This window comes from Bradyrhizobium genosp. A (assembly GCF_049949275.1).
Classification (GTDB): domain Bacteria; phylum Pseudomonadota; class Alphaproteobacteria; order Rhizobiales; family Xanthobacteraceae; genus Bradyrhizobium.
This window is the reverse complement of the sequence record NZ_CP188196.1, coordinates 1450082-1672775: the sequence shown is the minus strand read 5'-3', so window position 1 is coordinate 1672775 and position 222694 is coordinate 1450082. Positions and strand designations below refer to the sequence as shown.

Below are 222694 nucleotides of genomic sequence, written 5' to 3'. Positions count from 1 at the left end.
GATGCCTTCCATCGCACTGCGACGTTCCGACGCGGCGCGCTCCTTGGCCTCGGCCTCGGTCCTCTCGAGGTCACGGATACGGACCGCGTTGTCCTTGAAGATCTGGACGGTCGAGGCCATCGCGCCGACCTCGTCGCCGCGGCCGACACCGGGGATGTCACCCTCGAGCTTGCCGTCAGCCAGATCCTTCATGCGGGAGCCCAGCAGCGTCAGCGGACCGCTGATGCTGCGGCCGAGCAACCAGGCAACGCTGCCGGCGACGATGACGATGCCGAGCATGGCAAGGCCGAGCAGCCAGTAGACCGGTGCCATCTTGGCGTCGATGTCGTCGAGATAGGCGCCGGTGCCGAGATACATGTCGAAGCCGGGAACGGCGACGGCGTAACCGATCTTGCGGATCGGCGTTTCCTGGCCGGGCTTCACATATTCATAGTACAGCAGGATCGAGCCGTTGGCCTTGACGCCGTCCATCAGCTCCTTGGACAGCTTGCGACCGTTGGTCTCGACGTCCATGCGATTGGTGCCGACCTGCTTGGGGTCGGGTGCGAGCTGGGTGATGCCGTCATAGGACGTGCCGAACAGATAGCCCGAGCCGTTGTCATAGGTCATCGCGTTGCCGTAGCGGCGAAGCTCGGCCATGGCCGCATCCTTCGTCAGCTCGCCGGCATCGACGCGCTTCTTCAGCGCGGCTGCATAGTTACGACCGAGGTCGACGATCGACTTGGTCTGGTCGATGCGCGCGTCGACCATGGCGCGTTTCATCAAATAACCGGCCAGGACTCCGGAGATGCACAGGCCGAACACGGTGACACCGACAAGGATGCCAAGCTTGGGGGCGATCTTCAGATTGCTCAACTTCACGGGGTGGACTCCGGGGACAAAGGGATGCGGGCGCGCGAGTCAATTGATCGAAATTGAATCAACTTTTAGTGTCGGACCCCTTAGCAAGTTCCTTACGTGCCTCCGTAGTAGCCCGGACAATGCCGGAAAAACCGGCAAATAATCACGACAGCACCAACCGGGAATTGTACGCGACCGCGCCGATTTCGCGTAAAAGACGCAAAGGCCCGCCCAAAGGTGCGGGTCGCAACAAGAACCGACAAACCAAATCGGGAGCAGGAAATGCCGAAATACAGGGTGGTGACGCCGAAGGGCGCGAGCTTCACGGTCGCGGGCAGCGATTACTCCTACGAGCGCGAAGCGCTCGATCCGATCGATGCCGAGATCGTCGAGGCGCCGGCCAACGAGGCGGAGTTCATCGCCGCCGCCAAGAACGCCGACGCGATCTACGCCAAAGGCATCCCGATCACCAAGTCGATCATCGACGCACTCGAGAGCTGCAAGGTCATCACGCTCGGCTCGGTCGGCGTCGACAGTGTCGACGTGAAGGCCGCGACAGCGCGCGGCATTCCCGTTACCAACATCCCCGACACCTTCATCGAGGAGGTCGCCGACCACGCCATGATGCTGCTGCTCGCCGGCTTTCGCCGCCTGGTCGAGCAGGACAGGATGGTGCGCACCGGCCGCTGGGCCGAAGGCCGGCCGGCGCTGCTGAAAGTCCCGCGGCTGATGGGCCAGACACTCGGCTTCGTCTCGTTCGGGCGCGTCGCGCGTGCCGTTGCGAAGCGCGCAGCTCCGTTCGGCTTGCGCATGATGGCCTACGATCCCTTCATCCAGGAAACGCTGATGTGGGACCACGGCGTCATCCCGGCGACGCTGAACGAGGTGCTGTCGCAATCCGACTTCGTCTCGATGCATGCGCCTGCGCGGCCCGAAGTGCATCACATGCTGACCGAGAAGCATTTCCGGCAGATGAAGAAAGGCTCGATCTTCATCAATACGGGGCGCGGCGCCACCGTGGACGAGGAGAGCCTGATCAAGGCGCTGCAGGAGGGCTGGATCGCGCATGCCGCCCTCGACGTGCTGGAGAAAGAACCGCCGTCGCACAACAACCCCATCCTCAGCATGGAGAACGTGACCCTGACCGCCCATGTCGCCTCGGCCTCGGCACGGTTCGACGAGGCACGCAAGCGCCGGGTGGGCTACGAATTGTCACTGGTGCTTCAGGGCATGTGGCCGGTAAGCTGCGTCAACCCGTCGGTGCTGCAAGACACCGCGCTCCGCCGCTGGCAACCCGTCAGCATGGACCGCGGCCCGAACAGCTAAGGCGGCCGGCGCAAAGCGCGCCGAAAGACCGGCAAAAGAACGAAACGGCCCTTCACCGGCGATCAACGCCGGGAAGGGAGACATCATAGGGAGGAACTGATGAGGAACGACATCACACGTCGTGATGCCTTGGCGCTGGGCCTGTCCGCTGCAACGGTCGCTGCCACTGGTGTTGCAGCGCACGCTCAATCCACGATCAAGGCTGCCGACGTCCCCGCACCGAAACTGCCGATCGAGAAAGGCGCATCGCTCCGCATGCTGCGGCCGGTGCGCTTCGTCCAGGCCGACGAGGACGTGTTCCGCGCCAATGCGGCCAAGTTCACCAAGGAGACTGGCGTCGAGGTCAAGGTCGATTTCGTCGGCTGGGAGGACATCAACCAGCAGACCGCGGTCACCGCCAATTCCGGCGCCGGCCCCGACATCATCATCGGCTTCTCCGATGCGCCGCACATCTATATCGACAAGCTGATCGAGCTGACCGACGTCGCCGACTATGCCGGCAAACGTTACGGCGGCTGGCTGCCGCTGGCGCAGCGCTACGGCAAGAAGAACAAGAGCGACACCTGGATCGGACTGCCGTTCGGCGCCTCCGGCGGTCCCCTGATCTACCGCAAGTCGATCCTGCAATCGGTCGGCTTCGACAAGGTGCCGGAAGACCATGCCGGCATCCTCGGCCTCTGCCAGAAGCTGCAAAAGGCCGGCAAGCCGGCGGGCTTCGCGCTCGGCAACGCCAAGGGCGACGGCAACGGGTTCGCGAACTGGGCGCTGTGGTCGCACAACGCGGCCCTGCTCGATGAAGAGGGCAATCTCACCATCAACAGCAAGGAGACGATCGCCGCGCTGAACTGGGTCAAGCAGATCTACCCGACCTTCATCGCCGGCACGACGTCATGGAATGACGTCAGCAACAACCGCGCCTACGCCGCGCAGGAGATTTCGCTGACCGCCAACGGCGTCTCGCTGTACTTCTCGCTGAAGAACGACCCGGCGACCAAGGCGATCGCCGAAGACAGCGAGCATCAATTGCTGCCGAAGGGCGTGGCGAAGATCTCTCCTATGGCGGGCCTGACGCTGAACGCCATGGTGTTCAAGCACAGCCAGTACCCCAACGCCGCAAAGGCCTTCCTGCAATTTATGCTGGAGAAGGACCAGTACGAGCCGTGGCTCAATGCCAACTCCGGCTATTGGGCGCAGCCGCTCGCGGCCTATGCCGACGCCGCCGTGTGGTCGCAAGACCCCAAGGTCAAGATCTTCAAAGACACCATGAACAGCATCTATTACGACGGCTACAAGGGTCCGATCTCGACGGCGACTGGCGCCGTCAGCGCCGACTACGTGCTGATCCAGATGTTCGCGTCGGTCGCGACCGGCGCGGCCACGCCGGAGGCCGCCGCCGCAGAAGCCGAGCAGCGCTGCAAGCGGTATTTTAGGCGGCAGAAGTAACGGCCGACGGCAAAGCGACTGTCATTGCGAGGAGCACTTGCGACGAAGCAATCCAGACTTTCACTGCAGAGACAGACTGGATTGCTTCGCTTCGCTCGCAATGACGGCATGGTGACCTTCAACGACAGGACAACGCCCTATGTCCGTGACCACACTCTCCTCCCCCGCCCTGCTGCAGCGGCAACCGAACTGGCTGGTGCGCCTGTTCGACTACAAGCCGTTCCTGGTCGTGATGTGCCTCGCGCCTGCGATTGGGTTGCTCGGGGTATTCCTGACCTATCCGCTTGGACTCGGCATCTGGCTCGCCTTCACCGACACCACGATCGGCCGGAAGGGCGAGTTCATAGGCCTGGAAAACTTCCAGTACCTGCTCACAGATCCCCTGTGGTGGAACGCGGTGTTCTACAGCGTGGTCTACACGGCCATCGCGACCTTCGGGAAGTTCGCGCTCGGCTTCTGGCTGGCGCTGCTGCTTAACAACCATTTTCCGTTCAAGAGCCTGCTGCGCGCGATCATCCTGCTGCCCTGGATCGTGCCGACCGTGCTGTCGGCGCTGGCGTTCTGGTGGATCTACGATCCGCAATTCTCGATCATCTCCTACCTGCTGGTCGACGTGCTGCACTGGCGCACAAGCAATGTCGACTTCCTCGGCTCGCCCTGGCCGGCGCGATTCTCGCTGATCGCGGCCAACATCTGGCGCGGCATTCCCTTCGTCGCGATCTCGCTGCTGGCGGGGCTTCAGACCATCTCGCCCTCGCTCTACGAAGCCGCCATGCTCGACGGCGCCAGCGCCTGGCAGCGCTTCCGCTACATCACCTTCCCGATGATGATGCCGATCCTCGCCATCGTCATGACCTTCTCGATCATCTTCACCTTCACCGACTTCCAGCTGGTCTACGCCATCACCCGCGGCGGGCCGGGCAACTCGACGCATTTGCTGGCGACGCTGGCGTTCCAGCGCGGCATTGCCGGCGGCGAGCTCGGCGAAGGGGCCGCGATCGCGGTGTCGATGATCCCGTTCCTGGTGTTCGCGACGCTGTTTTCCTATTTCGGCCTGGCACGCCGCAAATGGCAGCAGGGAGAGGCCAATGACTGAGACCGTCGCGCAAGTCTCCACAGTGGCCAACGCCAAAGCGGCGCCCGACACCATGGCCTGGGATTCCGGGCTGCGGCGGCTGATGATGATCTATCTGCCGCTCGGCTGCTTCGTGCTGATCCTGCTGTTTCCGTTCTACTGGATGGCGATCACGTCGTTCAAGCCGAACGCCGAGCTGATGAACTACCGGGAGCACAACCCGTTCTGGATCACCTCGCCAACGCTGGCGCATATCAAGCACCTGCTGTTCGACACCGCCTATCCGCGCTGGCTGTGGACGACGATGCTGGTGGCGATCGGCGCAACCACGCTGTCGCTGATCGCGAGCACGCTCGCCGCCTACGCGATCGAACGGCTGCGCTTCCGCGGCAGTCCTTATGTCGGCCTCGGCATTTATCTCGCCTACCTCGTGCCGCCGTCGATCCTGTTCATCCCGCTCGCCACCGTCGTCGTGCAGTTCGGCCTGTTCGATTCGCCGCTGGCGCTGATCCTGGTCTATCCGACCTTCCTGGTGCCGTTCTGCACCTGGCTCCTGATCGGCTATTTCAAGTCGATCCCTTACGAGCTCGAGGAATGCGCACTCGTCGACGGTGCGACGCGGCTGCAGATCCTGCGGCGGATCACATTGCCGCTCGCGGTGCCCGGCCTGATCTCGGCCGGCATCTTCTCCTTCACGCTGTCCTGGAACGAGTTCATCTACGCGCTCGCCTTCATCCAGAGCGGCGCTAACAAGACCGTGCCGGTCGCGATCCTGACCGAGCTCGTCACCGGCGACGTCTACCAATGGGGCGCGCTGATGGCGGGCTCGCTGCTCGGCTCGCTGCCGGTTGCGATCTTCTACTCGCTGTTCGTGGACTATTACGTCTCCTCGCTGACCGGCGCGGTAAAGGAGTAACCGGCGCCTGCGGCGTTTGGCCCGGTTTCACAATATTGCAATGTGCGATCCGCATAAGGCGTCGTCCACTAACAGGAGACGCACATGCGCGCGACTTTTCTCAGCACCGTCGCAACGATCATTCTCACCGCGAGCACCGCGCTTGCAGCGAGTGAGGGTGAATTCCCGGCCAAACTCGCCGGCCACGTGGTGATGCCAGCCGCGACCTTCATCGACGCGCCGGCCGATGCGCCCGCCGATCTCCAGACCTCGGGAAAATACACCACCGGCAAGCGCGTCGACGCGCTCGGCACCGTGATGGGAAAATCCTTTGAGCGCCCGACCGGCATCTCGCTGCCGTTCAGGGGCCAGCCGCTGCAGGGCCATTCCGGCATCAAGACCATGCCCGACGGCAGCTTCTGGGTCATCACCGACAACGGCATGGGCTCGCGCGCCAACTCGCCGGACTCGATGCTGTACCTGAATCGCTACAAGATGGATTGGGCCAGCGGCAACATCGAGCGCGAGGAGACCATCTTCCTGCACGATCCCGACAAGAAGGTGCCTTTTCGCATCGTGCACGAGGACACCGAGAAGCGTTATCTCACTGGCGCCGACTTCGACACTGAAGGTTTCCAGATCATCGGCGACACTTTCTGGATCGGCGACGAGTTCGGGCCCTACATCCTGAAGGCCGACAAATCAGGCAAGATCCTCGCTGTGTTCGAGACCATCGCCGACGGCAAGCCGGTGCGCTCGCCCGACCATTGGGCGGTGCAGTCGCCGGGCGCGCCCGGCGCGACCTACACCAACGTCAACCTGCGCCGCTCCAAGGGCTTTGAGGGCTTTGCCTCCTCCAAGGACGGCAAATTCCTCTACGGCCTGCTCGAAGGCCCGCTGTGGGATGCCGACAAGAAGGATTGGGAGCGGGTCGACGGCAAGGAAGCTTCCCGCATCCTCGAATTCGACGTCACTGCTGAGAAATTCACCGGCCGCTACTGGCAATATGTGTTCGAGCAGAACGGCAACGCCATCGGCGACTTCAACATGATCGACCCGAGCGCGGGCCTGGTCATCGAGCGCGACAATGGCGAAGGCACGTCCGACAAGGCTTGCCCTCAGGGCACCCGCGGCGAGAACTGCTTCCCTGACGTCGCCAAGTTCAAACGCGTCTACAAGATCGAGCTGACCGACGCCAATGTCGGCAAGCCCGTGCGCAAGATCGGCTATATCGACCTGATGAAGATCCAGGACCCCGACAAGAAGGCGCGCAAGCCGCTCAATGACGGCGTCTACACCTTCCCGTTCTTCACCATCGAGAACGTCGATCGCGTCGACGACACCCACATCATTGTCGGCAACGACAACAATTTGCCGTTCTCGTCGAGCCGCGACCCCAACAAGGCCGACGACAACGAGTTCGTCCTGCTTGACGTCGCGGATTTCCTGAAGGCGAAGTGAGTCAGCGCTCTTTCTCTCCCTCTCCCCGTTCTTACGGGGAGAGGGTTGGGGTGAGGGGCTGCTTCAGCAAAATTCGATGACAGATGGACTCGCGGAGAGTCCCCCTCACCCGGCGCTTCGCGCCGACCTCTCCCCGCGAGCGGGGCGAGGTGAAGCGGAGCCCTAACCCGACGGCACGATCACCACGCTCTTGTCCTTGGGCCAGCGGAGGCGCCAGGCGAAGTTGATGTCCTTGACCTCGCCGGGCCTGGCGTCGAACGACCATTCCAGCACGCCACGCTTGTCACGGATATCTTTTGCCGTGGGCGGCGTGGTCGCCGGCAGCATCTCGACGACGATCTCGTCATTCTCGCTGACCGGCAGCTGGTCCTCGATCGCGACGTGTATCGGGAAGTCGTGACTGTTGCGGACGGTGGTCTTGAACGCGCGCTCGTCGGTCTTCGACGTCACGATCAGACCGGCCGAGCCTTCGTTGCGCTTGAGCACTGCGCGCTCGACCTTGACCTTGTCGTCGGCGCCGAAGCCGAGCCGCACGATGTCGTCCTTGGCCGAGGCCGAAAGCTTGCCGCGGCCGACAAAGACGCCGTCGCGGTAGATCGCGACCTTGCCCGGCAGGAGCGCCGTGTCGTCGGTCTGCTTGAAGCTGGCTTCGAGGAAGGCCGTGGGGTCCAGCACCGGCGCGGTGCGCACCGCGAGATCGGCGGGCACGCTCATCGAAGCAATGCGCAGGCTCTTGGCGCCCTCGGCTGCGCCGAGGCTGGCGCGGCCGGGAATTTTGAAGGTGGCCTGGAAGTCGCCGACCTCCGCGACGGCTTGCTGCTCGTCGGCACGCTGGGCCGGCAGATCAAATTCCTCCCTGCTTCGTGCCGCCTCCATCTTTCGCAGCATTGGCGCGGCCGCTGGCACGGCAGTATCCGCGACCGAGCCCAGCGCGCGCGGCTTCGGCACCTGCGGATATTGCGCCACCAGCGAGCCCAACTCCGGCGCGCTGCCACCGCGGGCGATACGGACGGTGGAAACGCCAAGCGTGACGTTCGTCCAGTCCTCGCCGGTCGATTGCGTGACCTCGGCGCGGCGAACCAGCTCGAGCTGCGGCTTGCGGTCCTTGGCACCGGTGTCGAGCCGGGCATCGTAGAGCGGCAACCAGCGCGCATTGCGCACGGCGTAGGTGACCCGCAGCGTCGCCTTGGTCGCGGCTGCCGAGGCGACGTCGATCCGCACCTCCAGCTTGCTCGGCGGCTTGGCAGATCGGTCGGCTTCGAGTTGCGCGATCTGGCGATCGATCTCGCGCTGTTTTCGTGTGGCATCACGGATCGCCGTTTCAGCGGCCGCGACTTCCTCGGCCACGGCGGTGAAGGCCGCGCGCCACTCGGTGATCGGGCGCGCCTCGCCCTTCTCGCCGAGGCCGGCGGGAGAAGCTTCGGCGAAGCGCTGCGCGAATTTGCGCCGGGCCGCCGCCGCATCGATCGCGCCTTGCAGGTCGGCACGCTCGTCCTTGAGCGCCTCGATGCGCTTGTCGAGCTCGGGCAGATTGACCGGCGCCGCCGCGCGCGGCGGCCGTGCATCGATGGTACCGATGGTGAGCTTGGCGCTCGCCTCGCCCTCGACGCGGAGCGAGGACGGATCGAGCGAGAGCGGAAAATCCTTAGCGACCAGTGTGCTGTCGCCGGAGGCGAGGTCGATCGCGATCACGCGGGTGACGGTGGCGCCATCGGGATAGACGGTGACGGTGTCGATGGCCGACGTGGCGTCCACATCGGCGGCCCATGAGGGCACGGCGAGTGCTGCGGTCACCAGGACCAGGCTCGTCGTCACCAGACATCTTGCGATCGTACGCATCAAATTTCTCCCTGCCGATATCGCCGCGCCGCCAGCCGGACGCGCGAAAACATGCCACGCCATCGTGGTGAGACGCGGCAGGGAAGGAACCGGTTCGATTGGGGTTTCCGTTGGGCGCGGCTGCGGCGGCACCATGGCCGCGGAACGCGTCACCACGCCGCGGCACAACCGACGCTTAAGAGGCAAACCTCAGACTTCGAGCCTCAGACCTGACTGGGCGAACCCTGACCGAAGATGCGGCGGAGCAAATCCGTCACGTTGCGGGCGCCGGCCTTCTTCAAAATGCTGGCGCGATAGCCCTCGACCGTGCGCGCACTCAGATGCATCCGCCGGGCGACCTCCTTGTTGGTCAGGCCGGCCGCGAGATGCGCGAGCACATCGCCTTCGCGCGCCGTCAGGGGTTCGCAGCCGGGCAGCCAGCGCTGCCGGCTCGAATCGGACCGGACGGATTCGTCGATCGCGGCATCGATCCGGCCGACGACGTCGTGGGTGCGAAACGGCTTCTCGATGAAATCGGCCGCGCCGCTCTTGATGGCATCGACCGCCATGGCGATGCTGCCGTTCGCAGCGGTCACCAGCACCGGCGCCATGCAATTCTCCTCGCGCAGGCGCTTGAGCACGTCGAGGGCGGAGCGATCCGGCGGCATCTCCAGCAGCACGCAGGCCGGCATCCGGGTCTTGGCTTCCGATAGCAGCGATGCGCCGTCGGCGAAGCAGATCACGTCATAGGCGCTCTGTTGAAGCGCGTTGGACAATTGTTCGCGGGAGACAGCGTCGGTTTCAATGACAAATACCTCACCCTTGGAAAGCATGTTCCCCGGCATAATCCCGATCCAGCAATGTCTTGGTCAAATGATATGCGACGGCCGCGAGGCCCACAGCCCTGCTGTGCCGTCATGAGCACGGCATTCGCGCCAGTGCTTCGTTCTTCCTTATGTATGTTCCGCCGTGTTCCCGGATTTGACGGATCGGGACAGAAACTTTACATTTCGGGACATCTGCGGGAATGGCTGACAGGAACGGGTCGCATGACCGACCTCATTCGCAGCGCAGGCTTGAGCTACTACCCGGAGGTCGCCCGATCGGTCGGGCTCGACCCCAGACAGATGATGCGTAAGGTCAGACTGCCGCTGACCATCCTCGACAAGCCCGATACGCCCATTGCCGTCACAGCCTTACGCCGCCTGCTCGAATTGTCGGCAGCGGAGTCCGGTGCCGAAGATTTCGGCTTGCGGCTCGCCGAGAGCGGCGGATTGACCAATTTCGGCGCGGTCGGCCTGATCGTGCGCGAACAGGCAACCGTCGGCGAGGCGATCGAAGCTTTCTCCCGCTTCATCCATGTTCATCACGAGGGCATGAAGCTCGACGTCGTCAGGGACAAGCAGACCGTGACCGTCACGCTGCATCTGCGCGGGCGGCAGCCGACGGCCCCGCGCCAGTCGATCGACATGGCGCTGGGCAGCATTCATCGCATCATCCAGTCGCTGTTCGGAAGTGACTGGCGGCCGCAGGAGGTGCATCTGCACTACCCGCCGCCGCACGACCGCAAGCGTTACCGCGACTTCTTCGGCTGCCGCGTCATCTTCAACGCGGAAGAGGATTCGATCCTGCTGTCGGCCCACGACATGGAACGGCGGATTCCGAGCGCGCATCCCTTGATCGCGAATTATTTGCGCAAGCGGATCGAGGCGATCGAAAACCGGCCGGCCAGCTGGGAGGAGAAGGTCGACGAGGTCGTGCGCATCCTGCTCGCGAGCGGCGACTGCACGGTCGAACGCGTGGCCGAGCATCTCGGCTGTACCCGCCGCACCATCCACCGGCACCTGGCTGACGCCGGCACCAGCTTCTCGGCCATCCTCGACGCGCAGCGCGCCGATCTCGTGATCCAGCTGATCGAGGACCCCGGCCGGCCGCTGGCGAATATCGCCGCACAGCTTGGCTTCTCCGCGCAGAGCGCCATGGCCCGCTGGTTCCGCGGTCGCTTCGGCTGCACCATCACCGACTGGCGGCGGGGCGTGCGGCCGCTGGCGCAGCCGGCCGCCGTAGCGCCGGCCACCGCGGCTTAAGCTCAGACCCGAATCAGGCGTGCTCGAAGGGGCCGACTTCGCGGACGACCTTGCAAATCTGCAAGCGGCCGCTGGCCCTAGACCGCCCGACTGTGCAACTGCTTCCCTGGATCGAGATGCGCATCGAACGCCGCCGCAACGCTGCGGACGAGGAAGCGCGAGTCGTTTGCGACGGCGAGGCGGCCGCCGTCCAGCCTGACGACGCCGTCCGAAATCAGCGGCTTCAGGCGCGACGCAGACCTGAGAATCCCCTCCGGATCTGCACCATGACGCGCGCAGATGTCGCCGAGATCGGCGCCGAATTCGCACATGATGCGCTCGATGATGTCGGCGCGCAGCCGATCGTCGTCGGTGAGCTCATAGCCCTTCGCAGTGGCGAGACAGCCATCCGCGATGCTCTGCTGATAGGCACCGATCTGTACTTCGTTCTGGACATAGCCCTGCGGCAGATGCCCGATTGCGCTGGCGCCGAAGCCGAGCAGGACCTCGCCCTGGTCGGTGGTATAGCCCTGGAAATTGCGCCGCAGCGTCCCCTGCTCGAACGCCACGGCCATCGCATCGTCAGGCCGCGCAAAATGATCGAGCCCGATCTGCACATAGCCCGCCTCCTTCAGCGCGTTGGCGATGGCGCAGGCCTGGTCATGACGCGCAAGGCCGTCGGGCAAATGATACTCATTGATCATGCGCTGGTGCTTCTTGAAGTCAGGCACATGCGCGTAGCCGAACACCGAGAAGCGGGCCGGCGCGAGCGCGAGCGAACGCCGCACCGTATCCAGGCAGGACGCGATGGTCTGGTGCGGCAGGCCGTAGATCAGGTCGAAATTGATCCCCTTGATGCCAGCGCGCTGCAGCATGTCGACGACGGAGGCGGTCTGCTCAAAACTCTGCACGCGGTTGATCGCGCGCTGCACGACGGGATCGAAGCTCTGCACGCCGAGGCTGGCGCGGTTGACGCCAGAGAGACGCATGGCCTCCACCATCTCGGCGGCTAGCGTCCGCGGATCGATCTCGACCGCGATCTCCGCCGAGGGCAGCACGAAGAAGGCATGACGCATCGCCGCCATCAACTCGGCAAAGGCTTCCGGCGCCATGATCGTCGGCGTGCCGCCGCCGAAATGGATGTGCTCGACCTTGATGCGTCGGCCGATGGTGTTGGCGACCTCTGCGATCTCGCTTCGCAACGTCCCCTGATAGGCCGCAATCAGCCCGTCGCGGCGGACGATCTGGGTATGGCAGCCGCAATACCAGCACATCTCGCGACAGAACGGCACGTGCAGATACAGCGATGCACTGGCATTGGCGGGGAGCTCGGACAGCCAGCGCGCGTAGGTGTCGGCGCCGACCGCCGGCGAAAAGTGCGGCGCGGTCGGATAGCTCGTGTAGCGCGGCAACCTCTCTTCGCCATAGCTCGCTGCGAGGTCAGTCCTCATATCTTACCCGTTGGTAAATTGATGCCGCTTGCGGTCACTGGCAAGCCCCGGATGGCATTAGATTACCCGCTTTCGCGCGGGCCACCTTTGCGCTTGCTCAAAGTCTGAGCGCCGGATTGGCGCCATGGTGACGATTGATCATCGCGCCCCTGGGAGACAGGCCATGGCGTCGTTTTCGCTCGATATCGTTCTCTGGCTTGCCGGTATTCGCGGCCCCATCCCGCGCTTCGACGATTTCCGTCCCGTCCCCGTCGCGCCTGCCGCCGGCGCAAATCATCTCGTGCGCGTGTTGGCCATCGTGGCCGCCGTCTTCGCCGTGCTGGCGCTCGCGATCTGGGGCACGGTCTGGATTGCGATCCAGCTTCTCTAATTAAGGCATCCAATCATTTAAATTAAGCACAGCCAAAGACGCGAACGATTTGCCGTTCACGCCGGAAGGTCCCCATATCGCTTCGTTCATGCGGGCTACTCGCCGTCATTGCGAGCGGAGCGAAGCAATCCAAAATCTTTCCGCGCAAACAGTCTGGATTGCTTTGTCGCTTCGCTCCTCGCCATGACGAGGTTGAGGCGCATGTTACGCTATCAACCGTCAACGCTGGCGCCGCGAGATCAAATCGCGCGCGCGAACATGCGAAAGCCAGGCGCGCCGATGATCGCCTCGAAGGCCGGATCGCGCTTCTCTTCAGCGAACACAAAGCCGGCCTTGGCGTAGGCGCGCTCGGCAGGTTCGTTGCCGATCAGGAACGATATCGTCACCCGCCTAAATCCGGCCGCCCGTCCCTGATCCAGAGCGCGCGCGATCAGCGCTTGCACGAGACCGCGGCCACGATAGGCGGGATCGGTCGCAACATACTCGATCATCCAGTCACCTTCGCCGCCCTGCCGCGTGCGGGGCGGCGATGCGCGCGATGAAATCCAGGCACTGTGCTTCAGGCCAGCCGAGCGCAACGTCGAACCAGCCGCGCGGCCGATAGCCGCGCATTGATGACAGAATAATTCTTGCGATGAAATCCGCGTCTTCGGGACGCGCAGACCGTATCGTCATGCACGCCCCCTCTGCGAAGACCTTACGTGTTCTTCAGCGCGACGCGAAATTCGGCTTCGGTCTTGGCCTTGACCTCGTCGAGCGTGACGCCGTCGGCGAGCTCGATCAGCGCCATGCCGCCGTCACCGTGCTTGTCGATGGTGAACACGGCGAGATCGGTGACGACCATGTCGACCACGCGCTCGCCGGTCAGCGGCAGATTGCACTTCTTCAAGAGCTTGGCGCCGTCCTTGGCGGAATGCTCCATCACCACGACGACGCGCTTGACGCCGGCGACGAGGTCCATCGCGCCGCCCATGCCCTTGACCATCTTGCCGGGGATCATCCAGTTGGCGAGATCGCCGTTCTGGGCCACCTGCATGGCACCGAGGATCGACAGATCCATGTGGCCGCCGCGGATCATGCCGAAGGAATCCGCGCTCGAGAAATACGAGGTCGACGGCAGCTCGCTCACGGTCTGCTTGCCGGCGTTGATCAGATCGGCGTCCTCTTCGCCCTCATAGGGGAACGGGCCCATGCCGAGCATGCCGTTCTCGCTCTGGAGGCTGACGTCGACGCCGTCGGGGATGTAGTTCGAGACCAGCGTCGGGATGCCGATGCCGAGGTTGACGTAGTAGCCGTCGCGCAATTCCTTCGCGGCGCGCGCGGCCATCTGTTCACGGGTCCAGGCCATCTTATTCTCCTGATCTCAAGCTGCCGTGCGCGGGCGGGTGTTGCGGAATTCGATGCGCTTCTGGGCGGTACCGACCTCGACGATGCGCTTCACGAAGATGCCCGGCGTATGGACATGGTCGGGATTGAGTTCACCGGCGGGAACCAGATGCTCGACCTCGGCCACCGTGATCTTGGCGGCGGTCGCCATCATCGGGTTAAAGTTGCGCGCGGTCTTGCGGTAGATCAGGTTGCCGGCGGTGTCGCCCTTCCAGGCGTGCACGATGGCGAGGTCGGCGAATAGGCCGCGCTCCATCAGATACTTCTCGCCGTCGAACTCTTTCACTTCCTTGCCTTCGGCGATCAGCGTGCCGACGCCGGTCTTGGTGTAGAAGGCCGGGATGCCGGCGCCGCCGGCGCGGATGCGCTCGGCCAGCGTGCCCTGCGGGTTGAATTCGAGTTCCAGCTCGCCGGCAAGGAATTGCTGGGCGAACAGCTTGTTCTCGCCGACATAGGACGAGATCATCTTCTTGATCTGGCGGGTTTCCAGCAGGCGGCTGAGCCCGATGCCATCGACGCCGGCATTGTTGGAGACAACGGTCAGACCCTTGACGCCGGAGTCGCGGATCGCATCCGACAGCACCTCGGCGATGCCGCAGAGGCCGAAGCCACCCGACATGATCATCATGTTGTCCTTGAGAACGCCCTCAAGAGCCGACTTGGCGTCGGGATAGACCTTGTTCATGCAAAAAACCCTCGACTGAAGCTGCGGCCTGCAGGCGTCGCGCCTTGTTGGCGGCGATTATTAGGCGAAATCGTCCGAAGCCGTCAATGATACGGGGTTCTCCGTTCGGGGAGCCGGTGGTAGAAGCTGCCCACGCCGTGGGCAGACCCGTCCGCGGCCTTGAAAGCGACAAGAAAACCCATCAAGTTGCGGGGGTTGGGCGTGGGGGCGCGCAGGTTTCCCGCTCCGCCCTTCTGGCTCCAGCGACCAACCCGATCAGGACATGCCATTGACCATGGCCCAAGGAATGAAGCGCCTCGGGACGCCGATCGCGGCGCTGCTCGGCGTCGTGCTGATCGCCCTGCTGGCGACCTCCTGGCTCATCAACCGCGACGCGTTGCGCAAGGCAGTGGAAGCGCAGATCCGCGACGTCACCGGGCTCGAGCTCAGCGTGGCAGGCAACATCGACATTTCCGTGCTGCCGGCAAGCTACATCTCCTTCCATGACGTTGGCCTGAAGGGTGGCGGCACCGCCGACCCCGCGCTCCATGTCGACGTGCTCACCGCCAATCTCAGGCTCTTGCCCTTGCTGCTGCAACGGTTCGAGATCGCCGACCTGACGCTGCTACGGCCGCACATCCATGTCAGCCTGAAGCCGGACGGCGAGAGCAACTGGACACCTTTCATCCAGACCATTGCGCGGACGATGAAGCCCGGCGCCGACAGCCAGGTCTCGTTCTCCGAGATCAGGATCCAGGACGGCGTGCTCAATTACGAGGACGCGGCCACGCAAGCCACCGAGAAGCTCGAGGACATCGACCTGTCGCTGGCCTGGCCCTCGATCTCGCGCTCCTTTGCCGCGACCGGACAGTTCGATTGGCGCGGCGAGCGCGTCGACGGCTCGATCAGTTTTGCCGATTTCGTCGCCGCGCTCTCGGGCGACCGCTCGGGCCTGAAGGCGCGGATCGCCAGCGCGCCGCTCAAGCTCGCCTTCGACGGTAGCGTCGCCAACCGCACCAGCCCGATGATGGAGGGTACGCTCACTATCGATAGCCCCTCCTTGCGCAACGCGCTGCGCTGGACCGGCCAGCCGCAGCCCGGCAGTGGCGGCTTCGGCCGCTTCGCGCTGAAGGCGCGCGCGAATGTCGTCGGCGCCTCGATCGCGCTCACCAATGTCAATGTCGAGCTCGACGGCAACACCGCCGAAGGCGTCATGACCTACGCCAATAACGGCCGGCAGACGCTGCAGGCGACGCTCGCCGCCGACGCGCTCGACTTCACACCTTATATCTCCACCTTCCGCCTGCTCGCGAGCGGCGCGCGCGACTGGAACAGGCAGCTGTTCGATCTCAACGGGCTTTCGAGCACCGACCTCGACATGCGCCTCTCGGCCGCCAAGCTGACGGTCGGTCCCTCGAAGCTCGGCCGCACCGCGATCGGCGCCAACTTGCGCAACGGCACGCTGGCGCTCTCGGTCGGCGAGGCGCAGGTCTATGGCGGCATCGCCAAGGGCTCGTTCGGCATCTCGCGCGCGGACACGGTTGCCGACATCAAGGCGCAATTCCAGTTCATCGACGTCGACCTCCAGGCCTGCGCCTCCGAACTGTTCGGCCTCAACAAGCTGTCCGGCCGGGGCAATATCAACGTGTCCCTCCTCGCTTCCGGCTCGAGCCCGTTCGGCCTGGTGCAGTCGCTCGACGGCACCGCCACTGTGACCGGGCATGACGGCGCGATCGCAGGCTTCAATGCCGAGCAGTTGCTGAAGCGGCTGGAGCGCCGGCCATTGTCCGGCGGCGGCAATTTCCGCAACGGCTCGACGCCCTACGATAATCTCACTATTGCCGTGAAATTTGCCGACGGGATCGCCACCGCCGAGGACATCCGCATCGAGGGACCTTCGACGAAGATCACGCTGACCGGCACCGCGTCGGTGCCGACCCGCGAATACGACATGAAGGGTGTGGCAAGCCTCAACACGACATCAGGCTTTCAACTGCCCTTCATGGTGCAGGGTCCGTGGGACGATCCGCTGATCTTCCCCGATCCCGAGGCCCTGATCCGCCAGTCGCCTGCGGCGTCTCCTTTCCTCGACCTGCTCAAGCAGCGCATCACCGGCGGAAAGCGGCAGGCGCCGGAGGGATCGCCCACCGCGGAGAACGCGAAGGAGGGCGCGAAGTCCAACTAGGTCCGACCGGATCGCGCAGGCGGAATGCCTGCGCCATGGCACAAGAGCCGTCCGCATTTTGCCACGATGATATCATACCCGAGGTTGAAGCGGGATGAGACATCGCCCTATGGGAAGCTTTGGAAGATGCCGGGTGGCCACCGTGAGTGCGGCTCTGATCTTGGCAACGCTCACGAGCACTCTGCGCGCGCAGGACAATTCGCCAACGACGTCTGCCGATCGCCCGTCCGCTCCACTCCTGCCTGCCGGGAAGATCATTTTCGACGCCGAGGTATCTCGCGCGAACCAGGGCGCGAACGGTTTCGGCCCGCCCCCTTCGTTTCCACTCCCCTCGTGCGGGTTTTCGCAAGGCCTCTGCGGCGCGGTGAACCGCGACGGCACGCTTGCCGTGTCGCCGAAATTCGATTGGGTCGATAGCTTCCATGAAGGGCGCGCGCTGGTACGATCGAACGGCCGCTACGGCTATGTCGACACAAGCGGCCGCGTGATCGCGAAGCCGCAATATGCGATTGCGGATCGATTCTCTCACGGCTTTGCGCAGATCGACATTGGCGGCCGGTCCGGCCTGATCGACCTTGACGGCAAGACGGTGCTCGAGCCGAAGTTCGGCTACATCATTCCCTTCACCGAAAATGTCTTCCTTGTCACCGAAGGCAGGACCACCTCCGAAGGCATCGCAGGCACGGAGCGGTTCAGGGAAGGTATTTTTGAGATCGTCGGCGACGCCTCCACCAGAACAGTCGGCGCCGTGGGCAGATGGGGCCTCGTTGATCGCTCCGGTGCCTGGCTTGTTCCGCCGTCGCTCGATGCGACCCTTCCTTATGACACCGAGGGCACGGCGCTCAGGCTGGCAAGAACCGATTCGGGGTGGGGCGTGATACGCCCCGACGGGAGCTGGGAGATCGGACCGAAATTCCAGCAGCTTGGTGTGTTCGTCGACGGGACGGCGACGGCCAAGATAGATGACCATTGGGGCTTCATCGACAGCTCGGGCCGCTTCAAGATCGAACCGAAATACGATGGTTTGCAAAACTTTGCGGCCGGCGCATCGATGACAGTAGCCCGGATTGGCAAGCTTTACGGCTTGATCGATCGTTCCGGCGCGTGGGTCGTCCAGCCCCAATACGAGGCGATATGGGGCGGCGCTATCCCGAAGTCGCGTTGGATCGTCACGAGCGAAAAGAAGCGAGGGGTGCTCGACGAAAACGCCCAGCTCGTCATCGCTCCGACCTTCGACTACATCCCGAGGTTCTGCAGCGATGGACGTATCATCGGCAGCATCGACGACAAGCCCCACATTTTCAGCGCGAACGGCAAGCCGATCGAGCCTCCGCAGGGCAAACTCCAGGCGCCGGTGTCCTGTGACATGCCGAACGTCCTCAGGACTGGCGACGAGTCCATCTATGTGGCGAGCGATTTCACACCGATTACGGCGCAGAGGTTCGATCGTACGGGCGGCTTCTTCGCCTCCCTCGCGGTTGCGAACGTGGGTGGAAAGATCGGGTTGCTGAAGTCCGATGGCAGCTGGGCCGTCCAACCGAGCTTCGATGCGATCTCGCCGGGCTCTCCCGACGGTCCGGTTCTGGCGCGCATTGGGGCAAGAAACGGAATCATCGATCCTTCGAACGGCGCCTGGATCACCGGGCAGCACTTTGAACGCATCTGCCATATCGCCTCCGGCATGGCCATGGCCTTTGAGGGCGGCAGGCGCGGCGTCCTCGATGCGCACGGCTCATGGCTGATCCAGCCGAGGGACGGACGGATCGGCATTCGCATGGGGGACGGCCTGGTCCCGGCTCAATCGGGCGAGCATTGGGGTTTCGTCGATGCCGAAGGACAAACGGCGATCGAGGCCAGGTTCGATGCACCGACGTTTTTCGATCGCGGGATCAACTGGGCCAGCACCGGTGGATCCTGGTGTCCGATTGATCGCAGGGGACAGCCGATCGAAGGCCTTCAATGCCAGCCTTCGGACCCGCTGAAGCGAGAGTTCGGCGTCTTTTCATGTCAGCTCGGACGCTAAGGGACAGAGTGCGAATTGATTGCCACGAATTGATGCGGCGATCGCATCGATGCGCGCGTTAAGCATCTCCGAGAGCCCGATCCCCCTCGACCTAGGTCTGACAACATGCCGCTAGATCGGATAGCGGCCATGCGCTAGTGTTTTTGCTGACCGGTTAAAACACCGGCGGCTTGAGGGAGAAAAACGTGAAATCCAAGATTATTGGCGCTGTATCACTGGCGGTCGCTGCGGCCGGGCTGTTCGCAGCCGCTGCACCCGCATTTGCGCAGCAAAAGACGATTACGGTGTGGTTTGCCAAGGGCTTCTACAGGTCCGAAGACGACGCACTGATCGAGACCATCAAGAAGTTCGAAGCAAAAACCGGCATCAAGGTCGAATTGTCGCAGTACGCGATCCAGGACATGATTCCGAAGACTGTCGCAGCGCTCGACGCCGGCACCGTGCCCGATGTCGCCTACTCCGATTCCTACGACGTTCAGGCGCAGGGCAAGTGGGCCTTCGAGGGCAAGCTCGAGGATCTGACCGACGTCATGGAGCCGATCAAGGACCGGTTCGTGCAGAACACGCTGGACGCCTCGATCCTCTATAACGACGTCACCAAGAAGAAGGCCTATTACGGCTTCCCGCTGAAGCAGCAGAGCATGCACGTCCAGATCTGGAACGACATGCTGGAGAAAGCGGGCTTCAAGCAGAGCGACATCCCGAATGATTGGGAAGGCTACTGGAGCTTCTGGTGCGACAAGGTGCAGCCGGCGATCCGCAAGGCCACCGGCCAGCGCATCTATGCCGTCGGCCAGCCGATGGGCGTGGAATCCACCGACGCCTTCCAGTCGTTCTACACCTTCATGGACGCCTACCACGTCAAGCTGGTCGACGACGACGGCAAGCTCTTGGTCGACGATCCCAAGGTGCGTGACGGCCTGATCCACGCGCTGAAGGACTACACCGACACCTACATCAAGGGCTGCACCCCGCCGTCCTCGACGACCTGGAAAGACCCGGACAACAACGTCGCGTTCCACAACAAGACCATCGTGATGACCCACAATTTCACGATCTCGATCGCGGCGAAGTGGTACGAGGACTCGCAGAACCAGGCCCTCACCCAGGAGCAGCGCGACGCCGGCAAGAAGGCCTATGAGCAGGACATCATCACCGCGTCCTTTCCGAAGGCCCCGGATGGTTCGACCATCCGCTACCGCTCCGACGTGAAGACCGGGCTGATGTTCGCCGCGGCCAGGAACAAGGCGGAGGGCAAGCAGTTCATCAGCTTCCTGCTGCAGGAAGATAACGTCCGACCCTATATCGAAGGTGCACTTGGCCGCTGGTTCCCGGTGACCAAGGAAAGCCAGGCGAGCCCGTTCTGGCAGTCCGACCGGCACCGCAAGGCGGTCTACACCCAGTTCACCGGCGGCACCGCGCCGTTCGACTTCACCAAGAACTGGAAGTTCACGATCCTGAACAATGAGAACGTCTGGGCCAAGGCGATGAACCGGGTGGTCAGCGAGAAGGTCCCTGTCGACAAGGCCGTCGACGAACTGATCGCCCGCATCAAGCAGGTTGCAGGCTAAGTGTTGCCCTCCCTCTCCCCGTTCTTACGGGGAGAGGGTTGGGGTGAGGGGCTCTATCCGCGAGCTGTGCTTGTGGTGAGTCCTGTACCCCCTCACCCGGATCGCCCAAGGAGTCGATCCGACCTCTCCCCGCAAGCGGGGAGAGGTTAAGATTCGAGAGAAGAGTCCTAAAAGAATGGCGATCACGCTCTCTGGCGATCAGTCGATCCCCGCCCCGCCCCTGTCGCCGCGGCTGACCCCGGCGCAGGTCTGGGGCATCGCGCTGCTCGCGCCCTATCTGCTCGTTTTCCTCGCCTTCGTGGTCTATCCCGTCTGCTACGGGCTTTGGCTGGCGCGGGCGCCATCGAACTATGTCGCGCTCTATAACGACCCGATCTTCGCGCGCGCCGCGGTCAATACGCTGATCTTCCTGGTCATCGGCATCAACATCAAGATGCTGATCGCACTGTTCCTGTCCGGCTTCTTCGCCCAACAGCGCACCTGGATCAAATGGCTCTCTGTGATCTTCATCCTGCCCTGGGCGGTCCCGTCGATCCCGACCATCCTGTCGGTCCGCTTCATGTTCAATCCCGAATGGGGCATGGTCAACCACCTGATCTTCTCCTTCACCGGCGATGATGGCCCGAACTGGCTGAACGACCCGACGGTTGCGCTGACCATGGCGATCGGTGTGCACATCTGGAAGTCGCTGCCGTTCTGGACGCTGATCCTGATCACCGGGCGCCTCGCGATCGCGCAGGACCTGTTCGAGGCCGCCGAGGTCGATGGCGCCAGCTGGTGGCAGAAATTCCGCTTCATCACCTGGCCGTCGATGCAGACGCTCTATATCACCTGCACGCTGCTCTCGATGATCTGGACGCTTGGCGATTTCAACAGCGTCTATCTGCTCACCGGCGGCGGCCCGGCCGACCTCACGCACGTGCTGTCGACGCTCGGTATCCGCTATCTCCGGCTCGACCAGCTCTCGCTCGCGATGGCCTCCATCGTCTGCGCGATGCCGTTCGTCCTGCCGCTCGTGTATTTCATGATGAAACGGTTGTCGCGATGAAGCTTCCCGGCGTAAGCGAATTTTCTTGGCGCGACGTCGCGACCGAAGCGCGGTTACTGCTGATCGGCATTCCCGTCTTCCTGTGGACGATGATCCCGATCTACCACATGTTCCTGTTCGCGATCTCTCCGAAGGAGGACGCGTTCTCGGGCAAGCTGTGGCCGGACCATCCGACGCTGCACAACTTCGAAATCGTGTTCAAGCAGCAGCACTATTTCCTGCGCGACTTCTATATTCAATTCTGGAATTCGCTGGTGATCGCCGCATCCGTCGGCGTGCTGACGCTGTTCATCGCCACCGCCGCGGCGTTCTCGATCTCGCGGCTGAAGGTGCCCGGCGGGCGCATGGTGCTGAACCTCGCGCTGTTCACCTATTTCATCCCGGCGGCATTCCTTGCCGTGCCGATGTACCGCACCATGGGCAATTACGGCCTGCTCAACAATCACTGGGCGCTGATCCTGGCGATGGTGACGATCGCCTCGCCTTACGCGATCTGGGTGCTGAAGCAGGCCTCGGACAAGCTGCCGGTCGAACTGGATGAAGCCGCGGTGATGGACGGCGCCACCACGCTGCAGATCTTCCGCCTGGTCTACCTGCCGCTGATGATGCCTTCGCTGGTCGCGATCGGCACCTATGCGGTGCTGCTCGCCTGGAACGAATATCTCTACGCGTTCCTGCTGCTCTCGAACGATCGCGAGATCACGCTTCCCGTCGCGCTCGGCAACTTCCTCGCCGCCGACGACTCGCCCTGGGAGCTGCTGATGACGACCGGCTTCATCTACGCACTGCCGCCGGCCGCGGTCTATTACGCCTTCCGCCGCTACATGGTGGGCGGGCTGACGGCGGGTGCGGTGAAGTCCTAAGGGACATGATTCGGAAAAGTGTGAAGCGGTTTTCCGACAAGATCATGCTCAAACTCTAGGCGTCCGCTGCGCGCTTCCTGCGGTAGGCGATCAGGAGCGCGATCATCGAGCCGAAAAAGTAGCCGGCGGTCGCGCCCGAGATGGCGCGGCCGACGATGAAGGCCACCGCGCGATCGCCTGCGTCGATGGCCGAGATCACGCTCACCGTGTACTGCAGAGTGAACACGACGAGATTGCGGATCAGCCCGAGCGCGCTGCCTGGACGGATGATCTCACCCGTCTTGTGATCGACCTCAAACGGACGCGGCGTCAGCACGCCAAGAGGCAACAGCACCAGCGCGGCCGCGATCCAGGCGACCAGCGGCCAGGCGTTATCCTGATGCCCGAATCCGATCCGCGAGATTCCCCAGACGATGAAGACGACCGGGACGATCAGTGCACGCCAGATCGGAATCGTGCGCGGCTGCATCGCCTTGATGCCCTGCCAGACCAGATAGGCGAGCAGGATCCAGACCCAGGGCGGCGTATGGACGAGTATCCGGTAGGCGAACATCATGACCCATCCCCGTCTAGAGAGGCGCCGCGCTCTCGCCCTGCGAGCTCGACAGCTTTGAGGCGAGCGAAGCGATGACGATGACGACCGCGATCAGGGCGATCACCAGCGTACAGATCGCGTTGATCTCCGGCTTCACGCCGAGCCGCACCTCGGAATAGATTCTGATCGGCAAGGTCGCCGAACCGGGACCGGTTGTAAAACTCGCAATCACGAGATCGTCGAGCGAGAGCGTGAAGGCGAGCATCCATCCGGCGACGATCGCGGGCGCGATCAGCGGTAGCGTCACCGACAGGAAGGCGCGGACGGGGGCGCAGCCGAGGTCCATCGCCGCCTCCTCCAGCGAGCGGTCCAGCGAGCCGAGGCGCGACTGCACGACGACGGCGACGAAGCACATCGTCAGCGTGGTATGGGCGATCGTCACCGTCCAGAAACCGCGCTCGGCGTTCAGCGCGACGAACAGCAGCAGCAGCGACAATCCCGTGATCACCTCCGGCATCACCAGCGGCGCATAGAGCATGCCGGAGAACAACGTACGGCCGCGAAAGCGCTCGCCGCGCGCCAGCGCCACCGCGGCCAGCGTGCCGATCAACGTGGCGATGGTCGCGGACGAGACCGCGACCCGCAGGCTCATCCAGGATGCCTCGATCATGGCGCGGTCGCCAAAGAACTCGTGGTACCAGCGCAGCGACCAGCCGCCCCACACCGTCACCAGTCGCGAGGCGTTGAAGGAATAGATGACGAGAATGAGGATCGGCAGATAGAGGAAGGCGAGGCCCAGCGCGAGCGAAGCGATGTTGAAGCGGGACAGGCGAGAGACTTTGCGCATCTCACCTCTCCTCCAACTGCTGCCGCTGCAGACGCTCGTAGAGCAGAAGCGGCAGCAGCAGCACCACGAGCAGCACGATCGCTGCGCTCGATGCCACCGGCCAATCCTTGTTGGTGAAGAATTCGAGCCATAGCGTTTGGCCGATCATCAGCGAATTGGAGCCGGCGAGAAGATCCGGGATCACGAACTCGCCGACAACAGGGATGAAGCACAAGAGCACGCCGGCGCCGACGCCCGGCAGCGACAGCGGGAAAGTCACCAGCCAGAACACCTGCCAGCGCGGCGCGCCGAGATCACTGGCCGCTTCCTCCAGTGCCGGCTCCATCTTGGCGAGCGTGGCGTAGAGCGGCAGGATCATGAACGGCAAATAGGAATAGACGATGCCGACATACATCGCGGTGTCGGTGGACAGCCACACCACCGGCTGGCTGACCAGATGCAGCGCCAGCAGGATCTGATTGAGCAGGCCGTCATGCTGGAGGATGTTGATCCAGGCATAGATGCGGATCAGGAACGAGGTCCAGAACGGCACGATCACCAGCACCATCGCCACCGCCTGCCAGCGCTTCGGCAGCCGCGCCATGCCGTACGCGATGGGATAGCCGATCAGCAACAGCAACGCGGTCGCCGTCACCGCAACGGTGAGGCTGCGCAGATAGGCGAACACATAAAGGTCGTCGGAGGCGATCAGCCTGAAATTGTCGAATCCCAACGCGGCAAAGGCCGCCCGGATCGCCGTCCACCCCGCCGTCAGGTCGAACACCGGCTCGTAAGGCGGCTGCGCAATTGCCGTTTGCGACAGGCTGATCTTCAGCACGAAGCCGAACGGCACCAGGAAGAACAGCACCATCCAGACATAGGGCGCGATCGCGGCAAAGCGCGCCGGGCGCGCGAAAATCCGGCGTGCGCTCATGACGGCAGCACCACGCAGTCGTCGGGCGTGAACCACGCGACGATTTGCTGGTTCAGGCTGTAGGCATCGACATCGAGGCGCGCGCTGTTGGCGACGGACGCCTGTACCATTCCACCGGTATCGAGCTTGACCTTGTAGGTGGTGGTGCCGCCGAGATAGCAGATGTCGGCGATCACGCCGTCCAGCCGGTTAATCGTGGTTTCATGACCGGCCTCGCTCACGGGACCACGACGCGACAGCTTGATCTTTTCGGGGCGGATCGCGACGGAAAATCTGCTCTCGCCGACAGGCTGGCGCGGCTCGGCCACCACCAGCGTGCCCGCATCGCGCGTGCCAATGACCAGGCGATGACCGTCGCGCAATTTGGACTCGGCGTCGAACAGATTGATGTCGCCGACGAACTCCGCGATCCAGCGCGAGCGCGGTGCCTCGTAGAGTTCGCGGGGGCCAGCGACCTGGGCGAGCTTGCCGGCGTTCATCACGCCGATCCGGCTCGCCATCGTCATCGCCTCCTCCTGATCGTGGGTGACGATGATGAAGGTCATGCCGAGCCAGCGCTGCAGCTCCATCAGCTCGCCCTGCGTGTTTTCGCGCAATTTCTTGTCGAGGGCTGCGAGCGGCTCGTCGAGCAGCAACAATTGCGGCCGGCGCGCCAGCGCGCGGGCCAGCGCGACACGCTGGCGCTGGCCGCCGGAGAGCTGATCGGGCTTGCGCTTCTCCAGCCCGTCCAGCTTCACCAGCGCAACCATCTCCGCGACGCGCGTTGCGATGTCGGCGCGTGCCATGCCGGCGCGCTTGAGGCCGAAGGCGATGTTGTCGCGCACCGTGAGATGCGGAAACAGCGCGTAGTTCTGGAACATCATGTTGATCGGGCGCTCGTGCGGCAACGCCTGCGCGATATCCTTGCCACCGAGTAGGATGCGCCCCTCGTCCGGGGCCTCGAAGCCCGCGAGCATGCGCAGCAGCGTGGTCTTGCCGCAGCCGCTGGGGCCAAGTAGCGCAAAAAACTCTCCGGCCTTGATGTCGAGCGATACGCCGTCGACCGCACGAAACGTCCCGAACGTCTTGGCGACGCCCTCGATGCGCAGCAGCGGCTCGCCCGTGGCCGGATGCGCATCTCCGGCCGCATTGGCCGCGGCGCTCGTTCTGGGCAACTCGTCAGTCATAGTCCCTGCCAACCCCAATGCCGCTGCACGCTAGCGGCGGATCGGGCTTTGCTCAACCGGTTCGAGGCGGATCGTTCACACCCGCGATGAACGCAGCCAGCGCGTCGCGGTCCGCCGCCGGCATGGTCAGGCCGAGCTTGGAGCGGCGCCACAGGATGTCCTCCGGAAAGCGCGCCCATTCCCAGGCCATGAGATAGCGCACTTCGGCGCCGGTCAGGTCGGGACCGAAGCTTGGGCCGAGTTCATCGCGTGCCTTCGCCTCGCCCAGCACGGCGGGCAATCGCGAGCCGTAGGCCGCAACCAGGCGCCGGGCCTGCGGCTCGGAGAGAAAGCGCCAGCGGTGGCGGGCTAGGTCGACTTCGGTCTCGAAACGATCCCAGGCAAAATCTCCGCCGGGCAGCGCTGCGCCGGCGGTCCAGCGCGGCGACATCGGATAGAACGGCGTCAGCCGCGTCACCGCCCGCTCCGCGCGCAGCCGCGAGGTGGTGACGTCGCCGCCGAACATGGTGAGCAGCGGCGCCTTGCGCCGGCGTGCGTGGAACAGCGTCGTCCCGTCGCGTCGCCGCGCGGACGCGGGCATCATATTGACGCCGGAGACCGTGCGCACCACGTCGGTCGGGGCAACGCGCTCGCGGAAATAGCGGCTCGCGGCCTCGCAGAGATAGCTGACATCGGCGCCCGGCATCGCGACAATTGCGGGATCGCCGGTGAAATCGTGCGTGACCGTGCCGACCAGCGTGAAATCACGCTCGAACGGGCTCGCAAAAATCAGCCGCCCGTCGCTGTTCTGGAAGACATAGACGTTGTCGGACTCGAACAGTTTGGGCACCACGATCTGGCTCATCTGCGTGGCCGCCAAGGCCGGCTGCTTCTGCCTCAGCACGGTCTCGGCGACCATCGACGTCCAGCCGCCGGTGGCATTGGCCAGCGCACGTGCCGTAATCACCCGGCGATGGCCGCGGTCGATCAGCGCGAGCCGCCAGATGTCGGTCCTGTCGGCGCGCACGCAACGCGCCCCGGTCCGGATCGCGGCGCCACGCTCAGTGGCATCCAGCGCCGTGAGCACCACCAGGCGCGAATCGTCGACGACGCAATCGGCATATTCAAACGCGATGCCGAACGGCCGCTTCAGCGCGTTGCCGACCGGATGATGCGTGATGTCGAGGGTGGTCGATCCGGGCAGGCCGCCGCGGTTCGCGAGGGCGTCATAAACATACAGCCCTGCGCGCAACAGCCATGGCGGACGCTCGTCGGAATGGGCGGGGATCACAAAACTCATCGGCCGCACCAGATGCGGCGCGATCCGGAGCCAGGTCGCCCGCTCGGCCAATGCCCGGCGCACCCGCCAGAAGCCACGCCGCTCCAGCACGGATAAATCGCCATGGATCAATCGCGGTGTCGCCGACGAGGCAGCACCAGCCAGATCGCCCTGCTCGATCAAGATCACCCGCAGCCCGCGGCCGGCGGCATCGCGCGCGAGGCTGACACCGTTCAGGCCGCCACCAATGATCGCGAGATCGTAATCCGCCATGAAGCCGTCGAGAGGAACGATAGGATTTTGCCCAACACCACTAGCCGGTCTTGAGCGCAAGCTCCATGGCCTCGACGCGGCCGACGAGGCCGGCATATTGCCCGATCGGCAGCGGCTTGCCGAGCAGATAGCCCTGCACGCCGTCACAGCCTTCCCTGGCGAGGAAGGTGAGCTGGTCGATCGTCTCGACGCCCTCGGCGATGATCGACATTTCGAGGCCGTGACCGAGATCGATCACGGCGCGGACGATCGCAGCCGATTGCGGGTTGCGGCCGAGATTCATGATGAAGGCGCGGTCGATCTTGATCTTGTCGAACGGGAACGCCTGGAGATAGCTCAGCGAGGAATAGCCGCTGCCGAAATCGTCCATCGAGATACGGACGCCCAGCGCCTTCAGGCGGCGCAGCAGCGCCAGGCCGCGATCGAAGTCCTCGATCAGCACGCCCTCGGTGATTTCGAGCTCGAGCCGGCCGGGCGCCAGACCCGTCTCGATCAGGATCGAATGGACCAGACCGACGACGTCGCCGTGCATGAACTGCGCCGGCGACAGATTGACCGCGACCTGCAGCGGCTTCGGCCACGACGCCGCCTCGCGGCAGACCTGGCGCAGGATCCATTCGCCCATCTCGACGATCAGGCCGCTTTCTTCCGCGATCGGGATGAATTCGGCCGGCGAGACCTGGCCGCGTACCGGATGCTGCCAGCGCGCCAGAGCCTCGAAGCCGATGATCTCGCTCTCGGCGACACTGTTGCGCGCGATGCCCTGGGGCTGGAAGGCCAGCGACAGCTCGCCGTTCTTGATCGCCTTCGACAGATCCTGGTGCAGCACGCGGCGGTCGCGGATCTGCTGGTCCATCTCGGGCTGGTAGAGGCTGATCGTACCGCGCGATTTCTGCTTGGCGCGGAACAGGGCCGCGCCGGCATTGGCGAGCAGCGAGGCCCCGTCGGGGCCATTGTGCGGGAAGACCGACATGCCGGTGGAGATACCGGCGCGGACCGCGCGGCCGTCGATGTGGAATTCCGGCGCAAGCGCCTCGCCGAGTTGCTGCGCAAGGGCGAGGCCCGCGTCGGGCTGCTTGCCGTCGATAATCAGGCCGAATTCGTCGCCGGACAGCCGCGCCACCAGCCCGCCGCGTGCGGTGTCCTGCAGCCGCTGGGCCACCTCGATCAGCAGCTTGTCCCCGAGCGCATGGCCAAACACGTCGTTGACTTCCTTGAGGCCGTCGAGATCGACGCACAGGACCGCGAATTCCTCGTCGGTCCCCTCGCAAGCCTCGATCATCTGGTTCAACGCCTGAAGGAAGGCGGCGCGGTTCGGCAGGTCGGTGAGGCCGTCATGATAGGCCATGTGCGCCATCCGCGACTCGGTCTGCCGGCGGTTGGTGACGTCCTCATGGGTCTTGATCAGGTATTGCGGCTCGCCGGCATCGTTGAGCACCGTGGCGCGCCGGGTCAGGAACAGGCGCAGGCCGTCCTTGGTGGAGATCGGATGCTCCTCGGTGATCATCCCGCGCTTCTTGATCGCGGCCTCGTCGCGCGCGATGATCAGCTTGGCTTCCTTGGCATTGAAGATATCGGAGGCGGTCAGGCCGGTGGCTTCCTCGCGCCTGCGGTTGAGAATCGTTTCGGCACTGCGGTTGGCGAGCAGATAGCGGCCATCCTTGACCTGCTCCACGATCAGCGCCACCGGGATGTTGTCGACCACCAGCTCGAGAAACTTCTTGGTGCTCTCCAGCTCCATCGACAGCGATTGCCGATCGGTGATGTCCTCGAACACCACCAGCAGGAATTCCGGCTTGTTGCTTTCGTTGCGGACCACGATCCGGATCGAGGCCACCATGCGCCGGGTCTGGTCGCGTTGGACCTCGACCTCGAATTCGTTGCGATACTGTCCTTCCGGGGCCAGCAGCGCGGCCCGGTCGGTCGCCTCGATGCTCGCCGCCGATTTCGGGCCGAACAGCTCGCGCGCATTCTTGCCGACGACCTGGTCGCGCGAAAAGCCCCAGAACCGCTCATAGGCGCGGTTGGCAAAGATGTAGCGGCCGTCCTCGATGTTCTTAGCGGCCACGCAGGCCGGAACGTTGTCCAGCACCGTTTCCAGGAATTGCTTGGTCGAGGCGAGCTGCCGCGACAGCTTGCGCTGCTCGCTGACGTCGAGATGGGTCGCCACCGAGCCACCGTTCGGCAGGATGAAATATTTAACCAGGATGGCGCGGCCGTCCGGCAGCTCGCTGATCAGGCCGTTCGGGCTTGCCGCCTTCTCGTAGAAGTCGTCGTCGGAGACGGCGAGGACCCCGCGCTTGCGCCGCAACTCGAGGATGTCGTAGCCGGTCATGCCGCTCCACAAGTCCGAGCGCGTCAGGCCGTAGATCTCGAGATAGCGGTCGTTGCAGAAGATGACGCGCCGCTGCGCATCCGTCATCACCACGCCCTGGTTGAGATTGTTCATGGCGGAGGAGACGAAGGCGTTGCGCCGCAACTGCGAACGCTTGCTCCGGCGCAGCGCGGAATGGATCCACAGCGCGATCGCCGCCAGGAACGCGCAGACGACAACGCCCCCGATCAGGGCTTCCCACACCAGATTGGGGTCGAGATTGCCAAGATAGTTCGGCGGGGTGAAGCTGTCCGCGTAGGCACGCGACGGCGCGGCCGCGCTGGCCAGGCACACGACGGCCTGCACAGCAATCGGAAGCATGCTGCCTTCCTGCCAGTTCTTCTCAGCCATCAGCCACCCGCAATTTCAACTGCGGATTGTCTGGCTTCACGGGTTTGGATCGGGTAAACGCCTGTACGCCCAACAGAAAAATGTGACGCGAAATACGGCAATTGCCCTGACATGATAAATGCTTCCTTAACGGACAACGGCCGCGCGGCGCGTTTCCCAGGCAAACCGGCCCTCTCGGCACCTTCAGCGGGACTTCTGCACAACCATGGATAGGGTCGACTGCGTCGTCATCGGAGCGGGCGTGGTCGGGCTCGCGGTGGCCCGGAAGCTGGCCCAGGCCGGGCGCGAAGTGATTGTGCTCGAAGAGGCCGAGGCCATCGGCACCATCACCTCCTCACGCAACAGCGAGGTGATCCATGCCGGGATCTATTACCGCGCCGGAAGCTGGATGGCGCGCATGTGCGTCAGCGGCAAGCACGCGCTGTACCGCTATTGCGGCGAGCGCGGCATCCCGCACAAGAATTGCGGCAAGCTGATCGTCGCGACCAATGCGAAGGAAACCGAGAAGCTGCAATCGATCAAGGCGCATGCCGAGGCCAACGGCGTGCTCGACATGCTGTTGCTCTCGGGTGAAGCCGCGCGGGCGCTGGAGCCGGCGCTGGCCTGTGACGCCGCACTGCTGTCGCCGTCGACCGGCATCATCGACAGCCATGCCTACATGCTCTCGCTGCGCGGCGAGGCCGAGGAAGCGGGCGCAGCCTTTGCGTTTCACACGCCGCTGATCCGCGCCAAGGCGGACGCTGGAATGATCGAGATCGAGGCCGGCGGCGAAGCGCCGATGACGCTGCAATGCGGCCTGCTCGTCAACGCCGCCGGGCTTTCGGCGACGACCGTGGCGCGGCACATCGACGGCATGCCGATTGACCGGATTCCGCCGGCCTATCTCGCCAAGGGAAACTATTTCAGCTGCAACGCGCGCGCACCGTTCTCGCGCCTGATCTATCCCGTGCCCGAGCCCGGCGGGCTCGGCGTGCATCTGACGCTGGACATGGCAGGACAGGCGCGCTTCGGCCCCGACGTCGAATGGATCGAGACGATCGACTATGAGGTCGATCCGTCGCGCGCCGAGCGCTTCTATCCTGCGATCCGCAAATACTGGCCGACGCTTCCCGATGGCGCGTTGATGCCAAGCTACTCGGGCATCCGCCCGAAGATCGTGCCGCCGGCCGTAGCAACGCAGGATTTCCTGATGCAGGGTCCGCGCGACCATGGCGTCGCGGGTTTGATCAATCTGTTCGGCATCGAATCGCCGGGACTGACATCGTCGCTCGCGATCGCAGACCACGTCGCCGAGTTGGCCGAAATCTAAACGCCCGCGCAACAACGATTGCACGGCGCGCACCTTACAGCAGGGATGAGCGCAAAGGCTCTCATCCCTGCCTGAAAGGATCCGATCAAACTCTGCACTGTTACGGGGTTACTAGTGGAGCGTGTCGCCGGTGTGCTTCAGACGCTCGATCTGGTCCTTGACCATCAACTTGCGGCGCTTCAACTCAACAATTTGCAGGTCGTCTGTTGAAAGGTGCACGAGAGCTTCGTGCAATTCGTGTTCGAGAGTTTTGTGCTTCCGTTCCAATTCAACCAGATGTGCCTGAATTGTCATTCGAAACCTCCTCGGTAGGGGTGAACCTTGGATTCGATCCGGACGAGGAAGTGTACATCACCGATTCGTTCTGTCGATGGGTATCCGTCGTCGCACCGTCATTTTTGAAAATTCATATGTAACGAACCGTGAGTAAGGAACCACGCGGTGAAAAATCCATGATATCAATGTGCTTGCGCGACACGGCTGCGAATCGTTGAAATATCTTGCGAGAGAGCGGTGCGCGAAGATCGCAGATCGCTTGCGATCACGCCGCGCAAGGACGATAATTTCCACAGGGCATCCACAGCCTTAATTTCAGCCTATCGGTTTTCGGCCACCGCAAACATGACCAATGAAGACGAGCGTGAGCTCGAAGCCGAGCTTACCCGGTTGCAGCAGGAACACCGAGATCTCGATGCGGCGATCGATGCACTGCATCAATCGCCCGCCCCCGACCTGTTGCGGTTACAGCGGTTGAAGAAGCGCAAGCTGTTGTTGCGCGACCGTATCGCCTTCATCGAAGACCAGATCACGCCCGACATCATCGCCTGATCTGCGAGCAGTCGCGGATTGCCACGTATGAATCCGCTTGACTTAGAAAGAACAAAAGAGGAACATAACCCCGCCCCGAGCCCCCAGCAAACGCCCAAGGACAACCCGCAAGGACACCGCAGATGTCAGTCCCCGCCCTTCTCGACAACAGCTATTACGAACAAGCCTGCAATCAGGCGATCGCGATGTGCGACGGCAATCTGCGCAGCACCATCAAGGCGCTGATCATGGCCAACGAATATCTGGAGGCCGAACTGGAAGAGCTGCAGGCGGCGATTTCGGCCGGCTGCATTCCCGAGACCTCGCGCAGCTGGACGCGGGGCAAGAGCAGCACCGCCTAGTTTTGATCACCGGAGCAACGCCATGTCGGACGTAACCTACTACGTTGCAATGCCCTTCCTGATCGATGCCGACGGATCGCCTGTCGCCGGCGCCGCCGAGGAATGCCAGAGCTCGACGGCCGCGTTGCGGCGCGCCGAAGCTCTCGCGCACGGTGCGGGCCACATCGGCGCGGTCGCATTCAGCCGCAGCGGCGATCCCATGACCGGCGAATTCGGTGACGCCACGCTGCTGCGCAAATTCGGCAACGTGCCGGAAGATCTCGCAACGCTGTAAAGTCAGCTGCTCACAAGCCTGATCCGCGGCTCGTGCCGCCGGTGCGCCTTGCGCACATACATGGCGGCATCGGCCTCCTCCAGCGCGCGGGCCGCATCGGACTGCGCGCCGAGCAACGCGACACCAGCGGAGGCGCCCGCGGTCACGTGCTGGCCGCGAAAGGTGAACGACAAATCGTCGATCGCCTGCTCGAAAATGGCCGCCTTCGCCTTGGCATCGGTCTCGCTGAGATTCCACAGCAACAAAGCAAACTCATCGCCGCCGAGACGGCCGACCACGTCGGAGGCGCGGATCTGTCGTGTCAGCGTCGCGGCGATCGCCTTCAGCACCTCGTCGCCAGCGCCATGACCGAAGGAATCATTGATCGGCTTCAACCGGTCGACGTCGAGCACGATCAGCGCGCCGCTGGCGCGGTAGCGTTTCATGTAGGCGATGGCGCGCTGGAGCTCACGCTCGAAGCCGCGCCGGTTGGGTATGTCCAGCAGGAAATCGGTGTCGGCTGCCGCCTCGAGCTCGGCGACGCGCCGCAGCGTCTGCGTAAGCTTGGTCCGCAGGCCTCGGATCGTCGCCTTGCTGGTTTCCTTGCCAGTTTCCTTGGCAGCGCGGGCTGCGGGCACGCGGCGCAGCGCCGCAGCCTTGGATCCCGCAGCCTTGGACCCCGCAGTCTTGGACCGCTTGGGTGCAGTTTTCGTTCGGCTCCTGCTGGTTTTTCGGCCCTTTTTGGCCTTCGCAGCGGTCGCCCTTTTTGGTTTCTTCATGGGCATCCTGCTCAATGAAGGCTTGCGGGGATTCACCAAGACAGGATAGTGCATTCCCTTCTCCTTGCCACCGCCTTGCGAGCCGCCGGCCGGAACCGTTAATCTGGCCTATCTTTCTGTTTTCCGAGCACAATTGACGTCATGACCGCGCCGATCGCCATCATCATGGGAAGCCAGTCGGACTGGGAGACGATGCGGCACGCCGCCGACACGCTCACAGCGCTTGGTGTCACCTCCGACACCCGCATCGTTTCGGCACACCGCACCCCCGACCGACTCTTTAGCTTCGCCAAGGGCGCCAAGGCGGCCGGTTTCAAGGTCATCATCGCCGGCGCCGGCGGTGCCGCGCATCTGCCCGGCATGGCCGCGGCGCTGACGGAGCTGCCGGTGTTCGGCGTGCCGGTCGAGTCCAGGACGCTGAAGGGCATCGATTCGCTCTATTCGATCGTTCAGATGCCCGCCGGCATTCCGGTCGGCACGCTCGCGATCGGCAAGGCTGGCGCGATCAACGCGGCGCTGCTCGCGGCGTCCGTGCTGGCGCTGTCCGATCCAGCCCTGTCCGACCGCCTGGCCGCCTGGCGCAAGGCCCAGACCGAGGCGGTTGCCGAGCGCCCGGAGGACAAGGCGTGACTGACGCAAAGCAGGTGAAGCTGAAGCCCGGCGACACCATCGGAATCCTCGGCGGCGGACAACTCGGACGGATGCTGGCCATGGCGGCGGCGCGGCTCGGCCTGCGCTGCCAGGTGTTCTCGCCCGATCCGGATTCGCCGGCTTTCGACGTCGTGCTGAACGCAACCTGCGCTGAATATGCCGATGTCGAGGCGCTCGAGCTGTTCGCCCATGATGTCGACGTCATCACCTATGAATTCGAGAACGTGCCGGCCGCGGCCGCCATGGTGCTGGACGCACGCCGCCCCGTGCTGCCCAACCGCAAGATCCTCGAGACCACCCAGGATCGGCTGGCCGAGAAGGATTTCGTGACGCGGCTCGGCATCGGCACCGCCGCCTACGCCGACGTCACCTCGGTCGCATCGTTGCGCGAGGCGATCGCCAAGATCGGCCTCCCCGCCGTGCTGAAGACCCGCCGCTTCGGCTATGACGGCAAGGGCCAAGCGATCATCCGCGAGGGCGACGACATCGCAAAGGTCTGGACCGGCCTCACCACCAAGTCGGCGATCCTGGAGGCCTTCGTGCCGTTCGAGCGCGAGATCTCCGTGATCGCCGCGCGCTCAGTGGCAGGCCAGGTCGAATGCTTCGACGTCACCGAGAACGAGCATCGCGACCACATTCTGAAGATTTCCCGCGCGCCTGCGCCGATTCCGGATGGGCTCGCCGAAGAGGCGCGCAGCATCGCCGGCAAGATCGCGACAGCGCTCGACTATGTCGGCGTGCTGGCGGTGGAGATGTTCGTGCTCGCCAATGGCGGCGGATCGAAGGTGCTGGTCAACGAGATCGCTCCGCGCGTGCACAATTCCGGACACTGGACGCTCGACGGCGCGTCGGTCTCCCAGTTCGAGCAGCACATCCGCGCCATTGCCGGCTGGCCGCTCGGCAAGCCCCTGCGTCACGGTGAGGTCGTCACCATGACCAATCTGATCGGCGACGAGATCAACGATTACGAGAGCTGGCTGAGCGTGCCGGGCGCGACCGTCCACATCTACGGCAAGGGCACGCCGCGTCCCGGCCGCAAGATGGGCCACGTCACCGAGGTCAGGCCTTCGAAAGCCAAGTGAGGGGACCGCAGCAAAAGCTGCGATCCCGCTTTTTGGTCTAGAGTTTTTGTTTTGACGCGATTTCTTTGCGCGAACCGGTATCCACTTCGCTCGAAAGCGCTCTAGGCCGTCTTCACGCCCGCGACGACGCCTGAGGGCTCCTCGCTGAGCCAGCGATAGATCACGCCGCCCAGCGCGCCGCCGATCAGTGGAGCGACCCAGAACAGCCAGAGCTGCAACAGCGCCCAGCCGCCAACGAATAGCGCGGGGCCGGTGCTGCGCGCCGGGTTCACCGACGTGTTGGTGATGGGGATGCTGACGAGATGGATCATCACCAGCGCGAGTCCGATCGCGAGCGGCGCAAAGCCTGCGGGCGCGCGGCCGTGGGTCGAGCCCATGATGACGAACAGGAACATCATGGTCATCACAACCTCGGTGACGAAGCAAACGACCATACTGTACTGGCCGGGCGAATGCGCGGCGTAGCCGTTGGAGGCAAAGCCCTTGGTGACGTCGAATCCGGGCGCGCCGCTGGCAATCACATAGAGCAGCTCGGCGGCGACGATTGCTCCGCAAACTTGCGCGATCACGTAAGGCAGGATCTGGCCTGCCGGAAAGCGCCCCCCGGCGGCAAGGCCGACCGTGACGGCCGGGTTGAGATGGCAGCCCGAGATATGGCCGATCGCATAGGCCATGGTGACCACGCTCAAGCCGAAGGCCAGGGACACGCCGACCAGACCGATGCCGACCTGCGGAAAGCCGGCCGCGATCACCGCGCTGCCGCAGCCTGCAAATGTGAGCCAGAACGTGCCGATGGCCTCGGCAGCGTATTTCTTCATGTCCATGTGGCGTCTCCCCTGATTTCAAAGATTCCGGAACAATGTCCGCTGCGGCCCCGTCTTGGCGCCAAATCTCCCAAATCCGGGCCGCGAGAGAGCATTTTCGCCGCATTTAATGGCTGAACTTGGCCCGAAACCCCGCTTGGCAGGTGGACATGGCGGGTTTTGTCTGATACATCCGCGCCCTCAAGGTTAAGGGCTTGCGCTATTTGCCATCCCCTTTGACTTATCAGAATTCAAATCCGATCCACTGAAGAGGATGCCGCGTGCAGGTTCTCGTTCGCGATAACAATGTCGACCAAGCCCTCAAGGCGCTGAAGAAGAAGATGCAGCGCGAGGGCATTTTCCGCGAGATGAAGCTCCGCGGTCACTACGAGAAGCCCTCCGAGAAGAAGGCCCGCGAAAAGGCCGAAGCCGTGCGCCGCGCGCGCAAGCTGGCCCGTAAGAAGCTGCAGCGCGAAGGCCTGCTGCCGATGAAGCCGAAGCCGGTGTTCGGCGCTGGCCCCGGTGGCGAGCGTGGCGGCCGTAGCGGCCCCGGTGCAGGTCCGCGCGGACCGCGCTGATCTTGCCGAAGTTGCAGGACTGAGTTTTCAATGACGCGGGCCCCGGGCCCGCGTTATTATTTTGTGAGCAGTGCCTTTCTGGGACGGGGCACTACAGATGCGGCACCAGCGCGAGCGAACCGTAGATGGCCTCCCCTTTCCCCGAGCCCGGCTTGGCGCGCTTGCGCCGGATCTGGCGCCAGCCGCTTGCGCTGACCTTGGTGGGGATCGCACTGTGCGGCTGCTCCTTCGATCTCGGCTCGCTGATGCCGGAGAAGGACAAGCCGCAGGAAGCGCCCAAGGCGGCCGCCGCCCCGGATAGCGCGGTCAGCGCCGGCAACGTCACCGAGGCCCAGGCCCACACGGCAAAAGCCCAGGCCCTGGCGAAGTCTGGCGAGACGCAGGCCGCGCTCGACGAGTTCAATCGCGCCGTCGCGCTCGATCCCTACAATGCGCAGGCGCTCTACGGCCGCGCCCTGCTCTACCAAGGCAATAACGAGCACGACTTCGCGATCGCCGATTTCGGTGCCGCCAGCGGGCTAAATCCGCAGAAGGCCGAGCCGCTGCTCGGCCGCGCCGTCAGCTATCTCGCCATCGGCAAGGTCAAGGAGGCGGCGGCCGATCTCGATGAGGCCGCAGAGGCCGATCCGCACAACGCCCAGGTCTGGACGACACGGGGACAGGCCTATGAGCGGCTGGGCGACAAGACCAAGGCCGCGGCGTCCTACAACAAGGCAGTCAGCCTGCGCCCACGCGATGACGCCGCCCGCAGCGGCTTGGCCCGCGTCGGCGGCTGACGGTCTCCTGGAGCTAGTCGGGGGTGGCGCTCTTCGGCAAAACCGCGTGGAACATCGACTTCATGCCCGACAGCATTTCGTCGGCGACATTGGTCTTGGGCCGCGGCGCGGGGCCGCCTGCATCAGCGCGCAGGTCGAGCGGCGGCGCGATCACCGGCACCGGAATATCGGCAGGCGGCGTCAGCCGATTCGGGTTGTCGTTGCCGACCGAGGCCGTGTAGGGGGGATTTGCCTGCGACGAGCTACCGTTTCCATAAGCGTCGGGCGACGGCGTCGACACATTGATCGGCGGCGGCAGCGGGCGCACCGTCGACGGCACCGCAGTCACGTTTCGGGGAGCCTCGGGGATGCGGGATGCTTCCTGCACCGCAGGCTCCGGCGTCCTCTCGGCAGCCTTGGCCTCGGCAGGCCTGATTTCGGAAGGCTTGATTTCAAAAGGCTTGATTTCAAAAGGCTTGGTTTCGGCAGATTTGGCCTCGGCGGCCTTCTCAGCGGCCTTGCCTTCAGGCGATTTGCGCAGGCGTTCGATGGCGGCTCGCGCCAGATCGTTGGCGTCGGGGGGCGCGGCCGGGGAAGCCGCAGCCGGCGCTGAATTGGCCTCAACCACCGGCGCGGCAGCGGGCGCTGCCGGGGTCGACGCTACCGAGGAGGATTTGGCGACCGCCTTCTCACGCGCCGGAGTACGGCCGTGCGAAGCCTCGCCGGGAGCCACGTCCGCAGCCTTGGTCTCGGCAGGCTTCTCGGCCGCCGGCTTGTCCGACACGCTCTTATCGGAAATGCTCTTCTCAGAGACGCCCTTGGCCTTGACACCGGGGGTCGGCAGGTTGGCCACATCGGCGGGCTTGCCGTTCTTGCCGGCACCGGCAGGCGCCACCACCGCGGCTGGCGTATCCGCCGCCGGCCTGGCGTTGATGTAGTGATTAACGATGTAGGCCCCGATGATCGTCGCGAGCACCGAGGGGAAAATATCCATCGAAATTTTAGCGAGGTATTTCAGCATTTCTCGGCCACTCCCCGCGCGATCTGATGCGGGAACTTTGGGGCATTGTAAGGGATCAACTGCGACGGATCGATGGCAAAGGTTACGCGTGCCTTACGGCTTCAGCTCAATCTCAAGGAACACGATCTCGGTTGAGGTTTCGTTAAGTACGTCGTGTTGGACGCCGGCTTTGCGGAAATAGGATTTTCCGGCCGCAAGCTGCGCCTTGGAATGCTCTCCGTTGGGCGCCACGATGGTCATTTCGCCGGCAACAACGGGAACAATCACATAGTCCATTCCGTGAGTGTGATGCCCGGTCGCGCTGCCCGGGGCAAGCCGCCATTCGGTCACCCGGACTTGGTCGTTGTCGACCTGAACCTCGGACTTGGCGGCAAGCATCGGAACTCTCCTGGGGAATCGGTTCAGGGTACGAAGACCATGAACACGTAGACGGCAAATACCACCATATGGACCAACCCGAACAGGACATTGGTCCTGCCGGTGCCGAAGGTCAGCATGCTCAGCAGGAATGTCAGGAACAGCAGCGCGGTGTTCTGGGGATTGAGGCCCAGCACCAGCGGCCGATCGATCACATAGGTGGCGAGCCCGACCGCCGGAATGGTCAGGCCGATGGTTGCCAGCGAGGACCCGAGCGCCAGATTGATGCTCTTCTGGAGGTCGTTCTTGCGAGCCGCGGCGATCGCGGAAACGCCCTCCGGCATCAGGATCAGGAGCGCGACCAGGAGGCCCGCGAACGCCGGCGGGGCGCCGATCCTGTCGGCGACCGCGTCCACCACCAGCGAGAATTTCTTGGCGAGGAGAACGACGGCCAGCAGCGAGACCAGCAGCAGCGCGATGCTGAGCCCCAGCATCTTGCCCGGCAAATGGGTCTCTCCGCCCTCGCCATCGGCCCTCTCATGGACGAAGTAATCCTTGTGCAGGACGGTCTGGGTGTAGAGGAACACGCCATAGAGCACGATCGTCACGAGATCGACGAAGCCGAGCTGGAGCGTCGAGTAGATCGGGCCCGGCGTCGTCATCGTATAGTTGGGCATGATCAGCGTGAGGGTTGCCATTGCAATCAGCACGCTGAGATAGACGTTGGCGCCAGAGATCTGAAAACCCTGCTCGCGGTAGCGCAGGCCGCCGATGAAGACGCAGAGGCCGACGAGGCCGTTGCAGACGATCATCACCACCGCGAAGACGGTGTCGCGCGCGAGCTCCGGCGCGGGCTTGTCGCCGAGCATGATCGTGGTGATCAGCGCGACCTCGATGGTGGTGACCGCGAGCGTCAGCAGCAGCGTGCCGTAGGGCTCGCCGATCCGCTCCGCGATCACCTCGGAATGATGCACGGCCGCGAACACGGTGCCGAACAGGATCACCAGCAGGACGACCGCGAACAGGCCGCCGCCGGGCGACAGGGTGAAGCCGTAGCCGGTCACGGTGACGATCAGGAACAGCAGCACCGCCAGGGCGGGGAAGATCCAGGACGACCGCGGCATCGGTTCGTGTGCACTCATGCAGGGATTCCTTCGGTAGGGTCACCGATTATGCGCGAGAACATCGCGCCCGTCAGCCCTCAAGCGCCGTTGATGAATTGTCGCGCGATCTCGATGGCACCGAAGCCGGCGAGATCGTCGTGGCCACCGCCTGGAATGCGAACGAACCGCTTCGGCTCGTGAGCCAGTGCGAACAGCCGCTCGCCGAATGCGAAGGGAATCACGGGGTCGTTTGTACCATGCATGATCAGCAGCGGCGCTGTGACGCGGCCGATACGCTCGTCCGACCGAAACTGATCCCGCACCAGGAAGCGAGCCGGAATGAAGCGATACCGCGGGGCAACGACGTCGGCCACTGACGTGTAAGGTGCTTCAAGGATCAATTTTCCGACGGGGTGCTCGGACGCAAGCCCCACCGCGACGCCCGTCCCGATCGAAAATCCCCACACGACGATGCGCTGGGTCTCATAGCGTGCGGCTGCGAATGCATAAGCAGCCGCGGCATCTCGCAGCATGCCCTGTTCGCTTGGCGCGCCGGTCGAGCCGGCATAGCCGCGATAGGATAGAGCGATGAGCCCCGTGCCGTCCGCCGTCATCGCCTCGAAGCGGTTGACGCGGCCGGCCAGGAAATCACCGTTACCGTGGAAATAGACGATCACGGAGTGGCCGGGCTTGGCCGGCACATGCCAAACGATGATCTTTTCGCCGTCCGACGTCGTCAGAAAATGTTCTTCGGCCGTCGTAAACCCCGCCGCGGCAGGTGCCGTCCGTTCCGTGGTCGGAATCGGAAAAACCATCTCGCGCTGCCGGAGAAAGAGCAGCACGAGGCCGGCGAGATAGCCGACCGCAAGGATAATAGCGATCCACCTGACGACGGTCATATCGGCCGGAAGCTCACGTCAGCCACACACCGTCACATCGGCCGGCGCGCCGATTGACGCGCGCCGGTCCCGCCTGACGCTACATCGCCTTGACGATGTTCTCGGTGACCTTCTTGGCGTCGCCGAGCAGCATCATGGTGTTGTCGCGGTAGAACAGCGGATTGTCGATACCGGCATAGCCCGACGCCAGTGACCGCTTGATGAACATCACCGTGCCGGCCTTCCAGACCTGGAGCACGGGCATGCCGTAGATCGGCGAGGTCTTGTCCTCTTCGGCCGCCGGGTTGGTGACGTCGTTGGCGCCGATCACGAAGGCGATGTCGGCCTGCGCGAATTCGGAGTTGATGTCCTCGAGCTCGAACACCTCGTCATAGGGCACGTTGGCCTCTGCCAGCAGCACGTTCATGTGGCCGGGCATGCGGCCCGCGACCGGATGAATGGCGTACTTCACCTCTACGCCTTCCTTCTTCAGGATATCGCCCATTTCACGCAGCGCGTGCTGGGCCTGTGCCACTGCCATGCCGTAGCCGGGCACGATGATGACCTTGGAGGCGTTCTTCATGATGAAGGCCGCATCGTCCGCCGAGCCGAGCTTGGCCGGCTTCTGCTCGCCGCCCGCTCCGCCGCCGGCCGCCGCGGTCTCGCCGCCAAAACCGCCGAGGATGACCGAGATGAAGGACCGGTTCATCGCGTGGCACATGATGTAGGACAGGATCGCGCCGGAAGAACCGACCAGTGCGCCGGTAATGATCAGCGCGGAGTTGCCCAGCGTGAAGCCGATGCCGGCCGCGGCCCAACCCGAGTAGGAGTTCAGCATCGAGATCACGACCGGCATGTCGGCGCCGCCGATCGGGATGATCATGAGCACGCCGAGCGCCAGTGCCAGGATGACGATCATCCAGAAGTCGAACGCGCTGCCCGACATCACCAGCCCGACGATGAAGACGACGAGCGCGATCGCGAGCGCGATGTTGATGATGTGGCGGAACGGCAGGATGATCGGGGCGCCACTCATGCGCGCGGACAGCTTCAGGAACGCGATCACCGAGCCGGTGAAGGTCAGCGCGCCGATGGCGACGCCGAGCGACATTTCGACCAGGCTCTGCGCGTGGATGTTGCCGGGAGTGCCGATGTCGAAGGCCTCGGGCGCGTAGAACGCGCCGGCGGCGACCAGCACCGCGGCCATGCCGACCAGCGAGTGGAAGGCGGCGACGAGTTCCGGCATCGACGTCATCGGCACGCGACGCGCGATCACCGCACCGATGCCGCCGCCGATCGCGATCGCGAGGATGACCAGCAGCCAGGCCACGCCGTCAGCCGGCGGATGGCTCGCCAGCGTGGTGGCGACCGCGATCGCCATGCCGATCATGCCGAACAGATTGCCCTGGCGCGACGACGCCGGGCTCGAAAGTCCGCGCAGCGACAGGATGAACAGCACCCCCGCCACGAGATACAAGAATGCAGAGAGATTAGCGCTCATCTCAGGTCCCCATTGATCCCATCAGCCCGAGGTGGCCGCTTACTTCGCCTTCTTCTTGTACATCGCCAGCATGCGCTGGGTGACAAGGAAGCCGCCAAAGATGTTCACGCAAGCGAAGATGAGCGCGACGAAGCCGAAGCCGCGCGCCCAGCCCGAACCGCTCGAGACATTTGCGACGCCGACCGCAAGCAGCGCGCCGACCACGATCACCGAGGAGATCGCGTTGGTCACGCTCATCAGCGGCGTGTGCAGCGCAGGCGTCACCGACCACACCACGAAATAGCCGACAAAGACGGCGAGGACGAAGATCGACAGCCGGAAGATAAAGGGGTCGACGAGTTGTGCAGCATGCTCCATGGCGGCTCTCCTTAGGCCCAATCAAGCCGACTTGGGCTGGAAGTTCGGGTGGATCACGGCGCCGTCCTTGGTCAGCGCGGTGGCCTTGACGAGCTCGTCGTCCCAGTTGACGGCGAGCGTCTTGTTGGCCTTGTCGACCATCGTTTCGATGAAGTTGAACAGGTTACGCGCGTAAAGGTTCGACGCCGAGGCCGCGACACGGCCGGCGACATTGGTGTAGCCGACGATCTTGATGCCATCGACCTCAGCGACTTCGCCGGCCCTGGCGCCCTCGACATTGCCGCCGCGCTCGACGGCGAGATCGACCAGCACCGAACCGGGCTTCATCGACTTGACCATCTCGGCCGAAATCAGCTTTGGCGCCGGCCGGCCCGGGATCAGCGCGGTCGTGATCACGATGTCCTGCTTCTTGATGTGCTCGGCGGTGAGCGCGGCCTGCTTGGCCTGGTACTCCCTGGACATCTCCTTGGCGTAGCCACCGGCGGTCTGCGCGTTCTTGAACTCCTCGTCCTCGACGGCGAGGAATTTCGCACCGAGCGATTCGACCTGCTCCTTGGTCGCGGGCCGCACATCGGTCGCAGTGACGATGGCGCCGAGACGGCGCGCAGTCGCGATCGCCTGGAGGCCGGCAACGCCGACGCCCATCACGAACACTTTTGCGGCGGGCACGGTGCCGGCGGCGGTCATCATCATCGGGAAGGCACGGCCGAAGGCCTCGGCGCCTTCGATCACGGCGCGGTAGCCGGCGAGGTTGGCCTGCGACGACAGCACGTCCATCACCTGCGCGCGGGTGATGCGCGGCATCAATTCCATCGCGAAGGCGGAGACGCCGGCATCGGCGATCGTCTTCAGCGCGGCCTCGTTGCCATAGGGGTCCATGATGGCGATGACGAGCGCACCGCGCTTGTATTGCGAAAGCTCGGACGCCTCGGGGCGCTTCACCTTGATGATGATGTCGGCGTCAGCAAGCGCATCGGCGCTGACCGTGGCGCCTACAGCGGTGAACTCGGAATCCGGCAGGCCCGATTTGAGGCCGGCGCCCGGCTCGACGGCGATCTCGGCGCCCAGCGCCTTGAACTTCTTCACCGTATCAGGCGAAGCGGCAACACGCGGCTCCGACGGATCGATTTCCTTGGCAACGGCGATCTTCATAGGCCCTCCGGCGACGCGGGAAAAAGCGCGCGCAAACTTAGCGTTACTCCCGCAACGTTGGATACCGGTTTTGGAACCGGCTTGTATGCAATTTTTATAAGCATCCGCCAGCGCTGGCGGATGCAGCCGGCGATAGTCAGGTCAGGAAGATCGCCATCAGGATCACGATGAGCGCGACCGAGGCCGTGCCGTACTTCACCAGCTTGATGAAGCCCTCATAGGTCTGCTCGTGGGCGACGTAGTCGTTGCCGTCGGCAGTGGTGTACGCCACTTCGCTATGGTCAGCCATGGAATGTCCCCAGTCGGAAGTCGAATTCTTCGGCTGGGATACCTTAAACCTTCGGGCAGGGCAACGGCACCGAAGCGCGGTTTTCCGGCAAATCGGCTCATTTGGAATCCAGATTATCGCGGATCCAGCGGACGAGGCTCCGCTCGCTGACTTCACCGGCAGCGAGGGAGAGGATGATGGTCGTTGCTTCTGCTGGATCAGGACTGAAAGCCACAGCATTCCGGTGCAGGAAGACCATCATCGCCAGGAAGGCGATGCGCTTGTTTCCATCAACGAATGCGTGGTTTTTCGCGAGCCCGAATGCGTAAGCAGCAGCTAGTTCGTCGAGCTGCGCCTGCTCATAGCGCCATTTGTTGATGGGCCGCTCCAATGCTGAACGCAACATGCCTTCGTCGCGTAATCCCGGCGCACCGCCGAAACGGCGGAGTTGTCGGCCATGAATTGCGACAGCCTGCTCGTAGGTGATCCAGAGCGGCTCTTCGGGCTCGCTCATTTGAACAAGGTCTTACTTCGCTAGCGCAGCGAGAGTGTCGCGATATTTGTCCATGATCTCGTCGGCGATTTCCATCGTCCGCTCGAAATCGGGATCGTACGGCAGAAGCTGGAAACCACCGCCAGGCAATTCCACGATGTGGAGTTGCTGTCCGCGCTTGAGATCGAGCCGCTGCATCAACTCGCGAGGCAGCAACAGACCATCCGAATTACCGATCTTCTTGATCTCGATCTTCATGGCCTTCCTGCCATCTCGATGTGTTATACACATGTATAACATAGGCAGAGCGGAGGTTCAACAGATGTTTTACGTGACCTCCGCGCGCGCCGAGCCCGTCCCCCTTCAGCCCATCGCCTCCAGCTCGTCGATCATCCCGGCGATGACCGAGAGCCCGCCGTCCCAGAATTTCGGATCCTTGGCATCGAGCCCGAACGGCCGCAGCAGCTCGGAATAATGCTTGGTGCCGCCGGCTGCGAGCATGTCGAGATAGCGCTCGGCAAAGCCTTCGGCCGCGTTCTCGTAGACGGCATAGAGCGAGTTCACGAGGCAATCGCCGAACGCATAGGCGTAGACATAGAACGGCGAGTGGATGAAGTGCGGGATGTACATCCAGTAGTTCTCGTAGCCCGCCTTGATCTCGATCGCCGGCCCCAGGCTCTCGCCCTGCACCGACAGCCAGAGTTCGCCGAGCCGCGTCGCGGTGAGCTCGCCGTTCTTGCGCTCGGTGTGGACGGCGCGCTCGAACGAATAGAACGCAATTTGCCGCACCACGGTATTGATCATGTCCTCGACCTTGCCGGCGAGCAGCGCCTGGCGCTGCTTTGCGCTCTTGGTCTGCGCCAACAACCGCCTGAACGTGAGCATCTCGCCGAATACGCTCGCGGTCTCGGCCAGCGTCAGCGGCGTCGGCGCCATCAGCGCGCCGTTCTTCGCCGCCAGCACCTGGTGCACGCCATGGCCGAGCTCATGTGCGAGCGTCATCACGTCGCGCGGCTTACCCTGGTAGTTCATCAGAACGTAAGGGTGCGCCGACGGCGTGGTCGGATGCGAGAAGGCGCCGGGCGCCTTGCCCGGGCGCACCGGCGCGTCGATCCAGCGGTCGGCGAAGAAGCGCTCGGCGATCTCGGCCATTTTTGGCGAGAAGCCGCGATAGGCCGACAGCACCATGTTTCGCGCATCGGGCCAGCCGATGGTATCGGTCGCGGCGAACGGCAGCGGTGCGTTGCGGTCCCAATAGGCCAGCCGCTTCTTGCCGAACCACTTCGCCTTCAGCGCGTAGTAGCGATGCGACAGTTTTGGATAGGCCGCGCGGACCGAGGCGACCAGCGCATCCACCACCTCGCGCTCGACGCGATTGTTCAAATGGCGGGAGTCCGCGACATCCTTGAAACCGCGCCAGCGGTCGGAGATGTCCTTGTCCTTGGCGAGCGTGTTGGTGATCAGCGCGAAGGTGCGCTCATTGGCCTTGAAGGTTTTCGCCAGAGCTTCCGCCGCAGCCTTGCGCTTGGCGCCGTCGCGGTCCTGCAGGAAGTTCAGCGTCGGCTCGATCGCGAGCTCTTTGGCGCCGACCTTGAAGCGCAGGCCGGAGATGGTCTGGTCGAACAATCGGTTGAACGCGGAATAGCCGGTTTGCGCCTTCTCCAGGAAGAGCTGCTCGAGCTTGTCGTCGAGCTGATACGGCTTCTCCTTGCGCAGGTCTTCGATCCACGGACGGTAGTGCGCGAGCTCGGCGGCTTGCATTGCGCGGTTCAAAATATCGTCATCGACGCGGTTGAGCTCGAGCGCGAAGAACAGAAGATGCGTCGACGCGGCCGTCAGCCGCTCGGAGACGTCGCCGTAAAACTTTGAAATCGCAGGGTCCACGCTGTCGCCGGCGTGGACGAGGCCGGCATAGGAGCCGAGACGGCCGGCGAGATCGTCAATCGCCTCATAGCGTCGCACGGCTTGCGCGAGCCATTTTCCGCCATCTTCGTTTGCTGTGCCTGTTGCGAGCTTGCCCTTGTAGTCGGTCTCGAACGCGACGCAATCGGCATCCATTGTTTCGAGATCGCGCGCCACTTCCGGCGCATCGATCCCGGAATAGAGATCGGCAAGGTTCCACTCCGGAAGCTTGCCTGTCTTGCTCGCAGAATTAGCGGAGGGTTTTGCCTTGGCAGCAGATTTCTTGACAGCGGATTTCTTGGCAGCGGATTCTTTGGCAGCGGATTTTTTGGTGGCTGGCTTACGAAGTGCAGTCTTGGAGCGCGAAGTCATTGTGTGGGAAACCTGTGTTCAACAAACGCTGCGGCGGGCGGGGGCATCAAGGTTTAAGAGTGCGTTAATCGGCTTCGGCCAGAGTGACCCGATTCGAGACAGATAGTAGTAGCGTGCGGGGAGCACCATGGCTGCCAGTATTTTGATCGCCGACGACGACGCCGTAGCCCGCCGTCTGGTCGAGAACATGGTGCAGAAATGCGGCTATGAGACGGTCGTCGTCGAGTCCGGCGACGCCGCGATCGCAGCCCTCACCGCCCCCGATGCACCTGTTATCGACGCCGTGATCCTCGATCTCGTCATGCCCGGCCTCGATGGCATGGGCGTGCTGGCGAAAATCCGCGAAGCGGGCCTCAGCGTCCCCGTCATCGTGCAGACCGCCCATGGCGGCATCGACAACGTCATCTCGGCGATGCGCGCCGGCGCTGCCGATTTCGTGGTGAAGCCGGTGGGCCTGGAGCGGCTCCAGGTTTCTCTGCGCAACGCGCTCAACGCCTCCGCACTCAAAGGCGAATTGCAGCGCATCCGTCACAGCCGCGAGGGCCGGCTGACTTTCTCCGACATCATCACGCGCGCCGAAGCGATGGCGGGCGTGATGCGCACGGCCCAGAAGGCGGCGAACTCCTCGATCCCGGTGCTGATCGAAGGCGAGTCCGGCGTCGGCAAGGAGATGTTCGCACGCGCCATCCACGGCAGCGGCGAGCGCAAGGCAAAGCCCTTCGTTGCAGTCAATTGCGGCGCGATCCCCGAAAATCTCGTCGAGTCCATCCTGTTCGGCCACGAGAAGGGTGCCTTCACCGGCGCGACCGAGCGGCATACCGGCAAGTTCATCGAGGCCCATGGCGGCACGCTGTTTCTGGACGAAGTCAGCGAGCTACCGCTGACCGCGCAGGTCAAATTGCTCCGCGCACTGCAGGAAGGCGCAGTCGAGGCCGTCGGCGGCCGCAAGCCCGTGAAGGTCGACGTCCGCATCATCTCCGCGACCAATCGCAAGCTGCTGGACCGGGTGAAGCAGGGACACTTCCGGGAAGATTTGTTCTACCGCCTGCACGTGCTGCCGCTGACGATCCCTTCACTCAGGGCCCGGCGCGAGGACATCCCGTATCTGTTGCGGCATTTCCTGGCGCGCTTTGCCGCCGAAGAGAACCGCCCGATCTCCAGCGTCAGCGGCGAGGCCATGGCGCATCTCGCCCAGCTCGACTGGCCCGGCAACATCCGCCAGCTCGAAAACGCTGTTTACCGCGCGGTCGTGATGAGCGAGGGCGACCAGCTCGGTCTCGACGATTTCCCGCTGGTGGCCTCACATCCGCACTCCGCAACGGAGATTCCGACCGCGCCGCTGATGATCGAGCCGATCGCGGCACCCTCCGTCGTATCAGGTAATGAAATACCAATCGCGCCGCTGCCGCTGGCTGGGTCTCTCTCGATGTTGACCCCCACCGGCGATGTCCGACCATTGGAGGACATGGAGAACGAGATCATCCGCTTCGCGATCTCGCACTACCGGGGACAGATGTCCGAGGTGGCGCGTCGTCTCAAAATCGGCAGGTCCACGCTCTACCGCAAACTCGACGAAGCCGGGGTTCCCGGACATGGCGGAAAAAGCGGCGAAGAGACGCACTGAACCGCATGCGAACGGAGGTTCGCGCGGCCCGGCATTGCGCCCGCAACCCGTTGAATTACGGCAAAATTCGACAGCAAGCCAAACCGTGACTTGGAAGTGACAGACACCGGGAAAAGCGCGTGGTGAAACCGCACAATCCGTTGCAAACAGGCTCTCTTGAAGTCAGTTTGTCGTGAATTGTCCCGGCTAGCGCTGGCTGCAAAATCGGGGCCTGTATATCGTCTGCGTATGAATCGTTGCGTGCAGGCGTGCAACTTTTGAGAGGCCGGCGCGGTCTAGCCGAAACTCAATCAATTAGGCGATAACGAAAGCTGTTCCACGAGGGACAGTTCACCCAAGGGGTGCGACACAATGCGTGACTGTTTGAACCACCGTGCAGGCTTCGATCGTGTCTTGATGACGGTCGCGGCGACCTTCTTCACGGTATCGGCCGGCTCGGCGCTGGCACAGGATCAGCCGCGCAGCAGCGCCGCTGAGCTCGCGATCGAAGCCGCGATCCCGCGCCCCGAGCCTGCAAACGTCCCGCCCCCGACCGCATCCGACATCAAGCTCGACACCACCGCCACCGTCCAGGACGCGCCGAAGGAAGCCGCCAAGGCCGAAGCCGCTCCGGCTCCCGACAAGGTCGAGACCAAGCCGTCCGATGTCGCCACCACGCCGGCAGCCGACGCTCCGAAGGCCGAGACGGCCAAGACTGAGACGGCCAAGACCGAACCCGCGACGGCCGAGCCCGCCAAATCTGAACCTGCCAAATCCGAACCTGCCAAGGCTGATACCGCAGCAGCACCGGCGGCCACCCCCGAGGCACCTGCGGCGGCAGCAGCGACCCCGGCCGCCGAGCCCGTGAAGGCCGCGAGCAACGTCCCCGCCGCCGACCAGCCGGTCGCCGACAAGATCAAGGATATCATCAGCGCCAAGACCTCGCGCCATTTCGACCGCAAGAACGAGCGCGCCGCCGTCGAGAAGTTCTACGGCGCCCGTGACTTCGCGCCGGTCTGGACGCAAGCTGGCAGCCTGACGGCCGCAGCCAAGGGCGTGATCGCGCGACTGAAGGATGCAGCGTCCGACGGTCTTAATCCCGCCGACTATCCGGTGCCGGATTTCGCCGCCGCCACGACGCCCGATGCGCTCGCCGATGCCGAGCTGAAGCTGACCGCCAGCATGTTCGACTATGCGCGCCAGGCGCAGAGCGGTCGCATGCACTGGTCCCAGGTCAGCGCCGACATCCTCTATCCCGAGCATCCGACCGATCCAAACGAGGTGCTGACCAAGGTCACGACGGCAGCAGACGCCTCCGCCGCACTCGACAGTTACAACCCGCCGCAGAAGCTCTACAAGGAGCTGAAGGCGAAGCTCGCGCAGCTGCGCGGCCAGGGCGACGGCCCGGCGATCGAGATCACCGACGGCCCGGCACTGAAGTACACGCCCGCCAAGGGCAAGAAGCAGGCTGAAGTGGTCGTGGAAGATCCGCGCGTGCCGCAACTCCGCGCCAAGCTCGGTATCACCGAGAACGCGAGCGACGCGCACTACGACGCCGCGGTCGCCGAAGCCGTGCGAAGGTTCCAGGACGGCGTCGAGATCAAAGCGACCGGCGTGCTCGACGCGCAGACTGTGAAGGCGCTGAACAGCCCGAAGCGCGACAAGCAGATCGATACCGTGCTGGTGAACATGGAGCGCTGGCGCTGGCTGCCGCGCGACCTCGGCGTGCCCTCGCTGGGCGACGCCTACGTCATCCTCAACATTCCCGACTACACGCTGAAGGTGATGCAGCGCGGCCAGCAGGTCTGGACCACCCGCGTCGTCACCGGCAAGCCGGGCCAGCACGCGACGCCGCTGCTGACCGAGACGATGAAGTACATCACGGTCAACCCGACCTGGAACGTGCCGCCGTCGATCGTCTATGGCGAATATCTGCCGGCGTTGCAGCAGGACCCGACCGTGCTTCAGCGCATGGGCCTGAAGCTCGAGCAGAACCGCGACGGCTCGGTGCACATCTCGCAACCGCCCGGCGAAGCCAACGCGCTCGGCCGCATCCGCTTCAATTTCCCGAACAAGTTCCTGGTCTATCAGCACGACACGCCGGACAAGAACCTGTTCGCCAAGGAGGATCGCGCCTTCAGCCACGGCTGCATGCGGGTGCAGAATCCGGATCAGTACGCCTCCGTGCTGCTCAACATCACCCTGCCGGGCGAGAAGTACACGCCGGAGCGCGTACGCAGCATGTACGGCTCGGGTGAGGTCGACCTGAAATTCCCGACACCGATCCCGGTCAACATCACCTACCAGACCGCGTTCGTGGACGACGGCGGCAAGCTGCAATTCCGCAAGGACGTCTATGGCCGCGACGCGACCATGATCAACATCCTGAAGAACGGCCGCGGCAAGGATCTCGAGACCGTCGTGGCCCGCTCGCAGCCGAGTTATTCGCGCCCGGCGACGACGCTGCCGTCCGGCGTGGCGATCGCCAACAATGGCGGCGGCTTCGGCTCGTCGGGCCCGAACTTCTTCGAGCGGCTGTTCGGGGCCCCGACCCCGCCGCCGGCCCCGATCGGCCGCCGGCCCCAGCAACAGCGGGTATTCACCCGCTGAGCCCCCGCCCAGCGCCAAAAATTCTTCAATGAAATCAGCGATCCCGTCCTATGGATGGGGTCGTTTAACGTTAACCATTCGCCACCCGGGTTCGGGCAGTGGGCGTCTTTTCGCCACACTCAGCCGCTTAGGTTTGTATTCTGACTTGGTTTGGGGGCGGGAAGGTAAGTTCGAATTAACCTTCTCGCTTTAACAAAGCGTTCACCCTCTTTCGCGCGCTAACGGGGTTGGCGGGAGAGTCCATTTTGAACGCTGGTCGACTGGGTGGGCTCTAACGTGCTGACTGGTCTCGCACGCCAATTCGCTGTGCTGTCGTTGTCCCATGTGGGAGTGGAGGCCGGATCCCGGATCGGCCTCGCTTCCGTATTGCTGCTGGCGGCTGCCGGTTCGGTTCATAACGCCGCCGCGCTGAACGAAACCAAGACGCTTTCCTTCCATCACACCCATTCCGGCGAAGATCTTACCGTCACCTTCAAGCGCGACGGCCGCTACGACGAAGCCGCGCTGAAGACGCTGAACCACTTCCTGCGCGACTGGCGCACCCAGGACGAGACGGTCATGGACCGTCACCTCTTCGATATTCTCTGGGAAGTCTATCGCGACGTCGACGGCAAGCAGCCGATCCAGATCATCTCCTCCTATCGCTCCCCCGCCACCAACGCCATGCTCCGCCGCCGCTCCTCGGGCGTGGCGCGCTTCAGCCAGCACATGCTGGGCCATGCGATGGACTTCTACATTCCGGGCGTGCCGCTGGAGCAGATCCGTTTCGCCGGCCTGCGCTTGCAGCGCGGCGGCGTTGGCTTCTACCCGACCTCCGGCTCGCCCTTCGTGCATCTCGACACCGGCAGCATCCGGCACTGGCCGCGCATGACGCATGACCAGCTCGTCCGCGTCTTCCCTGACGGCCGCACGGTCCACCTCCCGACCGACGGCACACCGCTGAAGGGTTACGAGCTCGCCAAGGCCGACATCGAGAAGCGTGGCAATGGCGACGACGCCGCGACCGCCGGCAAGCCGAGCTTCTTCGCCGCCCTGTTCAAGGGCAAGTCGGCTCCCGCCAGCAGCGACGAGGACGACGAGGGCGCACCCGCCGTGGCCGAGAAGCCGGCAGCGCCGACCGTTGTCGCAGCCGCCGCCAAATCGGCCGATCTGGTCCCGACGCCCCGCGCCAAGCCGTCGGTCGCCGCTGCGATCCAGCTCGCTTCGGCCGATGCGCAGCTGGTTGCGCCGCCCAAGCCGAAGCCCGCGCCCGTGGCTGACAAGCCGGCTGCCGGCAAATCTTCTGACGGAAAGCCCGAGACCCCGGCCGACATCATCAATGCCCGCGGCTTCTGGGATGCACCCGCCACGCCGCAGCAGGCGACGCCCGCCCAGGTCGCAGCCCTGAGGGCGCGCCAGGCGCTTGCCGCCGCCTCCGACCCGCAGCCGACCGCGAGCGTCTCCAACGCCGCCTATCAGGCACTGGCCTATGCGCCGGCTTCCGCTTCGTCGGTCGACCGCGCCAGCGTCGTCGCCGCCTCTGCGCCGATCCCGCGCGGCGTGCGCCCGGTGTCCGCAGCCCGCAACGCCGCGCCGGCCACCGAGATCAATACCGTCGTCGGCAAGAGCACCGACGGCATGATCGCCACCGCGACCCGGCTCTCCGCACCCAAAGGCGAGAGCATCTGGCTCAAGATCGCGATGCTGTCGCCGAGCGCCAGCCGCGCGATGTCAGTCACGCTGATGGGCGAGCTCGATATGGCCGCGATGCGCGCCTATTTCGTCAAGCCGCAGACCGTGGTCGCGATGGGCTTTGTCGACGATCCCATGCAGGGCTTGTCCTGCGACAGCTTTTCGGGCAGCGCCACCGCCAAGCTCGAGACGACGTCGTTCGTGATGCGCACCGCCGCGCTGCGCTGAGCGCGGTTAGCGCTTCTTCCGCCGGTCCAGATGATACGTCAGCGCCAGCGACAGGCAGACTGGTAGCTCCTGCTTCGGTAGCTTGCCCGCCACCGGTAGCAGCAACGCTCTGGTCTGCCGGTATTCAAACTGATCGGGAAAACGCTCGCGAAAGGTGTCGACCAGCGTCGTCTTGCAGTTGAACAGGATGGCGGCATGTTCGGAATCCTTGAGGCGGCCGAGCCGGATTGTCGAGCCGCTGCCGGTCTCGTCAGTCAGGTAGGCAGGCTCGCCCCATTTCAGCGTTTCGGTGAGCCGGCCGACATTGTCATGCGCCGCAGCCGTCGCGAAAATCAGGTCGCGCACCTGAAGCAGCCGCTTGCCGATCGGCGCCGGGAAGGAGTCGAAAACGCGGCTCACTTCGCGTGGCAACGGCGGCTCAGTCACGGTTTCACTCTCGATCGCTCATCGGTCTCCGGCGTCTGCCAGATCAGGCCGGCAGGCCAGCTCCGCGAAGGCCCGTCTCGTAGTGCCGACGGTCAACGTCGCGCTTATAATGCTGGGTGGAGAGATGATTGGCCACTGAAAATGCCGGCTCGCGCTTGAGAACCTCGGCCGCGTGAGCGCCGGCCGCAACCGCGTTGCCCATCTGGGCGAAGATCGCGGCAAGGAACGCGTGGTGGGTTTGATCGGGCCGCGTGATCCGTGAGAAAGCCTCGGCGGCTTCGGCGTATTTCTCTGCACAATAATAGGCGCGTCCGAGATGGCTCCAGAAGCGTTCCGGGTGATACGGGTTGAGCCGCATCGCCTTCCTGATCCAGTCGATGCCCTCCTCCGGCCGACCCAGCCAGGTCAGCAGTTCGCCCTGCTGCACCACCACGAGATCATAGTTCGGGTTGAGCGCGAGCGCCCGCTCTTGATGGTAGGCGGCCTTGTCATGGTCGTCGCGGTTCAGATTGAGCGCGGCGAGGATGCGGTGGACGTCGCTGTCATTATCGTCGAGGGCCAGCGCGGTCTCCAGCTCTTCAGCAACCTGTTGGAAGGTGGCGTCGCGATCCGCGCACCAGTTATAGACCCAGGTTTGGCCCAGGACGCACGCCTTCCAGGCGTGAGCGTGAGCATAATTCCCGTCGAGTTCGAGCGCCCGGTCGAGCAGAAGTTGCGCCCGCGCATTGTCTTCGCGATTGGAGCGATGGTGTAAGGTCTTTGCGGCCAGCACGCATTCGTAAGCCGCCATGTTGTCCGTTGGCTTGCGGTTCGCCCGATCGTGCGTGGCCGCCTCGACGCGGCCGGGCAACGTGGCGGCGATCGCCCGGGTCATCTCGTCCTGGATCGCGAAGATGTCCTTGAGCTCGCCGTCGTAGCGTTCGGCCCAAATGTGCCGGTCGGTTTCCGCATCGATCAGCTGCACGGTGACGCGGACGCGATCTCCGGCCTTTCGCACACTGCCCTCAATGACATAGTCGACGCCGAATTCGCGGCCGACGTCCTGCACCTTTACCGCCTTGCCCTTGTACACAAAGGTCGAGTTGCGGGAGATCACCAACAGGTCGCGGAAGCGTGAAAGCTCGGTGATGATGTCTTCGGTCAAGCCATCCGCAAAGAACTCCTGCTCAGGGTCGCCGCTCATATTGGCGAAGGGCAGCACGGCGATGGACGGCTTCTTCGACGTGCCGGTCGCCTTTGCGGTGCCCTTCGTGCCGTCTGTTGCGCTCGCCGGCCCCTCCTCCAGTCGAATCCGGTAGACGCGGATCGGACGAACGATGTTCTTGACGTTCTGCTCGCCGATATCCTCGAATGCAACGCCATCGAGGCGCTGGCCGAGCTGGTCGCGTACCGCGCTCGAGATGCAAATCCCTCCAGGCTCGGCCAGTGCCTCCAACCGCGACGCGACGTTGACGCCGTCGCCGAAAATATCGTTCTGGTCGACAATCACGTCGCCTAGATTGATGCCGACGCGGAATTGCATCCATCGCGGCGGCGGGACGTCGGCATTGCGCCGCCCCATCCGGCTCTGAATTTCAGTAGCGCACAGCACGGCGTCGACGACGCTATGGAATTCGACGAGCATGCCGTCGCCCGTCGTCTTGATGATGCGGCCGTGATTTTTGGCAATGGCCGGATCGATGAGCTCGATCCGATGGGTCTTGAGGCGCGCGAGCGTGCCAGCCTCATCGGCCTCCATGAGCCGACTAAAGCCGACCATGTCAGCCGCGAGGACCGCTGCGAGCCTGCGCTCTGGCCCTGGCACATCCATTGCTCGGTCCCTTCACCGAGCACTCTAGCAGATGAGCGGTTTTTGCCCAAGCTGGGTGCGCTGCAAATTGCGGCGGGACGAGGTACTCCTACCGGTGACGTCGCGGCCTCAGCGCCTCAGATCATTCCCAGCGCCTGCATGTAGGTCTCGAGAATCGTCTCGGCCTCGGCGCGCTCGTTGGGGTCCTGCTTGCGCAGGCGCACGATGGTGCGCAGCGCCTTGACGTCGTAGCCGTTGCCCTTGCTCTCGGCGTAGACGTCGCGGATGTCGTCGGAGATCGCCTTCTTCTCTTCCTCCAGCCGCTCGATGCGCTCGATGATGGATTTGAGCTGGTCCTTGGCAAATTTCGTCGCGGGCTCGTCGTCGCGGACGGCGGCGGAGGTGGCCATCTTGGTACTCCCAATGGAACTGGCAAAACGAGGTGACGCCGGCATCCTCACCGCGCGTGCTGCGAGAACCCTTAGGGTTGGCGCCGACTGCGTTCAAGCAAGCATCGCGCTCGTCCACAGCGCGCCCACACTTTCCTGCAACGGAGTGAAGAAAGCAGTTGTGTGGTGCGACTCGAGCCGCGCGCCTCCCGTCAGTGATTGTGGGGATGGACCTTCTTCATCGCCTCGAGCTGCTCGGGCGTCGCCGTGCCCTGGTACTTCGATTTCCAGGTCTCGTAGGGCATGCCGTAGACGGCCTCCCGGCTCTCGTCCTTGCTTAAGCTCACGCCTTGCGCGTCAGCGGCGTCCTTGAGCCAGTTGGACAGGCAGTTGCGGCAGAAGCCGGCCAGGTTCATCAGATCCACGTTCTGGACGTCCGTCCGCGTCTTCAGATGATCGACCAGACGCCGGAAAGCGGTCGCCTCGAGCTCCGTTCTGGTTTTGTCGTCGATTGCCATGGCTGGATCCCTCGGCTGTCACTCGGCTGACCCCTTGATGGAGGTCACCCTTACGGGATCAGGTGGGGTCCTGTCACAGATTTTGCCATATCGCGGCGCAAACGGCCTCGAAGCAGCCCAAGGGGCAGTTCCCCGGCCCTACGCCAAATCGTCAATCATCTGGTATACGTTCCGCGACAATGATCGCCGAATCTCCCCGCTCCCCCCTTCGCCTGCTCGCCCGGTTGGTCCCGGTGCTGGTGGTTGGCCTGTTGTGCCTCTGGGCCAGCCCGGCCTCGGCCGATTTCCGGCTCTGCAACAACACCTCGAGCCGGGTCGGCATTGCGCTCGGCTACAAGGACGCCGACGGCTGGACCACCGAAGGCTGGTGGAACATCTCGTCCCGCTCCTGTGAGACGCTGCTGCGGGGAACGCTGGTCGCCCGTTACTATTACATCTACGCGATCGACTACGACCGCGGCGGCGAATGGTCGGGGCAGGCCTTCATGTGCTCGCGCGACAAGGAATTCACCATCCGCGGCACCGAGGACTGCCTGGCGCGCGGCTATGACCGGACCGGCTATTTCGAGGTCGATACCGGCGAGCAGCGGGCCTGGACGGTGCAGCTCACCGATGCCAACGAGCAGCCTGCCCAGCAACGTGTCCCCGGGATGCCCGGCCCTGTCGGCCCCGGTGGCGGCGTTCCGGGTTTGCCCAATAGCCCGCCCGGTGGTACGCCCCCCGCCGCGCCTGGTCTTCCGCCAGCCCCCTCGCCACCGTCTGGAAATAAGCCATGAGGCGTCTTCGCCGTATCAAGATTCTCGCGACCCTCGGACCTGCCTCCTCGGATCTCGCGATGATCCGCCGCCTGTTCGAGGCCGGCGCCGACGTGTTCCGCATCAATATGAGCCACACCCCGCATGACAAGATGCGGGAGCTGGTGGCGACGATCCGCAATGTCGAGAGCAGCTACGGCCGCCCGATCGGCATCCTGGTCGATCTCCAGGGCCCGAAGCTCCGGCTTGGCGCGTTCGCCGAAGGCGCGGTCCAGCTCCAGAACGGCCAGACCTTCACGCTGGATTCCGACAAGACGCCGGGCGATGCCAACCGCGTCAACCTTCCCCACCCTGAGATTCTTGCAGCGCTCAGGCCCGGCCATGCGCTGCTGCTTGACGACGGCAAGGTGCGGCTGATCGCCGAAGAGACCACGAAAGACCACGCGGTGACGCGCGTCGTGGTCGGCGGCAAGATGTCCGACCGCAAGGGTGTCAGCCTTCCGGATACGGACCTGCCGGTCTCGGCGATGACGCCGAAGGACCGCGCCGACCTCGAAGCCGCCCTGGTCACCGGCATCGACTGGATTGCGCTGTCCTTCGTGCAGCGCGCCGACGACGTGCTCGAGGCCAAGAAGATGATCCGCGGCCGCGCCGCGGTGATGGCCAAGATCGAGAAGCCGCAGGCGATCGACCGCCTTGCCGACATCATCGAGGCCTCCGACGCGCTGATGGTGGCGCGCGGCGATCTCGGCGTCGAATTACCGCTCGAGCGCGTGCCGGGCCTGCAAAAGCAAATGACGCGCATGGCGCGCCGCGCCGGCAAGCCCGTGGTGATCGCGACGCAAATGCTGGAATCGATGATCCAGTCGCCGGTGCCGACCCGCGCCGAAGTTTCCGACGTCGCCACCGCCGTCTATGAGGGCGCCGACGCCATCATGCTGTCGGCGGAATCGGCGGCCGGCAAATTCCCGGTCGAGGCAGTCGCGACCATGAACCGCATCGGTGAGGAGGTCGAGCGCGACCCGATCTACCGGTCAGTGATCACGGCCCAGCGCCCCCCGCCGGAATCCACCGCGGGCGACGCCATTGCCGACGCCGCGCGGCAGATCGCCGAGACGCTAGACCTGCCCGCCCTGATCTGCTGGACCAGCTCGGGCTCGACCGCCGTGCGCGTGGCGCGCGAGCGGCCGAAGCCGCCGGTCGTGGCGATCACGCCGAACATCCAGGCCGGCCGCCGGCTCGCCGTCGTGTGGGGCGTGCATTGCGTGGTGGCGGAGGATGCGCGCGACCAGGACGACATGGTGAGCCGCGCCGGCCAGATCGCGTTCCGCGACGGTTTCGTCCGCGCCGGCCAGCGCGTGATCATCGTCGCCGGCGTCCCGCTCGGCATTCCCGGCACCACCAACATGGTGCGTATCGCCTCCGTCGGCCCCGAGGGCGACGCGAATATCTGAGGCGGCCGGCGCCCGGTCAACAAAAACGCGAAAACAACCCCATGCACAGTAGCCGGCCAGTCCGGCTGCTTTGCCCGGGTTTTGCGAAAAGACGTGCTCAGGCAACGACCTGAACGCGATCAGCTCAGGGGCCCCCATTGCACCGGCGTTTTCAGGCCCCGACCAGCGCCTTGGTCGTCGGCAGTAGCGTCTGCTGCACCACGAGACCGCGGGCGCGGGCGTCCATGACGCCGACGGCGCGCAGCGCAAGCAGCGTCACGGTCTGCACTGCATCGCGCATCTTGACGGGGTCTTCCAGATTGTCGGGCGCGAGCGGCCCGACCAGCGCCTCATGCAGCGCGCCCAACAGCGCGGTCGCGGCCAACGCGGTGTCCTGCGCCGGCAGATGACCGGCACGCACCGCGGCATCGATCCGCGCGGCGATCTCGCCCGCAATCTCGCGGCGACTGGCAAGCCGTGAGGCGCTGACATCGACATCGACAGGCTCGGCCAAAATGCCCCAGGCCAGCCGGCGCTGCGACAGCGTATGGACGGCCACCGTGGTCACGGCCGCCGCCAGCGCGGAGGACGGGCCGGGCGCGGCATCGGCCGCGCGCCGGATCGCCGCGAGCTCATCGCGCGAAACCTCTGAGATCAATTCGGAGATCAGCTCGGCCTTGGAGGGGAAGTAGCGATAGACGGTGCCAGCCGCCACATTGGCCCTGATAGCAACCGGCGCGATCTGCACCGCCGCCATGCCGCCTTCGGCTGCGGCTTCCCTTGCCGCCGCCAGGATGGCGCTGCGCCGAGCCGCAAGGCGCTTCACCACTTGATGCGTTCGCCGATAAACCATGGCGCGCTTCCTGTCCCACACGCCTGCCGCACGCCCGCGGCCGAACGCTTCGTCACTGCAGTAGATGCAAATCGCCCCGCAAGGACTGAACAACTATTCAGGGGGGATGACAAGAAGCAAATGCGTGATGGATCGCTCGCGCCACGCCGAGGTCGACAATGGAATGCTGCCCGCAAGGGACGCGCCAACCCTAGGCGTCAGGCAACCGGTTCCTGCATTGATTCATGCAACCTTAACTGGCTGGTCATAGTCCTACAGGGATCAACCGGAATTCGGCAATGCGCCCCCCAAGCGTACTTTCCCCGTCGCATCCCGTTTTCGAAAAAGGGCTGCGACCATCAGACGTGGCGGCTTGATGCTGCAGCGCACGACAACCACTGCTGAGTTGCCCGACGCCATTTCTACGCCCGTTGCCGGAAGCCTGCGGCGACCATGGAGGATGGACCTGCGCGGAAAAGCGCTTGCGCCCATCGCCATTGTCATCTGCTCGATGCTGGCGGGCGCGCTCTACACCTTCGCGATGGGCGAGGACGTCAACTGGGATTGGCAGAACTACCACGAATACAATGTCTGGGCCGTGCTCAACGGCCGCTATGGCGTCGATGCGGTCCCACCGGGCTTTCAAACCTACTTCAATCCGATCGTCTATTTTCCCGTCTATTACCTCCGGCACTATCTGCCGTCGCCGTATGGGCTGATGATCATCGGCGCAATTCACGGCCTCAACCTCGCGCTCATGTGCCTGTTTGCACGCCTGGTCCTGCGCCAGGCCGCGACCTTCGCTGCGATCGCGGCGGCGGTCGCAATCGCGGCCTCGGGTCCGATGACGCTTTCGGAAGTGGGCACGAGCTTTTCCGACGTGCTGCTCGCCTTGCCCGTGATCGGCGGTTTCCTTCTGATCCTGGTTGCGGATCGCCAGCCCGCAGTCCGCTATCTGGTGGCCGGGCTCCTGATCGGCGCCGCGGTCGGGCTGAAGCTGACCAATGTCGTCTACGCGATCGGCGCAGCCGCCGCAGTGCTCGCCGCCGCGCGTCCGCTTCGGGCGACTGCCCTGCTTGGACTCGGCGGGATTGTCGGCGCGGCGCTCGCCGGTGGCGAATGGTGCCTGATCGCCTGGCGCGACACCGGCAATCCGATCTTCCCGCTGTTCAATGCCGTCTTTCAGTCAGGCGAGGTGGCGGCCGTCAATCTGATGGACGCACAGTTCATGCCTCACAGCGTCCTCGACGCACTGGCCTATCCGTTCTACTGGCTGGTGGGCGATCACAGAGGCGCGGAGCATCCGTTCCGCGACGCGCGCTTCGCGGTCGCGGCGGTCCTGCTCGTGCTCGGCCTGTTTGTGCGCATGAGGCGCGACCGCGCGATCCTCACACGGCGTGACGTGCAGCTGGTGGTGCTGTTTGCAGTCTCGTACCTCGCGTGGCTCGGCCTGTTCTCGATCCAGCGCTACGCGGTCGTTCTGGAATTGTTGTGCAGCCCGATCATCGTTCTGCTGCTCGCGCGCCTCGCCGCGAGCGCGGGGCCGACATTGCCGACGGCGTCCCCCGTTCCGATGAACGCGCTGATGTTGACGGTTGCAGCCGCGATCGCATTGTGGTCGCAGCCGGCGGACTGGTGGCATCGCCCCTGGTCCGACACCTACCGACCGAAGATCGCCGACGAGCTCGATCAGCCCGCGACCTACTTCATCCTCGGCAAGCCGCTCGCCTATATCGCGCCGCAGCTCCCCTCCCAGTCGCGCTTCTACCTGCTCGCCGATATCGGTGTGCCCATCGTCCCCGGCGGCATCTTCGACCAGCGCATCCGCGCCGGGTTGAAGGCTCCGCTACCCGGCGGTCTCCGCGAATTGCACATGCGCGGCGAACTGGACCGCAGCGCGCTGCTGGATCGCTACGCGCTTGCCATCGATCCCACCCGGCCCTGTGTCGCCATCGAGGGCGCCCGCCCCGGCACGATCCTCGAAAGCTGCCCGCTCATCGAACGGACGTCGCGTTAGAACGTGTAGTCACAAAGGCAATGTCGGCTGCCGATGGCCAAGCGGAAAACATCTGCTCGGGTGAGCTTTACCGGTTTTTGACCCTTTTCGGACTTCGCACGATGTCTCAGCGCGTTGAGCCGTATTGTTGAACCGGCAGCCCTTCGGATAAATAGGGTAATGTCGGCAGATTGCGCATACGGCTGCTGTCGTTTGGTGGAAAGGGAAATGCTACATGAAGGGGAAGCTATCGGGCAAGGTCGCTATTATTACGGGCGCTGGGCGCGGCATTGGGCGTGCCATTGCGCAAGCACTCGGTCGCCAAGGCGCGTCAGTCATCGTGAACTACGCCCGCAACCACACGGCTGCGAAGGAGACGGTAGCCGCCATCGAGGCTGAGGGAGGTCGCGCGCTGGCCGTGCAAGCGTTGCTGGATGGTGAGGCACCAGTGCGGGCGCTGTTCGACGCAACCCTCGCCGCATTCGGTCAAGTAGATATCCTGGTGAACAACGCAGCCGTTGCGCGTTTCGCGCCTATTAGCTCTGTGACAGAAGCTGAGTTCGACTCGACCTTTGCCGTGAATGTTAAGGCCGCGTTCTTTGCCATTCAGCAGGCCGCGTTGCGAATGGCCGACGGCGGACGGATTGTGAGTATTTCCGCGGCGATGACCGCAGTGGGTTACGAAAACACGGTGCTCTATGCCGGCACAAAAGGTGCGTTGGAGCAATTCGGCCAAGCGGCCGCAAAGGAATTGGGCAAGCGGGGCATCGTGGTCAATACCGTTTGTCCCGGGGCGACAGAAACCGAGCTTTACTTAGGCATCAGCACCGAAGCCGGGCGCGCGGCGGCTGCCCAGCGCTCCCCATTCGGTCGGATCGCTAAGCCAGATGACATCGCCGATGTGGTCGCCTTTCTTTGCGCACCTGAGGCGCGCTGGCTCTCTGGTGAGACGCTGCGAGCAAATGGCGCAGCATTATTCTAATAATGTTTCAGATTTCGGGAACGGCGAGGACACCTAACCCGTGTAGTCAGTTCCCGCAGCATTCTGCTTTTGGCCCCTAGCGGCGGTTGAGGGATGTGCGCTATTCCGCCGCTGTTAAGGGTGAAGCAGACATCGACGCGCTGACGGTGAGCGTTTATGAGTGCACGCCCTAGCGTCGCGCGCCGGAGCCTCATCGGAGTCCGATCGAACGTCTCAATTCGGTTGCGTGATTGCGAGCTGTATCGATGCAGCCTCGGCGGCCCGCCAGGCTGCGCAGCGGCCGAGGATCAGCCCGAAGACGATGAGGATCGCCGGGAAGCCCACCGGCTGCCCGAGAAACAGGAAGGTCGCAAGCAGCGCGAAGACGAGCGCCAGGGCCATCACCTCATGGCGCGCGAAACCCTCATCGAGCCCGGCGCGGATGAGAAAGGCCACCGCGATGCCCAGCACAACCAGATCATACATGAAGAGATAGGGCGTCGTGAGCAGCGTTGCCGCCGCGAGCATCGCCGCCTTCAGAGCGTGGGGCAGCCTGCTCCGCCACATCACGACCAGCAGAACGGCAATTGCTGCCGTCAACACCCACTGGAAGATCCATCCGAGCTGCTCGGTGCCGCCGACATAGCGCACCAGCGCGAAGATGCTCTGCATCTTGAACCAGGGCGCCCGTCCTTCGGTCAGGAAGGCCTGCGAGAACATCGGAATCCAGTGGAAGAAGGCCTGCCAGCTTTCGGTCCCGAATGCGAGCCAGGATGCCCCTGCCATCGTCACAGTGACGATGGCGGCGGTGAAAAGTACCGTCCATTCGGCGGCGGCGATCAGCACCAGCGGAAACAGCAATCCGTATTGGGGTTTGTAGCTGAGAAGGCCCAAGCAGATTCCAGCCAGCACCGGTCGCGCCGGCATCAGATAAAGCATACCGCCGATCAGAGAGGCCGTGAGGAAACCGTTCTGCCCGACCAGGATGTTGATGAAGGTGGCAGGAAATCCAATCGCAAGCACCAGGCCCGCGTTGCGCCCGATGATCGCGCGCATCACGGCGAGATAGGGCACCATGCTGAACGCGGCCCAGCCGATGAAAGCCACCGCATAGGGAAACTGCGCGAGGAGAGAGGCGACGAACAGGAAGGGCGGCGGATAATGCCAGGCGAAATGGCCGACAAAATCCTGCTTGAGCAGCGCAAGCTCGACCTGCTTCTGGATGTCCCAATCCCAGGCCTGCGCGGGATGGCCCTCGAGCGCCAGTTTTCCGGCCGCCCAGACATTGACGAAGTCCGTCGGGATGCCGCGTCCGTCCGCGCCAAAGATCCACACATGCGTGAGATAGGCCGCCGGAAAATACGCCAGCGTGACGATCGCCAGCACGAAGGAGATGTTGAGGAGCGTCGCAGGGAGTGCGCCGTGACGGCCAACAGCAGGCGGGGCGGACGAAGCTTCGGCCATACGGCTTCCTTTGACGCAATACGGTGACGCAGATGCGTTCAAGCCATACATCCGAGGGACTTGAAGGAGGCTTAAGCCCGATTGTCGAATGCCCCGCGCCGATGCTCCGACCCAACGCAAAAGAGCCCCGTCGATGACGGGGCTCTTCGCTATTCCGTTGATCGTCGAGCTTACTTGAGGCTGGACGAGATCGAGCCGAACTTGGCGTTCAGCGTGGTGCCGAGGTTGTTGACGACAGTGATGATCGCCAGCGCGATGCCGGCAGCGATCAGGCCGTATTCGATGGCGGTGGCGCCGGATTCGTCCTTCACGAAACGCGAAACGAGGTTCTTCATAGACTGCTCCAAAGGATACACGAGGCTTCAACTGATCTGGTCTATCCGGCTTCCCAGCGCCGCCCGACCACGGAGCCCAACGTAAGGGCAAAGACTTGCGCCGCAGTTAATTCGACTGCGTAAATCCGGAACCGTTTGCATGTATTCGCCGATGGTAAACCGAAATCTAAAACGATCAGTTAAATTGCCGGGACACGAGGCAAGATAGATCCGCCGATTTACTCGAAGTTATGACCGCCATGGTCAAATGCCGCCCGCTCGGCCAACTGGACCAAGAACAAGACGAGGCGGCATGTCGCTATCCTTCACCAACAGCATTACGCTGCAGAGCCGCGCACGAGCGCTGGTGCCGCTGTGTGTCGGCGCTGGCGCCTATCTCTTCTTCCTCCATATCGGCGACACGCTGCTTCAGGACTCCGACTCATTCTGGCAGATCAAGATCGGTCAGTGGATCCTCGATCACCACGCCTTGCCCTATAGCGACTTCTATTCCTTCACGCGCCCCGGCGAGCCCTGGATCTCGACGTCGTGGCTGTCGCAAGTCCTGTTCGCGGTCTCCTACACACAATGGGACTGGGCCGGGCCGGTGATCCTCACCGCGCTCGCGATCGCGGCGTCGGCCGCGATCTTCGTCTACCTCCTCGACGCGCATCTCGAAATTCCGCGCTCGGTGCTGTTCGCGATGCTGGCCGTGCTGTTGTCGCTGCACCACATCCTGACGCGGCCGCACATCCTGGCGCTGCCGGTGATGATCGCCTGGGTCGGCATCCTCATGAATGCGGCCGACCGCAAGGTCACGCCGTCCTGGGTCTGGCTGCCGCTGATGTCGCTGTGGGCCAACCTTCACGGCGGCTTCGTGCTCGGCCTCGCGCTGATCGGCCCGATGGCGCTTGAGGCGATCTGGACGCTCGAGTCCGGCAAGCAGATCCGGCTGCTCGCGCGCTGGTTCCTGTTCGGCGTCGCCGCGATGGCGGCTGCCTGCGTCACGCCCTATGGCTGGCGCACGCTGCTGGGCGCGACCAACATCCTCAATCTCGGCGAATTGCTGTCGGTCATCTCGGAATGGATGCCGGCGAATTTCGCCTCGTTCTCCGCGTTCGAAGCCGCAATCCTCGGTCTGATCGCGATCGGCCTGTTTCGCGGCCTGGCGCTGTCGCCGCCGCGCATCCTCCTGATCCTGCTCTTCACCTGGATGGGCCTCACCCATGTCAGGAGCATCGAGGCCTTTGCCTTCCTGGTGCCGCTGGTGCTGGCCAAGCCGCTCGGCGAGACATCCCCGCTGCCGCAAACTGACGCGCAAGATACTGAGCAAGCCACCGAGAGCTGGGCAGCGCGCTACGTCACCATCACCGGCGCGCTGATGATCGCGGTCGCGGCCTGGACCTCGACCTCGATCTACATGTCGCATCACCGCTTCACCTTCACGATGGACCAGACGCCGGTCGCCGCCGTCGACCTGCTCCGAGAGCGCAAGGTGCAGCGCATCTTCAACGGCTACCAGTTCGGCGGCTATCTGATCTCGCGTGACGTGCCGGTGTTCGTCGACGGCCGCGCCGAGCTCTATGGCGAGAAGTTCGTGATGGACTTCTTCAAGGCCACCGAGGGCAAGAAGCCCGAGCTGCTGCCGCGCCTGCTGGACGAATACAAGATCGACTCGACGCTGCTGGGAGCCGATACGCCGGGACCGCAAATCCTGGATCACCTCAAGGGCTGGAAGCGGCTTTATGCCGACGACATCGCCGTAATCCATGTGCGGGACGGCGAGCCGGGCACGGGCGACGCGCCCATGCCCGCGCAATGAAACTGAGACGCCGGACAATGCCGCCGCTCGCCCCCCCGACCGTGCAACGATCGACCGCGGAGCCAAAGCCTGCGATCGTGCTCGCGATGGCCTGGGCGATCATCGTGGTGGCGCTCGGACTTCCCGCGATCAAGACCGGCCTGTTCGACACGCTATCGACTGATGACGCCATGCGTCTGGTCGAAGTGCGCGATCTTCTGGCCGGCCAGGGCTGGTTCGACCTGACCCAATACCGGCTCGACCCGCCCGGAATTGCCATGCACTGGTCCCGCATCGTCGATGCGCCCCTGGCCATGCTGATCCTCCTGTTCCGCCCGCTGCTCGGCCAGCACTATGCCGAAGCGCTCACGCTGGTGCTGTGGCCATCGCTGTTGATGGGCGCAGCGCTATGGCTCGCAGCGACGATCGCAAGTGAGGCAAGCGCCCCGGCAGACAGAACGTGGACACGGCTTGCGACGATCCTGGTCACGGCGCTGTCGATCCCTGCCCTGATCCACTTCCGCGCCGGCGCGATCGACCATCACAATCTACAGATCGTGCTGCTGCTCGGCTTCGTGCTCTGCGTCGCCGACCTGGAATACCGTGCGGCCAAGGCGGCCGTGGCGGGATTCCTCGCTGCGCTTTCGCTGTCGGTCGGATTGGAAATGCTGCCCGCCATCGCCATGGCGAGCGCGGCTGTCGTGGGACTGCTGGTGTGGAAAGGCACTGGAGTTCTGCGCCCGGCCTGCGCCTTCGGCGCGGGCCTTGCCGGGTCGTCGCTGCTGCTGGCGCTGCTGCTGCTCCCGATGAACAGTCTCCTCACGCCGGTCTGCGATGCCTTTGGAGGGCCCATCCTGCTGTTGGGCGCGGGCGGCGGCATCGCGCTGCTCGGGGTTGCCGGCGTTAGCCGGCTGCGCGAGAGCTGGTGGACACGGGTGGCGGCGAGCACGCTCGCCGGTGCGCTCCTACTGTGCGCATTCTTCAAGTCATACCCGAGCTGCGTTGCGTCACCCTACGCGCAGGTCGATCCCCTGCTCGTCAGCTTCTGGCTTGGCCGCGTCGTCGAGACCATGCCGGTGACGGAACTGGCACAGATGCAGCCACAAAAACTGCTCGGTTATTATGCTTTTCCGTTGCTGACGCTCGGCCTGTGTGTTGCTGCCATGATCGGCTGCACGCCGCAAACGCGCTTTCGCTGGATCGTCTCGACCGTCGCGCTCGCAGCGCTGTTCGGCGAGAGCCTGTGGGAATTGCGCGGCGCTGCTGCCGCCAACATCGTTGCCGCCTCGCTATGCGCCGCCGGAATTGTCAGGCTTCGCACGAATGTCATGGCTGGTTGGCGGCTGGTACGTGTAGCACTGCTGGTGTCGCCTGCCACACTTGGCGGCATCGGCCTTGCGGTCTGGCCGGCGCTCGCCGCCGGCACGGGCGGACAAAAGATCGCGATGCCCGATCCCGTCGCTTCCTGCCAGACCATCTCCAGCGCCGCGCCGCTCGCCGGCCTGCCGCGCGGGCGGGTGATGGCGCCGATCGATTCGGGTCCTGCGATCCTGGCCGCGACGGGACATTCCGTCTTCGCTGGTCCCTACCACCGCAACAATGACGGCAACCTCGTCTTGGTGCGTACAATGACGGAAACACCGGACGCCGCGCGCGACATGCTCCGCGCTCGGCAGGCCGACTACATCCTGACGTGCAACGGCTCCTTCGATCAGGAGGATCTCGTTCGCATCGCCCCGGAGGGCCTCGCCGCGCGTCTCGGCCGCGGCGAAGCTCCAGACTATCTGGAGCCAGTGCAGGCCGTGTCGAAACCCGGTTGGATGGTCTGGCGCCTGCGCAAGTAAGAGATCGCAAACCACAGCTTCAATCGCCGGTACGGGCCTGTCGTGCTCACCACGGCGCAAGGCTGCTCTCACGCCGGACCCTTTTGCATATTTTTCCCGATTTTGGAACGCGAACGGGTTCTGCTGGTTAGGGAGCGTACGCAGAAGGAGAAAGTCGTGAAGGTTGCCATCGTCTTGCTGTCGACGGTCGCTCTGGCTGCACCCGCGGCTCTTGCCCAGAGCAGCACGTCGACCAAAACACCCGGTGTGGCGGATGACGGTGCGGTCATCCAAGTCCGGGGCGGGCGTGGCCATGGATGGCATGGCAATCGTGGGCATCACTACGGATGGTATCTGGGCCGCGGCAACTGGAAGCACCGGCACTGAGCGCGTGCCGTCAAGCGAGCCTTTGCTCGGCGACGCCGTTGAGAGACGACTTGCGCAGATTGATCCGCCTCCGGCATCATGGAGGCGGAGGCTCGCTTTTCCGTGTCATTGAAAAATCCGGACGCTATCGCTGCCATCGTGTCAGCGCTTCGCCACGTCTATGGAGACGAAGTCGCGCGAATGATGCTGGTCGAAGGCATGAGCCTGGCCAGCTTGATCGATGCGATGTTTTCCGCGCCACTGACGCACCGTGAGGCCGTCCGGGCGATTACCGACGGACTGGACGACTTTGTCATTACGCCGGACCTGGGCCGCGTGTGGCACCTCAAATATATCTACGGAGACCAGCCTGGCTCCCTGCATGTCGTGGACATGGAGATAACTACTCCGGACGGCACGCTGGCGAGCAAGGACGCCTGGCTTCGTTTATCCTCCTGAATGCGGAGCCCGCACCAGCCATCAATGCCCCGTCTGCAACTCACCAAAGCGACCTACGAAAGCGGTGCTGCGGCCGGAGTTATTTCGCGAGCTTCGCGCGGTCCTTGACGGGGATCACGAGCTTCAGGCCGGACCAGACGCCGTCGACGGCGCAGATCTTGATATCGACGAGGCCGTTGGCGAGCGCAGTCTCGCGCACCAATGCTTCGGTGACGTCAGTCGCGACGCCGGACGCTTTCCTCGGCCAGGACGCCCAGATCATCCCATCCGGCGCGATCGCCTTGCGGTAGCTGCGCAGCTTCGCTGCGAGGCCTTTGGCCTCGGCCGCGAAGAGATGCACCATGTCGAGCGGCGGCTTGGCGGTCTTCGCGATCGTCACATCGTCGGGCAATTCACCGACGATATCGCGATAGGGCGCCGCAAGACCGTCCACGAAAATACAAAAGCCCGGCTTGATGCCGAGCTTTTGCACAATCGGTCTGCCGGAAGTGCCGGCCATGAGACGCGGGCGTTACGCCTGCGGCTGCGGCTCCAGGCCGGGATCCGGATCGGGCCGCGGGCGCGGCTTGCCGGCCGGAGGCACGGCGGAGGCGCGCGGCGTGGTCGGCTCGAGCACGGACTCGCGGTTGGGCTTCTTGCCCTTGAGCAGGTCGATGATCTCGTCGCCGGACAGCGTCTCGAACTCGAGCAGGCCTTTTGCCAAGGCTTCGAGGTCGGCGTGCTTCTCGGTGAGGATGCGGGTCGCTTCCTTGTAGCCTTCCTCGACCAGACGCCGGATCTCGGAGTCGATCTTCTGGACGGTCGCTTCAGAGGCGTTCTGCGTCCGCGACACCGACATGCCGAGGAAGACCTCGTCCTGGTTCTCGCCGTAAGAGACGGTGCCGAGCTCTTCGGACAGGCCCCAGCGCGTCACCATCATGCGGGCAAGGCGGGTGGCCTGCTCGATGTCGGAGGCCGCACCGGACGTCACCTTCTCGCGTCCGAAGATCAGCTCTTCGGCGACGCGGCCGCCCATCATGATGGCGAGGCGCGAGGTCATCTGCTCCAGCGACATCGACAGCTTGTCGCGCTCGGGGAGCTGCATGACCATGCCGAGTGCACGGCCGCGCGGGATGATGGTCGCCTTGTGGATCGGATCGGTCGCGGGCACGTTGAGGCCGACGATGGCGTGGCCGCCCTCATGATAGGCCGTCAAGAGCTTCTCTTCCTCGGTCATGACGAGCGACTTGCGCTCGGCGCCCATCATCACCTTGTCCTTGGCTTCCTCGAACTCGGCCTGGGTCACCATGCGCTTGTTGCGGCGCGCAGCGGTCAAGGCGGCTTCGTTGACGAGGTTCATCAGGTCGGCGCCGGAGAAGCCCGGGGTGCCGCGCGCGATGGTCTTGAGGTTGATATCCGGCGCCAAGGGCACCTTGCGGACGTGGACCTTGAGGATCTGCTCGCGGCCGACGACGTCGGGATTCGGCACCACGACCTGGCGGTCGAAGCGGCCCGGACGCAGCAGCGCGGGATCGAGCACGTCGGGACGGTTGGTCGCGGCGATCAGGATCACGCCCTCGTTCGCCTCGAAGCCGTCCATCTCGACCAGCAGCTGGTTCAGCGTCTGCTCGCGCTCGTCATTGCCGCCGCCGAGACCGGCGCCACGGTGACGACCGACCGCGTCGATTTCGTCGATGAAGATGATGCAGGGCGCGTTCTTCTTGGCCTGCTCGAACATGTCGCGGACGCGGCTGGCGCCGACGCCGACGAACATTTCGACGAAGTCCGAACCGGAGATGGTGAAGAACGGCACGTTGGCTTCGCCCGCGACCGCACGCGCGATCAGGGTCTTACCGGTGCCGGGAGGGCCGACCAGCAGCACGCCACGCGGAATTCGGCCGCCTAGGCGCTGGAATTTGCCGGGGTCGCGCAGGAATTCGACGATCTCCTGCAGATCCTGCTTGGCTTCGTCCACGCCGGCAACGTCCTCGAAGGTGACGCGGCCATGGGCCTCCGTCAGCATCTTCGCGCGCGACTTGCCAAAACCCATCGCCTTGCCGGCGCCGCCCTGCATCTGCCGCGACAGGAAGATCCAGACGCCGATCAGCGCAATGAACGGCAGCCAGGAAACCAGCAGCGAGACGAACCACGGCACGTTGTCGCCGGGCGGCTTCGCGGTGATCTGCACCTTGCTGTCGTACAGGCGCTTCACCAGCGTCGGGTCGCTCGGCGCATAGGTCTGGAAGCTGGAGCCGTTGGTGAAGGTGCCGTGGATATCAGGCCCCTGGATCACGACGTCGCGGACACGGCCCTGGTCAACTTCGCTCAGCAGCTGCGAGAAGGCGATGTCCTGCGAGGAGGCCCGCTGACCCGGATTCTGGAAGAGCGTGAACAACGCCAAGAGCAGCAAAACAATGATGACCCAGAGGGCGAAATTGCGCAGATTGGCGTTCATCGATCTTCCTTCGTGGTCGCGCGGATCGCGGCCTCATCCTTGGGCACACTAGAGAAAATCCCCAAGGAATCCTCTCGGTTAGACGCATACAATTTAGGTGCCGCCCCGGTCGCTGCCAAGGGAACGAGATGGGACTATTTATCCCATCTTAGAGCGATTCCCGCTCAAATAATGGCATCGAAGCCGGGGTTTTTCCTGCCTGGTTAAGGTGTCCTGACGGCGGGCGGTCGAAACGGCCGGTGTCATGATCCGCCCTCATCCGCCCTTCAAGCCCCCTTCACGTCTGCTTCACGTCCCTTGGGGACCGCCGGGCCGGTGCGGGCGCGATGTGGATACGCCCCCCGGCAAGGCTGATCAAGGCTCCCGCCAGGGTCTGCTTCAGGATGGCACGGCCATTTGCGGGGGCGCGGGAGCGAGCCGCCATGCCCTTATTGCGAATGTCCTGATCGAGCATGGCCCGATCGAGCGCGGCCAGCAGGGCCTCGACCTTGCCGAGTTCCGCCGGCCCCTCGTGCCCGAGCGCGTCGATCGCCCGCAGCAAGAGCCGCAGCCGGACTTCTTCCGGCAGGGCGACAAAGGCCGCGGCCTCGAAACTCCGAACGCCCGGCTGCGGCGCATCGCCGCGATCGCGCAAACGGAGGAAGCGCTCGGCGCCGTCGGTCAGCACCTCGACCGCCGCATTGGCCCGGGCGAGCCGCGCCGAAAGCCGGACCAAGGTGCGGGCATCGCCGCCCTCGGCTGCGAGCTGCGGCAGCAGCGCCCGCAACCGTGGCCGCGTGAAGGCCGCGTCGCGGTTGGTGGGATCATCGGCGAAACTAACCTTGGCCCGCTTCAGGGTCGCGATGAGCTGCGATTTCGGCACGTCGAGCAGCGGGCGCGCCAGCACGAGGCCGTCGCGCGTGGTGAGGCGCGCCATCGCCGACAGCCCGGCAATGCCGCTGCCGCGGAGCAGCCGCATCAACAGGGTCTCGGCCTGGTCGTCGCGGGTGTGGGCGGTCAGCACATGGCTCGCGCCGGCTGAGCGCGCCGCCTGCGCGAGCAGGTGGTAGCGGGCTTCGCGTGCCGCGGCCGGCAATCCTGTCGCCGGCTTTGGACCGCGCCAGCGCAGGGTCCGGTGCGTCAGTCCGAGCTCCACGGCGAGCCGTTTGACCTCACGCGCCTCGCGCGCCGCCTCCGGTCGCAGGCCGTGATCGACGGTGACGGCGGTGAGCTCCGGGCCGCGCGCGAGGCTGCGCCGCCAGCGCGCCGCGAGCCACATCAGCGCGACCGAGTCGGGCCCGCCGGAGACCGCGAGCACCAGCGCCGGCGCGCTCTTGAGCTCGGCGAAGAGCTGCTTCGCCGCGCGTGCGGAGATCGGAGAATTGTCGTCGTCTGACATGACGCGGCCCAGCTATCGCCAGTGAATGGCGGGCGCAATTCTAGCGCAGCGCCGTCCGCGTTGTCAGCGAGCGCAGGTCAGCACTTCACCCGCTTCTGCTCGCGGTCGACGGCGGCTTTGACGCCGGCCGAGGCGCGCGGATATTTGCGGCCGACCTCGCCGAAGGCAGCGCAGGCGGCTTCCTTCTCCTTCAGCGCGGCGAGCGACTGGCCGAGCCGCAGCAGCGCATCCGGCGCCTTGGCGGATTTGTCGTACTTGGTGGTGACGGCGAGGAAGGCCTCTGCCGAGTCGCGATATTGCTGGCGCTGGAAATAGCTTTCGCCGAGCCAGTATTGCGCGTCGCCAAGCAGCGGGTCGCTCGGATATTTCGCCGCAAAATTCTTCATGGTCTGCTCGGCGAGCGCATAGTCCTTGCGCTGCATATAGCCGATGCCGAGATCGAACTCGTCGCGCGGCGTCGCCGAGGGCGGCAGGGTCGCGAGAGCCGGACCGCCAGCCGGCGCGGGATAGCCCTGCTGGGCGGGCGGATAGCCCGGCTGGGCTGGCGCGGTCGCCTGCGGATAGCGGCCGCCATTGTTGGAGAGATCGAGCGGCGCTCCCGCCGGCATCGGCTGCTGGCCGCCACCGAGCGCGCGCGGTGAGCCCGGCGCATTCGGACTCTGGCTCGGGTCGAACGCATCACCGCGGCGGCGCGTGCCGGGGGCGCCAGGACCCGGCTGCTCCTGAACGATCGGCGCGGGAGCCGCGATCTGCGGCTGCTCGTAATTCGGCTGCGCGGGCTGTTGCTGCGGCTGCTGGCGATAGCCAGGGGCGACCTGCGCGGGCGGCACGGCCGCGACGTTAGGCTGGGCCGGCACCTGTCCGGGCGCACCTTGCGCACCGCCCTCGAGCTGCCGGATGCGATCTTCGAGCTGGCGGTTACGATATTGCAGCTCTTCGTTCTGGCCGGTGAGCTGGCGCAGCTGGTTCTCCAGCCGCTCGATCCGCATCTCGGGGTCGCCGTCGTCCGACTGGGCGAAGGCGGGCGCGCACAAAGAGAGCAGCGCGGCGAACGCCACGGTGCCGTTAATTGCCTTGAATTTGGATGACATCTTGCCCTGACGACGAAAACAAAATTGGCGACGGAACATGCGACGCGCCACACTTTGAAAGGCAGTACGCCAAAAATGTGACTGGCACCACGGGGTTTCTGTCACAGTTCGCTGAAACGAAACCGGCGCCCGAGAGGGCGCCGGCATCATCGGTTTCTGAAGATGAACAGCGGCTGACTGAACGTCAGGAGCTTGCGTTCAGCACGGTCACAGCGCGACGGTTCTGCGACCAGCAGGAGATGTCGTTACAGACGGCGACCGGGCGCTCCTTGCCGTAGGAGATCGTGCGCATGCGGTTCGCATCGATGCCGCGCGAGGCGAGGAACGAGCGCACCGACTGGGCGCGGCGGGCGCCGAGCGCGATGTTGTATTCGCGGGTGCCGCGCTCGTCGGCGTGACCTTCGATGGTGAAGGAGTAGCGCGGATAGGTCTGCAGCCACTGCGCCTGCTTTTCGAGGGTCACGATCGCCTGCGGGGTCAGATCGGTCTGGTCGCTCTCGAAAAACACGCGGTCGCCGACGTTCACGACGAAGTCCTGCTGGCTGCCCGGCGTCGCCGCGCTCGCGTTCGCGTCCATACCCAAATTCTTGTTGGCGCAGGCGCCCATCGACAGGGCAATGGCAAGCACCGCGGCCAGCTTCAATCCCTGGAGGATACGCATAGGATATTTCATTCCGGAGCCTCCACGCTCACGTTCGTCCACTGCTGTCCGGTCTACAGGGGGTTGGTTAAGCGAACGTTCCGTCAACCTTGACGGAACCTTGCCTCAGCCGGTCAAATGCCCCCAACCAGCGAAAAGCACCCGCCATGGTTAATGGGTTGTAAATGTGGCGCGAGGGTGAAGGCAACCCGCCTTGGCCGACAAAAACGCCGGGTCTGCTGGAATTTTGGGCCGTTGCGGGACCTTGGCGGCAACCGGCGCTAGCCGATCAGGCCACGGTGGCGGCTGGAACGAGCACCGGCCGGGACACAGCCTGGGTCTGGCCGGCACGATCGAACAGCATCCTTCGCTCAAAGGCGCTCGAGCGCATGATCGGAAAGCGGGTCAAGACCCGCTCCCGAAGCTTGGCGAAATCGGAGGCCATCAGGACCACCTTCCTCGAATGCCAGCCCGGGAACGGACGCGGCTCCGTGAGGGTCTCATGCAGGAAGATCCGGCGATAAAACGCCTGATGATCCGTACGCACCATCGCAAGTCCGAGATCGGCGTTGAAATGATCGCAGGCCAGATAGGCCAGCCGCAGCGTCAGATAAGGAAGCTCGTGAAACCGCTGGCTCTTGTCCGGATCTGCAGCAAAGCGCGCGGGATCGACGAAAACCTCGCCTCGAGCCAGGCGAGAATTGAGAACATCGCCGAACAATTCAGTGGTGTAGGACATCCGCCATTCTGACGTCAGGACGTGAAGGCGCAGAGAACTGCAGAGTTCTCCGTCGAGATAGATTCCGAATATCCAGGCGTTGGGTGCATCGTCGTAAGTGTCGATGATCCGCTGGGACGCGTTCGGCGAGATCAGTCCGCCGTGCAGGTAGGCCCGGTAGCGCATCGCGTAGACCGCATCACGGTCCTCGGGGGTTTCGACGAGGCGATAGTCGAGCCGGTCGAACAACCCTGCCCCTCGAATTTCGAGCGGCGCGCGCGGCTCGGCTCCTGACTTCATCTGATACTCCCGCCACGCAGGCAACTTCCGCGAGTGTGGACGAGATTAATGACTCCTTAACCGGATTGCAAAGGATTCGAACCGTTAGGGTTAAGGATCACGGCCCGTAAATCCCCGGGGAAACACAGGGAAACATTGAGGAAATAGCGACCCCCGGGAGCGCGAAGCTAACCGAACGACCGCGAGGAGATCGCGACGATCTGAGCGTCCGCGATGCGGCGACCATGCGAGGCGTCGAGCAGTTGACGGATCCGGACGGCCGGAACGGGCCGGCTGAACAGGTAGCCCTGCCCTTCGGAGACGGTGCCGTCGGCGCTCACCAGCTCGAGCTGCTCGTTGGTCTCGATGCCCTCGACCACGACCGCCATGCCGAGGTCGGCCGACAGCCGCGCCACGCCGCGCAACAGCGTCAGCGGGCGGTCGGTGTCGATGCCCTCGAGGAAGGAGCGGTCGATCTTGACCTTCTGCATCGGGAAGTTGTGCAGATAGCTGAGGCTCGAATAGCCGGTGCCGAAATCGTCCAGCGAGATGCGCACGCCGAGCGCATGCAGCTGCGATAGGATATCGTGCGTGAGCTGGGTGTTGCGCAGCAGCGAGGATTCGGTGATCTCGATCTCGAGACGGTGCGCCGGCAGGCCCGACACTTCGAGCGCGTAGCGGATCTCGCTCAGCACGTCGCGCTGGTGGAATTGCTGCGGCGAGAAGTTGACGGCGACGCTAACGCTCTCCGGCCACTTCATGCATTCCATGCAGGCGCGGCGCAGGATCCAGCGGCCGAGATCGACGATCAGGCCCATGTCCTCGGCCACCGGGATGATGTCGACCGGCGAGACCGTGCCGCGCACCGGATGATTCCAGCGCAGCAGCGCTTCGCAGGTGGTGATCTTGCCGGACTTCAGATTGACCAGCGGCTGGTAGAACAGCTCGAACTCCTCGTTGGCAAGCGCCTTGCGCAGGTCGAGCTCGAGGATGCGGCGGGCCTCGACGGTGGCCGCCATCTCGTCGCGGAAGAAACAGAACGTGCCGCGGCCGTCGGCCTTGGCGCGGTAGAGCGCCATGTCGGCATTCTTGAGCAGCGTGTCGGCGCTGACGCCTTCCGGCGAGGTCAGCGCGATGCCGACGCTGGCGCCGATCTCGACCAGGTGATTGTCGATCCGGTAGCGCTCGCTCAGGCGCTCGACGATGCGGCGGGCAAGGCTCGCGGCATCCTCGGCCGCATTGATATTCTGCTGGAATACGACGAACTCATCGCCACCGAAGCGGGCGACGAAATCCTCGGGCCGCAACATCTCGCGCAGGCGGTTGGCCACCGCACAGAGGAGCTGGTCGCCGCAGGGATGGCCGAGCGTGTCGTTGACCTGCTTGAACTGGTCGAGGTCCACGAACAGCAGCGCGGAGAGCCGGTCGGAATGACGCGAGGCCGCTAGCAGGGATTCGATCTCGTTGCGGAAATGGACGCGGTTGGGGAGCGCCGTCAATTCGTCGTAACGGGCAAGATGGGTGATCTTGGCCTCGGCATTGCGCCGCTCGGTCACGTCCTCGAGCAGCAGCACTGCGCCGCCGTCGGCCATCGGCTGGACCGTCCAGGACAATGACCGGTTTCTCTGCGCGTCGGGATCGACGGTCACGATCTCGTTCGCATGCGAATTCTCGATCTCGGTGACGATCATCTCGCCGCTCCCGGCCGAGATCGAGCCGGAGCTGACGCACGCGGCCAGGATTTCACGCGCACTGACGCCGTTCCGGGCGAGATCGTTGGGGAGGTCCAGCATCTCGCTGAACCGGTGATTCATCACCGCGAGCTGCCTGTCGACGCGGAACATGCATAGACCGTGCGGCATGTTGTTCAAGGCAGTATCGAACTGGCCGGCGAGCGCGGCTTCGCGCTCACGAGCCACGACCGCGCGCATGAATATTCTGTGCAGATTGGCCGAGAGCTGCATGATCGCCAGCAGGAATGCGGCGCTCACGAGGGCCATGGCGATGTAGTAGGGCGTGCCGTGCGATGCCAGCGCGATGACGGCGGGACCGAACATGAGGCCGGCCTGCAGATGGTATATCGATGGCCGCCCGTAGGCCCGTCCGGCGCCTCCCCCGACGATCCCTGTGGTGATGGAGAGGGCGATCATGTGGACGACGGCGTCGTCAGTGCTCACCAAAGCGAGCGCGCACCATGTTCCAATTGCAGCGGCCTGGATCAGCGCGCCGATCAGATAGCGCCTTTGCCAGACCACAGCTTCTTCGGCGGTCAGACTGGCTTTGCGCGGCAGGAAGCGCCGCAGATCGAACAACCGGAGAGCTCCGGCCAGGATGATCAGCGCCACCGTTGCCCAGGTCAGAGTTTGTCCGGTCCTCAGCGCCGTGATGGCGGCCCCGATGGCCACGAAGACGATACCCGCAAGCAGCGGACCGGGCGCTTCGAACAGGGAATCATTCAGCGCTGCCGACACCGGGGGTGCGGTCTGTCCTCGATCGGATTTACCGGTCTGGCTAGCGAACTGCATTTGGGTTTTGTACGCGCGTCCTGTTTGACGCGTACTTTTACCCAGACCAGATGAAGCCTTTCTGAGGGAACATCGTTAAAGTCGAGTTGTTTTTCGGCAATAGCGAAACTGTTTCTGCTGAAACATCAAGCAACTAGGCAAGCTTTGCCGGGCACAAGGTGAAGGAAAGCTTGCCGCGCATGCAAAAACCCGAAAAATCGGCGCTTTTTTTTCGAAAAACATCGCGCGTTGCCGGACGCGCGCGCAGTCTACTGGCCTGCGGTCGCGGACAGCAGCGGCGACCACGCCGGATCGGAGGCGAAGCCCGGCGTCGGCACCTTCAGCTCGTTGCGGCCGGAAATGTCGACGGAGAACAGCGACGGTCCACTATTGCCGCCGGGATCGCGGAAGAACATCAGCACGCGGCCGTTCGGCGAGAAGGTCGGGCCCTCATTGTGATAGCCCGAGGTGAGGAGCCGCTCGCCGGAGCCGTCCGGCTTCATGACGCCGATCGAGAACTGCCCGCCGCCCTGCCTGGTGAAGGCGATGTAATCGCCGCGCGGCGACCACACCGGTGTCGAATAGGTGGCGTTGTTATCGTCCTTGGAGAAGGAGATGCGCTGCGCCTGTCCGCCGCCCGCCGCCATCACATAGATCTGCGACCTGCCGCCGCGATCTGACTCGAAGCAGATGCGGGTGCCGTCCGGCGAGTAAGACGGAGACGTGTCGATCGCCGGCGTGTCGGTGAGGCGCGTGGTCGAGCGCGAGCGCAAATCCATCACGAACAGGTTGGAATTGCCGCCCTGCTGCAGGCTCATGATCACGCGCTGGCCGTCCGGCGAGAAGCGCGGCGCAAAGGTCATACCGGGGAAATTGCCGACGATCTCGCGCTGACCGGTCTCGATGTTGAACAGATAGACCTTCGGATCGCCCTGCCCGAACTCCATATAGGTGATCTCTTGCGAGTTCGGCGAGAAGCGCGGCGTCAGCACGAGATCGGCGCCGCGGGTCAGATAGCGCACATTGGCGCCGTCCTGGTCCATCATCGCGAGCCGCTTGACGCGGCGCTCCTTCGGCCCGGACTCGTCGACGAACACGACTCGGCTGTCGAAATAGCCCTTTTCGCCGGTCATCTGCTCATAGATCTGGTCGGAGATGATGTGGGCGATCCGGCGCCAATATTCCGGCGAGGTGAAATATTGCTGGCCGGCGAGCTGCTGGCCGGTGACCACATCCCACAGGCGGAATTCGGCCTTGAGGCGGCCGTCCGGCTGCCGCGTCATGCGGCCGGTGACGAGCGCCTGCGCATTGAGGGTCTTCCAGTTCTGGAATTGCGGCGCGACGTCGATGTTGCTGATGCGCTCGATGAAGGCGGCCTGGTCGATCGGAGCGAACAGGCCCGAGCGCTTCAGATTGTTGGTGATGACCTGGGTGACGCCGTTGCTGACATCGCCGTCGGCAGGCGAGCCCGGCACGAAGTTGGTGATCGCGATCGGGATCGGACGGAATTCGGTGGGATCGATGCGGAGGCGCCCCTGCTGCGGCTGCTGGGCGAAGGCTTGACCGCCCCCGAGCAACGCGAGTGTCGATCCGGTCAGGGTCATGAAGCGGCGGCGGTTCATCGATCGAACGTCATTCATCGCAAAATTCTTTTGTTCGGATGTCACAACATGTCTTTTAGGCCGAAAGTCATCGGAATGAGCTTCCAGCTGTCGTATTGCTGCTTCGGCAGGAACGAATAGACCTGGCACTGCACGATGGCGCGCTTTGCGCTCTCCGCGACCGCCTGGGCGATCGGCCGCGACGGTCCTCGCACCGCGACGATGACGGGCTCGGACGCGAGCGATCCGTCGATCCTCATGGGAATGTCGATGTCGGCTTCGTACTGGTTGGCGTCCTGTCCGTTATAGGTGGGCGTGAAGCAGCGCTTGACCGCGCCCTGGAATGCACCTTGCCAGGTCGCGACATTGGTGGCGGCCGTCCCGGACGTCGAGCCCAACGCGGCGGACGCATTCAGCGCCGAGCCGGCGAGCTCGTACCGGGTCGCAGCACGCTTGTCGAGGTCGCGCTGAATCTGCGCGGGGTCGAAGCTGCGCTCCCTGGGCTTCGGCTGCTGCTGCGGCTGCACGGCCGCGACCTTTTGCTCCACCGGCTTGGGTGGCGGCTTCTTGGTCTCCAGCTTCTTCTGCAGCTCCGCGATCGGATCTTCCTTGGCCGGATCAGGCTTCTTCTCCTGCGGCTTCGGCTCTTGCTTTGGCTCTTCCTTGGGCTTGGTCTCCGCGACCGGCTTCGGCGGATCGGGCTTCTTCTCGACCGGCTTTTCGACAGGCTTCGGCGGCGGCTCCGGCGTCGAATTGGTCTTGATCAGCTCTTTCTTCTCGGTGACCTTGCCGACGGAATCTTCCTCCGGCTTGGCCTCGGCGATCTTCTCGACCTTGGGCTTCGGCTCTTCCTTCTTGCCGGTCTTCTGTCCGTTGGTGATCTGCGCGAGCTGGTCGGTTGAGATGATGTCGATCGGCAGCGACTCTTCCGGCGCGATGAAGGCCTTGCTGCTAAAGGTCAGCAACCCCCATCCAATCACGAGGACGTGGAGGGCAATCGACGCAACGAGTGTCTTGTCGACGTTCACCTTCACCGGCCTAGGACCCCTGATCCGCCTCGGTGACGAGCGCCAGCTTCTTGAAGCCCGCACCCGACAACAGGCCCATCACCCTCGCCACCGTGCCGTAATCCGCTTTCTTGTCGGCGCGCAGGTAGATGCGTTCCTCGAGCCCGCCACGCGCGTCCGTGATCGCCTTCAGCTTCGGGATCAGATCGGTCAGCGCCACCTCGGCGTCGTTGATGAACACCTTGCCCTTGATGTCGACCGACATCTGCAGCGGCTTCTGGTCGTTCTGGTCGAGGCTCTTGGCCTGGGTCTGCGGCAGGTCGAGCGGCACGCCCACGGTCAAAAGCGGCGCCGACACCATGAAAATGATGAGCAGCACCAGCATCACGTCGACCATCGGCGTGACGTTGATCTCGGCCATAACCGGCTTGCGCCGGCTGCGGCGCCCGCCGCCTCCGGACGAACTGGCTACATTCATGCCCATGATCTGGTGCCCAAATTGCCCTTCACACTATACATGCCGTCCGTCAGCCCCGCTCGTCGATCTGACGGGACAGAATGGCCGAAAATTCATCAGCGAAGCCCTCGAGCCGCTGGGCCTGCCGGTTCACCTCGGAAGTGAACTTATTGTAGAAAATAGTGGCAGGAATGGCGGCGATAAGGCCGACCGCGGTGGCAAACAGTGCTTCCGCGATGCCGGGCGCCACCACCGCCAGAGAGGTATTTTTCGACGCCGCGATCGACTGGAAGCTCGACATGATGCCCCAGACCGTGCCGAACAGGCCGACGAAGGGGCCGGCGGAGCCGACGGTCGCGAGCACGAGGAGCCGGCGTTCCAGCCGCTCGACCTCGCGCGAGATCGAGACGTTCATGACCTTGTCGATGCGCATCTGGAGGCCTGCGACCGAGCGGGCGTGGCTTTCGAAAGAACGCTTCCATTCGCGCATCGCCGCCACGAAACAGGCTGCCATGGAATGGGTCGGCTTGGCCGAGAGCGTGCGATAGAGCTCCTCGATCGACTCGCCGGACCAGAACGCCTGCTCGAAACGGTCCATCGAGCGGCGGGTGCGGGCGTAGAGGAAGATCTTGTCGATCGCGATGGCCCAGACCCAGACCGAGCAGGACAGCAGGCCCAGCATGACGCATTTCACGATCCAGTGAGCCTGCCAGAACAACGCGATCAGCGACACGTCGGCGGAGGCGGCAACCGGAAGGGCGGACTGAGCCACGTCGGCCGGATTCATCAGAAATATCCTCTCAAGGCGATCGTTACCTATGTCCCGGCCCGCAAATGGCGGCCGGTTCCCCAACAGCCGCGCTAGCACCGGCGCGGCCGGCAAGCCCGCTCAAAGCCTTGTCTTTCTGGGGTGCAGGGGCTTGTCCAAAGCCGCCGCCTGCATTCCCTGCCAAGATGTCAAAACTAAGGGCCTCGACGACAGCTCCGGGCGCGATTGACCATAATTACCAGAGCCCGGCGATGGTTAATGCCAGGTTACCGCGGGCAAATTTGCCTGCGGGAAAGCGAGGCCGCGCAGGGGGATGGGCGGCGGCGGGGTATGAGGCAGGATGTCGCGTGTTACCGGGTGGGAGGCTACCGGCTCGGAGCGAGATCAGCTCCCTTCGTCGCAAGGGGGACGTAGCCCATCTCAGCGACATTCGGGATTTCCGCTGACGGCCCCAGCATTATTCGTCGGCGAGGTCCACTTCGCCCAAGTCGCGCGCGGCATCAATGACCCGATTAACCTGCACCCCATCGGAGATGACCCGATAAAGCACCAGCCAACGGGCGACGACCAACACTCGCGCTTCAGGGGCGATTTCTGGCCGAGCCGGCCCGGATTGCGGAAACATAGACAGCTGGCCGAGTCGCGCCTCAATGCGGTCGATCCAGTAGTCGGCTGTCTCTGCCCCCTTGTCGGCGGCGATGTGGAACCAGATTTCCAGGAGGTCGCGTTCCGCGATCTTGGAAAGCCGAACCTCTCCCAACTTACTTGCCCGCTGTCTTCAGAAGCTCACGCCCCTTGGCTTTGATATTGGCGAAGTCGGCGGGGCCTGCGTCACCGCCGGCCTCGCCGTCGGCCCAAGCCCGACGCAGGAAAGCAAGGCGAGCTTCATCGGTCTGTTCCATGATCCGCAAAGCCTCGCGCACGACCTCGCTCGCCGAGGTGTAGCGGCCGCTCTCAACCTTTGCCTTGATGAACTCATGCAGTTCGTCGGTCAGCGAGACGTTCATGTTCATGGTCGGCGCCTTTCCTGAGACAATATGGAAGCGACAACAAAATTTGGCAATATTTGCCGTGAGCTGCCCACAATGCGGCAGGCGCCTCAGGCCGCAGAAGCAGGCTCGGGCGCCGCCCTCACCACTTCTCCTTCGAGGTCCGCACGTCGAGTTCGAACGACCAGGCCCGCTCGGGCTGACGGTAGAGGAATTCGAAGCCATCGACGATGCCCTCGATGCTGATCAGGCTGTCCTCGCGGCCTGCGGCGTCGGGAAAGCGCGAGAATATCTTGTCGCCGGCGATCGCGCCGTCGACCACGACATGGCCGACATGGATGCCGTCGGGTGCGTATTCCTTGGCCATGGCCTGTGCCAGCGTGCGCACGCCGGCCTTGGCCGAGTTGAACGCGCCGTAGCCGGAGCGTCCGCGCAGCGAGGCGCTGGCGCCGGTGAAGAGCAGCGTGCCGGTCTTCTTCGGCACCATGCGGCGCACTGCCTCGCGGCCAAACAGGAAGCCGCCGAAGCAGACCACGCGCCAGGCGTTCTCGAAATAATCGGCGTCCATCTCGATGATCTTTCCGGGCGTGTTGTTGCCGGCGTTGTAGATCGCGAGGTCGAGGTCTGCGCCCGCGGCATCGAACAAGGTGACGATGTCGCTCTCCCTGGTCGCGTCCGCGACGACAGGCCTGGCCACACCGCCAGCCTTTGCGATGTCATCCACGACCGCCTGCAACGCCGACGGCGTCCGGCCCGCGACGATTACCTTGAGCCCCTCGGCTGCAAAACGCTTGCAGAGCTGGGCCCCTAGCCCGCGCTCCGGTCCGACGCCGATCACGATTGCCGTCTTCATTGCACGCTCCGACAATTGAAAGCTGATGATGGGGTGAATCACGCCGCCGAGGCGGCGGGCTCGGGGCAGTTGGTCAGCCGCGCGGGATTGCCGACCGCGGTGCAGCCGCCGGGCACATCTGACGTCACGACCGTGCCGGCGCCAATTTTTGCGAAATCGCCAATGCTGATGTCGCCGAGAATGCTCGCGCCGGCGCCGATGTAGACGCCGCGGCCGATGCGGGGCGAACGCGTCGGCAGTTCGCCGCTGCGGCCGATGCTGACGTTCTGCAGGATGGTGACGTCGTCGCCGATTACGACATTGGCGCCGATCACGATGCCGGTGGCGTGATCGAGATAGACAGCCGATCCGATCCGGGCCGCGGGATGGATGCTGACCTGCAGGACGTTCGATGCCTCGTTCTGAAACAGCAGCGCCGCATCGATGTGGCCGCGGAGCCAGAACCAGTTCGAGACGCGCCAGGCCTGCAGCGCGACATACCCCTTGAAATGCAGCAACGGCGCCAACGGGCTGGCGATGGCTGGATCGCTGCGTGTGATGGCCTGCAAATCGCGGCCGGCCGCTTCGATCAATTCGGGCGAGCCGCGAAGGGCGTCGAGGGCAAAGCCGGTGAAACGCGCACGCTCGGTGGCACCACCACCAAGTCTGCGCCCGATCAGATCGGCCAGGGCGGCGCCAAAATCGTCATGGACGAGGACGGCATCGGCAAGCGATTTGCCGAAGACAGGATCGGCGGCCGTCGCGCGCCGCGCCTCGTCGCGTATCGTCTGCCAGAGGCTGTCGTTGGTCGCGGTCGCAGCTGCCATCGTCGCCGCCTCCGGTATTTTAACACTGCCACATCGAATATAGGCCATGGGCGGGCCGCGCGCCACGCCGCGTCGGCGGGATCCCGAGCGCCATGCCGCAGCTCCCCGTGAGGCTACGAGCTTGCAAGCCGGGCATCCGCGACCATATAGTCCATCGAATTTTTCAAGCCCCGCGGTGGTCCGCCATCCGCGGGTTTTTCGTACCCGGCGGCCGTCGGCGCTGCCGAAACGAATCCCGCTCACCCGAGGTCACCCCAAGACATGTCGCCCAACCCGCCCGCCGACGACCACCACGACGACGTCATGTACCCCTCCGCAATTCCGTTCGTGCTGGTCCACCTCTTCTGCTTTGCGGCCATCTGGTCAGGCGTCACCTGGCAGGCCGTCGCGATCTGCGGGTCACTGTACATCGTGCGCATGTTCGCAATCGGCGCAGGCTACCACCGCTATTTCTCGCATAAGGCTTTTGCCACCGGCCGGGTGTTTCAGTTCATCCTGGCCTGCCTTGCGCAAAGCACCGCGCAGAAGAGCGTGTTGTGGTGGGCGGCCAAGCATCGGCACCATCATCTGCATTCCGATACCGAATTGGACGTGCATTCACCGCGTCAACGCGGCTTCCTGTACAGCCATGTCGGCTGGATCTTTTACCGGCAGCACGACACGACCGACCTCGTGAAAGTCGGCGATCTCGCGGTCTATCCGGAGCTGATGTGGCTGCATCGGCTCGAACTCCTGCCGGCCGTCGTGCTTGCAGTGCTCTGCTTTCTGGTTGCGGGCTGGTCGGGTCTGGTCGTCGGCTTCCTGTGGAGCACGGTGCTGGTCTATCACGCGACTTTCTGCATCAATTCCCTTGCCCACGTGCATGGACGCAAGCGCTACGTGACGGGCGACGATTCCCGCAACAACTGGCTGCTGGCGTTGTTCACCCTGGGGGAGGGTTGGCACAACAATCACCACGCCTGCCAGAGCAGCGTGCGACAAGGCTTTTACTGGTGGGAGATCGACCCGACCTATTACGTCCTGAAGCTCCTGTCCTGGTTCGGAATCGTTTGGAACATGAAGGCACCGCCCGAACAGGTGCTGCGCAACGAGCAGCAGCTCGGCGCACGCGTCATCAATCGGGCAGCGCGCGAGCTCGCCGGACGATTCGATGCGCAGAAGCTCGCGGATGCGATCTCGTCGGCGCGGCGCCGAGCTGACCTGGCCCAATTGCAACTGCCGACGCTGCACGAGATCCTCCATCGCGCCCATGAAGGCGTCGACGCGCTGACGCATCTGCATCTGCCGACGATCCCGACCCGCGAGGAGTTTCTCATTGAAGCCAGGGCGATGTTCGCGCGAACGCGATCACTCAACGAGATCGTCGACCACGCCTACGAACACTTCCTGACGTCGGTACGCGCGCAGCTCGTGACAGTGCGCTGAACCTTCCGGCCGTGCGATTCAGCACGGCGCCACCCAGGACTTGCCAACCTGGGATGGTGAGGTCCATGGGCATCGTCCAGGAATGAGCGGCGCGGTGCCAGGTGACGGGGCCCGGGCTCTGATCGCGCCCCAAAAACCAAACCGCCCGCCTGCGAGATCGCAGGCGGGCGGCTCGGGGCCATCAGGACTTTGGGGGCATGCACCTGAAGGCTTTGAGAGGTATCAGCCCTGCTGCTGGTCGGTCGGCGGCGGGGTCGGACGCGTCTTGTGCTGGGCCATGAACTGGTCGAACTCTTCCTTGTCCTTGGCGTGACGCAGACGGTCGAGGAAGTTCTTGAATTCGACCTGCTCCTCCTCGAGACGCTGCAGTGTCTCGGTGCGGTATTCGTCGAAGGCGCGGTTGCCGGAGGACGGCGGGCCGAAGCCAAAGCCGAAACCACGGCGCTCCATGCGGCCGCGCATGCGGTCCATCTTGTACTGCATCCGCTCCATCTTGCTCTGCCAGCGATCCTGGTTGCTCCAGCACGACATTCTTCTGCTCCCGAGTGTGAAAAAGAGAAGGGCAAGTCCGATCGGCCACCAGATGATGAAGCCGAGAATGGTCACGGCAATCCAACCAGGATGCCAGGGCGTATCGAGCATGTGGGGCCGCTCGTACTGTTGCTGTTGGTCCGAGGGGCCGCGCCAGCGATTGACATCAGCGGTGTAGGCCATTTCCCTTCTCCATCACGGCATCAGCGCCGTTGTGAATGTAAATAACATTTACATAGCTAGACCATCCCGCGATTTTGTCAAGCTGGCGGCCTGACAGGGTCGCGGAATTATTTGCGCAACTTTATTTCGGCTTGCCCCAGGGACCAGCTGGAGGCCCGCCGGGCGGCACGCCAGAACCGGAGGGAGCCTCCGGGGGCACCGGTGGCGGCTCGGCGCTCTTCGCCTGCGGCCTGCGATCGGTCGGGAAGCCGAGACCGCGCAGATAAATCAGCACCTCGGCCTCTAACAGCTCATCCGGCGACATCGGCAGTTTGCGTCGCGCCGCATCCCCACGCGAGAACAACGAAGCGACGCCATGCGCCATCGACCAGATGTGCAGCGCCATCATCATTGCCGGCGGACGCGGCGCGCCGGGCGGGGCCAGCGCCGCGAGGCGCTCCGCGGCGGCGCGAATGACGTTGAAAGCGCGCTCGCTTGCGGCCTGCAGCGCTGCATTGGCATCGACCGGCAGGCCGGATTCGAACATCGCGTTGTAGAAAGCGGGCTCCTCGCGGGCGAAGGCAAGATAGGCCCGGCCGACACGCTCGAACGCAGTGACGGTGTCGGGGCGCCCGTCGTCCCAGGCCGCCGTGAGCCGCGATTCGAACTGCTCGAAACCGCGTTGGGCGATCGAGGACAACAGCTCGTCACGGTCGCGAAAATGCCGGTAAGGCGCCGCCGCGCTGACCCCGGCCATGCGCGCGGCATCGGCGAAGGTAAAGCCGGCCGCGCCCTTCTCGGCGATCAGCCCGAGGGCGGCCTGCAACAGGGCTTCCTTCAGATTGCCGTGGTGATAGCCGCGCTCCGTGCGGCTCTGCTCCTTGCGCCAGCTCATGTGAACGACTTTTACATGAGCCGGCGGTGAAGGTCACTAGCAGTGATGGGTTTTGGTGAACCCGTATCTCCACGTACCTGAGGTCCGACGAGGCCCTAGCCGCCCGGGATCGGCAGCACCGGCATGATCTCGACGCGCTCGCCGGGGAAGATCGCAAAATGCGGGTGGTTCTCGAACATCTTGGCGGCCGCCTCGTGTGAAGCGGCACGGACCACGGTGAAGGCGCCCATCTCGTTGGCGATGTCGGCGACGCCCTTGCCGTCGACCCGCTTGGTCTTGCCGAGCGGACCGCCCATGGCCTGAATCGCACCCTGGTGCTTCTCGACCCAGCCCTTCCAGGCCGCCATGCCCTCGATCTCCTTCGCCTTGCGCTCCGCGTCGGGCATCGCATTCCACGCAGCCCATTTCGGACTGTTCTTGCTGCCGAGGAAGACGGCGAGATAGGTATCGGTGCTCATCGGTTTTCTCCCTTGTTGATGGATTGACGAAGTCGCGAGTTTTCGCGGCCCTTTCGGCTAGTTCTTCAGGTTTTCGAAACCGGCGGCGGCCGCCTGCACCTCCGGCGGAAAGTCGGACATTTCCTGCACCTGGCGGATCTCGATGATCTCATTGGCTGAGGCCGGGCACTTCTTCGCCCAGGCGATCGCCTCGTCGCGCGAGCCGACCTCGATCATCCAGTAGCCGCCCAGCACTTCCTTTGCCTCCGTGAAGGGACCGTCGGTCACGGCAGGCACGCCGGAAGCGAACGAGACGCGGGCGCCCATCGACGGCGGATGCAGGCCGTCCAGCGTGATCAGCACGCCGGCATCCTTCAACGCCTCGTTATAGCGCATCATCGCAGCGACGCGTTCGGGATCGAGTTGCACGTCCGCCGGCGCGGTCTCGTAGCCGAGCGGGATCATCAGCATCATGAATCGCATGCGGTTCCTCACTGATCTCGCCATTCTACATGGCGCCGCGCGACATGCGCCACGAAATGACGAGGAGTTGAGCGGGTCAGATGGCCCGCCTCCCATATAAGACGAATGACGTTTTACAAGGCCGACAGAGCCGTGGAAATTATTTCGGAGGCCATTGCAGCCCAGCGCGTAGGACCCAAACCGCTGCGTCTCTTTCTCGTCCGGACCAAAGCGCAGTAAAAGGAGCGCACGCTCACGCACGCCCGTTTTTCGATACAGGACCGGATCAGCCCATGCCCGCCTCCCCGCAAAAAGTCGCCCTCGTCACCGGAGCCGCGCGCGGCATCGGGCTAGCAACCGCGAAGAAATTCCTGGCCGAGGGCTGGCGGGTGGCGCTGCTCGATATCGAGGGCGAGTTGCTCGGCCGCGCGGTGGCCGAGATCGGCCAAAGCGAGGCGACGCTGGCGCTAGCCTGCGACGTCTCGGACAGCGCCGCGGTCGGCGTCGCGATGAAAGCGGTCGAGCAGCGTTTCGGTCGGCTCGATGCGCTGGTCAACAATGCCGGCATTGCGGTGTTCGCGCCGCTGATGGAGACATCGGAGGCCGACTGGCGTCGCGTGCTCGAAGTCAACCTCACGGGTCCGTTCCTCTGCACCAAGGCCGCGGTGCCGTTGATGCGCGACGGCAACGGCGGCACTATCGTCAACATCACCTCGATCTCGGCGGTGCGCGCCTCGACGCTGCGCTCGGCCTACGGCACCAGCAAAGCCGGGCTTGCCCACCTCACCAAGCAGCTCGCGGTCGAGCTCGCCTCGCTCAACATCCGCGTCAATGCGGTAGCACCGGGGCCGGTCGACACCACGATGGCGAAGCAGGTGCATACCAAGGAGATCCGCGCCGACTATCACGACGCCATCCCGCTCAACCGCTATGGCCTGGAGGAGGAGCTCGCAGAAGCGATCTTCTTCCTGTGCTCGGAGCGCGCAAGCTACATCACCGGCCAAATTTTGGCCGTCGATGGCGGCTTCGATGCGGCCGGCATCGGCCTGCCGACGCTGCGCGGGCAAAGGCGGAACGGGTAGGCACGGGATTTGTAGGGTGGGCAGAGGCGCGACGCGCCGTGCCCACCATCGGAACCGAGTTGGTGGAGACTTCATGCGACGCATTGCTTTCGTCAAAGCCTGGATCGTCGCAGCCGCGCTGCTCGCTTCCGTCCCGGCCAAGGCCGAGATCCGCATCATCCAGAGCCCCGGTGGACAGGTCGGGCCGTTCCTCGATCTGTTCGAGAAGGTGCGCGAGAGCGGCGACCGCGTGGTGATCGACGGTCCCTGCCTGTCTGCCTGCACGCTGGTGCTCAGCATCGTGCCGGGCGAGCGCATCTGCGTCACCAAACGTGCCGTGCTCGGTTTCCATGCCGCGCGTTCGGTCGACCGGCGCGGACGCTTCTATGCCGAGCCAGAAGCATCCGAAGCCGTGCTTGCGGCCTATCCGGGCCCCGTTCGCGACTGGATCAGCCGGCGCGGCGGCCTCACCTCGCGGTTGCTGTTGCTGAAGGGGCGCGACCTCGCCGCGATCTATCCGCGCTGTCGATGACAATTCGATTGCAGGCGGCGGTATGACCGCGATGATTCCTCCGCTGTCCGACGATTAGGCAGTTCCCGGCGAATTCGGCCCCGGCAGGAGCGAAATCCGCTCAAGTGCATCGCAACGCGTGCCAATTTACGCGGTTTCCAGCTTTTCCCCGGCGCCTATGCCAGACCGAGGCCTACGCGGCTCGCGATGGCTGACCGTCATATCCCGGCAGCGGCGGCGGAATATGATGGTTCCACTTTTTCGAGATCGCTCATTTTCAAATGGTACGCATGTGGAGTCCATCGATTTTCGCTACCGCCTGTCGGATCAGGGACGGATCGTCCTCGGCCCGCTGAGCTCAGAAGAAACCCTCGAATTCGAGGAGCTGTCGCGGCGCGACCGCGAGGGCCTGATCGACCTGACGTCGGAACTGCGGCTGCTCGAGCTGTACGTGAAGTACATCGGTTCGGACGCCAAGACCTCACTCGCTCCGTCGGAGCCGGCGTCGCACGTGAGTGAGACGCCGCGACGACGAAGGCCATTGCCGCGACGGCCCTCACGTCAGCGCGACTTTATTGTTCCCATGATCGTCGTGGTGGGCATGAGCTTCATGCTGATCGCATTGTTCATAAGTTGATGCATGGCGTCATGCGCCGACAACCATACGCAGTGTGAACCGTGTCACACCATGGCCAAGTTGATTTGGCATACAGTGGACGAATCGACAGCGATGCCCGCAGGGGGATTCATGACCAGCATCGGCACCGACGGACATGCCGGTTCGCAAGCTCAGTCATCGCTTATGCAGAGAGCAAGCGATCAGGCCTTCCCCTTGACGTTCCTGATCACGAGCGCGGTCGCGACGGTCGGCTGGCTCTACGTGCTCGCACAGGGAGCCGTGGCCGTCACAAACTGGCTTTTCCTCTAGTGCAAGACAATCTGGATCACCGGCGCAAGCTTCATGCTGGCGCAGATGAGCATTCCCCATAGAGCAAAATTGATTTGCAGCGCCGCCGCCATCGGTCGCTCCCTTCCAAGTCGTCCGCCCTAATTTGTAGATATTGTGAATATAATTATCGATTCTGGCGCGAAGTTCACAGCCTAATCTTGCGCCAGTTGTTGTGCGATGCAATTCGCTTCATGTCACAAACCCGCTCGCGCTGTTCTTGCAGGCTGTTCTTGCAAGCTGTTCTTGTAAAGTGAATCGAGCGCACGAATCTCTTTTCGGCCATGCCGGCGACGTCGTTTTCCCTCAAGTCCCGGGTAAGCGTCGCGATGCAAAGTTTCCCACGCGGATTTGCGTCACGTACCGCACGGCAGGTTCGGCATGGCTCGACACATTCTCGTCTTGCTCAGTTTTTGCGCAGCGCTCGCGGGATGCACAAGCGCGCCGGCGGCGGAGCGTCGTCCGATCGCGTGGGACGGACTCGGTCAGGATCCCAATCGTCCTGCTGTCACAAAACGTCGCCTTGCCAATCATGCAGCACCGGCGAGCGATCCCAATCTGGAACGACAAAGGGTGCTCGGTACGCTGCGTCCCTATTCCGACGCATGGTGGGCTGTCCAAGACGAGATCGAGGCCGAGAACGACAAGCAACTCGGCTCGAAGCTCGTGATCTGCCGCAGCTGCGTGACGCAGCCGCCGGGCGAGGACGTGACCGGATCGATCCGCTGACGAGGCGGGCTCCCTCTCTCGAGACCATCGAGAGAGGAAGCCGCAGCTCAGGGAATTCTCCCCAGCGTTGAGCTCACATTCCTTCGGCGGGGCAGTTCACCATCCAGGGAATGCCGAACTTGTCGACGCACATGCCAAAGCCCTTGGCCCAGAACGTCTTGCTGAAGGGCATGGTGACGGTGCCGCCGTCGGCGAGCGCGTTGAACTTGCGCTCGCCCTCCGCGGGGTCCGCGACCGTGACCGAGATCGAAAAGCCCTGCGGTTTGTGAAAATGCTCTGGTGGCGTGTCGGAGGCCATCAGCACAGCGCCGCCGGGCAGCGTCATCCGCGCATGCATGATTGTCTTCTCGCGGCCGGGCGCGCCCGGCATGTCCACCGGCGCATCCGAGACACGCATCATGGCGTCGATCTTGCCGCCCAATATCTCGGCGTAGAAGTTGAATGCCGCTTCGCACGTGTCCTGATAGAACAGATAGGGATTGAGCATCATTTCTCTCCTTTTCGCTTCCTTGGTAGTTCCTTTGGCAGTTCCTTGACAGTTGCTTGACAGTTTCTTGGGCGGTGTCTGGCGTTACTTCTCGGTGAGCTTCTTCAGGCTGGCGAGGCCGGCCTCGAAATCCTTGCCGATCATGTTGTCCATGTTGATGAAGACCTGCATCACTTTCGACATGAAGGGAGCCGGACCGTACATCGCCCATGTGACCAGTGTGGCATCGCCTTGCGGCACAAAGGTGAACTCGGCGGTGTTGTGGCCCTCGAAAGGCCGTTCGAAATCGAGCTTGATGCGGAGTTTCGACGGCGTGCTCGCCTCGAGGATCTCCATATGGCCGGCACCGACATTGTTGTTGCCGTCCCAGGCATAGGTCGCCCCCTTCCCAGCGGCAGTTCCTCCGAAGGTGCGCTTCATGGCGGGATCGCGCCCCTCATAGGGCGACCAGCTGGTCCAGAAGTGGAAATCGGAGACGAGCGGATAGATCGCCTCGGCCGGCGCCTTCAGCGCGAGCGAGCGCTCGACACGGAACGTGTCGGGTTTTGTGAGGGCGAATACGAGGATGCCCGCGATCCCGACCGCGAGCACAATGGCGGCAATGGCAATGGCTTTCAGCATGAATGGCTCCCTGGATACGGGATTAAGACGAAGGGGAAAGGCGGGGGCCGACATGTGACGGAGCAATTTTTTGGGCCGTCACTTCACCTTCGCGCCCTGCCTCGCGCCGCCTTCTTTCGGCTGGCTGTCCCGGATCAGCCGATCAATGTGCATCCGGATGTGGGCGGCTTCGGCCGAGGTGTTGGCGAGCGCGATGGCGCGGTCGAAGGCTACTCGGGCTTCGTCGTTGCGGCCGAGTTGCATCAGGAAAGCGCCGCGCACGCCATAGAAATGGAAGTAGTTGGCAAGCTTCGGCGCCAGCGGCTCGATCAGGTCGAGCGCGGCCTGTGGCCCGCGGACCTTGGAGACCGCGACCGCGCGGTTGAGCGTCACCACAGGCGATGGCTGCACCAGCTCGAGCGCGCCATAGAGCAGGTCGATCTCGGTCCAGTCGGTCTCCTCCGGAGTCGACGCCCGCGCATGCAGCGCGGCGATCGCGGCCTGGATCTGGTAGGGCCCGCTGCGGCGGTGGCGCATCGCCTTATCGATCAGCGCCAGCCCCTCCGCGATCATGGTGTGGTTCCACAGCGAGCGATCCTGGTCGTCCAGGAGAATGAGCGAGCCGTCTTTGGCGAAGCGCGCGGCGCTGCGCGCGTGCTGCAACAGGATCAGAGCCGTCAGGCCCATGATCTCTGGCTCGCTCTGGAACAAGCGCAGCAACAACCGCGCCAGCCGGATCGCCTCCTCGCACAGCGGCTTGCGGATCTCAGCAGTGTCCCCGCTTGCCGAATAGCCCTCATTAAAGATCAGATAGATCATCGCGGCGACACCGGCGAGACGTTCGGAACGCTCGATCGGGCCTGGCGTTTCGAACGGCGTCCCGGCCTCCGCGACCTTCGCCTTGGCGCGCGTGATGCGCTGTTCCATCGCCGCGTCGGAGACGAGGAAGGCACGCGCGATCTGTTTCACCGTCAAGCCTGACACGATGCGCAGCGCGAGCGCGATCTGCTGCGTTGCCGGCAGCTGCGGATGGCAGCAGATGAACATCAGCCGCAAAATGTCGTCGCGATAGTGCGAGCCGTCGAGCCGCTCGGCCAGCGCGCCTTCGGCATCATCGAGATCGGAGATCGCGTGGTCGTCCTCGGGCAGCGGCTGCTGCTTGCGGGTACGGCGCACCTCGTCGATTGCGACGTTGCGGCCAACCATGATCAGCCAGGCCGCGGGATCGCGCGGAGGCCCGTTCTGCGGCCAGGTCTTGAGCGCGCGGAGGCAGGCGTTCTGAAAAGCCTCCTCGGCGGTATCGAGATCGCGGAAATAGCGCAGCAGCGCACCGACCGCCTGCGGACGCGCCGAGGTCAGCGCGGTCTCGATCCAGGCAGTGTCAGCCTCGCTCACGCCGAAATTCCTCCGGGCCTGAACACGCCCACGGGACGCACCTCATAGGCGCCGCCGGGATTGGCCGAGCCGAGATCGCGCGCAACGTCGAGCGCCTCGTCGAGATTCTTGCAATCGACGATGTAGAAGCCGAGCAGTTGCTCCTTGGTCTCAGCATAGGGGCCGTCGAGCACCAGCGGCGGGTCTTCCTTGCGCAAGGTCGCGGCCGCCGTGGTCGGCAGCAGCCGGGCCACCGGGCCGAGCCGGCCCTGCTGTGTGAGCTTATCCTGCACCACGGCGAGCTTCCTCATCACGGCCTCGTCCTGGTCCTTGCTCCAGGAGCCGACGAAGTCCTCGTCATGATAGCAAAGGATCGCATAAAGCATGGGCAGCACCTTCCCTGAACGCTTGTTTGAAAGACGATCCACTATGCCCCGCCCCGACAGGGCTGCGGAAAAAATTTGCGAGAAAAATCCGGCAGATCATGCCAAGGAGGGCGTCAAAAGCGGAACGCGACGAGGCTCTTAGAATGACTGTGGGCATACTGGCCGTCCTGATCAACAGCACGCAACAGAACTGGCTGCCGGAGCGCTGGAAGGCCCGGTTCGATGCGGTCTGCGGCGGCCGCCCCGTGGTGCTGCTGCCCAATGCCGGGCTCGATCCGGCGGAGGTGCACTATGCCGCGGTGTGGAAGCCGGTACCGGGCGACCTCGGCTCTTTCCCCAATCTGCGGGCCATCTTCAATCTCGGCGCCGGTGTCGACGCGCTGATGGCGGACAAGAGCCTGCCCAACGTGCCGCTGGTCCGCGTCGCCGTGCCTGACCTGACAAATCGCATGACCGAATATGTCGTGCTGCACGTGCTGATGCACCACCGCCAGGAGCTCTACCTGCGCGACTCGCAGCGCGCGAAACGCTGGGAGCCGCAATATCAGTGGCCGGCGAGTGCGGTCACCGTCGGCGTCATGGGATTGGGCACGCTCGGTGCCGACGCGGCCGACGTGCTGCGGCGGCTCGGCTTCCGCGTCGCCGGCTGGAGCCGCAGCCCGCGGACGATCGAGGGCGTCGAGTGCTTCCACGGCACGGCCGGAATGGATGCATTCCTGCGCAAGACCGACATTCTGGTGTCACTGCTGCCGCTGACGCCTGACACAAACGGCATTCTCAACCGCGACGTCTTCGCAAAACTCAATCGCACGAGCCCGCTCGGCGCGCCGGTGCTGATCAATGCCGGCCGCGGGGCCTTGCAGAACGAAGCCGACATCCTGGCCTGCCTCGACGACGGCACGCTGGGCGCCGCCTCGCTCGACGTCTTCGTGCAGGAGCCGCAGCCGAAGGACAGCCGGTTCTGGACCCATCCCAAGGTGGTGCTGACCCCGCACAACGCCGCCGACACCGATGCGGACGCGATCTCGGCCTATGTCGCCGAACAGATCGCGAAGTTCGAATCGGGTGGCGCGCTGGAGAATGTGGTGGAACGCGGGCGGGGGTATTGAGACTCCTCAGCCTCCCTACCTGCGCTGTCGCCCCCAAAACCGCCACTTCCCCCTCCTCGTTCACCCTCTCTTAGCGAGAAGTTGATAGGCATTGTTAATCGATGCTCAACGAACGGGTCGGACATGCGCTCTCCCCTCGGCCTCAGGATGCGGATCACGGTTGCGCTGGCGCTGACGGCGGCGGCCACCGCGCTGATTGCCGTGCTCGGGGCCATGTGGATCATCGCGGGCATCATCGACCGTGCCGACCAGCGCGAGCTGCGCAGCCATTATGATGCGCTGCTGTCGCGGATCGCGGAAGAATCCCATCGCGCGGCCGCCATGAGCGCGGTCGTGGCCGCGATGCCGGCGACACAGGAGGCGATGGCCAAGCAGGATCGCGAGGCGCTGGTGCGCCTGTTCGGGCCCGTGTTTGCCGCCACCAAATCGGAGTACGGCGTCGAACAGTTCCAGTTCCATACCCCGCCTGCGACCTCCTTCCTGCGCGTGCACCAGCCGGCGAAGTTCGGCGACGACCTCTCGAGCTTCCGCAAGACCGTTCTCGATGCCAATCAGGAGCACAAGGTCATCGTCGGCCTCGAGGGCGGGGTGGCCGGGCTCGGCATCCGCGGCGTGGTGCCGATTGCACAAGGGGCTAAACATCTCGGCTCGGTGGAATTCGGCCTGACCTTCGGGCAGTCCTTCCTTGACGATTTCAAACTCAACCGCCATGTCGACATCGCCTTCCATCTCGCCGACGGCGTGGGCTTCAAGCTGTTCGGCGGCACGCTGAAGGGCAAGAGCTTCTTCGATGCGGCTGATTACGGCCGCGCCGCCGGCGGCGGCTTCACCGTGAAGCAGGCCAAGCTCGACGCGACGCCGGTCGCCGCGCTGCTCGGGCCGATCAAGGACTTTTCCGGAAAACCGCTCGGCGCCGTCGAGCTTGTGATGGACAACGCCGATTACGAGGCCTCGGCCGACCGCGCCTGGATACTCGCAATCGCCATTGCCGCGCTCGGGCTCATGCTGGCTGCGATCGTCGGCTATCTCATCGCCCGCGGCATCTCGCGGCCGATTCTCTCCATCACGAACGTGATGCGCGAGCTCGCCGACGGCCGGCTCGACGTCGCGGTCCCCAAAAGCAAGGCGAACGACGAAGTCGGCGCGATGGTGAAGGCGGTCGCTGTGTTCCGTGACAACGCTGTGAATTTCAGCAAGCTCCAGGCCGATCAGCTCGAGGCCAAGGCGCAGTCCGAGGCCGAGAAGCGGCGCGCCTTTGCGGCGCTTGCCGACAATTTCGAGGCCAGCATCCGCGACGTCGTCACCACGGTGTCCTCGGCCGCGGTCGAGATGGAGCACACCGCGCGCTCGATGTCCGATATCGTCGAGCAGTCGCGCAATCAGACCCGTGCGGTCTCGTCGGCCTCGGCGCTGGCCTCGGAGAACGTGCAGACAGTGGCGGCCGCGGCGGAAGAATTGTCCTCGTCGATGACCGAGATCAGCCGCCGCCTTGCGCATGCGACCGAAGTCGTGGGCAAGGCCGCGAGCGACGGACGGCAGTCGAACGAGCGGGTGCAGAGCCTGGCGGACGCCGCGCAAAAGATCGGCGACGTCGTCTCCTTCATCAACGGCATTGCGGGCCAGACCAATCTGCTGGCGCTGAATGCGACGATCGAAGCGGCGCGCGCGGGCGAAGCCGGCCGCGGCTTTGCGGTGGTCGCTTCCGAGGTCAAGGCGCTCGCGACCCAGACCGCGAAGGCGACGGAAGAGATCGGCGCGCAGGTGACGGCCGTCCAGGGCGAGACCACCGGCGCCGTCGAGGGCATCCAGTCGATCTGCGCGACGATTCAGCAGGTCGATGAAATCTCCGCCGCGATCGCGGCCGCCGTCGGCCAGCAGGGCACGGCGACGCAGGAGATCGCGCAGAACGTTCAGCAGGCTGCCGCACGCACCGGCGAGGTCTCGCAGAACATCGCAGGCGTCACCGACGGCATCGCGGCGACGGGCACGGCCGCAGAAGAGGTGCTGGTCTCGGCGATCGAGCTGTCAAAGCAGTCGCAGCGCCTGCGCGACGAGGTGGATCGTTTCCTCGCGCAGATTCGGGCGGCGTAGTCGGGCAGAACTAGGGCGGAGCCGGAATGACTGGTGGTGCAGTCAAGACCTCGCGGAGGCGAAGTGCAAGATCAGCCTTGCGATAGGGCTTGGTGAGAACGACTGATCCGTCGCGATGCCGACCGTGCTTGACGAGAGTTTCCAGCGCGTAGCCCGAGGTCAGAAGCACCGGCAGCCCCGGCTGCATCTGCTGCGCAAGTTCGGCAAGCTTCCAGCCATTGATCCCGCCCGGCATCACAATATCGGTGAACAGGAGGTCAATGTGAATATTGGTTCTGAGCTTTTCGAGAGCATCTTTGCCATCGACAGCGGCCACAACCGAATACCCCAAGCTTTGCAACCTCAGCACAGCATAGGACCGAACGAACGGATCGTCCTCGACGATGAGCACCGTTTCGGTTCCTTTCGGAAGCACGGTCTCATCCGTTTGGATCGGCTCGGATGACATCGGCGACCTCGTAGCCGCCTGCGGCAAATACATCCGAACGGTGGTGCCCAGTCCGGGTTCGCTATAAATGGAAACGTGGCCACTGGACTGTTTCACGAAGCCGTACACCATGCTGAGACCCAATCCGCTGCCCTTCCCAACCTCCTTGGTGGTGAAGAATGGCTCGAACACCCGCTCGATCACGTTCTTCGGCATTCCCTCGCCGTCATCGGTGACGGCGACCATGATGTACTCGCCTGGCATCACTTCCGGATGAAGGCTCTGATAATGGTTATCCAGCGATGCGTTAGCCGTCGTGACGGTGAGACGCCCACCAGCCACCATGGCATCCTGCGCATTGACGGCGAGATTCAAGATTGCGGATTCGAGCTGGGCGGGATCTGCGTAGGCAAGCGCGAGATCGGGATCGAAACTGGTGTTGATTTCAATATCTTCACGCAACGTCCGCCGCAGCATCTTGTGCACGCCATCGAGCAACTTGTTGCAATCGATCTCGATAGGGCGAAGGATTTGCCGGCGGCTGAATGCGAGCAGCCGCTGCGTCAATTCTGCGCCACGATCGCCGGCTCGGCCGATGTCGTCGGCGAGCTGTTGTAAATCCTGCCGTGGTTTCAGTTGTTCGCTGAGAAATTCAGCATTGCCGACGATGACCGTCAGGAGATTGTTGAAGTCGTGGGCGATCCCGCCCGAGAGCTGCCCAACCATTTCCATCTTCTGCGCCTGCACCAATTGTTCTTCAGTGCGCTTACGCTCGGTCAGATCATGGATGATGCCGACGAAGATCGATTTGCCATCCTGCTTGGCTTCGCCGACCGACAGGTCCATCGGAAACGTCGATCCGTCCTTGCGTCGGCCAACCACCTCGCGGCCGATTCCAATGATCTTCTTCTGACCGGTACGGTGAAAATTGTCGAGATAGCGATCGTGCTCCTCGCGATAGGGCGCCGGCATCAGCATCTTGACGTTCTGACCGGACACCTCTTCGGCAGAGTAACCGAAGAGCTTCTCGCACGCCGGGTTGAACATTTGAATGCGTCCATCAGCTTCGATCCAGATCACGCCGTCCACGGCGGTTTGGACCACCGTGTTGACACGCATTCCGGCGTCGCGAATAGCCTGTTCGGCACGGCGCCGTTCGCTGATGTCGCGGGTGATCTTCGCATAACCGAGCAATTGTCCCTGCTCGTTCCTGATCGGATCGACGACAACGCTCGCCCAGAACTTGCTGCCGTCCTTGCGGACGCGCCAGGCCTCGGCTTCGAACCTCCCCTCCCGTCTCACCGCTTCCAGATTGCGCTCAGGTTCGCCGTTCCGGCGTTCGTCCTCGGTGTAAAACTCGCGAACATGCCGACCGAGGATTTCCGCAGCAGTAAACTGCTTGATCCGCTCGGCGCCGCTGTTCCAGCTCGTTACCCGCCCTTCGAGATCGAGCATGTAGATCGCATAGTCCGTGACGCCCTCAACCAATAAGCGGAAGCTTCGCTCGCTGTCGTGGACGGTCTGCTCGGCCCGCTTGCGCTCGGTCAGATCGTGAATGATGCCAACGAAGATGGACTCGCCGTCCTGCTTTGCCTCGCCCACGGAGAGATTCATCGGAAATGTCGATCCGTCCTTGCGCTGGCCTACCACCTCGCGGCCAATCCCGATGATTTTTCGCTCGCCGCTATCCAGGAAATTCCGGATATAGCCATCGTGTTCGATTCGGTACGAAGACGGCATCAGCAGCTTGACGTTTTCATGCATGACTTCGTCAATGCTGTATTGGAACAGCCTTTCGCAGGCGGGATTGAACATGATGATGCGTCCCCTCGCATCGATCAGAATGACCCCATCCACTGCGGTATCCACGACCGCTCTTAGCCGCGCAGCGCTTTCGCGCAGCGCCTGCTCGGCCCTTTCACGTTCTGTGAGGTCGTGGATGATACCGACGAAGATCGATCCGTCGTCCTGCTTTGCCTCGCCAACCGACAGATCCATCGAAAACGTCGATCCGTCCTTACGCTGGCCAAGCACCTCACGGCCGATGTCGATGATCTTGCGTTCGCCGGTCCGGGCGAAATTATCGAGGTAGCGGTCATGTTCCTGACGATAACGTCCGGGCATCAGCATCTTGACGTTCTGCCCGACGACCTCGTCAGCCCGGTATTTGAACAGCTTCTCGCAGGCCGGGTTAAACATCAGCACCTTGCCGCCCGCGTCAATCAGGATCACGCCGTCGACGGCCGTCTCGACGACGGCACGCAGCCATCGCGCGTTCGTGCCCTCGGGGATCGGGGCGTCGGTGTGCGAGTCCTTAGCCAACGGCCTCCGTCCTCCGACCACCCAGCTCCAGCAGACAAGCGGTAATGACTGCGAACAATTCTGCCGGCGTGAAGGGCTTGCGCAGACAGCGCGTGACCCCAAGCTCAAGCGCCATGCGCAGAAAGTCTGGAGCCGGTGTTCGTTGTTCGGCGAATACATAGCCGGAAATGGCAATCAGCGGCACTGTTGGAGCGCGCTGGCGGAACAACCTGATCGATTCAAAGCCGCGCATCTGCGGCATGAAAATATCGACAATCATCAAATCGATCGCCGAATCGTCGAGAGCACCGAGGCCAGATTCGGCGCCGTAAGCGACGACAACCTCAAAATCCCGCTTCTCCAGCCAGGCGCGTATGCCTGTACAAATGAGCGGATCATCATCGACAACGAGAATGCGTGGCATGGCGGCAGCCCCGGGCACGGCCTCAACCCGTGCCATCATCATTATTTCGACGAGATCATCGCCCCGGCGAAACTGATTCGGCACATGAATGTACACTCAAATGACGGCCCACAGAAAAAGAAAACTTCTAGTAGATCCACCATCAGCCCGGCAACGTGCTTAGCTGGTAGAAATTCCTGGATTTCCTGAGCAACGCGCTCGCCTCGACGCAGGATTATCGCTCCCCGCACATCACATCGATCGCGCCCTTCACGATCGCTTCGAGATCCCTGCGCGAGACGCGGGCACGTGAGCGGATTGCGATCGAGTGCACTGTGGCCGAGGCGAGTTGCGCCAGCACGGCTGGATCGGCGCTGTCCGGCAACTCGCCCTTCTCCTTGGCGCGGCGGAAGCAATTCGTAAAAGCCTTGTCGAGCTCCGACAGACCGTCGAGCACCATCGCGCGGATGTCGGGGTCGCTCACCGCTTCGGACGCCGCCGTCACCACTGTGAAACAGCCGCGCGGGCCGGTCTCGCCGGAAAGATAAATGTTCAGCGCGGAGGCGAAGATGCGCTCCAGCCGCTGGCGCACCGGCGTCTCCTGGCGAAAGATCTCGGCCATCGATGCACGCGCATCCTCGCGGTAGCGCTGATAGCTCTTGATGTAGAGCTCGCGCTTGTCGCCGAACGCACCATAGAGGCTCGGCCGGTTCATGCCGGTGGCCTCACTGAGATCGTCGAGCGATGTCGCAGCAAAACCCTGCCTGCGGAACAGATCGAGCGCCTTGCCGAGCGCGACGTCGGGCTCATAGGCGCGCGGCCGTCCGCGGCGCTTAGGTTCGCCGCGGCGCTCGGGCTCATTGGCAGCAGATGGCGGTTTTGATTTTTGTACCATATCGCAAATTAATCCTTGACCGTCGTCATAATATGCAAGATGGTACAAAAATCAATCTGGCCAGGTTGAGCGACACTCACAAAGAGAATTGCCCAAGGAGGCCCACGATGGATCTTTATTTCTCACCGCTCGCTTGCTCCATGGCGACGCGCGTCGCACTCTATGAGGCCGGCGCCGAGGCGAATTATCTCGAAGTCGATCCGCCGACCAAGAAAGTGCTCAGCGACGGCTCCGATTTCCACACCGTCAACCCGATCGGCCTGGTGCCGACGCTGCGCACCGACGAGGGCGTGGTGCTGACCGAGAACGCCGCGATCCTGCAATATGTCGCCGACCGTTTTCCGCAATCGGGTCTCGGCGCGAGCGCCGGCATCGATCGCACGCGGCTGCATCAATGGCTCTGCTTCATCGGCACCGAGCTGCACAAGGGCCTGTTCGTGCCCGTGCTCGACCGCAAGGCGTCGCAGGAGGTGAAAGCCTACGTGCTGGAGAAGAACTTGTCGCGGCTCGACTATCTCGACAACTACCTGGAGGGGCGCGAGTTCCTGCTCGACCATTTCAGCGTGGCCGATGCCTATCTCGTCACGGTCATCAACTGGACCATGGCGACGCCGCCGATCGAGCTTTCGAAATGGCCGAACGTGAAGGCCTACTACGAACGCCAGCGCCAGCGGCCGTCGATCGTGAAAGCGATCGCGGAGGAGTTCGAGCTCTACAAGGCCGAGCAGGCGCGGAAGAAGGCGGCGGCGTAAGGCTGAAGGATCGAAAAACGTCGTCCCGGCTGCAAGGCCGGGACGGCGTGAACCTATCCTCCATACAGCACCCGCGGCAGGATCGTGACGATGCCTGGCCACAGCGTCAGCAACAGCACGAAGCCAACCATGATCATCAGGTAGGGCATCGTGACGCGCGCGATGTAACCGAGGCCGTCTTCAGTCAGGCCCTGGATCACGAACAGGTTGAAGCCGACCGGCGGGGTGATCTGCGCCATCTCGACGGCGAGCACCAGGAAGATGCCGAACCAGATCTCGTCGAAGCCCGCGCCCTTCACGATCGGCAGCACGATCGGCAGCGTCATCACGATCATCGAAAAGCCGTCGAGGAAACAGCCGAGGATGAGATAGAAGATAATCAGCACGACGATCAGCATGAAGGGCGACAGGCCGAGGCCCTTAACGAAGGCGGCGACCGCCTGCGGGATGCCGAGGAAAGCCGCTGCATTGCCGAGGATCGATGCGCCGAGCACGATCAGCGCGATCATCGAGCAGGTCACGACCGAACCGATCAACACGTCGCGCATCACCTGCTGCGACATCGAGCCTTGCGCCCAGGCGACCAGCGCCGCGCCGAGCACCCCGACGGCGGCAGCCTCGGACGGGGTGGCGAGCCCGCCATACATCGAGCCGAGCACGCAGGCGATCAGGAACAGCGCCGGCGCGAGGTCCTTCAAGGCTGCGAAGCGTTCGCCCCACGGCACCTCGGAGAGCTTGGCTTCCGTCTCCGGCACCATCGAGCTGTCGAGCGTGGTGTGCAGCATCACCCAGCCCATGAAGGTGGCGGCCAGCAGCAGGCCGGGCAGAACGCCGGCCGTGAACAGCTTCAGGATCGAAACGTCGCCGAGCACGCCGTAGATGATCATGATGTTGGACGGCGGGATCAGGAAGCCGAGCGTGCCGGCGCCGGCGAGCGAGCCGATCGCGATGTCGCGGGAATAGCCGCGGCGCAGCAGCTCGTTGAGCGACATGCGGCCGATCACCTGCGTGGTCGCTGCCGACGAGCCCGAGATCGCCGCGAAGATGGTGCAGCCGATCACGTTCACATGCAGCAGGCGGCCGGGCAGAAGGCCGGCCCAGGGCGCAAGCCCCTGAAACAGCGAACGCGACAGACGCGTGCGGAACAACAGCTCGCCCATCAGGATGAACAGCGGCAGCGCCAGCAGCTCCTGCGTGGTCAGGATGTTCCAGGCATACTGGGGCAGGAGCTTGTCGAGCGGGATCGAGCGGAACGTCGCGAGCAGCAGAGTCGCGGTCAGCGCGAGGGTGAGGCCAATCCAGACGCCACACGCCAAAAGCGCGAACAGGATCACAAAAAGTGCGACGACTTCGATGGTCATGGGATCCGGTGTCCGGTGGCAGGCGCGAGCGCGATCATTCGACGGGTGAAGCCTTCATGCGGTGATCCTCCAGCGGCAGGCCGAGCGCGGCATGGATCGCACGCGCCAGGAACTGGAGCGTGAGCAGCAGCATGCCGAAGGCGACGACGGCTTGTGGAAACCACAGCGGCGTGTCGCTCGAGGTCGAGACCTGGCCGCGCACATAGGCGCCGAAGGCGAACTTCGCCATCGACGAGGTCAGGAACGCCATGAAGGCGAAACCGGCGGCAGCCGAGAGGATCTCGATCGCACGCTGAAATGGCGCCGGCACGTTTTTCAGCAGCAGCACGACCCGGATATGGCCGCCGACGCGCAGCGTCATGGCGGCGCCGAAGGTAAAGGACGCCGCCATCAGGTAGGAGGAATATTCCCACGCGATCGAGATGGTCGGGGGAAAGAACGGCAGGAAGTTGGAGAGGAAGCGCGTTGCGACCTCGCACAACATCAGCAGGGTCAGCATGAGGAGACAGCCGCCGCCGATCCAGCCGTCGAGCCGGCCGAGACGGTCGATGCCGTCGAGCAGGATACGCAGCGGCGCCGGCGCCGCTGCATTGAGACTTTGCGGAGCCGCCGGCGAAACGCTGACCATGGCGTGGACCTCAGCGCTTCATTTCGGCGAGATAGGCCCGCACCGGCTTGTCGGCCGCCGGCACGCGCTTGAGGAAGGCGTCGAGCTGCGGCGCGGTCTTGGCGCGGATGTCCGCCATCATCGCGTCAGAAACCGGCACCACCTCCATGCCGCCCTCCTTGAGGCGGTTGAGGCTGTCGACATCGGCCTTGAGCGAGTTGTCCCAGAAACCCGGCTCCATCTTCGCCGCGATACCGGCGACGAGCTGCTGCTGGTCGCTCGACAGCGCCTTCCAGGAGTCGAGATTGACGGTGAGCATCTGCGACGACCAGACGTGGTTGGTCGGATAGATGTATTTCAGGAATTCCCAGAATTTTCCGTCGACGCCCGACACCGCCGAGGTGGAGACACCGGCGACTGCGCCGGACGCGAGCGCCGGGATCGTCTCGCCCCAGGGGATCATCACCGGTGCCATGCCGACCACGGCCAGCATGTCGACGGCGTTCTTGTCCGGCACGCGGATCTTGATGTTTTTCAGGCCGTCGACGTCGGCGACCTTGACCTTCAGATGCAGATACTGCGTCGGCCACGGCACGATGTAGAGGATCTTCTGGTTGTTGCGCGCGGCGACCTTCTCGTATTCGGGCCGCACATATTTGTGCAACACCTTCAACTCGTCCATGGAGCTGCAGAGGAAGGGGATGCTCTCGACGCCCATGAAGGGCTCATCGCCGACCTGTTGGATGTTGAGGACGTCGGCGAGCGGCACCAGGCCGTCGCGCACGGCGCGCAGATGCTCCGGGCCCTTGAAGCCGAGCTGCCCCCCGGCCTTCACGGTAATCGCGACAGCACCCTCGGTCTGCTTCTTGACTTCCTCGGCGAAAGCAAAGGCATTCTGGGTGTGGAAATTGCCGTCGGGCCAAACCGTCGACATATCCCAGCTCACCGTCGCGGCGCGCGCGCGGGTCGAGATGTGACCGGCGGCGAGCAGCGTCGCTGCGCCGGCGGTGAAGTTTCGTCGCGTGATCATTCCTTCTCTCCGTTTGCTAATGCGCAAGCTTCCCGGCTCGTCACTGCGCGAACCCGTAAACCTCAGCTGCATTCTCCGAAGATACAAGTCCGCTCTCGACGTCTTCCTTGACGGCGGCGCGGTCGCGCTCACTCGGCGCGCCGATCCCGGCGCCGCCGGGCGTCAACACCACCAGACGGTCATCCGGCGGCACCTGCTGAAAGCCCTTGCCGCGCAGCTTCTTTCCGGACTTGAGGCCGACATAGCCGGCCTCGCCGTTCTGGCCGCCATCGCGGCCGCGCGGCGGATGATCGATCCGATCGAACGCGGCAAGAATGTCGAACGGCGCATCGACGCCGCTGCCAACCTCGATGATCTGGCCAAGGCCGCCGCGGGTGCGCCCTGCCCCGCCGGAATCCGGGCGCAGCTCCTTGCGCCAGAAGATCAGTGGTGTCTGCGTCTCCGCGATCTCGACCGGCGTGCCGCGCACGCCGCTGGGATAGGCGGTCGCCGACAGCCCGTCCTTGCCGAAGCGCGCACCGGTGCCGCCGTTGCTGGTGACCGCCATCGAGAACCCGTAATTGCCGCCGGCGCCCGAGCGGGTCTGGCCGCGGACATTGAGATTCCACAGGCACGAGGTGCCCTCCGCGGGCACGCGCTCGGGAATGATCTGGCGCAGGCAGCCGAACACGACGTCGGGCAGCATCTGGCCGATGATGTGGCGCGACGCGACCGGCGCGGGCTTCGGCGCGTTCAGGATCGCGCCCGCCGGCGCCGACACCGTCAGCGGCGAGAGCGAGCCGGCATTGTTCGGGATCTGCGAGGCGACGACGCAGCCGAGGCCGAACACGGTGTAGGCCGTGGTGTAGGACAGCGGCACGTTGATGCCGAACTTCGAGGCAGCTGAAGTACCGTCGAAGTCGACGTGAATGCCTTCGTCCGAAATCGTCAGCGTCGCGGCCAGCGTGACCGGCGCATCATAGCCATCGACGACCATGCTGTTGCGCCACGTTCCCTTCGGCAATTTTGCGATCTCGGCGAGCACGGCCTCGCGCGAGCGGTCGCAGATGTAGTCGCCGAGCTCATCGAGCGTGTCGATGCCGAACTCGGTCATCATCTCGACCAGGCGCTCGCAGCCGACGTCGTTGCAGCCGGCGAGCGAATAGGTATCGCCCTCGGTGTCTACCGGCAGCCGCGTGTTGGTTCGGATCATAGCCATCAGCGTCTCGTTGACGACGCCCTGGTCGATCAGCTTCAGCATGGGGATGTAGAGCCCCTCCATGAACACGTCCGTGGCATCGGGCCCGAAGCCGATGCCGCCGATGTCCATGAGATGGCTGGTGCAGGAGAACAGCGCGACGATCTTGCCGTCCTTGAAGCAGGGTGTGGTGACGACGAAATCGTTGAGATGGCCGGTGCCCATCCAGGGATCGTTGGTGATGTAGGCGTCGCCTTCCTTCATCGTCTCCAGCGGGAAGTGGGTGATGAAGTGCTTGACCGACTCCGCCATCGAGTTGACGTGACCGGGCGTGCCGGTCACCGCCTGCGCCAGCATTCGTCCCCTGAGGTCGAACACGCCGGCCGAGAGGTCGCCGCATTCGCGCACGATCGGGCTGAACGCGGTGCGGAGCAGCACTTGTGCCTGCTCCTCGACCACGGCGATCAGCCGGTGCCACATGATCTGGAGGTCGATCAGGCTCGCGCCGTTTGCCTTGCTCATGATCAGGCCGCCTTCCGTTCCATGACGATGCTGCCGGCACCGTCGATATGGGCATTAAAACTGGTGGAGACGAAGGTAGAAGTCTCGTCCTCCGCGATCACGGCAGGACCCGCAATCGTCGCGCCCGGTGCCATGTCCTCGCGGCGGTAGAGCGGGATCTCGATCACCTCGCCCGCGCGACCGTCGAAAAACTTTCGGCTTCCTGACGCTTTGCCCGCGGGCTTGCGTGTGACGGCCGCAACGGTGGGCGGATTGCGCGCCTCGGTGGTCGCAAGCACCGACCAACTCAGCACCTCGATCGCGGCGCCCGGGATCGAACGCTCGAACATTGCCGAATAGTCCGCCTCGAATTTTTGGCGCAAGCCGGCGAGATCGGCTGATGTCAGCGGCCGGTTCGGCAGCTCGACGGTGATCTCGTGGCCCTGGCCGACATAGCGCATGAACGCCGCGCGGCGCTCGCGCACCGGTGCGCCGGCAGCGCCGGGCTCGACCAGCGCACGCGCTTCGGTCACCATGTCCTGAAGCAGGTCGGAGACTGCACCCGTGTCGAAATCGTCGAGCCGGACGTGGCGGCTGCGCACCAGCTCATAGGCGATGGGAGCCGCGAGGAATCCGACCGCCGAGCCAACGCCGGCGTTCGACGGCACGATCACGCGGGACACGCCGATCTTCTCGGCAACACGCGCCGCATGCAGGGGTGCGGCACCGCCGAAGGCGATCAGCGTGTGCTGGCCAACGATCTCGCCGCGCTCGACGGCGTGCACGCGGGCCGCACTCGCCATGTTCTCGCAGACGACTTCGTGCACCGCATAGGCTGCGGTCTCCGCAGACAAGCCCAGCGGCTCACCGACGCTGCGCAGCAGCGCCTGCTTCGAAAGCTCAGGATCGAGCTTGATCGTGCCGCCCGCAAAAGCATCGGGATCGATCATGCCGAGAGCAACGTCCGCATCGGTCACGGCCGGGCGCTGGCCGCCGCGACCGTAGCAGGCCGGCCCGGGCTCCGACGACGCACTCTCGGGACCGACGGTGACACGCTTCATCGCATCAACATGGGCGATCGAGCCGCCGCCGGCGCCGATCTCGACCATCTCGATCACGGGGATGCGCACCGGCAGGCCGGAGCCTTTCAGGAAGCGCGCGGCGCGATCGACCTCGAACACGCGCGAAGTCTCGGGCTGGAATTTCTCGATCAGGCAAATCTTTGCGGTGGTACCACCCATATCGAAGGAGAGCACCTTGCTCTCGCCAAGACGCGCCGCGATCTGCGCCGAAAAGATCGCGCCGCCGGCAGGACCGGATTCGACGAGCCGCACCGGGAAGCGCCGCGCCGTCTCGATCGAGGTGACGCCGCCGCCGGAAGTAACGAGATAGATCGCGCCACGGAACTGCTCGACCTGCAAGGCGTCGGCCATGCGGGCGAGATAGCCGTCGATCAGCGGCTGCACATAGGCATTCGCAACCGCGGTGGACGTGCGCTCGTATTCGCGAATCTCCGGACACACGGCCGATGACACCGTCACCGAAATGCCGGGCATCTCTTCACTGATGATCGCGGCTGCTCGGCGTTCGTGCTCGGGATTGGCGTAAGAGTGCAGGAAGGCGATCGCGACGCTCTCGACCTTCAGATCGCGCAACTTCGGCGCGAGCGCGCGCACGGCTGCTTCATCGAGCGGGAGGCGAACCGCGCCGTGGGCGTCAATGCGCTCAGGCACGGTGAAGCGCAGGCTGCGCGGCGCCAGCGGCTTCGGCTTGTCGATGCCGAGATCGTACTGGTCGTAGCGGCTTTCGGTGCCGATATCGAGCACATCGCGAAAGCCGTCGGTCGCAATCAACGCGGTCTTGGCGCCGCGCCGCTCGATGATGGCGTTGGTCGCCAGCGTCGTGCCGTGAATGAAGACATCGATGTCGCTGATATGCGCGCGCGCATCGGTGAGAATGAGGCGCATCCCATCCAGCACCGCCTGTTCGGGCCGTTGCGGCGTCGTCAGCACCTTGCGGGTTTTCCGTACCTCGCCCACGTCCAGCACGATGTCGGTGAACGTGCCACCGATATCGACGGCAAGCCGCACCTCGGCTCCCTCAAGCATTCCAAATTCTCCGTGCTGATCGTCAAGACTCTGAGCGAAAGCGCAGCAATTTCCGTGCCATGAAGCGCGCGGGCAACGCTACGCACGGCTATTCTGCGCGGCACCTATGCAATAGGCAAGGCGTGTTTCGCCTCGCGCGAGATCAGAGCAGGAATGCAAGCGCCGCTTCGCAGCGCTCCTCGACCTTGAGCGCCAAGAGATCGTCGGCGCGGGTGCGTCCGAGATTGACCGCCGCAATCGGGATCTGCCGATCCGCCGCTGCCTTCACGAAGCGGAAGCCGGAATAGACCATCAGCGATGAGCCGACGATCAGCATCGCGTCAGCTTGCGACAGATGGTCCTGCGCGGTGGCGACCACGTCGCGCGGGACGTTCTCGCCGAAGAACACGACGTCGGGCTTGAGGATGCCGCCGCAGGCTTCGCAAGCAGGCACGTTGAACGACGAGAAATCCGCATGCTCCAGATCGGCGTCGCCATCGGGCGCGTCCGCAGCGTCGAGCATCAGCCATTCTGCATTGGCGCGGCCAAGCGCATCCTGAAATTCGTTGCGCGGCGTCTTGCGGCCACAACCCATGCAGCGGACCAGATCGAGCCGGCCGTGCAGGTCGATGACCTGCCGGTGGCCGGCGGATTGATGCAGCCGGTCGACATTCTGGGTCAGCAGCATCTCGCACCGCCCGCTCGCCTCGAGCCGGGCCAGCGCATGGTGCGCATCGTTCGGGCGGGCCTGACCGAACCGGCGCCAGCCGATCAGGCTGCGCGCCCAATAGCGCCGGCGCGTATGCTCTTCGGACATGAAGGCCTGGAAGTTGACCGGCTGGGTCCGCTTCCAGTTGCCGTGGCCGTCGCGATAGTCGGGAATACCTGAATTGGTGCTGCAGCCGGCGCCGGTCAGCACGAACAGTTTTTCGTGCCGGCCGACGAAATCTTGAAGCGGAGGGTTTGTCATGGCGCATGATGTAGTCTGCGGCACGGCACTTTGCCAGATCACCCGCACTCCACCCCGCTCACCTTGATGACGGCGTCGATCAGGCCGATTTCGCTCGCCGTGAGCTTGTAGAGTTTGGCGAGCGCTACGGGGCTTACGTTGTGATCGATTTGCCGTTTCGTCGAGCAGCATTGCGCGACATCGCAACGGCTGTTGATTATTTCGAAGGGACACTCGGCTTTGGTGGCGAAGCCTGCTTTTGCGAGACCACGGCCTTGCCGGGCGCGGCTTCAGGCGCGGCAGGTGCGGACTGACCGATGGACACCGACACGCCAAACACGCGCCATTGTCCTTCGACCGGCGCGAACAACAGTTCGAAATTCACCTGCGACGGCACCGACGGGAAAAATCCTGCCATGTGCAACAAGCCGTTCGGCTCGATCTGCGGCAACAACGACAATTGCGGATCGATGACGGCAACGCCGGAGAGATCGAGCTTGTCGCCGCGCTGTTTAGCGAAGATCTCTGCAAGCTTCGCCGCCGTGTTCACCTGAAAGCCGGGTGCGCCGAGGTCGCGCAGCACGGTGTAGTTGCCGGTCTTGTTGGCTTGATCGAGCGCAAGCAGCGTCGAGCGGATCAGCATCAGCACGCCGTTGCGGTCGATGTTGGCGGGCTTGGCTGCCTGTTGCTGCTGCGGTGACGCCTGATGCGGCTGCGGAGGCGTCTGCTGTGCGGATGTCGTCACCGCGCCGAGAATCAGCAGCACAAGGATCGGAAGACCGAGTCCAGCACTCAACCAGCGCAGCGTCATGGCGAATGCGTTCTTCCTACCACTGGATCGAGACCGCACCACGCCCGCCTGCAACATTGCGCTCCAGCCCAATGCCGCCGCCGGCATTGGCGATGATCGCATAGCTCTTGCCGTCATAGAGCAGTGCGGTTGCGCCGAGCGCGAACGCGTTGGCGCCCTCGAAATTGCCGTAGCCGGCCGACAGTGCGAATTTGCGACCGGCTTGCAGCGTAGGCATCGAGCCGGCCGCGAGAGCGACGGCGGTACCGCTGCGCGCCTCGAGCCGGTTATCCATCACCTGCGACTGCAACGAGCTCACCTGCGACTGCAAGGTGGTGAATTGTGACTGCAGCGATGTAAGGCTCGCCGGATTGAAGCTCGAAGTCGCGAGGTTGCCGGCGGCATCGGTGGTGACGAAGGAGACCGGACCGCTTTGCGCGGCAAGGCTCGTCGCAGACGCGACGCCAGCCATGCGATAGGTGTTGCTGGCCGTACCGATCGCGACCTGGTTGGCGGCGGTCGCCGTTGCGCCAACGCCGACCGCGGTGGAGTTGGAGAACCCGGCTGAGGCGCCAGTCCCGAGCGCAGTCGCGTTGGTCGCGGATGCGGCCGCGCCATTGCCGAAAGCGGAGGCGCCGGCTGCCGCGCTTGCAGTTGCGCCATCACCGACAGCGGTGTTGCCGAGTGCCGCTGCGGAACCTGCGCCGATCGCGATCGATCCTGTGGAGACCGCGCCGGTGCCGATTGCGATTGCATTCGCTCCCGCGCCGGCGGCCGCACCATCGCCGATGGCGATCCCGCTGTCCCCTGTGGCGTGGGAATTGGTCCCCGCCGCGAATGAATTCAGGCCGCTTGCGGCCACGGCATTGCCCACCGCAGTTGAATTGGCGTTGCTGGCGTTCGCGGCGCTCCCGATGGCGATCCCGCGGTCCCCCGTGGCGTGGGAATTGGTCCCCGCCGCGAATGAATTCAGGCCGCTTGCGGTCACGGCATTGCCCACCGCAGTTGAATTGGCGTTGCTGGCGTTCGCGGCGCTCCCGATGGCGATCCCGCGGTCCCCCGTGGCGTGGGAATTGGTCCCCGCCGCGAATGAATTCAGGCCGCTTGCGGTCACGGCATTGCCCACCGCAGTTGAGTTGGTGTTGCTGGCGTTCGCGGCGTTCCCGATGGCGGTTGATGAAGCGCCCCCTGAGGAACTGCTGACACCGACCGCAATCGACGCAAATCCGCCCGACGTTGCACCCGTTCTTCCGAGATAGCCATCGCCGCCCCCGATCGCGACACTATAGCCTCCCAACGAACTGGGACCGCTGCCGGTGATCCCCGCGCCAATTGCCGTACTCCAGTTGCCAGCGCCGGCCGCCGCGCTATTGGAGTTCGTACCGATGCTGGTGACCCCTTGGTTAAGCGTCGATAGACCGGCATTTGTGCCCATTGACACGCCGAAGGACCCGGCCACCGCATCATGGCCCACCGCCGTCGCGCTGTTGTCAAGCGCGATTGCATGGTCGCCAAAGGCAGTGGAGTTATTGTCGGCCCGGGTCAAATTGCCGACCGCGATCCCGTTGGTGCCGGGAGTCCCTTGGCTGGTGCAGGTGCCCTGAAAAAAGTTTCCACCGGAATAGCACTGGGCCGAGGCCGCCGAGCTTGCAAGCGAAACTACTACGGCAACGGCGAAAGCCAGGATCGGCGTGACGGAGCGGACGACAAGGCGCTCTGCGATCCGTCCGATTGCCGATCGTGCGATGGTTGCCCACCCCTGACAATTCATTGGCATCTTCTCGCTTTCCGCTGGTGCAGGACAACGCGACTGTGGGCCGAGGCGACACGCCGGACATCAACCGTTCGGTTGAAGTTGGAGGAGAGCCTGCCGGTGGCATCATGCTTTTTTGCAAACTGTTGCCGGATTGCATCGGAACCCGTCGCGACGGGGCGAGTGAGGAAGTCGGGATGTGGCTGGTGAGGAAGTCGCGCTTTTCGGGATGGCGGCGAATTCCGGGAAACCTCAAGCGCATATGCCGATCATTCAATTAGCGCTGAGAACATCTGTCACAAGGCCCAAAGAAGCGGCAAGAAGCCATGAACCGAGCATCTGATTCTCACGATCTCGCCTCTTTGAACTTCGGAAATATTTTTGCAATATTCGCGCGGATCGTTGCAGCCGCGTGTTACGCTGCCGCAGTCAGGCGCAAATGCCGAGAATACCGGGAATGCATGCTCGATACGATTTGAGTCGGCCGTGACGTCCGAAGCCTCGACGCTCTCGGAGTTGATCGGCGATATCTACGACGCGGCACTTGATCCGACCTTGTGGATGCGGGCGCTGGAGCGCTCCTGCAATTTCGTCGGCGGCTCTTCGGCCGTACTGTATTGGCACGATGTCGCCAGCGAAAGTTCGGCCGCACTGCATTTGTTCAACGACGACCCACATTACACGCAGCTGTATTTCGAGAAATACATGCCGATGAACCCGGTATTCCCGGCGGCAACCTTCATCGAATCCGGATTGATCTATACGCCGACCGACATCGTTCCCGAAGCGGAGCTTTTCGACACACGCTTCCACAGGGAATGGGTCGAACCGCAGGGGATTGCCGACGTGATCTGCGTCAACCTGGAAAAGGGTGCGATGAGTTCCTCGGTGCTCAACATCCGCAGGGATAACACGCACGGGATCGTCGATGACGGGGCGAGACAGCGGGCGGCGCTGATCGTGCCGCATTTTCAGCGCGCGGTCGCGATCGGCCGGTTGTTCGATCAGCGCAAGACTGCACAGGCGGTCCTCACCGAAACGCTCGACAATGTCGAAGCCGCCATCTTCCTGTTGGGGCTGAACGGCCGGATCGTCTTCCTGAATGGGCTGGCGCGCACCATGCTCGACGAGGGCGCGCTGCTGTACGAGCGGCGCGGAGCGTTGACGGCCGTCGCGCCCGACGCGCAGCGCTTGCTCCGCGACCTCGTGGCGGCAGCCGAGAGCGGCGACCTGATGGCTGGCGGCCAAGGCGCGGCGATACCGCTTTCGGATTCACCCGCACGCCGCTGGTTCGCGCATGTCTTGCCTCTGACGGCAGGCGACCGCCAACGGGCCAGCGCGGTGCATTCGGCGGTTGCGGCGGTGTTCGTTCGCCGGACGTCGCCGGCCAGCCCGCCGCCGCTGGAGGCGCTGGGAAAGCTGTACAGCCTCACGGCGAGTGAAATCCGCGTGCTCGACGCCATCATGAAGGTTAGCGGTGTGCAGGCTCTGGCCGATCTACTGGGATTGTCGCAGGCGACGGTGAAAACCCACCTTCACAACGTCTTCCGCAAGACCGGAACCGCACGCCAGAGCGAACTGGTGAAGCTGATTGCCGGCATCGAACATCCGACTACCCGTTGATCTTCGGCGGAGATTGTCAGCGCACGCCTAGCTCGCCCAGTTCTCGCGAAACTCGGGGAACAGCGTGAGACCGCCGCAGGCGTAGATGGTCTGCCCGGTGATGTAGCTGGCATCATCCGAGGCAAGGAAGGCGAAGACGGCGGCGATCTCTTCGGGCGTGCCGACGCGCCCGAGCGGAATGTGGCTGGTGACGTCGCCGCGCTTGTCGGCGTCGCCGGTCCAGGCCGCGTTGATCGGCGTGTCGATCGCGCCGGGCCCGACCGCATTGACGCGAATGCCGCGGCCGGCGAATTCCAGCGCCAGCGTGCGGGTCAGATTGGCCATGCCGCCCTTGCTGATCGAATAAGCGAGATAGCCCGGCTTCGGAACGATCTGGTGGACGCTGGAGCAGTTGATGATGCTGCCGCCTCCGCCGCGCGCGACGAAATGCGCCAGCGCCTTCTGCGCGCAGAGCACGGCGCCGTTGAGATTGACGTCGATGATGCGGCGATAGGTTTCGATGTCGAGCGCCTCGCTCGGCGATTCCCGCTGGAAGCCGGCATTGTTGACGAGGCAATCGAGGCGCTTCCAGCGCGCCAGGATCGTCTCGAACATCGCACCGACCTCCTGCTCATTGCTGACGTCGGCCTTGACGATGACATGATCGAGCTTGCCGTGACCACGGTCGCCCGATGCTGCGCGCGCCAGCGCCAGCGTCTCCTCGGCCTTCCCGGGGTGATCGAGATAGTTGATGGCCACGGTCGCGCCTTCCTGGGCGAGCCTGACAGCAACGGCGCGGCCGATGCCCTGGGACGCACCGGTCACCAGCGCATATCGGCCGGCGAGGCGTGAGGGAAAAGCGGTTGAGAGATCAGTCTGGGGCATGAGTTGTCTCCGGGATGCCTCATCATGGACGAAACCGCTGTTTTGTTCCATCCATCAGTGCATCCCTGGGATTCATTCCGCGCGGCGCGCGATCGGTGAGGTCAGGATCTGATAGAGAATGATCGCGCCGAAGGTGGCGGTGCCAATTCCGCCGATCGTGAACGCGCCGAATTTCAGCGTGAGGTCGCCGGCGCCTGCCGTCAGCGCCACGGCGACGGTGATCAGGTTCGCAGGGTTGGCGAAATCGACCTTGTTCTCGACCCAGATCCGGCCCGCCATCGCCGCGATCAATCCGAACAGCACGATCGAAAGGCCGCCGATAACAGGACCGGGGATCGACAGGATGAGCGCGCCGAATTTCGGCGAGAAGCCGAGCAGGACCGATACGGTCGCGGCGAAGGCAAACAGCAAGGTCGAATAGACCTTTGTCGCGGCCATGACGCCGATGTTCTCGGCATAGGTGGTCACACCGGTGCCGCCGCCGCAAGCGGCCACGATGGTCGCGAGACTGTCGGCGAACAACGCGCGGCCGAGATAGCGATCGAGGCTCCGGCCCGTCATGGCGCCGACGGCCTTGATGTGACCGAGGTTCTCGGCGACGAGGATGACCGCAACCGGCGCGATCAGGACAATCGCATCGGCGTGGAAGGTCGGCGTCGTGAAGTTCGGCAGGCCGAACCACGGCGCGGCCGAGAGCTGCGTGAAGTCGATTGGCTTGCCGAAGCCCAGGCCATTTGCGAACAACAGATACAAAAGATATCCGCCGACCGCGCCGAGGATGATCGGCAGGCGACGCCACAGGCCCGGAGCGGCCACAGCAACCACGCCGATGATCAGAACGGTCGCGAGCCCGATCCAGGTCTCGAACGCGTTCGCACTTACTGCCTTGACGGCCACGGGCGCGAGGTTGAGGCCGATCGCGGCGACCCCGGCGCCGGTGACGGCCGGCGGCATCAGGCGCTCGACCCAGCCGATTCCCGACCACATCACGACCAGCGCGATCACACCGTACAGCACACCAGCCGCGACGATGCCGCCGAGCGCAACCGACAGGTTCGGGTTCGGCCCATGCCCAGCATAGCCGGTGGCGGCGAGGACGACGGCGATGAAGGCGAAGCTCGAGCCGAGATAGCTCGGCACGCGCCCGGCGACGATGACGAAGAAGATCAGCGTGCCGATGCCGGAGAACAGGACCGCAATATTGGGATCGAACCCCATCAGCAGCGGCGCGATGATCGTCGAACCCGACATCGCGACGCAATGCTGGAGACCGGAGACGATGGTCTGGCCCCATGACAGCCGCTCCTCCGGCATGATCACGCCGGATGTCTTCAGCTTCCAACGCGGAAAATAGCTATGCGCCTGCTCGTCCGAGCTCGTTGCGTTCGACATGTTCCCCCATTGCGGTGCAGCGATTGAACTTCGTGCGATCCGACAAAAATGTGATTGTTGCTTATGCGGCGAACATCACATGATGTAAATCATGCATGCAAGATCAATGCGTTCCGGGGCCCATACCATGACACAGATTGCGATCCAGCCAGCCGTCCACCGCCGGCACCACCCCTGGTACAAGATCCTCTACGTCCAGGTGCTGATCGCGATCGTGATCGGGGTGCTGATCGGCTATTTCTATCCGGACCTCGGCAAGGCGCTGAAGCCGCTCGGCGACGCATTCATCGCGCTGATCAAGATGATGATCGCGCCGGTGATCTTCTGCACCGTGGTGCACGGCATCTCCTCGATGGGCGACCTCAAGCGCGTCGGCCGAGTCGGATTGAAGTCGTTGATCTATTTCGAGACGGTTTCGACCGTCGCGCTCGCCATCGGCCTCCTGGTCGGCGAGATTCTCCAGCCCGGGCACGGCTTCAACATCGATCCCGCCACCATCGATCCGAAATCGGTGGCCACCTATGTCACCAAGGCCCACGAAGACGGCATCGTCGCCCATCTGATGGCGATCATCCCGGACAGCTATGTGGGCGCGATCGCGCGTGGCGACCTGCTCCAGGTGCTGCTGGTCTCGATCCTCTCCGGCTTCGCCATCGCTTTCCTCGGCAAGGCCGGCGAGCCGATCGCGGAGGCGATCGACAAGGCCGCAAAGATGTTCTTCGGCATCATCCGCATCATCGTGCGCGTGGCGCCGATCGGCGCCTTCGGCGCGATGGCCTTCACCGTCGGCGCCTACGGCCTCGGCTCGCTGCTCAACCTCGCCGCCCTGATCGGCACGTTCTATCTCACCAGCATCCTGTTCGTGCTGATCGTGCTGGGCTCGATCGCCAGGCTTGCCGGCTTCTCGATCCTGCGCTTCATCGCCTACATCAAGGACGAGCTTTTGATCGTGCTCGGCACCTCCTCGTCGGAGACGGTGCTGCCGCAGATGATCCAGAAGATGGAGCATCTCGGCGCCTCGCGCTCGGTGGTCGGCCTCGTCATCCCGACCGGCTACAGCTTCAACCTCGACGGCACCAACATCTATATGACGCTGGCAACGCTGTTCCTCGCGCAGGCGACCAACACCCATCTGACCATCTGGCAGGAGCTCGGCATTCTGGGCATCGCCATGATCACGTCGAAGGGCGCATCCGGCGTCACCGGCGCCGGCTTCATCACGCTCGCCGCGACGCTCTCGATCGTGCCCGATATCCCGATCCAGTCGATCGCGATTTTGGTCGGCATCGACAAGTTCATGAGCGAGTGCCGCGCGCTGACCAACCTGATCGGCAACGGCGTCGCCTGCGTCGTCATCAGCATCTCCGAAGGCGAGCTCGACCGCGACGCGCTGCACGAGACCATGGCGCATCCGCTGGAGATGGGCGAAGCGCTGGAACCCGGCGGCAGCGGGTAAAGCCGCGCCGCGAAGGCAGGCTCAGCCTGGTTCCGTTGCGGTAGTTTCCCGGAGTGGTCAATTGGTGCAGCACGCGTCACAACAACGGCGTTGGGATCACCGATTGATATTCATTCATTCCACCCGACGCGCTGGGGGCAGAGCGTCGGGTTTTTGAAAGATTGCGAGCACGATCCGCGAGGCGGGATCAGATGATCCCGCCATTGGCGCGCGGCATCCTGGCAGCCAGATCGACCCGACGCGTGACCCCGATGGCCTGCAGGAACGCCTCGTCATGGCTGACGACGAGCAGCGCGCCGTCATAGGCGCGCAAGCCGGCTTCGACGGCTTCGATGGACTCGAGGTCGAGATGATTGGTCGGCTCGTCCAGGATCAGCAGCGACGGTGGCGTCGATCCGCCAAGTACGCAGGCGAGCCCCGCACGAAACACCTGCCCGCCGCTCAGGCTGCCAACGATCTGCAGGGCGCGCATCGGCGCGGCGCAGCAGCCCGACGGCTCCGTTGACGATCACACGCCCCGACTGCGGAACGTGCTCGCCCGTGATCGCGGCGAGCAGAGTTGTCTTGCCGACGCCATTGCGGCCGACGAGGCCGGCGCGTTCCGCGCCGAAGGTCAGATCGATGTTTGGAGAGGAGCGAGCGGCCGTCAGGCGTGGACAGCGAACGGTTCGACAGGATGATCGAAGCAGGCATGGAATTCCCCGTGAGCAATGCGGATCGGCGTTGCGGTCGGGGTAAAATCCATGGCTGCGAATATCCTGACTGAGAGACTGTCTTACTAATCCCGCAAGGGGGCGAGATCAAATCGTGGCTGGACAGGACGACAGTGCACGAAGCGCTGACGTCCCTCCCGGTCAGCCCTTGAGCGCGGTGACCACCACCTCGATCAACGCGCCGCCGCCGAGATCGGCGACGCCGACGGTGGCGCGGGTCGGCAGATTGTCGCCGAAGAATTCAGTCCAGGCCGCGTCCATCTCTTTCTTCTTGGAGAGATCCGTGACGAAGATCGCAGCGCTGACGACGCGCGATTTGTCGGTGCCGGCTTCCATCAGATAGCCGGCGATCTTGCCGAGTATGTTGCGGGTCTGGTCGCCCATCGAGACCGAGGTGTCGTCGGCGATGGTGCCGCCGACAAAGACGAAGCCATTGGCTTCGACGGCGCGGTGCATGATGGGCGTACGGATGCTGCGGGTGATGCTCATGATGTCCTCTTACTAGATCGTGGAAGGATGGAAGCGGTCGATGCCGAGATCGCCGATCCGCGTCTGGGTGCCGCCATTGACGATCAGCTCCGCCATCACGGCGCCGGCGCCGGGGCCGAGCTGAAAGCCGTGCAGCGAGAAACCGAACTGGTGATAGAGCCCCTTGTGGCGGCTGCTCGGCCCGAACACGGGAATGTCGTCCTTCATCTTTGCCTCGATGCCGGCCCAGGCGCGGACGATCGTGGCGCTGCGCATCACCGGGAACAGCTCGAACACCGTGCGCGCGCTGGTCGCGAGGCTCCTCCAGTCCAGCACCGTCTCGTTGCGGTCCTGGTACGGCGTTGCCAGATGGCCGCCGCCGATCAGAACGGTGCCGTTGGAAAATTGCTTGAAGGAGAGTTTTCGCCCGCGCAGGATCACGACGGGATCGATGAAATGCGGCACGCGCGAGGTGATCATCAGCATCGGCGCCACGGTCTCGACCGGCACCGGCTCGCCGAGCGCAGCGGCAATCTTGCCGGCCCAGGCGCCGGCGGCGTTGACGAGCACCGGTGCGGCAAAGGTTTCAGTGCCGACATCGACATGCCAGAGGCCGTCGCTGTACCGGATGTTGCTCGCCGCTACGCCCTCGCGCACGGTGGCGCCGAGCTGCTCGGCCTTGCGCCGAAATGCCGTCGTCGTCTGTGCCGGATTGGCCGCGCCGTCGCGGCGCGAGACGACGCCGCCGGGGCAGGTTTCGGCGACCGCCGGCACGAGCCGCCGCAGCTCGGTCGCGTCGATCAGCTCTTCATGGGTGAAGCCGAGCGCGTTGAGCTCGGCGACGCGCGCGCGGCAGACGGCGAGCTCCTCCTCGTTCTCCGCGACCAGCACCTGGCCGTGGCTCTCAAAGCTGCAATCGTCGTCGAGGAGGTCCTTGATCTTCTCCCAGATCCCCATCGAGCGGATCGACAGCGGGATCTCGGGGATGTGCCGCGCGAGCTGGCGGACGCCGCCGGCATTGACGCCGGAGGCGTGGCGGCCGGCATAGTCCTTCTCGATCAGCACCGGTTTCAGGCCGGCGAGGCACAGATGCAGCGCGGTCGAGCATCCGTGGATGCCGCCGCCGACGACGATCGCATCCACGTTTTTAGTCATCCGCGCACCACGGCCTTGATATCCGCTTCGCTCTTCGGAACGGCGGCGAGCTCGGCGAGCGTGATCGGCTTGACCGGCGCGCGCAGCCGGTAATAGCCGATCTCCTGCGGAGTCTTGCCGCGCGCCTGCGCCATCAGCTCAGTGACCGTGAGGCCGCAGAGCCGGCCCTGGCACGGACCCATGCCGGTGCGGCGATAGGCCTTGAGCTGGTTCGGGCCGGTCGCGCCGATCGCAACGGAATCGAGAACGTCCTTGGCCGTGACCTCCTCGCAGCGGCAGACGATGGTGTCGCCCGAGGGAATGCGAAACTGCGGCGACGGGCGGAACAGCGTGTCGAGGAAGACGCGGCCGCGCTCGGCTTTGGCGAGATCGGAACGAAGCGTCGCCATCGCGGGAAGTTTCGCAGCGGCCGCGGGCGCCAGCGCCTCAACGGCCGCACGAGCCGCGATGCGACCGCGGACCACGGCGGCATTCGCTCCGCCGATGCCGGCGCCGTCGCCGGCGATCGCGATGCCGGGGACCGACGAATTGCCGCTGGCATCGAGCACTGGCGACCAGCACAGCTGCAAATCGTCCCAGCGATGCTCAACGTCTGCGGACATCGCAAGGTTGACGTTGGGCACGACGCCCTGATGCAGGAGCAGGAGATCGGCAGGGATGGTCTCGCGCTTGCCGCCCGCGACGTAGCTGACGCTCGTGAGCTGCCCATCGCCGGACGCAGCAAGCTCAGTGACGCCGGAGACGACCTGCACCTTCGCTTTCACCTCGCGCATCATCGACAGGCCCTTGGTGAAATAGGCCGAGGTCAGGAAGGCGAAGGCGTGCGGCAGCGCGGCGAAGTAATTGCCCCGCCCGGTCGTATCGAGAATGCGGTCGATACGGCCGCCGAGGCGCAAAATCTGCGCGGCGAGCAGCCAAAGCAGCGGCCCCTGCCCCGCGATCACGGTGCGGCCATCCGGGACCAGTGCCGACGATTTCAGCATGGTCTGCGCGGCGCCTGCCGTCATGACGCCCGGCAATGTCCAGCCGGGAATCGGAAACGGCCGCTCCAGCGCGCCGGTCGCGAGGATCACGCGCTTCGCCTTCACGAAGGCCGAGGCGCCGCCGATCGAGACCGCGATATCGAGGTTGCGGTCGAGGCTCCAGACCGTCGCACGGTGGATGATTTCGGCGCTACTCGCGCGGAGCGACTGCACGAGATCGGCACCGACCCAATAGTCGGCACCAAGCTGGCTGCGCTCGGTCACCGGCGTGGACGAGATCGCACGAAACACCTGGCCGCCGGGACCGATGTTCTCGTCGAGCAGCAGCGTCGTGAGACCTGCTTCGGCGGAGGTCGCGGCGGCGGCGAGGCCTGCTGGCCCGGCGCCGATCACCACGACGTCGTAGTCTTCGCGCTTGGGAGCGACGCTCATTTTCCGATCTCCCGCTTGCCCTTCTGGATTTCGATCTGCATGCCCTCGGCGACCGGCACGAGGCAGCCCTGGCGATTGCCGACGCCGTCGATGGTGACGAGGCAGTCGAAGCACACGCCCATCATGCAATAGGGCAGACGCGGCGCGCCGCTCACTGCCGTGGAACGCCGTGCGTCCCGGCCGGAAGCCAATAGCGCGGCGGAGACGGTGTCGCCCACCCGCGCCGCGACGGCAACGCCGTCGACGAAGATTTGGACCTGCGGTCGCTTGTCCTGTTCGGATCGTCTAAACATGGGATGCCTCTTGGCTCGTTCAGTAGCTCTAGTAACCGCTGTTGTTCGCCGCGCCCGCGCCACCAAAACGACTGGCCGAGAACGCGCCGACCAGCTCCGGCACGAGCGCGCCTTGCGCCACCATGCGCGCGATCTCGAAGGCATGGTTGGAGGCGAGCGTCACGCCGGAATGGCAGCAAGCGACGAAGGCGCCGGGATGCGTCTCCGACTGGTCGTAGATCGGAAAGCCATCCTGCGGCATGACGCGGATGCCGGCCCAGCTCCTGACCACGTTGAGCCGGGCGAGATGCGGAAACATCCGCTGCGCGCGATCGGTCATCACCGCACTGATCGAATGCTTCAGCGCGCGATCATCGAGCTCGTCTTCCTTGCTGTCGCCGATCATCACCGTGCCCTCGTCGGTCTGACGGATCGTCGTCAGCGGATGCGGCAGGAACGGCATGGTGCGCTCGGTCACCACGATCTGGCCGCGGGTCGGGTCCATCGGCGCGTAAAGGCCGACCATCGGCGCGAGCGTCTGGTTGGCATTGCCGGCGGCAAGCACGATTTTGGCGGCACGCAGCTCGCCCTTCGGCGTGGCCAAGCGGAATTCGCCGCCACTCTTGCTGATCACCGAGACCGGCCGCTCCGGGAAATAGTCGATGCCGAATTCCCTGAAGCCGGTGTGGAAGGCGCGAAAAGTGCGCAGCGAATTGACATGGCCATCGAGCGGACAATAGCTGCCGCCCGAAACCTCCGGGCCAATCAATGGCAGCGACTTCTTCACCTCGGAGGCGGAGAGCATCTCCATCTTGTAGTCGGCAGCACCAGCCTGGTTGTGCATACGCTTGACGAGCTCGGCGCGCTGACCGAATTCATCCTCGCCCAGCGTGAGATGAAAGCCACCGTTCTGCTGGAGAGAAACATCGAGCCCGGTCTGCTGCTTCAGCTCGGAAGCGAGCCGGCCCCAGGCTTCCGAGGCGCGCACCGTCCACACCGTATAGGCGGGCATGCCAAGCCCCTTGCTCTGGACCCAGACCAGCGCAAAGTTCGCGCGCGAGGCGCGCTTGGTGATGTCGCCCTCGTCGAGCACGGCCACGCTCTTGCCGAGCCGGCCAAGGCCCCAGGCAATCGCAGAGCCGAGCAGTCCGCCCCCGACGACGGCGACGTCATAGTCCTTGGGCATAGGTTCTCCTATCGTCCCGTATCGCCCTTGCCGGCGAGCACGCGGTCGAGCCCGTAGAAGCGGTCGAGCAGAATGAGGGCGGTCATGGTGATCGCGATCACGCAGGCCGAGACCGACGTCACCAGCGGATCGATGTTGTCCTGGATATAAAGGAACATGCGCACCGGCAACGTCTCGGTGCCGGGTGCCGCAAGGAAGACGGTCATGGTGAGATCGTCGAAAGACTGGATGAAGGCGAGCGCCCAGCCGCTGATCACGCCTGGCAGGATCAGCGGCAGCGTCACACGGCGAAACAGGGTCCAGCCGCCGGCGCCGAGCGAGACCGCAGCCATCTCGACCGTGCGGTCCATGCCGGTTGCAGCCGCCAGCGTCAGCCGCAGCGCGAACGGAAACACGATGATGACATGCGCGATGATCAGCGCCGCAAAACTGCCGCCGAGCCCAGCCGAGGTGAAGAAGCGCAGGAAGGCGATGCCGAGCACGACATGCGGGATCATCAGCGGCGACAGGAACAGCGCCGCCAGCGCATCGCGGCCGCGGAAGCGATAGCGCGCGATCGCCAGCGCCGCCGGCACCGCAAACAGCAGTGCCACGAAAGACGAAAGCGCGCCGAGCCCGAGGCTGACCCAAAAGGCATGGATGAATTCCGGGTAGTTCGCGATTGCCCTGAACCAACGCAGCGAAAAGCCGTTGGTCGGCAGCGACAGAAAACCTTCGGGCGTGAAAGCAACGAGGCAGACCACCAGGATCGGCGCCACCATGACGACAACGAAGATGGTGTGGAAGATCAGCGCAAGCGGGCCGTTCCGTCTCATCGAAACACCTCCGCATAGCGGCGCTCGATCAGCGCGTTGCTGCCGACGACGATCAACACCAGCGCCACCAGCAGCAGCGTGGCGACCGCGGCTCCGAGCGGCCAGTTCAGCGTGTTCAGGAATTCGTCATAGGCGAGCGTCGCCGCGACTTTGAGCCGGCGGCCGCCGATAATCGCCGGCGTTGCGAAGGCGCTGGCCGAGAGTGAGAACACGATGATCGCGCCCGACAGCACGCCCGGCATGACCTGAGGCATGATGATGCGGCGGATGATGGTCACGGCGCCGGCGCCGAGCGACATCGCGGCATTCTCGATCTGCGGATCGAGCCGCTGCAGCGCGGCCCACACCGACAGCACCATGAACGGCATCATCACATGCGCGAGCGCGACGACCATGCCGGTTTCGGTGAACATGAAGGGGATCGGGGAGCGGATTACACCAAGCGACATCAGCAGCTTGTTGACGAGGCCATTGTTGCCGCCGAACAGCAGTGCCCAGCCGAGCGTGCGCGCCACGACGGAGATCAGCAGCGGCCCGAGGATCACGAGCAGGAAGAAGCTTTTCCAGCGGCCGCTCATGCGGTTGAGGATGTAAGCCTCGGGCGCACCGAGCAATGCGGTCAGCAGCGTGGTCAGGATCGCGATCCGAAACGTCCGCCAGAACATCTCGGCGTAATAGGGATCGGTCGCGATCTCCCGCCAGTTCTTGAGGATGAAGACCGGCTCGATGCCCTTGTACTGGCCCCAATCGTGGAACGACAGCATCACCGTCATCGCCAGCGGGATCAGCAGCACGCCGACGAACAGCATCAAGGCGGGCGCCGTCAGCGCCCATGGCGCACGCGCGTTGCGCTCTTCAGCGACTGCGCTCATGCGACGGCCCTCGCGCGCAAGCTCATGTCCTCGGGCCGCCAGGTGAGCCGAACGGCCTCGCCTTCGGTCGGCTGCGGCTGGCCGTCATTCTGACGGATCACGATCGCCGGGCCGCATTCGCTGTCGCACTGGAACAGCCAGTGATTGCCCTGGAAGATGCGCGTGACGATCTTTGCGCCGAGGCCCGCATCGCCAAAGCCAATACGTTCAGGACGAATGCTGATTGTGACAGGACCGCTGAGACCGGCCGGCGCCGGTGCGCTCCAGGAGCCCGCCACCAACCGCGCCGGGGTCGCAGTCTGATCAATCGTCCCGGCAAAATCGTTGGTCTTGCCCAAAAACTGCGAGACAAAGGCCGAGGCCGGCTTCTCATAGGTCTCCTGGGGCGTGCCGATCTGCTCGATCTTGCCCTGGCTCATCACCACGATGCGGTCGGAGAGCGACATCGCCTCGTTCTGGTCGTGGGTAACGAGGATCGTGGTGGTGCCGATGGTGCGCTGGATCTGGCGCAGCTCGATCTGCATCTCCTCGCGCAGCTTGGCGTCGAGGTTCGACAACGGCTCGTCGAGGAGTAGCACGCTCGGCTTGATCACCAGCGCGCGCGCCAGCGCCACGCGCTGCTGCTGGCCGCCGGACATGCGGCGCGGATGGCGGTCCTCGTAACCGGTGAGGCCCACCATCGCGAGCGCGGCGCGAACGCGTTCGGCTCTGTCAGCGCGGGGCACGTTGCGCATTTCGAGGCCAAAGGCGACGTTCTCCGCCGCGGTCATGTGCGGAAACAGCGCGTAGCTCTGGAACACGATGCCGAGCCCGCGCTTGGCCGGATGGATCGCGGTCAAATCCTTGCCCTCCAGGCGGATTGCGCCGCGCGTGGGATCAAGGAAGCCCGCGATCATCTGCAACGTCGTGGTCTTGCCGCAGCCGGAGGGGCCAAGGAAGGAGACGAACTCCCCCTTGCCCACCGCGAGACTGAAATCATCGACCACAGTCTGCGCGCCGAATTGCTTGGCGACTCGATCGAGCTCGAGATAGGCCATGAGCTGTCTCCGCTACGAACGATCAGATCAGCGCTCGACCTCGCGGTTCCAGCGCTTGGTCCACTCCTCGCGCTTCTCGTTGATGAGCGTCCAGTCCGGATTATAGAGCTTGGCCGCGCGCTCGCCGATCGGGGCCATCTTGCCGAGCTCCGGCGGCACCACCAGCGATTTCAGCACCGGGCCGTAGCCGTAGTCCTTCAGCATCACGAGCTGGATTTTGGGATCAAGCAGCATCTTGACGAAGTTTGAGGCGAGCGGCGAGGCGTTGGGCTTCGAGATCGGACAGGCCGTCGTCAGCAGCGTTGCCGCGCCCTCCTTGGGATAGACGAAGTCGACGGGGAAGCCGGTGTTGGCAAAGCTCTGCACGCGGCCGGTGCCCCACACCGCGATGACGGCCTGGCCGGACTGGAACAGCTCGGTCATCTTGCCCGGCGACGGCTCATAGGCGAGCACGTTCGGATTGATCTGCTCCTTGAAGATCTTGAACCCCGAGTCCACGTTGGACTCGCCGCCGCCATTCATCTTCGACAGCATCACCAGCGCTTCGAGGCCATAGGTGTTGTTGATGGGCGGAATGACCAGCTGCCTGGCGTATTTCGCATCCTTCAGATCATTCCACGAGGTCGGCGGCGCCCAGCCTTTCTCCGCAAACACCTTGGTGTTGTACATCAGACCTGTGGCGACGATGCCGATCGCGACCGCGCGATCGTCCTTGAAGCGCGCGGTGCCGTAGAGATCGGCGGCCGGCAGGCCCTCGAGCTTGCCGCAGAAGCCGAGCTGGATCGCCTGGTACATCGGGCCGTCGTCGACGATGGCGACATCGATCTGCTGATTGCCCTTCTGCGCCTGAAGCTTCGCCAGCGTATCGGTGGAGTTGCCGGCGACGTATTCGACCTTGACGCCGTTCTCCTTCTCGAAGGTCGGGATCACCTCGTCGCGGATGGTCTTCTCGAACGAGCCGCCATAGCCGGCGACATAGAGCGTTTTCTGCTGGGCCGAAGCGGCCGTCGTAGCGGCGAGCGCCGCGATGCTGACCGCTGTCAGAAGGCGAAAAGTCTTCATGTGGACCGATCTCCAATACCGGAATGAGGTGACGTGCCGACAAATCTCTGGCTGAAGTGCCTTCCGCATCTCCTTCCGCGCAAATCCCCTCTCCAACCAGGGCTCCGGCCCCTGCTCGGCAGGTTTTGGCGCGATCTGGGGGTGTTTGGGCCCCAATCTGCCGAAAAAGCGGGCTGTCTCCAGCTCTGATGAAAAAGATCGCAAACCTCGGCTTCCATCGTCCAATGAATAATGGCACCCTCTGCATGCCTAAATATTATGAATGGAAACTGGGATGGCGCGGATCAATTCGCGGCAGGTGGAGGCTTTCCGCGCGACGATGCTGACCGGCAGCGTCACCGAGGCGGCGGCGCTGATGACGGTCACGCAGCCGGCGGTGAGCCGGTTGCTGCGCGATCTCCAGGCGCTGTTGAAGATGGACCTGTTCGAGCGCCGCGGCACTGGCCTCGTGCCAACCGCGGCGGCGATGGCGCTCTATACTGAAGTGGAGCGCTCCTTCGTCGGCCTCGAACGCATCACCGCCGCAGCCGAGGAAATCCGCGGTCGCCGCACCGGCTCGCTGCGGATCGCAGCACTGCCGGCGTTGTCGAACGGCTATCTGCCGCGGCTGACCGGTCACTTCCTGAAGGAGCGGCCGAACCTCAACCTGGCGTTCTTCGGCGTGATCTCGCCGATCGTGGTCGATTGGGTCCTCAATAACCAATGCGATGTCGGCTTTGCCGAGGTGCCGATCGCGCATTCCGGCCTGCCGAGCCAAAAGCTGCCGGCGCCGGCGCGCGTGGCGGTGCTGCCGACGGGTCATCACCTCGCGGAAAAGGAAGTCCTGAAGCCGCGCGATTTCGAAGGCGAGACCTTCATCTCGCTGTCGGCGGGATCGTCGAGCCGGCACCTCGTCGACCAGATCTTCCATCGTCACGACGTCCGCCGCGTGCTGCGCGTTGAGACTGCTCTATCGGAGATCATGTGCGGCCTGGTGTCATCAGGGCTTGGGGTTGCGATCTGCGATCCCTTCACCGCGCAGGAATTTTCCACCCGCGGCGTCGTCGTGCGTCGCTTCCTGCCGCGTATCGACTTCGAATTCTCCGCCGTGTTTCCCGCACAACGCAGCCCTTCGCCTGTGGCGCTCGATCTCGTCGAAACCATGCGCAAGTCGCTTGCCGAATTCGATAGCTAGCCGTTGAACGCAGCCTGCGCCTCCGGCAGGTCCCAGATCTTGCCGATCGCGGCGGTGCCTGCCGCTGTGATCGCCGCCTCGTCGGCGCCGAGATAACGGCCGTCATCGACCAGCACGCGGCCGTCGACCATGACCTGGTCGATATTGGCACGGTTGGCGAGCGCGATCAGCGCGCGGCGCGGGTCGAACAGTGGCTGAAGATGCGGATGGGTGAGATCGACGACGGTGAGATCGGCGGTGGCGCCCGGCTCGATACGGCCGAGGTCCGGCCGCTTGATGACGTCGGCCGCGACTGCCGTGTTCGCCTCGATCAGCTCGGGTGAGTTCGCGACATCGGCGCGCTGCGAGGTGATCTTGGAGATCAGCGATGCCGCGTTGAGCTCGCCAAGCAGGTCCATGTTGTAGCCGTCGGTGCCGACGACGGTGCGCACGCCGTGCTCGGCAAACCGGCTGAACGCCGCGGTCACGCCGGCGCGCGCGAATACGCGCGGACAATTCAGCACGGTCATGCCGCGCGCGGCCATCAGCTTGAGATCGTTGTCGCTGCTGAACATGCAGTGCGCCGCCATCAGGTCGGGCGCCAGCAGGCCGAGCCAGTCCAGATACTCCGCCGGCGTGCGGCCGCCGTAGCGTTTGCCGATGGTCTCGACCTCGGCACGGCTTTGCGCCATGTGCGTCGTGATGGGCACGCCGAGCTCGCGCGCCCGCGCGGCGCAAGCCTTCAGCAGATCGGGACCGCAGGTGTCGGTGGCGTGCGGGCTCATCGCGAGATTGATGCGGCCGTCGCCGCGATTGTTCCAGCGCTGATAGAGCGCATCCCATGTCGCCATGTCGGCCGTGCCGTCGTCGCCGGAATAGCGCACGACGCCGTCGGCCCCCGCCTTGGCGTCCGACGTCGAGAACAGATAGGGCGCGCCGTAGAACCGGATGCCCATCTCTTCCGCCGCGTCGAACATTTCCGGGATCGAATTCCGGAACGGCTCCATCACCGTGGTGGCGCCGCCCTTGAGGAGCTGGAGAATGCCGAGCCGCGCGACCGCAAGGCGCTCCTCGGCCGACAGAATATCTGCGCCGCGCTTGGTCAGCGGCAGCAACACCGTGTAGACGATGCTCTGGTTGTTGCGGCGGCCGTTGCCGTCCTCGCTGTGGCTGCGCGCCACCGCTTCGGAGAAGCAGTGATTGTGCAGATTGAGCAGGCCGGGCAGGACGAAGCGGCCGGGACGGTCGTAGACCTCGTCGGCGCCAGGCTTGTCGCGCGTGACCGCGGCGATCCTCTTCCCTTCGACCAGGACCCAATGGTCGCGCAGCACATCCTGCGCGCCGTCCTTGCGTGACAGCACATAGCTGCCGAAGATTGCTGTGGTACTCATGCGGGGCGTACGTTCCAGAAGACGGCGGTGCCGTCGAGAATGCCGGTGATGGCTTTGCGATAGGCGGTCGGCTGCTTGTACAGGCCGATCGGAATATAGGGGATTTCCTCGAACGCGACGGCCTGGATCTCGCGGCAGATGCGCTGCTGCTCCGCGAGCTCGGACGCCGCCAGCCATTGGCTGCGCAAGGGGCCCATCTTCTCGCTCGCATACCAGCCGGCGACCTTGCCTTCGCCGCGGATGTTGGTGTTGCCGGCCGGGTTGAGCCAGTCGATGCCCTGCCAATTGCCGACCGCGGCGCTCCAGCCGCCCTGCCCGATCGGATCCTTCTTCAACTGGCGCTGCAACACGACGGCGAAATCGAGCCCGGTATATTCGACGTTCATGCCGGCCTTGCGTAAGCTGTCCACCGCGATCTCACCGAGCGGCTTTTGTGCCAGCGAATTGGTGGGGACGAGCACCACGATCTTCTCGCCATTGTAGCCGGCGGCCTTCAGATCGGCCTTGACCTTGTCGTAGTTGCGCGGGCCGCGGAACACGTCGAGGCCGACCTCGCTCGCCATCGGGGTATCAGGGGCGAAATAGCCGATCGGCGAGACCTGGAAGGCCGGATCGGTACCAGCGACCGCCGTCATGAACGCGGACTGGTCGATCGCGCCCAAAAGCGCGCGGCGAACGGCAGGATTATCGAACGGCGGCTGCAGATGATTGAGGCGCAGCATGCAGGCGTAGCCGCGGGGGTCGAGGATGCGCGTCTCGATATCGCCGGCCGCCTTGATGATCGGCAACAAATCGTGCGGCGTGGTTTCCTGCCAGTCCTGCTCGCCGGTCTGGAGCGCGGCGACGCCGGTGCCGGCGTCGGGCGTGGTGGTCCAGACCACGCGGTCGTAGTGCACGATCTTCGGACCCGCGGTCCAATCCGGCCTGCCGTCGGTGCGCGGCTGATAGCGCTCGAACTTGGCATAGGCGTTGCGGGCGCCCTGCACGCGCTCGTCGGCGAGATAGCGGAACGGGCCGCTGCCGATCACTTCGGTCAGCGGCTTGAACGGGTCCTGGCTCGCCAGCCGCTCCGGCATCATGAAGCAGGGATTGATCGCGGCCTTGCCGAGCGCCTGCGGCAGCAGCGGGAACGGACGCTTGAGACGGAAGCGGATGGTGCGGTCATCGGCGGTTGAGAGTTCGGCGGTTGCCTCCATCAGCTCGCCGCCAAACCCGTCGCGCGCCGCCCAGCGGCGGATGCTGGCGACGCAGTCGCGCGCCAGCACCCGCTCGCCGTCGTGCCAGAACAGGCCGTCACGAAGCGTGAGATCCCACTGGAGCTGGTCACCGGAGATCGCGTGGCCCGACAGCATCTGCGGCGAGACCTGGAGCGCGGAGCTCATGCCATAGAGCGTGTCGTAGACCATGAAGCCATGGTTTCGCGACACCTGCGCGGTCGAATAGATGGGATCGACGAAGGCGAGGTCGATGACGGGAATGAAGCGCAGCGTGCTCTGGGATTCGGCACCGACGATGCCCGGCAACGAAAGCGCCGGCACCGCGGCGGCGGCCTTGAGGAGCGAGCGGCGGGAGATGGGCATTACAAAAGGCTCCTGAAGAGATCTTACGTGTTCAACAAGACCGCGCCGATCGCAGCCGCGACCGCCTGCTGCGTCGGCTCGATCACGGGCACACCGATGGCGTCCGCGATCGCCGTGCGATGCGAGGCCATCCCCGCACAGCCCATCACCACGACATCGGCGCGGCACTGCGTGACCAGCGCGCGGCCGGCCTCGATCAACCGGCTGCGAATATCGGCGCCTGCCGTTTCCGCCGCGCTTGCGCCGACTGACCAGCTTCTCGCATAGCGGCTGTCCACGCCCATCACCCGCGCCATGCGCTGCTGGCGGCGGATGCTGGAGGGCGACAGCGCGATGATGCCAAAGCGTTCGCCCAGCATCAGCGCGCGAAAGATGCCGCATTCGGCGATGCCCAGCACCGGCCGACCGCCGGCCGCCTCGCGCACCGCATGCAGGCCGGGATCGCTGAAGCAGGCGAGCACGAAGGCATCTGCATCGTCACTTGTGACGCGATTGACCAGCGGCATCACGACGCTGTCGGCATCGCGCTGCGAGCTGATGCCGGGCGGCCCCTCGGCAAGGCCGACCACTTCGATCTCGGGCCCACCTGCGATGCGCAACGGCGCCACCGCGTCGTCGATCGCCGCCGTCACCGACGCCGACGAGTTGGGGTTGATGACGAGGATTCGGCGGCGGGTCATGGCGTGGCTCAACGGTTGGCCGCCTCGTGGCGCAGGAAGTTTTCAGCGATCTTCTCGCCGGTGGTGATCCAGACGTCCGGGCACGACTTCGCGTAGGTCAGGAACTCGCGCAGCAGGCGCAGCCGCATCGGACGGCCGCTGCATTGCGGATGCAGCACCGTCGTCACCATCGCGCCCCAGTCGCGCACTTCGTCGAGCTCGTCCTTCCAGATCGAGAGCACATGCTCCTTGGGGAAGATCGAGCGCGGGCTGAAGCGCGCGGAGAGGCCGTGCATCCAGTCGTCGTAGCTCGCGGTCACCGGCAGCTCGATCGTGCCGGGCTTGCCGTCGGCGAGACGATGGCGATAGGGCCGCACGTCATCGCGGAACGAGGATGAGTAGACGATGCCGTGGCGCACCAGCGCCACCCGCAGCTCCTCGGTGAACTCGCCATAGGGCGCGCGGTAGCCGGTCGGTTTGACGCCGAGCCGGCGCTTCAGCGCCTCGAAACCGCGCTCCAGTTCTTCCTCGATCCAGGGATCGCCGGGATCGGGCAGCAGATGGTGATAGCCGTGGTGGCCGATCTCGTGGCCAGCCTTGAGGATGGATTCGGCCATCGCCGGATGCGCATCGACCGACCATCCCGTGATGAAGAACGTCGCCTTGAGATCGAGCTGGTCGAGCAGCTCCAGAAGTTTCGGCGTGCCGACGCGCGCCTCATAGCCGCCATAGCTCATGGTGATGAGGCGCTGGGCGTGCACTGCGTCCTTGCTGGTCCACGCGCTCTCCGCGTCGACGTCGAACGACAGGAACATCGCCGACTTGTACGGCTTCGGCCAGGGATATTCCGGCGCAGGATCTGCGGTATTGGCTGGGGTGAGCGGGATGCTCTGGAGTGCCTTACTGTCCAGCATTGATGGTCGCCTTTTCGAGTGCATTGTCTGTCAGCTTCCACTTCGCAAGCAGGGTGCGATAGGTGCCGTCGGCGATCAGAGCGTCGACCGCCTCCAGCATGGCCTGCTGAAGCGTCTTTTCCTTGACCGGAATGGCAATGCCCGTGAACTGCGTTGCGAACGGATCGCCGACCGGCGCATAGGTGCCCGGCTCGAGATCCATCACATAGGGCAGCGTCTCGTTGCCCTGCACGGCGGCGTCGATACGGCCCTGCCTGAGCTGCGTGCGCGCATCTGCCGAGCCGTCCGTTCCGACGAACTGGATCGGATTGCCGCCGCAATTTTTCTGGCTCCACTTGTCGATCTCTGCCGGAAACATGGTCCGGCGGCTGGCGCCAACCTTCTTGCCGCACAGCGCAGCCATGTCTTTGAACTCGGACGCGCGGGACTGCTGCACGAAGAATTTTGGGCCGCTACGCAGATAATCGACGAAGGAAGCGATGTCGTGCCGGCTCGCATAGTCAGTGAAGCCGGACAGGATGGCATCCACCCGACCCGTCGAAATCGACGGCATGAACTCCGCAAAGCTGGTCTCGGTCCATTCGATCTTGACGCCGAGCTTGCGGCCGATGGCCTCGCCGAGATCGATGTCAAAGCCGGACAGTGTGTTGGTGGCGGGATCACGGAACTCCATCGGCGGATAGTTCGGCACCAGCGCGACCTTGATGCTGCCGCGCTTGGCGATCTCAGGCGGCAGCTCGATGGCCAAGGCCGAGATAGTCATGGCACCAAAGAGCGCCGCCGTAACCAAAACTCTCTTCATCAACACGCCCCAATTTCCATTAGTGCTCAGATCACTGCCGAAAGAAATGCCTTGGTCCGCTCCTCGCGCGGTGCGCCCAGAACATCAGAGGCGCGGCCCTGCTCAACGATCGCGCCCTGGTCCATGTAGACGACGCGGTCGGCGACCTCGCGCGCAAAGCCGAGCTCGTGCGTCACCACCATCATGGTCATGCCGCTCTTCGCCAGCTCCTTCATGACTGCGAGCACCTCGCCGACGAGCTCGGGATCGAGCGCGCTGGTCGGCTCGTCAAACAGCATCAGCATCGGCTTCATCGCCAGCGCACGGGCAATCGCGACGCGCTGCTGCTGGCCGCCGGAGAGCTGCGCGGGATATGCGTTGGCCTTGGCCGACAGGCCGACGCGCCGCAGCAGCTCGATCGCCTCGGCGCGCACCTCGTCGGCTTTGCGGCCCTGCACCTGGAGCGGGCCTTCGGTGATGTTTTCCAGTGCGGTCTTGTGCGGAAACAGGTTGAAGCGCTGGAACACCATGCCGGTCTTCAGCCGCTGTCGCCCGATCTCGCGCTCGCTGAGGCGATGCAGTCGCCCGCTTTGCTCGCGCACTCCGAGCAGCTCGCCATCGAGCCAGATGCCGCCGCTATCGATGGCGGCGAGCTGGTTGATGCAACGGAGCAGCGTGGTCTTGCCCGAGCCGGAGGCGCCGATCAGGCACATCACCTCGCCGTGCCGGACGTCGAGCGAGACGTTTTTGAGAGCCTGGAACTCTCCAAAATTCTTGGTGACGGAGCGGATCGCGACGAGGGGCTTTGTCATCGCGCAAGCCGCAATGTGCCGCGCGCAAAGCGGCGTTCGAGCAGCATCTGGAGCGGCGTCAGAATCGAAACCACGAGCAGGTACCAGAGCCCGGCGACGATCAGCAGCTCGATCACGCGGGAATTGGCGTAGTAGATGTTTTCGGCGTTGTGCAGCACTTCCGGATATTGGATGACGCTCGCAAGCGAGGTCGCCTTCACCATGCCGATGAACTCGTTGCCCAGCGGCGGAATCACCACGCGCATCGCCTGCGGCAAAATGATCCGGCGCAGCGCGCGCAGCCGTCCCATGCCGATCGCCTGCGCCGCCTCATATTGTCCGATATCGACCGACAGCATGCCGGCGCGCATGACTTCGGACGTGTAGGCGCCCTGGTTGATGCCGAGCCCGAGCAGCGCCGCAAGGAACGGCGTCATGATGTCGACGGCGCGCGCGCTCCACAGGCCGGGGATGCCAATGGTTGGGAACACCAGCGCGAGGTTGAACCACAGCAGCAGTTGCAGGATCAGGGGCGTGCCGCGGAATAACCAGGTGTAGCCGGCCGCGACCGTCTTCATCACCGGGTTGGGCGACAGCCGCATGATCGCGACGACGACGCCGAGAAAGATGCCGAGCGCCATCGCCAGCACCGCCATCACCATGGTGTTGACGATGCCTTCGAGGATCACCTTTGCAGTGATGAAGCGGCTGACATAGGACCATTCGATCTGGCCATTGGCGAAGGCGCGCGCGATCGCCGCCAGCACCAGGACGATCAGTGCTGCGCTGAGCCAGCGAAACCAGTGCGGCTCGCGCGCGATCCGCATCCCCGACAAATCGGGAAAACCCTCCGCGAGCGCCGGCGCCGGCTTCATTGCGGCGCAGCGTTCAGCATGGGCTGGGCAACCGCGTTCGCGCCCAGGCCCCATTTGTCGAGAACCGCCTTGTAGGAGCCATCGGCGATCATCGCCGTGAGCTTCTCCGTCACGACTTCACGGAGCACGGCATCATCCTTGCGGAACATGATGCCCTGATAGCCTTTTGCAAAGGACTCGCCGACGACGCGGTATTTGCCCGGCTCCTGTGTCTGCGCATAGGGTAGCGTCTCGCTGCCCTGCACCGCGGCGTCGACGCGGCCCTGCTTGAGCTGATTGCGGACGTCGATCGAGTTCTCGCCCGGCACGTATTGAATGGCGGGCTTGCCAGCCGCCTCGCAATTCTGCTTGCTCCACTTCTCGATCTCGACCGGGAAGCTGGTGCTGCGGGTGGTGCCGACCTTCTTGCCGCAGAGATCGGTGGCGGCCTTCGCCTCGCTCTCGGCCATCACGAAGAACTGCGGGCCGGTCGTGAGGTAATCGACGAAATCGGCACTCTCGCGCCGCGAAGCACGATCGGAGATGCCGGAGATGATGAAATCGGCGCGCTTGGTCTGGAGCGAGGGGATCAGCTCGGCGAACGGCGTCTCGCTCCAGACGATCTTGAGGCCGCCAAGCCGCTTGGCGAGCTCGTTGGCGAGATCGATGTCGAGCCCGACCAGCTCGTTACTGCCGGGGTCGCGGTATTCCATCGGCGCGTAGGTCGAGTTGACCGTGAGTTTTAGCGTGCCTGCCTGCTTGATCTCCGCGGGAAGCTCGGCCGCTTGCGCAGACGTCACGGCAGCCAGCGCTGCGAAACCAAGAAAAAGCGAGAGGCGTGTCATGTCAGCTCCTTGCCAACCGTTTGCTTTGCCAGTCGTTGCGAGCGCAGTCCTTTGCCAACGCAGTCCGTTGCCAGCGCCGTGCCAAATCGTCAGTCCGCGTCGAGCACGGCCGGCTCGACGATGCCGGCGCGCTCGGTGATCACCCTGTATTGCTCGGGCCGCCGGTGGGCGGCGAAATTGAACATCTTGTCCTTGCCCTGGCGGCAGAGGTCGAGATCGATATCGGCGACGATCACCTCGTCGGTCAGGGTCGCGGCCTGCGCGACGATGCGGCCGTTGGGATCGACGATGCAGGAGCCGCCGATCAGGCCCGAGCCGTCCTCGTCGCCGGCCTTGGCGACCGAGATCGCCCAGGTCGCATTCATGTAGGCGTTGGCCTGCGTCACCAGCGTCGAGTGGAAGGTGCGCAACGAGGCGTCTTCGGTGGTCCCGCCATTAGGATCATAAGCCGCCGAATTGTAGCCGATGCAGACGAGCTCGACGCCTTGCAGGCCGAGCACGCGCCAGGATTCCGGCCAGCGACGATCGTTACAGATCATCATGCCCATGATCGCATGCGCCCATGCCGAGCCGGCGCGGAAGGCGGGAAAGCCGAGATCGCCATATTCGAAATAGCGCTTCTCGAGCTGCTGGTAGCGCGCGCCCACGCGCGGCTCGACCGAGCCCGGCAGATGCACCTTGCGGTAGCGGCCGAGAATCTCGCCGTCGCGATCGACCAGGATGGCGCAATTGTAGCGGCGGCCTTCGGCCGTCTGCTCGGCGTAGCCGACATAGAAGCCGATGCGCAGCGCCCGCGCGCGATCGAACAGCTTTGCCACGGCGGGGTTCGGCATGCCGTGCTCGAAATACCCGTCGAGCGTATCGCCTTCGAGCAGCCAACGCGGAAAGAACGTCGTGAAGGCGAGTTCGGGAAACACCACGAGGCTGGCGCCGCGGCTCGCCGCTTCCTCCAGCATGGCGAGCATCCGCGATAGCGTACGCTCACGTGTATCGGCTCTTTGCGTCGGCCCCATCTGGGCGGCGGCGGCGCGAAGGACACGAACCAAGATTGCCTCCAATCTGTGCGCAATGCTGCCTCAATGGGCGAATGAACCCTTTGATCCAGCATGCAAATCCGCGACCATTAGGCGCAAGGAGGGCTGCAAAATCAATTCATCGTGCTATGATGTTTTGGCCCTGAGTATAATCGGCAGTGATATGAACCTGCGCCAGCTCGAGATCCTGCGTGCCGTCATCCGCCACCGCACCACGGTCGCGGCGGCGGATGAGCTGGCACTGTCGCAGCCCGCGGTCAGCAACGCGCTGAAGACGATGGAGGCGCAGGCGGGCTTTGCGCTGTTCGAGCGCGTCAACAACCGGCTGTTTCCGACCGCGGAAGCGATGGCGCTCTACAAGGAGAGCGAAGCGATCTTCGCGCTTCACGCCAAGCTCGAAAACCGCGTGCGCGATCTGCGCGAGAACCGCGCCGGGCATCTTTCCATCGTGGCAACGCCGCCGCTCGCCTATAGCATCATTCCCTCCGCGCTATCAGGCTTCCTGCGCCGCCGTCCGGAGACACGCGTGTTCTTCGATGTCCGGCGCTATGAGGGCATCATCGAGGGCGTGCTCAGCCGCGTCGCCGAGCTCGGCTTCGCGCTCGGGCTGACGCATCATCCCGGCACCGCGCATGAGGTGGTGCACACCGGCGAAATGGTCTGCGTCCTTCCGCTCCAGCACCCGCTCGCCGACAGGTCCGTGATCTCGGCCGCGGATTTGTCGGGCCTCCCCTTCATCGGGCTTGAACGCGGCACGCGGCTCGGCGAAGCCGTGCGCGACAGCTTTGCCCGCGCCGGCGCGCCGTTCCAGCCGACGGTCGAGGTGCGCTATTGCAATACGGCCTGCGTGCTCGCGGCCGCCGGCGTCGGCGCCGCCGTGGTCGATCCCTTCTCGCCACGGCAGAACGGCGGCCACGGCCTCGTCGTCCGGCCGTTCACGCCGACGACCCGCGCGGTCGCCTACATGCTATGGTCGGAAGCCGAGCCGCTGTCGCGTCTGGCCAAGGCCTTTCTCGGCGAGATTCGCAAGGAGAGCGCGCTGTTGGACCGCACAGCGCCACACCAGCAACATGGGGCAGGAAGCGACTGAGCTTCGCAACCTTTGACCTGAGGGCCACATGGCACGCATCACCATCATCGAGACCGGACAGGTTCCGCCAAAATATCGCGAGCAGCACGGCTCGTTTGCGGACATGTTCGAGCGCATGGTCCGCGCCGAGGATCCGACGGCGACAGTCGACGTCGTCAGCATCCCGAATGGCGATGCGCTGCCCGATCCGAGCAAGCTCGAGGCCGTTCTGATCACCGGTGCTGCCGCCGGCGTCTACGACAGGCTCGACTGGATCGCGCCGCTGGAAGATTTCGTGCGCACCGCCTACACCAACAAGACGCCGATGGTCGGCGTTTGCTTCGGCCATCAGCTGATCGCGCAGGCGCTGGGCGGCACCGTGCACAAATCGGAGAAGGGCTGGGGCATTGGCCGGCACGTCTATCAGGTGCTGCCCGAGAACGGCGTCGTCGACGGCGAAGTGGTCGCCATCGCCGCCTCACATCAGGATCAGGTGATCGAGCCGCCGAACGACGCACTGACAATCCTGTCCTCTGAATTCACGCCGCATGCCGGCCTGCTCTACGCCAACGGCGCGACGCTGACGGTGCAGCCGCACCCCGAGTTCAACGTAGAATTTGCGCAAGTGTGCTGCGAGCTGCGCGACGGCAAGGCGCCGGAGGATGTCGTTGCGACGGCAAGGGATTCGCTGGCGCAGCCGCTGGACAGCGCGAAGCTGGGCGGGGCGATAACGAGGTTCTTGGCGCGTAAAGCTGGCTCCTGAGGAGCGCACACTCGCGCGCGTCTCGAAGGATAGAGGCCGAGCTGCAGCAGCGGGGCGCGCATGGTTCGAGACGCCGCTTCGCGGCTCCTCACCATGAGGAGTGAAAACTAGTCAGAACGGATCCGTCCCCAGCCCCGGCACATCGGCCGGCCGCGGTCCCGGCGCGGGCCAGTGAAAGCGGCGATCCTTCTCGGCCATCGCGACGTCGTTGATCGAGGCCTCGCGCCGCCGCATCAGGCCGTGCTCGTCGAACTCCCACTGCTCATTGCCATAGGAGCGATACCACTGGCCGCTTGCGTCGTGCCATTCGTACTGGAAGCGCACGGCGATGCGGTTTTCGTCGAAGGCCCAGAGGTCCTTGATCAGGCGGTACTCCTGCTCCTTCTCCCATTTGCGGGTGAGGAATGCGACGATGGCCTCGCGGCCCTGAAACACCTCCGCGCGATTGCGCCAGCAGCTGTCCTCGGTATAGGCGAGCGAGACGCGCACCGGATCGCGCGAATTCCAGGCGTCCTCGGCCATGCGCGCCTTCTGCGCGGCAGTCTCTCGGGTGAAGGGCGGAAGCGGCGGGCGCGACATGATGGCCTCATCGGTTAGCAGGAGTGGCAATCTATCGCCGCAGCCAGCGGAGTCGATAGGCCTTCCGCTATTGGGCGATCACTTATCGGGCGATCACGAAATCAAATCAGCCTTCATCAGCGTGCGGATCGATTTCGGGATCGGTTGCGCCCGGCCGCCGCTGATGAAGGCGACGCGCACCTCGGCCTTGACCAGCACGTCCTCACCGCGCCGCACCTCCTGCGCCAGCATGATGGAGGCGCCTTTCACCGCAACCGGCCATGTCACGATGTCGAGCACGTCGTCCATCCGCGCGGGCTTGAGGAAATCCAGATGCATCGAGCGGACGACGAAGGCAAAGCCTGCGCCTTCGGTCTCGGCCTGCTCGAACAGCGCCTGCTGCTCCGCACCCATCAACCGCAGATGATTGGTGCGGCCGCGTTCCATGTAGCGCAGATAATTGGCGTGATAGACGATGCCGGAAAACTCTGATTTGACGATATCGCAACAGCAGGAGGCTAACCGCTTGATTTCATTGGGGCGTTGGAAGGCTACAGCGTGACGAGAGCTATATTTGCCTATGCTCTTCCATAGCGAGCCGCAGTGACTTGGGAATGCGCTGCGCCTTTCCACCCGAGATAAATGCCACCCGTACCCGGTCTGTTACCAAAAGATCGTCTCCGCGCCTGCATTCCTGCAGTAGGGTAGCGTCGCGTTGGATCAATCTTTCCGGCTTCCCGGTCTTGGCGGCGGTGTCGGCGGTGAATGAAGCAACCGCCAACTTGGCGGATGCTCCCGCCGGCCCGGCCTTGCTTAGCGGCGGACGCCCGATCTCCAACCGCCTTCGCTGGGCCGTGCACCGCCTCATAAGCGGCCTTGCGCTTCGCGATCAGCTTCGCGCGCTGGGCCGGCGTCAGATCGCGGCGGATCAGCTTTTCGTCGATTTCGAGCGTCACCAAACCGACGGCTGATCGCTGGGAAGGCACACCGAATTTTAGGAACACTATCCGGCGGCGCGAGGTTTCTTCCTCATCAGAGGCTAGGAAGCGGAGTTCTCTTCCATGGTTGCCCAGATCGTGATGGACCACACAGGCGACAGCAGACATTTTTTTGAGCAAGACGACCCCAAGCAGCTGGCCGAGGCTGAGCAGCGCTTCAACAAGCTATCCGGCCAAGGATTTACCGCTGCTACTCGGACAGCGGCCGGCGATCTCAAGGTGATACGGTCATTTGATCCAACAGCGGAGGAAACGCTGTTCTATCCGCGCTTGGTCGGCGGCTAGAACGGTCGCAGCACGGAAGATGTTTTTATTCAGACGCAGCGGCGTCTCGAGTGGTGCGCGTTTGCGTGCCCTCCGCGCGCTTTATCGGAGCTTCAACGAGCAAAATGGCCCGGAAGCGCGTGCGCGTCATCTTTTGCGAGAATGGTTGTCTCCAGATCAGCGCGCTCAATTTGATGCCGAAGGTCATTTCGAAGTCACTGGTTCTCACACTGGCCGACGGTATCGAATTCACCAAGACACTATGAGCAATGTTTTGGAGCTCGATGAAGAAGGGCAGCCTAAGGTCGGGTGGTGTTTCGTTCCAAAACGTCCCTTGGCGGCCGGTGACGTTATGCTTGCCCAGAAGATCGCGCTCGAAACCGAGGAAATGTCGGTGCTCACGATTGCCAACAGGATATCGCCGAAACAGCCTCGGTTGCATCACGTGGTGCGCCGGGCCTACTAGGCTTGCTGATGGGCTTCTGGGCACCGCGACTCCTACACTCGAAGACGCTGGTTACATGATACACGGCGCGCTCGCCAACTGTATCAAGCATCGAGCTGGTTGACGAGGCAGCAACGCGATCTTATTGTTAAACTTGTGTCGGGAGGTTGCGTCACGCGCGTGGAAGTGCGGCTCAACAGGTTTAGTCCGTGCACTGATCTCTTCGACCTTCATCAGCGTTCTTTCTAATTCCGATCGGAGATATTGCTCGTGCGCAAGGTCTGTTGGCTCCGTCAGAAATGCCACCTTCACAAGAAAGCGGTTCAAGAGCGACGCAATTACAAGATTGTCCGAGTGTTGCGAACGTAGGGCCGTGAGTTGGCGACGCATCTCAATAAGGTCGAGAGTTTCGCGGTCTGAATATAATGGCATGACGGCTTCGCCACTGGGGACCCGGACTAAGGGCAATGTCCGGTCATGAGAAGCTAGCGCTCCGCAGTTTTGCTGCAATCAACGTCTGGAATTAAGCTTGATGTCGCGGTGGCTGGGTTAATTCTGGAACAAGCGCTGGCGGCCTCGGCATCACGGCCATCAAGTTCGGCGCCCTTGTCCATGCGGTCTAGATCGGCGCCGAGCGACTTGGCTCGTGTCCAGCGAGGGAGGTTTGATAGTGGCCTGATAAACGCTGCCTAGGCACGTCCGTTGCTCTGATCGAAGGCAAGGGCGGACTTTGGCGAAGGCCTGTTTCAGGATGAGGCAAACGATGCAGGAAGTGTCCCACGCCGGTATCGCCGGAGAACTACGGCTTAGCGCGCTCATCGCCGACCTTTTGTGGCGCGTTGAGCTTATGAATTCCGATATCCTCGAAGAAGAGGCGAAGGCCGGTGTGTTCGACACGCGGCAGCCGACATACCCCTTGCTCGCAAAAAACCTGCGAGCGCGACGCGACAACCTCCTTTCGACGATCGCCGCTTTGGAGAGGCGCGCGAGTTCGACAAAAATTGCGGCGTAAAGCCCGGCGGCGATCCGCCTATTCCTGCTCAGGACTGCCGATGTCAAATATCCCGAGGCGATAATCTTCGCCGATTGATTGCTGCGTCGTGGGGATCGCGATCAGAGTGAATGTGGCTTCGGGGTAGCGTTCCCACACTTCGATGTCGTCTGACGTAACGGTCAGATAGCCGAAAAAGCACCTGTAGCGGCCCGGCTCGGTCACCCGGCCGATCTTATCCCACGTGATCTTGTTAACGCGCATCTCTGTCGATCAAAAGAGGAAGCCCGCTCACCAACGGGGAGCGGGCTCCTCATGCCCATGCGTATCGCGCTTCGAAGCGCTATGACGAGACTAGTCGCGATCGGTTTCAGACGGGTTACCGTCGGATCCACACGTTCCCCGGCATCGCGCGGGCCGGCGACGCAAAATCTTGAGGCCAGCCCCGCCGGGAAATGTCGGAAATCATTTCTCAACCGTTCGAGATTATTATCGGAGCATGGATCGCGCATCCGACAAAGGCGTGGATGACGCGCGGTAATCGTTTGCCTGGGCCCAGCCGATTGCCGTCGCCGGCGCGGGTAGGCTGATCAGAAAATTACCCACTAATGTACGAAACAGGAAAACATCCAGAATTTAGGTTGGACAGTCGAAGATGGAGTAACCAGTTCACCTTGGACTCGGCGGGAAAGCGCGCTGCTTGAAGTAGAACGCGAGCTTGGCTGCCCTAAGCGCGGGCCTTCTGATCCAAGTTCGCGGTCAAAGTTGCCCAATTCTTCTTCGTCCAATGGAGAATAAGGTCACCAAGCATGCGCGACCCTTCGGGTTCTTTGATCTTCTTGGGGTCGTTCCCCATCGAAGATACTTTCCTCCAGTCTTCAGCAAATTTGTTGGACTCGTCACTGAGGTCATAGAAACCGGGACGCATAAGCGTTGACCAAACAAGAAAGGTTACCATCTCGGGCGAAAGTTTGCTGTCGTGACTCTTGTAAAGGCCTATCGCCATTCCGATCCCAGCTTCCGTGAAATCCTGGAAGTTGTCATCGATTTCATCGGCTGGGTCTTGATCAGCGTGCTTGAGGAAGTTTGTTTCTTCGTTGAAACGGTGTGGCCCCACCTTCTTAATGTGCGTCTCTAGCGCCTTCCTTGCGTCGGTTTCGGCGGTGATATCAAACAGTACCCGGAATGCTGCGCGGGACACAGTATGAATTGCAAGCATGTCTTCATTTCTGAAGAACATGCGTATGGCAGCGTCGAGTTGACGCTTGGCGGCATTCAACTTTCCAACCTTTGCCATAGCAGGACATCCATTCGTTAAGGCAGAACGTCAGCGGAGTACCGCTGCTGTTCAGGGCTGGTCCTTAAGGACCTCCTCTAAGCCTGCGCAAATCTCTTCCCCGTTCTTTACCAGCGTTTGTAGCAAGGACCGAAGACTTGACGACCCTGATAGCAGGCGCTGCCCGTCAGCAACCTGAACGAAGGAATTGTATTCATCGACAGCAGTAATGAGCTCGGCGGCCTTCATACGCAGGGGTTTGGGGAGCGACATGACGGCCACTCCGGATGAACGCAAACCGGGCGATACTCCAATCACAAGAACCTCTCCAGGAACGCCACCAGAAATAGATTGGCCCTGTTGACGTTCCCTCGCCGCCGCAACAATCCTTCGCATTTCGATCAGCAGGTCCCACGTAATGCCAAACTTCTTTCCAAATTCCAGGCTGCGACCGATCATGTCCCGGATTTCGTTGTCGTCCATGAGAAGCTTGGTCGCGTCGCGACGCCTGTAATAGAGCTTATCATCGGACTGGTGAGGCGCGTTCATCTGCGCCTTAGGGATCGCGACGACAAAGGCGAACGTGCCCATTCCTTTGGATTTCAGCGCGACCGGATGAGCAAAGGCCCCCTCAACGTGGGGATTAATGTTATGGAGGATTATCTGTTCAATCTGGTCGCTTATGCTCGCCGGTGCTGCGCCGTCGTCTACGTTCTTGGGATACCCTCCCGTGCGCTCCGCGATGCCATAGATGATGAGCCCACCCTCAGCATTCGCCATGGATGCCACATCGCGTATGAGGTCTTGGCGGTGCTTGTCGCCAAGCGTGCCCTTGCCGTCTGAGCGTTGCTTTTTATCCCTAAAATTCAGCGCCTCCGAATCCTTGTAATCTAGAGTCGTAGTTTCCTTTTGACCGGCCTTAACGATCAGGTCCAGATCAGTTTCGTCCCAGTCGCGCACGTCCTTCATTGGCCGTTCTGTCGACGTCTGACATTCCCTTGGTGAGGCATTCTAGCCTAGAGGGGCCAACATTTGAATTTGGGAATAGCCGACATCCTCCATGTTTGAGCACGCGAGTACAGCCAGCCCAATCGCCGAAGGCTTTCCAATTCACGATGAGGGGCTTGTCAGGTATTGCGAACACTCCTTTGAGGAACGTTGCGCAACGCTAGACAAGCGCTGGCGTGCAGAAGGCTGCGTCGGAGCATAGTTCTGCAAAAAGCAAGATCGCTAAGGATCATGGCTACCGGCGATCTGAAAGATCGTGAGAGACGCTACCCGCGGCCCGCCGAAGACCCAGCCAAGCTCAGGTCATTTCTTTCGTTTCGGCTTGCTCTCGCCCTGTTTGATCTCTTGCTCTTTGATTTCCTCGATCGCCTTCTTCGCCTGTTCTTGCGCGATGCGCCTGAGGCGACCCGCTAGCGGCTCCTCACGGAGATCTCCGGAGAAGCCCGCAGACGGCAATCGACGCATACGGCGCGCTTTGCTCCCGTCCACCATCGGCTAGTCCTCACTGTTCGAGTTCCCGGTGCCGAATTTCCTCCAAAAGAAGCGAGGGTTCAAGCGAGCATCGAAGTAGTGCTTGCGCTTTACCCACACAAATCCCTCGTGGCGAGAAATCACGGCAACGTCGATTGGACCACCTACAGTTTCTAATTCTGCCGAGGCGCGCCGCTTTATGATGGTTATGTTCACGAGGGCCTCAGCGAGGTTTGCCATCTCCTGTTTCGGCATCAACCGTACCATGTTCTCGATGCTGTTGAAGAACATATCCTTCAACTCTTCGCTGGCCTTCTCCAAATATCGTCTTCCGATCGTTTCAGACCAAGATTCCAGAGTTTCCCTGAGCTGCTTTTTCCGTGCAGAGCCTAAGCCAACTTTCGAGCTGATAATCGGTCCGAGGTCAGCGATGGCGTCCAAAAAATACTGAACGATTGCAGCTTCAAACTCATCATCAATCCCGAATAAGAAGCGGTTCGCCACATCGGGTTGGGCAAAGGGAACTACGGTGCCCTGGTTTGCTGCGTGGTCGACGTCGTAGTATCTGCCTTCCAGACACCGCAATCGATTCCCGATGACCCCATCGATGGTGACATTGTGGAGCGATGGAAATTGCTCAGCGTCGCCAAAACCTGCGAATACAAGCCCGGTGTGGTCATCGGTGCAAACATGACGGCTGAAAACATCAAAGACATACTTACGCAAGATTTGTTTATCCGCGTCGTCTAATTCGTACGTTCCGAATCTCTCCACCGCGACGCCATCGATCAGGGCGGCCTTGCTCACAAGCCAGTCATTCAGCGTCGTTTCGTCCAGTATCTTCGCATGATCCGGGCTGGCCGCCTTAAGTTTGTCGACGTTGCTAATGCTCGCCAGCTCGCGGAGTGCCAGCGTCTTATCGCGCATCACCTCCGGCAAACTTCGCTTTATCTTTTCGCGAAGTAAACGCGTCTGCGGCTTTCCGACGAAGGGAAATATCTTGTTACGAAATGCTCTGGCAGTATCCCCAAGGATAACCTTAACATTCTCTATGAATTGATCCTCCTGTTGTTGGGGGCTCGGCATACGATGCGTGTAAAGCCAATCGAAAAAACATTGCGTCCAATCCGACACATTGCCGCAGGCGCTATCCCCTTTCGCCTTTCTAAAATCCTTGACGAGCACCTCCCAGGGATACCCGTAAAAATCCAAGGAATTGTAGATCATCAGCCCGATCGGCTTCGTTTCCGAAATTTCAAAGAGCTTGTTCTCCGAGAGATACGTCTTAGAGTTTTGACCGTGGCCGATCGTCACGGCGCTATCAGCGGCAAGCGCGACCGCACTTCGATTGAGTACCGCAATTTCCGCCGTCATGATTACGCCCTCCTACCCTGCAAGACGGCAGGTTGACTTTTAGCTGCCGCGCAACCATTCTAGGAAACTGCGCTTGATTCTGGGAGTCGGTTTTTTCTTGCTGTCGCGACTGCCCTGTTCAGTTGAAGGCAAAAGACCGTCGCGTAGCCGCTCCGCCACAATTTCCTCCTCAGACGGCTTGGCCACCCAAACGACTTGATCGCTCTTGACGAAGTAGTGAGATTGGCATGGCAGACTATAGCTGCCGACCGATGGATACAGCGAAACCGATTCACCGTCGAAGGTCACGGACCACCCTCTTCTGCTCAAGGGCGTCACGACTTTATTGCCGCAGCCGCAAAAGCAACTATGGGCAGAGGTGGCATACGGAATTGAAACGTAGACCACGCCGGGGGCGAGCGCTTCGGGTATGAACTCAACAAACTCGTGTTTGATTTTGAAATCTCGCGTCATTGGTCTTCGTTCGCTATATCGTTGCCGCCGATAGTGTAGGTACTGAAGAACTCGGCCTCTTGGTCCAAATAAAAGCCTCGCAGCCGTTTCCATCGGATGACGGCCAGCGCAGCGTTCAGAGCGTTTAGGTCCGCGATCTGAATATTGAGATCATAGTCATTCGGCTCTGCATTGCAGGCGAACGGTATGCGTCTCTTCGACCAAACATGATCTCGTTTACCTTCGATACTCGTGGTCGTGCGAACGATCCCGCCCAGCGAGCTGTCGCTAACGTAAAGACCCATACCAACATCAATAAAGGGGACCTTAGATTTTTCTAGGCTCTTCACGATCGCCGCTTTCTCGCCCCCTTCCATGCACAGGAAGACAAAATCGAAGCCTTCGAGCGAGCCCACATTCTCCGCGGTCACATACTCCGGATGCGTGACGATACCCTTGCGCATCTTGCTGTAGAGCTGCCCGAAATAGTCGACCTTCAACGGCTTTTGCGCGAGTTCGTTTCCAGATGCGGCGCCGGGCGCCCTGAAGGCGTTATGCTGGAAGAAAACGTCGCCGTCGAACAGATGAATCTCTTCGATCGGCGCTTTTGCCAGGAGATCGAGGACATATCCTCCGCTTCCGCCCAGTCCAACGATCCCAACTCTTTTCACGCGTAGCTTATCCGAGATCGTCACGATCTCGGCTCGGCTCGACGCCGTATCGATGTAGTGAAACACTGATCCCGCATCTTCATCAGCGATAACCGGAAATGTCCTGGCCGTCGATTGGGGATCGATGCTGCGCGCCGGCCCGCCGACGATATCGGCATAGGTCGTCATCTTGTCATAGTAGTTTTCGTACCGGCCTGTCGGCTGCGGCTTCGCAGAAAACGTTCGATCGGCCGTAATCTCCTCATCGATGCGTACGGGCGCATCGTTGTTTCGAATACGCTCGATTGCTCGCCCGAGTTGATCGCACGGGTACTCACCACCGAAATGCATCGTGTGACTATCGGGCGCCTGCGTCCTGTCGTTCGACAACAACAGTGCGCAGGCCAAAAATCCCCTTTTGAGCTCCCTGTTCGAATTTACGTAGGGCACGTCGTGCATGATCAGGAAGCCGTTCCTGACCTGCACGTTGTACCCTTCATCCCTCAATCGCTTGAGGTCGGGACTAAGATCGAACAGTCTGCGTGACATCAAAGATCATTCCGTTTTTGATCCGCACCGTTTCGCCCTCCAAGAGGGTGCCACTTGGATTTTGCCGCGGCCCGTGACGATATCGGACGGTAAACATTACATTGTCGCCTGTCGGAAGCGCTGGAAACCCAAGTTTCACGATTTCATCGAACGTGACCTTGGTTTCGGTCACCTCCTTCTTCTGCCCGTTGATGATGATGGTAATGGCCTTCTGCGAATGGAAGTGTTCATCCTCCTTTAACGTGACGACCGAGCTATCCCGCAGGATTAGCTCATCCTCTTGCTCGCCGTCGACCTCACGGAACAGGTCCCGATGTTTCGGGATATTCGCGAGGTCATGCAGGGCAACCCCCGTTGTCGGGTTCGGTGACGGATACTCCTGCCGGTCGATGTGAATGCGCACTGTGGTGGTGTGGTGACCGTCCATTCTGCTCTCCGTAGTGATCTGAGTTGGCGTTTAATATAGAACGCTTGCTTGAAAAATCAAGCACCATCACGCATGCTTGACTTATTTAGCAGAATGGTCTAGATATCTGTAAGATTTCAACCGCTTGGCCCGCCATGAAAAAGACCCCCACTCCATCAGCCGGCCCTAGCCTTGGCGCCTACTTGTCATCGATCAGGGCTGACCGCGGCCTGACGCTTCGCGAAGTGCAGGAAAAAACGGGAGACGCAGTCTCGAACGCGTACTTATCCCAGATAGAGAGGGATTTGGTGCCCAAGCCCTCAGCGCGTGTTTTGGGCGCCTTGGCCGACGTCTACAGAATTGATGGCGTTAATCTGTTGGAACGAGCTGGATATGTGGAGAAACCTAAGCGCGAACTTCTCCAGCGGCGCGCGGGAAGCAGTGCGTTCGCGGATCACAACCTGACCCCCGATGAAGAAAGCGCGATGCTCGAATATCTTCGCTGGTACCGACATCAAAACCGACCAAGGAAATAGTTGAGACGCCTTCTCGCGGTGCCGCGGTCACTACCGCCGCACCTCGTGCCTGAACTTGAAGCGCTCCTTGAAAGCATTCATGTCGGCCAGCAAGAGCGAATCCACCACCTTAGGCAACGCGCCTTCGGCAACCAGTTCGAATCCGTCAAACAGGACCAACAACTCATTCGACGGCACGCCCACATAGATGTCATTGACGCCGGCCTTCACCTTCGTGGAGACCATCATGAACTCGCGATGCCGCTCGGCGTTGGCCATCTGCAGATCGCCAAGTCGATCCTGATACGGACCGTACTCTGCCCACTTAAACTGTCGTTTTCCCCAAAACATGCCGGATCTCCGATTCGGTTACGATGCGCCAATAATACCATCAGGCGCACCCCGACCGGACTGTGAGTAGAAATGTGAGTAGAAATGTGAGTAGGATATCGAGAATAACATAAATTAGCGAAACGAAATCAGTCATTTAGGTTGCTAGTGTGATGACGGCCAGGCGGGGAGACTTATTGAATTTGCTCGCGAATTTCATCGGAATCGAACCCGCCTTCGAACCAGGAATCCAAATTTCGAAACGCCTAACGCGGGTTGTCGGCTGGTCGCGGACGTTGAACGATTTGTCCGTCGCGAAGGGGCAACGCCGTTGAAGCCATTGGACGGTCAATTCCTCATGTTTTTTGTCGTCCTCCCAGCTCAGTGTCACCCAATTTGTTGATGTTGGATACGAGATCAGGATCCGGCTCGGTCGATATCTTGCGCCGATCAAGGATGGATGCTTGCTCAGATCAGGCGCTTCGAGCAGCAACTCGAAGCGAAAGCCCATGATGTTAATCGCCAAGGCTTTGATTTCGTCATGGTCATCTGTCAGCGGCTGGAACTGAAAGCGCGGGGTGTCTTCCGCGATGTCGCCCGTGTTCATAGTGCAGTAGAGCCCTGCCCCTTCCGGCCAATGCCGGGGGTCGTCAAGCATGTCGAGAATTGCCTCATCCCGCGAGAACGCGCCCGACGTTGTCTTCCGCGTGCCAGGTTCCGGGACACGGCTGCTGCTTTGGCGGTTTTCAAAATCCAGCGTTCGAGGTCATGCCCGGATAGAATGGCGTGTCGTGAACCGGCATCATGTTCGAGATACGATTTGAGCGACGCAAAGAAGTAATGGGCGGAGGCATCGAGCGGGCTCAGCGCGCTGTTGTGCTTGGTACAAAGGTATTTTGCCTGCGGTGGCGCCACGATCTTCGTTTCGCCCCGCCTCCAGCCACGGAACGCCTGAGATCGAAGACTCGCCGTCACCCATCAATACGCGACAGACGGAATCCGAAATGATGTGTTCGGCCGAGATGGGTGCAACGCAGGATCCCAGCTCCTTCATGTAGCATTTTTCGACCCGTCCCGTGGCAGGTAGCGCTTTAAGTCCGAGGACAGCGGGCGGCTTGTGCCAGCCCTGCCCGTTGGAGCAACAGAGACGCGCAGTCTTCTGCGAGCCGCATGGACACCGCCCGTTTAAGACCGCTTCCCTTTTTCGCTTCGCTTCACCGATGGTGGCGGATTGGAGATCGAATGTGATTGGCGTGACCTGGCAGGCAGGTTTTGATTATGAGTTTTCTGCATAGTCTGGCTTAGCAAATTTGCCAATCTATAAACTTGCTTATGGTTTGATATATAGTTATATTGCTAAGCATGACTGAGCATTCTGGAGGAAAGCTAAACTTTCTTGAAAACACCCTCCCGGAAGGCCTGTTGGTCGATGCCGGGTGGATGACGAAGCACGGCTATTCGACAGGCCTGCGCAGCCAATATGTCTCGGCTGGCTGGCTGGTTCAGCCAACGCGTGGAACTTTCAAACGCCCGCTCGGCACCCTGACATGGCAGAAGGCGGTCATATCGCTTCAAACGCTGCTTGAGCACCCCCTGGTCGTCGGAGGGCGAACAGCGCTCGAACTTCAAGGGTTTTCGCACTACCTCAGGGCCAGCGGTCCGACGGTTGTTTATCTTTACGGTCCGGGCGCTCCGCCCGGATGGCTCTCCAAGCTTCCGCTCAAAGAACGCTTCACATTCCGCAAGAGCACAACGCTCTTCAAAGCCGACCCCGTGACGAAGGGGCTCAAGAACGACGCGTGGAATGTCCAGAGCAAAACCGGCGCAGCTGCTGATGAATTCCAGGCAGGACCATTCAAGCAGATATGGGGCGAGGGCGAATGGCCGCTGACCGTCTCATCGCCCGAACGGGCGTTGCTTGAACTGCTCGACGAGCTGCCGCATAGCGAGAGCTTCCACCAGGTCGACATGCTTGTTGAGGGCTTGCGCAACCTCAGTCCCCGCAAGCTGCAAAAGCTGCTGGACGATTGCAGAAGCGTGAAAGTCAAACGGCTGTTTTTCTGGTTCGCTGACCGGCACAACCATTCATGGCTGAAGCAAATAGACCGTGACAAGGTCGATTTGGGGAAGGGAAAGCGCATGCTGGTGAAAGGCGGAAGGCTCGATCCGAAATATTTGATCACCGTGCCGGAGGATCTCAGTGCCCCTGTCTGAGCGCTATCAGCATCAGGTCGCGCTGCTGATCGAGACCCTGCCATTCGTTGCGGCGGAAACGGACTTCGCTGTCAAAGGCGGGACCGCGATCAATCTATTCGTGCGCGACATGCCGCGTTTGTCTGTCGATATCGACCTGACCTACCTTCCTGTAGCCGGGCGGACGGAATCGCTGGTCGCGATCGATGCGGGCATGAAACGAATGGCGGTCGCCATTGGCAAGGGAATTCCGGGCGTCAAGGTGAATGAGGTCGTGAACCGCGCGGAAGGCATCGTTACCAAGTTGACACTTCAAAGGGCTGATGCTCAGATCAAGGTCGAAGTCACTCCCGTTCTTCGCGGATGCGTCTTCGATCCCGAGATGCGATCCGTACGTCCGAACGTCGAGGAGAACTTTGGTTTTGCGGAGACACAAGTCGTCTCGTTTTCCGACCTTTACGCAGGAAAATCGTCGCCGCCCTTGACCGCCAACATCCTCGCGATCTTTTTGACATCCGCGATCTTCTGGCGAATGAGGGCATCAGCGACGACCTGAGGCGCGCTTTTATCGTCTATCTCATCAGCCATGACCGGCCCATTTCGGAGGTTGTGGTGCCGCGGCGAAAGGATATCCGCAAGGAATTCGAGCACGGCTTCGAGGGTATGACCTCAGATCCAGTCTCGCTAAATGAGCTATTGAAGGCCCGGGAGGACTTGATCGCCGAGGTATCTGGAAAGATGCCGAAGGAGCATCGGGAATTTCTGATCGGATTCAAGCTCGGGAAGCCACATTGGGCTCTGTTGGGCGTCGATGGAGCGGCAGAGCTTCCCGCAGTCCGATGGAAGCAGATCAATCTTGATAAGCTGCGTGCCGCAGATCGCGAAAAGCTTGTGACTCAGTTGATCGCAGTGTGACTGCATTGTGGTGCATTCGGGCCGTAAGCAGACGGGCATCCAGTAGGGCTGTGGAGTAGGCTCGGTCGCTATAGGATAAAGCGGGAGCCCTCATCGTATGGGTCGATGGACGATCAGGGCGTGAACGAGGAGCAGATTTTATCTATGCGCTTCCATAGCAAGCCGCAGCGTCTTGGGAATGCGCTGCGCTCTTCCGCCTGCGACAAACGCCACACGCACACGCGCCATAACTAGGAGATCGCTTCCGCGCCTGCACTCCTGTAGCAAGTCAATTGACGCGCCCCTCACCTCTTGTGGGAGCGTGACGACGTCAATGACGTCGTCCAAGACCGCCGGCTTTAGAAAATCGATTGTCATCGAACGGACGACGAAGGCAAAGCCGGGCGCATCGTTCCGAGCTTCTTCGAGCAGCGCTTGCTGATTGGTTCCGAGCAGGCGCAAGTAATTCGTTCTGCCGCGCTCCATGAACCGCAAAAAATTTGCGTGATAAACAATTTGGCCGGAATCTGTATCTTCAAAATAGACCCGGACCTGCATGTGATGGCGTCCGCCGCGAATTTGGCCGTCAAGAGTGGCTGTCACGGTGCGGTTCCTCTGCTGCGCTTCAGGAACCATTGTCTTGCACAGAGGCGCTTTTCTGAGCAAGCGGCAAAAATCTCGAGCTTGGCTCCTGCAGTCGGAAGCTCAGCGCCGCCACCGAATCGGCGAACGCCATTGTTTCAGCGACGAGCGCATCGAGTTCGCTCTTCCAGTCATGCATTGACGTCCCCCGCACGGCTCGGCCACCCTAACCGCGGATTGCTTGCAAGACCTAGTTCGTTCGAAGCGATATGGGATTGCCGGAATGCCGGCCACCCGGTAAACGATCGCGGCACGCCGTCCGGCCGCCTTTCAGCGATTGCCCGCGGCGGGGGCCTGTAGCTCAATGGTTAGAGCCGGCCGCTCATAACGGTCTGGTTGCAGGTTCGAGTCCTGCCGGGCCCACCAAGAACATCAGTAGTAGGAGGTAGTAGTATCTTGCTTGGTCTTCGTTGCCGGCGGCGCGACGACCGCACCAGATACGTGCACTTTTCGTTCGTGGCGGCGGTTCGCGCTCGACTTTCACGGCCGTGCTTTTCCTTGCAGCAAGTGCCATGTCCGCGAGAGGTTCAATCTCGGAAATGGATTTTTGGGTCTCAGTGGTCCGCGAAGGGCCAGAAGGCGACTTAGCTACGCAGTATGATGGCGACAACTACGCATCCGGGGCCCGAAGGCAGAAATTGGCGATATGCAGGATCCTTTGGTCAAGCCGAGATCGCGGCTTGCTTCGCGGGATCTTCGACGTGACACTGGCTGGATGCAATCGTCGGATCCGGAGGTCCCGTGGAATCGAAATGGCGAATTCTAGCGCTGCTTTTCACGGCGCGTTGCGTCATGGGCATGCAGTTCGAAAGCGTGGGAGCGCTCGGCCCGCTGCTTCGAGCGGAGGGCCTCGATTATGCCCGGCTCGGCATCCTGGTCGGCGCCTATCTGGCGCCCAGCGTCCTAGTTGCGCTTCCTGGAGGAATAGTGGTCCAAAGGCTCGGCGAACGAACTACGCTTCTCCTGTGCGCGGCGCTGATGTTCGCCGGCGCCGTCGTCGATCTGTCGAGCGACTGGAACGCGCGCCTGCTGGCCAGAGTCATCGCGGGCACGGGCGGGGTGGTGTTTACCATCGCTGGCACCAAGATGATCGCCGATATGTTCGCTGGTAGGCAGTTCGGCCTTGCGATGGCGGCTCTCGCCGGCTCGTGGCCGTGCGGGATAGCGCTGGCGTTGATCGCGTTGCCGCCGATCGCGGACAAGTTCGGGCTGATCGGGGCGTCGGTTGCACTGGTGATCCTGACCCTGATGGCGCTAATCCTATTGTTCGCGCTGCCGAAGCAGGCGCGATCGGGCGCGCCGTTGTCCGCGGCCTTCCCAAGCGCGGCCGTCACGGCTGCGGTGGCCATTGCAGGCTTCGTCGGGGGCATTGCCAACGCCACTTTCGCCAATGCGTTTGCGTTCGGTCCGTTGCTCCTCACCGAGAGGGGCTATACGGCCGAGATCGCCGCCTCTCACGTCAGCGTCGCGCTGTGGGTCACCATCGCGGCCATCCCAGTCGGCGGCGCGCTTGCGATCCGGCGAGGCCCCGGCATCTGGATCGCTGCCGCATCCCTGCTGCTCGCTGCGGTCGGGATGGCAGCCGTTCCGGTGTCCGACCACGACGTTCTCATCTTCGCAGGACTGGGGCTGGTGGCCGGCCTATCCGGAGCCACGTTCGCCAGCCTGCCGTCATGGGCGCTTCCCGTCCAAGCGCGCGCGGTCGGAATGGGAATCTTCTTCTCCGCGTTCTACGGAAGCATGCTGGCGTTGCCGCCGATCGCGGGCGTGTTCGCGCACCGCGCCGGCGGTGCTGGCATCGCCTTCGACGTCGCTGCGGTCGCTCTTTTTGTCGCCATGCCGCTGCTCGGGGGCTTCGCCGCGCTGGTTTCCGCGCCCCGGTCGGCTCCGGCGGTCGAGGAAGGCGCGGCCTAAGGGCGGTGTGGGACCGCCTCAATCACGGATATGCCGGGGGCCGGCGAAGCTTACGCCCATTATGGCGCAGACGATCCGGGCCTGCTCTTCCCTCAGGACCCGGCCGACGATCCCTTCGGGAGCGAGCGAAACTGGTGAAATTCAAAGCAACCGCAGCACCTTGGCGAGCGTGAGCCTGTCGTTTCTGGCTTCGATCAGGAGGGCCGTCGGACGTCCTGTAGGGAGTGGAAATTTCTTGGTGCGCAGTCGCGAGAAATTCGCTGCGTACAATTTTACTGTGGCGCATATTCCGTATCAGCAGTGCACATGCGGGCGACCTCGGCGCGGTCGCGAATTATCTGAAAAGCGAAGCGGCCGTGCCCGTATGGCTGATTGGAACCAGCATGGATACCTTTTCGGCAGCGAGCCACGTGCGCAAGGGCCAGACCGTCACCGGCTCGCTGGCGACGTCGATGATCGGCGCAAGCGGGGCGGTGGCGAGTTCGCCCGCTTCGACCTGGAACGTGACGGGCTCGACCTTCTCCCGCACGGCGCCGGCGCTGGCCCTCCTTCCGGAGAACGAGCCCGGTTCGTCGCGACGGGGGCGTCTAGGTTTCGTTCCGGCCTCCGATCGGTCAGGCCGCCGCCGGGGCGGGCCGTCGCTCGCGGCGAAGCGCGAGCAACCAGATTCCGGCGGCGAGCGCGCCCGCTGTCGCGACGGCGCGGGCCGCCGTCGGCAGCGGCAGGCCGAACCAGTCCGGCAACGCCATCGAGGCCAGCGCGAGCGCGCCCAGTCGCACCGTTTCGGCGGCGAAGGCGATCCGACTTCCTTCCATGACGCCGCCGATGGTCATGCATGAAACCAGGATGACAATGGAATAGGTGACGGAGACCTGCACCGGAAAGGCTTCGAAGCCGGAAAGGAAATGCAGAAGCATCGCCATCGTGAGCGTATATTGGACTGCGCCGTAGGCGGCGACCGCCCGCGGCGTCTCGGGGTCGTAACGACGCACGACCGACGGATCCATCGGTTCTGGCGCCTGCATTCTTCCGAACCAGACGGCTAACTTGCCGGCGAGCCCGCGAGCCGCGCGGGTCTGCCGGATCAGATCCGCGTACACCTGAAGGTTGCTCCAGAGCGGGTTCAGGCTCCGCAGCGGTTTGCGCACCCCGTAGGCGATCTTTTCGCCGTCGCGCTCGTCGACGAAGGTGCCGAACATCCGGTCCCAGAGGACGAAGATCCCGCCGTAGTTCCTGTCGATGCAGTAGTCGTTCTGACCGTGATGCACGCGATGGTTCGACGGAGTGACCAGGATGCGGTCGAGCACGCCGAGCCGGCCGATGAGTTCGGTGTGGACCCAATACTGGTACAGCAGATCGACCAGCCCGACGATGATATACATGATCGGCGGAACGCCCAGCACGGCCATCGGCAGGTGAAATATCCAGGTGAACAGCGCGGCGGTCGCGGGCTGCCGCAACGCGGTCGAAAGGTTGAAATATTCCGACGAATGATGGACCACATGGCTGCCCCAGAGCACGGGAATCTCGTGGCTGAAGCGGTGGTACCAGTAGTGAGAAAAGTCGTAGAGCAGCAACGCGGCGACCCAGGGCAGCAAGCTGTCGCGGCTCCATTCGACGAGGTGGAAGGCCTCGTAGACGGCGACATAGAGGGCGACGTCGATGAGCTTGGCGAAGCCGCCGATGGCCTGGCTCAGTACGCCGTGGTGCAGGCTCGTGATGGCGTCGGGTACGTCGTAGACCCCGCGACGCCCCATCCGCCACGCGATCGCCGCCTCGACGAGGATCGTGACCATGAAGACCGGAATCGCGAACATAAGCATTTTCACGTGGCGCCTCCCCTATTCCCTCACGGCGGAGTCATCGATGGCAGTCGCGGGAGGGTATGGTGGACGGGCGGATTCCGTCAATCCTCGGCGCATCGATCCTTGGAAGCGCCAAGGATCGGGCAACCGGACGCCATGAGGAGACGTCCTAGCTAGCGCGGACGGGGCGCCGCCGGACGGCCTTCGATCATGCCTTCGACGGAAAGGTCCTCGTCGAGATCGGGCCAGTGGATGCCGGTCAGCATCAGGACGTGGTTGTCGCGCTGCTCGGCGGTCGCCTTGCGCATCCGGCAGCGGCTCGTCCTCCTGGAGAGACAATAACTCGCGGGGTCAGCCGGCGATCGACCGGATGAGATTGCCCGTGCGCTCTCAGCCGAAGGGCTGACTACTTCAAAGAGGCCGCCTGCGGGCGGCCTCGTTCGTCGCCGGTACCCACGCCTCCGATCTGCGGCGGCTATCGGTCTCTCAGCTACCGCCGGAACGACCGCTCGATGTCGCGCAGGAGAGCCACGGCCGCGTCAGTATAGCGCCCGTAGGACAATTGCTGATCCGCAAGACTGGCGGACGCCAGTACAAGAGCAGCTATGGCCATGCCCTTGATCATGTCGACCAGGGTAGCCGGAGCTGGTTAAGGACGGGCTAAATGACATTGCAGCTCGGTAGCCCCGGCTTGGGTCCCAGTGGGCCGGCGCTTCGCTCGCAATGACAGCCGCCTGCCTACCGGACAGACCCCCATTGCCGCCTCCATGATCGTGCCTCGCACGATTGACTCTCGGCGCACGTCAAAGGACGATCCTGCCGCCGGCAAACGGGGCGAACTGCTTGATGATAGATCGGACGAACCTGCGCTATCTCCTGCGACTGCTCGAACATGGTCAATTTGAACGTCGCCCGCGCGGTGGCTGGCGCTTCGGCACCAAGGTGATCAGCGAGGCGGCTGTCGAACGGCTGCTTGCCAGCGGTCGCGTCGAGATCGTCGGCTCAAAGGTGAAACTGAAAACAACGCAGCCGATACCAAGTCCGAGCCAATCTCGAAACGAACGGCCGCCAGCCTAAGTTCGACCGGCTGCTCCGCATCCTGGACCGCGACAGCCTCCGCGACGCCATCACCGAGTCTTGGGCGACGCGCGGGTGCATCCCAGACCGAGAGTGAATCTCCCAAGTCGCGAGTTATGAGAGTTGGCGCGGCTCGGACGGTGACTCCGAGCGCACTTCGTAGGGTACCCCACTTCGCTGATGGGCCACTAACGGCCATCAGAATTGGTGTCCGACGCCTCTTGATCATGGTCGTCGACCAATCGTCGCCGCCGACGACGAAAGGCGCGGATACATTCAAACCCATATAGCTGACCATCGAGAGGACGATGAAAGCAGGGGCGAATTTGCCGGGATCGCGCGCAAAGCTCGTGGATAAACACAGGGAAAGTGAAATAGAGCGCAAACCAATTGTCATGAGTCATGCTGCATTCGCCCGGAGATAGTCAGAGCCTCTTGTGGTTGCGTGAGGACGGCGCGTCAATCAGCAGAGCCGTTAGACGCTACGCGCTGGATTGTCGGGTCAACAGCGCCGGTTTCGGCCGTGGGCAGTCAGGTCCGGTCTACCCTCAACTTCGGACCTGACCGGGCACCGCCCCGGACGGTTGCGATGGGCCAATAGTGGCCCATGGATCAGCAAGTCTCCAGTCCCGACATTCCCCCGATACCGGAACTCGACTGAACCGCCTCGTAAGCCTATCGGCGCCCCAACGACCTAATTACTTCGTTTGCGCGAGGCTTAATATAGCGGCAAGAGGGGGAGTGGGCTCTCGACGTCTGAAAGCCAAGCGCCTGCGCACGCGCCACGGTTGCAAAGCCGGCGAAGCTTTAATTGCCTTAAATGCACGTCTTTAGGGCCGTCGGCTTAGCCGCTGGGCCGAAAACCAGCTTGTTGACAATGGAGTTCGACGGTACCGTGGGTACGATTTTTGTAGGAACCTAAATGATTTGCCCGAGGTGCCAGCACGTAAACGGCGCAGCGGCGAAGTTCTGCGAACAATGTGCTTTGGCACTGACACGCGTTTGCGCGAATTGCAGCACCCAAGTTTCGCCGACCGCTAGGTTCTGTTCGCATTGCGGTCATTCAACGGGTCTGGGCGTCGCAAACTACCTGTCTGCGCGCTCTCAGGCGGTGAAGCCAAAGACTGCCCAACTCATCCCTGACGACATTCGCGCCTCTACCGCCGAACTCGCGGGTGAACGAAAGCAGGTGAGCGTTCTGTTTGCAGATATCACCGGCTCACTGGCCCTGATTTCCGGCCAGGATCCGGAGAGCGCGCAGGCGATCCTCAACCCCGTGCTCGCGCGGATGTGCGAAGCCGTCCATCGTTATGAGGGTACGGTTAACAGGATTCTTGGTGACGGTATCATGGCGATTTTCGGCGCGCCGCTCGCCCATGAGGATCATGCCGAGCGGGCCTGTTACGCCGCGCTGATGATGCAGGACTCCCTGGCTAAATTGGCGGAGGGTATCGATCAGTCCGATCGTGAACCCCTCAGGATTCGCGTTGGGCTCAACTCGGGCGAAGTCGTCATCTGCGCGATCAGCAACGAGCTTGACATGGAATACACCGTTGTCGGCGAGGCCGTGCACGTGGCTTCTCGCATGGAGCAGATGGCGCAGCCCGGCTCGATCTTGACGACGAAGAAGACCATCCGATTGGCCGAGGGATACATCATGGCGCGGTCGCTGGGGCCGCAGCCGGTCAAGGGGCTTGCCGAGCCCGAGGAGGTCTATGAGCTCATCGGAGCGGGGCCCGCGCGCACTCGTTTGCAGGTCGCAGCGATTCGGGGCCTAACCCAGTTTATCGGCCGCGAGGCCGAGCTCGATGAGCTGCGTCGCGCACAGCAACTTGCCGACACGGGAACGGGCCAATCGGCGGCGATCATTGGTGAAGCGGGCGTGGGCAAGTCACGTCTGGTCTATGAGTTCACCCACGCCAATCGGCTGCTCGGTCTGCTCGGCTGGCTGGTACTCGATAGTACGTCGATCTCGCATGGAAGAGCGACCAGCTACTTCCCGGTCATCGCGCTTCTCAAGAGCTACTTTGGCATCCAGGACCGGGATGAGCTTCATGATATCCGCCGAAAGGTGGTCGAGAAAATCTTCGCTCTCGACGAGAGGCTGGAGCCGATCCTTCCCGCGTTGTTGGCGCTGCTCGATATCCCGGTCGACGACCAAAGCTGGCATACGCTCGATCCAATTCAGCGCAGGCGTCGCAATATCGATGCCGTGAAGGGTTTGTTGCTGCGGGAGGCTCGCAAGCAACCGGTCCTCTTGATCTTCGAGGACCTCCATTGGGTGGATAGCGAAACGCAGGAATTGCTCGATGCCTTAGTCGCCGTCCTGGGCTCGGCTCGCCTTATGCTGCTTGTCAGTTATCGCCCCGACTACCAGCACAACTGGGGGAGCAAGGACAACTACCATCAGATCCGGCTGAGCGCGTTGCCGACCCGTGACACGCGCTATCTGCTGGAGGCACTCCTGGGTGAAGATCCTGAACTCGCTTCACTCAAGCAGCTTCTGATCGCGCGGGGCGGCAATCCCTTTTTCATCGAGGAAACGGTCCGCTCCCTGGTAGAGACCCAATACCTCGCCGGAGAACGCGGTCACTATCGATTGTTGCGTCCGACGGGAAACGTTCAAGTTCCACCCACCGTCCAGGCCATCCTGGCGGCGCGCATAGATCGGCTGCTTCCCGGTGACAAGAATTTTTTACAAATCGCTTCAGTTGCAGGCCGCGAGACTCCCTTGGCGGTACTTCGACCGATGGCCGACCTGGCGGAAGGCGCACTGGATGACGCGTTGGATCGGCTGCAGGCAGCCGGCTTTCTCTACGAGTCCGGGTTCTTTCCGGACGTAGAGTACTCGTTTGTACACGCGCTCACCCACGAGGTAACCTATGACGGCTTGCTGCGGACGCGACGGCGCGCGCTGCACGCGCGACTGGTCGGCACAATTGAAAATCTGTATCGGGGCCGGATCGGCGAGCACATTGAGCGTCTTGCGCAGCATGCGGTTCGTGGAGAGATGCCGGACAAGGCTGTTCGATATCTGCGGCAGGCCGGACGGAAGGCGCTCTCGCGGTCAGCGCTTGAGAACGGGCGAGTCTGGTTCGAACAAGCGCTCGCGATCATCGAGAAGTTACCGGAGACCAAAGACAATATCGAACTTGCCATCGATATTCGCTTTGATCTCCGAAACGCACTTCATCCCTTGGGCCACCTTGAGAAATGCCTGGGCCAACTGCAGAGAGTGGAGACGCAGGCGATACAACTCGCCGACAAGCGAAGGCTTGGCCAAGCATCATCATTCATATGCCAATACTACCGCTTGTTGGGCGAGTTGAGCCCCGCGATCGAGGCGGGCGAACGCGCGATGGCCATAGCGGACGATTTGGATGACCTGCCGCTGCGGACGATAGTCAGTGGACACTTGGGAGCAGCTCTCGCGGCACGGGGAGATCATCATCCTGCGGTACAAATACTGTCGCCGGCTGTTGAGCGCCTTCGAGGTGATCTCGCCTCCGACACGATGGGAACGACCGGGGTTCAGGGCGTTTTCAGGCGGGTCTATCTGGCGTGTTCGCTTGCCGAGCTCGGCGAGTTCGACCAGGCCTTGCGCCTTGCCGAAGAGGCCATGGAAATTGCCAGAGCTGCCAACCACGTCTACAGCCTTGCGTTCTCCTGTTTCGGAGCTGGCACTGTTCTAGCCCTTCGGGGCGAGGCGCCGCGAGGCATCAGCGTCCTCGAGCAGGGCCTTGAGCTCTGCCGCTCATGGATTTTGCCACTGATGATACCACTCATCGGCACGTCCCTTGGGTATGCCTATTGCCTCTCCGACCGCCTCGACGAGGCGATCGCACTGTTGGAGGAAACCGAACGCGAATCGACCGCGATGCACCGCATGAGCGGGCTCGCCATGACCTTGGTCCGGTTGGGTGAGGCTTACCTTCGTAAGCTTCGGTCGGTCGAGGCAGAGCGGTGCGGCCAACGAGCGCTGATGCTTTCACGCAAACATGGCGAGCGCGGCCACGAAGCTTACGCACTGCGATTGCTTGCTGAGCTTGGCGCGACAAACCCTGCTCACCTTAATGAATGCCAGACAAATTTTCTCGAAGCGCTACGCAGGGCCGAGGAGCTTGGTCTGCGACCTCTTGCGGCTCAATGTCACCTCGGGCTCGGAAAACGCTACCGATGGATCGGCCAGCAGACGAGCGCTGAACAGCACCTCAACATCGCCGCAGCCCTGTTCTCGGAACTCGGGATGCAGTTCTCGCTCGAGGAGCATGCAGCATGTGGCAACTAGCTCAATCTTCTCGGGACTAGGTCAGCTGAAACGTGTCGCGGACGATCACGCGCGGGCTCAGAAAACCGGGCACTGAAATGTGGACTAGCGGCGAGTGGAGGTTTCGACCTCGATGCTGGTGACCTCCAGCCCGCAGGATCGTGCGAGAGCTCGTAGCTCGAGTTGGATCGACTCCAGCTGATGGCTATCAAGATCTCGATCAATCGTGACCGTAGCGACGGCCAGCTTCTCCGCTCCGCTACTTCTTGGCCTTCTTCTTTTTCTTGGCCTTTTGCGCGTCGCGATAGGCCGGGGTCGCTTTCCAATCTTTCTCAAACTCTTTAACTCCGGCCTGGAATTGACGAAGCAGTTTGCGCGTCTCTGTGCTTTTGGGTGTGACCGCCACCCGGATAAACGTGCGACCCCTGTTGACTCGTTTATAGACCTTGATATCGGCCATGCTATCTGCCTCTTGCGGTTGCCTGCAAGTGGCCCCGACGGGGGCCTGCCCCTTGCCAAGGTTTCCTGATGTTATCGGAGAATTCGGACGCATGGAAGATGCACGGAGCTCCATCGATGCCTCTCAACATGTACCAATCCGGCGCGGCGTCGTAACTGTTCTCAATATCGACCGGCATACCTTGCGCCAGCCGGACAAAGCTCGCGGCCATGTTATGCTTTCCAACCAGATCGAAGATGTTGGTTGCGGACGAAAACCGGCCTGCGTTGATTTCCGTGATGCAAGGGACGCCGCGTGCGTTCTCTTTGAGATCCACGCTGAAAACGCCGGACATCTTTGCGTCGAGCAATCGGATCGCCCGTATACAGGTGTCGACGACCTTCGGTTCAAACACGGTCTTTGCGAGGGCTGCTACAGAAGACACTTCCGCTGGTTGGCTGCCTGTCCCGAGATAGGAAAGCCGTTCATATGTCTTGATCAGCACCAACTCGCCATCTTTCCAAAGGCTTTGACAGCCGAAATCGCGGCCTGGCAGGTACTCTGAAAGCATAAACGAAGGGACAGGCACGCCGCGCATCTCCTTCCAGTACCGGATCCAGCTGCGCGCCTGCTCCGGCGTCCGAACCGGCAGTGCACCAAGCGCGCCAGCCCCGTCGCGAACACGACACCACAGTGGCCTGCTGCCCCTCAAGGCCTGAAAGATCTTGGTAATGTGCCTCAGATCCTTCACCTGATAGCTCGCGGGGGCATCGACGCCGTTGGCGCGCAAGAGCGCAATGAGACGATACTTATCCCGACAGATTTCGAGCACGGATGCGCGTGGCAGGAACAGGTACTCATTCAGGTGCCTACGCCCGCGCGACAAGCTATCCGGATCAGTATCAACCGTAGGAACAATGAGATCCAGGCGTTCTGCTTCGACAATCCATCGCAGTGCGTGGGGCCATTCCGGATGGTCCGCAGGCGGAACGAGATAGTGCCTGTCGGCGTCGGATTTCTTCAGAGTGAACTGGTCGTCATTACAACCGACTATGAAGACAGGCTCGCCCCCGCTTCGCAAGCTGCGTGCCAGATTGTTGCTCGGAGCGTGACCAGCGTTCGTAAAGAGCAATCGCGCAGTCAATTAACTTCTCCTGCGTCTCAGAGCGATATGTCGCCCATAGAAAACGACAGTATGGACCATACAAAATAGACATTCAATTTCCGCTGGGCCTTCGCCGCCATCGGACCGGCATCTTCCCGGCGATCGGCGCGAGACGGATTTCGTCGGGTCGCCGAGCGCCTTGTCGGCACGCCCTATCCTGGGGCGGCAGGAGCAGCCTCGGCATCGATTGCTCCGGCCTCGTGCAGGTCTCGCTGACGTCGGCAGGCATCGGTTGTCCGCGCGACAGCGACATGAAGCAAGCGGGCCTCGGCCGTGCGCTGGAGGTGCACGGGCGGAGCAAGCTGCAACGCGGCGACCTAATCTTCTGGAAGGCCATATCGCGATCGTGCGCGACGGCAGCACCATGGTTCATGCCAACGCGCACCACATGGCGACAGTGATCGAGCCGAACGAGCCGGCCATCGCGCGGATCAGGCAGGCGGGCAGCGAGGTCGTCGCGTCAGGGCGGCACTCGTGAATTCGTCGCGCGCCCTGGAAAAGCCGACGTTGAAGCCGACATGGCTGCATGTCGGCGCTGGGTCAGGAGCGCCCGTCAACGAAAACATCGTACAACGTCCGTTCTCTCGCAGACAGCCGACATGGCGGCGGCCCCTTCGTTGTTCAGCTCAGGACCATGAGCTGCCATTCCGCTCTCACGAAACTTAGGTCCGGCTTGTCAAAGTCGAGAGTTGATCGGTGTCGTAGCGGTCGCGCAGATCGGCGAGCGCCTTCGGATCGGGCGCGCCCTGCGCGGCGAGTTTCGCGAGCTCTTCGAAATAGTGTTCGTGCCCGGGCGGAGAGACCGTCATCAGCACGCGGGCGGGCGTCTCGCTGACATTGGTGATGTTGTGCGGAACGCCCGGCGGGACGAACAGATAGGTCCCCGGTGCTGCCCGGACCATCCTTGTATCGACGTGCCACTCGCACTCGCCTTCGAGCAGGTAAAAGGTTTCTTCCTGTACACGATGAACATGCAGCCCGGTGGCAAATCCCGCCGGAATGGTCCAATCGAACATGCTCGAGTGCTTGGTATCCTCGCCCGTGACAAGGAACACCATCGGATGTTGTGCTTGAACAGGTGTGTGCGGAGCTACCGCATGGCGGCGATCATGAAAGTCGAAAGTACATCGCGGGGCAGCTGATCGAAGCGGCGGACGCCGGGCGCGTGACTTTGGGAGAGCTAACGGCTGTCGCCCGCCGCGCCTTGATCGATCTCACCAATCGGCCGAAATCCGCCTAGAGCAAGGGCTGTCTGCACGGGCGCCGCCCGTTGTATGACGGCTCCATCCCGAACCTGTATTTGGGCTGGCCCGACCGATAAGCGATGTGCAACATGCCTCGGCTGCCGAGACGATCCCGGCGGCTTTCGGCCCGCGTCGCGGATAGGTGCGGACCCCATGGCGTGGGCCGATTTGGCTGGCCTGTCGTCAATAGGTCCTCGCTTCACGTCAGCAGCTTCACATATGTACCGCTCTTGTGAAGGTCGAGCCAGCCCTTCTCGATCGCGTATTTGAGGCCGGCACCGAATTCGGGGCCGCTGCCGTTACAGCCTTCCTTGGACATGAAGGGTGCATTGATCTTCTCGATGTGAATGCGGCCGTTGATCGGTTCGGCGCCCGCGGCAAGCTCGATGAGCTTGCGAGCGGCGGCTCCGGGCTCGGCGTAGAGGCGTTCTTTCAAAGGTTTCTTCTGTTTTCAGAAGTCATACGTTGTTAGAACCGGCAGATCGCCCGGCTTTGCGCGATCTTTTGCCTTCCTCAATGCGTCTTCCCATTGGCTCCGTCCGGCGCTCTTGCTCGGCGCCGACCGAAGAACGCTATCCGAAACCTTGAACAGTCCATGCTGCGGGCAGGTGCATCCTTCTGCGTCCCCGGTTCTTGGAAGCTCGCTGGCATTCGATCCGCAAATTGGACAGACTGTCATCTTTTTCCTTTTTCGTTTCTAATCTTCGGAACACCGAGCACAAGCTACGCCGACGGCGTATCACGGTGCGCCACCTGCAAAGAGGCTCTAAGGCGGCGAGCTGTGTGAACGTGGCAGTCGAGTGTCCGGATGCTCACTACCTCGCCGCAGAAGCAACGCGTAGTCTAGCGCTCTCTGGTCAGGCAGCGCCAGATCGGGCGTCCGCGCTGCCCTTCCGGCGCACTAACACATGGACAATGGCCGGCGGGCATCACTGCCGCCGGCCATCGCTTGCGCTACCTTGGGCTGGGGGGTAATCGGCAGCGCTGACCGCAAGCCTGCCGTAGGCCGATTAACAACCCGCTAACCAATTCGGGCGGGCTCTGGATATTTCCCGGGCAATAACGCGGCGCGTGCGCGGCCACGCGGTGAGCTGTCGAGCGGCGTAAGATGCATGCTTTCAACTTGTCTGCTGTCGCCATCGGCTTGTACCGAACTGCCTTTTCCTAGGGCCGACGTCGAACGACGCCGCTAAGGTCCTGAGCGGTAACCCAACTTCAACCGTTATGGAATACGATTTGCTCTCGCGGATTGGTGACGAGTACCGCGCATACGCATGGGCAATCGGGAACCCGTCAGCCCTGCGCAGCTGGCGGGCTCTTCGATAAGCGCGCAACGCGAACCCTTGCTGCTGGGCAGAGTGACCGCACGCGTTCTACCGGAAAGAAACAGTGCAGGAACGCCGCAGACAACAGCGCATTGAAATAAACGAGGTCGCCTATATCTTCGGTGACGGATCGAGCACCTGTTGTCGCGTCGTCGACATCACCGAGCACGGTGCAGCAATCGAGCTCCCCTTGTCAGCTGAGCATAGTATGAGAGACCGGTTCAAGCTCACGATTGCGAAGGATCGCGTCAACAGAAATTGCCGTCTAATCTGGCGTTCAGGCAGCCATATCGGTGTTGAATTTACGGATTGACGTGTAGGCGATTGCGGAACGCTTGATCACGCAGCTCGCGGGCAGCTGTGGGCCGCGAAAGCAGCTTCTCGCTTCAGTTTTCGGACTAGCTCTCATCTCACCTGCATCTTCTCGACGATCGCGTAGAGCAGAACGAAGATCGGCAAGAAGACGAAGAACCAAACCGCTGTCCGATCCTTTCGCGCGAATTCGCGGTTCGGATCGGTGTCGGTCGCGTGAGGCGTTGTCGAAGGCGGCCGAACGGGCCGCCGACGTCTCGCGAAGCGGCCGAGCAGGCGCCGAATCGTCGCTTCCGGAGGAGGCTTGTCCATCGTTACGCTCAGAGCGCGAGCATGAGCGGGAATTTGCGCACGAGTTCAAGGTCGACATCGCCGGCGCTATTGATCCACTCGTGTGGACAGAAGGCGAGTGCGGCGGCATCGATCTCAAGGCTGTCACGTCTAATTGCGTCGCGCGTGCCCATGCGGCCAGCCCATTCCTTGCCACCGCTAGTTGGATCGACGCGAAGGGCGTCGTACACGGCCGTATCGTTCGTCAAAGCGATCTCCCACGCTAGCGCTTGTTCCAGATTTAACCTCTCGCGGCGACATCAAGCTTAACCCGCGTCTTCGATTGCATCGAAGTTAGATGGCGGTAGCCTTTCGATACCGGACATTGCCCTTAGTCCGGGTCCCCAGTGGCGAAGCCGTCGCGCCATCATATTCGACGCGGCGGCTTCGTTTGGTTGACCTCGCGCGAGTTTCGTCTTTGAGCCAGTCAGACCGCGAAACGCTCGATCTTATTGAGATGCGTCGACAACTCACGCTGCTACGTTCGCAACACTCGGACAATCTCCGGATCGCGTCGCTATTGAACCACTTCCTCGTCAAGATCGCGTTCCTCGCGGAGCCGAACGATGCGGAGCACGAACAACATCTACGATCTCAGTTTCTTGAGACGCTGAAGAAGGTCGAAGCGATCGCCTCGCACAAGCCGGCAACCAAGTGATCAACAGTCATTAAGCAAACCAAGTAACGCTAACGATCATATCTCATTGCGCTCGCGGACAGTGGAGCCGAAGCTGGATGCAGTCGCGAAGTCGTCTTTGTTTCGCGTACCGGCGCCTTCGCGGCGAGGGGTCGCCGCCCTCTTGGTCGGCGGCCCCGCCCTGTGATGCTGGTAACCTTGGAGGCCGAAAGTGTCTGAATGGGCGGGTGTTGAGCGGCGACGCGTCACACGCAAGACGGTCGTCCAGACAGTCATGCTTTCGCTCTCAGGCGGCGCAAAAGTAACGCCCTGCGCAATGAGAGACCTTTCAGTTTTTGGCGCCGGAATACTGCTAGAAGATGCGCCGATCCCGTCGACTGACTTCGACCTATCCTTCGACCAATTTCGAACGAGCTTCGCCTGCCGCTTGGTGTGGCTTCGCAATACTTTCGCCGGGGTGGAGTTCCTCTTTTAGCTTCACACGATGGTCCAGCGATCAGATGACGCGCGGCATACGGCAAGGACGTAGCGCCCCTCCGTTGCAGCCGGCTTCGGGGAAGTCGCCTTCCGTCGCGGCAATGTCCACTCATCTCTAGACAACCGACACGCTTGGTGAAGCTGCGACGCGTCGGTTTCGTGCCTGGATCGGCCATACAGCCGGTCTACCGAAGCGGTCGGCAAACGGCCAAAAAGCTATTGTTCGACCAATATCAGGCGGCCGGCACGAACTCAGATCCCGATCCAGCTACGTGCACGCGACCGCAGCGCTCGCCCGGCCCGTCAGCGAGAGGCCTTTGAAAGTCCCGGAATCGGGCTGCGGGACACAGAACACGTTGCGCCGTCACTGACTGTTGGGGACCCAATCCTCCGCGGTTGAATCCCAATGATGGGTGTCGTCGAAGTGCTTCCAGAGTGGCTGCTTTGGTTTGCTTTCAGCCTTGTGCTGTAACGCATTCAGTGCGCTGAGCTGGACGAGGAAAGCTCCAGCCGTCATCATCCATTCGCGAGTGGTATATCGTGAGTTCCATTTGATTGTCGCAAGCATCGGAGCCTCCTTCAAAGCAAGAAGCTGTCAGCCAATCTTAGCCCGGGCCGAGAACACGGAATGTAAAATGCTTCACAGTCTGCCAACATCTTAGGCTACGTCGTTATCGGTTCAAGGCCTAACGAGAGATGTCTGCTTCAGGAGGGGCTGCCAGAGGACTGAGTGTCCGCTTCGGGTCAAAGGCGGCGATCCGGATCGAGCCGAGCAATGTCCGGCCTACCCCAGCGAGCCGACGTGCCGGTGGTCATTGCCATCTTCGGCAACGGGCCACGTCCGGACCTTTGCAGCGCAAGAATTCCACGTGCTATTCGGTATCCTTGGACGACCGGTGATCCAGCCCGACGACCAACTAACAAACACGCGCGCCAGTCGCACCGCTGCTGAGCTTGTTTTTGCTTTCAGAGCCTGAGCCGGAGGGCAAAGGATGCATTGCATCACAGCACGGTCCACGCTAGAGCAGCCGTAAATTTTAGAGGTAGACACATGCCATATGCCTACAAGCTGAACGAAGACGTTCGGCACCAGCCCCAAGGTCCACAAGGACGTGCCGCAACTGATCCACCAATGATTTACACCATCGTTCAACAGATGCCCGTCGAGGCAGATGGGCGTCTTAGATACCGCATCAAGTGCAAGTCGGAGAATATCGAACGGGTGGTTACGGAAGATCAGCTTTCATATTCTCAGTGATCTAGCGCGCTTGGTGACGGTAGGAGTCAGTCGTGCTGAATGATCGAGAAAATATCCTGAGCGCGCTTCGCGAAAAGCCACTCAAAGTCTACGAAGTCATGAGACGCGCTAATGTCGTGAACGAGGAAGCTTGCCAATCCCTCCTTTTGAAAATGCGGGACGAAGGCCTGGTGAAATTCGATATTCACAAAGGGCGATGGCGCATCGGATGATTCGTGAAGTTGCGGCGACCGCCCACCTGCGACGATGGAAAGAATCATTTTAATCCTTGTCTCGGCCACCATCAGCTCTTTACCGTCCGGGGTCCTGATCGTCAGTTGCACCTGTTCGGCGCGGCCGCCTCCAGCAATCGTTGCCGAAATGCGATTTCCATTTTTCGGATCGGCTTTCACGACATCGTCAAACAGTGTGGCGTCGCCGCGTTTCAAAGTTGCGCGCAACGGGGTGGCCGGTTCGAGACTGAACAACTGAAGAGTCACGCCCGACCCCTCGGCCGAGAGATTGATCAGAATGTTCTCATTCGCATGCGTTACGTTGCTCATGCCGACAGTCGGACTGTAGGTTTCCGGGATCGAAACCTCGCCCAGGGCGGGAAGGTCAGCGCTATGGAAGAATTGGTCTGACACCCCCGCCCACAATTCGATGTACGGCCGCCACTCGTTCGGCTCCTGGCGGGCATCGGTTTCATGAGTGAACGAGGGAACCCCCCAGGTCCACATTTTCAAGCCCGGCGTGATGGTATTGTCCGCGATGCGAATAATTCCTTCTTCATTGTCATGGTTGATCACGCCCCAGAAATTGCCGCCCTGCATATCGGGTGCCGCGTAGGCGATGCCCATCGTCGGCCAGTTCTTGAAGTAGCGCAGGTTTTCGAAACGACGTTTGCCCATGCCCGCGCTCGCGTCGCCCTCTGCCAGATTGGTCGATCAGCCGGGCGTGCTGTAAGTTCGGATCGGCGCGATGATTTCGGCGCCGGCAGTCGTTTTAGGGCGTTTCGGCTCCGATCCCGGAGCGAGTGTCGTGCACGTCCAGTACTCGTATTGGATTTGGTTTTGAGCAAAATGAGAAGGTCGGCCCCACAGCGCCTGCGGTGATCCCAACCACGAGAGGAGCGTGGCGGCCGTTGGTGAGGCCAAAGCGACAGCAATGCAAGTGTCAGTGGCCACCCCGATTTTGCGTGCTTGGCCAGCGCTTCAGGATGTGGGTGACGCATACAACACTCTACTCGGAAATTCAGGCGGGAAGAGAAAAAGAAGGTGGCCTCCTGTTTCTAAAAAGTAGCTGAGGCAGCGCCTTTATCGCCGCCCGTCTCTCGAGGAGAGGTCTATCTTTTCACCGGGCTGGACAGCCCGGTGAAAAAAGGATCCAGCCCCTCACCTTGAATCTGGAAGAACTAGCCTGTGGTGCCGATTTCCTGCGTAAATGCCGCCTGATAGAGCTCCTCAATCCTTGAGACCTCATCTGTGGTCAATTGTGAGAATTCGTTTTCGCGCGCACGCTTGGAGAGGTGTCCTCCGTTCTGTCGCAAGAATCCAAGAAGATTGTTAAGCGTGCGCTCCGGCATATCAATCATCTTTTCGATACCGGCGCGGAAGGTATCGAAACTGCGCAAAAATCGCGTTTCCTTCGGAAGATCCTGCTCGATAGTCGTTTGCACACATTCGTACAGAAACTCGGCGTGAGGCGTAGCGTCAAAGAAGCTGTAAAAATCACGAGTGTCGTTCAGGACCTTGACGTTACCCTGTGGGCTCGGCTCCCATGCAACGCACGGAAGTAGCCTGTGCGAATAGGTTTCCAACACCTTCTTGTATTCGCCAATCTTGTCGAGAATGGCTGCTGAAACCGGAAAGTGGATTCCGGCGGGATTGAATCCGCGCCGCGCCAGAACATGGTGCATCAAATATCGATGAATGCGGCCATTGCCGTCCTCGAACGGATGGATGTAGACAAATCCGAAGGCCAACACGGCGGCCGCGAGCACTGGATCGAGCTCATTTTCCGCTGCTTGATCAAACGCGATCAGCCCCTGCATGAGGGAGGGGATATCTTCGTGACGCGCGCTGATGTGATCCGGAATAGGTCTCTGCGTCTCGCGGTCGTGCTCGCCGACAAAACCACCCTCGTTACGAAAGCCCAGCTTTACGAACCGTTCATCGCCGATCACGATCCGCTGCAGGCGCAAAAACTCCGCTTCATCGAGCGGCGCCCGGCCCGCTTCACCTATGACCCTGCCCCATCGCTGGATGCGGTCCTGAGGCGGTCTCTCGCCTTCGATGACATAGCTCGACCTTGAGTCCTTCAGGAGAAGGAAGGCCGCAGTGCGGGCGAGCAGATCTTTCGGAACCTGACTCACCACAACGCGAGCCTGCTCCTTGAGGTCTCGTGCAATGAATTCTGTCAGCGCTGTCGTCTTGAAGACGAGCGGACAGAATTCCGGCGTTCCTGGCAGATTGTTGCGGACGCGATGGCGCGCCGAATTCTGGCCAGAGCTCGCGTATTGAAGTTCGGTATCGACCGCGTCGACGTAAGAGATCTTGTCCGCTGCAGGCAGATCGAGTTCGCGCTTCAACAGCCACTCGTAGAGAAACCAGATCCGGCGCGTGTACAGCCCAGTCGGCTTCTGCTTCACAATTTCCCCAATCTCGTTTTCCTTCACGGCCAGGAAAAGCCGCTTCAGGATTGCAAGGTCGAGTCCCTCGTTCTTGAGAGCGAACGTGAGATGTCCCTCAAGGGTCGCGTCCGGGGCATGGCGCGGCGTATAAACGCGCCATCCCCCTTGCTCGATGATGCGATGCTTTGTTCCGATAGCGAAAAGCAGGCGTGGCGTGGGGACAGACAGATCATAAGCATCGATCAATGCTGCGTAGCCAGCGGGGGTCGCAGCTTCCGGCAGCCTGCGATCATGAAAAACGCTCACAGGGTCTGAAAACTGCATTGTCATAGGCTGGTCCCTGAAAAACCTTCTCGGTCGCGTGAATTTGGTTCGCCACTTGGGCCTTCCGGTTGCAACAACATTTTATGTCACGAAAAACGCTCTCTGCAAGCAAGATACACGAAAAAGCTTCACATTATCCTTCGCAGGCTTTTCCGAAGGGAGCCAGATGCCGAGTTCCCCGATCACTCATCCTTCAAAGGGAAATTCCGAAAGGGGAATTCCAATGGAAGCGCCAAACAAAACGCAGGATTAATTCATCAAATGCATCGTATTGGGTCTGGACCCATGCTGTCATTGCCTATGTTCTCTTTTTGTTCTAGGATGCTTTTATGGCCTTCCTCTCGGAGCAGGAACTCGAAAGCCTGCGCATTGATCAGAGCGTCTTCCATATCGTCGGCCCAGGAGAGGAACACTTTCAACTACTGACAGCCTTCGACGCCGGCCGACATGCGCCTTTCTTTCTAGGGCGCGTCCGATCGGTCAACAGCGGAAACCGCTATGAATTTCTGGAGGATGCCCCTGTGCAGGCACAACTTGCACGGATCAGCCGCGACAAGAGCTCCTTCCAGGAGGAGAGCGAGAAGCTGGCGACTGCATTCAACGGAGCTCATGGTGGCAGCACCGCGGTCGGAGCTTTCCTTATCTTCTCATTGTCCTGTTCGAGCGGCCGGCTGTTTGCACTTCTGAAGTTCGAGGACGAAAAGGTTCTCAGCTATGACTACGATGTCAGTCGCGGTCGATCCGGGAAGCCTAAGCCGACCTTCGGCGAAATCGAGCGTACTTTTGTCCAGAACCGCAACGCCTTGCAGAAGGCCGCGCTCATCAAGCTGCGCAAAGAGGGGGACGAAATCTGCGTTGTCGACCGCCAGAATCCGCAGCGGCCTGCCGCGTATTTCGAGCAGTTCCTGCTCGTGCGACGGCAACGGACGGAGGAAGAGCTGACGAAGGCGATTATTGACGTCACTCGCAACGTTGCACAAAAGCACAAAGACATACTTCCGCAAGATGCCATGAAAAATCTGGCGCAACGCCTCTATGATGCAAGCCAGTCAGGTGGATCCGTCGACGGCGAAAATGCTGAAAGTTGGCTGAAGAGCATCTTCGGTCCGCTGCCGGACGACAGCCCAGTGGTGACGGACTTTAAGGCAAGGCTGAAGCGCGAAGGAATGGCGGGCGAGTCGTTTGTGCTCCAAAAGAATGCGATTGCGGCGCCTAGGAACCGCCGCGTCGAGACAGCGAGCGGCGTCAAACTGACATTCCCTGTCAGCCTGACGTCTTCAGTCGTCTCGGTCGATCGCGACAAGGGCGAGATCATCATCAAGGACATGATCACACTCGATGACTTCGAGCTCAACACAACTGGTCGAGCGCGTTCGTGAGCTAGTCGCGAACGGAGCCACAGCGGACGAACGTGCCGGCGCCCTTATGTTGCGAGGGCGGCTGCCGACTGCCTCTGCGCAGGCGGCTTGGCTCGGATTTTCGGACGATGTCCCACCGCCTTTCTTGTCATTGCAAGTCTACAATCCAGCCGTCGGCGGCGATCTCGTCGCGGGTGATATCTTCGACTCGGCGCGCGAGGTGGTGATCACGCTTGAAAAACCAGCTGCCAGCGGATGTGCCTTCTTTATCTTCCAATCCGGCATCCCCGCCTATTTGACGCAACGGGCTGTTCTCCCGCGCCTAGCGATTGCCGAGTTCAATTCCACTCAGTCATTTCGCTCGCGAGGACTAGAGGTCGTCTCATGGGATTTGACCCAGTCGATCCGACCTCCAGAATCCCTGCCTGAACCAATCGATCCGACTCGTTATGTTCGTGACTTCGTGCCGGATCGTGAAGTGGCTACCGATCTAAATCCGTGGATACTCTTGGCCGCGCCAGCAGTTTCATCGCCGGTATACCAAGCTTGGGAAGTTGTTGCTGCGCGCAGATTGTTGGGAGGTCTGGTCTCTCGCGCCTGGCTCGAGGATGGAAACGTTTGGCTGCAGGCGGCGGCCACCCCTCCGATCTATCGCATCAGGGCCGATGATCCTGGGCTGCCCGTTGCCCGTTCTTGGCTCACTGAAGCCGCGAACTGGGTTTTCCTTTCGGGGACGGACATCGAGGCTCGTCATCTCCTCTTTGCTGGCGAGCTGGCTCGGGCGAGCCGCCCACAGCAAGATATCGCCACGAACTTGGAGCAAGCCTTAGAGGCTGCCAAAGCTGCGTACGAAGCGCACGTCCAATCATCGAGTCGAGAAACCCTGAAGGCGCTTGCTGATCTCCGCAAGACCGTCATTGACGAGACTCAAAAGGTGGCACAGCGAGCCCAGGATCTTGCATCAACGCTCTGGCGCGACCTGGCCATCTCGGCAGCGCCTTTCATATTGAAGATCCTAGGCGACGCGACCAAGACGCCCAGTCCTCTCATCTCCTCCCTGTTCTATTTTTTTGCCGCCATCTTCATAGGCTTGTCCTTCTTGCTGCAATGGCGCATCAACAGTGCGTTTTTCGCAAGTCAGACCTATTCCCGGCGAAGCTGGCTGCAAAGTCTTTACAGTTACATCTCGGTTCGCGAGCGGGAAGAAATCGCTGAAGCGCCGATCGAGCAGGCAATGAAGAACTACCGGGAAACGCGCTGCGTTTTGTTTGTTGTCTACGCCCTGTTGATCGGAGCTCTCGTTGCTGCAGGCGTGCACACACTGCATGATGTAACGCCCTCACTTTCAAACGGCGCCACAGGCGTGGCGCCGAGCCCAGCACCAATTCCGCCACCTCGGCCTAAGCCGCCGTAGGATACCAGGAACGAGAGGAAATCCGGGTCGCTCTGCACCGTCTCTTGATCTGACCACCTCTGAGATCAGATTTTCCGTTGCAGGTGGGATGGCTATCTTGCCGCTGCAGACTGTCCGATCTAGCTCGCGGAGAGAACGGACCGCCCCCTCAACGGCGACGCCCTAGCAGACTGATTGTGTATTCAAGGCGCTTCCTGAATACATCAGCTGGTCTGGGCGAACTGATGTCGAATCCCGCATTTTGGAAGGCGTCGAGCACGCCATGAATCTTCGAATTGAAAAAACGCTCCTCTCGCATGGAGATCAGCGTGACGCACTCGAGCTCATCCGAGATCTGTTGAACCGACGAGAAACAGAAATCCTGATTAGGGCCGCTATACTGATCGGTGTTGTCGACGACCACCATGACGCCTTTACCCTGCTCTTTCCAGTGAAGCAGAGCGTCGCGACCAAGATAGCCGGCGCGCGCTCGAATTCTACGAGATCGCTGCGCGGCACCATCTGTCGGCCGAGTTTGCGCGCGGGCACATCGCAGCCTGATCGACCGTGCGCGAATTTCGTCTCGCGGCATTGGACGAGATCGCGGCCGCTGCTTCGCGTGTGACCATTTCGAGCCGCAGCAGCGACGAAGATATTCAACGACCCGTCGGCAACATCACCGTCGTCGTCATGGTAGCTATATGGTAGCTACAAGGGATTGAAAAGCTGCGGGGATTTTGCCAACCGTTTGATTTAGTTGGTACAGTTGGGTGGGCTCGAACCACCGACCTCCTGTTCCACAGACAGGCGCTCTAACCAACTGAGCTACAACTGCATCCTTGCGAGCCGCCTCGGGGGCACCTTGAAAAGGCCGGTCACCGTGGGGCTGGACGGGGCGGAAACTAGGTGCAACGGCCGTTTTTGGCAAGGCCGCAAAACCCGATAATCGCCGTCTTAAGCAACGTAATTTCCAAGACAAAACCCGGGCCGCGGGGCCCGGGTTTCTTAATCAATTCAAAGCCGATCCGTTCAGGCGGCGGGCGGCGCGAACTTCGCGGCGCTGGCCTTGATCGGCTCGGCGGTCTCGGCGGCGACGCGCTGGGTGAGCTCGGCGAGCTCCTTGGCCTGGGCCTGGAAGGTCTCGAGCTGGGTCTTGGCGTGGCCGGTCCAGAGCTGGAAGGCATCGGTCGGCGATTTGGTGCCGAGCAGCTCGTGGGCGAAGTCCAGCTGGGCCGTGGTGTTGGCCTTCATGAACTCCATCAGCTTGGCGGTGTACTCGCTGGCGCCCTTGCTGGCCGAGGCGAACACGGCCTCGACGGTGCCATTGTGGGTTTCGGCGGCGTCCTTGAATTTGGCGTAGTTCTCGCGGGCCTGCGACACGCCCTTTTCGGCGAACGCACGCATCTGCTCGGGGACCTCGAACGGAATGATCGAGGCAGAAAACGGATCAGTCGCACCTGTCATGGTTGTCCCTCACGATAAAAGTAAAATGGAGTGAGCCTTCTGGCGCGCCCGCCGACCCGATCGGGGCCATTTCTTCTTGCGAATTGGCGGGTACGAAAGACTGGAAACGCAAAACAAACGAGATGGCTCGTCCAGCGCCCAGTACTATTCCTGCCTAACATGTCAACATTGTGCAGCGCAACGCGGGTCCGGGGGTGCGTTGCGAAATTTAATCTCCGTGAGGATGAGGTTCCCGGAGTGGGGAACCGGGGGTTGAGGGGGCGACACACTATCCGTTCCCTCCACCCTTGCGGGGGAGGGAACGCACCGTCGTTGAGGCGCGCGTCGGGGCTCATGCCATCAGGCTTCAATGCTTCGCCTTGGTCGCATCCATCGCGGCGCGGTGGACGATTTGGCCCATTTCGCTGGCCTGATCGGCCAGGGCCTTCATCTGGGCCTGGACGTACTCGCCGTGCAGCCGCATCACCTCGGAGAGGTCCTTGGCGTGCACCAGCGACTGGGCGTAGTTCAGCGAGGCCTGCACATTGGCCTCGGCAAAGGACAGCGCCTTGGTGCTGAGATCCCTGGCGCCGCTGCGCATGGTCGCGCCGTGCTCCTCCACCGAGCCGGCGGCGGCCTGGGCGTTGGCGAGAAGCTTTTCGAAGGCCTCGCGGGCTTGCTTGAAGCTCGATTCCGCCATGTTGCGCATCTCCGGCGGGAGCTCGAAATGTGCCTGGTCGGTCATGGCTACTCCTCTTTCCTTGCCTGTCATGTCTTGCTGGTTTTGCCGGCCGTTTCGGCCGTTCCGCCCCGCCCGGGCCGAGGGTAACCGGCGACGGTATTGCCGGTATGACGCCGGCCCTGCGCGAATCCTGCGGATGCAACCCAGCTGCGGCTTGCGGGTTCAGCCACATTAAGGTTATCGCGGCTTTAGGACGCGCTCGTTAAGGTCGGGCCGTGGACCTGCCCGCGGCCACGGGCGATACTAACCCTTTCTTAAGGCTGCCATTCCCGGCAGCTTCCAACGTGACGCGTGACAGCGAGATTTAAAGCCGGTCGGATGACGAGTTCGGATTTCCAGTTGCGAGGCGTCGGCGATCCCAGGCTGTCCGTGCATGCGACCTCTCCGCTGCCGGCGTGGCTCTGGTCGCTCGATGGCAGCCGCGTGCTGTGGGCCAATGCGGTCGGCGCAAAATTCTTCGGCGCGGCCAATGCGGCAGCTCTCGCCCAGAAGACATTCGGACCCGCCGACGGCCATCGCCGCCAGGTCACCCGGCTCGCCCGCCAGCTGCCGGCGAACGGCGCGGTCAGGCTGGAGCGGCTGCGCGGTTTTGGCGCCGCACTCGGCACGCTGATGACCTGCGGCTGCGCGCGGCTCTCCTTTACCGATGGCCGCGAAGCCGTGCTCGTCACCGCGATGGATGCGGGCGCGCGCACCATGCCGCTGGTGGAGCGGCTGCTTCGGCTGGTCGACGGCGCGACGGTGCCGATGGCGGCGTTCGCACCCGACGGCCTGTTCATCGGCGCGAGCGAGGCGGCCCGCCCCTTGAGTGGCTTTCGCAATCTTGGCGAGGCCGGCCTCGAACAGGCGCGCAGCGATGCGCTCACGCGAGGCCGCGTCGAATTGCCGATCGGCATCGGCAAGATGGTGCTGCAACGGGTCGGCACCGGTGCCGATGTCGGTCTGGTCGCGCTGATCGAGCCTGCGGCTACGCAGGCTGTGCCTGCCGCTGAAAGTACGCCGGTTGCTGCGGCTAAAGTGGCGCCTGACGTGACGCTGGCCCCTGCTCCGCCAGCGCCGGTCGAGCCCGCGCCGCGGGCCGTCGAGACGCCGGCGAACGAACCCGCCGCCGGGATCGACCTGTTCGATGCCTTTGCCGACTTGGACGAGACGCCGGCGCCGGCCGAAACGGCCGCCGCTGCGCCTGAGCCGACCCCACACGAGGCGACCGAGATCGTCCCGATCCAGGACGCCGTGAAAGAAGCGGCCGGACAGCCTGTCCAGGAAACGATCGCGGACACAGCGCCGGAAACACCGGTTGAAAACCCGCCCATAGCCATCGTGCCGCCGCAACCCGCGCCGATCACGGCCATCATGGTCGAGCCGCCTGGACACGCGGAGACGCGGTCCGCACATGCTGACACACCGCGCCAGCATCCGCTGCGTTTCCTGTGGCAGATGGATGCGGAGGGGCGGTTTGTGCTCGGCTCGGACGAGTTCATCCGCCTGATCGGTGCGCACACCGCGGCCGCTTTCGGCCGGCCCTGGCGCGAGATCGCCGACGAGTTTGCGCTCGATCCCGAGGGGCGCGTCGCGCAGGCACTGGCGAGCCACGACACCTGGGCCGGCATCACCGTGAACTGGCCGGCCGATGGCGGCGAGCATCTGCCGGTCGAGTTGGCTGGGCTTCCGGTCTACGACCGCGAGCGCAACTTTGCGGGCTTCAAGGGCTTTGGCGTCTGCCGCGATCTCGACGGCCTCAACCGGCTCGATGCGCTCCGCCGCTACGAGCTGTTTGCCGAGCCGCGCACCGCGCAGCGCCATTCAGCCGATGTGGTCGAGCCTGATCCCGAACCGGAGGCCAAGGTCGAGGCGGAGGCGCCGCCTCCGCCGGTCGTCGAGCCGCCGCCTCCCGAGCCTGAGCCCACAATTGAGCCTGCCGCCGAACTGCCCGCACCCATCACCGAAGCGAATTCACACCCAACCGATCCGGAAACGCCAGTGGAAACGCCTCCGAATGTCGTGCCGTTCCGCGCCCCCGGTGATCAGAGATCAGCCGGTGATCTGAGATCGCCGACGCTGACGCCGGTCGAGAACAGCGCGTTCAACGAGCTCGCGCGGCAATTGTCCGAGCGGCTCGAACGCCAGCGCGAGTCGATTGCCTCCGCTGCGGCCGAGCCGCCGGCAGACGAGATCACGCAGGAAGCACCGACGCCGGAGCAGCCCGTGATATCAGAGCCTGGGGCGCCGCCGGCGGCAGCCGAATGGCTGAGCGAGCCCGCCGCGCCGCCCGCGCACGGCCACAGCACGCGCGACCGCGCGCTGCTCGATCTGGTGCCGACCGGCATGCTGATCTACCGGTTCGATCGCCTGCTCTACGCCAATCCCGCCTTCCTCTCGCGCATGGGCTGTGCCAGCCTCGCCGCGCTCGAAGAGGCCGGCGGGTTGGATGCGCTCTATGTCGAGCCGGGCGTCTCCGCCGCCAGCAGCACGTCGCAGGCCGGCACGCCGGTGACGATCAGCGCTACGATCGCCAATGGCGAGCAGCCGCTCGCGACCACGGAAGCGCATCTGCACACGATCGACTGGGACGGCGCCAGTGCGCATGCGCTGATCTGCGCGCTGCCCAATTCTGCACCTGTCGTGGCCGCGCCTGTCGTCGCTGCGCCTTTGATGGCGGAGCCGGTGGTGGTGATCCCCGATCTGCCGGAGCCCGAGGCTGAGTTAGAGGCCGGCGACGCCGACGCGGAAGATCTCGCCGCGATCCTCGACACCACGGCCGAGGGCATCGTGATGTTCAATGCCGAAGGCAACATCCACGCCTGCAACCGCAGCGCGGAGGCGCTGTTCGGCTATGACGGCGAAACGCTGATGCAGCAGAATTTGCTGACGCTGTTCGCGCCCGAGAGCCAGCAGATCGTCGTCGACTATCTCGAAAGCCTCAAGAGCCAGGACATCGCGAGCCTGCTCGACCACGGCCGCGAGGTGCTGGGCCGCGAGAAGAAGGGCGGCGTGCTTCCGCTCGCCATGATCATGGGCCGCACCCGGCCCGACGGCCCGAACTTCTTCGCCGTGTTCCGCGATCTCTCGCACAGCAAGAAGGGCGAGAGCGAGCTGACGCAGGCGCGACGTCTGGTCGACGGCGCCGCCAACGCCAAGGCCGACATGCTGGCGCGGATCAGCCACGAGATCCGCACCCCGCTCAACGCCATCATCGGCTTTGCCGAGGTGATGATCTCCGAGCGTTTTGGCGCGCTCGGCAACGAGCGCTATGGCGAGTACATGAAGGACATCCGCGCCTCCGGCGAGCGCGTGATCACCATCATCGACGATTTGCTGGAGCTGTCGCGGATCGAGACCGGCAAGCTCGATCTGAATTTCGCCAACCTCAACCTCAACGACCTCGTGGAAGCCTGCGTCACCGTGATGCAGCCGCAGGCCAATCGCGAGCGCATCATCATCCGCACCTCGCTCGCGCACGCGCTGCCGCAGGTGACGGCGGATGCACGCGCGCTGCGCCAGGTCACCATGAATTTGATCTCGAACTCGATCCGGCTGGCGAGCGCCGGCGGCCAGGTCATCGTCTCGACCGCGCTGAACGATCGCGGCGAGATCGCGCTGCGCATCCGCGACACCGGCCATGGCCTGAGCGAAAAGGAGGTCGCAGCCGCGATGGAGCCGTTCCGCATGCCGCCGCCCGGCGACGCTTCGGACAATTCCGCGCTCAGCCTGTCGCTGACCAAGGCGCTGGTCGAAGCCAACCGCGCCCAGTTCAACATCAAGAGTGCAGGCCATTCCGGCACGCTGATCGAGGTGATGTTCGCGCCGGTGGTGGCGCGGGCGTAGACATTCACATACGTGCGTCATTGCGAGCGAAGCGAAGCAATCCAGGCTGCCGCCGCGGAGAGACTCTGGATTGCTTCGCTGCGCTCGCAATGACGAAGGGCACGGCTTGCGCCGTGCCCTTCGCAATCCAGACGCTGCAATAACCTCAGCTGTAAATCTCGAACAGGCCGGCGCCGCCCTGGCCGCCGCCGATGCACATGGTCACGACGCCCCACTTGGCCTTGCGGCGGGCGCCTTCCTGCAGCAGATGGCCGGTGAGACGGGCGCCGGTCATGCCGAAGGGATGGCCGATCGCGATCGAGCCGCCGTTGACGTTGTACTTGTCGGGATCGATGCCGAGCTTGTCGCGCGAATAGAGGCACTGGCTGGCGAAGGCCTCGTTGAGCTCCCAGAGATCGATGTCGTCGATCTTCAGGCCGTGACGGTTCAAGAGCTTCGGCACGGCGAAGATCGGGCCGATGCCCATCTCGTCCGGCTCGCAGCCCGCGGCAGCCCAGGCGACGAAACGGCCGAGCGGCTTGAGGCCGCGCTTCTCGGCGTCCTTGGCTTCCATCAGCACCACGGCGGCGGCGCCGTCGGAGAGCTGGCTGGCATTGCCGGCGGTGACGAACTTGCCCGGGCCCTTCACCGGCTCGAGCTTGGCGAGACCTTCCAGCGTGGTCTCCGGACGGTTGCACTCGTCGCGATCGACGACGTAGTCGACGATGCTCTCGGCCTTGGTCGCCTTGTCGACCACCTTCATCTGCGTCTTCATCGGGACGATTTCGTCCTTGAACTTGCCCGCCTGCTGCGCTGCAGCCATGCGGCGCTGCGACTCCAGCGAATACTCGTCCTGGTATTCGCGGCTGAGCTTGTAGCGCTCGGCAACGATGTCGGCGGTGTCGATCATCGCCATGAAGATGTCGGGCGCGGTCTTGAGCAGCTCGGGATCGATCGACTCCTTCGGCGTGCCGCCGCCCGGCATCGAGATGCTCTCGACGCCGCCGGCGACGATGCAATCGGCGCCGTCGGAACGGATCGAGTTGGCGGCCATCGCGATGGTCTGGAGCCCCGAGGAGCAGAAGCGGTTCACCGACACGCCGCCGGTCGACGTTGGCAGGCCGGCGAGCAGCGCGGCCTGGCGGCCGATGTTCGGCGCACCATGGGCGCAATTGCCGAGATAGCAGTCCTCGACATAGTCCTTGTCGACGCCGGCGCGGTCGACCGCGTGGTGGATGGCGTGCGCCGCGAGCGACATCGGCGGCGTGATGTTGAACCCGCCGCGGCCGGATTTTGCGAGGCCCGTGCGCGCGTAGGAAACGATGACGGCTTCACGCATTGTTTTCTCCCTTTTGAACATTGGTATGGAGGCGTCCTGGTCGCCATTGGTACACAAAGTTTGGGGATCGCGGGAAGAATAAAGCGCCGCGCTGCATCAACAAAAACGCCGCCCTCGCGCGAAGGGCGGCGTTGTTCCGCACGTCGGAATATATGATGGCCGTCATTCCGCGGGCAGTGCGAACGCCCCGGATCGACGTACCTCAGAAGGTCAGCGCCTTGACCTGCTTGACCTGCGGCAGCGCCTGCACCTTGGCGAGCAGATCGGCCGGCACCGCGCCGTCGACCTCGACGAGCGCGATGGCGTCGCCGCCCTGCTCGACGCGGCCGAGATGGAAGGTCGCGATGTTGATCTTGGCGTCGCCCAAAAGGCCAGCGAAATGGCCGATGAAGCCCGGCTTGTCCTCGTTGGTGACGTAGATCATCGACTTGCCGAACTCGGCGTCGACGCGGATGCCCTTGATGTCGACGAGGCGCGGCTTGCCGTCGTGATAGACGGTGCCGGAGACCGAGCGCTCCTGGCGTTCGGTCGCGACCGTCACGGTGATCAGGCTCTCATAGTCGCTCTGGGCGGCGCGAACGATCTCGTCCACCACCATGCCACGCTCCTTGGCGACGACGGGCGCCGACACCACGTTGACCTCGCCCAGCATCGGCCGCAGCAGGCCGGACAAGACCGCCGAGGTGATCGCCTTGATCTTCATCTCGGCGACATGGCCCTCATAGGTGATCTCGACCTTGAGGATGCCGCTTTCGGTGAGCTGACCGGCGAACGAGCCAAGCTTCTCGGCGAGCGCGATGAACGGCTTCAGCTTCGGCGCTTCTTCCGCGGTGATCGACGGGAAGTTCACCGCGTTCGAGATCGCACCGGTGAGCAGATAGTCCGACATCTGCTCGGCGACCTGCAGCGCGACGTTCTCCTGCGCTTCCGTGGTGGAGGCGCCGAGATGCGGCGTGCAGATCACGTTGGGATGGCCGAACAGCACGTTGGTATTCGCGGGCTCCTCGACGAACACGTCGAAGGCGGCGCCGGCAATGTGCCTGGAGTTGAGCGCATCGACCACGGCCTGCTCGTCGACGAGACCGCCACGGGCGCAGTTGATCAGGCGCACGCCCTTCTTCATCTTGGCGATCGCGGCCGCGTCGATGATGTTTTTCGTCTTTTCGGTCAGCGGCGTGTGCAGCGTGACGAAGTCGGCGCGCTTGAGCAGATCATCGAGATCAACCTTCTCGACGCCGATGTCCCTGGCGCGCTCCGGCGACAGGAACGGATCGAACGCGATCACCTTCATGCGCAGGCCGAGCGCGCGGTCGGCGACGATCGAGCCGATATTGCCGCAACCGACCACGCCGAGCACCTTGCCGGTGATCTCGACGCCCATGAAGCGGTTCTTCTCCCACTTGCCGGCCTGGGTCGAGGCGTCGGCCTGCGGGATCTCGCGGGCCAGCGCCAGCATCAGGGTGATGGCGTGCTCGGCGGTCGTGATCGAATTGCCGAACGGCGTGTTCATCACGATGATGCCCTTGGCCGTCGCCGCAGGAATCTCGACATTGTCGACGCCGATGCCGGCGCGGCCGATCACCTTGAGGTTGGTGGCCTTCTCGAGGATCTTGGCGGTCGCTTTGGTCGCGGAGCGGATCGCGAGGCCGTCGTAATTGCCGATGATCTCGGCGAGCTTGTCCTTGTCCTTGCCGAGGTTGGGCTGGAAGTCGACCTCGACGCCGCGGTCTTTGAATATCTGCACGGCAGCAGGCGAGAGCGCGTCTGAAATGAGAACTTTGGGTTTGGTCATGGGGATGTTCCTCTACCTTCCCTGATGGAAGGGACGGTGTTCGACCGGAAAGGGTGATGTCTGGGAACGGCTTCTTCTGCCTCTCCCCGTCAGAACGGGGAGAGGTGAAAAAGGAAGTTAAGCTGCCTTGGCGAGCTGCGCCTTGGTCTCGGCAAAAGCCCAGTCGATCCACTGCGTCAGCAGCTCGACATCCTTGGCCTCGACGGTGGCGCCGCACCAGATGCGCAGGCCCGCCGGCGCATCGCGGTAGTACGCGAAGTCGTAGCCGGCGCCTTCCTTCTCGACGAGAGCGACCAGCTTCTTGGAGAAGTCGGCCTGCGCGTCGTCCGAGAGCGAGGTGATCGCAGGATCGGTGAACTTCAGGCACACCGAGGTGTTGGAGCGGATCGCCGCGTCCTTGGCCAGGAAGTCGATCCAGGGCGTCTTCGCCTTCCAGTCGGCCAGCACCTTGGTGTTGGCGTCGGCGCGCGCGATCAGCGCCTTCAGGCCGCCGATCGACTTGGCCCAGGTCAGCGCGTCGAGATAATCCTCGACGCAGAGCATCGACGGCGTGTTGATGGTCTCGCCGACGAAGATGCCTTCGTTGATCTTGCCGCCCTTGGTCATGCGGAAGATCTTCGGCAGCGGCCAGGCCGGCTTGTAGGTCTCGAGCCGTTCCACCGCACGCGGCGACAGGATCAGCATGCCGTGCGCAGCCTCGCCGCCGAGCGCCTTCTGCCAGGAGAAGGTGACGACATCGAGCTTGGCCCAGTCGAGCGACTGCGCGAAGGCGGCCGAGGTCGCGTCGCAAATGGTCAGACCTTCGCGGGTCGCGCTGATCCAGTCGGCGTTCGGCACGCGCACACCGGAGGTGGTGCCGTTCCAGGTGAAGACGACGTCGCTGTTGGGGTCGACCTTGGAGAGATCAGGAATCTCACCGTAAGCCGCGTTCAGCTTGGTGACGTCCTTGAGCTTCAACTCCTTGACGATGTCGCTGACCCAGCCCTCGCCGAAGGATTCCCAGGCGAGCGTGGTGACGGGCTTTGCCCCGAGCAGCGACCACAGCGCCATCTCGACCGCGCCGGTATCGGACGCCGGCACGATGCCGATGCGATAATCGGCCGGCACTTCAAGCACTTCGCGCGTCAGATCGATCGCGAGCTTGAGCTTGGTCTTGCCGACCTTCGCGCGATGCGAACGGCCGAGCGCTGCGTCCTTGAGATTTTGGGCATTCCAGCCGGGGCGCTTGGCGCAGGGGCCGGAGGAGAAATGCGGCACGGTCGGCCGCGAAGCGGGCTTCGCTACAGTCATGATCTACCCTTCCAGATAGTAAGCCTCCCGTTGGGGGGAGGTGTCCCACCGCGGCTGATACGGGAATCGGGAAGACCAGTCAAGGAAGTTCCGGCGTCTCACGCTGGATTGATGGCGCCTCCGGCGCAATGTCCGGCGCTTCGACCACGGCGAGCGCGTTCAGCAAGTCCGTCGCCTCGCTGATCAATTGCGCGGCTTTGCGGCGGCTGCCGACTTTCAAAATGCATTTGTCGTTGGCCTGCACAACGTAGTCGTTGCCGACCTTGATCATGGAATAGCTTGTCATCGAAATCCCCGAACCGACCGAGCCCGGCTTCAGACGCAGCGGTAGCACCGTTCGTTCCTCGATCAACGTGAACGACCAAGGGGTAGTTTATCAGCTGTTAAGATGAACGAACGCGCGATCCGATTGTGCAGCTTGCGCAACGGTCGCCAAGACCTGCATCAAAAGACCTGCATCAAAAGCGGACAGTCATGCCGGCGTGGCTCAAGGAAAATCCGAGACGCTTGTAGAAGCGCTGCGCGTCGACGCGACTCGAATGCGTCAGCAACTCGACCAGATTGCAGCCGCGCGCCTTCGCTTCCGCGATTGCCCATTGCACCAATTGCTCGCCAATGCCGCGGCTGCGGCAATCGGAGGCAACGCGGACATCCTCGAGCAGACCGCGAATGCCGCCCTGCGAGCTGATGCCTGCCAGCACCGCGAGTTGCAGACAGCCGACCACCTTGCCCTCGCTCTCGGCGACCACGAGCGTGAGATTTTGGTCGCGCTCGACCCGCTCGAACGCCGCGTAGTACGACGCGGGCAGCGGATCCTCGATCCGCTCGCGGGCGCGGCCGAAATGATCATCGGCGAGCATCGCCACGATCGCGGGGACGTCCTCGCGGCGCGCGGGACGGATGCAAACGGAGTTATCGTTCATACGGGAAACTCCAGGAATCAGCACAAGGGACTCAGCGCGCCGGCGACAGACCGAGATAAGCCTCGGCTTCAGCGATCCAGCGGCGGATGGCGGCATAGCGGCCGAGATCGAAACCGCCTTCATGCGCGAGGCGCGTATAGGCGAGCAGCGAGACGTCGGCGAGCGAAACCTCATCGCCCGCTAAGAAGCGGCTCGCGGCCAGATGCTGCTCCATGCGGTCGAGCGCCGCATAGCCGCGCTTGACCTTGTCAGGATCGAGCTCGGAGGCATCCCTGCCGAGATAGACCAGCTGGAAGCGGCACACCGCGATATAGGGCTCGTGGCTGTACTGCTCCCAGAACAGCCATTCGTCCATCTTGGCTGCGGCAAAGGCGTCGCGCGGAACGAGCGCGCTGTCGCGGGCGAGATAGCGGATGATGGCGTTGGACTGCGCCAGCGTGCGGCCGTCGTCGAAGGCGATGGTCGGCACCTGGCCGGCGCCGTTCATCTTCAGGAATTGGGGGTTGCGCGTCTCGCCCTTGCGCGTGTCGATCTCGATCCAGCGATAGGGCAATGCGAGCTTGTCGCAGACCCACTTCACCTTCAGACAATTGCCGGAATTGCTGTCGCCATAAATCTGCATCGCTGCCGCCCCATGTCGGGCGACAGAGCATCAGGGCGATGCGATGCTGTCAACAGTCGACATAGACAGCGGTCAGAACTTGTAGCCGAGACCCGCGCGCACGGTGTTGATGCTGGTATCGACCGCGGCGCTGAAGCGGATGTACTCGTACTCGGCGCGCATGAACAGGCCACCGACCAGGTTGACGTCGACACCGACACCAGCGGTATAGCCGTAGATCAGGTGATTGTGCTGGGCGTCCGTCGAGTTCAGCGGCTGAAGCGCGGTGTAGGTTCCGAACTGGGTCGTGCTGACGCGGTCCTGGACATTGGCCGTACGTACAATGTCGGCGTTGCCGAGCGCGAGACCTCCGAACATGTAGGGCAGGAAGCATCCCCAGGCGTAACCGGCGCGGCCGCGGAACGTCGCCATGTCGGAGATGCTGATCGATGACGTGGAGGTCGCCGTCACATCGTGGAAATTGCCATCGGACAGAGCGGTCGGGCTGACGCGCCGCTCGGAGGCCGACGCCATTCCACCGAACGTCCCGTGTAAATAGCTAATTTCGAGGCCAAGGACCACGTCGTCCCACTGCCCGTTATAGCCGACGAAGGCACCGTAGCCGCTGCTGCGCTGCGAGGCCTTGCCGAGACCGAGATTCCACGAGGACACGCCCATCGAGCTCTCGATCAGCGTATCGGCCAGCAGGGCCGCCATCATCTTACTGGTCGAGCCGTTGAAATTTTCGTCCGACGAGCCGTAGCCGCCCTGGGCGCCGATATAGCTGCCCTGCCAGTTGACACTGGCGTTGCTCAGTCCGTCGGTGAAGCCGCCGCGCAGGACGGGCAGATCCGGCAGATCGGCCGCGTGCGCGGCAGACACCGTCCCCAACATCGCCACCACCCACCAAAGCCTACGCATTGCAACGCTCCATCGAACTCGAACTTTCATTCGTGATCATGGCTCGTTAACCTTAACCAATGGTTGCGCCGGAGGCTTTCGTCGCTGCGAACAATGAAAAATCTGCAAAGCAAAACGGCGCGGGAAAATCCCGCGCCGTTAAGAAGTCATAAGAGATCGGACGGGCTATCAGCCCTTGGTGACCAGCGGCTGCGAGTAAACCGGCGGGCTGTAGAGATCCCAGCGCACGCCGAGCTTCACGTCATGCGAGGTGAGGTCCTTGATCTTGATCGACGTCGGACCCGAGATGCTGTTGTCGAATGCACGGAAGTTGCCGGGCGACGCATCGCCGAGATCCATGTAGCTGTATGCGAGTTCGACGGTGAACCCAGGATTGACCTTGTAGGCGAGACCGGCGTGGGCCGCCCAGGCGAAGTTCCACTTCCCGTTATCGGCGAAGTAGGTGACGCTGTTGCTGAGCGCACCGGCCGTGTACCGGACGCCGTCGTCGCGGAAGCTGCTGATCTTGTTGTAGGAGCCGCCGACACCTGCGCCGATGAACGGGGTGATGCAATACCAGGTGCCGAGGTCGACATAGGCATTCGCCATGACGACCCACTCGGACTTGCTGCCGCTGTAATTGTTGGCTTCGACGTCGCTGGGCCCGAGGAAGACGTTGTCCGAACCGTGCAGGTTGGCCTTGCCGCGGTACTGGCCGATCAGGTCCGCGCGGAACCAGTTGTTGAAGCGATAGCCGACGCCGAGGTCGAACAAGGGGGAGCTGTCGAAGCCAAGCCCCTCGGTCGTGGTCGGGAAGGCCTGCGCGGTGGCGCTCTCGATCTTCTTGGCCCTCTGGTTGGTCATGCCGACGTCGCCGCGGAGATACCAGCCGCTGAAATCGGCGGCCTGCACCGGTTGCGCGTACATGGGGGGCGCCGCAATCGGCATATCGGCGGCGAACGCCATCGAGGGGATCAGGGCTGCCGCGCTTGCGGCAAGGAGAGACTTCACGCTACGCATTGGCTTCGTCCTTTTGGGCCGGTGAGGCAAATACAGCTGCCTCACGTTCTGGAAACTCACGGGAGGACGATGGCACCAAATGCTTAAGCGCCACTTAACCCTAATTTTTAAGGTTGATTTTTTCTCACTGCACACGCGGATGCGGCGCAAGCGTTGCGAAAATGCGGCAGCTGCACGCCGCAATTGCTAACGATGTATGAAGCCGCGATGCAGCGAAACAGGATCTGTTAACGCGCGTGCCGCGGCAGTTTTGGCAGGAACACCGCAAGCAGCCCGATCGCCGGCAGATAGGCGCAGACCTGATAGACGAACAAGAACACGCCGGAGATCATGCCGAAGCGATGCGGCACCAGCTCCTGCGCGAATCGTAGGGTGGGCAAAGGCGCACTTGCGCCGTGCCCACCATCGATCCAACACGGCAACAGAAGCGGTGGGCACGCTTCGCTTTGCCTACCCTACGATACTGCGATGCTTCGCATCGCCAGGCGCAATCCGACCTCTCCCCGCTGGGGAGAGGTGAAGAATCGCGCTTGCGGAAACAGTTGCGCCTCAAGCCGCCGCGGCGTGTCCCAGCGCCGAGACGATGGTGTCGACGACGTCCTCGACCAGGACGCGGTCCTCGCCCTCGCCCATGACGCGGATCACGGGCTCGGTGCCGGAGGAGCGGATCAGGAGGCGGCCGTGGCCGTTGAGCCGCTTCTCACCGTCGGAGATGGCCGACTTCACCTCGGAATCGTCGAGCGGCTTGCCGCCCTTGTGGCGAACGTTCTTGAGGATCTGCGGCAGCGGATCGAAGCGGTGGCAGACTTCCGACACCGGCCGGCGCAGTTTCTGCACCACGGCCAGCACCTGCAGCGCGGCGACGAAGCCGTCGCCGGTGGTGGCGTAGTCGGACAGGATGATGTGGCCGGACTGCTCGCCGCCGAGATTGTAGCCGCCGTTCAGCATCTGCTCGAGCACGTAGCGATCGCCGACCGGCGTGCGCACGAGGTCGAGCCCCTGCCCCTTCAGGAAGCGCTCGAGGCCGAGATTGGACATCACGGTCGCAACGATGCCCGGACGCGACAGCCGCCCGTCTTCCTTCCAGCTCTGTGCGATCACCGCCAGCAGCTGGTCGCCGTCGACGACGTGACCGCGCTCGTCGACCAGGATGACGCGGTCGGCGTCGCCGTCGAGCGCAATGCCGATGTCGGCGCGCATCTCGCGCACCTTCCGCGACAACGCTTCCGGCGAGGTCGAGCCGCAATCCTTGTTGATGTTGAAGCCGTCGGGCTCGACGCCGATCGGCACCACGTCGGCGCCCAATTCCCACAGCGCTTCCGGCACCACCTTGTAGGCGGCGCCATTGGCGCAGTCGATCACGACGCGCAGGCCGTCGAGTGAGAGGTCGCGCGGCAGCGTGCGCTTGGCGAATTCGATGTAGCGGTCATGCACGCCGTCGATACGGCGGGCGCGGCCCAGGCTCGCGCTTTGTGCGAGCCTCTTCTCGATGGGCTCGTCGAGCAGCTGCTCGATCTGCTTCTCGACGTCGTCGGAGAGCTTGAAGCCCTGCGGGCCGAACAGCTTGATGCCGTTGTCCTCGAACAGATTGTGCGAGGCCGAGATCATGACGCCGAGATCGGCGCGCATCGATTTGGTGAGCATCGCCACCGCCGGCGTCGGCATCGGGCCGACCAGCAGCACGTCCATGCCGACCGAGGTGAAGCCAGCGACCATCGCGTATTCGATCATGTAACCGGACAGGCGGGTGTCCTTGCCGATCACGACCCGGTGGCGATGGTCACCGCGCAGAAATGCGAGGCCCGCGGCCTGGCCGACCTTGAGCGCGAGCTCCGGCGTGATCAGTCCGTTGGCGCGGCCCCGGATCCCGTCCGTCCCGAAATATTTGCGGCTCATATCGTCCCCCACGCAACAACCCGGGATCCCCACGACAACCTTCGGGTGCCCGAACGGGACCCGCATCCCTGATTTGCTGGGGTCTTATAATGCCTGTGCCGCTAAATTGGCTTCAAAAAATATGATGAATCATTACGGAACTGCGAACCTCAGCAGCCAAGTAACCTATTGTTAACATTATATTTCCGGTTTGACCACCGAAATCGGAGCGGAACTGCCCTAGTCGCTCCGCTTCACATGACCATCCCCGCGGCTCGGCGCCGGCTGGGTGACGTTGACGGGATCGGAGCCCGGAAAGGTCTCTTCCAACCCCTCCTCCAGCGCGTCGTCGAGGGCCTGCTTCTCCTTGATCTCTTCCGGCGAAGGGCCGGCGTGCGGCTTGGTCATGGCGTCCCTCTCGCAAACGATTTGGCTGTGCATCCAACCATGATAGATGACCCCTAAACCTTCCGATGCAAGAACTCCAATACAAGACTTCCGTGTAAGACGGGTCGGGGAACGTTCATGAAGCACATCACCTGTATCGACGATCTTCGCGCGCTGCATAAGCGCCGCGTGCCGAAGGCGTTCTTCGACTATTGCGACCGCGGCTCCTATGCCGAGGAAACGCTGCGCGCCAACCGCGAGGACCTGCAGGCGATCAAGTTCCGCCAGCGCATCCTGGTCGATGTCTCCAAGCGCGACACCTCGACCACGATCCTCGGCGAGCAATCGACCATGCCGCTGATCCTGGCGCCGGTCGGCCTGCTCGGCATGCAGCACGGCGACGGCGAGATCCACGCCTGCCGCGCGGCGCAGGCCGCCGGCATCCCGTTCACGCAGTCGACGATGTCGATCTGCTCGATCGAGGATATCGCTGCCAATGTCGAGAAGCCGTTCTGGTTCCAGCTCTACGTCATGAAGGACCGCGGCTTCATCAAGGAGCTGGTCCAGCGCGCGATCGCGGCGAAGTGCAGTGCGCTCGTGCTCACCGTCGATCTCCAGGTGATCGGCCAGCGCCATGCCGACATCAAGAACGGCATGACCATTCCGCCCGAGTGGACGCTGTCGAAATTCCTGGATTTCGCCACCAAGCCGGCGTGGGTCGCCGGCGTGCTGCAGGGCAAGCGCCGCACCTTCGGCAACATCGCCGGCCACGTGAAGAACACCGAGGACCTCAACCGCCTCGCCGAATGGACCGCATCGCAGTTCGACACCTCGCTGAACTGGAAGGACGTCGAGTGGATCCGGAGCATCTGGCCGGGCAAGCTCGTCATCAAGGGCATTCTGGACGTCGAGGACGCCGAGGAAGCGGCCAAGACCGGCGCGCAGGCGCTGGTCGTGTCGAACCATGGCGGCCGTCAGCTCGACGGCGCGCCGTCCTCGATCGAGGTGCTGCCCGAGATCGTCGATGCGGTCGGGTCGAAGATGGAGATCATGTTCGACGGCGGCATCCGCTCCGGCCAGGACGTGATGCGCGCGCTCGCGCTCGGCGCAAAGTCCTGCATGATCGGCCGCGCCTACGCCTATGGCCTCGGCGCCGGCGGCCAGGCCGGCGTCGCCAAGGCGATCGACATCATCCAGAAAGAGCTGCTCACCACCATGGGCCTGTGCGGCGTCAACAGGATCGACGAGATCGACGATCATATTATTGCGGTGTAAGCCGCAAGGGCGGTGCCGTAGGGTGGGCAAAGCGAAGCGTGCCCACCAACTTTGTCAAACGCGGGAAGGTGGTGGGCACGGCGCAAGTGCGCCTTTGCCCACCCTACGAGTTCAGCGCCCAGTCGCTCACATCGGCGGCGTCAGGCCGTCACGGCCGACACTGACGCGGTCGGTTTCGAGCGATCCATCAGCCAGCGGCTTCACGAAGGCGATGATCTTGGCGCCGGCCTTGAGGTCGGACTTCTCGCCGGGCACATAGGTGACCACCGGCGTATCGGCCGAGACGAACACCTTCTTCTCGCCGTCCTTGTACTTGACGAGCAGCGTATGGCCGTCATTGCCGACCACACTCTCAGCGACCGTTGCATTGGTCATGCTGGAGTTCGGCTTCAGATCCCAGGGGCGGGAGCCTTCGCCGGTGCCGCGCATGTTTTCCGGAAACACATGCACCTCGACCGCGTTCTGGCCGCCGTCCGGCCCGGGCACGGTCGTCGCACCGATGAACGAACCCGTCTTGATGTCGGCGAGCGAAATCTTGGTAATCCCGGATACGCGCATATCCGAGGCGATGTGCAGCTTGACGTCCTCGCCGCTGCGCGACTTGACCTGCATGGTGTCACCATCGACGTTCTCGATCGTGCCGCGCACGCGGGTCGGTACCGGCGCCCTTTGCGCGACGGCGGCGAGGGTGGAAGCAGCCACTATCGCGACGGCGATGAGCGGGCGCGTGAAATTTGCACGTTGGATCGTCATGACAGTCTCCGATTGTCCCTACGGATAGTGAACGCCGGAGACGGCGCACTATTCTCTCAAGTCTTTGTGAGATCGGCCTCGACCAGCGCGCGCAGCTCCGCGGTCACTTGCGGCCTCTGGCCGAACCACAACTCGAAGCCGCGCACCGCCTGGTGCAGGAGCATGCCTAGCCCGTCGGCGGTCTTCAGCCCGCGGGCCCTGGCGGCCGCGAGCAGCGGCGTCACCAGCGGGACGTAGACGAGGTCGGCGACCACCGCCTCTTGCGGCAGCCGCGCCATATCGACCTCGAGCGCGGGCTGGCCGTGCATGCCGAGCGAGGTGGTGTTCACGAGAAGTTTTGCCAGCGGCAGGATTTCGCTGATTCCGTCCCAGGCAAGCGGATGCACGTTCGGCCCGAATTGCGCGGCCAGCGCCTCGGCCCGCGCCAAAGTGCGGTTGGCGAGATGGACGCGGCCAAAGCCGCGCTCAAGCAGGCCGAACACCACCGCGCGCGAGGATCCGCCCGCCCCCAGCACCAGCGCTTCGTCCGCCTTGTCCCAGTCGGGCGCGCTGGCGTCGAGATTGCCGAGAAAGCCCTCGACATCGGTATTGGTCGAGCGCAGCTCGCCGTCGGCAAACCACAGCGTGTTGGCGGCGCCCACGGCCTTGGCGCGCGCATCGGGGGTCGACAGCGCCAGTACGCCCTCCTTGTGCGGAATGGTAACGTTGGCGCCGACGAAGCCGCGCAGCGACATCCGCAGCACGAAATCGCGCAGGTCCTCGGGCGGAACGGCCTCGATGACATAGCCGCCCGCGATGCCGAGCGTGCGCAACCAGTAATGATGGATCAGCGGCGAGCGCGAATGCGCGGCCGGCCATCCGATCAAACAGGCTGCGGGCGGTTTGGTCCCGGTCATCCTTCCCTCGAGAAGCTCGTCGGAGGCGATCCATTTCGCGTCCCGCGGGATCTGTCAAGCGCGCGAGCATCGCGTCGTCGCGGCCCTCCTCATCGCCAGCGCGCCGCGCTAGCTCGCGGCCGCACCATGAGCCACAGCCGCGCCCGCAGTCCCCTTGATATCGGCGACCGCGCGCTCGATCGTGGTGCGATAACGCGCGTGCCGCGGACTGACGCCATGGGTGAGCAAAGCCCGGCGCACCGCGGGCGAGGCTCCGGTGATGAACAGCTTGACGCCCTGGCGGTTGGCCTTGGCGGCCACCCGGCCGAGCACGTTCGCCGCCGTGGAATCCAGGAACGGGACCGCAGCGAAATCGACCACGAGGGCCTTGCGGCTGTCGGCGATGCCGTCGAGCACGCCTCCGATCGCGGATGCAGCGCCGAAGAAGAACGCACCGGTGATGCGATAGACCAGCACGTCGCGGTCGACCGCGAGTCCGGAATCGTAGGGCACGCGTTCGCCATTGCCGTCATCGGGGCGATCGGCGGCCACCAGCGGCGTGCGCTCCTCGATGCCGGTCATCTCCGCCATGCGGTGGATGAACAGCACCGCGCCGAGCGCAAAGCCGACCAGGATGCCTTCGGTGAGATCGCGGAAGATCGTGAGCAGGAAGGTCGCGAGCAGCACGACCGCATCGCCCCAGGAGGAGCGCAGCAGCGTGACGAATTCGTGCTTCTCCGCCATGGTCCAGGCCACCACGACAAGCACGGCGGCGAGCGCAGCCAGCGGGATATAGCTTGCGAGCGGCGCCGCGATCAGCATGAACAGCAGCAGGAACACCGAGTGCAGCATGCCCGCCAGCGGCCCGCGCGCGCCGGCGCGGATGTTGGTGGCGGTGCGCGCAATCAGGCCGGTGACGCAGATGCCGCCGAATAGTGCCGAGCCGATATTGGCGACGCCTTGGGCGACCAATTCGCAATTCGAGCGATGACGACGCCCGGTCATGCCGTCGGCAACGACAGCCGACAGCAGCGATTCAATTGCAGCCAAGAGCGCAAACGCGATCGCATCCGGCAGCACAGCGCTCGCCTTCGCGAGCGAGAACGCAGGCAGGGCGGGCGACGGCAATTCGCGCGGAATGCCGCCGAAGCGGGTGCCGACGGTCTCGATCGGCAGCGACAGCGCCCAGGTCACGATCGCCGCGAGAACGACCGCGATCAGGATGCCGGGCCAGGACGGCCGCCAGCGGCGTAAGCCGCCGATGACGACGATGCTGACGATCGCGACCGCAACGGCGGACGGGTTGACGGTGTGCAGGCCTCCGGCGAGTGCGACGAGCTTCGGGACGAATTCGCTCGGCTCTTTTCCTGCCAGCGTGATGCCTGAGAGATCGCGGAGCTGGCTCGCGAAGATGATCACGGCAATGCCGGCGGTGAAGCCGACCGTCACCGGATAGGGAATGAACTTGATGTAGGTGCCGATGCGCAGGAGACCCGCGGCGATCAGCAACAGGCCCGCCATCAGGGTGGCGAGGATGACGCCGTCGACGCCGTGCCGCTCCGCGGTCACCGCGACCAGCACGATGAAGGCACCCGCGGGGCCGCCGATCTGGAACCGGCTGCCGCCGAGCAGCGATACGACGAAGCCGCCAATCACCGCGGTGTAGAGACCGCGATCCGGCGTCACGCCCGAGGCAATCGCGATCGCCATCGACAGCGGCAGCGCGACGATCGCAACGGTGAGGCCCGCAAACACGTCGGCGCGGAAATCCGACAGGCCATAACCTTCGCGCCACACGGTGATGAGCTTCGGCAAATAGAGTTCGGTGAAGGTCGGCCGACGAAGCTGGTGCAGCTTGCCTGCGTGTCCGCCTGTGATGCTCATGCCCCACAATGCTCCGATGCATCGTGCAGCCGTGTTCTCCGGCGCGACGATGCGCTAGTTCATTTCACCCTCGAGCACGATCATCCGCAGATCATGCCCCGACGCGACGCGGCGGCCCCGGCTGCCTCAGACGAACGCCCCGCCCGCCGCTGTCGCTGCGGGCCTGCTCGCCGATCAGCTCGACGCCGGCCCGATCGAACGCCTCGACCACCTTGATCAAGGTCTCGACCACGCCGCGCACATTGCCGGTAGAGGCCTCCATCCGCTGGATGGTCGGCAGCGACACGCCGGCGAGCTCGGCCAGGGCTTTCTGGTCAATGCCAAGCAGCGCTCGGGCTGCCCGCATCTGGAATGACGTGATCACCGTGGCCTCACGTGTCAAAGGTTATAAATGATATCTAGTACATTCACAATGATGTAAAATACATCATTCGAGTCCGAACGCAAGTGCTTGACCTCTCTCCCGCCCTTCTGCGGGGAGAGGTCGGATCGCACCCGGCGATGCGAAGCATCGTCCGGCGCGATCCGGGTGAGGGGCAAGGCACTCCGTTGCTACAGCAAAGATCCATCCGGCCCGTGAGGTCGTCTGCTTACCAATCGGACCGCGCTGGTGGGGGCAGCCCCTCACCCCACCCTCTCCCCGCAAGAGCGGGGCGAGGGAGCGAGAGAGGGGTGCCTCCCTTACGGATCACGCCGCGTGCTGATGCGCGGCGATGATCTGGTCGGCGGCGCGGCCCGTGACTTCGGCCATATGGTCGAACTGACGGGTGAAGCTGCCGGCGCCTGCCGTTGCCGAACGCAGCTCGACGATGAGCTCGCCGATCTCGGCTTCCGGCATCATGGCGCGGACGCAGTCCCAGCCGCTCCAGCCGTCGCGGGTGTCGAAGCCGAGGATCTGGCCGCGCCGCGCCGACAGGATCGCGTTGATCTTGGCGGTGGCATCGGTCGGACACACGATCTCGACCACATGGATCGGCTCCAGCAGCACCGACTGGCATTGCGGCAGGCCTTCGTTGAGCCCGACCCGCGCCGCCGTGCGGAAGGCGAGGTCGGAGGAATCGACGCTGTGATAGGAGCCGTCGGTCAGCGTCACCTGCAAATCCGTGACGGGGAAACCGAGCGGGCCGCGCGTGAGCCCGTCGACGACACCTTCTTCGACCGCACCGATATAGTTGCGCGGCACCGCGCCGCCGACGACCTTCTCGTCGAACTTGAAGCCCTCGCCGCGCGGCAGCGGCTTGATGTCGAGCACGACGTCGCCGAACTGGCCGTGACCGCCGGACTGCTTCTTGTGGCGGCCGCGCTGGGTGATCGGCTTGCGGATGGTCTCCTGGTAGCCGATCGCCGGCGGATGCGAGGCAATCTTGACGCCGAAGCGGTCACGCAGCCGCTCGCTCGCGACCCGCAGATGCATCTCGCCCTGCCCCCACAGCACGGTGTCGTGGGTCTGGGCGTTCTGCACGACGACGAGCGACGGATCCTCCTCGTGCAGCCGCGTCAATGCCTGGCCGAGCTTGACGTCGTCCTTGCGGTCGGTGGCCGCAACCGACACGGCGAGCACCGGCGGCGTCGGTTCTGCGGCGGCGAGTCCAGCGGGCGGCGCCTTGCCGCTCGAAACGGTATCGCCGGTCTTGATCGGATCGAGCTTGGCGAGCGCCACGGTGTCACCAGCCTCAGCCGTGGCACGCTTGCTGTCGTAAGCACCGTTGACGGCGAGGATGCCGGAGATGCGGCCCGACCCGCCGGAGGCAGACTGCAGCGTGGCGCCGTCGTCGAGATGGCCAGCGAGCAGCCGCGTCAGCGACAGCTTTCCGCCGTGCTGCGAATGCAGCGTCTTGAAGACGAAGCCGAGCGCATCCTTGCTCTCGGGCACGCCGAGACGTTTTGCGGTCTCCGCAATGCCGGGCGCCTCGTGGCGCAGCGCCTTCATCAGACGCAGCACGCCGTTTTCGCGCGCGGCCGCGCCGAGGAGAACGGGGCAGATCAGTCCCTCGCGCAGTTCGCGGGCGAGATCGTCGAACACGGCATCTCGCGGCGGCTGGATGTCCTCCAGCAATTGCTCCATCAGCGCGTCATCGTGATCGGCGAGCTTCTCCAGCATCGAGAAGCGCGCCTCCTTCTCGCGATCGAGATCGCCGCCTTCGAGCGCGATCACTTCGGACGCCATGTGCTCGCGATAGACGAACGCACGCTCCAGCGCGAGATCGACGAAGCCCTCGATCAGCTCGCCCTTCCAGATCGGGATCTGGCGCAGCACCAGCGGCACGCGCGAGGCGGGTTGGAGCATCGCGAGCGTCTCGCGGATGCGCTCGTTGGCGCGGTCGATCTTGTTGAGGAACAGGAAACGCGGGATCTTCAGCTCCTCCAGCTCGCGCAGGATGATCTGAAGCTGCGGCAGCTTCTTCTCGTCGGCCTCGCAGACCACGATTGCGGCATCGACCGCGGGCAGCGCGGCGCGCATGTCGTGGGCGAACTCGACGGAACCGGGACAATCCAGGAAAGTAAAGCTGTCGCCCATGAAACTCGTGGTGGCGGCAGTGAGCCCGACGGTCATCTTGTGATGACGGGCCTCTGGCGTGGCGTCGCCGACGGACGTTCCGGCATCGACGCTGCCGGCGCGCGGGATTGCGCCCGTTCGCGCCAGGATCGCTTCGAGAAGTGTGGTTTTACCGCTTTGGAAAGGGCCCACCAGCGCAATGCACCGTGGACCTCGGGGACTTCTGACGTCTTGTCCCATTTCGCCGCCTCCCTGGTGTGGAGCTCGGCCCATGATTGGGTCGGCAAACGCAGATGCTCTGCCCGTCCCCGAGATTTGGCAAGCGTCAAACGTCGCTGCGGTGCGTCGTCCTTGTTCCACACCTCTCCCGAAGGGAGAGGTCGGATCGCATCGGAAGATACGATCCGGGTGAGGGCTTACAGTCTCACCGAATGCTGCGGCCCCTCACCCGAATTGCTGCGCAATCCGACCTCTCCCCGCTGGGGCGAGGTGGAAGTGGGGCATCGTCGTCGCGCGTTAACGGCCCGGACGGAGTTCCAGACTCTCCAGGCCAGCGGCGACGTTGAGGCCGACCTGGCCCTGGACGCTGAGCGGCTGAAGCGCGATCGAATTGTTGGAGCCGCCGACCAGCGCGTTGCCGCCGAGGCCGACGCCGACCGAGGCGCTGCCCTGCGCGCCGGCGTAATTGCCGGAGAGATCGCCGGGGCCGAGCCGGTTGACGGGTGCGAACACGCCCCAGGCCAGCGCCGTCTCCTGGGTGATGCCGAGGTCTAGGCCGACCTTGTGGATCGTCGCGACATAGCGGTCTTCGGGCAGACCGTCGGCGCGCAGCACGCAGCCGAGATTGGTCACCGATCCCACCACGAAGCCGATGCTGGCGCCGCCGCGGCATTCGAGCACGCCGACCTGCACCAACCGCGACTGCGCGCTGGCGCCCGCGATCGAGGCAACGAGACCGGCGGCAGTGAGCCCGGCGAGGAGGAGTGAGCGGTGCATGAAAATGTCTCCGGCGATGAATGTGATGCGAGCAGGAAGGGCGCGGCACGAAGCCGCACGACGGTCTATGCCACATTAGTCGTGGGCATGCCAGATCGCGCGGACATGAAAGAAAAAGGGCCCGCTCGACGCGGGCCCTTTCATGTCGGATCGTTACTGCGCGCTTAGCGCAGGTTGCCGCAGAAGCGCTGGATGCGCTTGCAGGCGTCTTCGAGGTCCGAGGTCTTGGTCGCGTAGGAGATGCGGAACGCCGGGCCGAGGCCGAAGGCCGAACCCTGGACGACGGCAACGCCTTCGGTCTCCAGCAGCTCCGTGACGAACTGCTCGTCGTTGGAGATCACGCTGCCCGACGGCGCCTTCTTGCCGATCGTGCCGGCGCAGGACGGATAGACGTAGAAAGCACCCTCGGGCCGCGGGCACTCGATGCCGTTGGCCTGGTTGAGCATGGAAACGACCAGATCGCGGCGCTCCTTGAACACCTTGTTGTTGGCAGCGATGAAGTCCTGCGGACCGTTCAGCGCTTCCACCGACGCCCACTGCGAGATCGAGGACGGGTTCGAGGTCGACTGCGACTGAATGGTCGACATCGCCTTGATCAGCTGCGCCGGACCACCGGCGTAGCCAATGCGCCAGCCGGTCATGCAATAGGCTTTCGACACGCCGTTCACGGTGAGCGTGCGGTCGTAGAGGCTGGGCTCGACCTGCGCGACAGTGGTGAACTGGAAGTCGTCATAGACGAGGTGCTCGTACATGTCATCGGTCATCACCCACACATGCGGATGCTTGACCAGCACGTCGGTGAGCGCCTTGAGCTCGGCCCTGGTGTAGGCCGCGCCGGTCGGGTTCGACGGCGAGCACAGGATCACCCATTTGGTCTTCGGCGTGATCGCACGATCGAGCGCTTCGGCCTGGAGCTTGAACCCGCTCGCGGCGGTGCAGACCACCGGCACCGGCTCGCCGCCGGCGAGCGCCACCATCTCGGGATAGCTGACCCAATAGGGCGCCGGGATGATCACCTCGTCGCCCGGATTGATGGTCGCCATCAGCGCGTTGTAGAGCACCTGCTTGCCGCCGGTGCCAACGATGATCTGGTTCGGCTTGTACACGACGCCGTTCTCGCGTTGAAACTTCGCGATGATCGCGTCCTTCAGCTCGGGGATGCCGTCGACCGCGGTGTACTTGGTCTTGCCGGATTCGATGGCGCGGATCGCCGCCAGCTTGATGTTGGCGGGCGTGTCGAAGTCGGGCTCGCCGGCGCCGAGGCCGATGACGTTGCGGCCCGCCGCTTTCAGCGCGCGTGCTTTATCCGTAACCGCGATGGTCGCGGACGGCTTCACACGGTCGAGCGCAGCAGCAAGGAAGGCCATCGTCATCTCCTGACAAGCGTCGTGAACCCATGGGTCGTCACGACTCTGATTGTGGGAATGGAGACACCCTAAAACGTGTGCCGCTGCACCGCAAGAAACTTCGGCCCGATCTCGGAAAAGTTTACGGATTTGGAGCATTTCAAGGCTCGGTTTCCCGCAATTTTCCGCAACTTTGCCGGGCAAACCCCTCATATCCGGCAAGGCTTGTCCTCCGAGCAATTTTGCACCGCGCGAGCGCCACGAAACTGACGATCAGTTGATGTTGCCAACGGTGCGTCGTGCATGTTGACGCAAGCGTGATCTGATTTGCAGCGTCGCACGAACATGATCTTCCGCGGCGTTGCAGTGCGGTAGGGTTTTCGAGTTTTTCTAGGGGGCAGCCCTTGCGGCGGATTCGCATCGGCATCATTGTTTAGCCGCGGTGCGGGGCAACAAGCACCGCGCCTTCCCGTCCTTCGGAATCGAACTCCCAGAATGTACAAGCTCTATTCGATGCAACGCTCGGGCAACAGCTACAAGGTCCGCCTTGCGCTGGCGCTGCTGAACGTGCCCTACGAACCCATCGAGGTGGACATTCTGCGCGGCGAGAGCAAGACGCCGGACTTCCTGGCGAAGAATCCGTCTGGACAGGTGCCGCTGCTCGAGGTCGGCGACAACCGCTTTCTCGCCGAGTCCAATGCCATCCTGTGGTACGTCGCCGTCGGCACGCCGCTCGCGCCGGAGAACCGGATCGATCGCGCCGAGGCGCTGCAATGGATGTTCTTCGAGCAGCACGCGCTCGAGCCGAACATTGGTGCGGCGTATTTCTGGCTGTCGCTGGTCAAGGGCGGCCGCGACCTCCAGACCCACGCGCTGGAGGACTGGATGGAGCGCGGCTATGGCGCGCTCCAGGTGATGGAGAACCACCTCAAGATTACCCCCTATTTCGCCGCCCGCCAGCTCACGGTGGCCGACATCGCGCTGTACGGCTACACCCACCTCGCCGACCGCTGCGACTTCGACCTAGCGCCCTTCCCGGCGATTCGGGACTGGCTGAAGCGCGTCGAGGCCGCGCCCGGTTTCGTCATGATGGACTGGCGGCCCGCCGACATCGACGACCCCGCCAGCATCGCTGCCGGGGTGTGAAACCGGTGCAGCGTTAAGAAATAGCGGGCATAGCGTTAACCTTTGCCCCAATCCCGCCGCTTTCAGCGGGTTAGCCGCCGCAATATTGCCAGTTGAAATTGTGAGGTTGTTCGACGTCGCGGGTGATTCGCTCGCACGTTGAAGGATTTAGACCATGATTCGGGCGTCCGGCACGGCAGGCTTTCAGGGCCAAACCGATACCGTTTCGTCTTCCCGGTTGACCAACGCGGTTGCGGCCTCACTCGCCGTCGCCGCCCTCTCGCTATGCCTGATCGTCACCCTCACTGTACTGACGACCAAAGCGACCATGGCAATGGGTCTGCCGGCCTGATCCCCGTTTCATCCTGGTCCTGCCTTCAAGGCGCCGCGCCGACCGGCATCGTGATGGGACATCGATGAAATCGCCTGTGGTCATCGTTGCAATCACCCTGACTGCGGCCATCCTGGTCGCGGCATCGCTTTTGATTTTCGTCGGCACCCGCAAGGGCCCGGGGATTTCGACGCTGGATGCGCCCGCGCCGCGAGAGCGCATCATGCATACGCATTTGGTCTAAAATGATCCGAAAGCTTTGGGGACGCAGGCAAGCCCCCCTTAAGCGCACCGCGCGAAACCGCATTGCGCTTGCGCAACCATGGATCAGTCTGACGGCCTTATCCCGTTCAGGGAGGAATGAGCCAGGCCCATGCGGTTCGGATGGCGTGCTATTTCCGGTCCCGTGCTGACGGCAGCGATCGCACTGCTGGCGATCCTGCTCGACCGTCATGCTCCCGCTCTGTCGCTTGCGCCGCTGTTCGTTGGCATCGTGGCGTTGGCCGGCTCGCTCTCGGGTTTTGCGTCTGCGCTTGGCAGCGCCGCTATTGCCGTGATCGGCGCCGCACTGCTGTCTCTCAGCCACCGCACCGCGCCAGGCTTTGCCGAGACCAATCTCGCGCAACTCGGCCTGCTCGCGCTCACGACCGCCGGCACCGCCGCGATCACCGGTCTGATGCGCGAGCGTCTGCTCGATGCCTTCGCGGCCGAACGGCACAACCACGCCACTGCGGCACGGCTGTCAGCGGCGCTCGACCAGGTCGATATCGGCATCGTGCTGCTCGATGCCGAGACCCGTGCCGAATTCATCAATAGCGCGTTCCGCGATTATTTCGCGCTGCCGGACGACAAGGCCGACGGCAAGCCACCCTTCATCGCACTGATGTATCACGGCCGCGACACCGGCGCGTTCGAGCTGCCGGAGGACGAGCTGGGTGTCTTCATCGCGCAGCGCATGGAGATGGTGCGGATCGGCGACGCCACGCCGATCAACATTAATTTGCGCAATGGCGAGGTGCTGCGTTTCGTCTGCACGGCGCTGCCCGACGGCGGCCGCATGCTGAGCACCACGCCGGTGACCGACCTCGTGCGCCACACCGATGCGCCGGCCCGCGCCGACTATTATCGCTCGCTGCGCGATCCCACGGGGCGCAAGCTGATCCGCTATCTGCGCGTTGCGGAGTGATGCGAGAGCTCGGCCTTATGGTTCGAGACGCGCCGCAAGCGGCGCTCCTCACCATGAGGGTCTAGGATCTCGCCGCGAAACGCGTCCTCATCCTGAGGAGCCCGCCAAAGGCGGGTGTCTCGAAGGATGGTCGCAACAAGACCTTCTCCATCACAATTGATCCGCAACGCCATCATCACGTATGAAGGACGCATCCTTCGAAATCGCGGATTTTCCAGATGTCGTTCACCATTCGCTCCGTCACACGGCAGGATTACGACCAATGGCTGCCGCTGTGGGACGGCTACAATGCCTTCTACGGCCGCTCCGGGCCGACCGCGCTTGCGCCCGAGATCACGCGCGTGACATGGCAGCGCTTCTTCGACGCCTATGAGCCGGTGCACGGGCTAGTCGCCGAGAGCGAGGGCCGGCTGCTCGGCATGACGAACTATCTCTTCCATCGCAGCACCACCGCGATCGAGCCGTCCTGCTATTTGCAGGATCTTTTCACGTCGGAGGCTGCGCGCGGCAAGGGCGTCGGCTCGGCGCTGATCCACAGCGTCTACGAGCGCGCAAAACTCGCAGGCGCGCCGCGCGTCTACTGGCAGACGCACGAGACCAACACCACGGCGCAGAGCCTGTACGACAAGGTCGCGGAACGCTCCGGCTTCATCGTCTATCGCAAGATCTTCTGATTTTCACGCAAGCGAGTCCCTGTGGATAACTGCGCCTGTCACCCGCGCGTAACACACCGAGAGTAAGTTGTAGTTGCGTCTGATCAGGCCCCCCCGTCACCGATCAAGCGCCCCAAAGCGGTCCCCGTCAGTCGCCGCGTCTGACAGGGGCCGCGTTTTTTTGTCCGCAATTCTGCGCCAGCGTGGCTGCAATGCAGGCAAGTGCTTGCCGCTGCGTCGCACCGCGGTCACAATAGCCCTGCTTTTCTCCTGACGGGATCTCCCATGGAAATTCGTAATCTCGGCGGCTCCGGCCTACGCGTGTCCGCAGTCGGACTCGGCTGCAACAATTTCGGCCAGCGCACCGATCTGGAAACGTCGCGCAAGGTGATCCACCGCGCGATCGATCTCGGCATCACGCTGTTCGACACCGCCGATATCTATGCAGGCCAGGGCGGCTCGGAGACGGTGCTCGGCACCGTTCTCGGCGACCGCCGCAAGGACATCGTGCTCGCCACCAAATATTCCAAGCCGATGGCGGCCGACGGCACCAAGCAGGGCGCCTCGCGCCGCTACATCGTGAATGCAGTCGAGGCAAGCCTGACGCGGCTCAAGACCGACTACATCGATCTCTACCAGCAGCATGATTACGATCCGCTGACGCCGCTGGAAGAGACGCTGCGCGCGCTCGACGATCTCGTCCGCCAGGGCAAGGTCCGCTACATCGGCCATTCCAATTTTCCGGCGTGGCGCATCGCCGAGGCCGAGTTCATCGCGCGCGCGATGAATGTCGGCCGCTTCGTCTCGGCGCAGGACGAGTACAGCCTCGTCGTCCGCGACATCGAGCAGGACCTGCTGCCGGCCGCGCAGGAATACAAGCTCGGCCTGCTGCCGTTCTTCCCGCTGGCGAGCGGTCTGCTCACCGGCAAATACCAGCGCGGCACTGCTGCGCCTGCCGACACGCGCTTCGGCAAGGCGCCCGCGCTGCGCGACCGCTACGTCACGCCGCGCAACGAGGACATCGTCGAGAAGCTCCAGGCCTTTGCGAAGGCGCGCGGCCATTCGATGCTCGAGCTCGCCTTCTCCTGGCTCGCCGCGCGGCCGCAGGTGTCGAGCGTGATCGCAGGTGCCACCCGCGTCGAGCAGGTCGAGCAGAACGTCAAGGCGATCGCCTGGCAGCTCAGCGCGGACGATCTTGCCGAGATCGACAAGATCACAAAAGGCTGACGTTTTGGCGCGCGGCGCTACTTCGCGCCGCGTCCGACCGTCTGCATCACTTCAAAGCCTTCGAACTGGGGATGGCCGAGATACAGCGGCTTGTTGTCGCCGGCCTTGTGATGCGCAGCACGAAACGCCTCCGACTTGGTCCAGGCGTCGAACGCGGCATGGTTCGCCCACACGGTGTGCGAGGCGTACAGCGTATGATCCTCGAGCTCGGGCCCCCTGAGCAGGTGGAATTCGACGAAGCCCGGCACCTTGTCAAGATGGGTGTCGCGCGACAACCAGACTTGCTCGAAGGCGGCTTCCGAGCCCTTGGTGACGCGGAAGCGATTCATGGCGATGTACATGCGGGTGGTCTCCTGATGTGAAGGAAGCGCCGCTCTCTCACTCCCTCGCCCCGTTCTTACGGGGAGAGGTTGAAGTCAAACCACCAGCCCCTTCATCGGCCTTGCGCTGGCGCTATCCGGGAACACCGTCTCGGCCAGCACGCGATCGGACAGGCCGAACTGGCTCTGCAGCACGCCCTTGATCACGGAGCGGAGATCGGTGGTGGGCTTGAGGTCGCGGGCCTCATAGAGGTTGGCGGGCTTGAGGCCGGGCCAGTCGGAGATGACGCGGCCGCCCTTTACCGCGCCGCCAGCGAGCAGCGCGACGGTTCCGGTGCCGTGGTCGGTGCCGTCGGTGCCGTTGATGCGCGCGGTGCGGCCGAACTCGGTGGCGACGACGACGACGGTGTCGCGCCAGCGGTCGCCGAGGCCGCTTTCGAATTCGGCGAGCGCGCCGTCGAGACCGCCGAGCAGGAAGGCAAGCCGCCCCACGGGGCCGCCTTCATTGGCATGCGTATCCCAGCCGTCAAAGGCGAGCGCGGCGATGCGCGGACCATCATCGGCGGCCATCAGTTTTGCCGCGCCGCGCGCGACCTGCCGCATTTGCGCGACGGCATTGCCGGGCTTTGGCTTCATGTCGTCGCCGCTCGCGGCCTTTTCCAACTGGAGACCTTGCGACAGCGCCGAAGCCAAAGCGGGATCGCGATGACGGTAGAGATCGACCAGCCGCATCGCGGTGTCATCGTCGGCCTGCGGCAGCGCGACGGGCGCCCAGCCGACGGTCGGCGCGTTGCCCCGCAGCACCAGCGGCGTGGTGGGACCGACAGCGAGACCACTCGACACGCGCTCGCCGCGCGGCAGCGATTCCAGCGCGCGGTTGAGCCAGCCGGACTGCACGCGGCCCGGCCCGGCATAGCCGCTCTCGAGCACATCCTGGCCATCGAAATGCGAGCGATCGCGATAGGGTGTCGCCACCGCATGAATCACCGCGGCATGCTGCGCGCGATACATCCGCGCAAATTCCGGCATCGACGGATGCAGCCCGAAGAAGCTGTCGAGCATGAGCGCGGGATGCGCGCCATCCGCGGTGAGCGCGATCGATCCGTGCAGGCCGGCATAGTCGGGGTCGCCGACCGGCGCGACGGTCGCGAGCCCGTCGAGCGCACCGCGCAGGATCACCACCACCAGCCGGGGATCGCGCCCGTCAGCTGCGCGCGCGAATTTCGGCAAGTAGGCCCAGGCCGCGAAGAAGGCGCCGCCGAGCAGAACGCCGCGGCGCGAGGTGAGGAGCCGGTTTTCGGCGCAGTCGATCATCATCATCTCCTCTGAATTTCCGGCGACATCAGCAGCAGTGCCAAGGCCTGCTGACGCGATTCCGCGCGCTCGATGGTTCGCCGCGTTTCGATCGACGCCGCGCCAGCCGCGGCGAATTCCAAGAGGTCGAGCGGATCGATGTTCGGCCCGAGCCGCGCGCCCATCTGCGAGGCGATGTCGAGCCGGAGCTTGACGCCCTCGGGCGCAGCCCAGGCCGCAGCAGTGTCGGGAAATCCGTTGGGTCCGGCCGGTGCCCACAGCGGCTGGCCGAGCAGGTTCAGACTGTTGAGGTAGAAGCCGGGATCCTCCGGCACGCGCGCGAGCAGCCGGCCGCTCGCGACCAGGAAATCGTAAGGCGAGCGCATCTTGGTCAGCGGCGCCTTCCAGGCTTCGTCGGAATCGACCAAAGCCGTGGCAAGCGCCCTGAGATCGCCGTCGGTCTTGACGAAGACATCGCGCAACCGGGCAACCACGGCCTGAGGCGGATCATCGGCAACGAAGTGGCGGACGAATTTTGTGGCGATGAAATTCGCGGTCGAGGGATGACGCGCGATGTCGGCGAGCGCGGCTTCGCCCTGCGCCAGGCCAGTCGCTTCATAGGTCTTGCCGAGCAGCTGTTGCGGCCCGGGCTGGTGCGCGTTGGCGTTGAAGGCGAACGAGCCGGGTGCCCCGAGTTGCCCCTGCCGGCCGGCAAAGGTCCATCCGGTGATGATGCGCGCAAGCGAGGTGACGTCCTCCTGTGTATAGCCGCCGCCGACGCCGAGCGTATGCAGCTCCATGATCTCGCGCGCGAGATTTTCGTTCAACCCGCGCTTGCGGTTCTGGCCTGCGCGCGAGTCCGGTCCGAGCGATTGCTGGTTGTCGAGGAAGAACAGCATCGCCGGATGCTGCTCGACCGCCTTGAGCATGTCGGCGAAGCGGCCGAGCACATGCGGGCGGATCGCCTCGCGCTCGAACGCACCGGCCCACATCCGCGCCAGCTCGCCCTTGCTCGCGGAGATGCAGAAATGGTTGGACCAGAACACGACCAGGCGCTCAGTGAAGCCGCAATCGACCATCATTGCGCGCTGCAGCCGCGCCAGTGCCTCGGCGCGAAAGGTCTTCTGGATCACGTTGAGCGGCTGCGGCGACGGCTTTGCGGCAGCCGGCGCGGCCGCGTTCGGCTGCATACTGTCGGGCTTCATCGCATTGTCGGCCGGCTTGTTATCGGCAGGCTTGGCCTCGGCCATCTGGCCGGCGATCTCGGTGGCGACGGCATTCAGCGAGAGATTGCGGCGTAGCCCCGGCTTCTGATCGGCGGGCACCGCCTGAGGCGCTTCAGTTGGCGCGCCGGCCTTGGCGGCGGCTTCGCGCGCCTGCTTGACCTGATCTTGATAGGCGAACACGGCCTGGCCAAGTTGCGGCGTCGATTGCAGGCCCGGCGCTTCCAGCAGCACAGCGTAGGGACGCGCCAGTTCCGCCTTCACGAAGCCGCGGGGATCGGAAGCCGCATTGATGAGATCGCCGGAGGCGCCACCACGGGCGCCGAAGCCGAAGCGGTTCAGCGCGACGAGAGCGGCCTGCGAATCGCGGGCCATCGATTTGTCCTCCGCGCGGTGCCAACCGCTTCCCTGGTCGGTGCGCGGCGCCTAATATACCGCAGCTGGAGATGAACCCGACATGAAAAAGGCGGCGAAGCTTTTGCGTAAATCATGACAAATCCGAAAGATATCACGCTCACGCAACCGGCCCCGCGCCGCCTCGCCTGTTCCCGATGCGGCGCCGAGTTCGGCTGCGACCTCTCGGGCCATTGCTGGTGCGCGGAGGGGACGACAAAGCTGCCGATGCCGGTCAAGGGCGAGGATTGCCTGTGCCGGGAGTGTTTGCGGAAGGCGGCGGCTACGGCAGTATCGTAGGGTGGGCAAAGCGAAGCGTGCCCACCATTTTCATTGCGTGTGGTGGAGAGATGGTGGGCACGGCGCTTTGCGCCTCCCTACGAAGCTTACACCGCATGTCCGGGCGAGTTCCGAGCCATGCCGTCGAACGCATCGAGCAGCTTCTCGCGCCAGGCATAGACGGGGTCGTCGGCCTCGAGCAGCCTGAACGGGCTCACCACGCGCGCCCATTGGAAACCGCCGAACACGATGTAGTCGGCATAGTTCGGCGCGGCGCCGCCGATGAAGGGCTGCTTCTTCACGGTCTGCCGCATCACCTCCAGCGATTTGCGAAAGCCGATCACAGCGCTATCGCGGCTCGCCATCACCTCTTCCAGAGTCTTGCCGCCAAAACGCGCCTCGCGCGACTTGCGGAAATAGGCGGCATCGGTTTCGTCGAGTTTCCCGGGGATGTCGGCAACGATCAGCGGAAAGATGCCGCCGACGATGGCGATGTCGCCCCATGCATTGAGCATGCGCGCCATAGCGCGGCCGCCCTCGCCGCCGAACAGCGACGGGCGATCCGGAAAATTATCTTCGAGATAATTCGCGATCGCCCAGGACTCGACCACAGGCTTGTCGTGATGCAGCAGCACCGGAACCCGCTCCGAGCCGTGCGGCGCGATCGTGCTCTTCTCGGTGAACCGCCAGGGCAGCGATTCCGCCGTCAGCCCCTTATGCGCCAGCGCCATCCGCGTGCGCCAGCAATAGGGGCTGAAGGGACGCGAGGCGTCGGTGCCGACGAGTTCGAAGAGTTTGAGCGACATGGAAGATCCTTGCCTGCCAGATCCTCATCCTGAGGAGCGCGGAACGCGCGTCTGGAAGGATGAAGGCCCGATCTCGGCCTCGCCCTTCGAGACGCGCGCAAGATGCGCGCTCCTCAGGGTGAGGGTCTCCCATTTTGGATTGCTTCGCTTGGGCTCGCAATGACGATGTCGTGAGACGTCACCGCCCGTTGGTTCGCAGCAGCCTTTCGCCGTCTTCCGTCACCGCGATGATCAGGCCGATGCCGGGCAGCGTCTCGCGCGCGACGAAGCCGCGATCGGCGGCGTCCTCCCAGATGGTGAGGCGCGGGCACGAGGTCTTCCAGGTCGAGATCACCTCGGCATAAGCGCGCGGCTCGCGCGCGATCCATTCGACGAAGTCCAGCACCAGCGGGTCGGCCGTCTCGCTCATTGCAAACCTCCCTTGTCGAAGGCGGCCAGCACCGGCGTCCGAACCAGCAGCCAGCCGCCATAGGCGATGTAGTAGCAGGCGATGGTGGTGATCAGCTTGTTCGACCAGGCCACGAATTGCTGGTCGGTCATGGCTTCGAGAATGCGCCGGGCCAGCGTGGTGCCGAGCATCGAGGCTACGATCGCGACGCCGGCCAGCACCGGATCGATCGTGGCGGCCTGGTCGATGACGCCGCCGAAATAGATCAGTTTTGTGAAATGGCTGACGAGCTGGCACATCGCTTTCGTCGCCACCTTCTCGCGCCGGCCGAAATCGCCGCCGAGGAAGAAGGTGTCGAGCAGCGGACCGGAGACGCCGGTCATCAGCATCAGACCCATGCAGATTGTGCCGTAGACGGTGCCCTGCCAGAGACGATCCGGATCGGGTTTGATATTCGTCGGCAGCAGCCGTGCCATGAACGGCGTGGCACCGAGCAGCAAAAGCGCCATCGGCTTGTCCGGTACGTAGCGGGTGAGCGACCAGGCCGCGAGCGCGATGGCACAGCCGACCAGATAGTTCGCGACCGGCCGCCAGCGGATATGCGCGCGCCACAGCAGGGCGCGCCAGCCGTTCGAAGCCATCTGCGTGATCGCATGCAGCACCATCGCGGTCGGCAGCGGCATCAGCGCGAGCAGCACCCCGATCAGGATCAGCCCGCCCGCCATGCCGAACAGCCCCGACAGGAACGCGGTGGCGACCATCAGCAATCCAAGGGCAGCGATCATGATGGGCGTCACGAAGGGGTTCTCCCGTGGGTAAGGGACGCAACGCTGTTGGTCTCCCTCGCCCCGTTCTTACGGGGAGAGGGTGGGGTGAGGGGCTGTCTCCGCAATCCCGGTGGCAGCTGCCCTCGCGGAGACTCCCCCTCACCCGCCACGCTTCGGACGATGCTTCGCATCGCTCGGCGCGTGTCGGCCTCTCCCCGCAAGCGGGGGAGAGGCAAGGGGGAACGTGCCTCGCTTGCTCGCTTCGCGCAAACTGAGTTATCTTGGCCTGGCATCAGCTTTCCTGAGGGTCTTTGCATTTGCGGCGCCTGCTCTTTCTCAACGGCATCAAGGCATTCGAGGCCGCGGCGCGGACCGGCAGCTTTGCTGCGGCGGGAATCGAGCTGAGCGTGTCGGCGGCCGCCGTCAGCCGCATGGTGCATCTGCTGGAAGAGCGGCTCGGCGTCGCGCTGTTCGAGCGCAAGGCCAACAAGCTCGTGCTGACGCAGGCAGGGCGCGCCTATCAGAGCGGGCTGACGCCGATCTTCGACGCGCTGGCAAGCCTCACCGCGCAGGTGACGGCGCCGTCCAGCGTGCGCGTGCTCACCATCGGCGTCGGCCACACCTTTGCGATGCGCTGGCTAATCCCGCGGCTGTCGGAGTTTCGCAGCGAGGAGCCCGACATCGAGGTGCGCTTCACCACCGGCGGCGCCGAGGTGCCGTTCGGCGAGGACTGGAGTTGCGGTATCAAGCTCGGCACCGGTGACTGGCCGGGGCTCGTCGCCGAACCGCTGTTCGCGGGCGACCTCACCCCGGTCTGCGTGCCCCGCCTCGCCAATGGCCTGAAGCGGCCGGCCGATCTCAAAGGGCCCGGTCTGATCCGCGTCACGCATTCGCCCGAGGACTGGCCGATCTGGCTGAAGGCCGCGAACCTCGCCCGCATCAACGCGCGCGGACCGGAGTTCCAGTTTTACGGCCAGGCGCTCCAGGCCGCCGCCGACGGGCTCGGCATCGCCATGGGCATCCGGCCCTATATCGACGACGACCTCGCCGCCGGCCGCCTGGTCGCGCCGTTCGACCTCTCGGTGCCCAAGGGCATGCGCTGGTACCTGCTCTACCGCAGTTTTCAGACCGAACAGCGCGATTTTGCCGCGTTCCGCCGCTGGATCATGCGTTCCGCCGCGGAACCCGCGGCCCGGCCGCGGCGGTCCGGGCGCGCCGCCGGACGGAACTGACCATCATCCTTTCGGGTGAAAAAGCCGGCCGCTTGTGAACGGCTTCACATTTCGAAATCCGCAAACGTGGTCCTTTAACCCTCCGACGCGAGAGCATTTGGGGACTACCAATGACGACCATCTACGACGGCTTTGACATCGAATCCTTCGAAGCTGGCAAGGGACTGTGGCACGCCCGGATCCGGCGCGCCGATTTCAGCCCGGTTGCCATCGACGGCGTGCTGTTTCCGGCCATGGAAGTCGGCTTCGCCTGGCCCGATCCCGACGCCGCGATCGCCGACGCCAAGCATCACATCGATCGCTTCCGCCGCCGTGCCGACGACAGCGACGACGAATAGGCCTATCGAACGACAGCGCGGCGTAACAGGGGGGACACCGGTTCATGTCAGTCATCGACTTCGAAGACGCTCCGCGGCCGCGGATTTACTCGCGCAAGGTGCTGGCGATATGCCCGGAATGTGACGGCGATCTCACGGTGCTCCGCGTGATCGGCGGCCGCGCCGGCTGCGAGTACTGGACGATGCGCTGCACCGATTGCGGCGGAATCCATCTCGACATCCTCGAGCCGCGCCTGACGGTCGTGGACGGCGAGGGACCGCTGCCGGCGTGATCTCCGGCTCTGGCTGCCGGCGTCATTCCGCCGCGTCAGACGACAAGTCCGTCTTGCGATAGGTCCGTCTTGCGAAGAGTGGAACACAGCGCGACTTCTTGAGGTTGTAATATTTCGCACGTACTCTCGCCGCCAACCGGGAGGCGTTGCCATGGCGAGAACCGCTCAATCCCATCTTCCTGATCCAGTGTTTCACGAGCCCGTTTTCGGCGAAGCCGACAATCTGCCGGATCCCAACGGGTTTTCAACCGCTCACCCGAGCGACGCCGAGTTGTACAAGCAGATCGGCGATCTCCTGAAAAAAGACGTGGTCGCTATTCCGCAATCGCGCATTGCAGCTGACGCGGTCGTCCCGCTGGCTGACGCCTACGGAAGCCACGGCCCGCAAGTCAACAAGGTGATCGAGGACGCCGGCAAGATCATCTTCCATGCGCTTGGCGATTCCGGAGCATCGAACATCCGGAAGTACGCCGATGAACTGCACGTCTCCGACCAGGTGACTCTCGATGCAGCTTCGTCGTCTGACGGCAACCGGCCCGCGTTCCTGTTCCATCTCGGCGACGTCGTCTACAATTTCGGCGAGGCGCAGTATTACTACGACCAGTTCTACGATCCCTTCCGCAACTATCCGGCTCCGATCTTCGCAATTCCCGGCAACCATGATTCCTTCGTCGTTCCGGGCACCCCGGAGGGGCAGACTCCGCTGGACACGTTCCAGCGCAATTTCTGCGCTACCGAGCGCACCATTACGCGGGAAGCGGGATCGTTGCACCGGACCGCGATGATCCAGCCCTCGGTCTATTTCACGCTGGACGCTCCGTTCGTCAGGATCATCGGCCTGTTCAGCAACGCGCTGGAAGACCCGGGCGTAATCTCGAATCTCGACCATGGCTGGCCGACAGTTTCCAACGTGCAGATCGATTTCCTGCACGCCCAACTCAAGAAGATCAAGGACGAGAACTACCAGGGCGCCGTACTGCTCGCCACACATCACCCGCCTTTCAGCTACTCGCCGCCAAATGCCAGCGGCGGAGCCGGCGGCAATCACGGATGCAGCACGGTCATGCTCAAGCAGATCGACAAGGTCTGCCACGATGAAGGTGTCTATCCGCACGCGTTCCTGTCGGCACATGCGCACAACTACCAGCGCTACAGCAGGATCATCGACTTCGGAGGCAAGGAGATCGATGTGCCGTTCATCGTCTGCGGCGATGGCGGCCACAACGTCAACCCGCTGGTCCGGGCCGCGCGGGGCCATCCGGCGCAGGAGCCGAACGCCGGCTCGGATGTCAGATATCTCGAGGGCAAGCACCCGCCGGCCTGGGTCAAGCAGTTGCTGCTGGAAAAATACGACGACCACAATTACGGCTATCTGCGGATCCACGTCGACAAGGAGGAGCTCAAGATCGGCTTCCATCAGGTCGGCGTGCGGACGCTGGCCCAGTCTCGCTTCGACATGGTGACGGTGAATCTCGCCGATCACACCATGGTGGCCAACTGAGCGGCGCAAGCCGGCGCTCCTCGCCGCATGGGGAGCGCCTGCCTGCTGTCAGCAGTCTGCGCATGGATGGGCATTCGCCCTTTTCTGAGCGGCGGACTCGTCCCATATTCGCGGCATGGCGAAGAAACCTGCTCCCCCAAAGTCCCCGAAATCCAAGGCCCCGAACTCCAAGGCGCACCGCCCTGACGTGCAGCCGATCGGGCCGGCGCTGGCCGAACTTCTGAATCCCGCGATCAATCGCGGCGATGCCGGGCTTGGATCCGGCACCGGGCTGCAGCCGCCGCCCGACAATTCGCGCGACCGCCGTTCCGGGGGCGAGGCCGCCGCGCATCGGGCGCGCGCCTCGACGCCGAAGGAGTTTCCGCAGGATTCGGCGCGGTCGATGCCGCTGCGACCCCATCCGCAGCCGCCGGGGGCTCGGGAGAGCGCCGGCTTCGACGAGGCGCCGCAGGCCAACTATGGAACCGCGGCCACGATTCCGACGCTCGACCCGGAACTGGCCCGCCAGCTCGGCCTTCCCACCGAGGAGGACGACGCCGAGGCCCTGGCGCGTCCGCCGCGCACCAAGATGGAGGCGCTCGGCGTCAAGGCCACGGCCGACGCGCTGGAATCGCTGATCCGCGAGGGCCGTCCAGAGTTCCGCAAGGGTGACGGCTCCACGAAAGTGTGGACCCCGCATCGGCCGCCGCGCCCGGAGAAGTCCGAAGGTGGCGTGCGCTTCGAGATCAAGTCACCGTACCAGCCGCGCGGCGACCAGCCGACCGCGATCGCCGAGCTCGTCGAGGGCATCCAGCGCAACGACCGTTCGCAGGTGCTGCTCGGGGTCACCGGCTCAGGCAAGACCTACACCATGGCCAAGGTGATCGAGGCGACGCAGCGGCCAGCCATCATCCTGGCGCCGAACAAGACGCTCGCCGCCCAGCTCTATGGCGAGTTCAAGAGTTTTTTTCCGGACAACGCGGTCGAGTATTTCGTCAGCTATTACGACTACTACCAGCCGGAAGCGTATGTTCCGCGCACCGACACCTATATCGAGAAGGACTCCTCGATAAACGAGCAGATCGACCGCATGCGCCACTCGGCGACGCGCGCGCTGCTCGAACGCGACGACGTCATCATCGTCGCCTCTGTGTCCTGCATCTACGGTATCGGCTCGGTCGAGACCTATACCGCGATGACCTTTGCGCTGAAGAAGGGCGAGCGCATCGACCAGCGCCAGCTGATCGCCGATCTCGTCGCGCTCCAATACAAGCGCACGCAGGCCGATTTCACCCGCGGCACGTTCCGGGTGCGCGGCGACGTCATCGACATCTTCCCGGCGCACTATGAAGACCGCGCCTGGCGCGTGAATTTGTTCGGCGACACCATCGAGACCATCGAGGAGTTCGATCCGCTCACCGGCCACAAGCAGGACGAGCTCGAATTCATCAAGATGTACGCCAATTCGCACTATGTGACGCCGCGCCCGACGCTGGTGCAGGCGATCAAGTCCATCAAATCCGAATTGAAGATGCGGCTCGACCAGCTCCACGATCATGGGCGCCTGCTGGAGGCGCAACGGCTGGAGCAGCGCACCACCTTCGATCTCGAGATGATGGAGGCGACGGGAAGCTGCGCCGGCATCGAGAACTATTCACGGTATCTCACCGGGCGCCTGCCCGGCGAGCCGCCGCCGACGCTATTCGAATATGTCCCCGACAACGCACTGGTGTTCGCCGACGAAAGCCACGTCACCGTGCCGCAGATCGGCGGCATGTTCCGCGGCGACTTCCGCCGCAAGGCGACGCTCGCCGAATACGGCTTCCGCCTGCCGTCGTGCATGGACAACCGCCCGCTCCGCTTCGAGGAATGGGACATGATGCGGCCGCAGACAGTCGCGGTGTCGGCGACGCCGAGCGCCTGGGAGCTGAACGAAAGCGGCGGCGTGTTCGTCGAGCAGGTCATTCGCCCCACGGGCCTGATCGATCCGCCGGTCAATATCCGCCCGGCCCGCACCCAGGTCGACGATCTCGTCGGCGAGGTCCGCGCCACCGCGCAGGCCGGCTATCGCTCGCTGATCACGGTGCTGACGAAGCGCATGGCGGAGGACCTCACCGAATATCTGCACGAGCAGGGCATTCGCGTCCGCTACATGCACTCCGATATCGACACCATCGAGCGGATCGAGATCATCCGCGACCTCCGCCTCGGCGCCTTCGACGCACTGGTCGGCATCAACCTCTTGCGCGAAGGCCTCGACATTCCCGAATGCGCGCTGGTCGCCATCCTCGATGCCGACAAGGAAGGCTTTCTGCGCAGCGAGACCTCGCTGATCCAGACCATCGGGCGCGCCGCGCGCAACGTCGACGGCAAGGTGATCCTCTATGCCGACCAGATGACCGGCTCGATGGAACGCGCCATCGCCGAGACCAACCGCCGCCGCGAAAAGCAGGTCGAGTACAACACCGCCAACGGCATCACGCCGGAGAGCGTCAAGAAGCAGATCGGCGACATCCTCAACTCCGTCTACGAGCGCGACCACGTGCTGGTCGAGGTCGGCGGCCACGACATGACCGACGACGTCATCTCGATCGGCCACAATTTTGAGGCCGTGCTCGCCGATCTCGAGACGCGCATGCGCGAGGCCGCCGCCGATCTGAATTTTGAGGAAGCCGCCCGCCTCCGCGACGAAGTCAAGCGCCTGCGCGCCACTGAGCTCGCGGTGGTCGACGACCCCACCGCAAAACAGCGCACCGTGCAGGGCAAGGCTGGCGCCTATGCCGGCACCAAGAAATACGGCGACGCCGCCAACTTGCCGGTTAGCGCGATGAAGAAAAAAACCGTGAGCTCCGCGCTGAAAGCCAGCGGCGGCGGCAGTGGCTCGAAGGTGCACAAGCCGCATCTCGACGAGATGCACGGCCCGGAATCGCTGCCCTACCGCGAGAGCACGACGCTCCCGTCAAAGCCGTTCGGCAGCACCAGCCGGATCATCCAGCCGACGGACTCAAAGCAGTCGGGGCCGGAGTTCGGGCCATCGCCACGGTCGAGCGGCGGGGCGCCGGGGCATCGGGGTGGGTGGAAGAAGAGGTAGGGCGCTGGCAATTCGAACGAGTTTCGTTACGCTGGCATCATGAAACTCGGCTTCGAAGAATCCCAACTGTCCTACACCAGTGGCTCGCAAAGCGCCCGCGCATGGACCGAAGCTTGGGTCAAGGCATGGGCCTACTGCCCGCATTGCGGCACCGCGAAGATGTCGCAGTTTCCGAACAACAGTCCCGTCGCGGATTTCCTCTGCGCCTCCTGCAAAGAGGAATTCGAGCTCAAGAGCCAGAAGGGCAAGTTCGGTCCGAAGGTATCGGACGGGGCGTACAAGACGAAGTGCGAGCGGCTTGCTGCGAGCAACAATCCAAACCTCCTGCTGATGAACTACGACCGCACATCACTTGCGGTCGTGAATCTCTTCATCGTGCCGAAACACTTCTTCGTTGCTGAAATCATCCAAGAGCGGAAGCCTCTCGCCGCAACGGCACGTCGCGCGGGCTGGATCGGATCGAACATCCTGCTTGGCAAGGTGCCGGAGTCTGGAAAGATTCACATCGTTCGGAATGGGGTAATCCGACCGAAGGAGCTGGTAATGGAGGAATGGCAGAAGACGCTGTTCCTGAGAAGCGAGTCGCTGGAGTCGCGTGGCTGGTTGCTCGATGTGATGAAGTGCGTGGAAGCGATCGGCAAGTCCGAGTTCACGCTCGAGGAGGTCTACGGCTTCGAGCGGCATCTTGGCGAACTCTATCCTGGCAATCAGAACGTCAGACCAAAGATTCGCCAACAGCTTCAGTATTTGCGCGATCAAGGATTTGTCGAGTTTTTGTCTCGCGGCACCTACCGTCTGAAATCATGAGGTTCGCCATGGCCTGGTTTCTAAACTTCTACCGCTGCGACCGTTGTAGGAAGGTATGGTCCGATGAATGGTCGTGCACCTGTGACGATGAATGCCCGCACTGCGGCTTCAGCGACATGACGCCGTTCAACAGCGAAGATTTGACGGAACTCATCGTGGAGGAAGGCGGCAAGTTTGTTTTGCTGCGCTCGTCCGAAGAGGCCGAAGACGATGCCGATTATCAGGAGCTTGGTTGTTTTCCGACGCGGGATGCGGCAAAGGAATTCCTGCGCTCGCATCAACCAGAGTGACGAGCTGTTTTCTGGATCACCGCCGTCCGTGGTTATGGATTCCGGGCTCGCCGCTTTGCGGCGCCCCGGAATGACAAGACGAGAGATATCCCCTTACCCCACGCTCGCCGTCACCACCGCCATCACCGACAGCAACAGCACGATCGCGACCAGTTGCAACGAGGCGACCGGGTGGGTGCGCCATTCCGTGATCTTCCTCGCGGCGGCGGTGACGGCCATGGCACATCTCCCTGATGACTTGCGGATGACGTTAGCCGCAGGGGGAAGCGTGCGATGTAGGATAGCTCACGCACCGGCAGCAGCAGCGGGCAGGCGAGCGTCGTCAGAGCTGACGGAAGAACACGAGGTAGATGGCGAAGCCGATCGTCGAAAACGACAGCAACACGCCGAGCCAATTGTATTTGACGCCCGGTGAACGGGAAGCCTTTCCCACGAAAGCTACGAGGAAATACAGGAACAGGATTGCGAGGACGACGCCCCACAAGGATTTCCAAATGTCCATCATCCCCTCGCCCGACTCAACCCCAGCGTGAGCGAATGGAAGTTACCATCGAGGTGTGCCGGATAGAAGGGAGCTTTAGCGAGGTTTTCCCTCTAAAGCTTACCCTGCCCGCTCTGGCTCTGCTGTTGCTGCTGCTTGTCCTGCTCGTTCGCGCGGTGGCGGCCGTAGAGGCAGCCGGCGGCGGCGCCGAGCATGCCGTGATGGCCGGCATAATGGCCGGCGACGCCGCCGACGACGGCGCCCTTGATGCAGCCCTTGGCGTTGGCGGCGGGTGCCGCGGCCAGCGAGAGCAGTACGGCGGCGAGAATGATGTGCGGACGTGTCATGGGATCGATGTCTCCAAAAGAATGTCGGCCTCTCAACGAGCGCGGGCGCATCGCGGTTCCAACAGCGCTTGTTCCGTATCACCCGGTGTCGCCCTTGGCGAAGACCAGAACCCATTCCGCGGAATCTTTCGGTTTGCCGGCGGTGGGCGTACCGAACTACAAATCTTCGCCAAACGCCGCCGGGAGCGGGGTCGGAACCGGAGAAATACGGGGTTCTATTGTAAATCTCACATTTCGCGCTCACTCGTGCATTGCAAAAACGTGATTTGCGTTTTGGCCGAAATCGCCTATTTGTTCGTACACTAATGAATTGAGCACGCCCCGCCGCGCAGTACTGCGCATGGGGTTGTTTTTCGTTTTTGCAAGCCAGTTTCAGGACGCCCCAAGATGACAGAGCACAGCCTCTGGCGTTTCTCGCGTGCGTTGCACCGCGCGATCAACGACCGGCATTTCGAGGATATCGAGGCCCTGATCGACGAGGACGTCGAGTGGGCGATCTATGGCCCGATCGACATGTTTCCGTTCCTCGGCGCGCGCCAGGGCAAGGCGGCCGTGCTCCACGTCATCCGCCAGCTCGCCGACAATTTCCGCGTCCGCCGCTTCGACCGCGAGAGCATCATGCTGGGCGTCGATGCCGCCTCCTCGATGCTGCGCTATTCGCTCACGGCGCTGGATTCCGACAAGCCGATTAGCTTGCGCGTGGCGCAGTTCGCCCAGTTCAGGGCGGACCGGCTGATCAGCATGCGTGTGCTGATCGATACGTTTGACCTGGTCGAGCAGGCACTCGGCCGCGCCATTCATCTGCCGAAGATGACCAGCGTCGGCTGAGGGGGACACCAACGGGCTCCGCAATTCGGGACCGATCGATTGATGCTCCCGCGGCACGTTCCGGCCTCCAGCCCCGCCGGACGCCGTCGTGGAGATGCTCGTCATCGGGCGCGCGCCTTCTCGCGCGGCCCGTTGGTTCGTCATTTTGGGCGCCATAATTTTGCAACGATAGCGCCGCATCCTGTGCGCGAACTGGGCTTGCGGGCAAGGCAATGGAATTCAAGACAGGTTTTGGCTGGACCAGGCTGCCGCTGGCGGCTGCGTTCATTTTCGGCTCGGTGCTGACGGTCTCAGCACAGATCATTCCGCCCTTCTCCCCCGCCCCTGCCGCCGCCGCATCTGACGAGGAGGCCGAGGCCGCTGAGACCGCCGACGTCAACGACCCCGATGTGCTGAAAGGCATCGACGTCGACAAGCTCGACTGGGGCCAGCTCGCCATCGACGCCGGCAAGCTCAACGACATCATCGCCGCCAAGAAGCGCGCGAAGGCTGCCGCCAATAACGGCATGAACTGGTCGACCAACGCCAATGCCAACGGCTCTTCGGCGGTGACCGTGAAGCAGTCGGTGTCCTCGTTCTGGGACACCCGCATCGGTGCCGACATGACGGTGGCGAAAGAGCCGACCACGATGTCCGAGCTGCTGGCGCAGAAGGCCGCCAATGGCGGCAACCTGCCGCAATCCTCCGGCAGCGCCTGGGCCGCCGCGACCGCGCCGGGCGCAGGCCCCGTCTGGGACAAGACCGCGGTCGAAGCCCGCGTCGATCCCGGCGCCGAGCAGAGCAAGCTTGGCGCATCGCTGACCAAATCGGTGCCGCTGTCGAACGATACTTCGCTGACGCTCCAGAACGGCTACAGCGTCAACCAGCAGGGCACCACGGCGCTGCCCGGCGTCGGCGGGCACGTTACGCGCAATTACGAGACCGACCAGTCCGCGAAGGTGACGATCACCGGCACCGGCACCAGCGTCACCGCCGGCCAGACCATGTCGACCACCGACGACAAATGGCTGCGCAAGGTCGGCGCCGAGCAGAAGCTGTTCGACAACGTCACCGTCTCCGGCTCGGTCGGCGAGACCTCGCAAGGCGCGATCAACAAGAGCCTGACCGCGGGCTTCAAGAAGAGCTGGTGAGCCTTCTTTAGAGTCTCGTAACCATACGCCACGGCAAAACCCCCGAATGGTCCGCCCTTGCCGCATCTCGGCCCCGTTGCGGTCAAAATCGGACGCCCTGATGCACCGGCCTGACACACATCGTCGTGCGGGGACACTCGCGCTGCGCTCAACGCGAACAGGGGAATAACGATGAACGCCATGCGTCCGGAAAAGACCGAGACCACCGAGACCGAGACGGTCGACACCAACCTCGCCGCCGCGACGGAAGTCGAAGCCGGCATCCGCGATTTCGTCCGCAACGACATCGCCTATCTGCGCCGGCCGGCCGCGACCACCACCACAGATGCGCCGCCGCTCGATCCGAGCGCGGAAGCCACCGTCACCAACGTCAACTCGCTGATCCAGCGCGTCGCCGGCACCTCGCTCGCCGAGATCGAGAATCTGATCTCCGAGCTCGAGAGCCTGCGCGACCTGCTTCACGCCGAAGGCCAGCGCGTCCAGCGCGAGATCTCCGGCTACGCCCAGCTCAGCCAGGCCGCGATGAAGTCAACCCGCATGATCGCCGACAACGTTGCCCAGTGGAAGCGCGCCGCCGACGGCCTGCGCAACAGCTGATCAAGCGCCCCAAGCATCACCAGCCGCCGCGTTCCGGAAGGGGCGCGGCGGTTTTGATTTCTGGGGATCGATCCTCAATGCCGGTGTCATCACCCGCCTTGTGCGCAATTGCGCACTGGAGCGGGTGATCCAGTATTCCAGAGGCTGCGAGGCTAGAGCCGTGACGGCGCGGCGTACTGGATGCCCCGGTCAAGCCGGGGCATGACAGCGGAGGGTGTCGCCTGCCTTGAACCCTCCGCCCATCCCCGGCGACCAATGCCAAGCGCCCGTGCCGTCTACGGCCGGGCCTCGGGGACATTTTCAGATGGAAAGCATTCGGCCCGAGAACACGGACCCGATACCGCTGCGGCCCGCGCCGAACCAGTTCGGGACCATCATGCTGCGCTTTGTCGGGCTGCTGGCGGTCGCGATCGCGATTTTGGCGTTCGTCTATAGCCGCTGAGGGCGGAGGCCGCGTCGCGGCCCGCGGAGTTAAACGAGCTCTTAACGGCTGGCGTCGACGCTCGAGGCTTCCAGGGTGTAGGCACCGTCGGCGTAGCCCTTCACCACCATGCCGGCAACCAGCATCACGGCCAGCGTCGCGGTAGCGAAGATAAATCCGACCAGCTTGAGTGCGCCGCGGTCTGCCATTGTTCTCGTCCCCTGTCCTCTGCCCAGTTCGTTCAAATAGACAGCGACAGGTTCATAATTGGTTAGCAACTCGATGGTTCCGGCAGCTGCTTCGTAGCGGCCAGCCATCTCGCGGAGGCTTATGGCAGTAGCCCTGAATCGCGTCCATAGCGCGCGGGCAACAGTTCCGCGATTTCTCCCCCCCTCTCCCCGTTCTTGCGGGGAGAGGGTCGGGGTGAGGGGCCTCTCTCCACGCTAGAGATCATCGTGAGACCTGTACCCCCTCACCCGGATCGCAAGAGCGATCCGACCTCTCCCCGCAAGCGGGGCGAGGTAAGGGAAGCGTCTCGATCAATTCTAGATCATGCGCCCTTCCGGATCGGCACGAAGGCGCTGGCGGTGATGGAATAGACCTCCTCGCCGCGCTGGTTGGTGCCGGTGGTGCGGGCGGTCAAAATGCCCCAGCCGGGGCGCGAGGCGGAGCTGCGCTTGTCGATGACGACGTTGGAATAGCTGATGGTGTCGCCGGCCAGCACCGGCTTGATCCAGCGCAGGTCGCGAAAGCCAGGTGACGGCCCCCACACCGCGACCTCCTCGCCACGCCCTGCGGCTTCCCGCGCCAGGCGCTGACCATCTGCGACAAGGAGACTCATGCAGGCCGAGCCGACATGCCAGCCGGACGCTGCGAGCCCGCCGAACAGCGAGTTCTTGCCTTCCTCCTCGTCGAGGTGGAAGCGCTGCGGATCGAATTTCGCCGCGAAAATCTTGATGGACTCCGCCGTGAAATTGTAGCTGCCGATGTCGCGGCGATGACCGATCTCGATGTCCTCGAAAAACCGCATCAGACCGCTCCCGCGCGCCGCTCGATCAGGATCGGCGAGGTCATCTCGCACAGCGCTTCGCCTTTGGCGTTGCGCATCGTGCATTTGAACTTGACGATGCCGAGGCCGGGCCTGCTCTTCGAGGTGCGCGCCTCCACGACATCGACGTCGAGCATGAGGTCGTCACCCGGCCTGAGCGGCGAGAGCCAACGCACCTCGTCGACGCCGGGAGATCCCAGCGAAGCGGCGCGGACAATAAAACCGTCGGCCATCATCCGCATCATGAGCGCGCAGAGGTGCCAGCCCGAGCCCGACAGGCCGCGCAGCATGCTCTTAGCCGCGGCCTCCTCGTCC

At 63.3% G+C, this 222694-nt stretch carries 226 protein-coding genes, 2 tRNA genes and 6 pseudogenes (2 of these 234 cut by a window edge); 83 read left to right on the top strand and 151 right to left on the bottom strand.

Features of this window, described 5'->3' with window-relative positions:
- Positions 1 to 861, bottom strand: partial view of a methyl-accepting chemotaxis protein gene (locus ACP2YP_RS07820; RefSeq protein WP_426423444.1) — the 5' portion only. The gene continues 825 nt to the left of window position 1, outside the view; only the first 861 of its 1686 coding nucleotides appear in the window; it begins with the start codon at positions 859 to 861; its stop codon lies beyond the left edge, outside the window.
- A gap of 261 nt (positions 862 to 1122) precedes the next feature.
- Here ACP2YP_RS07820 and ACP2YP_RS07815 point away from each other — a divergent pair, with 261 nt between their 5' ends.
- The 5 genes from ACP2YP_RS07815 (at position 1123) to ACP2YP_RS07795 (ending at position 7040) form a co-directional block, all read left to right on the top strand.
- Complete coding sequence (locus ACP2YP_RS07815) at positions 1123 to 2166, top strand: C-terminal binding protein (RefSeq protein WP_426423443.1); 1044 nt, start codon at positions 1123 to 1125, stop codon at positions 2164 to 2166.
- Positions 2167 to 2265: 99 nt separating this feature from the next.
- Positions 2266 to 3609, top strand: a complete 1344-nt coding sequence (locus ACP2YP_RS07810) for an ABC transporter substrate-binding protein (RefSeq protein ID WP_426423441.1) — start codon at positions 2266 to 2268, stop codon at positions 3607 to 3609.
- A 139-nt stretch (positions 3610 to 3748) separates the two neighbouring features.
- The gene (locus ACP2YP_RS07805) at positions 3749 to 4705 is read left to right on the top strand and encodes a carbohydrate ABC transporter permease (protein WP_426423439.1); all 957 of its coding nucleotides are present in this window, start codon (positions 3749 to 3751) and stop codon (positions 4703 to 4705) included.
- Complete coding sequence (locus ACP2YP_RS07800; protein ID WP_426423438.1) at positions 4698 to 5600, top strand: carbohydrate ABC transporter permease; 903 nt, start codon at positions 4698 to 4700, stop codon at positions 5598 to 5600. Before ACP2YP_RS07805 ends, ACP2YP_RS07800 begins: the two co-directional genes overlap by 8 nt.
- A gap of 84 nt (positions 5601 to 5684) precedes the next feature.
- Entirely contained in the window at positions 5685 to 7040 is a 1356-nt protein-coding gene (locus ACP2YP_RS07795) for an esterase-like activity of phytase family protein (RefSeq protein WP_426423437.1), read from the top strand.
- 162 nt (positions 7041 to 7202) lie between these two features.
- Here ACP2YP_RS07795 and ACP2YP_RS07790 read toward each other — a convergent pair whose 3' ends face one another.
- A complete protein-coding gene (locus tag ACP2YP_RS07790) occupies positions 7203 to 8879 on the bottom strand; it encodes a mucoidy inhibitor MuiA family protein (protein WP_426423436.1) in 1677 nt (558 codons plus the stop codon).
- 203 nt (positions 8880 to 9082) lie between these two features.
- The gene (locus tag ACP2YP_RS07785; protein WP_426423434.1) at positions 9083 to 9703 is read right to left on the bottom strand and encodes a response regulator transcription factor; all 621 of its coding nucleotides are present in this window, start codon (positions 9701 to 9703) and stop codon (positions 9083 to 9085) included.
- A gap of 204 nt (positions 9704 to 9907) precedes the next feature.
- Between ACP2YP_RS07785 and ACP2YP_RS07780 the strand changes: the two genes are divergently transcribed.
- On the top strand, positions 9908 to 10945 hold the full coding sequence (locus ACP2YP_RS07780; protein ID WP_426423433.1) for an AraC family transcriptional regulator: 1038 nt from the start codon (positions 9908 to 9910) through the stop codon (positions 10943 to 10945).
- 77 nt (positions 10946 to 11022) lie between these two features.
- Here ACP2YP_RS07780 and hemN read toward each other — a convergent pair whose 3' ends face one another.
- Entirely contained in the window at positions 11023 to 12375 is a 1353-nt protein-coding gene (hemN, locus tag ACP2YP_RS07775; RefSeq protein ID WP_426423431.1) for an oxygen-independent coproporphyrinogen III oxidase, read from the bottom strand.
- Between the two features lie 163 nt (positions 12376 to 12538).
- Here hemN and ACP2YP_RS07770 point away from each other — a divergent pair, with 163 nt between their 5' ends.
- A complete protein-coding gene (locus ACP2YP_RS07770; protein ID WP_426423429.1) occupies positions 12539 to 12745 on the top strand; it encodes a hypothetical protein in 207 nt (68 codons plus the stop codon).
- A 239-nt stretch (positions 12746 to 12984) separates the two neighbouring features.
- On the opposite strand, the gene ACP2YP_RS07765 is transcribed toward ACP2YP_RS07770, so the two are convergent.
- The 4 genes from ACP2YP_RS07765 to ACP2YP_RS07750 are packed head-to-tail and all read right to left on the bottom strand — an operon-like array spanning position 12985 to position 14816.
- Positions 12985 to 13236: a GNAT family N-acetyltransferase gene (locus tag ACP2YP_RS07765; protein ID WP_426423427.1), complete on the bottom strand. Its 252-nt coding sequence runs from the start codon at positions 13234 to 13236 to the stop codon at positions 12985 to 12987.
- Between the two features lie 4 nt (positions 13237 to 13240).
- A complete protein-coding gene (locus tag ACP2YP_RS07760) occupies positions 13241 to 13420 on the bottom strand; it encodes a hypothetical protein (protein WP_426423425.1) in 180 nt (59 codons plus the stop codon).
- Between the two features lie 22 nt (positions 13421 to 13442).
- A complete protein-coding gene (locus tag ACP2YP_RS07755) occupies positions 13443 to 14093 on the bottom strand; it encodes a CoA transferase subunit B (RefSeq protein WP_212298191.1) in 651 nt (216 codons plus the stop codon).
- A 15-nt stretch (positions 14094 to 14108) separates the two neighbouring features.
- Positions 14109 to 14816: a CoA transferase subunit A gene (locus ACP2YP_RS07750; protein ID WP_426423424.1), complete on the bottom strand. Its 708-nt coding sequence runs from the start codon at positions 14814 to 14816 to the stop codon at positions 14109 to 14111.
- Positions 14817 to 15090: 274 nt separating this feature from the next.
- On the opposite strand from ACP2YP_RS07750, the gene ACP2YP_RS07745 reads away from it, so the two are divergent.
- The 5 genes from ACP2YP_RS07745 (at position 15091) to ACP2YP_RS07725 (ending at position 22485) form a co-directional block, all read left to right on the top strand.
- Positions 15091 to 16980, top strand: a complete 1890-nt coding sequence (locus ACP2YP_RS07745; RefSeq protein ID WP_426426070.1) for an AsmA family protein — start codon at positions 15091 to 15093, stop codon at positions 16978 to 16980.
- A 133-nt stretch (positions 16981 to 17113) separates the two neighbouring features.
- Positions 17114 to 19003: a WG repeat-containing protein gene (locus ACP2YP_RS07740; RefSeq protein ID WP_426423422.1), complete on the top strand. Its 1890-nt coding sequence runs from the start codon at positions 17114 to 17116 to the stop codon at positions 19001 to 19003.
- A gap of 185 nt (positions 19004 to 19188) precedes the next feature.
- Complete coding sequence (locus tag ACP2YP_RS07735; protein WP_426423420.1) at positions 19189 to 20574, top strand: ABC transporter substrate-binding protein; 1386 nt, start codon at positions 19189 to 19191, stop codon at positions 20572 to 20574.
- Positions 20575 to 20749: 175 nt separating this feature from the next.
- Positions 20750 to 21622 carry a carbohydrate ABC transporter permease gene (locus ACP2YP_RS07730; RefSeq protein WP_426423418.1) on the top strand — a complete coding sequence of 291 codons (873 nt, stop codon included), beginning with the start codon at positions 20750 to 20752 and terminating at the stop codon, positions 21620 to 21622.
- Positions 21619 to 22485: a carbohydrate ABC transporter permease gene (locus ACP2YP_RS07725; RefSeq protein WP_426423416.1), complete on the top strand. Its 867-nt coding sequence runs from the start codon at positions 21619 to 21621 to the stop codon at positions 22483 to 22485. The genes ACP2YP_RS07730 and ACP2YP_RS07725 overlap by 4 nt, the downstream gene beginning before the upstream one ends.
- Positions 22486 to 22540: 55 nt before the next feature.
- Here the strand turns inward: ACP2YP_RS07725 and ACP2YP_RS07720 are convergent, their stop codons facing one another.
- Genes ACP2YP_RS07720 through ACP2YP_RS07695 form a run of 6 tightly spaced genes read right to left on the bottom strand, consistent with a single transcriptional unit; the run spans position 22541 to position 30202 of the window.
- Entirely contained in the window at positions 22541 to 23041 is a 501-nt protein-coding gene (locus ACP2YP_RS07720; RefSeq protein ID WP_426423414.1) for a DUF6622 family protein, read from the bottom strand.
- A gap of 13 nt (positions 23042 to 23054) precedes the next feature.
- Positions 23055 to 23867: an ABC transporter permease gene (locus ACP2YP_RS07715; protein WP_426423412.1), complete on the bottom strand. Its 813-nt coding sequence runs from the start codon at positions 23865 to 23867 to the stop codon at positions 23055 to 23057.
- A 1-nt stretch (position 23868) separates the two neighbouring features.
- Positions 23869 to 24780 carry an ABC transporter permease gene (locus tag ACP2YP_RS07710; RefSeq protein ID WP_426423410.1) on the bottom strand — a complete coding sequence of 304 codons (912 nt, stop codon included), beginning with the start codon at positions 24778 to 24780 and terminating at the stop codon, positions 23869 to 23871.
- The gene (locus ACP2YP_RS07705) at positions 24777 to 25946 is read right to left on the bottom strand and encodes an ABC transporter ATP-binding protein (RefSeq protein ID WP_426423408.1); all 1170 of its coding nucleotides are present in this window, start codon (positions 25944 to 25946) and stop codon (positions 24777 to 24779) included. Before ACP2YP_RS07705 ends, ACP2YP_RS07710 begins: the two co-directional genes overlap by 4 nt.
- Before the next feature lie 52 nt (positions 25947 to 25998).
- A complete protein-coding gene (locus ACP2YP_RS07700; RefSeq protein WP_426423406.1) occupies positions 25999 to 27477 on the bottom strand; it encodes a glycerol-3-phosphate dehydrogenase in 1479 nt (492 codons plus the stop codon).
- 40 nt (positions 27478 to 27517) lie between these two features.
- On the bottom strand, positions 27518 to 30202 hold the full coding sequence (locus tag ACP2YP_RS07695; protein ID WP_426423404.1) for a sensor domain-containing protein: 2685 nt from the start codon (positions 30200 to 30202) through the stop codon (positions 27518 to 27520).
- Positions 30203 to 30407: 205 nt separating this feature from the next.
- Between ACP2YP_RS07695 and ACP2YP_RS07690 the strand changes: the two genes are divergently transcribed.
- Entirely contained in the window at positions 30408 to 31511 is a 1104-nt protein-coding gene (locus ACP2YP_RS07690) for an NAD(P)/FAD-dependent oxidoreductase (RefSeq protein WP_426423402.1), read from the top strand.
- A 111-nt stretch (positions 31512 to 31622) separates the two neighbouring features.
- Here the strand turns inward: ACP2YP_RS07690 and ACP2YP_RS07685 are convergent, their stop codons facing one another.
- Positions 31623 to 31805: a YdcH family protein gene (locus ACP2YP_RS07685; protein ID WP_200469715.1), complete on the bottom strand. Its 183-nt coding sequence runs from the start codon at positions 31803 to 31805 to the stop codon at positions 31623 to 31625.
- Between the two features lie 327 nt (positions 31806 to 32132).
- Here ACP2YP_RS07685 and ACP2YP_RS07680 point away from each other — a divergent pair, with 327 nt between their 5' ends.
- From ACP2YP_RS07680 to ACP2YP_RS07670, 3 genes are all read left to right on the top strand, one after another.
- A complete protein-coding gene (locus tag ACP2YP_RS07680) occupies positions 32133 to 32339 on the top strand; it encodes a YdcH family protein (protein WP_008546179.1) in 207 nt (68 codons plus the stop codon).
- A 122-nt stretch (positions 32340 to 32461) separates the two neighbouring features.
- A complete protein-coding gene (locus ACP2YP_RS07675) occupies positions 32462 to 32680 on the top strand; it encodes a hypothetical protein (protein ID WP_426423401.1) in 219 nt (72 codons plus the stop codon).
- Between the two features lie 22 nt (positions 32681 to 32702).
- Positions 32703 to 32954, top strand: a complete 252-nt coding sequence (locus ACP2YP_RS07670; protein WP_148753968.1) for a hypothetical protein — start codon at positions 32703 to 32705, stop codon at positions 32952 to 32954.
- Between the two features lie 2 nt (positions 32955 to 32956).
- Here ACP2YP_RS07670 and ACP2YP_RS07665 read toward each other — a convergent pair whose 3' ends face one another.
- Complete coding sequence (locus ACP2YP_RS07665; RefSeq protein ID WP_426423399.1) at positions 32957 to 33712, bottom strand: GGDEF domain-containing protein; 756 nt, start codon at positions 33710 to 33712, stop codon at positions 32957 to 32959.
- A gap of 141 nt (positions 33713 to 33853) precedes the next feature.
- Here ACP2YP_RS07665 and purE point away from each other — a divergent pair, with 141 nt between their 5' ends.
- Both purE and ACP2YP_RS07655 read left to right on the top strand, forming a co-directional pair.
- A complete protein-coding gene (purE, locus tag ACP2YP_RS07660) occupies positions 33854 to 34342 on the top strand; it encodes a 5-(carboxyamino)imidazole ribonucleotide mutase (protein WP_426423397.1) in 489 nt (162 codons plus the stop codon).
- The gene (locus tag ACP2YP_RS07655) at positions 34339 to 35445 is read left to right on the top strand and encodes a 5-(carboxyamino)imidazole ribonucleotide synthase (RefSeq protein ID WP_426423396.1); all 1107 of its coding nucleotides are present in this window, start codon (positions 34339 to 34341) and stop codon (positions 35443 to 35445) included. Before purE ends, ACP2YP_RS07655 begins: the two co-directional genes overlap by 4 nt.
- Positions 35446 to 35546: 101 nt before the next feature.
- Here the strand turns inward: ACP2YP_RS07655 and aqpZ are convergent, their stop codons facing one another.
- Positions 35547 to 36269 carry an aquaporin Z gene (aqpZ, locus tag ACP2YP_RS07650; protein WP_426423395.1) on the bottom strand — a complete coding sequence of 241 codons (723 nt, stop codon included), beginning with the start codon at positions 36267 to 36269 and terminating at the stop codon, positions 35547 to 35549.
- A gap of 260 nt (positions 36270 to 36529) precedes the next feature.
- On the opposite strand from aqpZ, the gene rpsU reads away from it, so the two are divergent.
- Positions 36530 to 36826: a 30S ribosomal protein S21 gene (rpsU, locus tag ACP2YP_RS07645; protein WP_092291984.1), complete on the top strand. Its 297-nt coding sequence runs from the start codon at positions 36530 to 36532 to the stop codon at positions 36824 to 36826.
- A gap of 125 nt (positions 36827 to 36951) precedes the next feature.
- The gene (locus ACP2YP_RS07640) at positions 36952 to 37602 is read left to right on the top strand and encodes a tetratricopeptide repeat protein (RefSeq protein ID WP_426423393.1); all 651 of its coding nucleotides are present in this window, start codon (positions 36952 to 36954) and stop codon (positions 37600 to 37602) included.
- Between the two features lie 13 nt (positions 37603 to 37615).
- On the opposite strand, the gene ACP2YP_RS07635 is transcribed toward ACP2YP_RS07640, so the two are convergent.
- From ACP2YP_RS07635 to ACP2YP_RS07585, 11 genes are all read right to left on the bottom strand, one after another.
- A complete protein-coding gene (locus tag ACP2YP_RS07635) occupies positions 37616 to 38602 on the bottom strand; it encodes a hypothetical protein (RefSeq protein WP_426423392.1) in 987 nt (328 codons plus the stop codon).
- 93 nt (positions 38603 to 38695) lie between these two features.
- Positions 38696 to 38980: a cupin domain-containing protein gene (locus tag ACP2YP_RS07630; protein ID WP_426423391.1), complete on the bottom strand. Its 285-nt coding sequence runs from the start codon at positions 38978 to 38980 to the stop codon at positions 38696 to 38698.
- Between the two features lie 23 nt (positions 38981 to 39003).
- Positions 39004 to 40101 (bottom strand): calcium:proton antiporter, encoded by a 1098-nt coding sequence (locus ACP2YP_RS07625; RefSeq protein ID WP_426423390.1) that lies wholly within the window; start codon positions 40099 to 40101, stop codon positions 39004 to 39006.
- A 59-nt stretch (positions 40102 to 40160) separates the two neighbouring features.
- The gene (locus ACP2YP_RS07620; RefSeq protein WP_426423389.1) at positions 40161 to 40961 is read right to left on the bottom strand and encodes an alpha/beta hydrolase; all 801 of its coding nucleotides are present in this window, start codon (positions 40959 to 40961) and stop codon (positions 40161 to 40163) included.
- A gap of 79 nt (positions 40962 to 41040) precedes the next feature.
- Positions 41041 to 42441 (bottom strand): NAD(P)(+) transhydrogenase (Re/Si-specific) subunit beta, encoded by a 1401-nt coding sequence (locus ACP2YP_RS07615; RefSeq protein WP_426423387.1) that lies wholly within the window; start codon positions 42439 to 42441, stop codon positions 41041 to 41043.
- Between the two features lie 39 nt (positions 42442 to 42480).
- Entirely contained in the window at positions 42481 to 42798 is a 318-nt protein-coding gene (locus tag ACP2YP_RS07610; protein ID WP_426423386.1) for a proton-translocating transhydrogenase family protein, read from the bottom strand.
- A gap of 21 nt (positions 42799 to 42819) precedes the next feature.
- Complete coding sequence (locus ACP2YP_RS07605; protein WP_426423385.1) at positions 42820 to 43950, bottom strand: Re/Si-specific NAD(P)(+) transhydrogenase subunit alpha; 1131 nt, start codon at positions 43948 to 43950, stop codon at positions 42820 to 42822.
- A 136-nt stretch (positions 43951 to 44086) separates the two neighbouring features.
- Positions 44087 to 44239, bottom strand: a complete 153-nt coding sequence (locus ACP2YP_RS07600; protein WP_008136857.1) for an aa3-type cytochrome c oxidase subunit IV — start codon at positions 44237 to 44239, stop codon at positions 44087 to 44089.
- 97 nt (positions 44240 to 44336) lie between these two features.
- The gene (locus tag ACP2YP_RS07595) at positions 44337 to 44732 is read right to left on the bottom strand and encodes a type II toxin-antitoxin system death-on-curing family toxin (protein ID WP_426423383.1); all 396 of its coding nucleotides are present in this window, start codon (positions 44730 to 44732) and stop codon (positions 44337 to 44339) included.
- A 12-nt stretch (positions 44733 to 44744) separates the two neighbouring features.
- Complete coding sequence (locus ACP2YP_RS07590; protein WP_027532460.1) at positions 44745 to 44969, bottom strand: AbrB family transcriptional regulator; 225 nt, start codon at positions 44967 to 44969, stop codon at positions 44745 to 44747.
- 105 nt (positions 44970 to 45074) lie between these two features.
- Positions 45075 to 46985, bottom strand: coding sequence for a M3 family oligoendopeptidase (locus ACP2YP_RS07585; RefSeq protein WP_426423382.1), 1911 nt, complete (start codon positions 46983 to 46985; stop codon positions 45075 to 45077).
- A gap of 127 nt (positions 46986 to 47112) precedes the next feature.
- Here ACP2YP_RS07585 and ACP2YP_RS07580 point away from each other — a divergent pair, with 127 nt between their 5' ends.
- The 3 genes from ACP2YP_RS07580 (at position 47113) to ACP2YP_RS07570 (ending at position 53097) form a co-directional block, all read left to right on the top strand.
- On the top strand, positions 47113 to 48609 hold the full coding sequence (locus tag ACP2YP_RS07580; RefSeq protein WP_426423380.1) for a sigma-54-dependent transcriptional regulator: 1497 nt from the start codon (positions 47113 to 47115) through the stop codon (positions 48607 to 48609).
- Positions 48610 to 48960: 351 nt separating this feature from the next.
- Positions 48961 to 51198, top strand: coding sequence for a L,D-transpeptidase family protein (locus ACP2YP_RS07575; protein ID WP_426423379.1), 2238 nt, complete (start codon positions 48961 to 48963; stop codon positions 51196 to 51198).
- 276 nt (positions 51199 to 51474) lie between these two features.
- The gene (locus tag ACP2YP_RS07570) at positions 51475 to 53097 is read left to right on the top strand and encodes a DUF882 domain-containing protein (RefSeq protein WP_426423378.1); all 1623 of its coding nucleotides are present in this window, start codon (positions 51475 to 51477) and stop codon (positions 53095 to 53097) included.
- A 6-nt stretch (positions 53098 to 53103) separates the two neighbouring features.
- Here ACP2YP_RS07570 and ACP2YP_RS07565 read toward each other — a convergent pair whose 3' ends face one another.
- The 4 genes from ACP2YP_RS07565 to ACP2YP_RS07550 form a co-directional block, all read right to left on the bottom strand.
- On the bottom strand, positions 53104 to 53523 hold the full coding sequence (locus tag ACP2YP_RS07565; RefSeq protein WP_426423377.1) for a DUF1801 domain-containing protein: 420 nt from the start codon (positions 53521 to 53523) through the stop codon (positions 53104 to 53106).
- Between the two features lie 43 nt (positions 53524 to 53566).
- The gene (locus ACP2YP_RS07560; protein ID WP_426423376.1) at positions 53567 to 55333 is read right to left on the bottom strand and encodes an adenylate/guanylate cyclase domain-containing protein; all 1767 of its coding nucleotides are present in this window, start codon (positions 55331 to 55333) and stop codon (positions 53567 to 53569) included.
- 116 nt (positions 55334 to 55449) lie between these two features.
- Positions 55450 to 55722 carry a DUF2312 domain-containing protein gene (locus tag ACP2YP_RS07555; RefSeq protein ID WP_008546273.1) on the bottom strand — a complete coding sequence of 91 codons (273 nt, stop codon included), beginning with the start codon at positions 55720 to 55722 and terminating at the stop codon, positions 55450 to 55452.
- Positions 55723 to 55913: 191 nt separating this feature from the next.
- Positions 55914 to 56219 carry a DUF1244 domain-containing protein gene (locus ACP2YP_RS07550; protein ID WP_426423375.1) on the bottom strand — a complete coding sequence of 102 codons (306 nt, stop codon included), beginning with the start codon at positions 56217 to 56219 and terminating at the stop codon, positions 55914 to 55916.
- 179 nt (positions 56220 to 56398) lie between these two features.
- Between ACP2YP_RS07550 and ACP2YP_RS07545 the strand changes: the two genes are divergently transcribed.
- Positions 56399 to 56995, top strand: a complete 597-nt coding sequence (locus tag ACP2YP_RS07545) for a DUF1036 domain-containing protein (RefSeq protein WP_426423374.1) — start codon at positions 56399 to 56401, stop codon at positions 56993 to 56995.
- Positions 56992 to 58428 carry a pyruvate kinase gene (gene pyk, locus ACP2YP_RS07540; RefSeq protein WP_426423372.1) on the top strand — a complete coding sequence of 479 codons (1437 nt, stop codon included), beginning with the start codon at positions 56992 to 56994 and terminating at the stop codon, positions 58426 to 58428. Before ACP2YP_RS07545 ends, pyk begins: the two co-directional genes overlap by 4 nt.
- A 151-nt stretch (positions 58429 to 58579) precedes the next feature.
- Here the strand turns inward: pyk and ACP2YP_RS07535 are convergent, their stop codons facing one another.
- A complete protein-coding gene (locus ACP2YP_RS07535; protein ID WP_426423371.1) occupies positions 58580 to 59260 on the bottom strand; it encodes a helix-turn-helix domain-containing protein in 681 nt (226 codons plus the stop codon).
- 439 nt (positions 59261 to 59699) lie between these two features.
- Here ACP2YP_RS07535 and ACP2YP_RS07530 point away from each other — a divergent pair, with 439 nt between their 5' ends.
- Both ACP2YP_RS07530 and ACP2YP_RS07525 read left to right on the top strand, forming a co-directional pair.
- Positions 59700 to 61256 (top strand): glycosyltransferase 87 family protein, encoded by a 1557-nt coding sequence (locus ACP2YP_RS07530; protein WP_426423370.1) that lies wholly within the window; start codon positions 59700 to 59702, stop codon positions 61254 to 61256.
- 214 nt (positions 61257 to 61470) lie between these two features.
- The gene (locus ACP2YP_RS07525; RefSeq protein ID WP_426423368.1) at positions 61471 to 62217 is read left to right on the top strand and encodes an SDR family oxidoreductase; all 747 of its coding nucleotides are present in this window, start codon (positions 61471 to 61473) and stop codon (positions 62215 to 62217) included.
- A gap of 213 nt (positions 62218 to 62430) precedes the next feature.
- Here ACP2YP_RS07525 and ACP2YP_RS07520 read toward each other — a convergent pair whose 3' ends face one another.
- Positions 62431 to 63660 carry a glycosyltransferase family 87 protein gene (locus ACP2YP_RS07520; protein ID WP_426423366.1) on the bottom strand — a complete coding sequence of 410 codons (1230 nt, stop codon included), beginning with the start codon at positions 63658 to 63660 and terminating at the stop codon, positions 62431 to 62433.
- Between the two features lie 170 nt (positions 63661 to 63830).
- A complete protein-coding gene (locus ACP2YP_RS07515; protein ID WP_045002731.1) occupies positions 63831 to 63995 on the bottom strand; it encodes a Flp family type IVb pilin in 165 nt (54 codons plus the stop codon).
- A gap of 292 nt (positions 63996 to 64287) precedes the next feature.
- On the opposite strand from ACP2YP_RS07515, the gene ACP2YP_RS07510 reads away from it, so the two are divergent.
- The 4 genes from ACP2YP_RS07510 to ACP2YP_RS07495 all read left to right on the top strand — a co-directional run bounded on the left by ACP2YP_RS07510 (position 64288) and on the right by ACP2YP_RS07495 (position 68423).
- A complete protein-coding gene (locus tag ACP2YP_RS07510; RefSeq protein WP_426423365.1) occupies positions 64288 to 65796 on the top strand; it encodes a hypothetical protein in 1509 nt (502 codons plus the stop codon).
- 17 nt (positions 65797 to 65813) lie between these two features.
- Positions 65814 to 67619, top strand: coding sequence for a hypothetical protein (locus ACP2YP_RS07505; RefSeq protein WP_426423364.1), 1806 nt, complete (start codon positions 65814 to 65816; stop codon positions 67617 to 67619).
- A gap of 156 nt (positions 67620 to 67775) precedes the next feature.
- Positions 67776 to 67985: a hypothetical protein gene (locus ACP2YP_RS07500; RefSeq protein ID WP_426423362.1), complete on the top strand. Its 210-nt coding sequence runs from the start codon at positions 67776 to 67778 to the stop codon at positions 67983 to 67985.
- A 78-nt stretch (positions 67986 to 68063) separates the two neighbouring features.
- Positions 68064 to 68423: a hypothetical protein gene (locus ACP2YP_RS07495; RefSeq protein ID WP_426423361.1), complete on the top strand. Its 360-nt coding sequence runs from the start codon at positions 68064 to 68066 to the stop codon at positions 68421 to 68423.
- Positions 68424 to 68502: 79 nt separating this feature from the next.
- On the opposite strand, the gene ACP2YP_RS07490 is transcribed toward ACP2YP_RS07495, so the two are convergent.
- The 15 genes from ACP2YP_RS07490 to ACP2YP_RS07420 all read right to left on the bottom strand — a co-directional run bounded on the left by ACP2YP_RS07490 (position 68503) and on the right by ACP2YP_RS07420 (position 83949).
- Positions 68503 to 68922, bottom strand: coding sequence for a DUF3052 domain-containing protein (locus ACP2YP_RS07490; protein WP_426423359.1), 420 nt, complete (start codon positions 68920 to 68922; stop codon positions 68503 to 68505).
- A gap of 12 nt (positions 68923 to 68934) precedes the next feature.
- Positions 68935 to 70857, bottom strand: a complete 1923-nt coding sequence (ftsH, locus tag ACP2YP_RS07485) for an ATP-dependent zinc metalloprotease FtsH (protein WP_426423357.1) — start codon at positions 70855 to 70857, stop codon at positions 68935 to 68937.
- A gap of 277 nt (positions 70858 to 71134) precedes the next feature.
- Positions 71135 to 72235 carry a tRNA lysidine(34) synthetase TilS gene (tilS, locus tag ACP2YP_RS07480; protein WP_426423355.1) on the bottom strand — a complete coding sequence of 367 codons (1101 nt, stop codon included), beginning with the start codon at positions 72233 to 72235 and terminating at the stop codon, positions 71135 to 71137.
- Between the two features lie 77 nt (positions 72236 to 72312).
- Positions 72313 to 73326, bottom strand: a complete 1014-nt coding sequence (gene ybgF, locus ACP2YP_RS07475) for a tol-pal system protein YbgF (RefSeq protein ID WP_426423353.1) — start codon at positions 73324 to 73326, stop codon at positions 72313 to 72315.
- Positions 73327 to 73510: 184 nt separating this feature from the next.
- Positions 73511 to 73999 (bottom strand): peptidoglycan-associated lipoprotein Pal, encoded by a 489-nt coding sequence (pal, locus tag ACP2YP_RS07470; RefSeq protein WP_027532436.1) that lies wholly within the window; start codon positions 73997 to 73999, stop codon positions 73511 to 73513.
- Between the two features lie 256 nt (positions 74000 to 74255).
- Positions 74256 to 74984: an N-acyl amino acid synthase FeeM domain-containing protein gene (locus ACP2YP_RS07465; protein ID WP_426423351.1), complete on the bottom strand. Its 729-nt coding sequence runs from the start codon at positions 74982 to 74984 to the stop codon at positions 74256 to 74258.
- Positions 74985 to 75151: 167 nt separating this feature from the next.
- Complete coding sequence (locus ACP2YP_RS07460; RefSeq protein WP_426423349.1) at positions 75152 to 77488, bottom strand: putative bifunctional diguanylate cyclase/phosphodiesterase; 2337 nt, start codon at positions 77486 to 77488, stop codon at positions 75152 to 75154.
- A gap of 248 nt (positions 77489 to 77736) precedes the next feature.
- Positions 77737 to 79089, bottom strand: coding sequence for a Tol-Pal system beta propeller repeat protein TolB (tolB, locus tag ACP2YP_RS07455; protein WP_426426069.1), 1353 nt, complete (start codon positions 79087 to 79089; stop codon positions 77737 to 77739).
- 41 nt (positions 79090 to 79130) lie between these two features.
- On the bottom strand, positions 79131 to 80102 hold the full coding sequence (locus tag ACP2YP_RS07450) for a protein TolA (protein WP_426423347.1): 972 nt from the start codon (positions 80100 to 80102) through the stop codon (positions 79131 to 79133).
- Between the two features lie 4 nt (positions 80103 to 80106).
- Positions 80107 to 80559, bottom strand: a complete 453-nt coding sequence (gene tolR / locus ACP2YP_RS07445) for a protein TolR (RefSeq protein WP_426409166.1) — start codon at positions 80557 to 80559, stop codon at positions 80107 to 80109.
- A 43-nt stretch (positions 80560 to 80602) separates the two neighbouring features.
- Positions 80603 to 81319 carry a protein TolQ gene (tolQ, locus tag ACP2YP_RS07440; protein WP_354140477.1) on the bottom strand — a complete coding sequence of 239 codons (717 nt, stop codon included), beginning with the start codon at positions 81317 to 81319 and terminating at the stop codon, positions 80603 to 80605.
- A 439-nt stretch (positions 81320 to 81758) separates the two neighbouring features.
- Positions 81759 to 82061, bottom strand: a complete 303-nt coding sequence (locus tag ACP2YP_RS07435; protein WP_426423345.1) for a type II toxin-antitoxin system RelE/ParE family toxin — start codon at positions 82059 to 82061, stop codon at positions 81759 to 81761.
- A 1-nt stretch (position 82062) separates the two neighbouring features.
- Positions 82063 to 82314, bottom strand: coding sequence for a type II toxin-antitoxin system ParD family antitoxin (locus ACP2YP_RS07430; RefSeq protein ID WP_426423343.1), 252 nt, complete (start codon positions 82312 to 82314; stop codon positions 82063 to 82065).
- A gap of 118 nt (positions 82315 to 82432) precedes the next feature.
- The gene (locus ACP2YP_RS07425) at positions 82433 to 83143 is read right to left on the bottom strand and encodes an SDR family NAD(P)-dependent oxidoreductase (RefSeq protein ID WP_426423341.1); all 711 of its coding nucleotides are present in this window, start codon (positions 83141 to 83143) and stop codon (positions 82433 to 82435) included.
- A 38-nt stretch (positions 83144 to 83181) separates the two neighbouring features.
- Positions 83182 to 83949, bottom strand: coding sequence for a serine O-acetyltransferase (locus tag ACP2YP_RS07420; protein ID WP_426423339.1), 768 nt, complete (start codon positions 83947 to 83949; stop codon positions 83182 to 83184).
- 261 nt (positions 83950 to 84210) lie between these two features.
- On the opposite strand from ACP2YP_RS07420, the gene ACP2YP_RS07415 reads away from it, so the two are divergent.
- Complete coding sequence (locus ACP2YP_RS07415; protein ID WP_426423337.1) at positions 84211 to 85374, top strand: acyl-CoA desaturase; 1164 nt, start codon at positions 84211 to 84213, stop codon at positions 85372 to 85374.
- 222 nt (positions 85375 to 85596) lie between these two features.
- Here the strand turns inward: ACP2YP_RS07415 and ACP2YP_RS07410 are convergent, their stop codons facing one another.
- The 4 genes from ACP2YP_RS07410 to ACP2YP_RS07395 form a co-directional block, all read right to left on the bottom strand.
- Positions 85597 to 86088 (bottom strand): DUF2852 domain-containing protein, encoded by a 492-nt coding sequence (locus ACP2YP_RS07410; RefSeq protein ID WP_234680486.1) that lies wholly within the window; start codon positions 86086 to 86088, stop codon positions 85597 to 85599.
- Between the two features lie 121 nt (positions 86089 to 86209).
- Positions 86210 to 86962: a TetR/AcrR family transcriptional regulator gene (locus tag ACP2YP_RS07405; RefSeq protein WP_426423334.1), complete on the bottom strand. Its 753-nt coding sequence runs from the start codon at positions 86960 to 86962 to the stop codon at positions 86210 to 86212.
- Between the two features lie 95 nt (positions 86963 to 87057).
- Complete coding sequence (locus ACP2YP_RS07400; RefSeq protein WP_426423332.1) at positions 87058 to 87420, bottom strand: hypothetical protein; 363 nt, start codon at positions 87418 to 87420, stop codon at positions 87058 to 87060.
- A 57-nt stretch (positions 87421 to 87477) separates the two neighbouring features.
- Positions 87478 to 87882 carry a YciI family protein gene (locus ACP2YP_RS07395; protein WP_426423330.1) on the bottom strand — a complete coding sequence of 135 codons (405 nt, stop codon included), beginning with the start codon at positions 87880 to 87882 and terminating at the stop codon, positions 87478 to 87480.
- A gap of 272 nt (positions 87883 to 88154) precedes the next feature.
- Between ACP2YP_RS07395 and ACP2YP_RS07390 the strand changes: the two genes are divergently transcribed.
- From ACP2YP_RS07390 to ACP2YP_RS07370, 5 genes are all read left to right on the top strand, one after another.
- Positions 88155 to 88943 carry an SDR family NAD(P)-dependent oxidoreductase gene (locus tag ACP2YP_RS07390; protein ID WP_426423328.1) on the top strand — a complete coding sequence of 263 codons (789 nt, stop codon included), beginning with the start codon at positions 88155 to 88157 and terminating at the stop codon, positions 88941 to 88943.
- Between the two features lie 73 nt (positions 88944 to 89016).
- Positions 89017 to 89454, top strand: a complete 438-nt coding sequence (locus ACP2YP_RS07385; RefSeq protein ID WP_426423326.1) for a hypothetical protein — start codon at positions 89017 to 89019, stop codon at positions 89452 to 89454.
- Between the two features lie 271 nt (positions 89455 to 89725).
- Positions 89726 to 90070, top strand: coding sequence for a hypothetical protein (locus tag ACP2YP_RS07380; protein ID WP_426423324.1), 345 nt, complete (start codon positions 89726 to 89728; stop codon positions 90068 to 90070).
- Between the two features lie 111 nt (positions 90071 to 90181).
- The gene (locus ACP2YP_RS07375) at positions 90182 to 90361 is read left to right on the top strand and encodes a hypothetical protein (protein WP_426423322.1); all 180 of its coding nucleotides are present in this window, start codon (positions 90182 to 90184) and stop codon (positions 90359 to 90361) included.
- Between the two features lie 399 nt (positions 90362 to 90760).
- Positions 90761 to 91108: a hypothetical protein gene (locus tag ACP2YP_RS07370; protein WP_426423320.1), complete on the top strand. Its 348-nt coding sequence runs from the start codon at positions 90761 to 90763 to the stop codon at positions 91106 to 91108.
- Between the two features lie 73 nt (positions 91109 to 91181).
- On the opposite strand, the gene ACP2YP_RS07365 is transcribed toward ACP2YP_RS07370, so the two are convergent.
- From ACP2YP_RS07365 to ACP2YP_RS07350, 4 genes are all read right to left on the bottom strand, one after another.
- Entirely contained in the window at positions 91182 to 91595 is a 414-nt protein-coding gene (locus ACP2YP_RS07365) for a VOC family protein (RefSeq protein WP_426423318.1), read from the bottom strand.
- Between the two features lie 84 nt (positions 91596 to 91679).
- Positions 91680 to 92216, bottom strand: coding sequence for an SRPBCC family protein (locus tag ACP2YP_RS07360; protein ID WP_426423317.1), 537 nt, complete (start codon positions 92214 to 92216; stop codon positions 91680 to 91682).
- 78 nt (positions 92217 to 92294) lie between these two features.
- Positions 92295 to 93590 carry an RNA polymerase sigma factor gene (locus ACP2YP_RS07355; RefSeq protein ID WP_426423316.1) on the bottom strand — a complete coding sequence of 432 codons (1296 nt, stop codon included), beginning with the start codon at positions 93588 to 93590 and terminating at the stop codon, positions 92295 to 92297.
- A complete protein-coding gene (locus ACP2YP_RS07350; protein ID WP_426423315.1) occupies positions 93587 to 93955 on the bottom strand; it encodes a YciI family protein in 369 nt (122 codons plus the stop codon). Before ACP2YP_RS07350 ends, ACP2YP_RS07355 begins: the two co-directional genes overlap by 4 nt.
- A gap of 143 nt (positions 93956 to 94098) precedes the next feature.
- Here ACP2YP_RS07350 and ACP2YP_RS07345 point away from each other — a divergent pair, with 143 nt between their 5' ends.
- Both ACP2YP_RS07345 and ACP2YP_RS07340 read left to right on the top strand, forming a co-directional pair.
- On the top strand, positions 94099 to 95064 hold the full coding sequence (locus ACP2YP_RS07345; protein ID WP_426423313.1) for a 2-hydroxyacid dehydrogenase: 966 nt from the start codon (positions 94099 to 94101) through the stop codon (positions 95062 to 95064).
- 123 nt (positions 95065 to 95187) lie between these two features.
- A complete protein-coding gene (locus ACP2YP_RS07340; RefSeq protein WP_426423312.1) occupies positions 95188 to 97155 on the top strand; it encodes a cache domain-containing protein in 1968 nt (655 codons plus the stop codon).
- Positions 97156 to 97165: 10 nt separating this feature from the next.
- Here ACP2YP_RS07340 and ACP2YP_RS07335 read toward each other — a convergent pair whose 3' ends face one another.
- From ACP2YP_RS07335 to ACP2YP_RS07325, 3 genes are all read right to left on the bottom strand, one after another.
- A complete protein-coding gene (locus ACP2YP_RS07335; RefSeq protein WP_426423311.1) occupies positions 97166 to 99904 on the bottom strand; it encodes a PAS domain S-box protein in 2739 nt (912 codons plus the stop codon).
- Positions 99897 to 100307, bottom strand: coding sequence for a response regulator transcription factor (locus tag ACP2YP_RS07330; protein WP_426426067.1), 411 nt, complete (start codon positions 100305 to 100307; stop codon positions 99897 to 99899). The genes ACP2YP_RS07335 and ACP2YP_RS07330 overlap by 8 nt, the downstream gene beginning before the upstream one ends.
- Positions 100308 to 100521: 214 nt before the next feature.
- Positions 100522 to 101181 carry a TetR/AcrR family transcriptional regulator gene (locus ACP2YP_RS07325; protein WP_426423310.1) on the bottom strand — a complete coding sequence of 220 codons (660 nt, stop codon included), beginning with the start codon at positions 101179 to 101181 and terminating at the stop codon, positions 100522 to 100524.
- Positions 101182 to 101288: 107 nt separating this feature from the next.
- Between ACP2YP_RS07325 and ACP2YP_RS07320 the strand changes: the two genes are divergently transcribed.
- A complete protein-coding gene (locus ACP2YP_RS07320; protein WP_426423308.1) occupies positions 101289 to 101933 on the top strand; it encodes a glutathione binding-like protein in 645 nt (214 codons plus the stop codon).
- Positions 101934 to 101986: 53 nt separating this feature from the next.
- Here the strand turns inward: ACP2YP_RS07320 and ACP2YP_RS07315 are convergent, their stop codons facing one another.
- The 8 genes from ACP2YP_RS07315 to ACP2YP_RS07280 form a co-directional block, all read right to left on the bottom strand.
- On the bottom strand, positions 101987 to 103294 hold the full coding sequence (locus ACP2YP_RS07315) for a TRAP transporter large permease (RefSeq protein WP_426423307.1): 1308 nt from the start codon (positions 103292 to 103294) through the stop codon (positions 101987 to 101989).
- Positions 103295 to 103328: 34 nt separating this feature from the next.
- Positions 103329 to 103922, bottom strand: a complete 594-nt coding sequence (locus tag ACP2YP_RS07310; protein ID WP_426423306.1) for a TRAP transporter small permease subunit — start codon at positions 103920 to 103922, stop codon at positions 103329 to 103331.
- Positions 103923 to 103932: 10 nt separating this feature from the next.
- A complete protein-coding gene (locus tag ACP2YP_RS07305; protein ID WP_426423305.1) occupies positions 103933 to 104931 on the bottom strand; it encodes a TRAP transporter substrate-binding protein in 999 nt (332 codons plus the stop codon).
- Between the two features lie 40 nt (positions 104932 to 104971).
- A complete protein-coding gene (locus tag ACP2YP_RS07300; protein WP_426423304.1) occupies positions 104972 to 106630 on the bottom strand; it encodes a hydantoinase B/oxoprolinase family protein in 1659 nt (552 codons plus the stop codon).
- A 2-nt stretch (positions 106631 to 106632) separates the two neighbouring features.
- Positions 106633 to 108717: a hydantoinase/oxoprolinase family protein gene (locus tag ACP2YP_RS07295; protein ID WP_426423303.1), complete on the bottom strand. Its 2085-nt coding sequence runs from the start codon at positions 108715 to 108717 to the stop codon at positions 106633 to 106635.
- A gap of 142 nt (positions 108718 to 108859) precedes the next feature.
- Positions 108860 to 109666, bottom strand: coding sequence for an NAD-dependent protein deacetylase (locus tag ACP2YP_RS07290; RefSeq protein WP_426423301.1), 807 nt, complete (start codon positions 109664 to 109666; stop codon positions 108860 to 108862).
- 196 nt (positions 109667 to 109862) lie between these two features.
- Positions 109863 to 110456 carry a hypothetical protein gene (locus ACP2YP_RS07285; protein ID WP_426423300.1) on the bottom strand — a complete coding sequence of 198 codons (594 nt, stop codon included), beginning with the start codon at positions 110454 to 110456 and terminating at the stop codon, positions 109863 to 109865.
- Between the two features lie 16 nt (positions 110457 to 110472).
- On the bottom strand, positions 110473 to 112206 hold the full coding sequence (locus tag ACP2YP_RS07280) for a hypothetical protein (RefSeq protein ID WP_426423298.1): 1734 nt from the start codon (positions 112204 to 112206) through the stop codon (positions 110473 to 110475).
- 468 nt (positions 112207 to 112674) lie between these two features.
- On the opposite strand from ACP2YP_RS07280, the gene ACP2YP_RS07275 reads away from it, so the two are divergent.
- Positions 112675 to 113811 carry a helix-turn-helix transcriptional regulator gene (locus ACP2YP_RS07275; RefSeq protein ID WP_426423297.1) on the top strand — a complete coding sequence of 379 codons (1137 nt, stop codon included), beginning with the start codon at positions 112675 to 112677 and terminating at the stop codon, positions 113809 to 113811.
- A gap of 27 nt (positions 113812 to 113838) precedes the next feature.
- On the opposite strand, the gene ACP2YP_RS07270 is transcribed toward ACP2YP_RS07275, so the two are convergent.
- Positions 113839 to 114675, bottom strand: a complete 837-nt coding sequence (locus ACP2YP_RS07270; protein ID WP_426423295.1) for an SDR family oxidoreductase — start codon at positions 114673 to 114675, stop codon at positions 113839 to 113841.
- Positions 114676 to 114747: 72 nt separating this feature from the next.
- Entirely contained in the window at positions 114748 to 116067 is a 1320-nt protein-coding gene (locus ACP2YP_RS07265; RefSeq protein WP_426423294.1) for a solute carrier family 23 protein, read from the bottom strand.
- A gap of 127 nt (positions 116068 to 116194) precedes the next feature.
- Here ACP2YP_RS07265 and ACP2YP_RS07260 point away from each other — a divergent pair, with 127 nt between their 5' ends.
- Positions 116195 to 117523, top strand: coding sequence for a dicarboxylate/amino acid:cation symporter (locus tag ACP2YP_RS07260; RefSeq protein WP_426423293.1), 1329 nt, complete (start codon positions 116195 to 116197; stop codon positions 117521 to 117523).
- 187 nt (positions 117524 to 117710) lie between these two features.
- Here the strand turns inward: ACP2YP_RS07260 and ACP2YP_RS07255 are convergent.
- From ACP2YP_RS07255 to ACP2YP_RS07210, 10 genes and pseudogenes are all read right to left on the bottom strand, one after another.
- Positions 117711 to 118131: pseudogene (locus tag ACP2YP_RS07255) on the bottom strand (ATP-binding cassette domain-containing protein); the annotation flags it as partial.
- Positions 118132 to 118377: 246 nt separating this feature from the next.
- Positions 118378 to 118725 carry a RidA family protein gene (locus tag ACP2YP_RS07250; RefSeq protein ID WP_426423291.1) on the bottom strand — a complete coding sequence of 116 codons (348 nt, stop codon included), beginning with the start codon at positions 118723 to 118725 and terminating at the stop codon, positions 118378 to 118380.
- Between the two features lie 12 nt (positions 118726 to 118737).
- On the bottom strand, positions 118738 to 119859 hold the full coding sequence (locus ACP2YP_RS07245) for an NAD(P)/FAD-dependent oxidoreductase (RefSeq protein ID WP_426423290.1): 1122 nt from the start codon (positions 119857 to 119859) through the stop codon (positions 118738 to 118740).
- Entirely contained in the window at positions 119856 to 121274 is a 1419-nt protein-coding gene (locus tag ACP2YP_RS07240; protein ID WP_426423288.1) for an NAD(P)/FAD-dependent oxidoreductase, read from the bottom strand. The genes ACP2YP_RS07245 and ACP2YP_RS07240 overlap by 4 nt, the downstream gene beginning before the upstream one ends.
- Positions 121271 to 121567, bottom strand: coding sequence for a (2Fe-2S)-binding protein (locus tag ACP2YP_RS07235; RefSeq protein WP_426423287.1), 297 nt, complete (start codon positions 121565 to 121567; stop codon positions 121271 to 121273). The genes ACP2YP_RS07240 and ACP2YP_RS07235 overlap by 4 nt, the downstream gene beginning before the upstream one ends.
- 28 nt (positions 121568 to 121595) lie before the next feature.
- Positions 121596 to 122732, bottom strand: coding sequence for an NAD(P)/FAD-dependent oxidoreductase (locus ACP2YP_RS07230; RefSeq protein WP_426423286.1), 1137 nt, complete (start codon positions 122730 to 122732; stop codon positions 121596 to 121598).
- 8 nt (positions 122733 to 122740) lie between these two features.
- Positions 122741 to 123547, bottom strand: coding sequence for an ABC transporter permease (locus ACP2YP_RS07225; RefSeq protein WP_426423285.1), 807 nt, complete (start codon positions 123545 to 123547; stop codon positions 122741 to 122743).
- A complete protein-coding gene (locus tag ACP2YP_RS07220; protein ID WP_426423283.1) occupies positions 123544 to 124419 on the bottom strand; it encodes an ABC transporter permease in 876 nt (291 codons plus the stop codon). The genes ACP2YP_RS07225 and ACP2YP_RS07220 overlap by 4 nt, the downstream gene beginning before the upstream one ends.
- Positions 124416 to 125456, bottom strand: coding sequence for an ABC transporter ATP-binding protein (locus tag ACP2YP_RS07215; RefSeq protein ID WP_426423281.1), 1041 nt, complete (start codon positions 125454 to 125456; stop codon positions 124416 to 124418). The genes ACP2YP_RS07220 and ACP2YP_RS07215 overlap by 4 nt, the downstream gene beginning before the upstream one ends.
- Before the next feature lie 27 nt (positions 125457 to 125483).
- Positions 125484 to 126518, bottom strand: coding sequence for an ABC transporter substrate-binding protein (locus ACP2YP_RS07210; RefSeq protein WP_426423280.1), 1035 nt, complete (start codon positions 126516 to 126518; stop codon positions 125484 to 125486).
- A gap of 274 nt (positions 126519 to 126792) precedes the next feature.
- Between ACP2YP_RS07210 and ACP2YP_RS07205 the strand changes: the two genes are divergently transcribed.
- The gene (locus tag ACP2YP_RS07205; RefSeq protein ID WP_426423278.1) at positions 126793 to 127692 is read left to right on the top strand and encodes a LysR substrate-binding domain-containing protein; all 900 of its coding nucleotides are present in this window, start codon (positions 126793 to 126795) and stop codon (positions 127690 to 127692) included.
- Here ACP2YP_RS07205 and ACP2YP_RS07200 read toward each other — a convergent pair.
- From ACP2YP_RS07200 to ACP2YP_RS07160, 9 genes are all read right to left on the bottom strand, one after another.
- Positions 127689 to 129062, bottom strand: a complete 1374-nt coding sequence (locus ACP2YP_RS07200) for an amidohydrolase family protein (protein ID WP_426423277.1) — start codon at positions 129060 to 129062, stop codon at positions 127689 to 127691. The genes ACP2YP_RS07205 and ACP2YP_RS07200 overlap by 4 nt on opposite strands.
- Positions 129059 to 130642 carry an ABC transporter substrate-binding protein gene (locus ACP2YP_RS07195; protein WP_426423276.1) on the bottom strand — a complete coding sequence of 528 codons (1584 nt, stop codon included), beginning with the start codon at positions 130640 to 130642 and terminating at the stop codon, positions 129059 to 129061. The genes ACP2YP_RS07200 and ACP2YP_RS07195 overlap by 4 nt, the downstream gene beginning before the upstream one ends.
- A 23-nt stretch (positions 130643 to 130665) precedes the next feature.
- Entirely contained in the window at positions 130666 to 131322 is a 657-nt protein-coding gene (locus ACP2YP_RS07190) for an aspartate/glutamate racemase family protein (RefSeq protein ID WP_426423275.1), read from the bottom strand.
- A gap of 8 nt (positions 131323 to 131330) precedes the next feature.
- On the bottom strand, positions 131331 to 132215 hold the full coding sequence (locus ACP2YP_RS07185; protein ID WP_426423274.1) for a polysaccharide deacetylase family protein: 885 nt from the start codon (positions 132213 to 132215) through the stop codon (positions 131331 to 131333).
- Positions 132202 to 133017: an ABC transporter substrate-binding protein gene (locus ACP2YP_RS07180; RefSeq protein ID WP_426423272.1), complete on the bottom strand. Its 816-nt coding sequence runs from the start codon at positions 133015 to 133017 to the stop codon at positions 132202 to 132204. Before ACP2YP_RS07180 ends, ACP2YP_RS07185 begins: the two co-directional genes overlap by 14 nt.
- A gap of 26 nt (positions 133018 to 133043) precedes the next feature.
- On the bottom strand, positions 133044 to 133808 hold the full coding sequence (locus ACP2YP_RS07175; protein WP_426423270.1) for an amino acid ABC transporter ATP-binding protein: 765 nt from the start codon (positions 133806 to 133808) through the stop codon (positions 133044 to 133046).
- Positions 133805 to 134662 (bottom strand): amino acid ABC transporter permease, encoded by an 858-nt coding sequence (locus tag ACP2YP_RS07170; RefSeq protein ID WP_426423268.1) that lies wholly within the window; start codon positions 134660 to 134662, stop codon positions 133805 to 133807. Before ACP2YP_RS07170 ends, ACP2YP_RS07175 begins: the two co-directional genes overlap by 4 nt.
- Complete coding sequence (locus ACP2YP_RS07165; RefSeq protein ID WP_426423266.1) at positions 134659 to 135486, bottom strand: ABC transporter substrate-binding protein; 828 nt, start codon at positions 135484 to 135486, stop codon at positions 134659 to 134661. The genes ACP2YP_RS07170 and ACP2YP_RS07165 overlap by 4 nt, the downstream gene beginning before the upstream one ends.
- An 89-nt stretch (positions 135487 to 135575) precedes the next feature.
- Positions 135576 to 136499, bottom strand: coding sequence for an N-carbamoyl-D-amino-acid hydrolase (locus tag ACP2YP_RS07160; RefSeq protein WP_426426065.1), 924 nt, complete (start codon positions 136497 to 136499; stop codon positions 135576 to 135578).
- 184 nt (positions 136500 to 136683) lie between these two features.
- Between ACP2YP_RS07160 and ACP2YP_RS07155 the strand changes: the two genes are divergently transcribed.
- Both ACP2YP_RS07155 and ACP2YP_RS07150 read left to right on the top strand, forming a co-directional pair.
- On the top strand, positions 136684 to 137610 hold the full coding sequence (locus ACP2YP_RS07155) for a LysR family transcriptional regulator (protein WP_426423265.1): 927 nt from the start codon (positions 136684 to 136686) through the stop codon (positions 137608 to 137610).
- A gap of 28 nt (positions 137611 to 137638) precedes the next feature.
- Complete coding sequence (locus ACP2YP_RS07150) at positions 137639 to 138352, top strand: glutamine amidotransferase-related protein (protein ID WP_426423263.1); 714 nt, start codon at positions 137639 to 137641, stop codon at positions 138350 to 138352.
- 111 nt (positions 138353 to 138463) lie between these two features.
- Here the strand turns inward: ACP2YP_RS07150 and ACP2YP_RS07145 are convergent, their stop codons facing one another.
- Positions 138464 to 138931: a DUF1348 family protein gene (locus ACP2YP_RS07145; RefSeq protein ID WP_426423262.1), complete on the bottom strand. Its 468-nt coding sequence runs from the start codon at positions 138929 to 138931 to the stop codon at positions 138464 to 138466.
- Between the two features lie 93 nt (positions 138932 to 139024).
- The gene (locus tag ACP2YP_RS07140) at positions 139025 to 139441 is read right to left on the bottom strand and encodes a YbgC/FadM family acyl-CoA thioesterase (protein WP_426426063.1); all 417 of its coding nucleotides are present in this window, start codon (positions 139439 to 139441) and stop codon (positions 139025 to 139027) included.
- 212 nt (positions 139442 to 139653) lie between these two features.
- Between ACP2YP_RS07140 and ACP2YP_RS07135 the strand changes: the two genes are divergently transcribed.
- From ACP2YP_RS07135 to ACP2YP_RS07120, 4 genes are all read left to right on the top strand, one after another.
- On the top strand, positions 139654 to 139881 hold the full coding sequence (locus ACP2YP_RS07135; protein ID WP_426423261.1) for a hypothetical protein: 228 nt from the start codon (positions 139654 to 139656) through the stop codon (positions 139879 to 139881).
- 90 nt (positions 139882 to 139971) lie between these two features.
- Positions 139972 to 140193: a hypothetical protein gene (locus ACP2YP_RS07130; protein WP_426423259.1), complete on the top strand. Its 222-nt coding sequence runs from the start codon at positions 139972 to 139974 to the stop codon at positions 140191 to 140193.
- Positions 140194 to 140212: 19 nt separating this feature from the next.
- Entirely contained in the window at positions 140213 to 140638 is a 426-nt protein-coding gene (locus tag ACP2YP_RS07125) for a hypothetical protein (RefSeq protein WP_426423258.1), read from the top strand.
- Positions 140639 to 141380: 742 nt separating this feature from the next.
- Positions 141381 to 141629, top strand: coding sequence for a hypothetical protein (locus ACP2YP_RS07120; protein WP_426423256.1), 249 nt, complete (start codon positions 141381 to 141383; stop codon positions 141627 to 141629).
- Between the two features lie 18 nt (positions 141630 to 141647).
- Here ACP2YP_RS07120 and ACP2YP_RS07115 read toward each other — a convergent pair whose 3' ends face one another.
- From ACP2YP_RS07115 to ACP2YP_RS07080, 8 genes are all read right to left on the bottom strand, one after another.
- On the bottom strand, positions 141648 to 141872 hold the full coding sequence (locus ACP2YP_RS07115; RefSeq protein WP_426423255.1) for a hypothetical protein: 225 nt from the start codon (positions 141870 to 141872) through the stop codon (positions 141648 to 141650).
- A 463-nt stretch (positions 141873 to 142335) separates the two neighbouring features.
- The gene (locus ACP2YP_RS07110; RefSeq protein WP_426423253.1) at positions 142336 to 142905 is read right to left on the bottom strand and encodes a hypothetical protein; all 570 of its coding nucleotides are present in this window, start codon (positions 142903 to 142905) and stop codon (positions 142336 to 142338) included.
- Positions 142906 to 142956: 51 nt separating this feature from the next.
- On the bottom strand, positions 142957 to 143853 hold the full coding sequence (locus tag ACP2YP_RS07105; RefSeq protein WP_426423252.1) for an AlbA family DNA-binding domain-containing protein: 897 nt from the start codon (positions 143851 to 143853) through the stop codon (positions 142957 to 142959).
- A 342-nt stretch (positions 143854 to 144195) separates the two neighbouring features.
- Positions 144196 to 144384, bottom strand: coding sequence for a hypothetical protein (locus ACP2YP_RS07100; protein ID WP_426423251.1), 189 nt, complete (start codon positions 144382 to 144384; stop codon positions 144196 to 144198).
- A 3-nt stretch (positions 144385 to 144387) separates the two neighbouring features.
- Positions 144388 to 145737 carry a hypothetical protein gene (locus ACP2YP_RS07095; protein ID WP_426423249.1) on the bottom strand — a complete coding sequence of 450 codons (1350 nt, stop codon included), beginning with the start codon at positions 145735 to 145737 and terminating at the stop codon, positions 144388 to 144390.
- 39 nt (positions 145738 to 145776) lie between these two features.
- Positions 145777 to 146190 carry a DUF6527 family protein gene (locus ACP2YP_RS07090; RefSeq protein ID WP_426423248.1) on the bottom strand — a complete coding sequence of 138 codons (414 nt, stop codon included), beginning with the start codon at positions 146188 to 146190 and terminating at the stop codon, positions 145777 to 145779.
- On the bottom strand, positions 146187 to 147368 hold the full coding sequence (locus ACP2YP_RS07085; RefSeq protein WP_426423246.1) for a ThiF family adenylyltransferase: 1182 nt from the start codon (positions 147366 to 147368) through the stop codon (positions 146187 to 146189). The genes ACP2YP_RS07090 and ACP2YP_RS07085 overlap by 4 nt, the downstream gene beginning before the upstream one ends.
- Entirely contained in the window at positions 147343 to 147795 is a 453-nt protein-coding gene (locus ACP2YP_RS07080) for a multiubiquitin domain-containing protein (RefSeq protein WP_426423245.1), read from the bottom strand. Before ACP2YP_RS07080 ends, ACP2YP_RS07085 begins: the two co-directional genes overlap by 26 nt.
- Before the next feature lie 134 nt (positions 147796 to 147929).
- On the opposite strand from ACP2YP_RS07080, the gene ACP2YP_RS07075 reads away from it, so the two are divergent.
- Positions 147930 to 148310, top strand: coding sequence for a helix-turn-helix domain-containing protein (locus tag ACP2YP_RS07075; protein ID WP_426423244.1), 381 nt, complete (start codon positions 147930 to 147932; stop codon positions 148308 to 148310).
- A 30-nt stretch (positions 148311 to 148340) separates the two neighbouring features.
- Here ACP2YP_RS07075 and ACP2YP_RS07070 read toward each other — a convergent pair whose 3' ends face one another.
- Together ACP2YP_RS07070 and ACP2YP_RS07065 are read right to left on the bottom strand one after the other, a co-directional pair.
- Positions 148341 to 148640: a hypothetical protein gene (locus ACP2YP_RS07070; protein WP_426423242.1), complete on the bottom strand. Its 300-nt coding sequence runs from the start codon at positions 148638 to 148640 to the stop codon at positions 148341 to 148343.
- Positions 148641 to 148776: 136 nt separating this feature from the next.
- On the bottom strand, positions 148777 to 149277 hold the full coding sequence (locus ACP2YP_RS07065; protein ID WP_426423241.1) for a hypothetical protein: 501 nt from the start codon (positions 149275 to 149277) through the stop codon (positions 148777 to 148779).
- A gap of 704 nt (positions 149278 to 149981) precedes the next feature.
- Here ACP2YP_RS07065 and ACP2YP_RS07060 point away from each other — a divergent pair.
- Together ACP2YP_RS07060 and ACP2YP_RS07055 are read left to right on the top strand one after the other, a co-directional pair.
- A complete protein-coding gene (locus tag ACP2YP_RS07060) occupies positions 149982 to 150833 on the top strand; it encodes a type IV toxin-antitoxin system AbiEi family antitoxin domain-containing protein (protein ID WP_426423240.1) in 852 nt (283 codons plus the stop codon).
- A pseudogene (locus ACP2YP_RS07055) lies at positions 150820 to 151727 on the top strand (nucleotidyl transferase AbiEii/AbiGii toxin family protein). Before ACP2YP_RS07060 ends, ACP2YP_RS07055 begins: the two are co-directional and overlap by 14 nt.
- 138 nt (positions 151728 to 151865) lie before the next feature.
- Here ACP2YP_RS07055 and ACP2YP_RS07050 read toward each other — a convergent pair.
- Positions 151866 to 152309 carry a YbgC/FadM family acyl-CoA thioesterase gene (locus ACP2YP_RS07050; RefSeq protein WP_426423239.1) on the bottom strand — a complete coding sequence of 148 codons (444 nt, stop codon included), beginning with the start codon at positions 152307 to 152309 and terminating at the stop codon, positions 151866 to 151868.
- 22 nt (positions 152310 to 152331) lie between these two features.
- On the bottom strand, positions 152332 to 152487 hold the full coding sequence (locus ACP2YP_RS07045; RefSeq protein WP_426423237.1) for a hypothetical protein: 156 nt from the start codon (positions 152485 to 152487) through the stop codon (positions 152332 to 152334).
- Between the two features lie 151 nt (positions 152488 to 152638).
- On the opposite strand from ACP2YP_RS07045, the gene ACP2YP_RS07040 reads away from it, so the two are divergent.
- Together ACP2YP_RS07040 and ACP2YP_RS07035 are read left to right on the top strand one after the other, a co-directional pair.
- Positions 152639 to 152714: transfer RNA gene (locus ACP2YP_RS07040), tRNA-Ile, on the top strand.
- A gap of 432 nt (positions 152715 to 153146) precedes the next feature.
- Positions 153147 to 154262, top strand: coding sequence for an MFS transporter (locus ACP2YP_RS07035; RefSeq protein WP_426423235.1), 1116 nt, complete (start codon positions 153147 to 153149; stop codon positions 154260 to 154262).
- A 334-nt stretch (positions 154263 to 154596) separates the two neighbouring features.
- Here ACP2YP_RS07035 and ACP2YP_RS07030 read toward each other — a convergent pair whose 3' ends face one another.
- The 4 genes from ACP2YP_RS07030 to ACP2YP_RS07015 all read right to left on the bottom strand — a co-directional run bounded on the left by ACP2YP_RS07030 (position 154597) and on the right by ACP2YP_RS07015 (position 156680).
- Entirely contained in the window at positions 154597 to 154791 is a 195-nt protein-coding gene (locus ACP2YP_RS07030) for a hypothetical protein (protein ID WP_426423233.1), read from the bottom strand.
- 85 nt (positions 154792 to 154876) lie between these two features.
- Positions 154877 to 156079, bottom strand: a complete 1203-nt coding sequence (locus tag ACP2YP_RS07025) for a sterol desaturase family protein (protein ID WP_426423232.1) — start codon at positions 156077 to 156079, stop codon at positions 154877 to 154879.
- Between the two features lie 161 nt (positions 156080 to 156240).
- Positions 156241 to 156375 carry a DUF2442 domain-containing protein gene (locus tag ACP2YP_RS07020; RefSeq protein ID WP_426423230.1) on the bottom strand — a complete coding sequence of 45 codons (135 nt, stop codon included), beginning with the start codon at positions 156373 to 156375 and terminating at the stop codon, positions 156241 to 156243.
- A 182-nt stretch (positions 156376 to 156557) separates the two neighbouring features.
- Entirely contained in the window at positions 156558 to 156680 is a 123-nt protein-coding gene (locus tag ACP2YP_RS07015) for a hypothetical protein (RefSeq protein WP_426423229.1), read from the bottom strand.
- A 173-nt stretch (positions 156681 to 156853) separates the two neighbouring features.
- On the opposite strand from ACP2YP_RS07015, the gene ACP2YP_RS07010 reads away from it, so the two are divergent.
- From ACP2YP_RS07010 to ACP2YP_RS07000, 3 genes and pseudogenes are all read left to right on the top strand, one after another.
- On the top strand, positions 156854 to 157144 hold the full coding sequence (locus ACP2YP_RS07010; RefSeq protein ID WP_426423228.1) for a hypothetical protein: 291 nt from the start codon (positions 156854 to 156856) through the stop codon (positions 157142 to 157144).
- Positions 157145 to 158066: 922 nt separating this feature from the next.
- Positions 158067 to 158183 (top strand): annotated as a pseudogene (locus ACP2YP_RS07005) (double zinc ribbon domain-containing protein); the annotation flags it as partial.
- Positions 158184 to 158333: 150 nt separating this feature from the next.
- Positions 158334 to 161432 carry an ATP-binding protein gene (locus ACP2YP_RS07000; protein ID WP_426426062.1) on the top strand — a complete coding sequence of 1033 codons (3099 nt, stop codon included), beginning with the start codon at positions 158334 to 158336 and terminating at the stop codon, positions 161430 to 161432.
- A 238-nt stretch (positions 161433 to 161670) separates the two neighbouring features.
- Here the strand turns inward: ACP2YP_RS07000 and ACP2YP_RS06995 are convergent, their stop codons facing one another.
- Both ACP2YP_RS06995 and ACP2YP_RS06990 read right to left on the bottom strand, forming a co-directional pair.
- Positions 161671 to 161871 (bottom strand): hypothetical protein, encoded by a 201-nt coding sequence (locus tag ACP2YP_RS06995; protein ID WP_426423227.1) that lies wholly within the window; start codon positions 161869 to 161871, stop codon positions 161671 to 161673.
- 1 nt (position 161872) lies between these two features.
- The gene (locus ACP2YP_RS06990; RefSeq protein WP_426423225.1) at positions 161873 to 162994 is read right to left on the bottom strand and encodes a hypothetical protein; all 1122 of its coding nucleotides are present in this window, start codon (positions 162992 to 162994) and stop codon (positions 161873 to 161875) included.
- 115 nt (positions 162995 to 163109) lie between these two features.
- Here ACP2YP_RS06990 and ACP2YP_RS06985 point away from each other — a divergent pair.
- A pseudogene (locus tag ACP2YP_RS06985) lies at positions 163110 to 163493 on the top strand (C40 family peptidase); the annotation flags it as partial.
- Between the two features lie 184 nt (positions 163494 to 163677).
- On the opposite strand, the pseudogene ACP2YP_RS06980 reads toward ACP2YP_RS06985, so the two are convergent.
- Both ACP2YP_RS06980 and ACP2YP_RS06975 read right to left on the bottom strand, forming a co-directional pair.
- Positions 163678 to 164079 (bottom strand): annotated as a pseudogene (locus tag ACP2YP_RS06980) (cupin domain-containing protein); the annotation flags it as partial.
- A 379-nt stretch (positions 164080 to 164458) separates the two neighbouring features.
- A complete protein-coding gene (locus ACP2YP_RS06975; protein ID WP_426423223.1) occupies positions 164459 to 164695 on the bottom strand; it encodes a hypothetical protein in 237 nt (78 codons plus the stop codon).
- A gap of 953 nt (positions 164696 to 165648) precedes the next feature.
- Here ACP2YP_RS06975 and ACP2YP_RS06970 point away from each other — a divergent pair.
- Complete coding sequence (locus ACP2YP_RS06970) at positions 165649 to 165897, top strand: PilZ domain-containing protein (RefSeq protein ID WP_426423221.1); 249 nt, start codon at positions 165649 to 165651, stop codon at positions 165895 to 165897.
- A gap of 92 nt (positions 165898 to 165989) precedes the next feature.
- Here ACP2YP_RS06970 and ACP2YP_RS06965 read toward each other — a convergent pair whose 3' ends face one another.
- A complete protein-coding gene (locus tag ACP2YP_RS06965) occupies positions 165990 to 166208 on the bottom strand; it encodes a hypothetical protein (RefSeq protein ID WP_426423219.1) in 219 nt (72 codons plus the stop codon).
- Positions 166209 to 166216: 8 nt separating this feature from the next.
- The gene (locus tag ACP2YP_RS06960) at positions 166217 to 166435 is read right to left on the bottom strand and encodes a hypothetical protein (protein WP_426423217.1); all 219 of its coding nucleotides are present in this window, start codon (positions 166433 to 166435) and stop codon (positions 166217 to 166219) included.
- 182 nt (positions 166436 to 166617) lie between these two features.
- On the opposite strand from ACP2YP_RS06960, the gene ACP2YP_RS06955 reads away from it, so the two are divergent.
- Entirely contained in the window at positions 166618 to 166884 is a 267-nt protein-coding gene (locus ACP2YP_RS06955; RefSeq protein WP_426423216.1) for a hypothetical protein, read from the top strand.
- A gap of 253 nt (positions 166885 to 167137) precedes the next feature.
- Positions 167138 to 167338, top strand: a complete 201-nt coding sequence (locus ACP2YP_RS06950; RefSeq protein ID WP_426426061.1) for a PilZ domain-containing protein — start codon at positions 167138 to 167140, stop codon at positions 167336 to 167338.
- Positions 167339 to 167704: 366 nt separating this feature from the next.
- Here ACP2YP_RS06950 and ACP2YP_RS06945 read toward each other — a convergent pair whose 3' ends face one another.
- The 3 genes from ACP2YP_RS06945 to ACP2YP_RS06935 all read right to left on the bottom strand — a co-directional run bounded on the left by ACP2YP_RS06945 (position 167705) and on the right by ACP2YP_RS06935 (position 171539).
- Entirely contained in the window at positions 167705 to 167908 is a 204-nt protein-coding gene (locus ACP2YP_RS06945; RefSeq protein WP_426423215.1) for a hypothetical protein, read from the bottom strand.
- Between the two features lie 716 nt (positions 167909 to 168624).
- A complete protein-coding gene (locus tag ACP2YP_RS06940; protein ID WP_426423213.1) occupies positions 168625 to 169488 on the bottom strand; it encodes a hypothetical protein in 864 nt (287 codons plus the stop codon).
- Between the two features lie 503 nt (positions 169489 to 169991).
- Complete coding sequence (locus ACP2YP_RS06935; RefSeq protein ID WP_426423212.1) at positions 169992 to 171539, bottom strand: Fic family protein; 1548 nt, start codon at positions 171537 to 171539, stop codon at positions 169992 to 169994.
- Positions 171540 to 171862: 323 nt separating this feature from the next.
- On the opposite strand from ACP2YP_RS06935, the gene ACP2YP_RS06930 reads away from it, so the two are divergent.
- Together ACP2YP_RS06930 and ACP2YP_RS06925 are read left to right on the top strand one after the other, a co-directional pair.
- On the top strand, positions 171863 to 172912 hold the full coding sequence (locus ACP2YP_RS06930) for a nucleoid-associated protein (RefSeq protein ID WP_426423210.1): 1050 nt from the start codon (positions 171863 to 171865) through the stop codon (positions 172910 to 172912).
- A 124-nt stretch (positions 172913 to 173036) separates the two neighbouring features.
- Complete coding sequence (locus ACP2YP_RS06925) at positions 173037 to 174305, top strand: hypothetical protein (RefSeq protein ID WP_426423208.1); 1269 nt, start codon at positions 173037 to 173039, stop codon at positions 174303 to 174305.
- 148 nt (positions 174306 to 174453) lie between these two features.
- On the opposite strand, the gene ACP2YP_RS06920 is transcribed toward ACP2YP_RS06925, so the two are convergent.
- The 4 genes from ACP2YP_RS06920 to ACP2YP_RS06905 form a co-directional block, all read right to left on the bottom strand.
- Positions 174454 to 174876: a hypothetical protein gene (locus tag ACP2YP_RS06920; protein WP_426423206.1), complete on the bottom strand. Its 423-nt coding sequence runs from the start codon at positions 174874 to 174876 to the stop codon at positions 174454 to 174456.
- Positions 174877 to 175042: 166 nt separating this feature from the next.
- Positions 175043 to 175119: transfer RNA gene (locus tag ACP2YP_RS06915), tRNA-His, on the bottom strand.
- Between the two features lie 194 nt (positions 175120 to 175313).
- Entirely contained in the window at positions 175314 to 175748 is a 435-nt protein-coding gene (locus tag ACP2YP_RS06910; RefSeq protein ID WP_426423205.1) for a phasin, read from the bottom strand.
- A 346-nt stretch (positions 175749 to 176094) separates the two neighbouring features.
- The gene (locus tag ACP2YP_RS06905; protein ID WP_426423203.1) at positions 176095 to 176472 is read right to left on the bottom strand and encodes a phasin family protein; all 378 of its coding nucleotides are present in this window, start codon (positions 176470 to 176472) and stop codon (positions 176095 to 176097) included.
- A gap of 315 nt (positions 176473 to 176787) precedes the next feature.
- On the opposite strand from ACP2YP_RS06905, the gene ACP2YP_RS06900 reads away from it, so the two are divergent.
- Entirely contained in the window at positions 176788 to 180294 is a 3507-nt protein-coding gene (locus ACP2YP_RS06900; protein ID WP_426423202.1) for a PAS domain S-box protein, read from the top strand.
- Between the two features lie 145 nt (positions 180295 to 180439).
- Here ACP2YP_RS06900 and ACP2YP_RS06895 read toward each other — a convergent pair whose 3' ends face one another.
- From ACP2YP_RS06895 to ACP2YP_RS06845, 11 genes and pseudogenes are all read right to left on the bottom strand, one after another.
- The gene (locus ACP2YP_RS06895; RefSeq protein WP_426423200.1) at positions 180440 to 181612 is read right to left on the bottom strand and encodes a thiolase family protein; all 1173 of its coding nucleotides are present in this window, start codon (positions 181610 to 181612) and stop codon (positions 180440 to 180442) included.
- A 202-nt stretch (positions 181613 to 181814) separates the two neighbouring features.
- On the bottom strand, positions 181815 to 183404 hold the full coding sequence (gene serA / locus ACP2YP_RS06890) for a phosphoglycerate dehydrogenase (protein ID WP_426423199.1): 1590 nt from the start codon (positions 183402 to 183404) through the stop codon (positions 181815 to 181817).
- Positions 183405 to 183521: 117 nt separating this feature from the next.
- Positions 183522 to 184694, bottom strand: coding sequence for a phosphoserine transaminase (locus ACP2YP_RS06885; protein ID WP_426423198.1), 1173 nt, complete (start codon positions 184692 to 184694; stop codon positions 183522 to 183524).
- Between the two features lie 79 nt (positions 184695 to 184773).
- Complete coding sequence (locus tag ACP2YP_RS06880) at positions 184774 to 184965, bottom strand: hypothetical protein (protein ID WP_426423196.1); 192 nt, start codon at positions 184963 to 184965, stop codon at positions 184774 to 184776.
- A gap of 187 nt (positions 184966 to 185152) precedes the next feature.
- Positions 185153 to 185617: an N-acetyltransferase family protein gene (locus tag ACP2YP_RS06875; RefSeq protein WP_426423195.1), complete on the bottom strand. Its 465-nt coding sequence runs from the start codon at positions 185615 to 185617 to the stop codon at positions 185153 to 185155.
- Positions 185618 to 185648: 31 nt separating this feature from the next.
- Positions 185649 to 186239, bottom strand: a complete 591-nt coding sequence (locus ACP2YP_RS06870; RefSeq protein WP_426423194.1) for a glutathione S-transferase family protein — start codon at positions 186237 to 186239, stop codon at positions 185649 to 185651.
- A gap of 72 nt (positions 186240 to 186311) precedes the next feature.
- Entirely contained in the window at positions 186312 to 187139 is an 828-nt protein-coding gene (locus tag ACP2YP_RS06865; RefSeq protein WP_426423193.1) for an outer membrane protein, read from the bottom strand.
- 168 nt (positions 187140 to 187307) lie between these two features.
- A complete protein-coding gene (locus tag ACP2YP_RS06860; protein WP_426423191.1) occupies positions 187308 to 188138 on the bottom strand; it encodes an outer membrane protein in 831 nt (276 codons plus the stop codon).
- Between the two features lie 227 nt (positions 188139 to 188365).
- Positions 188366 to 188503, bottom strand: a pseudogene (locus ACP2YP_RS06855) (MFS transporter); the annotation flags it as partial.
- 184 nt (positions 188504 to 188687) lie between these two features.
- Positions 188688 to 190034 carry a phosphoglucosamine mutase gene (gene glmM / locus ACP2YP_RS06850; protein WP_426423190.1) on the bottom strand — a complete coding sequence of 449 codons (1347 nt, stop codon included), beginning with the start codon at positions 190032 to 190034 and terminating at the stop codon, positions 188688 to 188690.
- 219 nt (positions 190035 to 190253) lie between these two features.
- Positions 190254 to 190421 carry a hypothetical protein gene (locus ACP2YP_RS06845; RefSeq protein ID WP_209967544.1) on the bottom strand — a complete coding sequence of 56 codons (168 nt, stop codon included), beginning with the start codon at positions 190419 to 190421 and terminating at the stop codon, positions 190254 to 190256.
- 117 nt (positions 190422 to 190538) lie between these two features.
- Here ACP2YP_RS06845 and ACP2YP_RS06840 point away from each other — a divergent pair, with 117 nt between their 5' ends.
- Positions 190539 to 191675 carry an alpha-hydroxy acid oxidase gene (locus tag ACP2YP_RS06840; protein ID WP_426423189.1) on the top strand — a complete coding sequence of 379 codons (1137 nt, stop codon included), beginning with the start codon at positions 190539 to 190541 and terminating at the stop codon, positions 191673 to 191675.
- A gap of 126 nt (positions 191676 to 191801) precedes the next feature.
- Here the strand turns inward: ACP2YP_RS06840 and ACP2YP_RS06835 are convergent, their stop codons facing one another.
- The 7 genes from ACP2YP_RS06835 to ACP2YP_RS06805 all read right to left on the bottom strand — a co-directional run bounded on the left by ACP2YP_RS06835 (position 191802) and on the right by ACP2YP_RS06805 (position 200047).
- Positions 191802 to 192428 carry a hypothetical protein gene (locus tag ACP2YP_RS06835; protein WP_426423188.1) on the bottom strand — a complete coding sequence of 209 codons (627 nt, stop codon included), beginning with the start codon at positions 192426 to 192428 and terminating at the stop codon, positions 191802 to 191804.
- A gap of 56 nt (positions 192429 to 192484) precedes the next feature.
- Complete coding sequence (locus ACP2YP_RS06830) at positions 192485 to 193324, bottom strand: shikimate dehydrogenase (RefSeq protein ID WP_426423186.1); 840 nt, start codon at positions 193322 to 193324, stop codon at positions 192485 to 192487.
- Between the two features lie 108 nt (positions 193325 to 193432).
- The gene (locus ACP2YP_RS06825; RefSeq protein WP_426423185.1) at positions 193433 to 195187 is read right to left on the bottom strand and encodes a SulP family inorganic anion transporter; all 1755 of its coding nucleotides are present in this window, start codon (positions 195185 to 195187) and stop codon (positions 193433 to 193435) included.
- Between the two features lie 91 nt (positions 195188 to 195278).
- A complete protein-coding gene (locus ACP2YP_RS06820) occupies positions 195279 to 195551 on the bottom strand; it encodes a helix-turn-helix domain-containing protein (RefSeq protein WP_426423183.1) in 273 nt (90 codons plus the stop codon).
- Between the two features lie 324 nt (positions 195552 to 195875).
- On the bottom strand, positions 195876 to 197924 hold the full coding sequence (locus tag ACP2YP_RS06815) for an elongation factor G (RefSeq protein ID WP_426423182.1): 2049 nt from the start codon (positions 197922 to 197924) through the stop codon (positions 195876 to 195878).
- Positions 197925 to 198200: 276 nt separating this feature from the next.
- On the bottom strand, positions 198201 to 198680 hold the full coding sequence (locus ACP2YP_RS06810; RefSeq protein WP_426423181.1) for a DUF992 domain-containing protein: 480 nt from the start codon (positions 198678 to 198680) through the stop codon (positions 198201 to 198203).
- Between the two features lie 164 nt (positions 198681 to 198844).
- Positions 198845 to 200047 (bottom strand): pyridoxal phosphate-dependent aminotransferase, encoded by a 1203-nt coding sequence (locus ACP2YP_RS06805; RefSeq protein ID WP_426423179.1) that lies wholly within the window; start codon positions 200045 to 200047, stop codon positions 198845 to 198847.
- A gap of 474 nt (positions 200048 to 200521) precedes the next feature.
- On the opposite strand from ACP2YP_RS06805, the gene ACP2YP_RS06800 reads away from it, so the two are divergent.
- The 6 genes from ACP2YP_RS06800 to ACP2YP_RS06775 all read left to right on the top strand — a co-directional run bounded on the left by ACP2YP_RS06800 (position 200522) and on the right by ACP2YP_RS06775 (position 204548).
- Entirely contained in the window at positions 200522 to 201172 is a 651-nt protein-coding gene (locus ACP2YP_RS06800; RefSeq protein ID WP_426423178.1) for a glutathione S-transferase family protein, read from the top strand.
- A gap of 154 nt (positions 201173 to 201326) precedes the next feature.
- The gene (locus ACP2YP_RS06795; protein ID WP_426423177.1) at positions 201327 to 201503 is read left to right on the top strand and encodes a hypothetical protein; all 177 of its coding nucleotides are present in this window, start codon (positions 201327 to 201329) and stop codon (positions 201501 to 201503) included.
- Between the two features lie 64 nt (positions 201504 to 201567).
- Entirely contained in the window at positions 201568 to 201726 is a 159-nt protein-coding gene (locus ACP2YP_RS06790; RefSeq protein ID WP_426423176.1) for a hypothetical protein, read from the top strand.
- A gap of 129 nt (positions 201727 to 201855) precedes the next feature.
- A complete protein-coding gene (locus ACP2YP_RS06785; protein ID WP_426423175.1) occupies positions 201856 to 202668 on the top strand; it encodes a PAS-domain containing protein in 813 nt (270 codons plus the stop codon).
- 218 nt (positions 202669 to 202886) lie between these two features.
- Positions 202887 to 203342, top strand: a complete 456-nt coding sequence (locus ACP2YP_RS06780; RefSeq protein ID WP_426423173.1) for an N-acetyltransferase family protein — start codon at positions 202887 to 202889, stop codon at positions 203340 to 203342.
- Between the two features lie 264 nt (positions 203343 to 203606).
- Positions 203607 to 204548 carry an aldo/keto reductase gene (locus ACP2YP_RS06775; protein ID WP_426423172.1) on the top strand — a complete coding sequence of 314 codons (942 nt, stop codon included), beginning with the start codon at positions 203607 to 203609 and terminating at the stop codon, positions 204546 to 204548.
- 17 nt (positions 204549 to 204565) lie between these two features.
- Here the strand turns inward: ACP2YP_RS06775 and ACP2YP_RS06770 are convergent, their stop codons facing one another.
- From ACP2YP_RS06770 to ACP2YP_RS06760, 3 genes are all read right to left on the bottom strand, one after another.
- Positions 204566 to 204889: an antibiotic biosynthesis monooxygenase family protein gene (locus tag ACP2YP_RS06770; protein ID WP_426423171.1), complete on the bottom strand. Its 324-nt coding sequence runs from the start codon at positions 204887 to 204889 to the stop codon at positions 204566 to 204568.
- A gap of 75 nt (positions 204890 to 204964) precedes the next feature.
- A complete protein-coding gene (locus ACP2YP_RS06765; protein ID WP_426423169.1) occupies positions 204965 to 206182 on the bottom strand; it encodes a DUF1501 domain-containing protein in 1218 nt (405 codons plus the stop codon).
- 2 nt (positions 206183 to 206184) lie between these two features.
- On the bottom strand, positions 206185 to 207759 hold the full coding sequence (locus tag ACP2YP_RS06760) for a DUF1800 domain-containing protein (protein ID WP_426423167.1): 1575 nt from the start codon (positions 207757 to 207759) through the stop codon (positions 206185 to 206187).
- A 114-nt stretch (positions 207760 to 207873) separates the two neighbouring features.
- Here ACP2YP_RS06760 and ACP2YP_RS06755 point away from each other — a divergent pair, with 114 nt between their 5' ends.
- Positions 207874 to 208077, top strand: coding sequence for a cysteine-rich CWC family protein (locus ACP2YP_RS06755; protein WP_426423166.1), 204 nt, complete (start codon positions 207874 to 207876; stop codon positions 208075 to 208077).
- 86 nt (positions 208078 to 208163) lie between these two features.
- Here the strand turns inward: ACP2YP_RS06755 and ACP2YP_RS06750 are convergent, their stop codons facing one another.
- From ACP2YP_RS06750 to ACP2YP_RS06740, 3 genes are all read right to left on the bottom strand, one after another.
- Complete coding sequence (locus ACP2YP_RS06750) at positions 208164 to 208862, bottom strand: glutathione S-transferase family protein (RefSeq protein WP_426423164.1); 699 nt, start codon at positions 208860 to 208862, stop codon at positions 208164 to 208166.
- Between the two features lie 178 nt (positions 208863 to 209040).
- A complete protein-coding gene (locus ACP2YP_RS06745; protein ID WP_148777692.1) occupies positions 209041 to 209271 on the bottom strand; it encodes a hypothetical protein in 231 nt (76 codons plus the stop codon).
- On the bottom strand, positions 209268 to 210047 hold the full coding sequence (locus ACP2YP_RS06740; RefSeq protein WP_426423162.1) for a TSUP family transporter: 780 nt from the start codon (positions 210045 to 210047) through the stop codon (positions 209268 to 209270). Before ACP2YP_RS06740 ends, ACP2YP_RS06745 begins: the two co-directional genes overlap by 4 nt.
- A gap of 287 nt (positions 210048 to 210334) precedes the next feature.
- Here ACP2YP_RS06740 and ACP2YP_RS06735 point away from each other — a divergent pair, with 287 nt between their 5' ends.
- The 7 genes from ACP2YP_RS06735 to ACP2YP_RS06705 all read left to right on the top strand — a co-directional run bounded on the left by ACP2YP_RS06735 (position 210335) and on the right by ACP2YP_RS06705 (position 217527).
- A complete protein-coding gene (locus ACP2YP_RS06735; protein ID WP_426423161.1) occupies positions 210335 to 211249 on the top strand; it encodes a LysR substrate-binding domain-containing protein in 915 nt (304 codons plus the stop codon).
- A 110-nt stretch (positions 211250 to 211359) separates the two neighbouring features.
- On the top strand, positions 211360 to 211587 hold the full coding sequence (locus tag ACP2YP_RS06730; RefSeq protein ID WP_247320737.1) for a hypothetical protein: 228 nt from the start codon (positions 211360 to 211362) through the stop codon (positions 211585 to 211587).
- A 44-nt stretch (positions 211588 to 211631) separates the two neighbouring features.
- Complete coding sequence (locus tag ACP2YP_RS06725; protein WP_426423159.1) at positions 211632 to 211859, top strand: hypothetical protein; 228 nt, start codon at positions 211632 to 211634, stop codon at positions 211857 to 211859.
- Between the two features lie 151 nt (positions 211860 to 212010).
- The gene (locus tag ACP2YP_RS06720) at positions 212011 to 213360 is read left to right on the top strand and encodes a metallophosphoesterase family protein (RefSeq protein WP_426423157.1); all 1350 of its coding nucleotides are present in this window, start codon (positions 212011 to 212013) and stop codon (positions 213358 to 213360) included.
- 115 nt (positions 213361 to 213475) lie between these two features.
- Positions 213476 to 216430 (top strand): excinuclease ABC subunit UvrB, encoded by a 2955-nt coding sequence (gene uvrB, locus ACP2YP_RS06715; protein WP_426423156.1) that lies wholly within the window; start codon positions 213476 to 213478, stop codon positions 216428 to 216430.
- A gap of 39 nt (positions 216431 to 216469) precedes the next feature.
- Complete coding sequence (locus ACP2YP_RS06710; RefSeq protein ID WP_426423154.1) at positions 216470 to 217237, top strand: DpnI domain-containing protein; 768 nt, start codon at positions 216470 to 216472, stop codon at positions 217235 to 217237.
- Positions 217238 to 217245: 8 nt separating this feature from the next.
- Complete coding sequence (locus tag ACP2YP_RS06705; RefSeq protein ID WP_426423152.1) at positions 217246 to 217527, top strand: hypothetical protein; 282 nt, start codon at positions 217246 to 217248, stop codon at positions 217525 to 217527.
- Positions 217528 to 217620: 93 nt separating this feature from the next.
- Here ACP2YP_RS06705 and ACP2YP_RS06700 read toward each other — a convergent pair whose 3' ends face one another.
- The 3 genes from ACP2YP_RS06700 to ACP2YP_RS06690 all read right to left on the bottom strand — a co-directional run bounded on the left by ACP2YP_RS06700 (position 217621) and on the right by ACP2YP_RS06690 (position 218355).
- Complete coding sequence (locus tag ACP2YP_RS06700; RefSeq protein WP_426423151.1) at positions 217621 to 217746, bottom strand: hypothetical protein; 126 nt, start codon at positions 217744 to 217746, stop codon at positions 217621 to 217623.
- 103 nt (positions 217747 to 217849) lie between these two features.
- Entirely contained in the window at positions 217850 to 218029 is a 180-nt protein-coding gene (locus tag ACP2YP_RS06695) for a hypothetical protein (protein WP_426423149.1), read from the bottom strand.
- Between the two features lie 92 nt (positions 218030 to 218121).
- Positions 218122 to 218355, bottom strand: a complete 234-nt coding sequence (locus tag ACP2YP_RS06690; RefSeq protein ID WP_426423148.1) for a hypothetical protein — start codon at positions 218353 to 218355, stop codon at positions 218122 to 218124.
- Positions 218356 to 218742: 387 nt separating this feature from the next.
- Between ACP2YP_RS06690 and ACP2YP_RS06685 the strand changes: the two genes are divergently transcribed.
- The 4 genes from ACP2YP_RS06685 (at position 218743) to ACP2YP_RS06670 (ending at position 221352) form a co-directional block, all read left to right on the top strand.
- Positions 218743 to 219183: a nuclear transport factor 2 family protein gene (locus tag ACP2YP_RS06685; RefSeq protein WP_426423147.1), complete on the top strand. Its 441-nt coding sequence runs from the start codon at positions 218743 to 218745 to the stop codon at positions 219181 to 219183.
- 212 nt (positions 219184 to 219395) lie between these two features.
- The gene (locus tag ACP2YP_RS06680) at positions 219396 to 220313 is read left to right on the top strand and encodes a hypothetical protein (protein WP_426423146.1); all 918 of its coding nucleotides are present in this window, start codon (positions 219396 to 219398) and stop codon (positions 220311 to 220313) included.
- Between the two features lie 171 nt (positions 220314 to 220484).
- Positions 220485 to 220910 (top strand): hypothetical protein, encoded by a 426-nt coding sequence (locus tag ACP2YP_RS06675; protein ID WP_426423144.1) that lies wholly within the window; start codon positions 220485 to 220487, stop codon positions 220908 to 220910.
- Between the two features lie 304 nt (positions 220911 to 221214).
- On the top strand, positions 221215 to 221352 hold the full coding sequence (locus ACP2YP_RS06670) for a hypothetical protein (protein ID WP_187434827.1): 138 nt from the start codon (positions 221215 to 221217) through the stop codon (positions 221350 to 221352).
- Between the two features lie 41 nt (positions 221353 to 221393).
- Here ACP2YP_RS06670 and ACP2YP_RS06665 read toward each other — a convergent pair whose 3' ends face one another.
- The 3 genes from ACP2YP_RS06665 to ACP2YP_RS06655 all read right to left on the bottom strand — a co-directional run.
- Positions 221394 to 221540: a hypothetical protein gene (locus tag ACP2YP_RS06665; RefSeq protein ID WP_027534250.1), complete on the bottom strand. Its 147-nt coding sequence runs from the start codon at positions 221538 to 221540 to the stop codon at positions 221394 to 221396.
- 341 nt (positions 221541 to 221881) lie between these two features.
- Positions 221882 to 222361, bottom strand: a complete 480-nt coding sequence (locus tag ACP2YP_RS06660) for a MaoC family dehydratase (protein ID WP_426423143.1) — start codon at positions 222359 to 222361, stop codon at positions 221882 to 221884.
- Positions 222361 to 222694, bottom strand: partial view of a MaoC family dehydratase gene (locus tag ACP2YP_RS06655; protein WP_426423142.1) — the 3' portion only. Its footprint extends 119 nt past the window's final position; only the last 334 of its 453 coding nucleotides appear in the window; its start codon lies beyond the right edge, outside the window; it ends in the stop codon at positions 222361 to 222363. The genes ACP2YP_RS06660 and ACP2YP_RS06655 overlap by 1 nt, the downstream gene beginning before the upstream one ends.

Bases quoted from the DNA above. Each gene is read 5' to 3' on its own strand.
- ACP2YP_RS07815 (WP_426423443.1), top strand. From the start codon at position 1,123: ATGCCGAAATACAGGGTGGTGACGCCGAAGGGCGCGAGCTTCACGGTC.
- ACP2YP_RS07810 (WP_426423441.1), top strand. From the start codon at position 2,266: ATGAGGAACGACATCACACGTCGTGATGCCTTGGCGCTGGGCCTGTCC.
- ACP2YP_RS07805 (WP_426423439.1), top strand. From the start codon at position 3,749: ATGTCCGTGACCACACTCTCCTCCCCCGCCCTGCTGCAGCGGCAACCG.
- ACP2YP_RS07800 (WP_426423438.1), top strand. From the start codon at position 4,698: ATGACTGAGACCGTCGCGCAAGTCTCCACAGTGGCCAACGCCAAAGCG.
- ACP2YP_RS07795 (WP_426423437.1), top strand. From the start codon at position 5,685: ATGCGCGCGACTTTTCTCAGCACCGTCGCAACGATCATTCTCACCGCG.
- ACP2YP_RS07790 (WP_426423436.1), bottom strand. From the start codon at position 8,879: ATGCGTACGATCGCAAGATGTCTGGTGACGACGAGCCTGGTCCTGGTG.
- ACP2YP_RS07785 (WP_426423434.1), bottom strand. From the start codon at position 9,703: ATGCCGGGGAACATGCTTTCCAAGGGTGAGGTATTTGTCATTGAAACC.
- ACP2YP_RS07780 (WP_426423433.1), top strand. From the start codon at position 9,908: ATGACCGACCTCATTCGCAGCGCAGGCTTGAGCTACTACCCGGAGGTC.
- hemN (WP_426423431.1), bottom strand. From the start codon at position 12,375: ATGAGGACTGACCTCGCAGCGAGCTATGGCGAAGAGAGGTTGCCGCGC.
- ACP2YP_RS07770 (WP_426423429.1), top strand. From the start codon at position 12,539: ATGGCGTCGTTTTCGCTCGATATCGTTCTCTGGCTTGCCGGTATTCGC.
- ACP2YP_RS07765 (WP_426423427.1), bottom strand. From the start codon at position 13,236: ATGATCGAGTATGTTGCGACCGATCCCGCCTATCGTGGCCGCGGTCTC.
- ACP2YP_RS07760 (WP_426423425.1), bottom strand. From the start codon at position 13,420: ATGACGATACGGTCTGCGCGTCCCGAAGACGCGGATTTCATCGCAAGA.
- ACP2YP_RS07755 (WP_212298191.1), bottom strand. From the start codon at position 14,093: ATGGCCTGGACCCGTGAACAGATGGCCGCGCGCGCCGCGAAGGAATTG.
- ACP2YP_RS07750 (WP_426423424.1), bottom strand. From the start codon at position 14,816: ATGAACAAGGTCTATCCCGACGCCAAGTCGGCTCTTGAGGGCGTTCTC.
- ACP2YP_RS07745 (WP_426426070.1), top strand. From the start codon at position 15,091: ATGGCCCAAGGAATGAAGCGCCTCGGGACGCCGATCGCGGCGCTGCTC.
- ACP2YP_RS07730 (WP_426423418.1), top strand. From the start codon at position 20,750: ATGGCGATCACGCTCTCTGGCGATCAGTCGATCCCCGCCCCGCCCCTG.
- ACP2YP_RS07725 (WP_426423416.1), top strand. From the start codon at position 21,619: ATGAAGCTTCCCGGCGTAAGCGAATTTTCTTGGCGCGACGTCGCGACC.
- ACP2YP_RS07720 (WP_426423414.1), bottom strand. From the start codon at position 23,041: ATGATGTTCGCCTACCGGATACTCGTCCATACGCCGCCCTGGGTCTGG.
- ACP2YP_RS07715 (WP_426423412.1), bottom strand. From the start codon at position 23,867: ATGCGCAAAGTCTCTCGCCTGTCCCGCTTCAACATCGCTTCGCTCGCG.
- ACP2YP_RS07710 (WP_426423410.1), bottom strand. From the start codon at position 24,780: ATGAGCGCACGCCGGATTTTCGCGCGCCCGGCGCGCTTTGCCGCGATC.
- ACP2YP_RS07705 (WP_426423408.1), bottom strand. From the start codon at position 25,946: ATGACTGACGAGTTGCCCAGAACGAGCGCCGCGGCCAATGCGGCCGGA.
- ACP2YP_RS07700 (WP_426423406.1), bottom strand. From the start codon at position 27,477: ATGGCGGATTACGATCTCGCGATCATTGGTGGCGGCCTGAACGGTGTC.
- ACP2YP_RS07695 (WP_426423404.1), bottom strand. From the start codon at position 30,202: ATGGCTGAGAAGAACTGGCAGGAAGGCAGCATGCTTCCGATTGCTGTG.
- ACP2YP_RS07690 (WP_426423402.1), top strand. From the start codon at position 30,408: ATGGATAGGGTCGACTGCGTCGTCATCGGAGCGGGCGTGGTCGGGCTC.
- ACP2YP_RS07685 (WP_200469715.1), bottom strand. From the start codon at position 31,805: ATGACAATTCAGGCACATCTGGTTGAATTGGAACGGAAGCACAAAACT.
- ACP2YP_RS07680 (WP_008546179.1), top strand. From the start codon at position 32,133: ATGACCAATGAAGACGAGCGTGAGCTCGAAGCCGAGCTTACCCGGTTG.
- ACP2YP_RS07675 (WP_426423401.1), top strand. From the start codon at position 32,462: ATGTCAGTCCCCGCCCTTCTCGACAACAGCTATTACGAACAAGCCTGC.
- ACP2YP_RS07670 (WP_148753968.1), top strand. From the start codon at position 32,703: ATGTCGGACGTAACCTACTACGTTGCAATGCCCTTCCTGATCGATGCC.
- ACP2YP_RS07665 (WP_426423399.1), bottom strand. From the start codon at position 33,712: ATGAAGAAACCAAAAAGGGCGACCGCTGCGAAGGCCAAAAAGGGCCGA.
- purE (WP_426423397.1), top strand. From the start codon at position 33,854: ATGACCGCGCCGATCGCCATCATCATGGGAAGCCAGTCGGACTGGGAG.
- aqpZ (WP_426423395.1), bottom strand. From the start codon at position 36,269: ATGGACATGAAGAAATACGCTGCCGAGGCCATCGGCACGTTCTGGCTC.
- ACP2YP_RS07640 (WP_426423393.1), top strand. From the start codon at position 36,952: ATGGCCTCCCCTTTCCCCGAGCCCGGCTTGGCGCGCTTGCGCCGGATC.
- ACP2YP_RS07635 (WP_426423392.1), bottom strand. From the start codon at position 38,602: ATGCTGAAATACCTCGCTAAAATTTCGATGGATATTTTCCCCTCGGTG.
- ACP2YP_RS07630 (WP_426423391.1), bottom strand. From the start codon at position 38,980: ATGCTTGCCGCCAAGTCCGAGGTTCAGGTCGACAACGACCAAGTCCGG.
- ACP2YP_RS07625 (WP_426423390.1), bottom strand. From the start codon at position 40,101: ATGAGTGCACACGAACCGATGCCGCGGTCGTCCTGGATCTTCCCCGCC.
- ACP2YP_RS07620 (WP_426423389.1), bottom strand. From the start codon at position 40,961: ATGACCGTCGTCAGGTGGATCGCTATTATCCTTGCGGTCGGCTATCTC.
- ACP2YP_RS07615 (WP_426423387.1), bottom strand. From the start codon at position 42,441: ATGAGCGCTAATCTCTCTGCATTCTTGTATCTCGTGGCGGGGGTGCTG.
- ACP2YP_RS07610 (WP_426423386.1), bottom strand. From the start codon at position 42,798: ATGGAGCATGCTGCACAACTCGTCGACCCCTTTATCTTCCGGCTGTCG.
- ACP2YP_RS07605 (WP_426423385.1), bottom strand. From the start codon at position 43,950: ATGAAGATCGCCGTTGCCAAGGAAATCGATCCGTCGGAGCCGCGTGTT.
- ACP2YP_RS07600 (WP_008136857.1), bottom strand. From the start codon at position 44,239: ATGGCTGACCATAGCGAAGTGGCGTACACCACTGCCGACGGCAACGAC.
- ACP2YP_RS07595 (WP_426423383.1), bottom strand. From the start codon at position 44,732: ATGAGCGAGCCCGAAGAGCCGCTCTGGATCACCTACGAGCAGGCTGTC.
- ACP2YP_RS07590 (WP_027532460.1), bottom strand. From the start codon at position 44,969: ATGAAGATCGAGATCAAGAAGATCGGTAATTCGGATGGTCTGTTGCTG.
- ACP2YP_RS07585 (WP_426423382.1), bottom strand. From the start codon at position 46,985: ATGACTTCGCGCTCCAAGACTGCACTTCGTAAGCCAGCCACCAAAAAA.
- ACP2YP_RS07580 (WP_426423380.1), top strand. From the start codon at position 47,113: ATGGCTGCCAGTATTTTGATCGCCGACGACGACGCCGTAGCCCGCCGT.
- ACP2YP_RS07575 (WP_426423379.1), top strand. From the start codon at position 48,961: ATGCGTGACTGTTTGAACCACCGTGCAGGCTTCGATCGTGTCTTGATG.
- ACP2YP_RS07560 (WP_426423376.1), bottom strand. From the start codon at position 55,333: ATGGATGTGCCAGGGCCAGAGCGCAGGCTCGCAGCGGTCCTCGCGGCT.
- ACP2YP_RS07555 (WP_008546273.1), bottom strand. From the start codon at position 55,722: ATGGCCACCTCCGCCGCCGTCCGCGACGACGAGCCCGCGACGAAATTT.
- ACP2YP_RS07550 (WP_426423375.1), bottom strand. From the start codon at position 56,219: ATGGCAATCGACGACAAAACCAGAACGGAGCTCGAGGCGACCGCTTTC.
- ACP2YP_RS07545 (WP_426423374.1), top strand. From the start codon at position 56,399: ATGATCGCCGAATCTCCCCGCTCCCCCCTTCGCCTGCTCGCCCGGTTG.
- pyk (WP_426423372.1), top strand. From the start codon at position 56,992: ATGAGGCGTCTTCGCCGTATCAAGATTCTCGCGACCCTCGGACCTGCC.
- ACP2YP_RS07535 (WP_426423371.1), bottom strand. From the start codon at position 59,260: ATGGTTTATCGGCGAACGCATCAAGTGGTGAAGCGCCTTGCGGCTCGG.
- ACP2YP_RS07530 (WP_426423370.1), top strand. From the start codon at position 59,700: ATGGACCTGCGCGGAAAAGCGCTTGCGCCCATCGCCATTGTCATCTGC.
- ACP2YP_RS07525 (WP_426423368.1), top strand. From the start codon at position 61,471: ATGAAGGGGAAGCTATCGGGCAAGGTCGCTATTATTACGGGCGCTGGG.
- ACP2YP_RS07520 (WP_426423366.1), bottom strand. From the start codon at position 63,660: ATGGCCGAAGCTTCGTCCGCCCCGCCTGCTGTTGGCCGTCACGGCGCA.
- ACP2YP_RS07515 (WP_045002731.1), bottom strand. From the start codon at position 63,995: ATGAAGAACCTCGTTTCGCGTTTCGTGAAGGACGAATCCGGCGCCACC.
- ACP2YP_RS07510 (WP_426423365.1), top strand. From the start codon at position 64,288: ATGTCGCTATCCTTCACCAACAGCATTACGCTGCAGAGCCGCGCACGA.
- ACP2YP_RS07505 (WP_426423364.1), top strand. From the start codon at position 65,814: ATGCCGCCGCTCGCCCCCCCGACCGTGCAACGATCGACCGCGGAGCCA.
- ACP2YP_RS07495 (WP_426423361.1), top strand. From the start codon at position 68,064: ATGGAGGCGGAGGCTCGCTTTTCCGTGTCATTGAAAAATCCGGACGCT.
- ACP2YP_RS07490 (WP_426423359.1), bottom strand. From the start codon at position 68,922: ATGGCCGGCACTTCCGGCAGACCGATTGTGCAAAAGCTCGGCATCAAG.
- ftsH (WP_426423357.1), bottom strand. From the start codon at position 70,857: ATGAACGCCAATCTGCGCAATTTCGCCCTCTGGGTCATCATTGTTTTG.
- tilS (WP_426423355.1), bottom strand. From the start codon at position 72,235: ATGTCAGACGACGACAATTCTCCGATCTCCGCACGCGCGGCGAAGCAG.
- ybgF (WP_426423353.1), bottom strand. From the start codon at position 73,326: ATGTCATCCAAATTCAAGGCAATTAACGGCACCGTGGCGTTCGCCGCG.
- pal (WP_027532436.1), bottom strand. From the start codon at position 73,999: ATGAAATATCCTATGCGTATCCTCCAGGGATTGAAGCTGGCCGCGGTG.
- ACP2YP_RS07465 (WP_426423351.1), bottom strand. From the start codon at position 74,984: ATGAAGTCAGGAGCCGAGCCGCGCGCGCCGCTCGAAATTCGAGGGGCA.
- ACP2YP_RS07460 (WP_426423349.1), bottom strand. From the start codon at position 77,488: ATGCAGTTCGCTAGCCAGACCGGTAAATCCGATCGAGGACAGACCGCA.
- tolB (WP_426426069.1), bottom strand. From the start codon at position 79,089: ATGAACCGCCGCCGCTTCATGACCCTGACCGGATCGACACTCGCGTTG.
- tolR (WP_426409166.1), bottom strand. From the start codon at position 80,559: ATGGGCATGAATGTAGCCAGTTCGTCCGGAGGCGGCGGGCGCCGCAGC.
- tolQ (WP_354140477.1), bottom strand. From the start codon at position 81,319: ATGAATCCGGCCGACGTGGCTCAGTCCGCCCTTCCGGTTGCCGCCTCC.
- ACP2YP_RS07430 (WP_426423343.1), bottom strand. From the start codon at position 82,314: ATGAACATGAACGTCTCGCTGACCGACGAACTGCATGAGTTCATCAAG.
- ACP2YP_RS07425 (WP_426423341.1), bottom strand. From the start codon at position 83,143: ATGAAGACGGCAATCGTGATCGGCGTCGGACCGGAGCGCGGGCTAGGG.
- ACP2YP_RS07420 (WP_426423339.1), bottom strand. From the start codon at position 83,949: ATGGCAGCTGCGACCGCGACCAACGACAGCCTCTGGCAGACGATACGC.
- ACP2YP_RS07415 (WP_426423337.1), top strand. From the start codon at position 84,211: ATGTCGCCCAACCCGCCCGCCGACGACCACCACGACGACGTCATGTAC.
- ACP2YP_RS07410 (WP_234680486.1), bottom strand. From the start codon at position 86,088: ATGGCCTACACCGCTGATGTCAATCGCTGGCGCGGCCCCTCGGACCAA.
- ACP2YP_RS07405 (WP_426423334.1), bottom strand. From the start codon at position 86,962: ATGAGCTGGCGCAAGGAGCAGAGCCGCACGGAGCGCGGCTATCACCAC.
- ACP2YP_RS07400 (WP_426423332.1), bottom strand. From the start codon at position 87,420: ATGAGCACCGATACCTATCTCGCCGTCTTCCTCGGCAGCAAGAACAGT.
- ACP2YP_RS07395 (WP_426423330.1), bottom strand. From the start codon at position 87,882: ATGCGATTCATGATGCTGATGATCCCGCTCGGCTACGAGACCGCGCCG.
- ACP2YP_RS07390 (WP_426423328.1), top strand. From the start codon at position 88,155: ATGCCCGCCTCCCCGCAAAAAGTCGCCCTCGTCACCGGAGCCGCGCGC.
- ACP2YP_RS07385 (WP_426423326.1), top strand. From the start codon at position 89,017: ATGCGACGCATTGCTTTCGTCAAAGCCTGGATCGTCGCAGCCGCGCTG.
- ACP2YP_RS07375 (WP_426423322.1), top strand. From the start codon at position 90,182: ATGACCAGCATCGGCACCGACGGACATGCCGGTTCGCAAGCTCAGTCA.
- ACP2YP_RS07370 (WP_426423320.1), top strand. From the start codon at position 90,761: ATGGCTCGACACATTCTCGTCTTGCTCAGTTTTTGCGCAGCGCTCGCG.
- ACP2YP_RS07365 (WP_426423318.1), bottom strand. From the start codon at position 91,595: ATGCTCAATCCCTATCTGTTCTATCAGGACACGTGCGAAGCGGCATTC.
- ACP2YP_RS07360 (WP_426423317.1), bottom strand. From the start codon at position 92,216: ATGCTGAAAGCCATTGCCATTGCCGCCATTGTGCTCGCGGTCGGGATC.
- ACP2YP_RS07350 (WP_426423315.1), bottom strand. From the start codon at position 93,955: ATGCTTTATGCGATCCTTTGCTATCATGACGAGGACTTCGTCGGCTCC.
- ACP2YP_RS07345 (WP_426423313.1), top strand. From the start codon at position 94,099: ATGACTGTGGGCATACTGGCCGTCCTGATCAACAGCACGCAACAGAAC.
- ACP2YP_RS07340 (WP_426423312.1), top strand. From the start codon at position 95,188: ATGCGCTCTCCCCTCGGCCTCAGGATGCGGATCACGGTTGCGCTGGCG.
- ACP2YP_RS07330 (WP_426426067.1), bottom strand. From the start codon at position 100,307: ATGCCACGCATTCTCGTTGTCGATGATGATCCGCTCATTTGTACAGGC.
- ACP2YP_RS07325 (WP_426423310.1), bottom strand. From the start codon at position 101,181: ATGGTACAAAAATCAAAACCGCCATCTGCTGCCAATGAGCCCGAGCGC.
- ACP2YP_RS07320 (WP_426423308.1), top strand. From the start codon at position 101,289: ATGGATCTTTATTTCTCACCGCTCGCTTGCTCCATGGCGACGCGCGTC.
- ACP2YP_RS07315 (WP_426423307.1), bottom strand. From the start codon at position 103,294: ATGACCATCGAAGTCGTCGCACTTTTTGTGATCCTGTTCGCGCTTTTG.
- ACP2YP_RS07310 (WP_426423306.1), bottom strand. From the start codon at position 103,922: ATGGTCAGCGTTTCGCCGGCGGCTCCGCAAAGTCTCAATGCAGCGGCG.
- ACP2YP_RS07305 (WP_426423305.1), bottom strand. From the start codon at position 104,931: ATGATCACGCGACGAAACTTCACCGCCGGCGCAGCGACGCTGCTCGCC.
- ACP2YP_RS07300 (WP_426423304.1), bottom strand. From the start codon at position 106,630: ATGAGCAAGGCAAACGGCGCGAGCCTGATCGACCTCCAGATCATGTGG.
- ACP2YP_RS07295 (WP_426423303.1), bottom strand. From the start codon at position 108,717: ATGCTTGAGGGAGCCGAGGTGCGGCTTGCCGTCGATATCGGTGGCACG.
- ACP2YP_RS07290 (WP_426423301.1), bottom strand. From the start codon at position 109,666: ATGACAAACCCTCCGCTTCAAGATTTCGTCGGCCGGCACGAAAAACTG.
- ACP2YP_RS07285 (WP_426423300.1), bottom strand. From the start codon at position 110,456: ATGACGCTGCGCTGGTTGAGTGCTGGACTCGGTCTTCCGATCCTTGTG.
- ACP2YP_RS07280 (WP_426423298.1), bottom strand. From the start codon at position 112,206: ATGAATTGTCAGGGGTGGGCAACCATCGCACGATCGGCAATCGGACGG.
- ACP2YP_RS07270 (WP_426423295.1), bottom strand. From the start codon at position 114,675: ATGCCCCAGACTGATCTCTCAACCGCTTTTCCCTCACGCCTCGCCGGC.
- ACP2YP_RS07265 (WP_426423294.1), bottom strand. From the start codon at position 116,067: ATGTCGAACGCAACGAGCTCGGACGAGCAGGCGCATAGCTATTTTCCG.
- ACP2YP_RS07260 (WP_426423293.1), top strand. From the start codon at position 116,195: ATGACACAGATTGCGATCCAGCCAGCCGTCCACCGCCGGCACCACCCC.
- ACP2YP_RS07250 (WP_426423291.1), bottom strand. From the start codon at position 118,725: ATGAGCATCACCCGCAGCATCCGTACGCCCATCATGCACCGCGCCGTC.
- ACP2YP_RS07245 (WP_426423290.1), bottom strand. From the start codon at position 119,859: ATGACTAAAAACGTGGATGCGATCGTCGTCGGCGGCGGCATCCACGGA.
- ACP2YP_RS07240 (WP_426423288.1), bottom strand. From the start codon at position 121,274: ATGAGCGTCGCTCCCAAGCGCGAAGACTACGACGTCGTGGTGATCGGC.
- ACP2YP_RS07235 (WP_426423287.1), bottom strand. From the start codon at position 121,567: ATGTTTAGACGATCCGAACAGGACAAGCGACCGCAGGTCCAAATCTTC.
- ACP2YP_RS07230 (WP_426423286.1), bottom strand. From the start codon at position 122,732: ATGCCCAAGGACTATGACGTCGCCGTCGTCGGGGGCGGACTGCTCGGC.
- ACP2YP_RS07225 (WP_426423285.1), bottom strand. From the start codon at position 123,547: ATGAGACGGAACGGCCCGCTTGCGCTGATCTTCCACACCATCTTCGTT.
- ACP2YP_RS07220 (WP_426423283.1), bottom strand. From the start codon at position 124,419: ATGAGCGCAGTCGCTGAAGAGCGCAACGCGCGTGCGCCATGGGCGCTG.
- ACP2YP_RS07215 (WP_426423281.1), bottom strand. From the start codon at position 125,456: ATGGCCTATCTCGAGCTCGATCGAGTCGCCAAGCAATTCGGCGCGCAG.
- ACP2YP_RS07210 (WP_426423280.1), bottom strand. From the start codon at position 126,518: ATGAAGACTTTTCGCCTTCTGACAGCGGTCAGCATCGCGGCGCTCGCC.
- ACP2YP_RS07205 (WP_426423278.1), top strand. From the start codon at position 126,793: ATGGCGCGGATCAATTCGCGGCAGGTGGAGGCTTTCCGCGCGACGATG.
- ACP2YP_RS07200 (WP_426423277.1), bottom strand. From the start codon at position 129,062: ATGAGTACCACAGCAATCTTCGGCAGCTATGTGCTGTCACGCAAGGAC.
- ACP2YP_RS07195 (WP_426423276.1), bottom strand. From the start codon at position 130,642: ATGCCCATCTCCCGCCGCTCGCTCCTCAAGGCCGCCGCCGCGGTGCCG.
- ACP2YP_RS07190 (WP_426423275.1), bottom strand. From the start codon at position 131,322: ATGACCCGCCGCCGAATCCTCGTCATCAACCCCAACTCGTCGGCGTCG.
- ACP2YP_RS07185 (WP_426423274.1), bottom strand. From the start codon at position 132,215: ATGCTGGACAGTAAGGCACTCCAGAGCATCCCGCTCACCCCAGCCAAT.
- ACP2YP_RS07180 (WP_426423272.1), bottom strand. From the start codon at position 133,017: ATGAAGAGAGTTTTGGTTACGGCGGCGCTCTTTGGTGCCATGACTATC.
- ACP2YP_RS07175 (WP_426423270.1), bottom strand. From the start codon at position 133,808: ATGACAAAGCCCCTCGTCGCGATCCGCTCCGTCACCAAGAATTTTGGA.
- ACP2YP_RS07170 (WP_426423268.1), bottom strand. From the start codon at position 134,662: ATGAAGCCGGCGCCGGCGCTCGCGGAGGGTTTTCCCGATTTGTCGGGG.
- ACP2YP_RS07165 (WP_426423266.1), bottom strand. From the start codon at position 135,486: ATGACACGCCTCTCGCTTTTTCTTGGTTTCGCAGCGCTGGCTGCCGTG.
- ACP2YP_RS07160 (WP_426426065.1), bottom strand. From the start codon at position 136,499: ATGGGGCCGACGCAAAGAGCCGATACACGTGAGCGTACGCTATCGCGG.
- ACP2YP_RS07155 (WP_426423265.1), top strand. From the start codon at position 136,684: ATGAACCTGCGCCAGCTCGAGATCCTGCGTGCCGTCATCCGCCACCGC.
- ACP2YP_RS07150 (WP_426423263.1), top strand. From the start codon at position 137,639: ATGGCACGCATCACCATCATCGAGACCGGACAGGTTCCGCCAAAATAT.
- ACP2YP_RS07145 (WP_426423262.1), bottom strand. From the start codon at position 138,931: ATGTCGCGCCCGCCGCTTCCGCCCTTCACCCGAGAGACTGCCGCGCAG.
- ACP2YP_RS07130 (WP_426423259.1), top strand. From the start codon at position 139,972: ATGGTTGCCCAGATCGTGATGGACCACACAGGCGACAGCAGACATTTT.
- ACP2YP_RS07125 (WP_426423258.1), top strand. From the start codon at position 140,213: ATGTTTTTATTCAGACGCAGCGGCGTCTCGAGTGGTGCGCGTTTGCGT.
- ACP2YP_RS07120 (WP_426423256.1), top strand. From the start codon at position 141,381: ATGCAGGAAGTGTCCCACGCCGGTATCGCCGGAGAACTACGGCTTAGC.
- ACP2YP_RS07115 (WP_426423255.1), bottom strand. From the start codon at position 141,872: ATGCGCGTTAACAAGATCACGTGGGATAAGATCGGCCGGGTGACCGAG.
- ACP2YP_RS07110 (WP_426423253.1), bottom strand. From the start codon at position 142,905: ATGGCAAAGGTTGGAAAGTTGAATGCCGCCAAGCGTCAACTCGACGCT.
- ACP2YP_RS07105 (WP_426423252.1), bottom strand. From the start codon at position 143,853: ATGAAGGACGTGCGCGACTGGGACGAAACTGATCTGGACCTGATCGTT.
- ACP2YP_RS07100 (WP_426423251.1), bottom strand. From the start codon at position 144,384: ATGGTGGACGGGAGCAAAGCGCGCCGTATGCGTCGATTGCCGTCTGCG.
- ACP2YP_RS07095 (WP_426423249.1), bottom strand. From the start codon at position 145,737: ATGACGGCGGAAATTGCGGTACTCAATCGAAGTGCGGTCGCGCTTGCC.
- ACP2YP_RS07090 (WP_426423248.1), bottom strand. From the start codon at position 146,190: ATGACGCGAGATTTCAAAATCAAACACGAGTTTGTTGAGTTCATACCC.
- ACP2YP_RS07085 (WP_426423246.1), bottom strand. From the start codon at position 147,368: ATGTCACGCAGACTGTTCGATCTTAGTCCCGACCTCAAGCGATTGAGG.
- ACP2YP_RS07080 (WP_426423245.1), bottom strand. From the start codon at position 147,795: ATGGACGGTCACCACACCACCACAGTGCGCATTCACATCGACCGGCAG.
- ACP2YP_RS07075 (WP_426423244.1), top strand. From the start codon at position 147,930: ATGAAAAAGACCCCCACTCCATCAGCCGGCCCTAGCCTTGGCGCCTAC.
- ACP2YP_RS07070 (WP_426423242.1), bottom strand. From the start codon at position 148,640: ATGTTTTGGGGAAAACGACAGTTTAAGTGGGCAGAGTACGGTCCGTAT.
- ACP2YP_RS07065 (WP_426423241.1), bottom strand. From the start codon at position 149,277: ATGCTTGACGACCCCCGGCATTGGCCGGAAGGGGCAGGGCTCTACTGC.
- ACP2YP_RS07060 (WP_426423240.1), top strand. From the start codon at position 149,982: ATGACTGAGCATTCTGGAGGAAAGCTAAACTTTCTTGAAAACACCCTC.
- ACP2YP_RS07045 (WP_426423237.1), bottom strand. From the start codon at position 152,487: ATGCATGACTGGAAGAGCGAACTCGATGCGCTCGTCGCTGAAACAATG.
- ACP2YP_RS07035 (WP_426423235.1), top strand. From the start codon at position 153,147: ATGCAGTTCGAAAGCGTGGGAGCGCTCGGCCCGCTGCTTCGAGCGGAG.
- ACP2YP_RS07025 (WP_426423232.1), bottom strand. From the start codon at position 156,079: ATGTTCGCGATTCCGGTCTTCATGGTCACGATCCTCGTCGAGGCGGCG.
- ACP2YP_RS07020 (WP_426423230.1), bottom strand. From the start codon at position 156,375: ATGCGCAAGGCGACCGCCGAGCAGCGCGACAACCACGTCCTGATGCTG.
- ACP2YP_RS07015 (WP_426423229.1), bottom strand. From the start codon at position 156,680: ATGGCCATAGCTGCTCTTGTACTGGCGTCCGCCAGTCTTGCGGATCAG.
- ACP2YP_RS06995 (WP_426423227.1), bottom strand. From the start codon at position 161,871: ATGGCCGATATCAAGGTCTATAAACGAGTCAACAGGGGTCGCACGTTT.
- ACP2YP_RS06965 (WP_426423219.1), bottom strand. From the start codon at position 166,208: ATGGACAAGCCTCCTCCGGAAGCGACGATTCGGCGCCTGCTCGGCCGC.
- ACP2YP_RS06950 (WP_426426061.1), top strand. From the start codon at position 167,138: ATGCTTTCGCTCTCAGGCGGCGCAAAAGTAACGCCCTGCGCAATGAGA.
- ACP2YP_RS06945 (WP_426423215.1), bottom strand. From the start codon at position 167,908: ATGCTTGCGACAATCAAATGGAACTCACGATATACCACTCGCGAATGG.
- ACP2YP_RS06940 (WP_426423213.1), bottom strand. From the start codon at position 169,488: ATGGGCAAACGTCGTTTCGAAAACCTGCGCTACTTCAAGAACTGGCCG.
- ACP2YP_RS06935 (WP_426423212.1), bottom strand. From the start codon at position 171,539: ATGACAATGCAGTTTTCAGACCCTGTGAGCGTTTTTCATGATCGCAGG.
- ACP2YP_RS06930 (WP_426423210.1), top strand. From the start codon at position 171,863: ATGGCCTTCCTCTCGGAGCAGGAACTCGAAAGCCTGCGCATTGATCAG.
- ACP2YP_RS06920 (WP_426423206.1), bottom strand. From the start codon at position 174,876: ATGCCGCGAGACGAAATTCGCGCACGGTCGATCAGGCTGCGATGTGCC.
- ACP2YP_RS06910 (WP_426423205.1), bottom strand. From the start codon at position 175,748: ATGACAGGTGCGACTGATCCGTTTTCTGCCTCGATCATTCCGTTCGAG.
- ACP2YP_RS06905 (WP_426423203.1), bottom strand. From the start codon at position 176,472: ATGACCGACCAGGCACATTTCGAGCTCCCGCCGGAGATGCGCAACATG.
- ACP2YP_RS06900 (WP_426423202.1), top strand. From the start codon at position 176,788: ATGACGAGTTCGGATTTCCAGTTGCGAGGCGTCGGCGATCCCAGGCTG.
- ACP2YP_RS06895 (WP_426423200.1), bottom strand. From the start codon at position 181,612: ATGCGTGAAGCCGTCATCGTTTCCTACGCGCGCACGGGCCTCGCAAAA.
- serA (WP_426423199.1), bottom strand. From the start codon at position 183,404: ATGACCAAACCCAAAGTTCTCATTTCAGACGCGCTCTCGCCTGCTGCC.
- ACP2YP_RS06885 (WP_426423198.1), bottom strand. From the start codon at position 184,694: ATGACTGTAGCGAAGCCCGCTTCGCGGCCGACCGTGCCGCATTTCTCC.
- ACP2YP_RS06880 (WP_426423196.1), bottom strand. From the start codon at position 184,965: ATGATCAAGGTCGGCAACGACTACGTTGTGCAGGCCAACGACAAATGC.
- ACP2YP_RS06875 (WP_426423195.1), bottom strand. From the start codon at position 185,617: ATGAACGATAACTCCGTTTGCATCCGTCCCGCGCGCCGCGAGGACGTC.
- ACP2YP_RS06870 (WP_426423194.1), bottom strand. From the start codon at position 186,239: ATGCAGATTTATGGCGACAGCAATTCCGGCAATTGTCTGAAGGTGAAG.
- ACP2YP_RS06865 (WP_426423193.1), bottom strand. From the start codon at position 187,139: ATGCGTAGGCTTTGGTGGGTGGTGGCGATGTTGGGGACGGTGTCTGCC.
- ACP2YP_RS06860 (WP_426423191.1), bottom strand. From the start codon at position 188,138: ATGCGTAGCGTGAAGTCTCTCCTTGCCGCAAGCGCGGCAGCCCTGATC.
- glmM (WP_426423190.1), bottom strand. From the start codon at position 190,034: ATGAGCCGCAAATATTTCGGGACGGACGGGATCCGGGGCCGCGCCAAC.
- ACP2YP_RS06845 (WP_209967544.1), bottom strand. From the start codon at position 190,421: ATGACCAAGCCGCACGCCGGCCCTTCGCCGGAAGAGATCAAGGAGAAG.
- ACP2YP_RS06840 (WP_426423189.1), top strand. From the start codon at position 190,539: ATGAAGCACATCACCTGTATCGACGATCTTCGCGCGCTGCATAAGCGC.
- ACP2YP_RS06835 (WP_426423188.1), bottom strand. From the start codon at position 192,428: ATGACGATCCAACGTGCAAATTTCACGCGCCCGCTCATCGCCGTCGCG.
- ACP2YP_RS06830 (WP_426423186.1), bottom strand. From the start codon at position 193,324: ATGACCGGGACCAAACCGCCCGCAGCCTGTTTGATCGGATGGCCGGCC.
- ACP2YP_RS06825 (WP_426423185.1), bottom strand. From the start codon at position 195,187: ATGAGCATCACAGGCGGACACGCAGGCAAGCTGCACCAGCTTCGTCGG.
- ACP2YP_RS06815 (WP_426423182.1), bottom strand. From the start codon at position 197,924: ATGGGACAAGACGTCAGAAGTCCCCGAGGTCCACGGTGCATTGCGCTG.
- ACP2YP_RS06810 (WP_426423181.1), bottom strand. From the start codon at position 198,680: ATGCACCGCTCACTCCTCCTCGCCGGGCTCACTGCCGCCGGTCTCGTT.
- ACP2YP_RS06805 (WP_426423179.1), bottom strand. From the start codon at position 200,047: ATGGCCTTCCTTGCTGCTGCGCTCGACCGTGTGAAGCCGTCCGCGACC.
- ACP2YP_RS06800 (WP_426423178.1), top strand. From the start codon at position 200,522: ATGTACAAGCTCTATTCGATGCAACGCTCGGGCAACAGCTACAAGGTC.
- ACP2YP_RS06795 (WP_426423177.1), top strand. From the start codon at position 201,327: ATGATTCGGGCGTCCGGCACGGCAGGCTTTCAGGGCCAAACCGATACC.
- ACP2YP_RS06790 (WP_426423176.1), top strand. From the start codon at position 201,568: ATGAAATCGCCTGTGGTCATCGTTGCAATCACCCTGACTGCGGCCATC.
- ACP2YP_RS06785 (WP_426423175.1), top strand. From the start codon at position 201,856: ATGCGGTTCGGATGGCGTGCTATTTCCGGTCCCGTGCTGACGGCAGCG.
- ACP2YP_RS06780 (WP_426423173.1), top strand. From the start codon at position 202,887: ATGTCGTTCACCATTCGCTCCGTCACACGGCAGGATTACGACCAATGG.
- ACP2YP_RS06775 (WP_426423172.1), top strand. From the start codon at position 203,607: ATGGAAATTCGTAATCTCGGCGGCTCCGGCCTACGCGTGTCCGCAGTC.
- ACP2YP_RS06770 (WP_426423171.1), bottom strand. From the start codon at position 204,889: ATGTACATCGCCATGAATCGCTTCCGCGTCACCAAGGGCTCGGAAGCC.
- ACP2YP_RS06765 (WP_426423169.1), bottom strand. From the start codon at position 206,182: ATGATCGACTGCGCCGAAAACCGGCTCCTCACCTCGCGCCGCGGCGTT.
- ACP2YP_RS06760 (WP_426423167.1), bottom strand. From the start codon at position 207,759: ATGGCCCGCGATTCGCAGGCCGCTCTCGTCGCGCTGAACCGCTTCGGC.
- ACP2YP_RS06755 (WP_426423166.1), top strand. From the start codon at position 207,874: ATGACAAATCCGAAAGATATCACGCTCACGCAACCGGCCCCGCGCCGC.
- ACP2YP_RS06750 (WP_426423164.1), bottom strand. From the start codon at position 208,862: ATGTCGCTCAAACTCTTCGAACTCGTCGGCACCGACGCCTCGCGTCCC.
- ACP2YP_RS06745 (WP_148777692.1), bottom strand. From the start codon at position 209,271: ATGAGCGAGACGGCCGACCCGCTGGTGCTGGACTTCGTCGAATGGATC.
- ACP2YP_RS06730 (WP_247320737.1), top strand. From the start codon at position 211,360: ATGACGACCATCTACGACGGCTTTGACATCGAATCCTTCGAAGCTGGC.
- ACP2YP_RS06725 (WP_426423159.1), top strand. From the start codon at position 211,632: ATGTCAGTCATCGACTTCGAAGACGCTCCGCGGCCGCGGATTTACTCG.
- ACP2YP_RS06720 (WP_426423157.1), top strand. From the start codon at position 212,011: ATGGCGAGAACCGCTCAATCCCATCTTCCTGATCCAGTGTTTCACGAG.
- uvrB (WP_426423156.1), top strand. From the start codon at position 213,476: ATGGCGAAGAAACCTGCTCCCCCAAAGTCCCCGAAATCCAAGGCCCCG.
- ACP2YP_RS06710 (WP_426423154.1), top strand. From the start codon at position 216,470: ATGAAACTCGGCTTCGAAGAATCCCAACTGTCCTACACCAGTGGCTCG.
- ACP2YP_RS06705 (WP_426423152.1), top strand. From the start codon at position 217,246: ATGGCCTGGTTTCTAAACTTCTACCGCTGCGACCGTTGTAGGAAGGTA.
- ACP2YP_RS06700 (WP_426423151.1), bottom strand. From the start codon at position 217,746: ATGGCCGTCACCGCCGCCGCGAGGAAGATCACGGAATGGCGCACCCAC.
- ACP2YP_RS06695 (WP_426423149.1), bottom strand. From the start codon at position 218,029: ATGGACATTTGGAAATCCTTGTGGGGCGTCGTCCTCGCAATCCTGTTC.
- ACP2YP_RS06690 (WP_426423148.1), bottom strand. From the start codon at position 218,355: ATGACACGTCCGCACATCATTCTCGCCGCCGTACTGCTCTCGCTGGCC.
- ACP2YP_RS06685 (WP_426423147.1), top strand. From the start codon at position 218,743: ATGACAGAGCACAGCCTCTGGCGTTTCTCGCGTGCGTTGCACCGCGCG.
- ACP2YP_RS06680 (WP_426423146.1), top strand. From the start codon at position 219,396: ATGGAATTCAAGACAGGTTTTGGCTGGACCAGGCTGCCGCTGGCGGCT.
- ACP2YP_RS06675 (WP_426423144.1), top strand. From the start codon at position 220,485: ATGAACGCCATGCGTCCGGAAAAGACCGAGACCACCGAGACCGAGACG.
- ACP2YP_RS06670 (WP_187434827.1), top strand. From the start codon at position 221,215: ATGGAAAGCATTCGGCCCGAGAACACGGACCCGATACCGCTGCGGCCC.
- ACP2YP_RS06665 (WP_027534250.1), bottom strand. From the start codon at position 221,540: ATGGCAGACCGCGGCGCACTCAAGCTGGTCGGATTTATCTTCGCTACC.
- ACP2YP_RS06660 (WP_426423143.1), bottom strand. From the start codon at position 222,361: ATGCGGTTTTTCGAGGACATCGAGATCGGTCATCGCCGCGACATCGGC.